Below are 225706 nucleotides of genomic sequence, written 5' to 3'. Positions count from 1 at the left end.
TGCACGGCGGGGTGCCCGCTGCCCGGCAGCCCCTCGTTCGCGCTCGCGGACGCCGTCCATGTGACCTTCGCCGTCATCGGGTTCGCCGCGGGGTGCGCGGCGATGCTGCTGGCGGCGATCCGGGCGACGGGCCGCGCAGCTCGGCGGGTCTCGGCCACCTGCGCAGCGGCCGTGGGGGTGATCGCGCTGGGTGGGGCGTTCGCCGCCCTATTCCGGGTCGGGCTCAGTGTCGGGCCGTCGCTGGAGTTCGTCGCCACGACCGTCGCGCTCGGCTGGTGCGGCTGGTTCGGGCTCCACCTCGCGCGCCGCGAGGCGCTGCCCGCCGCCCGGCCCGTACAGGTGGCCGCCCAGCTGGGCCGCCGCGCCGGCGACCACGCGCGCCAGCCGAGCGCTGTCGACCGTCGCCTCGGCGGGCCAGGTGACGGCGACCGCGGCGGTGGGCCAGCCGGTGTGGTCGCGCACCGCGACCCCCACCGAGCGCAGGCCGAGGGTCACCTCGCCGTCCTCTGAGGCGAACCCGTCCTGGCGCACCGCGCGCAGCAGTTCGCGCAGCTCGGCCGGCGTCCGCGGGCCCCGTCCGGTGCGATCGGCGAAGGCGCTCCGGTCGGGGTAGAGTGCACGCACCTGCGGGCGCGGCAGCGCGGCCAGCATCGCCCGCCCGCTCGCGGTGAGGTGGGCGGGCAGGCGCACGCCCACCTCGGTCACGAGGGCAGGGCGGCGCGGTGCCCGCTCCTCCACGATGTAGACCACGTCGCGCCCGCTCATGACGGCGAGATGGGCGCTTTCGCCGACGCGGTCGGCCAGCGCCGCGATCAACGGTCGCCCCACCCGGGCCAGCGGCGCCTGCCGCAGGTAGCCGCCGCCGAGCTCCGACGCGGCGGTGCCCAGGCCCCAGCGCCGCTCCGCACTCAGGTGCACGACGAAGCCGTGCTCCTGCAGGGTGGCGAGCAGGTGGTAGACGCTCGATCGGGGGATGGCCAGCTGGTCGGCCACCGTGCGCGCGGCGACGGGCCCGCGCTGGCGGGCGAGGAAGGCGAGGATGCGCAACGTCTGATCGGCGGCGGGCACCTGCGGTCGAGTGTCTGGCATGACAGACACAGGATGTCACGGACCCCTGCCGGACGGAAGCGGCGGCGTGTTCAATCGAGCCATGAGCACTGTCACCGTGGGCGCCGCCCCGCTGCGCCCCGAGGAGGTCGTCGCCGTGGCGCGCCACGGCGCCCGCGTGGTCCTCGACGCCGGCGCCCTGGCGAAGGTCGCCTCCGGCCGCCGCCTCGTCGAGGCGCTCGCGGACGACCCGGATCCGCACTACGGGATCTCCACCGGCTTCGGTGCGCTTGCCACCACGTTCATCCCGGCCGAGCGCCGCCGCCAGCTGCAGGCGAGCCTCATCCGCTCCCACGCCGCCGGCACAGGACCCGAGGTCGAGACCGAAGTCGTGCGCGCGCTGCAGCTGCTGCGGCTGCAGACCCTCGCCACCGCCCACACCGGCGTGCGACCGGTGGTGGTCGAGACGTACGCGGCGATGCTCAACGCGGGCATCGCGCCGATCGTGCGCGAGTACGGCTCGCTGGGCTGCTCCGGCGACCTCGCGCCGCTGGCCCACGTCGCCCTGGCCGCGATGGGCGAAGGCGAGGTCAGACTGGCCGGGAAGCGGATCGCGGCCGCCGACGCGCTGCGCGAGGCATCCCTTGATCCGCTCGTGCTGGAGGAGAAGGAGGGCCTGGCCCTCATCAACGGGACCGACGGCATGCTCGGGATGCTGGTGCTGGCCCTGGCGGACCTCGAACTGCTGCTGGACACGGCCGACGTCGCCGCCGCGATGTCGATCGAGAGCCAGCTGGGCACCGACGCCGTCTTCGCGGCCGACCTCATGGCGCTGCGCCCTCAGCTCGGGCAGGCCGTGTCGGCGGCGAACCTGCGCTCGCTGCTGGGCGACTCGCCCATGGTCGCCTCGCACAAGGGACCGGAGGACAAGCGGGTGCAGGACGCGTACTCGCTGCGCTGCTCGCCGCAGGTGCACGGCGCCGCGCGCGACACCCTCGATCACGCCCGCGCCATCGCGGTGCGCGAGCTCGCGGCGGCGATCGACAACCCGGTCATCACCGACGACGGCAGCGTCCGCTCCAACGGCAACTTCCACGGGGCACCGGTCGCGTACGTGCTCGACTTCCTCGCCATCGCGGTCGCCGACGCCGCCTCGATCTCGGAGCGGCGCACCGACCGCGCCCTCGACGTCGCTCGCAGCCACGGGCTGCCTCCGTTCCTCGCCGCCGAGGCGGGGGTCGACTCGGGCCTCATGATCGCGCAGTACGCGGCGGCCGGCATCGTGTCCGAGCTCAAGCGGCTCGCCGTCCCGGCATCCGTCGACTCCATCCCCTCCTCGGCCATGCAGGAGGACCACGTCTCGATGGGCTGGGCGGCCGCGCGCAAGCTGCGCCGCGCGATCGACGGATTCGCACGCGTGCTCGCCGTCGAGCTCGTCACCGGCGCGCGCGCCCTCGACCTGCGCGCTCCGCTGCAGGCGGGCCCGGGCACCGGGGCCGCCCGCGACCTGCTGCGGTCGGCCGGTGTGGCAGGTCCCGGCGCCGACCGCTACCTCAGCCCCGACATCGAGACGGCGGCCGAGCTCGTGCTCTCGGGCGCCGTGCGGGCCGCCGCGCTTGGCCCGGCGAAGGAGCACGGACCGGCGGAGGACCGAAGCGGCTGAACCCGTCCTTCCCCCGCAGATCTCCTCCGCCCGGCGGAGGACCGGCATCGAGCAAGGAGACACCATGACCGACACGACCTCCCGCACGGTCCGCGCGCCGCGCGGGCCCGAGCGCACCGCGAAGAGCTGGGGCGCCGAGGCCGCGAAGCGCATGCTCATGAACAACCTCGACCCCGAGGTCGCCGAGCACCCCGAAGACCTCGTCGTCTACGGCGGCACCGGCCGGGCTGCCCGCAGCTGGGAGGCCTTCGACGCGATCGTGCGCACGCTCGACGAGCTCGAGCCGGACGAGACGCTGCTGGTGCAGTCGGGCAAGCCCGTGGGCGTGTTCCGCACGCACGAGTGGGCGCCCCGCGTGCTCATCGCGAACTCCAACCTCGTCGGGGACTGGGCGACGTGGCCCGAGTTCCGTCGCCTCGAGGAGCTCGGCTTGACCATGTACGGGCAGATGACGGCCGGATCGTGGATCTACATCGGCACCCAGGGGATCCTGCAGGGGACGTACGAGACCTTCGCGGCCGTCGCGCGGTCGCTGGGGCGCGACTCGCTGGCGGGCACCCTCACCCTGACCGCCGGCTGCGGCGGCATGGGCGGGGCGCAGCCACTGGCGGTCACCCTCAACGGGGGAGCGGTGCTCATCGTCGACGTCGACGAATCACGGCTGGCCCGCCGGGTCGAACACGGCTACCTTGACCAGTACACGACCGATCTGGATGCGGCCGTGGCACGCGTCCTCGCCGCCAAAGACGTCGGCGAGGCCCTTTCCGTGGGAGTCGTCGGCAACGCCGCCGAGGTCTTCCCCGACCTCTTGCGCCGGGGCATCGCGATCGACATCGTGACCGATCAGACCAGCGCGCACGATCCGCTGGCGTACCTGCCGATCGGCGTGGGCGTGGACGAGTGGCGGGATGCCGCGGCCGCCGATCCGGACGGCTTCACGGAGCGGGCACGCGCCTCGATGGCGGCGCACGTGGACGCGATGGTGGGATTCCAGGATGCCGGTGCCGCCGTGTTCGACTACGGCAACTCGATCCGCCGCGAAGCCGAGCTGGGCGGCTGCGAGCGGGCCTTCGCGTTCCCCGGCTTCGTGCCGGCGTACATCCGGCCCCTGTTCACCGAGGGGAAGGGACCGTTCCGCTGGGTGGCCCTTTCCGGCGACCCGGCCGACATCGCCGCCACCGACCGCGCCGTCATGGAGCTGTTCCCCGAGGACGCGGCGCTGCACCGCTGGCTGTCGCAGGCCGGCGAGAAGGTGCACTTCGAGGGCCTCCCGGCCCGCATCTGCTGGCTGGGGTACAAGGAGAGGCACCTGGCGGGACTGCGGTTCAACGAGATGGTCGCCTCCGGCGAGCTGAAGGGCCCGATCGTCATCGGCCGCGATCACCTGGACTCGGGATCGGTGGCAAGCCCCTACCGCGAGACCGAGGCGATGGCCGACGGGTCGGACGCCATCGCCGACTGGCCGCTGCTGAACGCCCTCCTGAACACGGCGAGCGGCGCCTCGTGGGTGTCGCTGCACCACGGCGGGGGCGTCGGCATCGGCCGCTCCATCCACGCGGGGCAGGTGACCGTGGCCGACGGCTCCGACCTCGCCGCCCAGAAGCTGGAGCGGGTGCTGACCAACGATCCGGGCACCGGCGTCATGCGGCATGTCGACGCCGGGTACGAGCACGCGCGCGAGGTGGCGCGTGAGCGCGGGCTGACGGTGCCGATGCTGGACCGGCCGTGACCGCGACCGCGCTGCTCGCCCAGATCGCCGACATCGGGCGGGATCCTGTCCGCGGCGGCTATTCGCGGCATCTCTTCGACGACGCCGACCTCGCCCTGCGCGAGTGGTTCGTCGAGCGCGCCGCCGAGCGCGGGCTCCGTGTCGAGCGGGACGGCAACGGCAACCTGTGGGCCTGGTGGGATGCCGGCGACCTCGCCGCGCCCGCGGTGGTCACCGGCAGCCATCTCGATTCGGTGCCCGGCGGCGGCGCCTACGACGGACCGCTCGGCGTGGTGAGCGCGCTCGCCGCCGTGCAGGTGCTGCGGGAGGAGGGGTACCGCCCCCGCCGGCCGATCGCGGTGTGCGTGTTCGCCGAGGAGGAGGGCGCGCGGTTCAATGCACCGTGTCTGGGCTCGCGCCTCCTGGTGGGCGAGCTCGGTCTCACCGACCTCGCCGACCGCGTCGATGCGCGCGGCACCTCGTTCTCGGAGGTGTGGACCGCTGCCGGAGGCGACCTCGAGCGGATCGGCGCCGACCCCGAGCTGCTGGCGCGCGTCGGCGTCTTCGTCGAGCTGCACGTGGAACAGGGTCTCGACCTCGCGCACCGCGGCGCTCCGGTCGCGGTCGCCGAGGGGATCCTCGCGCACGGCCGGTGGCGTGCGACGTTCACAGGAGAGGGCAACCACGCCGGCACGACGCCGATGGACGGCCGCCACGACCCCGTGGTGGCTGTCGCGCAGGCCGTGCTCGCGGTGCGGCGGGTAGCCGCCTCTTCCGGCGCTCTCCTGCGCGGGACCGTCGGACGGGTCGAGGCCGTGCCGGGAGGCTCGAACGTCATCGCCTCGCGCGCCCACGCGTGGGTCGACGTGCGTGCCGCGCACGACCACGAGGTGCGCGCCGCGATCGCTGAGCTCACCGCCGCGCTCGGCCGCATCGCCGCGGATGAGGGATGCGAGGTCGAGCTCGTGGAGGAGTCGTTCTCGCCGCGGGTGGACTTCGATCCGGCGCTGCGCGAGCGCCTGGCGAGCCTGCTGGGCGGCGCGCCGGTGATCCCGACCGGCGCGGGGCACGACGCCGGCATCCTGTCCGCCCACGTGCCCAGCGCCATGCTCTTCGTCCGCAACCCCACGGGCGTGTCGCACGCCCCCGCCGAGAGCGCCGAGGCGGCGGACGTGGAGGCGGGCGTCGAAGCGCTCGCGGCGGTGCTGCGCGAGCTCGCCGAGGAGCCGGGATGACGGCTTCCCGCATCCGCGCCGCATCCGCGCTCGTCGACGACGCCGTCGCCCGCGACGTCGTCTTCACCGTGCGCGCAGGCGTCATCACCGCCATCGAGACCGATGCCGCATCGGCACCGGCCGACACCGTCTGCGACGTGCTGGCCCCCGGCGCGATCGACGCGCACTCGCACGCCTTCCATCGGCTGCTGCGCGGCCGCACGCATGCCGACGGCGGTGACTTCTGGCAGTGGCGCACCCGGATGTACGCCGAGGCCGCCGCGCTCACGCCGGAAGGCTGCGAGCGCGTCGCGACGCAGGTGTACCGCGAGCTGCGGGATGCCGGGTGCACGACGGTCGCGGAGTTCCACTATGTGCACCACCGCCCGGACGGGTCGCCCTATCCCGATCACGACATGGAGCGCGCCCTGGTACGCGCGGCGCGCGCGGTGGGGATCCGGCTGGTGCTGCTGGACGCGTGCTACCTGCGTGGCGGGGTCGACCAGGCGCTGGGCCCGCAGCAGCGCCGGTTCGGGGATGCGTCGGCGCACGCGTGGCTCGAGCGCTGGCACCGTCTGCGGGACGCCCTCGCGGAGGATGCGGACCGGCCTGAGACGCCGGGAGTGAGCGTCGCGGCGGCGGTCCATTCGGTGCGGGCGGTCACCCCCGACGACCTCGCGGTGATCGCCGCCGGACTGCCCGCGGACGTGCCCCTGCACGTGCACGTGTCGGAGCAGCCTGCCGAGAACGACGCGTGCCTGAAGGCCTACGGTCGCACGCCGGTGGGGCTGCTCGCCGAGTCCGGGCTCCTGTCGCCGCGGCTGTGGGCGGTGCACGCCACGCATCTGAGCGATGCCGACATCGCCCTGCTGGGAGAGGCGGGAGCGACGATCGTGATGTGCCCGACGACGGAGGCCGACCTCGGAGACGGGATCGGGCCCGCGCCCGAGCTGCTCGCCGCCGGCGCGCGACTGGCGATCGGATCGGATCAGCACGCGGTCGCCGATCCCTGGGAGGAGACGGCGCGACTCGAGCTCGATCAGCGGCTGCGGCTGCGGCGCCGCGGCGTCTTCAGCCCCATGCAGCTGTGGCAGGCGGCCGCGGGCGGCCGGCCGGGCCCGGCCGGGTTCCGCATCGGCGACGCCTTCGACGCCGTCGAGTTCGACCTGCGGTCGGCGCGCACCGCGGGCGCAGACCCCGCGCAGCTGCCGCTGGTCGCGCGCGGGACCGACGTGCGCACGGTGTTCGTGGGCGGTCGTGCGCACCGCCGCGACGAGAGGAGCGTGTCATGATCCTGCTGACCGGCATCGGCGAGCTCACGACCAACGACCCGTCCCTGGCCGGCGGGGCGGACCGGTACGGCACCCTCGCCGATGCGGCGGTGCTCATCGAGGACGGCCGCATCGTGTGGGCGGGGCCCGCGTCCGACTCCGTCGCGCGGCACGCCCGCGGCGACAGTGCCGCGGTCGTCGACGCCGGAGGCCGCGCCGTGATCCCCGGCTTCGTCGACTCGCACACCCACCTCGTCTTCGGCGGCGACCGTGCCGAGGAGTTCGCGGCGCGTATGGCCGGTCGTCCGTATGTCGCCGGCGGCATACGGACGACCGTCGCCGCCACCCGTGCGGCGAGCGACGATCAGCTGCGCGCCCGCCTGGCGGGCTTCGTCGCCGAGCTGCACCGACAGGGCACCACCACGTTCGAGGTGAAGACCGGCTACGGTCTCACCGTCCGCGACGAGGAGCGCGCGGCGCGCCTGGCCGCCGAGGTCACCCCGGAGGTGACGTTCCTGGGCGCCCATGTCGTGCCCGCCGAGTACGCCGACGCCCGCGACGAGTACATCGACCTCGTGTGCGGCCCGATGCTGGACGCCTGCGCGCCGTTCTGCCGCTGGATCGACGTGTTCTGCGAGACCGGTGCCTTCACGCCGGCGGAGAGCCGCCGCATCCTCGCCGCCGGCGTCGAGAAGGGTCTGCGCCCCCGCGTGCACGGCAATCAACTCGGCCCGGGGGAGGGCGTGCGGATCGCGGTCGAGGTGCAGGCGGCATCGGTCGACCACTGCACGTATCTCGACGACGACGACATCGCGGCGCTCGCGGGCAGCGACACCGTCGCCACGCTCCTGCCCGGCGTGGAGTTCTCCACGCGGCAGCCCTATCCGGATGCACGGCGCCTCCTGGATGCGGGGGTCACGGTGGCCCTGGCCAGCGACTGCAATCCGGGCTCGAGCTTCACCAGCTCCATGCCCCTGATGATCGCGCTGGCGGTGCGCGAGATGGGCATGACACCGGCCGAGGCGGTGTGGGCGGCCACCGCAGGCGGGGCGCGGGCGCTGCGGCGCGACGACGTCGGGCTGATCGCCCCCGGCGCCCGCGCGGACCTTCTGCTGCTCGATGCCCCGTCTCGCGTGCATCTGGCGTACCGGCCGGGTGTGCCGCTCGTGGGGGCGGTCTACCGCGGCGGCGTCCGGCTCTGAGTCACCTCGGGGTCTCGAAGGTCCATCGCTGCGGGGACAGCGCCGTCGCGACATCCCAGTCGCTCTCATCCCAGGTGAAGACGGCGACCGCGCACGTCGGCATGCGGGCGATGGCGCCGTCGGACAGGTCCGCGGCGAGCGTGGAGATCCCGGGGTCGTGCGCGACGACGATCACCGACGCGGCTGCCCGCTCGGCCGCCGCCCGCAGCAGCACCGGGGCCGGGGCGGCGTACAGGCGCTCCTGGCGCTCGACGGCCACGCCGAACGGCTCGCTGAAGAAGTCGGCGGTCGTGGCCGCCCGCACCGCCGTGCTCGAAAGGATCGCTTCCGCACGCAGACCCGACTCGGCGAGCCGGCGCGCCATGCGCGGCGCGTCGCGCAGCCCGCGGGCGTTGAGCGGGCGGTCGTGGTCGCTGCGCTGCGGCGCCCCCCAGTCGGACTTGGCGTGCCGCACCAGCGCGAGCGTGATCATGCCGCCGCCGGGCGCACGTGAGACAGGAGCATGGGTCCGACGCTACCGGGTGCGGCGCCGGAGGCGTGCGCGTGACCGATATATCGGTCTGATGGTGGACGCGGCGCCGCTGTGTACGGTACGAAGGTAGGGACCGGCCGCCGCCTGGGGCGCGCGACCGCGACTGAAGCCCTCGCCCGCGACGGACGCCCCCCTGACGCGGAGAATGCGACGGCGAACTCCCGCACATGGTCGGGAGCGGAATGCGGCCCCGGGGCAGCCCCCGAAACATCCCGGGGCCGCATTCTTCCGAGGATCAGCCGATGATGGCGTGCGCGACGGTGTAGATGACGACGCCGGCGAGGGCGCCGACGATGGTGCCGTTCAGGCGGATGTACTGCAGATCGCGGCCCACCTGCAGCTCGATCTTCTGCGTCGTCTCGGCCGGATCCCACCGCTCCACCGTGTCGGTGATGATGCTCGCGATGTCATGCCGGTAGCGATCGACCAGGAACGACGCGGCATCCGCGATCCAGGTGTCGACCCGCCCGCGCAGCGCGGCATCCGTCTGCAGACGCCGCCCCGTCTCGGCCAGGGCGTCCTGCGCGCGCAGCCGCAGACCGCTGCGCGGATCGGCGAGCGCCGTCAGCAGACCGTTCTTCGCGGCCTCCCAGGCCTGCGCCGCGAGCGCGCGCACGCGAGGGCTGTCGAACACGATGCGCTTGGCGTCCTCGAGCTTCCCGATGGTGGCGGGGTCGTGCTGGAGGTTGTCGGCGAGCCGGGCGAGGTACCCGTCGAGCGCGCGCCGGGCCGGATGCACCGGGTCGGCGCGCACGGCGTCGGCGAACCGCACGGCCTCCTTGTAGACGGTGTCGTCGACCAGGCGGTGGGCGATGCCGGGGACCCACGCCGGCAGGCGGCGCGAGACGAGGCCCTCGAAGGCGGCACGGTTGGCGTGCAGCCAGGCCGCGATGCTGTCGACCGCCAGGTCGACCGCGCCGTGGTGGGCTCCGGCCGAGACCACGCGCTCGAGCCAGGCGCCTGCAGGCGGCCCCCAGTCCGGGACGAGCAGGTGCTCGCGGGCGAGCTCGGCGATGACCTCCTGCACCTCGTCGTCGCTGAGTGCGCGGAGGATCCCCGCGGCCATCGCCGAGCCCTCTTCGACGACGCGCGCCGCGTGGGACTCCACGGTGAGCCATGCGCCCAGGCGCGCGGCGACATCCATCGACTCCAGCTTGGTGCGCACGATCGGGCCGGAGAGGAACTCGGTCTCGACGAAGTCGCCCAGGGTGCGGCCGATCTCGTCCTTGCGGCGGGGGATGATCGCGGTGTGCGGGATCGGGATGCCGAGCGGATGCCGGAAGAGCGCCGTGACGGCGAACCAATCGGCCAGCGCCCCCACCATGCCGCCTTCGGCGGCGGCGCGGACGTAGGACAGCCAGGGCGCGCGATCCTCGAGGGCGAACGCGATGACGAAGACCACCGCCATCAGCACCAGCGCCCCCAGGGCCACGCCCTTCATGAAGCGCAGGCCCCGGAGGCGCTCGCGGTCGGCCGGGCTCAGCAGTGCGACGGGCGTGCGGGCCATGCGGTCATCCTCGCACGCCCGCGGTTCAGCCGGCGGCGCGCTTGACGAGCTCGGTGATGCGCGCGGCTTCGGCGTCCCCGATCCTGTGGAGCGCGAAGCCGACCGGCCACATGTCGCCCTCGTCCAGCTGGGCGGCCTCTTCGAAGCCGAGCGACGAGTAGCGGGTCTTGAACTTCGAGGCGGGGGAGAAGAAGACGACGATCTTGCCGTCGCGGGCATAGGAGGGGAAGCCGTACCAGGTCTTCGGCTGCAGGTGCGGTGCCACCTCGGTGACGATCGCGTGGATGCGCTCGGCCATCGCGCGCTCGTCGTCGGGCAGCTTGGCGATGGCGTCCAGGCAGGCCTCCAGGTCGCGCTGGGCCTTGGCGCTCTTCGAGCCGCCGGCCTGCTGCGCCTTCAGCTCGGCGGCGCGCTCCTTCATGGCGGCGCGCTCTTCGGCGGTGAATCCGGACTTCGTGTTCTTCGTCGTGCTCATGGCCTCGACGTTACGCGCGGCGGCGACGCGCCCGCTTCTCCGATCCTGCTCAGTCCTCGACCGGCCCCAGCCACGCCGTCGCGACGGTCGCATGCGCCGACTCCGGGTCGGAGGGGTGGTACAGGCCCGCCAGCACGTCGCGGTAGAGCCGGGACAGCTCCGACCGCGTGAAGTACGACGAGCCGCCGGCGACGAGCATCGCCTCGTCGACGACGCGCTTGGCCATCGTGACCGCGCGGTGCTTGACGCCGCTCATCTGCGAGAACCAGAAGCCGTCGGGCGGAGTGAGGTCGTCCAGCGCGCCGCACAGGCCCGCCAGCTGCAGCGGCAGGGCGTCGTAGGCGAGCGCCATGTCCGCGATGCGCCAGCGGATGTCCGGATCCTGGCTGTACGCCCTGCCGGTCTTCTTCGAGCGGCGGGCGTTCGCGATCTCCACGGCCAGGTCGATCGCTCGGCGGGCGATGCCCGTGTACACCGAGGCGAGCAGCAGCTCGAACACGCTGAAGATGCCGAAGACGAGAGGGTCGGGGTTCGGCCCGGGATCGACACGGCGCACGATCCGGTCGGGCGGGGCGGTCGCGCCGTGCAGCTCGGTGGTGCGCGACTGGGTGGCGCGCATGCCCAGCGTGTCCCAGTCGTCGCGCGTGACGACGTCGCCGGTGCGGGGCACGAACGCGTACACGATCCTGGGTGCGTCCGGCGAGGTGGTGTCCAGCCCGTGCAGACCGAGCTGCGTCCACACGGGGGCCAGGGTGGTGAAGATCTTCGTGCCGGTGAAGGCGTACGAGCCGTCGGGGCGGGGCGAGGCATCCGTGTCGCTGCCGAAGAGCACGAGGTCGTTTCCGGCCTCGCTGATGCCGAAGGCGAACACCTCGCCGGCGACGGCTCCGTGGAGGACGAATCGCAGATCGCGGCTGCCGCGGTCTTCGAGGACCTTCGCCACGCCGGTCCAGATCAGGTGCATGTTCACCGCCAGGGCGGTGGCCGGGGCGGCGGTCGCCAGACGCTGCTGGAGGAGGGATGCCTCGGCCAGGCCCAGCCCGCCGCCGCCGAGCTCCCGCGGCACGAGGATGGCGAGGTAGCCCCGCTCGGTCAGCTCCGCGAGGTCGTCGACCGGGAAGGAGTTCTCCCGGTCGTGGACCGCGGCGCGGGAGCGGAAGCGCTCCAGCAGGTCGTCGGGGAGGATCTCTGCGGGGTCGAAGTCGCTCACAGGTCCCATTGTGCCCCGCGGGCGTCCGGCCGGGCTCAGCCGGCGATCGTGCCCACCGGCTCGGTGTCGGGGATGGGGCTCGGGTCGCGGTGGCGCAGGTCGGGGAAGCCGCGCACGAAGACGGCGGAGACGATCAGCCCCACCGCCGCGAACGCGACACCCGCCCAGTACGCGCCGGTCGGGCCGACGCCGTCGATGAGGAAGCCGGCGACCGCCGAGCCCGCCGCAGCGCCGATGAGCTGCCCGGTCCCGACCCAGCCGAACGCCTCGGCGGTGTCGCTGAACTTCACGCTCGCGGTGGTCATCGCGAACATCACCGCAAGGGCGGGCGCGATGCCGATGCCGGCGAGGAAGAGCGTGCCGCCGATCCACCACACGTTCAGCGAGATCATCGTGAGGGCCAGGCCCACCGTCACGATCGCGAACCGCCGTGCCATCGCCCAGCGGCCGATCGGGATGCGGCCCGACGCCAGACCGCCCACGAGGCTGCCGATCGAGAACACGGCGAGCACGAGCCCCGCCTCCAGGCCTCCGTGGCTGAAGGTGGCGACGACGCCGGCTTCGACCGCGGCGCACGCTCCGATCAGCAGGAACCCCGTGACGGTGGCCAGCAGCACCGCCGGCCGGGCGAGCACCTTCCCGAACGCGCGGCGGCTCGGCGGGATGCGCACCCGTCCGACCTCGGGGGAGAGGATGAACCACGCGCCGCCGCCCACCAGGATCACCACGATCGTCAGCAGACCCGTGACCGTGCCGATCTGCGTGGAGATGAAGGTGATCAGCACCGGCGCGAGGATCCAGATGATCTCCTGCAGGGAGGCGTCCAGCGAGAACAGCGGAGTGAGCTGCCGGGCGCTCACGAGCTTCGGGTAGATCGTGCGCACCGCCGACTGCACCGGCGGCGTGGCGAGCCCCGCGAGGGCGCCGAGGACCATCAGCAGCCCGAGCAGGGGCGGCGCGAGCGCCAGCCCGATCAGCGACGCCGCGCACACGAGCATCGTGAGTGTGAGCACGGGACGCATGCCCCAGCGGCCCATCCAGCGGCTGGTCACGGGGCCCGACACGGCCTGGCCGACCGATGCGGCCGCCAGCACCAGGCCGGCGGCGCCGTACGACCCGGTCGTCTGCTCGACGTGAAGCAGCACGCCCAGGCTCACCATGCCGTTGGGGAAGCGCGCGGTCAGCTGTGCGGCGATGATCCGTCCCACACCCGTCGTCCGCAGCAGCTCCCGATAACCCGCCGATCCCGCCACGCATCAACGCTATGCCAATGCTGACCGGCAGCGTGTCGGTCAGCGGCGTCCCGGCTGCACGAAGCCGCCCTCGTACGCCATGACGACGGCCTGGATGCGGTCGCGCGCCCCGAGCTTGGCGAGCATCCGCGCGATGTGCGTCTTGACGGTCGCATCGGTGACGAACAGCTCTGCGGCGATCTCGGCGTTCGTGCGGCCCTGTGCGACCAGCCCGAGCACCTCGGCTTCGCGCGGGCTGAGCGAGGCCAGCCGCCGCCGCAGGGCGTCGTCGGGGAGGGGCGCCTGGACGAACCGCTCGATCAGACGGCGGGTGATGGTGGGCGCGAGTAGGGCGTCGCCCGCCTCGACCTGGCGGATCGCCGCGAGAAGCTGCTCCCGTGGCGCGTCCTTCAGCAGGAATCCCGCCGCCCCGGCGCGCAGCGCCTCGAACACGTACTCGTCGAGGTCGAAGGTGGTGAGCACCAGCACGCGGGCGCGACTGCCCGCCTCGGTCAGCCGGCGCGTGGCCTGGATGCCGTCGAGCACCGGCATCCGGATGTCCATCAGCACCACGTCGGGATCGTCGCGGGCGACCGCGTGCACGCACTCCTGCCCGTCGGCGGCCTCGCCGACCACCTCCATGTCGGGCTCCAGATCCAGGATGAGCCGGAATCCGGTGCGCACGAGCTGCTGATCGTCTGCGATGAGCACCCGCGTCATCCGTGCCTCCACGGGGTCAGGGGCAGCAGGGCCGTCACCGCGAACCCGCCGTCTCCCGTCGGCTGCGCCTCCACGCGGCCGCCGAGGGCCTCCGCGCGTTCGCGCATGCCCGCGATGCCGTAGCCCGATCCGCCCGCGGTGGCGGCTGCCGCGGACCGGCCGTTCACGACGCGGACGGTGAGCCGGTCCTGCTGCTGCTCGACGGCCACCGCCGCCGGTGCGCCTGCCGCATGCCGGCGCGCGTTCGTCAGGCTCTCCTGCACGATCCGGTAGGCGGCCAGATCCACGGCGGGCGGCACGGGCGCGTCCGTGAGGCGGACATCGAGGGATGCCGGCGTGCCCGCCGCGGACGCCGCATCCACGAGCCCCGCGATGGCCGCGATTCCCGGCGAGGCGCGACCGGGAAGGTCGTCGTCATCGGTCCGCAGCACGTCCAGCATGCTGCGGATCTCGGTCAGGGCGGCACGGGCCGTCTCGCGGATGGCGTGCACGGGAGCGGCCGCGCGTGCGGGCGAAGAGCCCAGTGCGGCCTCGGCGGCCCCGGCCTGCACCGCGATCACGCTGAGGCTGTGCGCGACGACGTCGTGTAGGTCGCGGGCGATGCGAAGGCGCTCCTCGACGACGGCGAGGTGTGCAGCCTCCCGCTGGCGGCGCTCCGCGGTGCGAACCCGTCCGCGCCACAGGCGGCTGGCACGTCCGAGCAGCCACAGACCACCGAACAGCAGCAGGATGAACACGTAGTCCACGCCGTTGTCGAGACGCTCCTGGACGAGCAGGACCGCCGTCAGCACGGCGCCGGCGATGGCAGCGAGGCCCTCGGGGAGATACGCGGCGAGCGAGTACATCACGATCGCGTGCACCGCGAGCGACCACAGCGATCCGGGAGACTGCGAAAGCACGGTCTGCGCGGTTCCGGCCACCATCACCAGCGCGACGGCCACGAGCGGGCTGCGCCGTCGCCACAGCAGGGCGGCCGTCGAGACGACGGCCGCCGGCAGCGTCACGGCGAGCGGGCCCTCGTCCGGGTTACCGGTCAGCACGCTGGCGATCGCGACTGCGCACAGGGCCGCCGCGAGCGCGACGTCGGGAGCCGGGAAGCCCCAGAGGGACCGGCGCCACGATCGCGCGATGGCCTGGCGCATGTCGCCACTCTATTCACCAGTGCGGACCATCGGCGTCGTCCGCACGGACGACAGGGCGCGCGCCGTCCGGACGACGCGATTCGCTCCGGCAGCCGATGCGGCATGGCCGGAGGAGCCGGGAGTCTGCGAGCGTGCGCATCAGCGCAGGAACGGAGAACATCATGTCCCACATCTTCGGGCGGGTCGTCGCGGTGACGGCCCTGATCGTCGGTCCGCTCAGTCTCATCGCCGGCGACATCGCGCAATGGATGCTGCAGCCGGCCGGCCCCGCACCCACCGCCACCGATGCCGCCGTGCAGTTCCCGGATGCCTGGCTGGCGATCGGGCTGCTCGGGGTGTTCGGGCCGATCGCGTGGCTCGCCGGCATCCCGGCCGTTGCCGCGCTCGCGCCCGCCCGCGGCCGGGTGGTCACCGGCATCGGCGCCCTGCTCACCGGGGCGGGGCTGGCGGCGGGGATCGGGCACGTCGCCCTCTTCTTCGGGCTCTACGGCGCGCTGGCGCAGGCGGGGCTCGATGCCGACGCCACGACGGCGATGGAAGCGGCAGCCGACCGCGAACTGCTCGGGAACATCCTGCTGTACGCGTTCCTGATCGGGTTCTCGCTGGGTCCGATCGTCCTCACCGTCGGGCTGCGCATCGCGGGAGTCGTCGCCGTGTGGGTGCCGATCGCCGCCGTGGTCACCGCCGGGGCGAACCTGTTCGGCGGCCCCATCGCCGGAGTGGTGCAGCTCGTCGCACTGGCCCTCGCCTGGGTGCCGCTGGCGGTGGCGGTCGCGCGCAGCGGCGCCGTGGGCGACGCGACACGCCGCGACACGCCGACGAGGCGGATTCCACAGGAGATCTGATGTCGGAGGCGCCTTCTAGCGTGAGGCTGTGGACAGCTTCGGCGGGGGCCCTCGAAACCGCCGGGATTCAGGGGTTTTCCAGGCTTCTCGGTCGGCGTCGATCTGTGGATGAAACGGTGGACAACCTGTGTTGTACTCAGGGAGAGCGGTGGAAAACTACACGATTGTAACTACTACCCCTTGTGGTGCTTCCCGTTGTCGGTACCCATATGTAGTATTGCTATCCCGGCGGGGGGTCTGCCGGAGAGAACGTGGATGTGAGGGGAGAGTCGGGTCGGAATGACGATCACGGTCTACACGAAACCCGCCTGTGTGCAGTGCAACGCGACGTACCGCGCGCTGGACTCGAAAGGCATCGAATACGAGGTCCTCGACCTCTCCGAGGATCCGGCCGCCCTCGAGCAGGTGAAGGCCCTGGGCTACCTGCAGGCGCCGGTCGTCATCACCGACGAGGACCACTGGTCGGGCTTCCGTCCCGACAAGATCGACGAGCTCGCGTCGCGGCTCGCATAGCGGAGGCGCTCACCGACGGCCGGGAGCGTGCGACCGGGAAGGGGGGAACATGAGCGCACTGGCGACATCCACGCCGCTGCTCGTGTACTTCTCGAGCGTGTCGGGCAACACGGCCCGCTTCATCGAGAAGCTCGACCTCCCGGCGCGCCGCATCCCGCTGCACCGGTCGGAGGAGCCGCTCGTGGTGGACGAGCCCTTCGTCCTCGTCACCCCGACCTACGGCGGCGGCCAGGGACGGGGCGAGGAGAAGGGCGCCGTCCCCAAGCAGGTGATCCGATTCCTCAACGATGAGCGGAATCGCCGCCACATCCGCGGAGTGATCTCCGCGGGCAATACGAATTTCGGTGAGGCGTTCTGCCTCGCCGGCGAGATCGTCAGCCGCAAGTGCCACGTGCCGCACCTGTACCGGCTGGAAGTCTTCGGCACGTCGGAGGATGTCGAGCGCGTGAGCGCCGGACTGGAGCAATGGTGGAAGCAGCAGTGATCACGGAGTCGTTCAAGCACGACTCGCGGTTCGACGGGATGGATTACCACGCCCTCAACGCGATGCTCAATCTCTACGGGCCGGACGGGAAGATCCAGTTCGACGCCGATCGGCGTGCGGCGCGCGAATTCTTCCTGCAGCACGTGAATCAGAACACGGTGTTCTTCCACTCGCTGAAGGAGCGCCTCGACTACCTCGTCGAGAAGGAGTACTACGAGGCCGAGGTCATCGAGAAGTACCCGTTCGAGTTCATCCAGAAGCTCAACGACCTCGCGTACTCGAAGAAGTTCCGCTTCGAGACGTTCCTGGGCGCCTTCAAGTACTACACGAGCTACACGCTGAAGACCTTCGACGGCAAGCGCTACCTCGAGCGCTTCGAGGACCGCGTGGTCATGACCGCGCTCGGTCTCGCCGACGGCGACCAGCAGTTGGCGATCGACCTCGTCGAGGAGATCATCGGCGGACGTTTCCAGCCGGCGACGCCGACCTTCCTGAACACCGGGAAGGCGCAGCGCGGCGAGCTCGTCTCGTGCTTCCTGCTGCGCATCGAGGACAACATGGAGTCGATCTCGCGCGGCATCAACTCCTCGCTGCAGCTGAGCAAGCGCGGCGGCGGCGTCGCGCTGCTGCTGAGCAACATCCGCGAATCCGGCGCGCCGATCAAGCAGATCGAGAATCAGTCCAGCGGCATCATCCCCGTGATGAAGCTCCTCGAGGACTCCTTCTCGTATGCGAACCAGCTCGGCGCGCGCCAGGGCGCGGGCGCCGTGTACCTCAGCGCCCACCACCCCGACATCATGCGGTTCCTCGACACCAAGCGCGAGAACGCCGACGAGAAGATCCGCATCAAGACCCTCTCGCTCGGGGTCGTCATCCCCGACATCACCTTCGAGCTCGCCCGCAACGACGAGGACATGTACCTGTTCTCGCCGTACGACGTGGAGCGCGTCTACGGGGTGCCGTTCGGTGACATCTCCGTCAGCGAGAAGTACCGCGAGATGGTGGACGACGCGCGCATCAAGAAGACGAAGATCAACGCGCGCGAGTTCTTCCAGACGCTCGCCGAGATCCAGTTCGAGTCGGGCTACCCGTACATCATGTTCGAGGACACGGTGAACCGGGCGAACCCGATCAAGGGCCGGATCAACATGTCGAACCTGTGCAGCGAGATCCTGCAGGTGAACACGCCCACCACCTACAACGAGGATCTCTCGTACAAGGACATCGGCAAGGACATCTCCTGCAACCTCGGCTCGATGAACATCGCGCTGGCGATGGACGGCAAGGACCTCGCCCGGACGGTGGAGACGAGCATCCGCGCCCTCACCGCTGTGAGCGACCAGAGCCACATCTCGTCGGTGCGCTCCATCGAGGACGGCAACGACCGCTCGCACGCGATCGGCCTCGGGCAGATGAACCTGCACGGCTTCCTCGCGCGCGAGCACATCCACTACGGCTCCGAGGAGGGCCTGGACTTCACGAACATCTACTTCTACACGGTGCTGTTCCACGCGCTGCGCGCATCGAACCGGATCGCCATCGAGCGCGGGCGCGCCTTCGACGGGTTCGAGGACTCGAAGTACGCCACCGGGGAGTTCTTCGACAAGTACCTCGAGCAGGAGTGGGTGCCGCAGACCGAGAAGGTCAAGGAGCTGTTCGCCGGCATCCCGATCCCCACCCAGGACGACTGGCGGGAGCTGAAGGCGTCGATCCAGGAGCACGGCATCTACAACCAGAACCTGCAGGCGGTGCCGCCGACGGGCTCGATCTCGTACATCAACAACTCGACGAGCTCGATCCACCCGATCGCGTCGAAGATCGAGATCCGCAAGGAGGGCAAGCTCGGTCGCGTCTACTACCCGGCGCCGTTCATGACCAACGACAACCTGGAGTACTACCAGGACGCGTACGAGATCGGCTACGAGAAGATCATCGACACGTACGCCGTGGCCACCCAGCACGTCGACCAGGGGCTGTCGCTGACGCTGTTCTTCAAGGACACCGCCACCACCCGTGACATCAACCGGGCGCAGATCTACGCCTGGCGCAAGGGGATCAAGACGATCTACTACATCCGGCTGCGGCAGCTGGCGCTGGAGGGCACCGACATGAGCGAGTGCGTCTCCTGCATGCTCTGACGCGCTGACCGGGTTCTGAAAGAGAAGGAAATGGCCGAGAAACTGCAGCTCCTGGAGCATGTCCAGGCGATCAACTGGAACCGCATCGAGGACGAGAAGGACCTCGAGGTGTGGAACCGCCTCACGGGCAACTTCTGGCTGCCCGAGAAGGTGCCGCTGTCGAATGACATCCAGTCGTGGAACACGCTCACCGCCCAGGAGCAGACGCTCACGATGCGGGTGTTCACCGGGCTCACGCTGCTGGACACCATCCAGGGCACGGTCGGGGCGGTCTCGCTCATCCCCGATGCGCTGACCCCGCACGAGGAGGCCGTCTACACGAACATCGCCTTCATGGAGTCGGTCCACGCGAAGAGCTACTCGTCGATCTTCTCCACGCTGTGCTCGACGAAGGAGATCGACGAGGCGTTCCGCTGGTCGGTCGAGAACGAGAACCTGCAGCGCAAGGCGCGCATCGTCATGGAGTACTACCGCGGTGACGAGCCGCTCAAGCGCAAGGTCGCCTCGACCCTGCTGGAGTCGTTCCTGTTCTACTCGGGCTTCTACCTGCCGATGCACTGGTCGAGCCGGGCGAAGCTGACCAACACGGCCGACCTCATCCGCCTCATCATCCGCGACGAGGCCGTGCACGGCTACTACATCGGCTACAAGTTCCAGAAGGGGCTCGAGCAGGTCGACGAGGCCAAACGCCAGGAGCTGAAGGACTACACGTTCTCGCTGCTCTACGAGCTCTACGACAACGAGGTGCACTACACGCAGGACCTCTACGACGCGGTGGGCCTCACCGAGGACGTGAAGAAGTTCCTCCACTACAACGCCAACAAGGCGCTGATGAACCTCGGGTACGAGGCGATGTTCCCGTCGACGGTGACCAACGTCAACCCGGCGATCCTGTCCGCCCTGTCGCCGAACGCCGACGAGAACCACGACTTCTTCAGTGGTTCGGGCTCGTCCTATGTCATCGGCAAGGCGGTCTCGACGGAGGACGAGGACTGGGACTTCTGAGCCGGGGACCACTGAGGTCTGCTCACTAGCATGGTGGGCATGACCGACCGTCCGCCGTTCAGCCCCGTCATCGCTCTGCTGACCGTGTCGGCGGTGTGGGACGCGCAGCTCGGCGCCGCGCTGAAGGAAGCCGGTCTCACCACGCGCAAGTACGGGCTCCTGGCCCACATCCAGGCGACCCCGGGCATCTCTTTCAGCGAGCTTGCCCGCAGATCGCAGATCACCGTCCAGACCGCCCACACGGCGGTGCGCACGCTCGTCGACGACGGCCTGGCATCCGACGCCACCGCGCACGCGGGCACCGCCTCCGATCTGAGGGTGACCGAGAAGGGCATCCGGGCGCTCGAGCTCGCCGACGCCCGTCTCGCCGAGCTCGACGCCTCCTTCGCGCGGGGCGCTCCCGTGCTCACGCGAGCACTGGAGGGACTGCACGAAGAGCCGTTCGGCTTGGACCTACGCGTATCCCGCCCGACCGACGAGCACGACCACGAGTGAGCTGATGCTCAGAATCCTTCAGCTAGGCTGAAGGTATGTTCCGACGCCCTCTCACGCTCTTCCGCACGTTCGCCGTCGCGGAGGCGATCTCATGGACGCTTCTGATCGCCGCCCTCATCGTGCGGGCGGTGACCGACGACGGGTCGTTCTTCGTGCCCGTCGCCGGCGGCATCCACGGGTTCGTGTTCCTCTGCTACGGGGCGACGTCGATCCTCGTCGCGAAGAACAACCGCTGGCGCCCATGGCCGACCGCCGTCGCGCTCGTCAGCGCCGTCATCCCGTACGCGACCATACCGGTCGAGGTCTGGCTGCACCGCACAGGGCGTCTCGGGGGCCAGTGGCGCCTGGAGGCCACCGACGATCCCCGCGACGGCGCCTGGCACGACAGACTCTTGCGCTGGTTCCTGGGCCGGCCCTGGGTGCTGGTGATCCTCCTCGCGGCCGCGGTCGTCGTGATCTTCGTGGTGCTGCTGATCATCGGCCCGCCCGGCGGGCGCTGATCCCTCACCACCCGGTGGTGAGCACCCGGTCCAGCGCATCGACGAAGGCATCCGCGCTCTCCCGCGAGAAGCACAGCGGAGGCTTGATCTTCAGCACGTTCTGATGGTCGCCGGTGGGCTGGATCATCACCCCGAGCCGCCGCATCCGCTCGCAGATCGCCGCGGTCTCCTCGGTCGCGGGCTCCGTCGGCGAGCGCATGAACTCGGGGCCGAGATAGAACCCGTACCCGTGGACCGTGCCCAGCAGCCGATGCCGGTCGCCCAGCTCCTGCAGGCGCGCCTTCAGGTATCCGCCTACCTCGCGGGCATTGCCCTGCAGCTGCTCGTCGCGGATGACATCCAGCACCGCAAGTCCCACGGCGGAGGAGACCGGGCTGCCTCCCGCGGACGAGAAGAAGTACCCCTGCGTGCGGTAGGCCTCGGCGATCTCCTTCGTGGTGATCACGGCGCCGAGAGGATGTCCGTTGCCCATGGCCTTCGCGACCGCGACGATGTCCGGCACGACCCCCTGCTGCTCGAACCCCCAGAACCACTCGCCCAGTCGTCCGTAGCCCACCTGCACCTCGTCGGCGACCGCGAGCCCGCCGTGTGCGCGGACCGCGTCGTACACGGCGGCGAGGTAGCCGTCGGGGAGTGCGAGCCCTCCGGCGTTGCCGTACAGCGTCTCGGCGATGAACGCCCCCGGCGGCGTGCCGGCGGCCGCCAGCCGTTCGATCTCGGCGACGGCCTCGCGTGCGTATCGCCCGGGGTCGGCGGCGTGGGGGCCGCGGAAGCTGTTGGGCGCGTCGACGGTGTGCACCCACTCCGGCCGGGTGCTGAGTGCGTTGGGGTTGTCGGCGATCGAGGTGGAGACGGCGTCGGTGAGGTCGGTCCAGCCGTGGTACGCCTCGCGGACGGCGAGGATGTCGCGGCGACCCGTGGCGGCGCGCGCGAGCCGCAGCGCCAGGTCGACCGCCTCGGAGCCGCTGTTGACGAGGAAGACCTGGTCGAGGCCGTCCGGCAGCAGGGCCGCCAGCCGCTCGGAGAACTCGACGATCACCGGGTAATGGAACCGGGAGTTGGTGTTGATGAGTCGCCACTGCTCGGTCACCGCCGCGACCAGCCGCGGGTGGGCGTGGCCGATGGAGGTCACGTTGTTGAGGGCATCCAGGTACACGCGCCCGTCGGCGTCGACGAGGAGCTCGCGCCACCCGCGCACGATCACCGGAGGCTCGGCGAAGTAGTGCTCCTGCACCGCGGCGAGGTGCGCCGTCCGGCGGGCGAGGAGCGCGGCGGCGTCGGGGCGGGCATCGGATGCCTCGCGCCCGAGGATGAGCGGAGTCGGGTCCGCCGCGACCGCCCGCCATGCCGCGGCGAGCGACGGCGTCACCGCGTCGGGCAGCTCGGTGCCGTCGTCGACGGTGACCCGCACGGTGCCGGTGAACGCGCCGAGCACCTGCCCGGCGCCGACCGGCCCCGATTGCCGTCCGGTATTCAGTCCCGGCACGGCCCGGCCCTGCGACTGCGCCGGATCCACCCGGTCGGCGTTGCCTGTGGACTGAGTTGCGAACGCGCGCGGCGCGATGGTGAGGCGCACTCCTGGGGTGGTGAGCAGGAGTCGGCCCGGGGTCGCGGTCAGCTCGCCCGTCCAGGGAGCGCGCAGCTCCACCGGCTCGGATGCGGTCAGGTCGATTCCCAGCACGACGTTCGCCGGCTCGGCCGGTCCGGGTCGGGATCGGGTCAGGCGCGGCTCGGCGAACCGGGTCACGACCACGCCGGCCCCGGCCTCGAGCGCCTCGGCGGCGAGGGTGGCCTCCGCCCCGTCATCGAGCCAGCGCCCCTCGTGCAGCAGCGGGCTCGTCGCCGACAGGTCGAGCTCGTGCACCCCGATGCCGTCCGCCAGCAGCCGTGCGCGGGAGGGGAGGGCCAGGGCGGCGGCCTCGGCGCCTGCCGCGCGACGTACGAGGGCCGTGGCCACCGGCAGCGGCACCGAGGTGGCCGCGTCGAAGATCGCGCGTTCGTGCTCGAGGTTCTCGAGGGCGTATGCGTTCGCCGGGTCGTCTCGGAGCACGCGGTGCGCACTGACCACGAGCACCGCCCCGCGCAGCACGACCAGCGGCCACAGCGCATCGAGCTCGGCGTCGCCGAGCGGTGCTGCGCGGTGATACGCGGAGACGGCGCGCACGGCGTCCGCGAGCCCCACGCCGTCGTGATGCAGCAGCGACGACACGGTCACCGCGAGCTCGCCGACCCGCCACGACCGGTGCAGGTCGCCGAAGTCGATGACGCCGTCGGGAGAGGACACGGGTCGCTCGAGAGCCACGATATTGTCGTCCGTGAGATCGCCGTGGATCACCTGCATCGGCAGGTCCGCAGCCAACGGGCCGACCACCGCCCACGCTGCTGCGGCGGCATCGGCCACCCGCGCACGAAGCGCCGGTTCGGCCACTTCGGGAAGCAGCTCGGCGAGCACGTCCGGCGCCCGCCGGAGATCCCACTGACTCGTGCGTTGGACCCCGTCGCCGGTGAACGAGGCGAGCGCGAGGTCCACGGATGCCGCCAGGGCGCCCATCGCGTCGATCACCGCGGGCGAGAGGTGCCTGCTTCCCGAGAGCGTGCTGCCGGAGAGGAAGTCGAGCAGGCGCGCGCCGCCGGCGGCGACTCGCCGCATCGTGGTGCCGTCGGCGAAGGTGTGGGCGCCGGGGGCTCGCACGCCGGAGCGCTCGCGGATCAGCACGGCGGCGCGGGACTGGGCCTCGAGCTCCGCATCGCCGATCGCCGGATTCGCGATCTTCAGCAGTCTCGGGCCGGCAGCGGTCTCGAGCGCGAAGTTGCGGTCTTGATTGCTGCCCAGCTCGCGCGCGACCGCATCGACGCCGAACACGTCACGCGCGATCGCGGCGGCCTCCCGCGCCGTCAGGCGCGGCGGTGCATCCGGGATGAGATCGGTCACGAGGAGATTCTCGCACCGGCCGCGCTCAGCTCCGGGCGGGAAGCTCCTGCAGGGTCCAGCGGTTGCCGTCGGGGTCGGCGAAGGTGACGAAGCGACCCCACGCCTGCTCGTCGACGCCGTCCGCCTCGACGCCCGCCGCGCGGAGGTGAGCGAGCGCCTCGTCGGCGTCGGGCACGACCACCTGGATCACGTCGAGGCTGCCCGGCGCCACGCCGTGGTTGCCGAGCCCGGTGCCGATCGCGATCGAGCACGCCGAGCCGGGCGGTGTGAGCTGGACGAAGCGGAGGCCCTCGAACGGGGTCTGGTCGTGATCGGCGTTGAAGCCGATCTTCACGTAGAAATCCTTCGCGCGGTCGACGTCGGTCACCGGCACGAAGATGAGCTCGATCTTCCATTCCATGTGCGCCAGCGTACGAGCGGCCACCGACAGCGGGAGGATGTCGTCATGCGACTGCCGAGCACCTCCACCCAGCGCACGTACCGCTACGTCCGCCTCGCGATCATCGGGGCGGTCGTGCTGCTGGCCGTCTCGCTGGTCGTCGTGTTCGTCGCCGACGGGCCGCTCACCTCGATCAGCGCCCTGCTGTACACGCCGGGTCGCGGCGTCTTCGTCGGCGTGCTCTTCGCGGTCGCCCTCGCGCTGCTCGCCCTTTCCGGGCACAGCGTCGAGCAGGCGCTGCTGGATCTGGCCGCCCTGTTCGCACCGGTCATCGCGATCGTGCCGACGACGGTCCTCACCGGCGACGCCCCGGGCCTGGTGGTCGACTGCACGAGGCCGTGCGTGCCCGCGTCCGAGCTGCCCGGCATCGGGAACGGGATGCTGTCGCTGGCCGTGGTGGGCACGCTCGGCGTGCTGACCGCCTGCGCGCTCGCGTTCGCGCAGCGCACCATGGGCAGGGCCGTGGCCACCGCGCTCGCCGCGGCGGCGGCGATCATCGCCGCACTCACGGGATGGTGGCTGGCGGCCCCGGCGTCGTTCGTCGAAGGGGGGCACTTCGTCGCGACCGGAGCGTTCTTCTGCCTCGTCGCGGCGACGTCGATCGTCGCGGCCGTGACGGCGCGATCGCCCTGGCGGACGGTGTACATCGTGTGTGGCGCCGGCATCCTGCTGTCCGTCGTCTTCCTCGCCGTGGTCTTCGTCCTGCGCCTGACCGGCCACGCGCCGGCGGAGGTGCCCCTGGTGCTTCTGGGCGAAGCCGCCCTGGTGATCTTCTTCGCCGGGTTCTGGATCGCCCAGACCGTCCAGAAGTGGGATGAGACGAATCCGGCGATCCTCCCGAAATACCTCGCGTCGGCATCGGAATAGCCTGGCCGCCTCCGCGTTTGACTTGATACAACCATGCTCAAGTTCGTAAACTTGATGCAACTGTACTCAAGTTTGAGGAGACGGGAATGCCCGAAGACTTCACACCTCCCACCGAGGGCGGCTCGAGCTCGTTCGACGAGTTCCTCGCGCGCTACCTCGCCGGGGAGCGTGCCCGCCAGGAGCGCTCGATCGACCTGAGCCGCTTCCTGAGCGCGCGCACGCAGGAGTTCCTGCAGCGCGCCGGTCGCTTCGCCCTGGAGCGCGGCCAGCGCGAACTCGACGCGCTCCACGTGCTGCGGGTCCTCGTCGACGATGCTCCGGCCAAGGACGCCGTGGCGCGCGTGGGCGCCGACCCGCGCGCGATCGCGCGCGCCGCCGAAGACCGGCTTCCCGCCGCGTCGGGCCCTGCCGGCGTCGACGGTGCGGTCGTCACGCCCTCGGTGCACCGCCTGCTGTTCCATGCCTTCCAGGTGGCGCGGTCTTCGGGCTCGACGTACGTCGACCCCGAGCACCTCTTCTTCGCGCTGGTGCTCGCGCAGGACACGCCTGCGGGCCAGGTCCTCGCCCAGGCGGGGGTCACGCCGGAATCCCTCACGCAGGGCGCCCGCGAGACGGTGACGCCATCGGGCGCTCCGGCCACGGACCCGGAGGCCGGTGAGCAGGCGACGATGCTGGAGCGGTACGGCACCGACCTCACCGCGCTTGCGCGTGCGGGTGAGCTCGACCCGGTCATCGGACGCGCCGACGAGATCGAGCAGACGATCGAGATCCTCAGCCGTCGCACCAAGAACAACCCGGTCCTGGTCGGCGAGGCGGGCGTCGGAAAGACCGCGATCGTGGAAGGGCTCGCGCGCGCCATCGTGGCGGGCGAGGTGCCCGAGCAGCTGCGCGACAAGCGCGTCGTCGTGCTCGATCTGCCGGCCATGCTCGCCGGCACCCGTTACCGGGGCGATTTCGAGGAGCGCCTCACCACGACGCTCGACGAGATCGCGGCCGCAGACGGCGAGCTGATCGTCTTCGTCGACGAGGTGCACACCGTGGTCGGCGCAGGCGGCGGCGGTGAAGGCGCCATGGACGCCGGCAACATCCTCAAGCCCCGCCTGGCCCGGGGTGAGCTGCGCCTGGTCGGCGCGACCACCCTCAAGGAGTACCGCGTCATCGAGAAGGACCCGGCGCTGGAGCGCCGCTTCCAGCCGGTCAGGGTCGGCGAGCCCTCCGTCGAGGACGCCGTGCAGATCCTGCGCGGGCTTGCGCCGGCATACGCCGAGCACCACGCCGTGGAGTACACGGATGCCGCCCTGCGGGCGGCCGTGGAGCTCAGCGACCGGTATCTGACCGAGCGCGTCCTGCCCGACAAGGCCATCGACCTGATCGATCAGGCCGGCGCGCGCCTGCGCCTGAAGCTCGGCGTCGCGGTCGACACGAGCGCGCTCATGGAGCGGCTCGCACAGCTGGAGGCCGACAAGAACGCCGCGGTCCGCGCGGAGAAGTACGAGGATGCCTCGCGCATCCGCGACGCGATCGCCGAGGTGCAGGCCAAGCTCGACGAGGCGACGTCGCAGCCCGCGGCGTCCGGCGCCGCGGTCGTGGACGAGCCTGAGATCGCGGCCGTGATCAGCCGGGCCACCGGCATCCCGGTCAACCGCCTGACCGAGTCCGAGCGCGAGCGGCTCGCCTCGCTCGAGGACGAGCTGCACGCCCGGGTCGTCGGGCAGGAGGACGCGGTCGCCGCGGTCGCCAAGGCCGTGCGCCGCAACCGCACCGGCATGGGCGATGCGCGCCGTCCGGTCGGCTCGTTCCTGTTCCTGGGCCCCACCGGCGTCGGCAAGACCGAGCTGGCCAAGGCCCTCGCGCAGAGCCTCTTCGACGACGAGACGGCCGTGCTGCGCTTCGACATGAGCGAGTTCGGCGAGCGGCACACCGTGTCGCGTCTGGTCGGCGCCCCTCCGGGCTATGTCGGCTACGACGAGGCGGGGCAGCTCACCGAGCGCGTGCGGCGCAACCCGTACTCGATCGTGCTGTTCGACGAGATCGAGAAGGCGCACCCGGATGTCTTCAACCTGCTGCTGCAGGTGCTCGACGACGGGCGGCTCACCGACGGCCAGGGCCGCACGGTCGACTTCCGCAACACGGTGGTCGTGATGACCTCGAACCTCGGCTCGGAGTACCTGGCGTCGCGGTCGGGGGCCATCGGCTTCACGCCCCACGGCAGCGAGTTCGCCGACGATGACCTGCGCGACCGCGTCATGGGGCGGCTGCGCGAGGCGATGCGGCCAGAGTTCCTCAACCGCATCGACGAGATCGTGATCTTCCGCAAGCTCGACCCGGCGCAGCTGCGCGAGATCGTGGGGCTCATGCTCGACGCGACGCGGACGCGCCTGGCCGCCCGCGAGGTCTCGTTCCACGCGAGCGATGCCGCGATCGAGTGGCTGGCCGAGCACGGCTACGAGCCCGAGTACGGGGCGCGTCCGCTGCGCCGGCTGATCCAGCGCGAGGTCGACGACCGCATCGCCGACCTGTTCGTGTCCGGCGAGCTCACCGACGGGGGAGGGGTCATCGTCGACGTCGCGAACGGGGCGCTGACGGTCAGCGCCGCGGCGCTGGCGACGGCGGCGTAGCCCGACTGGCGGCGCCGGGGGGCAGCGGGCATGCTCGAAGCATGACCGCACTCGTCTCCATCGGCGTCGCCGGCGCCCTCGGCCCCGACGCCATCGCGCGGATCGCCCCCGAGGTCGAGGCCGCCGGCCTCCACGCCCTCTGGGTCAACGACACGCCGGACGGCGATGCGCTCGCCGCGCTCGCCGCGGCCGCCCGCACCACGGCGACCCTGACGCTGGCCACCGGGGTGGTCCCCGTCGACCGGCGCCGCGTCGCCGAGATCGCCCGGGCCGCGCGCCACCTGCCGCACGACCGGCTCGTGCTCGGCATCGGCTCGGGGCATGCTCGCGCCGGCGCGCTGGCGCGCGTGCGCGACGCCGTGGGGCAGCTGCGGGAGCACACGCGCGCTCGGGTGATCGTCGGCGCGCTCGGCCCGAAGATGCGCACGCTGGCCGCGCGGGATGCCGACGGCCCGCTGCTGAGCTGGCTGACACCTGCCGCCGCCCGCATGCAGGCCGCCGACGCGCATCGGGAGGGCGGCCATGCGCACGTCGCGCTGTACGTGCGCACCGCCCTCGACCCCGCGGCCCGCTCCCGCCTCGAGGAGGAGACCGACCGCTACGCCGGGTTCCCGAACTACGCGGCCAACTTCGCACGGCTGGACATCGCCGCCGCCGACACGGTGCTGACACCAGACGGGTTCGCCACAGGCATCCGCGATTACCGCGACGCCGTCGACGAGGTGGTGCTGAGGGCGATCACGCCGGGCGACGACGTCGCCGACTACGCGGCGTTCATCGAACAGGCGGCCCGCGCATGACCCGGGTGGGGGCCATCTTCAGCCCGTACGCGTATCCGCCCGAGGCGCTGCGCGATGCGGTGGTCGCCGCCGACGAGGCCGGCCTTTCCGAGCTGTGGCTGTGGGAGGACTGCTTCCGCCACTCCGCGTACGCGTCGGCGTCGGCGGCTCTGGCCTGGACGACCCGGCTGAGCGTCGGCATCGGCATCGCGCCCATGCCGCTGCGCAACGTCGCAGTCGCGGCGATGGAGGTCGCGACTCTCGCGCGCCTGTTCCCGGGCCGGCTGATGCCCGGCTTCGGGCACGGCGTCCTGCCGTGGATGTCGCAGGTCGGCGCGCGGGTCGCCTCGCCGCTCACCCTCATGCGGGAGTACCTGCCGGCGTTGCGCGCGCTGCTGTCCGGCGACGAGGTGACCGTGGACGGCCGCTATGTGCGTCTCGACGGAGTGCGGCTGGACTGGCCGCCCGCCGTGGTGCCGCAGGTCTACGCAGCCGCCGAAGGTCCGAAGACGCTGGCCCTGGCCGGGGCGGTCGCCCAGGGTGTCGTGCTGGACAGCCGGCACTCTCCGGCGGAGCTGCAGCGAGCGGTGCACACGGTGCGCGAAGGCGCCGGCGACGGGCCCCGACCTGCGGACATCGTCGCGTACGCGGTGGCCGCGTTCGGACCGGGCTCGGCGGAGCGGGTGCGCGCGGATGCGGGCGAGCGCGGCCCGGAGGACGACCGTGCGCTGTGGGGCACGGCGGCCGACGTCGCCGCGGGGGTGCGTCGGATCGCCGCATCCGGCGTCGACGCGGTGATCCTGCTGCCGGCGGAGGGAGACCCCGACCTCGCCCGGTTCTGCGCGGATGCGGCGGACGTGGGCCGGATGGTCGCGTGACGCTGTCGCACCCTGGTGCGAGGATGAGGGGATGCTGCTGGTCGACCTCGTCACCGCGACCGAGGCGGTGGCGGCCACCCGGTCGCGACGCGAGAAGATCGCCGCGCTGGCCGCGGCCCTGGGCCTTCTGACGCCCGCCGAGGCGCTGCCGGCGATCGGGCTCCTCGTGGGCAAGCCCCGGCAGGGCCGGCTGGGCGTCGGCTGGCGCACGCTGCAGACGGTGCAGGCCCCGCCCGCCGCCGAGCCCGAGCTCACGATCGCTGCTGTCGACGCCGCCTTCGACGCGCTGGCCGCCGCGGCCGGGCCCGGCTCGGCGGCCGAGCGTGTCACCGTCCTCGGCGGGCTGCTGTCGCGGGCGACGGCGCGCGAGCAGGAGTTCCTGGGGCGCGTGATCCTCGGCGATGTGCGCACCGGGGCGCTGGAGGGTGTCGTCACCGACGCGGTGGCGCAGGCATCCGGACTCCCGCTCGATGTCGTCCGCCGCGCGGCGATGCTCACCGGCGACCTCGGCGAGACGGCGCGGCTGGCGCTGTCAGGCTCGGATCTGACGGCGGTGGGGCTGCACGTCGGCCGCCCCGTGCTGCCGATGCTGGCGGGGACCGCCGCCACCGCGGCCGAGGCCGTCGCGGCGACCGGCACCGCGTCGGTCGAGTACAAGCTCGACGGCGCGCGCATCCAGGTGCACCGCCGCGGCGACAAGGTGAGCGTGTTCACGCGCAGCCTCGCCGACATCACCCACCGGCTGCCGGAGGTCGTCGATGCGGTGCGGGGCCTGGACGCGCGCGATGTGATCCTCGACGGCGAGACGCTCGCCCTCGCCGAAGACGACGCTCCGCGACCGTTCCAGGAGACGATGGCCCGGTTCGGTGCCGCCTTCCGGCAGGGCGACGGCGCCGAGGAGGCGGCCCTGCGACCGTGGTTCTTCGACATCCTGCACCTGGACGGGCGCGACCTGCTCGACGAGCCGCTCGCGGTGCGGCGCGCCGAGCTCGAGCGCGTCGCCGGCGCCTACCGGATCCCCGGTGAGGTCACCGCCGACCCGCAGGTCGCCGAGCGGGTCGCGCAGGCGGCGCTGGCCGCAGGACACGAGGGCGTGGTCGTGAAGGCGATCGACGCGCCCTACGCCGCCGGGCGTCGCGGCGCGAGCTGGCTGAAGGTCAAGCCCGTGCACACGTTCGACCTGGTCGTGCTCGCCGCCGAGTGGGGCTACGGGCGCCGCACGGGTCTGCTGTCGAATCTGCACCTGGGTGCGCTCGATCCTGCCGGCGAGTTCGGCGATCCGGGCGGGTTCGTCATGGTCGGCAAGACGTTCAAGGGCCTCACCGATGCGCTGCTGCGCTGGCAGACCGAGCGGTTCCCGCAGCTCGCGGTGCGCGAGACGCCCGGCACCGTGTGGATCGCGCCCGAGATCGTCGTCGAGATCGCCATCGACGGCGTGCAGCGCTCCACCCGCTACCCGGGCGGGGTCGCCCTGCGGTTCGCCCGGGTGAAGCGCTATCGCGACGACAAGCGGCCGCAGGAGGCGGACACCATCCAGACGCTGCGGGCGCTGCTGCGGGCCTGAGTCACCCGTCCGGCTCGCCGAGCCGGCGGCCGTCGGCCTGCTCGCCCCCGTCCGGCTCGTCGGCGATCGGGACGTGCGGCAGCAGGGCGCTCGAGACCACCAGCAGCACGGCCGCGGCGACGGCCCCGATGAACACCGCGGTTCCGCCGGCCTGGACGGCCGCGGCATCCGTCTCGCGCCCCGCGATCGCGGCGTTGGCGATGGCACCGAACACCGCGACCCCGACGGAGCTGCCGATCGATCGCGCCAGGGCGCTCGTGCCCGACACCACCCCGCGCCGGCGCAGGCCCACCGACGACTGTGCGGCGATCAGGCTCGGGTTGGCCACGAGCCCCAGCCCGAGACCCATGACGAAGCACCCGACGGCGGTCAGCAGCGGCGACGGATCGAAGGAGAACGCAGTCAGGAGCACCGCGCCGGCGAGCGTGCCGACCGACCCGATGAGCGCCGTGGCGCGGAACCCGATGCGCAGGTAGAACTGTCCCGCGAGCGACCCGGTGATCGGCCATCCCAGCGTGAGCGCCGCCACCGAAAGCCCGGCGAGCAGCGGCGCGGAACCGGCGCTCACTTCGAGGAAGGTCGGCACGAACGACACGACGCCGATCATGGTCACACCGACGATCATCGACACCAGCGAGCTGGTCACCACGATCCTGCTGCGGAACACCCACGGCGGCAGCACCGGGTCGTCGGCGGCCCGCTCGACCACCGTGAAGACGACCAGGAGCAGGATGCCGCCGCCCAGTGTCGCCGCCGTCTGCCACGAGGCCCACGGCCAGGCGTTCCCGCCCTCCAGCACCCCGAGGATCAGCAGCACGAGGGCACCGGTCAGCAGCGCCGATCCGGCGTAGTCGATGCGGCGCCGGTGCCGCTCGAAGTGCTCGCGGTAGCGGCGCCACAGGATCCACGCGGTCAGCAGGGCCAGTGGCACGTTGATCCAGAAGATCCAGCGCCACGAGAGGAACTGCGCGAACAGGCCGCCCAGCGTCGGGCCGACCACCGCCGAGATCGCCCACACGCTGGCGAGGTACCCCTGGGCGATCGCGCGCTCGCGCACCGTGTAGATGTCGCCCGAGATCGTGAGCACCATCGGCATGATCGCGCCCGCACCCAGGCCCTGCACGGCGCGGAACATGATGAGAGAGGTCATGTCCCAGGCGAGGGCGCACAGGATCGAGCCGACCAGGAACAGGCCGATGCCCACGAACATGATCGGCCTGCGCCCGAGCGTGTCGCCGAGCTTGCCGTAGACCGGCACGGATGCCGCCTGGGCGAGCAGGTACATCGAGAACAGCCAGGGGAACTGCGCGAAGCCGCCCAGCTCGCGCACGATCGTGGGGACCGCCGTGGCGAGGATGGTGCTGTCGATCGCGATGAGGAACATCGCGAGCATGAGGCTCAGCAGGATCGGGCCGCGCTGGGAGCGCAGCCCCACGCCGGTCGCGCGGGCCACGGCTCAGCGTCGGGCGGCGACGAGGCGCACGTGGCGGATGTTGCCCTCCTCGCGCAGTTCGGCGACCTCCGTGTGCGCGCGGATGAAGTCGGTGAACGAGCGGTGCCCGAGGTCCTTCTCGCTGAAGGACGGGTCCATGCGCTTGAGCAGGTTCTTCAGCGCCGAGGCGTTCACCCAGTCGTCGTCGGTGCGCTCGCTCTCCAGGCGCAGCGCGCGCTCCAGCAGTGCCGCGGCCTCCTCCTGCGGGGTCTGCGCGGGCGGGGCGGCGTCCTTCTGCGCCTTTGTCTTCTTCGTCGCCGGCTTCTTCTCGGGCGCGGGCTCCGGATCCGGCTCGGGAGCCACGGCCGGGACGCCGGGCAGCCGGTCGTACGTCGCGAACTCGTCGCAGGCGGCCGCCAGGGACCGCGCGGTCGACCCCGCGACGCCCACTCCGATGACGTAGCGGCCGAGCCGCTTGCAGCGCTGCGCGAGCGGGACGTAGTCCGAATCACCCGCGACGATGACCACGTGGGTGAGGTCCTCGAGGCGGAACATGTCCTCGACGGCATCCACCGCGAGCCGGATGTCGGCGCCGTTCTTGCCGTACGCGGCCGCGGGGAACAGCTGCACCAGATCGACCGCGCGGCCCACCAGCTGGGCGCGGTAGTCGGCGTTGACGGGGGCCGACCAGTCGGCGTAGGCGCGGGTGAGCACGATCGTGCCGAACGAGGCCGCGAAGTCGATGATCGCCCCGATGTCGACGGTCGCGCGCTTCAGGCGCGCAGCGAACTCCGGCGAGGGCCGAGACGTGCCGCGGTCCTTCATGAACGAGCCGCGGCCGTTGACCTGGTCGTAGCGCGAGATGACGATGTTGTCGAAGTCGATGTAGACGGCGACGCGGGAATCGGATGCCTCGGGCATCTGACCAGTGTGTCAGACGGCGTCGGCCTCGGCGGGCGCGAACACGGTGAGGGCGCCCGGCTCGGCGTCGATCGTGATCGGCAGCGCGGCGATCGGATCGCCGTCGGCGTAGGCGGTCACTCCCGGCGCCTCCAGTCGGATCGACCGGCCTCGGTAGGTCTCCACCTCGGCCAGGTCGACATGCGTGCCCTTGTAGACGGTCGGCAGCAGCCGCAGCAGGTGGAGGCGGCCGTGCGGACGCACCACCGTGACCTCCAGTACGCCGTCGTCGGCACGGGCGGCCGGGCAGATCGGGATCCCGCCGCCGTACGTGCGGGTGTTGCCGACGGCGGCCAGCACGAACGGGCCGTCGATCCGCTCGCCGTCGACGTGCATCGTGAACGGCAGCGCCTTCAGGAAGACGAACTCCAGCAGCAGCGCCACGGTGTACCGCAGGTCTCCGCGCGGCCAGCGCATCCGGTTCGCCCGATCGTTGACCGCCGAGTCGAAGCCGCTCGCCAGCACCGTGGTGTACGCGTGGGTCGTGCCGTCGGCGCGGGTGACCCTGGCGAGGTCGGTGGTGCGGGTGATGCCGCGGTCGATCACGTCGGCGGCGAGCTCGGGCTCGAGCTGGGGGATGCCCAGGTGGGCTGCGAAGTCGTTTCCGGTGCCGGTCGGGATCAGGCCGAGCGGCACGCCGGTGCCGGCGAGCTCCTGCGCGGCGAGGCTGACGGTGCCGTCGCCGCCTACGACGGCCACCGCATCGGTGCCGACCTCCAGCGCGGTGCGGATGAGCGCCGACGTCTCGGCCGCGCTTCCGCCGCTGATGACCGTGACGGTGTGCCCGTGTGCGCGGAGGCGCTCCACCGCCCGGATCGCGGCGCCGGCGTTCGCGGTGCCGCGGTGCGCGCCGGCACGCGCGGCGGGATTGACGACGACGGCGATCCTCACGGGATCAGTTTGCCGGGGTTGAGGATGCCGTGCGGGTCGAGCGCATCCTTCACCGCGCGCAGCACCTTCACGCCGAGGTCGCCGATCTCTGCGCGCAGGTAGGGGCGGTGGTCGGAGCCGACGGCGTGATGGTGCGTGATCGTGGCGCCGGCGTCGGCGATCGCGTGCGAGGCGGCATCCTTCGCGCGCGTCCACTGCGCGACGGGATCGGCCTCGAGTGCGGCGACGACCGTGAAGTAGAGCGAGGCTCCGGCGGGGTAGACGTGCGAGATGTGGCACGAGATCAGCGGGCGCCCGCCGAGGGAGGCCGTGAGAGCCGCGGTGACCGCATCCTTCAGCTCCGGCAGCCGCGACCAGGTGGCGGCGGTCTCGAGGGTCTCGGCGAGCACCCCGATGTCCATGAGGGTGTCGCGCAGCGCCGGCGCCTCGAAGCGGCCGCGCTCCCAGGAGCGGGCGGGCGCTTCGCCGCGCGGCTTGGCGCCGTGCGCGCGGAACAGCCCATCGAGGTGCTCGAGCACGGCGGTCCCCTCATCGCCCTCGGCGGTGGCGATCGCCAGAGACCCGCCGAGACGGGAGAGGTGGCCGCCCATGGCGGCGCCGATGCGCGTCTCGGTCTCGTCCGACAGGCGCAGGACGGTGGGACGGATGCCGCGCTGCGTCGCCGCGCGCACGGCCGCCGTGCCGGCGGCGAAGTCGGGGAACGTCCAGCTCGCGTAGGCGGTCTGCGTCGGCTTCGGCCGCACGCGCACCGTGACCTCGGTGATCACGCCGAGCACGCCCTCCGACCCCAGGAACAGCTCGCGCAGGTCGGGACCTGCGGCACTGGCCGGCGCCCGTCCGAGGCGCAGCTCGCCCACCGGGGTGGCCACCACGAGCGCATGGACGAGGTCGTCGAAGCGTCCGTAGCCGCGTGAGGCCTGCCCGCTGGAGCGGGTCGCGGCGAACCCGCCCAGGCTCGCGAACTCGAAGCTCTGCGGGAAGTGGCCGAGCGTGAGCCCGTGGCGGGCCAGCAGCTCTTCCGCCTGCGGCCCGGTCGTGCCGGCACCGAAGGTCGCCAGCAGCGACTGCTCGTCGAGAGCGAGCAGACCCGCCGTGCGCGAGAGGTCGAGGGCGATGACGGCGCGGTGGCCGCCGGCATCCGGCTCCACTCCGCCGACGACGCTGGTTCCGCCGCCGAAGGGGACCACGGCGATGCTCTGCGTGGCGCAGTGCGAGAGCACCGCGAGGGTCTGCGCATGATCGGCGGGGGACAGCACCGCGTCCGGAGCGGTCTGCACCGGGTCCAGACGCCGGGCGAGCAGGTCGGGCGTGCTCTTGCCGCCCAGGTGGCGGATGCGCGCCGCATCGTCGGACGTGGCGGGTGCGAGAGCGGCGAGGGCCCTGAGGTCCCCCTCGCCGAGCCGGCTCGAGGTGAGGGTCACCGTCTCGGCCGCGCGGCGCGGGATGCCGCGAGGCCTTCCCTTGAGGACGAGGCTGAGGATCTGCTTCGCGCCGGGCGGCAGCGTCGCGGTGGCGGAGCCGTCGCCCCAGGCATCCCACTGCAGCCGTGCGGCGGGAGACGGGCGCTCGACCGGGTCGGCGGAGGTCATGCGCGACAGTATGACACATGCTGTAGCTTTGTCACATGGTGCCGCCGGAGACGGAGCTCGTGCCCGTGGAGGGCGCGGTCGCGCAGACGCGCGCGACCATCCTCGCGGCCGCGCGCGCTGCGCTGGAGCAGCACGGCGTGCGTCGCACCACGGTCGCCGACATCGCGCGGCGCAGCGGCGTGAGCAGACAGACCATCTACCGCTACTGGCCCGACGTGACGGCGCTGTACGCAGCCGTGCTCACCGAGGAGATGCGTGGTGCCGTGGCCGGCACCGGTTCCGCCGGCGCTCCGGCGGATGTCATCGGCGCACTCGTGGCTGCGGCGGCGCATGTGCGCGACCTGCCGCTTCTCAATCGGCTGCGCGAGACCGACCCGGAACTGCTCGGCCGGTACATCCTCGAGCGACTGGGCACGAGCCAGCGCGACATCCTCGCGCAGCTGGAGGACCTCATCGCGGCGGGCCAGGCATCCGGAGCCGTGCGTGCCGGCGATCCCCGGCAGCTGTCCGCCATGGTGCTGCTGATCACCCAGTCCGCCGTGCAGTCCGCGCCGATCGTGGCCGACCGACTGCCGCCCGGCGCCTGGGAGCGCGAGTTGGAGCGGGCCCTGCGGGGGTATCTGGAGGACCGCCCGTGATCCCCGGCGACACCCGGCTCAACGCCGCCCGGCGTGCCCGCGAGCTGGAGCAGCTCGGCGACGCCGCCGAGGTGGACGTGGTGGTGATCGGCGGCGGCATCACGGGGGCGGGTCTGGCGCTGGATGCCGCCTCCCGCGGCCTGTCCACGGTGCTCGTGGAACGGCACGACCTCGCATTCGGCACGAGCCGCTGGAGCTCGAAGCTGGTCCATGGCGGGCTGCGCTATCTCGCCTCGGGGCAGTTCGGGATCGCGTACGAGAGCGCGGCGGAGCGCCACATCCTCATGACCCGCACCGCGCCGCACCTCACGCGAGCGGTGGCGCAGGTGATGCCGCTCTTCGCGCCAGGGCATAGGTCGCGCGGTGCATACGTCGGCGCGGGCTACCTCCTCGGCGACGGCCTGCGCCGCGTGGCCCGCACGCCGGGCTCCCTGCTGCGGGCGCCGGCGCCGATCGACGCGGACACGGTGCGCGCGCTGGCGCCGGCCGTGCGCGGCGCAGAGCTGCGCGGGGGCCTGCGGGGGTGGGATGGGCAGCTGATCGACGATGCGCGCCTGGTGATCGCCGTGGCGCGCACCGCGGCGGGGTTCGGCGCCCGCATCCTCACGCGGGTGGCGGCGGTCCGCGCCGCCGGCGACACCGTGGCGCTGCGCGACGAGCGAGGCGGCGGCGCGCTCACCCTCCGGGCGCGAGCGGTGCTCAATGCGACGGGCGTGTGGGCCGGCGACCTCGATCCGGACGTGCTGCTGCGGCCCAGTCGGGGCACCCACCTGGTGCTCGATGCCGCGCGCCTGGGCGGATCGGACGTCTCGCTGACCGTGCCGCTGCCGGGCTCGCGAAACCGGGTCGTCTTCACCGTGCCCGCGCCGCACGGCCGCGTCTACGTGGGGCTGACGGACGTGCCCGCGGACGGCCCCGTGCCCGATGTCCCCGAGCCGTCGGAGGCCGAGATCGCGCTGCTGCTGGACACGCTCAGCGCGGCCCTGGAGCTTCCGCTCGAGCGCAGTGACGTGCTGGGCGCGTTCGCGGGACTGCGCCCGCTGCTCGTCGACCCGGGGGGCGCCGAGGGCGACACCGCCGACCTGTCGCGTCGGCACGCGATCCTGGAATCCGCCGACGGGGTGCTCAGCGTCGTGGGCGGCAAGCTCACCACCTACCGGCGCATGGCCCAGGACGGGATCGATGCGGCAGCCGCCCGACGCGGGCTTGCGGTGCCGGCATCGCCCACCCGAGACCTGCCCCTGGTCGGCGCCTGGCCGCGCGCACGCCTGGACGGCATCGCGGCGGCGCCGCGTCTCGTGCGGCGCTACGGAACCGAGGCGCCACGGGTCGCGGCCCTCCCGGAGGGAAGGGATGCCGTGCGCGGCGTGACGGCGCAGGAGCTCGTCTGGGCAGTCGCCGCCGAGGGGGCGCTGACCGTCGACGACCTGCTCGACCGGCGCACCCGGCTGGGACTGGTGACCGGTGACCGCGAGGCATCCCTGCCCGCCGCGGAGGCGGCTCTCGATGCTGCGCCGTCCGGTCGTTGAGCGCGCGGGTTGCGCGCCTTCCGGTCGTCGAGCGAGCGGGCTGCGCGCCTTCCGGTCGTTGAGCGCGCGGGCTGCGCCCGCGAGACGAAACGCATCGCCCGGCAACGTGGCAGGAACCTGCCGTGCAATGGCCGACGAGACTCGCGCCGCTGTCGGTGGGCGCCCTCAGAATCGTCTGGTGACCACGAAGACCCATGGCTCGCTCGGGCTCGGACAGGGCACCGCGCTGTACATCGCGTCGGTGCTCGGCACGGGTCTGCTCGTGCTCCCGGCGCTCGCGGCGGCGTCGGCGGGGCCGGCCTCGATCCTCGCGGTCGCGGCCGTCGCGATCATGTCGATCCCGCTGGCGGGTGCCTTCGCCGCACTGGCGGCACGGCATCCCGATCCGGCGGGCGTCGCCGGCTACGTGCGCCGCGCACTCGGCCCGATCGCGGCGCGCGCGACCGGCTACTGGTTCTACTTCGGAGTGGCGGCGGGATTCCCGGTGCTCGCCCTGCTCGGCGGCGAGTACCTCACCGCCATCGCCGGAGCAGACCGCGCCGCGGTGCCGCTGGTGGGGCTCGCGATCATCCTCCCGCCGTTCGTCGTGAACCTCCTGGGCGTGCGCGTGGCCGGGTGGGTCCAGTTCGTGCTGACCGGCCTGCTCGTCTGTCTCGTCGTCCTGGTGGTGGGGGCGGCGCTGCCCGCGGTCGACGCCCGCAGCTTCGAACCGTTCCTCCCGCACGGCTGGGGCGGTGTCGGCACGGCGATCAGTCTCTTCGTGTGGGCGTTCGCCGGGTGGGAGGTCGGCACCCACATCTCGGGAGAGTTCCGAGACCCCCGTCGCACCATCCCGATCGCGACGGCGATCGCGCTCGTGGTCACCGGTCTTGCGTACCTCCTGCTGCAGGTGGTGACGGTCGGGGTGCTCGGGACGGATGCCGGCGGCGGCACCGTGCCGCTGCTGTCTCTGGTGGCCGTGGTCGCCCCGGGCGCAGGGCCGGCGATCGTCGGCGTGGTCGCCGGAATCGTCGTCCTCGGGGTCCTCAACGCCTACCTCGCCGCATTCGGCAAGCTCGGCGCGGCACTGGCGACGCGGGGAGACCTGCCGCGGTGGCTCGCGCCCGGCGCCGAGGCAGGCGGCATCCCCCGTCGCGCGCTTCTTGTCACCTTCGGCATCGCGATGACGTACTTCGCGATCGCCGTCGCGACCGGCGGGAATCTCGAGACGTTCATCCTCATCCACACGAGCAGCATGGTCGCGATCTATGCCGTCGGGATGGTCGCCGCCATCGTCATCCTCCCGCGATGGAGCCCCGGCTGGATCATGGCCGTCGTCGCCGTCGTGCTGACCGCGGGGCTGCTGGCGCTCGCCGGCGCGCATCTGCTCCCGGCCGGGGCGCTCGCGGCGGCAGCGCTGATGGTGACCGTGTGGCGCCCCCTGCGCGGCCGGAGACGGAGTCAGCGCCGCGCCCAGCCCGACCATTCCGCGGCGTCGATGACGCAGAACCGGTTGCCCTCCGGGTCCTCCATGATGACGTAGTCGGCGTCGGGCGGGCGCTTGCTCCAATGCACCTCGCGCGCGCCCAGCGCGGCGAGGCGGCGCACTTCGGCGGCCTGATCCTGCGCGTAGAGGTCGAGATGGATGCGCGGGGGAAGTGACCGCTCGGCCGGCACCGCGTCGAGCGACACGTTGGGGCCGATGCCGTCGGGCGGCAGCAGCAGTGCGAAGTCGTCGCCGACCGGCTCGCGGGGGGAGTAGCCCAGAGCCTGCGTCCAGAACGCGAGCTGGGCCGGGAGGTCGCTCACGCGGATGACGATGGAGCCGACGACGAGCATGGGTCGAGGCTACGCCCGTCCGCGCCACCACGGGAGGGGCGAGGTGCCGAAATAGAACAGAAAAGCGGATGTCAGAGGTGCTGGCTATGTTCGAAATATGAAGAAAACCACGCATCTCTATGCGGGTGCACCGCGGGGGTTGGATGCGGACGTCGCCTGGCACGAGCTGATCGAGTCCGCCGAGGTGATCGGCGACGACCCGGCGGAGTGGGCAGTGCCGCCCGGCGATCCGACTGTGGCGGAGGCGCCGCGGGATGCGCTCGCAGCCCTCGAGGATGCGCACGCCCGGGGGCGCGTGCTGGTCGCCGACCAGTACCGGACGATGTCCGACCTGCTGCGTGACGCCGAGCACGAGCCCGACCCGTGGGTGGGGCCCGATCCGACTCTGGATCCGGCGTGGACCGACCCCCGCGGCCGCCGGGCGGCACGCGTCCGCCGCGACCGTCAGGAGCTGGCGGTGCGGGCTGCGGTCGCGGACATCGCCGTCCGGCTGCGGATGTCGGAGGCGACCGTCCGTGCGATGGCGAACACGGCCGACACGCTGCGCCTCCGTTGCCCGAAGTTGTGGGCATTGTTCCTGGGTGGAGCGGTCAGCGAGCGGAGCGCCCGCATCGCCTCATCCGCCGCCGCAGACCTGCCGGCCGACGATCCGGCGGCATGGGCGCGGTTCGATGACCAGGTCGCCCACTCCGCTCAGGTGCTCGCCCCAGGCAGGCTTCGGGTCCGGGTGCGGGTGGTGCGCGATCGGGTCCATCCCACTCCCACCGACGACCGGCACGCACAGGCGGCACAGCACCGAACCATGTGGCTCACCGACGGTGACGATGGGATGTCGACTCTCACGGTGGAAGCGCCGACGGTGCGTCTGCACGCCGCCTGGAATGGAATCGACGAGCACGTCCGACGGCTGCAGCGCATGGAGGACGAGTCGCGCACCCTCGCGCAGCTGCGCGCCGATGTCGCCACGGACCTGCTGACCGGCGGTGACGAGCGGATCGATCCCGTGATCGCCGTCACGGTCCCTGTGCTGTCTCTTCTCGGCGAGCACGACGCCCCGGCGATGCTGGAGGGCTGCGGGCCCGTCGACGCGCCCACCGCCGAGCGTCTCGCGGGGAAGGCGAAGTCGTGGATCCGGGTGCTCACCGACCCGGTCACCGGCACGGTCCTGGATGTGGACCGCGCCGTGCGCCGTCCGCCCGCCGCCCTTCGTCGATGGGTGCAGCAGACCCAGAAGACCTGCACGTTCCCGGGCTGCGCCCGGCCCGCCCGCACCGGCGATGTCGACCACCGCGTCGACTGGCAGCACGGTGGTCCCACCGCCGCTGCGAATCTGAGTCCCAAGTGCCGGCATCACCACCGCGTCAAACACGAGACGCTCTGGCGACACGAGCAAAACCCCGACACCGGCCGAGAGCACTGGACCAGCCCCACCGGACATCGCACCGCACTCGATCCGCCGCCCTTCTAGACCAGCCGCCGGGTCCCGCGAGGTTCGAGGAACACGGCGACCAGCCCGGCCAGCAGTGCCGGAACGTAGAAGAAGCCGATGCTGAGGATGCCGAGCAGCACGAAGCACGCCATCAGCACCGAGCCGGCGATCGCCAGCGGCTGCCGTGCGCGCCCCACCCCGAACAGGGGCAGCACCGCGATCGCGACCGGCACGGCGGCCAGCCCCAGTGCCGCGGGACCCACGGCATCCAGCATCGAGAGCGTTTCCGCCGTCTCGGCGCCGTGGGAATCCGTCGTCGCCGTGCCGTAACCCGGCACTTCGAGCATGAGCCACGCGCCCAGGACCGCCAGGGCCAGGGCGATCACCTGCACCAGGCGCTTCGCGCCCCAGTACCGGTTCTCACCCACGAGCGCGCACTAGCGTCCGAGCGCCTGCGCCATGATCTCCGCGCTCTCGACTGCGTGCACCTTCGGCGACCCGGTCGCCGGCGAAGCCGCAGCCGGTCGAGACACCCGCGTGATCGTCCGCCCGTGCAGGTGCTTGACGACCTCCAGCGCGATGAACGGCCACGCGCCCTGGTTCTCGGGCTCGTCCTGCACCCACACCAGCTCGGCGTTCGGATAGCTGTCGATCGCGGCATTGAGTTGGTCGATCGGCGCCGGGTAGAACTGCTCGAGCCGCACCAGCGCGATCTCGGGGTTCGGGTTCTTCTCGAGCTCGGCCCGCAGATCCCAGTGGATCTTGCCTGAGTGCAGCAGCACTCGCGTGACGGCGCTCTTGTCGATGTCGCGGTCGTCGTCGATGACCGGCTCGAAGCGCCCCGTGAGGAAGTCCTCGACCGAGCTGGTCGCACCCCGCAGACGCAGCATCGCCTTCGGCGTGAACACGATGAGCGGACGGCGCGGGCGCACGTAGGCCTGACGACGCAGGAGGTGGAAATAGGATGCCGGGGTCGACGGCCGCGCCACGGTCATGTTGTCCTGCGCGCACAGCTGGAGGTAGCGCTCGATGCGGGCCGACGAGTGGTCCGGCCCCTGCCCCTCGTAGCCGTGGGGGAGCAGCAGCACGACGCTCGACTTCTGACCCCACTTCTGGTCGGCGGCCGAGATGTACTCGTCGATGACCGACTGGGCGCCGTTGGCGAAGTCGCCGAACTGCGCCTCCCACAGCACGAGCGCGTCCGGCCGCTCGACCGAGTAGCCGTACTCGAACGCCATCGCGGCGTATTCGCTGAGCAGCGAGTTGTACACCCAGAACCGGCCCTGGTTGTCGCTGAGGTTCGTGAGCGGGATCCACTCCTGGCCGTTGTTGCGGTCGTGCAGCACCGAGTGGCGCTGCACGAAGGTGCCGCGCTGCGAGTCCTGACCCGCCAGGCGCACCGGGGTGCCCTCCAGCAGGAGCGAGCCGAAGGCGAGCAGCTCGCCGAACGCCCAGTCGATGCCGCCGTTGCGGCTCATGTCCAGCCGCTTCTCCATCAGCTGCTGGAGCTTGGCGTGGACCGTGAAGCCCTCCGGCCGGTTGACGAAGGCATCCCCGATCTTCTCCACGATCGCGCGCGAGACGCCCGTCGTCTCCAGCTCGCCGGGAGCGCGGTCGTCCTCCACGATCGTGGCCTCGACGACCTCGTTCGCACCCGTCTCGGCTTCGTGGGTCTCGGTGAAGGCGACCTCCAGCCGCCTCTGGAAGTCCTGCTTCGCCTTCTCGTACTCCTCCTCGGTCAGATCGCCGCGACCGACCAGCGCCTCGGTGTACAGGCGGCGCACCGAGCGCTTCGCCTCGATGAGGTTGGTCATGAGCGGCTGCGTCATCGACGGGTCGTCGCCCTCGTTGTGGCCGCGCCGCCGGTAGCACACGAGATCGATGACGATGTCGCGGTGGAACTCCTGGCGATAGCGGAACGCGACCTCGGCGACGTGGACGACCGCCTCGGGGTCGTCGCCGTTGACGTGCAGGATGGGCGCCTGGATGGTCTTGGCGACGTCGGTGGCGTACACCGACGTGTGACCGTCCTGCGGAGTCGTGGTGAACCCCACCTGGTTGTTGACGACGACGTGGATCGTGCCGCCGGTGCGGTAGCCGCGTAGCTGCGACATCTGCAGCGTCTCGACCACCACGCCCTGCCCGGCGAAGGCCGCGTCGCCGTGGACGAGGATCGGCAGATACGAGAACGAGCCGATCGGCTTGCGGTCCTGCTTGGCCCGCACGATGCCCTCGAGCACGCCGTCGACCGTCTCGAGGTGCGACGGGTTCGCGGCCAGGTGCACCGGCAGCTTCTCGCCGCCCTCGGCCACGAACGTGCCGTCGGTGCCGAGGTGGTACTTCACGTCGCCGGAGCCGCTCTTGTTGCCCACGGCCACCGCGCCCTCGAACTCGCGGAACACCTGCCCGTACGTCTTGCCGGCGATGTTGGTGAGCACGTTGAGCCGGCCGCGGTGGGCCATGCCGATGGCGGCGCCGTCCAGGCCCGCTTCCGCGGCGCCCTTGAGCACCTGGTCGAGCAGGGGGATGAGCGACTCGCCGCCCTCGAGCGAGAACCGCTTCTGACCGACGAACTTCGTCTGCAGGAAGGTCTCGAACGCCTCAGCCTGGTTGAGCTTGCTGAGGATGCGGCGCTGCTCCTCCTGGCTCGGCTTCTGGTACTTGACCTCCATGTTGTCCTGGAACCACTTGCGCTGGACCGGGTCCTGGATGTGCATGTACTCGATGCCGATCGTGCGGCAGTACGAGTCCCGCAGCACGCCGAGGATGTCGCGCAGCTTCATCGTGCGCTTGCCGCCGAACCCGCCGGTGACGAACTCGCGGTCGAGGTCCCAGAAGGTGAGCCCGTGGCTCTCGATCTCGAGGTCCGGGTGCGTGCGCTGGCGGTACTCGAGCGGGTCGATGTCGGCCATGAGGTGGCCGCGCACGCGGAAGGAGTTGATGAGCTCCTGCACGCGGGCGGTTTTGTCGACGCGCTCGGCGATGTCGACGTTGATGTCGCTGGCCCAGCGGATCGGGGCGGTGGGGATGCGCGCGGCGGCGAAGATCTCGTCGTAGAAGCCGCGCTGGCCGATGAGCAGCTCGTGCACCTTGCGCAGGAACTCTCCCGAACCGGCGCCCTGGATCACCCGGTGGTCGTAGGTGCTCGTCAGGGTGATCGTCTTGCCGATGGCCAGCTCGTTGAGCGTCTTCTCGCTCGTGCCCTGGAACTCGGCCGGGTACTCGAGCGCACCCGCCCCGATGATGCAGCCCTGGCCCTTCATCAGCCGCGGCACCGAGTGCACGGTTCCGATGCCGCCCGGGTTGGTCAGCGAGATCGTGGTGCCGGCGAAATCGGCGGGCGTCAGCTCGTTGGAGCGTGCGCGCCGCACGAGATCCTCGTAGGCGGCGAGGTACTCGTTGAAGCTCAGCGTGTCGGCCCGCTTGATGCTCGGCACCAGCAGGGCCCGCGTGCCGTCGGCCTTGGGCAGGTCGATCGCGATGCCCAGGTTGATGTGCGCGGGAGCCACCACCGACGGCTTGCCGTCGACCTCGGCGTAGAACACGTTCTGGCTCGGGAACTCCTTGAGGGCCTTGATGATCGCCCAGCCGATGAAGTGCGTGAAGCTCACCTTGCCGCCGCGGGTGCGCGAGAGGTGGTTGTTCACCACGATGCGGTTGTCGATCATGAGCTTCGCCGGGATCGTGCGCACGCTCGTGGCGGTGGGCACACTCAGCGACTGGTCCATGTTCGCCGCGAGCGTCTTGGGAAGACCTCGCAGCGGCGTGACCCGGTCCTCGTCCTCGGAGTCCTCCGCCGACGGGGCCCGCTTGGGCACCTGCGCGGGGATGGGCTGGGGGGCGGCGGGCTTGGCCGTCGTGCGGGCGACCGGCTGGGCGCCCAGCACCGGGATCGGAGCGGTCAGCGGACGGGGTTCGGATGCCCCGGGCGCGGCACCGTCCGCCGGCGCCACATCACCCGTGACCGGGCGGTAGGTCTCCAGGACCGGCCACCATGCCTTGTCGACCGAGTTCCGGTCGGCCTTGAACTTCTCGTAGAGCTCGTCGACGAGCCACTCGTTGGCGCCGAAGTCGCCTTCGCTCGACACCCCTGCGCCCGTGACCTGGCTGGACACGCTCGATCGCCTGCTTTCGTCCTGAGGATCCTGTAGACACGCGGACGAGTCTCCCCCCGCGCGCACGACCCCTTAAGCCTAATCCAGTCTGCCTGAGTGTTGCGGGACAGCGAAGCACTACCCTTGGCGTACATGGAGTTCTACGGCGAGCGGCCGGATGTCGACCTGACCTATTCGGACGTGTTCCTCGTCCCCCGGCGTTCCGCGATCGCCAGCCGGCTCGATGTCGACCTGTCGCCCGGCGACGGCACGGCCGCGACCATCCCCATCGTCTCGGCGAACATGAACTCGGTGACCGGCGCACGCCTGGCGGCGACCCTCGCGCGGCGGGGCGGCCTCGGCGTGCTCCCGCAGGACATGCCGCTGCAGGAGCTGGACGCCGCCATCCGGTGGGTCAAGGGCCAGCCCGTCCGCTGGGACACGCCGCTGGTGCTCCCGCCGGACGCGACCGTCGCCGACGCGGCGCGCCTGCTGCCGGCCACACCGGGCCACGGGATCGTGGTCGCCGCCGGCTCCGCCGACCATCTCCCCATCGACGAGGTCGACGGCATCGTCTCGGCCGCGCGGCTGGGCACCGCCCTGCCCGACGCGCGGCTGGGCGATCTCGCGCGTGGGCGCACCCCGTCGATCGACGCAGAAGACGTCGACAGCGCCCGGCAGGCGTTCGACCTGCTGGTGGGCGCCGACGCCGAGATCGTGTGCGTGCTGCACCACGGCCTGGTCGTGGGCACGCTGTCGCGGCGCACGGCGCTGCGCGCCAGCGTCTACCGCCCCGCCGTCGACGCGGCCGGGCGCCTCATCGTCGCCGCCGCCGTCGGCATCAACGGCGACGTGGCCGAGAAGGCGACGGCCCTGGCCGCCGCCGGCGTCGATGTGCTGGTCGTCGACACCGCGCACGGTCACCAGGAGGGGATGCTGCGCGCCCTGCAGACGGTCGCCGACCTGGGACTGGGTGTGCCGGTGGCCGCGGGCAACGTGGTCACCGCCGAAGGCGTGCACGATCTGGTGGCGGCGGGTGCCGACATCGTCAAAGTCGGCGTCGGACCGGGGGCGATGTGCACGACCCGCATGATGACCGCCGTGGGGCGTCCGCAGTTCTCGGCGGTGCTGGAGGCGGCCGATGCGGCCCGGGTGATGGGAGCGCATGTCTGGGCCGACGGCGGCGTGCGCTACCCGCGCGACGTCGCCCTGGCACTGGCGGCGGGTGCGTCGTCCGTGATGATCGGCTCGTGGTTCGCCGGCACGATCGAAGCGCCGGGACAGCTGCAGGAGGACGCCTCCGGTCGTGTGTACAAGGAGTCGTGGGGGATGGCGTCGACCAAGGCCGTGCACGAGAGATTCGGCCGGCTCGACCCGTACGAGCTGGCCCGCAAGGAGCTGTTCGCCGAGGGCATCTCGTCGTCGAGGATCTATCTCGACCCCCTGCGGCCGAGCCTGGAGGACCTGCTCGACATGATCACGGCCGGCGTGCGCTCGTCGTTCACCTATGCGGGTGCGACGACCGTTGCGCAGTTCCACGAGCGGGCCCGTGTCGGTCTGCAGTCGGCGGCCGGCTACGAGGAGGGCAAGGCGCTCCCGGTGAGCTGGTAGCCCCGCTCCGGCGCGGCGCCGTGCCGTACACTTGGTGCCCTGATGGACGACCCTCCCAGTTGCAGACGATCGCCCCACCCCACTCCGATGCGCGGGCCGGCTGACCCGCGGGGGAGCGCGTGATGTACGAGTGGATCATGCTGGGCGTGGGGCTTCTGCTCATCGTCGGCACCGGCCTGTTCGTGGCGTCCGAGTTCGCACTCGTCAACCTGGATCGCGCCGACCTCGAAGCACGGCGTGAGCGCGGCGAGTCGCGGCTGAACCTGACGATCAGCGCCCTGCGGATCACCTCGACGCACCTCTCCAGCGCACAGCTGGGAATCACCCTCACGACGCTGCTGACCGGCTACACCATGGAGCCGGCGATCTCGACGCTCCTCGACCCGGTGCTCAGGGGGTGGTGGGGCCTGCCCGAGGCGGTGTCGCGGCCGATCGCGGCAGTGATCGGCATGTCGATCGCCACGATCCTGTCGATGATCCTCGGCGAGCTGGTGCCGAAGAACTTCGCCCTGGCGCTGCCGCGGCACACAGCCAAGCTCGTGATGCCGTTCCAGGTCGCGTTCACGACCGTCTTCCGGCCCGCCGTGGCGGTGCTCAACGGCAGCGCCAACGCACTGATCCGCTCGGTCGGCATCGAGCCGAAGGAGGAGCTCTCGGGTGCTCGCACCGCGGAGGAGCTCTCCAGCCTCGTGCGTCGTTCGGCCAGTGCCGGCGTGCTCGAGAAGGACACCGCGTCGCTGCTGGACCGCACCCTGAGGTTCTCCCGGCTCAGCGCCGCCGACGTGATGACCGCCCGGCCGAGCGTGCACGCGGTCGGTGTCGGCGACTCGGTCGACGACATCGTGCAGCTGGCGCGGCGCACCGGGCACAGCCGCTTCCCCGTCTTCGACGAGTCGATGGACGACATCGTCGGTGTGGCGCACCTCAAGCAGGCCGTGTCGGTGCCCCGCGCCAAGCGCGCCGAGGTGCCGGCGGGCGCGATCTCGACCGAGCCGCTGCGGGTGCCCGAGACGCTGCAGCTGGATGGGCTGCTGGCCGAGCTGCGGGCCCGCGGCTACCAGATGGCGATCGTCGTCGACGAGTACGGGGGCACAGCCGGAGTGGTGACCCTTGAGGACCTCGTGGAGGAGATCGTCGGCGAGGTGTTCGACGAGCACGACCGCAGTCGCGCCGGGATCGTGCGCGGGCAGCAGTCGCTGACCTTCCCGGCCGATCTGCGCCCCGACGAGGTGCGCGACCGGGCCGGCGTCGTCGTCCCCGAAGGCGACGTGTACGACACCGTCGGCGGCTACGTCATGAGCGTGCTCGAGCGCATCCCGGCGGTCGGCGACGAGGTGCCCCTCAGCGGCGGCACGCTCACCGTCACGCGGATGGACGGCCGTCGTGTCGACCGGGTGCGATTCACCCCCGGATCGCCCGAGGAGCAGGGCGGGGATGAGGACCGATGAGCGATTGGGCGGGACTGATCTGGCTGGTCGTCCTCCTCGCGGCCAACGCGTTCTTCGTCGGTGCGGAGTTCGCCGTCGTCTCGGCCCGGCGGTCGCAGATCGAGCCGCTCGCCGAGAAGGGATCGCGATCGGCCAAGACCGCCCTCTACGCGATGGAGCACGCCACGCTCATGCTGGCGACCAGCCAGCTGGGGATCACGATCTGCTCGCTGCTGATCCTGAACGTGTCGGAGCCGGCGATCCACCACCTGCTGGCGGTGCCGCTGGGCCTCACGGGCTGGGGCGAAGCCGCCATCGACACGATCGCGTTCGTCATCGCCCTGGTGATCGTCTCCTACCTGCACGTCGTGTTCGGCGAGATGGTGCCCAAGAACCTCGCGTTCTCGCTTCCCGACCGCGCGGTGCTGATGCTCGCGACGCCGCTCGTGTGGGTCTCGCGGGCGTTCCACCCCGTCATCGTCGCGCTGAACTGGATCGCGAACCACGTGATCCGCCTGTTCGGCGTCGAGCCGAAGGACGAGGCCGCCTCCACGTTCACCCTCGACGAGGTGGCCACCATCGTGAGCCGGTCGCGCGAGGAGGGTCTGCTGCACGACGTGTCCGGCACGGTGGCCGCGGCGGTGGAGTTCACGGACAAGAAGGCGAAGGATGTCGCTGTGCCCCTGGCATCCCTGGTCACCCTGCCCGCGTCCACGACGCCGGCCGAGATCGAGCGCGCGGTCGCCAAGCACGGCTTCTCGCGGTACATCATCGTCGACGCGGCCGGCGCGCCGATCGGCTATGTGCACCTCAAGGACATCCTGCAGGTGGCGGAGGGCCCGCAGGCCGAGTCGACCCTCACCTCGCCGATCCCCGCCCGCCGCATCCACCAGATGGTCCAGGTGCACGAGGGGACCGACCTGGAGGACGCGCTGGCGGCCATGCGGCAGGCCGGGCGCCACCTCGCGGCGGTCCGCGACACCGACGGCGCACTGACAGGCGTGCTGTTCCTCGAGGACGTCATCGAGGAGCTCATCGGCGAGGTCCAGGACGCGACGAGGCGGCGATGAGCGGGCTGATCAGCGCGCCGCGCGCCGGCGACGACAAGTACAGCCGCGGCGTGGTGGGCCTGCGCACGGGTTCGGATGCCTACCCGGGGGCCGCGGTCCTCGGCGTCGAGGCGGCCTGGCGCACGGGTGTCGGCATGGTCCGCTACGTCGGGCCCGGCCGTCCGTCCGGCCTCGTGCTCCAGCGCCGGCCCGAGACGGTGCTGGGGGAGGGCCGGGTGCAGGCGTGGGTGATCGGATCGGGAACGGATGCCGCAGACCGCCCGGCCGCCGAGACGGCGGCGCTGCGCGGCATCCTCTCCGGCTCGGTCCCGGTGGTCGTCGACGCCGGGGCGCTCGATCTCGCCCCGGGCGCGACCGCGCCGCTGCTGGTGACCCCGCACGCGCGCGAGCACGACGCGCTGCGGGAGCGGCTGGGTCTCGCGCCGGTCGCGGCGTCCGACGACGACGCCCGCGCGGCAGCGGCGGCGGAGACCGCCCGCGTCCTGTGCGGGACGGTGCTGCTGAAGGGCAGCGTCACGATCCTCGCGTCGCCGGTGGGCGACCCGGTGCGGGTGGGGCCGGCGACACCCTGGCTGGCGACCGCCGGGACCGGCGACGTTCTCGGGGGTGTGCTGGGGGCGCTGGTGGCAGGCGCCGCCGCCGCCGGCCCCGTGGCTGCAGCCGACCTCCGCGACCTCGGCGCCGCCGGCGCACGGCTGCACGGACGGGCCGCGCAGCTCGCCGCCGAGGTCCTCGGCCCGCGCGGCGGCCCGATCACCGCGCTGGATGTGGCGGCCGCGCTGCCGCGCGCGGTCGCCGAGCTGCTGGAATGACCGCGACGTACACTCGTCTCGTGTCGAGGCGGGCGGTGCTGTGGATCGCGTTCGCCGTCGTCCACGCCGTCATCGCGACCCTCGGATATCTGCTGCCGAGCGACCCGATGGGGGACGTCGGCAACGTCTACGACCCGTGGTCGCGGGCGGCATTGGCGGGGCACATCGTGGGCGTGCACGAGCAGTGGGTGTACCCGCAGCTGGCTCTCGTGCCGATGGTCGTCGCGCAGCTGATCTCGTGGGCGGGCGGCTACTTCGTCGCCTGGGCGGTCGTGGCGACCGCGATGAACGCCATCGGATTCGCCGTGCTGATCGGTCGCGCCCGGTCGCGGGGCCGCGTCGTCGCGGCGTGGTACTGGCTCGGCTTCCTGCTGCTGCTCGGCCCGATCGCGCTGTATCGCGTGGACGCGGTCACCGTCCCGCTCGCGATCATGGGTGGCCTCTGGCTCGCCGGCAGACCCTGGCTGGGCGGTGCCCTGCTCGCGGTGGCCACCTGGGTGAAGGTGTGGCCGGCCGCGCTGCTGGCCGCCGCATTCGTCGCCCTGCGTCGACGATGGGCGGTGTTCGGCGCGGCCGCGGGGGTCTCGGCGGTCGTCGCGCTCGCGGTCGTCGCGGCGGGGGGCCTGCCGAATCTGCTCGGGTTCGTCGGCGACCAGGCCGGCCGCGGGCTGCAGATCGAGGCTCCGGTGAGCGGCCTGTACCTGTGGCTGGCCGCCTTCGCGACGGCGGACGCCTGGATCTACTACGACCCCGACATGCTGACCTTCCAGGCCACCGGCCCGCAGGTGGACTCCGTCATCGCCGCGATGACGCCGCTGCTGCTGGTGGCGCTGCTGGCCATCCTCGCCGTCGGCGCGATCAAGGCGCGTCGCGGCGCCTCGTTCGCGGCGCTCCTGCCCGCGCTGTCGCTGTCGCTGGTGTGCGCGCTCATCGTCGTGAACAAGGTCGGATCGCCGCAGTTCTATCTGTGGATCATCGCCCCGCTCGTGATGGGGCTCGCGCTGGACCGCGCGCGCTGGTGGCGCATCGCGGTGCTCGGCCTGGTCGTCGCCGCCCTCACCCAGCTGGTCTACCCGATCGTGTACGCGGGCCTGATGCTGGTGCCGAATCCCGCGGTGGGCTCGGTCCTGGCGCTCACCGTCCGAAACATCGGCGTGATCGCCCTCTTCGTCTGGGCGCTGGTCAAGCTGAGCCGGGTGCGGACGCGGCCCCACGTCATCGCCCGGCGGGGGCTTCCCGCCTCGGCCCTGCCGACCGAATGAGAGGAATGCCATGCTCGTCGCCTTCTCCGTCGCACCCATCGGCACCGGCCGCGCCGACGGCTCCGTGCACGACGCCGTCGCCGCCGCGGTCGCCGTCGTCCGCAGCTCGGGGCTGCCGCATCGCACGACCGCGATGTTCACCGAGCTCGAGGGCGAGTGGAGCGAGGTGATGGATGTCGTCCGGCGCGCCACCGAGGCGGTGATGCCGTTCGGCTCGCGGGTGTCCCTGGTGCTGAAGGCCGACATCCGCCCCGGCTACACGGGTGAGCTGGAGGGCAAGGTGCGCCGGCTGGAAGAGGCGCTGGGTGAGCCGGATGACTGACCCGACGTCGCCGGGAACGGGCGCCCTGCGCGCGGTCACGGACTCGATCCACGACGCCCGGCCGCGACGCCCCGAAGACATCGACGACCCCGATGTGCCCGTCGCGGCCACCGTCGTGCTGCTGCGCGACAGCGCCCGCGGCCCGGAGGTGCTCATGATGCAGCGTCCCGACCGCGGGTCGTTCGCGGGCGCCTGGGTCTTCCCCGGAGGAAGGATCGAGCCGAGCGATGCGGTGGGCGCCGACGACTCCGAACCCGTCATCGCCCGACGGGCCGGAGTGCGCGAGACCTTCGAGGAGGTCGGGATCGCCCTGGACCCGCAGCATCTGGTTCCGATGTCCCGGTGGGACCCTCCGCCCGGGATCGCACTGCGGATCCGCACCTGGTTCTTCGCGGCGCACGCGGTCGAGACCCGGGTCGTCCCCTCCGCGGAGGAGGTCGTGTCGGCGCAGTGGCTCCCTCCGGAGGAGGTGCTGCAGCGGCATGCGCGCGGCGAGGTCATGCTGTATCCGCCCACCTGGGTGACGCTGCACGGTCTGTCGGGCCAGGACGACGCGGAGGCCGCGCTCGCGGTCGTCCGGATGCGCGGCGTGGAGGAGTTCCAGACGATCGCCGCGCAGACTCCCGGCGGCACGGTCCTGCTCTGGCACGGCGACGCCGAGTACGCGGAGTTCGGCGCGGGGGCGGCATCGGCACGTCACCGTCTGGAGACCGGATCGCTGCCCTGGCGCTACGTGCGCACCGACTGAGTCACGGCGCCGGCTCGTCGAGGAGGCGCCGCAGGTGCGCGCCCACGGCCGCGGTCTCGATGAGGAAGCCGTCGTGCCCGAAGTCGCTGACCAGCACCGCGGCCTCGTCGCCGTCCAGCGTCCGGGGGATGCCGCGCGCGATGCGATGCTGCCCTTCGACGGGGAACAGCCGATCGCTGTCGATGCCCAGCACCAGTGACACCGCGGCCACCTGGGCGAGAGCGTCCTCGACGCCGCCGCGGCCGCGCCCGATGTCGTGCGAGTCCATGGCGCCGACCAGGCAGACGTACGAGTTCGCATCGAAGCGGCGGGTGAACTTGTTGCCGTGGAAGTCGAGGTACGACTCCACCGCGAAGCGTCCGCCACCGCCGAGCGGACTCACCTCGGACTGCCAGGATCGCTGGAAGCGCTGGTTGAGCTCGGTGGTGCTGCGGTAGTTCAGCAGCGCCATGCGGCGCGCCAGCGCGAGGCCCCGGTGCGGCCCGTCCCCGTCGCCGGCGTCGTAGTACTCGCCGCCCTGGAAGCGCGGATCGATCCGGATCGCCTCCAGCTGCACCGAGTTGAGTGCGATCTGGTCGGCGGTGTTCACCGGCGGGGCCGAGAGCACCGCGAGGCGGGCGACGCGCTCCGGGTGCGAGACCGCCCACTCCAGTGCGTGCATGCCGCCCATCGACCCGCCGACCACGGCCGCCCACCGATCGATGCCGAGTGCATCGGCCAGTCGCACCTGCGCTGCGACCTGGTCCCGGATCGTGAGGTACGGGAATCGCGACGCCCACTCGTAGCCGTCCGGAGCGATGCTGGCGGGGCCGGTGGAGCCCTGGCATCCACCCAGGATGTTGGGGGCCACGACGAACCACCGGTCGGTGTCGATGGGGCCGCCCGGGGCCACCACATCCCCCCACCACCCTGAGGTGGGGTGGCCGGGTCCGGCGGGCCCGCGCACATGGCTGTCCCCGGTGAGCGCGTGGCAGATCAGGACCGCGTTGTCGTGGGCGGCGTTCAGCTCTCCCCAGGTCTCGAACGCGATCCGGATGCCGGGAAGCGCCTCGCCGCCCTCGGTCTCGAACGCGCCGAAGGATGCGAACCGCCGGTCGCCGGCCGGGTCGCCGTCGCGCCACGCGCCGGTGGCCGGAGGGCGGCCCAGCAGCAGACGGGCGTCCGCCTCGGTCACCGGGGCCGACGGCACCGTGTCCTCCGAGATCTGCCAGTCCATCAGACCATTGTCCCCGGCCCTGCGCCGGTGCGACGCCGTGTTACGCCGTCGGAGGCGGCGCGTAGCCTCCCGCCATGGATGTCATGGAGTGGCTGATGCAGGGTGATCCCGCCATCCGCTGGCAGGTGATGCGCGACCTCGCGGATGCGCCCCCGGACGCTGTGGCGGCGGAGCGCGCTCGCGTGGCGCACGAAGGCTGGGGCGCGCGACTGCTCGGGCTGCAGGATCCCGGCGGCCGCTGGGACGGCGGAACCTACCGTCCGGGCTGGGTCGACGACGACCGCCCGTTCTTCGACGCCTGGACGGCCACGCACTTCTGCCTGCAGGCGCTCATGGAGTTCGGGCTCGATCCGGCCTCGCCCGCGGCCCGACGCGCCGTCGAGCGGGTTCGTCGCGGCGTGCGCTGGGAGCACGAGGGCGAGCCGTACTTCGACGGCGAGGCGGAACCGTGCATCAACGGCACTGCGCTGGCGATCGCCGCATACTTCGGCGAGGGCGGCGATCCCATCGTGGACACGGTGCTGGACTGGCATCTTCCCGACGGCGGCTGGAACTGCTGGGCGGCGTACGGTGCGCGGGTGTCTTCGTTCCACTCCACGATCTGCGCGATCGAGGGACTGCTCGCATGGGAGCGCGCCGGGGGAGAGTCGGCCGCGGCGTCGGCGGCGCGCCGGGCGGGGGAGGACTACCTCCTGGAGCGGGGGCTGCTGAACCGCAGGTCGACGGGGCGGATCGCCGATCCGCGGTTCGCGATGGTGTCGTATCCGGTGCGCTGGTACTACGACGTGCTGCGCGGGCTCGACCACTTCCGCCTCGCAGACCGCCGCGACCCGCGCCTGGCCCCGGCGGTCGAGCTGCTGCGTGCGAAGCGACGCGAGGACGGCCGCTGGGTGCGCGAACTGCACCACGAGGGGCCGCAGCTGATCGAGGTGGACGGCCGCGAGGGGGATCCCAGCCGGTGGATCACCCTGCGCGCCCTGCGGGTGCTGCGCTGGTGGGATGCGGCCCTGCCGGATCAGCCGAAGTCGTAGGGGCCGTTGACGAGCACCTCGGGCGAGCCGACGGTGCCGCCGATCGCGCAGTCGATCGCCGCTCCCGCGCCGGCTCCGGTGGGCTCGTAGCCGACGGTGACGCGGAAGGTGCCGTCGCTCTGCGGCTGGACGGCATCGGTCGAGTAGGGGAGCCGCTGGTAGTCGGAGACGGGGAAGTACTCCGTGGCGATGCCGGCGCAGATCGACCATGCCCCGAGGGCGGTCAGCGGGTCGTCGGGGGAGGCCTCGCCCGCGGGGGCGGACGCCGTCGGGGTGGGGGTGGCGGTGGCGGTCTCAGTCACCGTGACCGTGACCGTCGGCGCAGGCTCCGGCTCGGGCGCGCAGGCGGTCACGGCGAAGGCGGCGAAGACGAGCGCCGTCGCGGCGCACAGGGCACGGAACGGCACACGGCCTCCCTCTCTCGATGTGGATCCAGCGTAGCGAGGGAGGCCGTGTCGTCCGGGTCAGGCGCGCGCGGCCTCCGAGACGCGGCGGGCTGCGGAGAGCGCCTGCTCCAGGTCGGCCTTGAGGTCCTCGACGTTCTCCAGGCCCACCGACAGGCGCACCAGGCCCGGCGTGACGCCGGCCGTCAGCTGCTGCTCCGGCGTGAGCTGGGAGTGCGTGGTGGACGCGGGGTGGATCACCAGCGAGCGCACATCGCCGATGTTGGCGAGGTGGCTGAACAGGCTCAGTGCGTCGACGAACGCCCGGCCCGCCTCGATGCCGCCCTTGAGCTCGAACGACAGGACGGCGCCCACGCCCTTGGGCGCGTACTCGTTCGCGGCGGCGTACCACGGCGAGGTCGGCAGGCCGGCGTAGCTGACCGACGCGATGTCGTCCTGGTCGTCGAGCCACTCCGCGATCTCCTGCGCGTTCTGCACGTGGCGCTCGATGCGCAGCGACAGGGTCTCGATGCCCTGGATGAGCAGCCAGGCGCTGTTGGGCGAGATCGCGGCGCCGATGTCGCGCAGCAGCTGCACGCGGGCCTTGATGATGTAGGCGAGTCCGTCGCCGACCGCCGTCGTGTAGCTGGCGCCGTGGTAGGACGGGTCGGGCTCGGTGAGGCCGGGGAACTTGTCGACGTGCTTGGACCACTCGAACTTCCCGCCGTCGACGATGACGCCCCCGATGGTGGTGCCGTGGCCGCCGAGGAACTTCGTCGCGGAGTGCACGACGATGTCGGCGCCGTGCTCGAACGGGCGGATGAGGTAGGGCGTGGCGATCGTGTTGTCGACGATGAGCGGAACGCCGTTCTCGTGTGCGATGTCGGCGACCGCGCGGATGTCGAGGATGTTGATCTTCGGGTTGCCGATCGTCTCGGCGAAGAACAGCTTCGTGTTCGGGCGCACCGCGGCACGCCACTGCTCGGGGTCGTCCTGGTTCTCGACGAAGGTGACCTCGATGCCGAGCTTGGCGAGGGTGTACTTGAACAGGTTGTACGTGCCGCCGTAGATCGAGCTCGACGAGACGAAGTGGTCGCCGGCCTCGGCGATGTTCAGGATCGCGAAGGTCGACGCGGCCTGACCGCTGGACAGCAGCAGCGCGCCGGTGCCGCCCTCGAGCGCGGCCAGACGCTGCTCGACGACATCCTGCGTCGGGTTCTGGATGCGGGTGTAGATGTTCCCGAACTCCGCCAGGGCGAACAGGTTCGCAGCGTGGCCGGTGTTGTCGAACACGTAGGACGTGGTCTGGTAGATCGGCGTCGCACGCGACTTCGTCACCGGGTCGGGCTGCGCGCCCGCGTGGATCTGGGTGGTCTCGAAGCGCCAGTTCTCGGAAGCGGACATTGGGGACTCCTGCACATCGGGGCCACGGCGGGTTCCGAAGCCATCAGCGACGGTACGGACCCGGCACGCCCTGCGACAACGCGCGGGAAATGTTACGTAACATCGGGAACCATGACCAGACGTGCTGTCGTGACCGGGGCGAGTTCGGGGATCGGGGCGGCGACGGCCCGTGCGCTGCGTGCGACCGGGTGGGATGTCGTCGCCGTCGCGCGCCGCGCCGATCGCCTGGCGGCACTCGAGGCGGAGACCGGCGCCACCGCCTTCGCGGCGGACCTCACCCGCCGCGAGGACGTCGAGGCGCTCGTTCAGTGGCTCGCCGATTCCGGTCCCGTGCATGCGCTGGTGCACGTGGCCGGAGGGGCCCGCGGCACCGAGCGCATTGAGGACGCCGATCCCGACGACTGGACCTGGATGTACGAGGTCAACGTGCTCTCGGCCCAGCTGGTCGCCGCGGGGCTGCTCCCGCAGCTTCGTGCCGCGGCGGCCGACGGCGGCCACGCCGACATGGTGTTCGTCACCTCGACGGCGGCGTTCACGCCGTACCCGGGCGGGGGCGGCTACAACGCCGCCAAGGCGGCCGAGGCGATGGTGCCGCACGTGCTGCGCCTGGAGCTGAACGGCGAGCCCATCCGCGTCGTCGAGATCGCGCCCGGCATGGTCTACACCGAGGAGTTCACCGTGAACCGCCTCGGCGGCGACGAAGCCGCCGCCGCGCGGGTGTACGACGGGGTGGAGAACCCGCTCACCGCCGATGACGTCGCCGACGTCATCGCGTACGCCGTGAACGCGCCGGCGCACGTCAACCTGGACCTTGTGACCATGCGCCCGGTGGCGCAGTCGGCACAGCACCTGCTGGCCCGCGGACCGCTGCGGCCGCGTCCGTACGAGGCGTAGGTGCGGTGATGGCGATGACCCTGCCCGAGCTGGCCGAGGCCGGGCTGCTCGATCCCGGCTGGGCGGGCGCGCTCGCGCCGGTGGCGCCGGACATCGCCGCCCTGGGCGACCGGCTGCGCGCCGAGAACGCGGCGGGCAGGCGTTACCTGCCGGCCGGCGACCGCGTGCTGCGGGCGTTCCAGCGGCCGCTCGACGACGTCAAGGTCCTCATCGTCGGCCAGGACCCGTATCCGACGCCCGGCCACCCCATCGGGCTGTGCTTCGCGGTCGACCGCGCGGTGCGTCCGCTGCCGCGCAGCCTCGTGAACATCTACCAGGAGCTGCACGACGACCTGGGCATCCCGCCGGCGGAGCACGGTGACCTGTCGGCCTGGAGCGACCAGGGTGTGATGCTGCTGAACCGGGTGCTGACCGTGCGGCCGGGGGCGCCGGCATCCCATCGGGGCTGGGGGTGGGAGAAGGTCACCGAGCATGCGATCCGCACGCTGACGGCGCGGGACCGGCCGCTCGTCGCGATCCTGTGGGGGAGGGACGCGGCGAACCTCCGTCCGCTGCTGGGAGCGACGCCGGTCATCGAGTCGCCGCATCCGTCGCCGCTGTCGGCGAGCCGGGGCTTCTTCGGGTCGCGCCCGTTCTCGCGTGCCGACGCGCTGCTGCAGCAGCAGGGGGCGGCCCCGGTCGACTGGCGGCTGCCGGCCTGAGGCGGTCTAGGCTCGACCCGTGGCGGACTCATTCACGTTCCGGATCCGGCCGGCCCAGGAGCGCGACATCCCCGACATCCGCGAGATCTACAACCACTACGTCACCAACTCGGCGGTCACCTTCGACGAGGAGGAGTCGAGTCTCTCCTTCTGGCGCGACAAGCTCGCCCGGCTCGCCAGGGCCGGGCTGCCGTGCCTGGTGGCCGAGTCGCCCTCGGGGCAGATCCTCGGGTACGCGCTCGCCCAGCCGTGGTCGGCCAAGGCGGCTTACCGCTTCACCGTCGAGGACTCCATCTACCTCGGCCAGGCGTCCACCGGCAAGGGCCTCGGGCGCGCGCTCCTGGAGGCGCTGATCGCCGCCTGCGAGGATGCGGGAGTCCGCGAGATCATCGCCGTCATCAGCGACCGGGGCGCGGAGGCGTCCGTCGCGCTCCACCGCCGCCTCGGCTTCGTGGAGATCGGCCGGATGGGTCGGGTCGGGTTCAAGTTCGGACGGTGGCTCGGCGTCATCAACATGCAGAAGAGCCTGCGTCGCAGTCGCGCACCGCATCGATGAGCCGCTGCCACGGACCCTCCACCTCGGGGTCCTGCAGCTGCGCGTCCCGCTGCACCGGCTGACCGTCCACCGGGCATCGCGCCAGGATCCGCCACACGAACATGTCGGCTCCCCGCGGCGCAGACGGCTCGGCGGCCGTCTCCCACGGGCAGTCGCCGATGAGCTCGACCCAGTGCGGCACGTCGTGGTCCGGGGGCTCGGCGCTCCACTGGCGGCGCAGGCCGGCGATGCCGCCGGTGCGGGTCACCGTCACCCGCACCGGCGGCTCAGGCTCGAGGGGTCGGGTCATCCTTCAGCACGCCGACCGCGGTCCACGCGGTGCGGACCGCGGCGGTCTCCTCCGCATGCTCACCGTACTCCGCTGCGGCCGTCGCGAGGGTCGCCTCCGCGAAGGCGGCGAAGTCCGCCTCGTGTGCGAGTGATCCGCCCGTGAGCGTGCGATACCAGATCAGGCCGGCCCGCTCCCACGCCCGGCCGCCGAGGGCGGAGGCGACGAGGTAGAACGCGTGGTTGGGGATGCCGGAGTTGATGTGCACGCCGCCGTCGTCGTCCTCGGTGACGACGAAGTCGCGCATGTGCGCAGGCTGCGGATCCCTCCCGAGCACATCGTCGTCGTACGCGGTGCCCGGGGCCCTCAGCGATCGCAGGGCGTCTCCCTCCACGGCGGCGGTGAACACGCCGGCGCCGATGAGCCACGACGCCTCATCGGCGGTCTGGTCCCGCGCATGCTGCTCGGTGAGCGCCCCGAACACGTCCGAGAGCGACTCGTTGAGCGCGCCCGACTGGCCGCGGTACACGAGTCCGGCGGCGTGCTCGGTGACGCCGTGGGTCAGCTCGTGGGCGACGACGCTGAGCGACCCGGTGAACCCGGCGAAGATCTCGCCGTCGCCGTCGCCGAAGACCATGCGCGAGCCGTTCCAGAACGCGTTGTCGTAGTCGCGGCCGTAATGCACCGTGGCCCGCAGCGGCATGCCCGCGTCGTCGATCGAGTTGCGCCCGTACGCCTGCGAGAACAGGTCGAAGGTGGTGCCCAGGCCGTCGAACGCCTCGTTGACGGCGGTGTCGGCGACCGGCGGGTCGTCTTCGCGGCGCACCGTGACACCCGGAAGCCGCGTGCGGCCCTGCGCGTCGGAGACGGTGCGATCGGGCGCCGGCGTGGCTTCGGCCACGAGCGTGTCGCCGTCGATGCTGAGGGTGAGCCGGGTGCGGGGGCGGTACGAGCGCGGCGCCAGCAGCGTGCGCTGCGCGGCGTCGGCCGCGTGCGTGAACCGGGGGTGGTCGCTCGCGGCGATGCGCGCCAGCAGGTAGGGCGGGACGATCGCGCGGGGAAGCACCATGCGTCCGAGCGTACGCGGGCGGTGCGACGCCGTCAGGGATCGATGACCGGGATCGACGCGAGCAGGTGCCGGGTGTAGTCGTGCTCCGGGTGCTCGAGCACCCGGTCGGTCGCTCCGCTCTCGACGATGCGGCCATCCTTCATGACAGCGACCGCGTCGCAGAGATTGCGGACCACGCCGATGTCGTGCGAGACGAGCACCAGCGTCATCCCCTCGTCCCGCCGCAGCGCGCGCAGCAGGTCGAGGATCTGCGCGCGCACGGTCACGTCGAGCGCCGAGAGGGGCTCGTCGCCGACCAGCACGCGAGGCCGATGGACGATCGCGCGGGCCAGCGCGATGCGCTGGCGCTGCCCGCCGGAGAACTCGTGCGGGTAGCGGTCCGTCATCTCCGCCTCCAGGCCCACCCACTCCAGCACCTCGCGCACCCGGGCCCGGCGGTCGCCGTCGATCCCGAGCGCCCACAGCGGCTCGCCGACGATCCGGCCGATGTTCATGCGGGGGTCCAGCGACGCGTACGGATCCTGGAAGACGATGCCGGTCGCCCGGCGCAGCCAGTGCAGCGACCGCGCCGAGGCGCGCGCGTCGACCGGGCGGCCGTCGAAGGACACGCTGCCGGAGGTCGGTGAGTCCAGCGCCAGCAGCAGGCGCACGAGGGTGGTCTTCCCCGAGCCGGATTCGCCGATGAGCCCCACCGCCTCTCCGTCGCCCACGGTCAGGTCGGCATCCTCCAGCGCAGTCGCGAAGCGCTGCCGCTCGAACAGCGACTCCTTCGGGAGGGGATGCCTCCGCGTCAGTCCCGTGGCCTGGATCAGTGCCGTCACGACGGTCCTCCGGTGCGCCAGAGCGTGGACTTCGCGTCGCGCAGGAGCGCCTGCGTGATCGTCGAGCGCGGCTGGGTGAGCAGGTCGCGCACGGGCGCGGACTCGACGACGCGGCCCTGCGCGAGCACGACGCCGTCGGTCGCGATCTGCGACAGCACGGCGAGGTCGTGCGTGATGAACACCAGCGACATCCCGGACTCCTCCACCAGCCCCCGCAGCAGCTCGAGGATCTCGGCCTGGATCGTGACGTCGAGCGCGGTGGTCGGCTCGTCGGCGATCAGCAGCTGGGGCCCGCAGGCCAGGGCGATGGCGATGCCCACCCGCTGACGCTGACCCCCCGACAGCTCGTGCGGGTAGCGCTTGACGATGCGCTGGGGGTCCGGGAGGAACACCCTGCGCGCCTCCGCCACTGCGCGCGCGGCGGCGGCGCGCCGGCCCAGGCCCTCGTGGATGCGCACCGATTCCGCGATCTGACGGCCGACGGTCCGGATGGGGTTGAGCGCGGTGCGCGGCTCCTGGAAGACGATCCCGATCTCGTCGCCGCGCAGCCGGGCGAGTTCGCGATCGGGACGGCCGATCAGCTCGCGGCCGTTCCAGGTGATGCTTCCCGAGGCCTCGGCGCCCTGAGGGAGAAGGCCCAGCACGGCGAGGGCCGTGAGGGACTTCCCCGACCCGGACTCGCCGATCAGGCCCACCCGGGCGCCGTCCGGCACGGCGAACGAGACGCCGTCGACCACGCGCCGGCCGTCCAGGTCGATGACGAGGTCCTGCACCACGAGGCTCATGCGCGCACCCCCGGGACGTGGCGGATCGCCTCGCGCGGCGGCGCCATCGGATCGCGGCCGCGCGACAGGGTCGGGTCGGTGGCGTCCCGCAGCGAGTCGCCGAGCAGGTTCAGACCGAGCACGGTGAGCGTGATCGCAAGGCCCGGCCAGACCACGGCGATCGGATGAACGGTGATCTGCCGTTGGAGCTCGGCCAGGAGCACTCCCCAGGACGGCTCGGTCACGGGCGCACCGAACCCGAGGTACGACAGGCCGGCCTCGGCGAGGACCGCGATCGCCATGCCCCAGGAGAGCTGGACGATGAACACCGGCGCGACGTTGGGCAGCAGATGCCGCCACAGATTCTGCGCCGGCGTGAGCCCCGAGGCGCGGCCGGCCAGGACGAAGTCGCTGTGCAGCACGCGTCGCAGCTCGGGGCGGGTCACCCTCGCGATGTTCACGCCGAACCCGATGCCGACCGACCAGATCACCACCCAGAGCGAGCCGCCCCACACCGCCGAGATCATCATGGCGATCAGCAGCACCGGGAACGCGATCAGGATGTCGACCAGGACCGCGGTGGATTCGCGGATCCAGCGAGCGGTGAGCGCGCCCAGCGCCGCCAGGGCGAGCCCGATCACGGTGGCGATCGCACCGGCGCCCACCGCGACCAGGACGGCGGTCTTCGATCCCGCCATGATCAGGCTCAGGATGTCGCGCCCGGTGCCGTCCGTGCCCAGCAGATGCGGCCACCCCGGCAGCGCCCACCGGTCGGCGACGTCGGTGCGCCGAGTGCTGAACGGCGTCCAGAACACCGACACCAGCGCGACCGCGGCGACCACCCCCACGACGATGAGGCCGAATCGCCCCGTCGACGACCGCCACAGCCGGCGCAGCCAGCGGCCGCGGCTCATGAGTGGACCTCCGACTGGCGCAGGCGCGGATCGATCGCGCGATGGACGAGGTCGACGACGAATCCGACGATGAGCACGAATCCGGTGAGCACGAGCAGCTCGCTCTGCACCTTCGGCAGGTCGCGATTGGCGACGTCCGTCACCAGCATCCGTCCGATCCCGGGCAGGCCGAACAGCTGCTCGATCACGACCGCGCCCACGATGATGCCGGCCACCTGCAGCCCGAGGACCGTGATGATCGACAGCCCCACGTTCGGCAGGCCGTGGCGCACCAGCGCCTGGTCGCGGGTGAGGCCCTTCGCGGCCGCGGTGCGCACGTAGTCCTGGCCGACCGCCTGCAGAGTCGCACTCCGGACGAATCTCAGCAGCACCGCGCCTTCCACGATGCCGATCGTGAGCGCCGGCAGCAGCAGGGCGCGCAGGGCGAGGGCCGGATCCTGCCAGCCGGCCCGGGGGAAGCCCTGGGCGGGCAGCCAGCCGAGCCACACGGCGAACACGACGACGAGCATCATGCCCGCCCACACGACCGGCACGGCCGCCAGCGTCTGCGCCGTGACATTCAGCGCCGTGCCGTCGGCGTGCCGGCGCCGCATGGCCGAGAGGACGCCGAAGGGGATGCTGAAGGCCAGTGCGATGACGAGGGAGAGGATGCCCAGCGGGACGGTCACCGTGGCCTTCTGGGCGATCTCGCCGGCGACGGACGAACCCGTCAGCAGGGAGGTCCCGAGGTCCGCCCGCACCACCCCGCCGATCCACGCCGCGTACTGCGCCGGAAGGGGCAGGTCCAGCCCCAGCTGATCGCGGATCGCCTGGATCTGTGCGGGCGTCGCGTTCATCCCCGCCACGAGCTGGGCGACGTCGCCGGGGAGGACGCGGAGGGTCAGGAAGATGAGCGCGCTGGCCACGAACAGCCCCACGATGAGCAGGGCGAGCCGGGTCAGGGCGTAGCGGATCACCCCTTGCTCTTGCTGAGCTCGGCGAGGTTGATGCGGGCGTTGACGTTGTCGGCCGGGAATCCGGTGATCGCGGTGCTGACCGCCTGGACGGACTGCCAGTTGTAGAGCCAGTCCGCGGCCATGTCCTCGGAGACGATCCGCGCGGCCTGGCGCAGGTACTCCGAGGCCTCGGCCTCGTCGAGCGCGGACAGCGACTGCTGGAACAGCTGCTGCACCTGGGGGTTGTCGTACGTGAAGTAGTAGTCCGGGTTCGCCCAGTTCTCGAAATCGCGGGCCTCGGCGTGGTCGACGAGGCTCAGCTGGTAGTCGTGGTTGACGTACACGTCGTTGATCCAGGTCGGGAAGTCGACCTGCTCCACCTTGAGGGTGATGCCGACCTGATCGAGGTCGGAGACGAGCAGCTGTGCGAAGATCGTCGGATAGCCGTTGTACACGGTGAGGGTCAGCGTGGTGCCGTCGGCGCCGGCGTCGGCGAGCAGCGTGGCGGCCGCGTCGGGATCGTACGGAGCGACGTCCGAGAGGTCCTCATAGCCGGGGTCCAGCGGCGGGATCGGACCGTACAGCGGCAGCCCGGAGCCGGCGGCCTCGATGAGCGCCTCGTGGTCGATCGCCTGCCGGATCGCCTGACGCACCTCCTTGTTCGCGAGGGGACCGCTCGTGGAGTTCATCGCCAGCACCCACTTGTCGGTGGCCTTGCCGAGCACGAGCGCGAAGTCTCCGGTGGCCTCGATCTGGTCCTTCAGGGTGGCGTCGAACCCGGTGAGCACGTCGAACTCGCCGGCGAGGGCGCCGGTGAGGGCGGCCTGGCTGTCGGGCACGTAGTCGAACACGACCTCCGCGACCTTCGCCTTCTCACCCCAGTACTCCTCGTATCGGGTGAAGGTGATCGAGTCGCCCTGCTTCCAGTTGTCCAGCACGAACGGACCGGTGCCGTTGGCGGCGGTCTTGTAGTCGATCGTGTCGTCCTTCTTGAAGATCAGGCCCGCCCGGCCGGACAGGTTCCACAGCAGGGAGGAGTCCGGTTCGGACAGTGTCACGACGACGTCCTGCCCGTCCGCGGCGACCCCGGCGACCCGTGCCAGCCGCGCCGAGTCCGCCCATGTCGCGTCGGCCTTGTGGGTCTGCAGCGACCACACCACGTCATCGACCGTCATGGCCGACCCGTCGTGGAAGGTGACGCCGTCCCGCACCGTGAACGTGTAGGTGAGACCGTCGGGTGAGACGGTGTAATCGGACGCGAGCGCCGGGACGATCTCCTGCTCCGGGGTGCGCGAGACCAGCCCCTGGTAGATGTTGTCGATGAGGATCTGATCCAGCGCCGCGCCCGCTGTGGTGCGGATGTCCAGGTTCCCGGGCTCGAGCACCAGCCGGATCGCCACCGACGCGTTCGCGTCGGGCGCACCGGTCGTCGTGGGCGCCACCGGAGTCTCACCCGTGCACGCGGTCAGCAGCAGCCCGGCCGAAGCCACGACCGCCGACACGGCAAGAGCGACACGAAGCCGTCCAGAACGACGCATGGAGATCCTCACTCTCTGGGGGAGATATACCAGCCTAGGGTCAACGGGTCCGTGCCAGCGCCGCCAGGCGCCGGCCGAGGTCCGCCGGAAGCTCCTCCTGGACGTTGTGCCCGGAGGGGACGGAGAGGACGGATGCCTGCGGCACCCGGGCGGCGAAGTCCGCGGCGTCGGCGTCGGTGACGTAGCCGCGCTCCCCGCGGATGAGCGTGATGGGGGCGCGCACGGCGGCGAGGTCCTCCCACCCGGTTCCGATCAGGAGGGCGCGCATCGCGTCCTGGGCGGCTCCCATCGCGTCGGCGGCCGCGGGGTCGGCCGCCATGGCGTTCGCGAGATGGGCGAAGTGGTGCTTCCACTCCACCCGGCCGTCCGGGCGGACGCGGGAGTTGAAGTAGACCCCGCGCGCCGCCGCCTCGGGCGATCCGCCCAGTCCGAACGCGAGGGCGCGCGCGACGAGCTCGTCGCGGTCGGCCCAGTCGGTCGGACCGGCGAAGAACTCCCGCAGCTGCGCCGCCCCGCCGTCGGGATCGATCCCCGGCGTGATGTCGATGACCACGAGTTCGCGGACGAGGTCCGGCCGAGCGGCCGCGAGCGCCGCCGCCGTCAGGCCCCCCAGCGAATGCCCGACCAGCAGCTGCGGGCGATCGGTCCAGGCATCTACGCCGGTCGCGACGTCCGGCGCGAGCGTGCGCGCGACGTAGGCCATGTCGTCGCGCCAGGACGAGTCGCCGTGTCCGGGCAGATCGATCGCGAGCGCGGGGAGCCCCAGGGCGAGGATCGTCGTGTCCCAGGTGTGGGCGTTGAGCCCCGCCCCGTGCAGGAAGGTCACGGCGGGGGAGTGCCCGCCGTAGCGCAGGGCGCTGAGCACCCGGCCGTCGGCCAGCTCCAGGCGCAGGCGCTCGCCGGGCGGGATCGGCACATCCAGGCCCGCCTCGGCCGCCTGGGCCGGGAGGAAGGAGAACTCGTCGGCCGGTTCGCTCACGTCGGCCATTGTCGCGCCTGTGGGCGCGACGCGCGAATCCGCCATAGCCTGGAGTCATGTCTGCCGAACGCCGTGTGCACCTGTCGCGCGCCGCCCGTCCCGCCTACGACGCCCTGGCGGCCTTCTCGAAGACGGTGCGGACGATCGCGGACGAGGCGGGGATCGACGCGCGACTGCGGGAGCTGGTGCTCGTGCACGCATCCCAGCTCAATGGCTGCTCGTACTGCGTGCGCATGCACGTCGGCCGCGCCGTCGAGGCCGGACTCGACGCCGATGTCATCGCGCAGCTGGCGGCCTGGCGCGATTCCGGCGTCTTCGACGACCGGGAGCGTGCCGCCCTGGAGTTGACCGAGGCGTTCACCTTCATCCACGAGGACGGGATTCCCGACGACGTGTACGACCACGTCGGCGGGATCCTCAGCGAGCAGGAGTACGTGGCCCTGAGCTGGCTGCTCGTGTCGATCAACGCGTTCAACCGCATCGCGATCGCCGGCCGCTACCCCGTCCCGCCCCGAGAGGCGGCGCGACAGGGGTGAACCAGGACGGCACCGGGCCCCTCGTCGCGGGGGCGGTGAACTTCCGCGATGTCGGCGGCCTTCCCGCCGGCGGCGCCCGCACCCGCAGCGGAGTGCTGTTCCGCTCCGGCAGTCTCGCCCGGCTCGAGCCCGGGGGAGTGGACGCGCTCCGGGCTCTGGGCGTGCGCCGCGTCATCGACCTGCGCGAGGACGACGAGGTCCTGCGCGATCCGAGCCGTGTCGCAGGCCTTCCCCTGCACACCACCCGCATCCCGCTGTTCCTCGGATCGGTCGCCTCGTTCTTCGAGGAGGACCGGAGCCTTCCCGAGATGTATGCGGCGCTCGTCGACGGGTCGGCCGACGCCATCGTGCAGGTCGTGCGGGGCATCGTCGAGGAGCAGCCGGTGCTCGTGCACTGCACGGTCGGAAAGGACCGCACGGGCGTGACCGTCGCGGTCACCCTGGCTGCCGCCGGTGTCGACACCGCGGCCGTCGTCGCCGACTACGCGCGCACGGAGTCGCTGCTCCCGCCGCGACGCAGCCGGGCGGCGCTGGAGTATCTGCGTGCGCGGCATCCCCACGCCGTCCACCTCGAGGACCTCGTCACCCGTTCCCCGGCGTCCGTGATGAACGCCCTGCTCGCCGACCTGCAGGCGCGCTACGGATCGGCCGCCGACTACCTGCGCGCGCACAGTCTCGCCGACGACGAGGTCGCCGAGCTGCGCCGCGTCCTCACCGACCGTATCGCTCAGTGAGAGAAGGTAAGGCAACCCTTCCCTCCGCGGTATACTGTTTCGCGTCATGAACCCCTCGGAGCACAACGCCCACGCCTGCCGGCGCTCGGGCCACGCGCGCGTGCAGCACCTCATCACCGCCGACGAGTCGTCGCTGGTCGAGCTCGAGACGCTGCTGGCCACGCTGCCGCTGTGCTCGACCGGGCGCGTGTTCGTGGAGGTGCCCGAGGCCTCGTGGATCTGCGACATCGAGGTCCCCGCCCGCATGGTCCTCACCTGGCTCGATCGCTCGGCCCGCACCGGTGCCCCGGGCACCGGTCACCCCTGTGCGCCGGGGGCAGCCCTGACCCGTGCGGTGACCGCCTGGGCCGACGAGATGCTGTGCGACGAGGCGGACTGCGCGGACGGCACCCGCATCCACCTGCTGGGCGGCTACCTGGGCACCGCCGACATCGCCGAGCACCTGACCGAGCGGCTGCGCATCCCCGCCGCGCGGATCGCGGCGCCGGAGCGCTTCGGACTGCTCACCTCCCGCTGAGCGGGCGGCGCGGCAGATAGCGCCCGTCCTCCAGGCCCGCCTCGATCTCGAAGCGGTTGCGCAGCGGGTCGCGTCCGGCGAGCAGGTACAGCAGCGGCATGAGGAATCCGTATCGCCGCCACTGCGCCTTGTGCACCGCCTCGTGGGCGAGCAGACGGTCGTCGACGGGGTCGTCGCCGGTGAGGAAGCAGCCGCCCACGCAGACCCCGCCGCGGGGATACAGGCGCTTGGGAAGTCCGCGGAAGATCCACAGCCCGTGCGACCGCTCGACCCGTCCGGTGCTCCACAGCAGTCCCCAGATCCAGCCGACCGTGCACCCGTACCAGTAGCCGACGAGGCTGATCGGCGAGTCCAGCAGGAACGCCGGGATCCATCTGTCCTGCGAGGTCACGCCAGCGCTCCGACGACGCGCAGGATGGCGCCGAGGTCATCGACGGCCGCTGCCGGGTTCGCCGGGGCGAAGCCGGTGATCGCGGCGCCCGCCAGCGGCACCGTGGCGCGCAGTCGCTGCAGGGCCGCCACCAGCTGCGGCACGTCGACGCCGAACGGGACCGGCGCGGTGACACCGCCCAGGGCGGCCGGGTCCAGCACGTCGAGGTCGACGTGGACGAACACCGCGGACGCGCCGGTCGCCGCCACCGCGTCGGCCAGCGCCGTCGGCTCGGCCAGCTGCGCCGCGGTGACCCGGGCGGCGAGGTCGGCCGCGCGGGCCGTCTCGGCGTCGTCGAGGGCCCGGGTGCCGGCCAGCACCACACGCGACGGCGGGATCGTGCCGGGCGGGAGCGAGAGGCCCTCGGGGCCGTCGCCGAGGACCGCGGACAGCGCCATTCCCGCGAAGGCGCCGGAGGGCGAGGTCTCGGGCGTGTTGAGGTCGGGGTGCGCGTCGAGCCAGACGACGGCGAGCCCGGACGTGCGGGCCGCGACCGCGCCGATCGCGGCGACCGAGACCCCGCAGTCCCCGCCCACGACCACGACGGGATCGGCGCGCCCGGCGAGCGCCTCGTCGAGCTGGGAGCGGATGCGCGTCAGCGCGCTGTAGCGGCGCACCCCGGTCTCCAGGGCTTCGCCGGCCTCCAGAGGCAGCTCGAGGGTGACGCACGCCGCACGCGGAAGGTCTCCGGCGATCGCCTGCGCTCCGTCGACGAGCATCATGGCCCGCGCGGACGGCGACCCCTGCCACTGCGGGGCGATCACGAACCGGGCCATGGGTTCATCCTTCCGCACTCGTGCGACGAGCGCCGCATCCTGGTGAGGAAGCGGCGCCCGTCGTGCGCGCTCAGTCCGCCGACGCGTCGATCGCGGCCTGCTCCTTCGTCGCCCCGACGGCGGGCGCGCCCGCCTTCAGCGCGGCCAGCCGGGCCTCGACCTCGGTCAGCTCGCCGAGGTCGTCGAGCGAGTTGAACTGCGCGTCGAGCGTCGAGGCGGCCAGCTCCTGCTTGCCCTGTGCGAGCGCCTCCTGGCGGCGCACCTTGTCCTCGAAGCGGCCGAGGTCGCTCGTGGGGTCCAGGACGTCGATCGACTTGACCGCGTCGTGCACCTTGTTCTGCGCCTCGGCGACCTTGGCCCGCGACAGCAGCTCGGAGCGCTTCGACTTCAGCTGCTCGAGCTTCTGCTTCATTCCGTTGAGGCCGTCCTTGAGCTTGTTGACCACCTCGTTCTGCGCGGCGATGGTCGGCTCGGCGCTCTTGGCCTCGTTCTCGGACGAGATCTGGCGCTGCAGGGCGATCTTGGCGAGATTGTCGAACTTGTCGGCATCCGCCGTGTTCCCGCCCGCGCGCAGCTCGTCGGCCTTGCGACTGGCGGCGAGGGCCTTCTGTCCCCACTCCGCGGCCGCCTGCACATCCTCCTGGTGGTCGCGCTCGAGCAGCCGCAGGTTCCCGATGGTCTCCGCGATGGCCGACTCTGCATCCGCGATGTTGTTGGTGTAGTCGCGGACCAGCTGGTCGAGCATCTTCTGGGGATCCTCCGCCTGGTCGAGCAGAGCGTTGATGTTGGCTCTCACGAGCGTCGAGATGCGCCCGAAGATGGACTGCTTTGCCATCGTGTGTTCCTTCCTTTCCGAAGTTCTCTCGGCGGCCTAGAAGCGGCCGCCTCCCCTGCGGCCGCGGGTTCCGCCGCCGCCGAAGCTGCCTGGGCTGCGGCCTCCGCCGCCGCCGAACATGCCCCCGCCCATCGAGGGTCCGCGGCGCCTGCTGCCGCCGCCGGCCCCGCCGCCGAGCATCGAGTTGATCACGATGCCGCCGAGCACGGCGCCGAGGATGTTTCCCCCGCCGCCTCCGCCGCCGCCGCCGAGCATCCCGCCCATGCCGCCGCCCTGGAAGGCGCCGACGTCGTTCTGGGCGAGCTGGATCGCCTGCCCGGCCAGCAGGTTGGCGCGCTGCGCGGAGGCGAGCGCCTGGGCGGGGTCGGATGCCTGCAGCTGACGGGCGTGCACGAGGGAGGCCCCCGCCTCGGCGAGACGGGTGCGTGCGTCCGCACCCACGGCGCCCCGCCGGGCGGTGATGTAGTCCTCCGCCGCCGAAACCTGCGCCTGGGCCTGCATCATGAGCTGGCCGAGCTGCTGCTGGGCGCGCTGCGCGGCCTGCTGCTGGTCGCGCACGCCCGCGATGAGCGTGTCGATCTGCGTGTTCGCGGCCTCGAGCGACTCGAGCACCTGCAGCGGCGCCAGCTGTGGGCCGGCGGTCGCCGCGGTCGCAGACGAGATCGCCTGCTGGGTCGACGCGATGACCGGTGCGAGCCGGCCGTCGGGGTCGGGCAGGGCGGACGCGGCTGCGACGTCCTGCTGCAGGTTGGCCACCAGCTCCTTGATGGAGCCCTCCGCCTTCGCGAGATCGTCGCCGAGCTTGGCGACGGCGTCGGTCAGCAGGCCCGCCTGGTCCACGGCCTCTTCGGCGGCGCGGATGCCGACGGCGGCCTGGCCGCCGTCGCCCGCGCCGATGGCCTGCTGCGCGGCGGCGAGCTGCTCGTCGGCGAAGGCCAGCCGCTGTCGCGCCTGGACGGGATTGTCGGCGATCGTGGCCAGCGCCGTGGGCGCATAGCGGGCGCCGAGGGCGGCGAGGGTTGCCTCGGCCTGCGCGATGCGCGGCTCGGTCGCCGCGCGCAGCTCCTGCACCTTCGCGAGCGCCTCCGGCGCGTTCTTCTCCAGCTTGCGCAGCTCGTCGAAGGCGGCCGCCTTCTCGTCGAGCATCGTGCTCGCCTCGCGACACAGCTGGACGATCTGCGCGTTCCAGGACCGCACCTCGTCCTCGGTGTCGGGGGTGGAGTCGTCGAGCTTCTGCTTGAGGTGGAACGCCTGGTTCAGGTTCTCCTTGGCGGATTCCAGCGCCGCAGCGAACTCGGTGGTCGCGGCGTCGCCGAACTGTGCGCGGGCGAAGCCCAGCTCCTCTTCGCTCGTCTTGATCGCATCGTCGGTCTCCACCAGCGCCGAGCCGGCCTGGCGCTCCAGGTCCTTCGTCGAGAGCTGCTCGACCGGGGGGTGAGCACCGCCGCCCCCGACGCGGGCCTTGCGGCGGCTGCGCACGACGAGCCAGATCACGAGGCCGATCACGGCCAGCACGACCACGACGATGAGGATGACCGAGATCGTGCCGCCGCCGGCGTCGCCGCTGCTGCCGCCGCCGGTTCCGCCGCCCGCAGCGTCGGCCAGGCCGTTCGCGGCGGCGTCGACGGCGCCGAGCCAGTTCTCCGCCTGCAGCTGCGGCTGGATGAGCTGCTGCTCGATCGTGCCGAGCTGATCGCCGGTGACCGGGCCCGCGCTGTCACCGGAGAGGTAGTACTGCCGGCCCTCGACCGCGACGGCGAGGAGGTACTGCGTCGGGCCGAGGCCGTTCGATTCGGCGACCTGGTTCGCCCACTGCTCGGAGCCGGCGGGGTTGGTGAAATCGTCGACGAAGACGACCCACAGGTCGAGGCCGGTCTGCGCCCGGAACTGCTCGAGGCGCTGCTGGGCGCGCGTCTCGTCCGCCGCGCTGAGTGCGCCGGCCTCGTCGAGCACGTAGCCCGATCCCAGGTCGACGGGGTCGGTCATCGGCGCGGCCAGCGCCGCCGTCGGACCCGCCGCCACGAGCGTCAGCAGCGCGATCGCCGCCGCCCAGCCTCTCCGCATTGCGCCCCCCTCGTCGTGCGTCCGATGTCCACTCTATTGATGGCGCGTCGCGCGGCGATAGGCCCCGCACTCGGTAGCGTGCTGCGTCGGGGGGAACGCCATGGACGACCGTTACGGGCACGATGTGCTCGCCGCAGGATGGCGGGAACGGATGACGCCGCGCATCGCGGAGGTGGAGGCATCCCGCGGTCTCGTCCTGGAGTTGGCCGCAGACGGCTTCGTCGGAGAGGTGATGCGGGCCGGGCCGCGCGAGCTGGAGCTGGAGGACCGCCACGGCCGGCGCCGGCTGTTCCCGCTGGACGCGGGATTCCTGCTCGAGGGCGAGCCGGTCCGGCTCCTGCCGCCGCGACCTGCGCCTGCCGCGCCGCGGCGTCGGCGCACGGCGTCCGGGTCGTTCGCGGTCGAGCAGGCGCGCGCCAGGGTCGCGCGAGCCGGGCGCATCTTCGTGGAGGGCCGCCACGACGCCGAGCTCGTCGAGAAGGTGTGGGGCGACGATCTTCGGGTCGAGGGCGTCGTCGTGGAGTATCTGCAGGGCGTCGACCTGCTGGATGCCGCGCTGCGCGAGGACCCGCCCTCGCCGTCGCGGCGGTGCGGGGTCCTCGTCGACCACCTCGTGCCGGGATCGAAGGAGTCGCGCATCGCCGCAGACGTGGCCGCCGGTCCGTTCGGCGCCCACGTCCTGATCGTGGGCCACCCGTTCGTGGACGTGTGGCAGTGCGTGACGCCGCGCGCCCTCGGCATCCCGCGCTGGCCGGACGTGCCGCGCGGCGTCGACTGGAAGACGGGCGTGTGCCGCGCGCTCGGCTGGCCGGCCCAGTCGCAGGCCGACATCGCGCGCGCCTGGCAGCGGGTGCTCGGGGCGGTGTCGGGCTATCGCGACCTCGAGCCGGCGCTGCTGGGCCGTGTCGAGCAGCTCATCGACTTCGTGACCGCGGAGTGACCGCGCCGCATCGGTAGCCTGGACGGATGTCTCAGCCGCCCGACGCGCCCCGCGCCTTCCGCGACGCGCCGGTGTCGTTCGTGCGTCGCAGCGGCCGGATGTCGGACGCCCAGGAGCGGGCGTTCGCGCAGCTGGCCCCCCGGTACCTGCTCGATGTCCCGCGCGATGCGGCCGCGACCTCGGTGCACCCCGACGCGCGGCTCGATCCCGCGGCCGAGTACGGGCGCACGGCGCCGCTGGTCGTCGAGGTCGGGTCGGGGCAGGGGCAGGCGATCGTGCACGCGGCGTCCACGCGCCCGGACGACGACTTCCTGGCCGTCGAGGTCTACCTCGCAGGGCTCGCGCGCACGATGCTCGAGGCCGATCGCGCCGGAGCGGGCAACCTCCGCCTCGTGGAGGCGAACGCGCCGGAGGTGCTCGGGCATCTGCTGCCGGAGGCATCCGTCCGCGAGCTCTGGGTCTTCTTCCCCGATCCCTGGCACAAGTCACGCCACCGCAAGCGGCGACTGGTCAAGCCGGGCTTCGGCGCGCTCGCCGCGCGCGCACTCGAGGACGGCGGGATGCTGCGGCTCGCCACCGACTGGGAGGACTACGCCCTGCAGATGCGCGACGTGCTCGACGCGGAGCCCGCCTTCGAGCGCGCGTTCCGCGGGGAGTGGGCGCCCCGCTTCGACGGCCGCGTCGTGACCGCCTTCGAGCGCAAGGGCGCCGCGGCGGGACGGGTGATCCGCGACCTCGCCTACCGGAGAAGGGACCGCCCGTGACCGCGCGTGCAGCGGTCCCGGTCGCGCGCCCGCTCGTGTCGATCGAGCTGGTGCCGGCGCTGCTGGTGTGCGCCGCCGCACCGGCGTTCTTCGTGCTGCTGGTTCCCTGGCTCGGCTGGCTGCTGCTCGCGGCCGGCCTCGTGATCGCCGCCGTCCTGCCCGGTCGCGCATCGCTGCTGCGCGATCTGTCGCTCATCGCGATCGGGCTGCTGATCGTGAGCTCGATCCCCCTTGCGGCGCAGCTGGACAACGCGGCGATGCTGCGCTTCACCCTCGCGCTCGGCGGCGCCGTCGTCGTCCCGTACGTCGTGTCCCGCTGGGTCTACCGCGATCGCGCGATCCGGTTCCCCTGGCGCGGCGGAGGGCGCTGGGGCCGGCTGCACTGGAGCTGGCTCGTGGCGGTCCTGGTCCTCGGCTGGCTGATCCTGCCCTTCTACTTCATCAGCTCGGGCGTGTATCAGAACTGGCCGGTCGTCGACACACCCGAACTCATCGCCCGGCTGTTCGTCGGCGTCGGCGCCGTCGGCATCTGGGACGAGCTGTTCTTCATCTGCACGTGCTTCGCGCTGCTGCGCCGCCACTTCCCGGACGCGCTGGCCAACGGCCTGCAGGCGATCGTCTTCGTGTCGTTCCTGTGGGAGCTGGGATACCGCGCATGGGGTCCGGTGCTGACGATCCCGTTCGCGCTGCTGCAGGGGTTCATCTTCATGAGGACGCACTCTCTTGCCTACGTCGTCACCGTGCACCTGCTGTTCGACGCCGTGGTCTTCGCGGTGCTGGTGCACGCGCACAACCCCGGGCTGCTCAGCGGTTTCTTCCTCATCTCGCCCTGAGCCGCCCTGCCATCGCCCAGGATCGGCCGGTAGACTCGCGCCCGGGTCCCCGACAGGATCCCCGGACGAGGGTTCAGTACCCGGTGTGCGACAAGACTGGCCATGGAGGCGAGTGCTGTGTCGTGGGTCGTTCTCATCGTGTCCGGTCTGCTCGAGGCGGTCTGGGCGACCGCGCTGGGCAGGTCCGAAGGCTTCACGAAGCTCTGGCCGAGCGTGGTGTTCGGCGTCTCCCTCGCCGCGAGCATGGCGGGCCTGGCCTGGGCCATGCGCGAGATCCCGACCGGGACCGCCTATGCGGTGTGGGTGGGCATCGGGGCGGCGCTGACGGTGGCCTACGCGATGCTCACCGGCGAGGAGCCGTTCTCCGTTGTGCGGGTGCTGCTCATCCTGGGGCTGGTCGGCTGCATCGTGGGCCTCAAGCTGGTGGGCGACCAGTAGGCCTCACGCGGTCGCACTCGGGGTCGGGGTCGGGGTGACCGCGGGCGCCGGTGCGAAAAGGCCCGGCCACAGCGACGCCGCGATGGGATAGCCGATGAACGCCACGATGTCGATCACCACGTGCGCGATCACCAGCGGCATGACCCGTCCCCAGCGGCGGTAGCACCAGCCGAAGACGATCCCCATCGCGACGTTCCCGACGATCGCCCCGAAACCCTGGTACGCGTGGTAGGCCCCGCGCAGCGCCGCGGTGGCGAGGATGATCGTCCAGGCGCCCCACCCCAGCCGCTTGAGGCGGTCGAAGAGGTAGCCGATGAAGATCACCTCTTCGGTCAGGCCCGCACGCAGCGCTGCCAGCAGCAGCGCGGGGATCGTCCACCAGGAGGGGTCGAGCGGCGCGGCATCGACCTGCACCGTGATCCCCAGCGCGCGTCCGGCCGCGTAGAGGGCGAGCCCGGGCACACCGATCACGAGGACCAGCAGGAGTCCCCGGCCGAGGTCGCCGGCGAACCGGCGGAAGTCGAGGCCGATGCGACGGAACGCCGACACGCCGGGCTCCCAGAGCAGGTAGATCGCCAGGGCGACCGGCGCGAGGGCGAACGCCTGGCCGAGGAACTGATAGAGGACGTCCCAGAATCCCGCGGCATCCGCCGACGGATTGAGGGATGTCTGCTGGTCGCCCAGCGACACCTCGCGCTGCAGCGCCTGGACCAGCGCGAGCACCGAGTACACGGCCGATCGGCCCACCGAGAGGGCCAGGACGATGCCGACTTCCCACCACAGGCGGGCGCGGCTCACAGCGGCGGGAGCGGGCACCTTGTCAGGATGACACACCGGCGCGGATTCGAGTTAAGGATATGTAACGTTTGCCCCAGGTGTTTTGTCACTTCCGCCGCGCGTGCTTAAGGTGTCTCGTATCCGTGTCCAGTGCTTTGCCTGCTGGACGCTCCACCCCTTGCACAGGAGGAAATGTGAAGATCTCACGTCTATTGGCGGGCGTGGGCGCTGTCGCCGTCGGAGGGCTCGTGCTCTCCGGATGTGGCAACCCGTACCAGTCGGAAGTCGTTGAAGGCACCGAGATCAACGTCGCCTACAACGAAGGCTTCATGGCGTTCAACTCGAACAGCAGCGCGGGCAACAACACCGCGAACTCGAACATCAAGTACATCACCGACTCCGCGTCGTCGTGGGCGTACTACGACAACACCCCCGAGCTGGTGCGCAACACCGACTTCGGCACCTTCGACAAGACCAGCGATGACCCACTGACGGTGAACTACAAGATCACCGCCGACGCGGTGTGGTCGGACGGCGTGCCGATCGACGAGGCCGACATGCTCATGCACTGGGCCGCGATGGGCGGTCTGGTGGAGGGCGGCTGGGCCCCGGCGGCGACCACCGGCTGGAACCTGATCAGCCAGACGCCGGAGATCGCCGAGAAGGAGATCACCCTGGTCTACGACCAGCAGTACGTGGACTGGGAGCTCATCCAGCCGCTGGGCGTCTCCGCACACGGCACCTACGCGCTGGCCTACCCGGACGAGTACGCCGACGTGCAGGCCGCGTGGGACACCTACAAGGGCTCGCAGAGCGACGACGACTTCACGAAGTACTCGGACGCGGCCAAGTCGTTCGCCGAGACGGCGAAGCAGAAGGTCATCGACGCGATCACCAACGGCGACACCGAGGTCCTCACCAAGCTCGCCACCGCGTGGAACGACGCCTACGTCTACACCACGATGCCGGAGAGCCCCGCGGCGTTCCTGACGGCCGGTCAGTACAACCTCCTGGAGACCAAGGAGGACGAGTACACCACCGTCGTCGCCAACCCGCTGTTCACGTGGGGCGAGTCGCCGAAGTACGAGAAGATCACGGTCCGCGCGATCGCCGACTCGACGACGGCACTCCAGGCCCTGCAGTCCGGTGAGCTCGACATCTGGTCGGGTCAGCCGACCGCCGACATCCTCGAGTTCGCGCAGAGCATCTCCAACGCCGAGGTGCAGCAGGGCATCCAGGCCTCGCACGAGCACGTCGACCTGACGGTCAACAACGGCGGTCCGTTCGACGCCGCGGCCTACGGCGACGACGAGGCGAAGGCTCTGGCGGTCCGCCAGGCGTTCCTGAAGACGATCCCGCGCCAGGAGATCGTCGACAAGATCATCCGCCCGCTGCAGTCCGACGCCGTCGTGCGCAACGCGAACCTGGTCAGCGCGGCCGACACGGTGCGCTACCCGATCCTCACCGAGGACAACGGCTCGGTCGAGTACACCGACGTCGACATCCAGGGCGCGATCGACCTGCTCGCGCAGGCCGGCGTCTCCACGCCGATCGAGGTCGGCTTCTGGTACCCGGAGGGCAACGTCCGCCGCGGTCAGGAGTTCGAGCTCATCGCGGCATCCGCTGCCAAGGCCGGCTTCCAGCTGGTCGACGAGAGCGAGCCGAACTGGGCGTTCACCGACCCGTCGCAGTTCCCGATCAACCCGCACGACGCGGTGATCTTCGCGTGGTCGCAGACCTCGCTGGCCGTGGGCGGATCCGACCAGATCTACGCCTGCTACGACGAGCCGTCGGCCAAGGGCGGCAACTACATGGGCTACTGCAACGAGGACGTGACCGACCTCCTGCACACGCTCAACGTGACCGCGGATGCCGACGAGCAGACCGACCTGCTGAACCAGGCCGAGCAGCTCATCTGGGCGGACGCCGTGACCATCCCGATCTTCCAGTTCCCCGGCCTCACGGTCGCGAGCGACCAGGTGACGGGTGTCAAGGCCATGCCGCTGAGCCCGGACTACTTCTGGAACTTCTGGGAGTGGGCACCGGCTGAGGCTGCGGCCGAGTGATCCATCGATCGGGCGGGCGGCGCGCCGCCCGCCCGATCGGCTCCAACCGGAAATGACTGTGGGTGCCGAGGCGAACCCTCGGCACCCACAGCCATGCCGGGGGCCGGCACACCCGCCGCTGCGCACAACCTCAGCGCCGCGAGGCCGGCTACGCAGTAGCCTGGGCTCGCGTGCATCGTCGCCCGCGAATGGAACCGCAATGACTTCAGCAGCCATCGACAGCCGGGGGATCCCGTGCTGACGTTCATCCTCAGACGCCTGGGCGCGACCGTGCTCGTGCTCATCGTCGCGTCGTTCATCGTCTACACCCTGAGCTCGATCGGCACCGATCCTCTCGCCGACCTCAAGCAGAGCAACGCCGCCAACCGCGAGGAGCGCATCCAGCAGCGCATCGAGCAGCTCAACCTGGACGTCCCGCCGGTCCTGCGCTACTTCGTGTGGCTCGGCGGCGCGGCCAAGTGCCTGGTCCTCCAGTGCGACCTGGGCATCTCGTTCAGCCGCAGCGATCAGCAGGTCACCGCCGCGGTCGCGTCCGCCGCCAACTCGACCATCCAGCTCGTCACCGCCGCGACCATCATCGCGATCATCGTCGGCCTGACCGTCGGCATCCTGACCGCGCTGCGGCAGTACAGCGGCTTCGACTACACGGTGACCTTCCTCACCTTCATCGTGTACTCCCTCCCCATCTTCTGGATCGCGGTGCTCCTGAAGGAGTTCGGCGCCATCCAGTTCAACGAGTTCCTCGCCGATCCCCAGATATCGCCCTGGGTGATCGTGCTGACCGGGCTGATCAGCGGCGTGGTCTTCATGAGCATGCTGGGCGGCACCTGGCGCAGACGCCTGATCACATTCGGGTCCGCGTTCGTCGCCGGCGCGGGGCTGCTGACCATCCTCGCCGTCACCGACTGGTTCGCCCACCCGACCGTCGGGATCATCGGCATCATCATCACCGGCGTGGCTGCCGCGATCGGCACGACGGCGATCTCGACAGGGCTGTCGAACCGCCGCGCGCTGCTGGCCTCGTTCATCGTCGTGGCGATCTGGGTGGCCGCCTGGTACCCGCTGCAGTACCTGTTCTTCTACGTGCCCGAGGGCTGGATGCTCATCCTCATGTACCTGGTGGCGATCGGCCTGGGGATCGCGGTCGGGTTCATCATGGGCGGCGACGACAAGAAGCAGGTGGCCCGCACGGCGGCGATCGTCAGCTTCATCACGTTCCTGGTGATCGTGGTCGACCGCGTGCTGCTGGTCTACCCGGACTACCTGCAGCGCATTCCGCAGAGCGGCGTGATCGCCACGATCGGATCGCAGACGCCGGGGCTCCGCGGCGACATGTGGTTCCAGATCCTCGACGGCTTCGCGCACCTGATCCTGCCCACGATCGCGCTGTCGCTGGTCTCGATCGCCGCCTACACGCGGTACGCGCGGTCGAGCCTGCTGGAGGTCATGAACCAGGACTACGTGCGCACCGCGCGGGCCAAGGGCCTGACCGAGCGGACGGTGATCGTCCGGCATGCGATGCGCAACGCGCTGATCCCGATCGCCACGATCGTCGCGTTCGACATCGGCGCGCTCATCGGCGGCGCGGTCATCACCGAGACGATCTTCGCCTGGAAGGGCATGGGATCGCTGTTCGTCGACGGACTGCGAAGAGGCGACGTCAACCTCGTCATGGGCTTCTTCGTCGTCACCGGCGTCCTGGCGGTCGTCTTCAACCTCATCGCGGACCTCATGTACTCCGCGCTCGACCCACGGATCCGGGTGAGCTGACATGACAACGACACCTCTCGCTCCCGCCGACGTCGCCGACGACCGCGGCTCAGAGCAGTCCATCGAGCAGCAGGCCGTCGCGGGCCTCAGCCAGGGCCAGCTGGTCCGCCGGCGGTTCTTCCGGCACCGCGGCGCCATGATCGCCCTCGTCGTGCTCGCGCTGGTGATGCTGCTGGCGTTCACCTCGGTGGGCACCGTCGTCGGGGGCACCGGCGCGCTGCAGGCCGACTCCACGGGCACGCTCTCGATCAACGGCTGGCGCATCCCGGGCTGGTGGCCGCTGGACTGGTACACGACGTATCCGATCGTCAACAACGGCCTTCCTACGCTGACGCTGTGGCCGTTCAGCCTCGGCGAGCACCCGTTCGGGCAGGACACTCTGGGCAAGGACGTGTTCGCCCAGGTGATGCGCGGGACCCAGCAGTCCATCACCGTCATGGTCCTCGTCGGCTGCGTCTCGCTCGTCGTCGGGGTGCTGCTGGGCGCCCTGTCGGGCTTCTACCGCGGCTGGATCGACTCGCTGATCATGCGCTTCACCGACGTCGTGATCATCATCCCGATCATCGTCATCGGCGCGATCTTCGGAAAGCTCTTCGGCGGGAACGCGATCGTGTTCGGCCTGTTCCTGGGCATCCTGAGCTGGACCGGACTCGCGCGACTTGTCCGCGGAGATTTCCTGGCGCTGCGAGAACGCGAGTTCGTCGATGCGGCGCGCGTCGCCGGGGCGAGCAACGGCCGGATCATCTTCCGGCACATCCTGCCCAACGCGGTCGGCATCATCATCGTCAACACGACGCTGCTGATGAGCGCGGCCGTGCTGACCGAGGCGGCCCTGAGCTTCCTCGGGTTCGGCATCACCTACCCCGATGTGTCGCTCGGGCAGATCATCTCGACCTATCAGGAGGCGTTCCGCACCCGTCCGTGGCTGTTCTGGTGGCCGGGTCTGTTCATCATCACCCTGGCGCTGTGCATCAACTTCATCGGCGACGGACTGCGCGACGCGTTCGACCCGCGCCAGCAGTCCAAGCTCAGCAAGCGCCGTGCCGCGCGCGCGGTCGGCGCGGTGCCCTCGGTGCAGGGCGTCATGATGGTGACCGGCCCGACCAGCGAGGACGACGAGGTCACGATGGACGAGTTCGGGGCGCTGCCCGAGCCGCCGGCCGATCCGAACGGGCGTCAGCCGTGAGCGGCGGCCAGAGCCAGGCTCACCAGCGCCGCGGCGAGCACGACCACGGTCACCGCGATGGTCCACACGTGCCAGGTCGTGACGGTTCCACCCGGCAGCGCCGGGCCGCCGTCGCGGCGGTAGCGCGCGAGCGCCGCGAGGGCCAGCGCGGTGGCGTCCCCGGACTCGGTGCCCACGGCATCCGACGGGCGTCGCGTGTCGCCGTCGCCCGGGGTGCCCGACACGTCCTCGCGCCTCATGCCGAGGGCGCGGCGCGCGGCCGGCGCCGGTGCCGCCCAGGCGCGCACGTGCCGGCCGTCGGCGGTGTGCACGGTGAGGGCGTAGCGCGAGTCGACGCTGTCGACGTCGCCCCACGGCACGCGGTGGCTGCGGAACACATTGCGGATGTCGATGAAGCCCTCGGTCATCCGCACGCTGGGCTGGATGTACACGGCGTACGACAGCCATGCGAAGGCGAGGATCGGCGCGCCCCATTCCAGGACGCCGGCGACCCCGTTCCAGACGGCGAGCGTGACGATGCCGACGCCGCACAGCACGATGGCCACCACGGCGAGGATGACACCGCCGCGGGGGCGGAAGACGACCGGATGGGGCACCCGCCCATCCTGACACGGGAGATGGATCGATGAGCGCGAACGAACGCCCGCACAGCGGTGCGGAGGCGACGAGCGCCGACACGACCGAGGGCCCGGTGCTCTCGGTCAGGGACCTCAGCGTCGAGTTCTGGGTCGGCGGCAAGTGGGCGGCTGCGGCCAAGCACGTCAGCTACGACCTGATGCCCGGCGAAGTCCTCGCCATCGTGGGGGAGTCCGGCTCCGGCAAGAGCACGAGCTCCATGGCGATCATGGGGCTGCTGCCCAAGAACGCCCGCATCACCGGAAGCGCGAAGCTGGCCGGTCGCGAGCTGATCGGCGCCCCCGAAGACGTGCTGCGCAAGGTGCGCGGCGAGGGGATCTCGGTCATCTTCCAGGAGCCGATGACGGCGCTGAACCCGGTCTACACGATCGGGTTCCAGATCTCCGAGACGCTGCTCACCCACCGGCCGGGCATGACCCGCAAGCAGGCCAAGGAGCGCGCCATCGAGCTGCTGGGCCTGGTCGAGATGCCCGATCCGGTCAAGGCGTACAACTCCTACCCGCACCAGCTGTCGGGCGGCCAGCGCCAGCGCGCGATGGTCGCGCAGTCGATCTGCCTCGACCCGCGGGTGCTCATCGCCGACGAGCCGACCACCGCGCTGGATGTCACGGTGCAGGCCGAGATCCTCGACCTCATGCGCAATCTCCGGCACAAGCTGGACTCTGCGATCATCCTCATCACGCACGACATGGGCGTGGTGGCCGACATGGCCGACGACGTCATGGTCATGAAGGACGGCGACGTCGTCGAGCACGGCCCGATCGAGCAGATCTACGGCGAGGCCAAGCACCCCTACACGCGGGCGCTCATGGCCTCGGTCCCGCACCTCGGCCTCGGCGAGGCCGGGGCCGACGACGAGGACCACCGTGCCGCCGAGACCGCGGCGCTCGTGCTCGAGAACGTGTCGATCGACTATCCCAAGCGCGGCCGCGTCCCGGCGTTCCGGGCCGTGTCGGACGCGTCGCTGACGATCCAGCCGGGCGAGGTCGTCGGACTCGTGGGCGAGTCGGGGTCGGGCAAGACCACCATCGCGCGGGCGATCGTGGGCCTCATCCCGATCGCGGAGGGCAGCCTTCGCGTGGCCGGTCAGGACATGGTCGGCGTGGACGCGAAGGACCTGCGTGCCGTGCGTCGCAAGCTCGGCATCGTGTTCCAGGACCCCGGCTCGTCACTGAACCCGCGCTGGCCGGTCGGCGAGTCCATCGGCGAGCCGCTCGAGCTGGCGGGCTGGAAGCCGAAGGACATCGGCAAGCGCGTCGAGGAGCTGCTGGACATGGTCGAGCTGCCCCGCGACTTCCGCAACCGCTACCCGCACGAGCTCTCCGGCGGCCAGCGTCAGCGCATCGGCATCGCCCGTGCGCTCGCCCTGGATCCGACCGTGCTCGTCGCCGACGAGCCCACGAGTGCGCTCGACGTGTCGGTCCAGGCGCGCGCGCTCGAGCTGCTTCAGCAGATCCAGGCCGAGAAGCAGTTCGCCACGCTGTTCGTCACGCACGACCTGGCCGTGGTCGACCTGCTCGCCGACCGCATCGCGGTGATGCAGCACGGCCGCATCGTGGAGCAGGGCACCAAGGAGCAGATCCTGCGCAACCCGAAGGACGACTACACCAAGCGGCTCATCGCCGCGGTGCCCGTGCCGGATCCGCGCGAGCAGCGGATCCGTCGCGAGGCGCGCGCGGCGCTGCTGGCCGAGCAGGCGGGCTGACGCCCAGGATCCGTGCTCTAGAATGGAACGCCTCCTTCTCAGGACGGCGCTCCCACTCTCAGCAAGGATCCCTTCATGGCGCGTGCCCTCCGTCCTGACCTCCGCAACGTCGCCATCGTCGCCCACGTCGACCACGGCAAGACGACGCTGGTGGACGCCATGCTGCGCCAGACCGGCGCGTTCGGCGAGCACTCCCACGTCGAGGAGCGCGCGATGGACTCCAACGACCTGGAGCGCGAGAAGGGCATCACGATCCTCGCCAAGAACACGGCGATCACCTACGACGGCGAGCACACCGATGTGCCGGTCACGATCAACGTCATCGACACACCGGGGCACGCCGACTTCGGCGGCGAGGTCGAGCGCGGGCTGTCGATGGTCGACGGGGTGGTGCTGCTGGTGGACGCCTCGGAGGGTCCCCTTCCGCAGACCCGCTTCGTGCTGCGCAAGGCGCTCGAGGCGAAGCTGCCGGTCATCCTGCTCGTCAACAAGACCGACCGCCCCGACGCCCGCATCGCCGAGGTGGAGGAGGAGGCGCACGACCTGCTGCTGGGCCTGGCCTCGGATCTGATCGACGACGTGCCCGACCTCGACGTCGACGCGCTGCTGGATGTGCCGGTGGTGTACGCGAGCGGACGGGCCGGAGCGGCATCCCGCACCCGCCCCGCCAACGGGCAGCTGCCCGACAACCCGGATCTGGAGCCGCTGTTCCAGGCGATCCTCGAGCACGTGCCGGCCCCGTCCTACGACGACGAGGCGCCGCTGCAGGCGTGGGTGACCAACCTCGACTCGTCGCCGTTCCTGGGCAGGCTGGCACTGCTGCGCGTCTTCAACGGCACGCTGCGCAAGGGTCAGACGGTCGCCTGGGTGCGCCACGACGGCTTGCCCGCGAACGTGCGCATCACCGAGCTGCTGAAGACCCGGGCCCTCGAGCGCTACCCGGCGGAGTCCGCCGGACCCGGAGACATCGTCGCCATCGCCGGGATCGACGAGATCACCATCGGCGAGACGATCGCCGACCCCGAGGACGTCCGGCCGCTGCCGGCCATCCACGTCGACGACCCGGCGATCTCGATGACGATCGGCACGAACACGTCGCCGCTGGCGGGCAAGGTCAAGGGGCACAAGCTCACCGCGCGCATGGTCAAGGACCGCCTCGATCGCGAGCTCGTCGGGAACGTGTCGCTCAAGGTCGTCGACATCGGCCGTCCCGACGCGTGGGAGGTGCAGGGACGCGGTGAGCTGGCCCTCGCCGTGCTCGTGGAGAACATGCGCCGGGAGGGCTTCGAGCTGACCGTGGGCAAGCCCCAGGTGGTCACCCGGAAGGGCCCGGCCGGTCAGGTGCAGGAGCCGTTCGAGCACCTCACCGTCGACGCGCCGGAGGAGCACCTCGGCTCGATCACCCAGCTGCTGGCGGCACGCAAGGGCCGCATGGAGTCGATGACCAACCACGGCACCGGCTGGGTGCGCATGGAGTTCGTCGTGCCCTCGCGCGGGCTCATCGGCTTCCGCACCGAGTTCCTCTCCGTCACGCGCGGCACCGGCATCGCCAATGCGATCTCGCACGGCTACGGCGACTGGGCCGGTCACATCGTCTCCCGCTCCACAGGATCGATCGTCGCCGACCGGGCCGGGGTGGCCACCCCGTTCGCGATGATGGCCCTGCAGGAGCGGATGAGCTTCTTCGTCCAGCCCACCGAAGAGGTGTACGAGGGCATGGTCGTGGGCGAGAACACCCGCGCCGACGACATGGACGTCAACATCACCAAGGAGAAGAAGCTCACCAACATGCGGTCCTCGACCGCGGACGAGCTGGAGCGCCTCACCCCGCCGCGGCAGCTGTCCCTGGAGGAGAGCCTGGAGTTCGCCCGCGAGGACGAGTGCGTCGAGGTGACCCCCGAGAAGGTGCGCATCCGCAAGGTGGTCCTCGACCAGACCGAGCGCGCCCGCGCCACCGCGCGCCTGAAGCGCCAGGACGCCGGCGCGTAGGCGACGGATCGTCGTTCAGAATAGGACGCATGCGTCCGGCCGATCGAACAGACGATGAGCCGCGGCGCGCCGCGCGCGCAGGCCTCGGCGTCGCCCTCGCCACGAGCGCCTACGGGGTGTCGTTCGGCGCGCTGGCGGTCGCGTCGGGGCTGGACATCTGGCAAACCTGCGTGCTGAGCCTCGTGATGTTCACCGGCGGCTCGCAGTTCGCTTTCGTCGGGGTCGTCGGCGCCGGGGGACTGGCGGCAGCGCCGGCGGCCGTGGCCTCGGCGGCGCTGCTGGGCATCCGCAACGTGGCCTACGGGATGCGGATGTCGCCGGTCATCGGCGCGGGCTTCTGGCGGCGGCTGAGCGCCGCGCAGTTCACGATCGACGAGTCGACAGCCGTCTCGCTCGCCCAGCTCACCGCACGCGGCCGCACCGTGGGCTTCTGGGTGACCGGCATCGCGATCTACGTCGGGTGGAACCTCACGACCCTCGCCGGGGCGCTCCTGGGCGACGTGCTCGGCGACCCCAAGGCGTACGGTCTGGATGCTGCGGCGGCAGCGGCCTTCCTCGCCCTGCTGTGGCCGCGGCTTCGTCGCCGCCAGGCGATCGCCGTGGGCGTGGCCGCAGCCGTGGTCGCCACCGTCCTCACGCCCGTGCTGATGCCCGGGCTGCCGGTCCTCGTGGCCGCGGTGGTGGCGATCGTGGTCGGCTGGTTCAACTGGCTGGGCACCTCCGACCGGCCGCCGCAGGAGCCCGACGACGTCGCCGAGAGGGTGGGGCTGCCGTGACCATGTGGAACGCCGTGCTGCTGGCATCCGTCATCTGCGTCGCCCTGAAGACGCTGGGCTATCTCGTGCCGCCCCGGGTGCTCGAGGCGCCTCGGCCCGCGCGCATCGCCGACCTGCTCACGGTGGCACTGCTGGCTGCGCTGGTCGCGGTGCAGACGCTCGCGGCGGGGCAGGCCGTCATCGTCGACGCGCGGGTGCCGGCGATCCTCGTGGCCGCAGGGCTGCTGCTGCTGCGGGCGCCATTCCTGGTCGTCGTCGCCGCCGCCGCGGTCGTCGCGGGGCTGCTGCGGCTGTGGGGCTGGGCGGCGTGAACACCCTTAGACTGCACGCGTGAGGCTGAGCTGGGCGCGCGTCGCCACCTGGGCGATCGCGTTCGTCGTGGGCGCGGCATACGGGACGGCCGGGACGATCGCGCACGCTTTCACGATCGGCCCGGTGCCGCTGGGGCTCGTGCTGGCCCTCATCGGCAGCGGCGCACTGCTCATCGCCGTGCGCGCCCTCACCGCCGACCGGATCGCGGCCCTCGCCGCCGGCGCCGGGCTGATCGTCGCCGTCCTCGTGTTCAGCGGGCAGGGCCCGGGCGGATCGGTCATCGTCCCCGAGGGCGAGCTCGCGATGCTCGGGCCGGTCAACCTCGGGGTCGTGTGGATGGTCGCGGTGCCGGTGCTCGCGGCCGCCGTGGTCCTCTGGCCCGAACGCCGCGCGGCCGACCACTGATCCAGCCGAACTAAGCTGGAGGCGTGACATATGTGATCGCCCTTCCCTGCGTGGACGTGAAAGACCGCGCCTGCGTCGATGAATGCCCGGTCGACTGCATCTACGAGGGCGACCGCATGCTGTACATCCACCCGGACGAGTGCGTCGACTGCGGTGCCTGCGAGCCGGTGTGCCCGGTCGAGGCGATCTTCTACGAGGACGACCTGCCCGACGAGTGGCAGGACTACTACAAGGCCAACGTCGAGTTCTTCGACGACATCGGCTCCCCGGGCGGCGCCGCCAAGGTCGGCGTGATCCACAAGGACCACGCGATCGTCGCCGCGCTGCCGCCGCAGGGGCAGTGACGTGGGGGTCGGCGAGCTCGACGACTACCCCTGGGACGCGGTCGCCCCGTACGCTGCGCGGGCCCGCCGGCATCCCGACGGCATCGTGGACCTCTCCATCGGCTCGCCGATCGACCCGACGCCGGAGGTCGTGCGGGATGCGCTCGCCGCGGCCACCGACGCGCACGCCTACCCGCAGACGGTCGGCACCCCCGCGCTGCGCGAGGCGATCGCGGCGTGGTACGCGCGGCGGCGCGGCGTGCCGGGGCTGAGCCCCGACCAGGTGCTTCCCACCATCGGCTCCAAGGAGTTCGTGGCGCTGCTTCCCACCCTCCTCGACCTCGGACCCGGCGACGTCGTCGTGCATCCGCGCGCCGCGTACCCCACGTATGAGGTCGGCGCCCGTGTGGCCGGGGCCGCCCCGTTCGCCGGCGACGACCCGGCCGAGTGGCCGGAGGGCACGCGGCTCGTGTGGGTCAACTCGCCGGGGAACCCCGACGGGAGGGTGCTGGATGCCGCGGCGCTCGGCGCTGCCCGCGCGCGCGCCCGCGAGCTCGGCGCGATCCTCGCGAGCGACGAGTGCTATGCGGAGCTCGGCTGGGACGCGCCGTGGGACGCCGAGGCGATCCCCTCGGTGCTCGATCCGCGGGTCACCGGCGGGGATCTGACCGGCATCCTGTCGGTGTACTCCCTCAGCAAGCAGTCGAACCTGGCGGGTTACCGGGCCGCGTTCGCCGCCGGGGATCAGGCCCTCATCGCGCGGCTGCTGACGGCGCGCAAGCACCTCGGGCTGATGCTGCCGGCGCCCGTCCAGCACGCCATGATCGCGGCCCTCGGCGACGATGCGCACGTCGCCGAGCAGCGCGAGCGCTATCGTGCCCGCCGCACCGTGCTGCGCCCGGCCCTGGAGGCCGCCGGCTTCCGCATCGACGGCAGCGAGGCGGGCCTTTACCTGTGGGCCACCGATGGGCAGGACGCGTGGTCCGGCATGGGCCGGCTCGCCGACCTCGGGATCCTCGCCGGACCGGGGGTGTTCTACGGGCCGTTCTTCCCCGAGCACGTGCGTCTCTCGCTCACCGCCGCCGACGAGCGGATCGCCGCCGCCGCCGATCGGCTGCGCGCCGCCGGATGAAGGATTCCTCCATCCGATCGCGCGGACCTTTGACGGTGGCAACAGTAGGCCGATGCGGCCATTAGGCTGTAGACGCGGCTGCCGGGCCGTGCGACACCCCCGATCAACAACGCGAGGAGGCGCCGTGGGCGACGCGGGAACGCAGGAAATGGCCACTCTTCACGTGGGCGGCCGCACCGCCGAGTTCCCCGTGCTGCCGGGCGCGGAAGGCGTTCCCAGCATCGACATCTCCACGCTGACGCGTCAGACCGGCCACACCGCGCTCGACTACGGCTTCGTGAACACGGCGTCCACCAAGTCGGCCATCACCTACATCGACGGCGACGAGGGGATCCTGCGCTACCGCGGCTACCCGATCGAGCAGCTCGCGAAGAACAGCACGTACCTCGAGGTGGCGTGGCTGCTGCTGTACGGAGAGCTGCCCTCGTCCGACGAGCTGGCCGAGTTCGACACCCGCATCCGCCGGCACACCCTGCTGCACGAAGACCTCAAGCGCTTCTTCTCCGCGCTGCCGCACACGGCGCACCCCATGTCGGTGCTGTCGTCGGCCGTGTCGGCGCTGTCGACGTACTACGAGCACGAGTCCGACCCGCACAGTCGCGAAGACGTCGAGCTCAACAACATCCGGATGCTGGCGAAGCTCCCGGTCATCGCGGCCTACGCCCACAAGAAGAGCATCGGGCAGGCGTTCCTGTATCCCGACAACACGCTGAGCTTCGTCGACAACTTCCTCAAGCTCAACTTCGGCGTTCTCAGTGAGGACTACGAGGTCAACCCGGTGATGTCGCGGGCGCTGGAGCGCCTGCTGATCCTGCACGAGGACCACGAGCAGAACGCCTCGACCTCGACGGTGCGCCTGGTCGGCTCCACCGGCGCGAACCAGTTCTCGTCGATCTCGGCGGGCATCAACGCCCTGTACGGCCCGCTGCACGGCGGCGCCAACGAGGCGGTGCTCGACATGCTCGCCCGCATCCGCGAGTCCGGCGAGAGCGTGCAGCGGTTCGTCGAGCGCGTCAAGAACAAGGAGGACGGCGTCAAGCTCATGGGCTTCGGGCACCGGGTCTACAAGAACTACGACCCCCGCGCGAAGCTCGTCAAGGAGTCCGCCGACGAGGTGCTGCGCGAGCTCGGGGTCCACGATCCGCTGCTCGACCTCGCCCAGGAGCTGGAGAGCGTCGCCCTGGAGGACGACTACTTCAAGGAGCGCCGCCTCTACCCGAACGTCGACTTCTACACCGGCGTCATCTACAAGGCGATGGGCTTTCCCACCCGCATGTTCACCGTGCTGTTCGCGATCGGACGGCTGCCCGGCTGGCTCGCGCACTGGCGCGAGATGCAGTACGACCCGCAGACCAAGATCGGCCGGCCGCAGCAGCTGTACGTCGGATCGGGAGAGCGCCCCTACCCCGGAGCGTGACCGGGCTCAGGCGTGCAGCGCCTCGTTGAGGGTGACGCCCACGCCGCTGCGGCGGATCGCCTCGACGGCACCGGTGAGGGAGTTGCGTCGGAACAGCAGCCCGTCCTGTCCGGACAGCTCGGCGGCCTTCACGACGGATCGCGACCCGTCGTGGCGCGCGGGCTCGTCGGCGAGGAGGACCTTCGTCCCCGCGGTGACGTAGAGTCCCGCCTCGACGATGCAGTCGTCGCCCAGCGAGATGCCGACGCCGGCGTTCGCGCCCAGCAGTGAGCGGGCCCCGATCGAGATCCGGTGCGTGCCGCCGCCGGAGAGGGTGCCCATGATCGATGCGCCGCCGCCGATGTCGGTGCCCTCGCCGACCACGACACCCTGCGAGATCCTGCCCTCCACCATCGAGGCGCCGAGGGTGCCGGCATTGAAGTTCACGAAGCCCTCGTGCATGACGGTCGTCCCCGGCGACAGATAGGCGCCCAGCCGCACGCGGTTCGCGTCGCCGATGCGCACACCCGGGGGCGTGACGTAGTCGACCAGGCGCGGGAACCTGTCGATGCTGTGGGCCTGGATGCCGTCGCGCAGCAGCTCGTGCCGCTGGCGGGTGAAGTCGTCCGGATGCATCGGCCCGGCGTTGGTCCAGGCGACCACCGGGAGGAAGCCGAAGATGCCGTCGAGGTTCGCCTCGTTCGGTCGCACGAGCAGATGCGACAGGGCCTGCAGGCGCAGGTAGACGTCCGCCGTCGATGCGGGAGCGGCATCCAGATCGACCTCGACGGTGACGACGTCCACGTCGACCAGGCGTCGCGGGTCGGGCACGGCGAGGCGCTCCAGGTTCTCGGGAGGGATCTCCGGGTCAAGGCCCAGCGGAAGCCGGCCGGCCCGCGGCTCGGGGAACCAGGCGTCCAGCACCGTGCCGTCCTGCGCGGTGGTGGCCAGGCCCACACCCCACACCCATCGCTCGTCTGCCATGAGTCCAGGGTATCGGGCGGTGCGCAATAGACTCGGGGGATGCCGGCGCTCGATCTGTCCCAGACCTCCGTCGACCTCACCCGCACGATCTGCGACATCCCGAGCGTGTCCGGCGACGAGGGGCACCTGGCCGACCTCATCCATGACGCGGTGTCCGCGCTGCCCCACCTCGACGTCCACCGCGACGGTGACACGATCGTCGCGCGCACCCACCTCGGACGCCCGCAGCGGGTCGCCATCGCCGGCCACATCGACACCGTTCCCGTCAACGCGAACCTCCCGGTGCGCGACCTCGTCGAAGACGGCGAGCCGTACCTGTGGGGGCGCGGCACCGTCGACATGAAGGCGGGCGTGGCCGTGCAGCTCAAGCTCGCCGCCGAGCTGACCGATCCCCGGGTCGACCTCACCTGGATGTGGTACGACCACGAGGAGGTGGATGCCGACCTCAACGGCCTCACCCGGCTCGCCCGGACGCGTCCCGACCTGTTCGCGGCGGACTTCGCGATCCTCGGCGAGCCCTCCAACGGCGCCGTCGAGGGCGGCTGCAACGGGAACCTGCGCGCCCTCGTGCGCACCCGCGGCGTCCGCGCGCACTCGGCGCGCGCATGGGTGGGCGAGAACGCCATCCACGCCGCCGCGCCGATCCTCGCGCGCCTGGCCGAATACCGCCCGCGCGAGGTCCCGGTGGAGGGTCTGGTCTACCGCGAGGGGCTGAACGCGGTCCGCATCGACGGCGGGATCGCGGGCAACGTCATCCCGGACCTCTGCGTCGTCGAGGTCAACCACCGCTTCGCTCCGAGCCGCACCGCCGAGCAGGCGACGCAGCACGTCCTGGACGTGTTCGACGGCTTCGACGTCGAGGTGATCGACCTCGCCCCCGGGGCGACGCCCGGCCTGGACGCACCGCTGGCCCGGGAGTTCCTCGCGGCCGTGGGCGCCGAGCCGCGCCCCAAGTACGGATGGACGGACGTCGCTCGCTTCAGCGCTCTGGGCGTGCCCGCCGTGAACTACGGCCCCGGCGACGCCTCGCTCGCCCACCACGACGACGAGCGCGTGCCGCTCGCACAGATCGAGGACGTCGAGCGGGGGCTTCGGACGTGGCTGGCCAGCCCCTGAGCCAGAGCGTCCGGACGCGCTGGAGCGCGCTTCCGGCGGCGGCGCGCATCGGCATCCTGTACCTCGCGGCCCGCGTCGTCACCACCATCTTCCTGGTGGCGGCGGCCGAGCTGTCCGGACCCGCGTCGCGGTTCGGCGCAGACGCCGGGATCGGCGATCTGATCCTGGCGTGGGACGCGCAGTGGTACTGGTACACCGCCGAGAACGGCTACCCGTCCACGCTTCCGCTCACCGACGAGGGTCTGGTCGCCGAGAACCAGTGGGCCTTCATGCCGATCTACGCCTATCTCGCGCGGCTGGTCGGACTGCCGTTCGGCTCGTGGGGGGTCGGCGCTCTGCTCGTGTCGCTCGTGGCGGGGTACTTCGCCTGCCTGGTCTTCTACCGCATGCTGCGCGGGCGTCAGGACGTGGGCACGGCGACCTGGGCGACCCTGTTCCTCGCGGCGGGGCCGCTGGCCGCGCTCTTCCAGGTGGGCTACGCCGAGTCGCTGTTCCTGCTGTGGCTGTTCCTGTCCCTGCGCTGCCTGCTCGAACGCCGATACGGCTGGCTCTATCTGCTCATTCCTCTGATGGGATATACCCGACCCGGCGTGCTCGCCTTCGCCCTGCTGCTGGCGCTGTACGGCATCTGGCGATGGTTCCGTCGCCGGGCCGAGCCGCTGCCCGCGCGCGAGATCGTGCACATCGTCGCCCTGGGCGTGCTGGCGCTGGCGGTCGGATTCTCATGGCAGCTGCTGGCGGGGGCCGTCACCGGCGATCCCGGCGCGTATCTGGCCACGGAGCTCGCCTGGCGGCGCAACTGGATCGCCGACGCGCAGCCGGTGTTCGTGCCGTTCGACGGGTTCGTGCAGGCTGCGCAGTTCTGGTTCACGGCGTGGAACCTCGATCCGGCGCTGGGAGTGGTCGCGATGGTCGTCTGCGTGCTGGCCGCTGCGGCGCTGCTGCTCTTCGAGCCGCACGTGCGGCGCCTGGGCGTCGAGCTGCGGCTGTGGGTGGCGAGCTACCTGGTGTATCTGCTCGCCGTGTTCTTCCCGCAGTCGAGCCTGTTCCGACTGCTCGTGCCCGTCTCGCCGCTGTGGGGGGCGGTGGCTATGCCGCGCTCACGACTGTGGCGGTCGGGCGTGCTGCTGCTGTGCCTGGCGGGCCAGTGGTGGTGGATCTACAACATGTATGCCCTCGCGAACACCTACTGGCAGATCCCGTGATCGGTCTGAAGTCCCGGCTGTCCCCGGGGGGACGATAGACTTGAGGGGCAGACCCCGACGAAAGGAAGCCGCGATGGCAGCCATGAAGCCGAGAACCGGAGACGGGCCGATGGAGGCCGTGAAGGAGGGGCGCCTGATCATCGTGCGCGTGCCGCTGGAGGGCGGCGGGCGACTCGTCGTCTCGGTCAACGATGCCGAGGCCAAGGAGCTCCACGACGCTCTCGGTGCGGTGGTGGACGCCGCGTAGCGACACCCCCCGTTCGGAACGGCCGTGCCCTCGGGCCCGGCCGTTTCCGCATTCCCGGCCGGATCGGGCTCAGCCGGGATCGGCCACGGTGGTCAGCTGCAGCAGGCCCTCACCGACGATCGACAGGGCGCCGAGCACGGCCGGGGAGTTCTGCGTCTCCTGGATGAGCGACCGGTAGGCGGTGGTGACCGGATCCCGCTGGACGGGGTCGGCGACGCGGCCGCCGCCCAGCACCCGGGGGACCAGCACGGTGCCGCCGGGTCGGACCAGGCGCAGGCCGTGCTCGACGTCCTCGAGGACGTTCTCGGGGTCGGCGTCGACGAAGACGATGTCGTAGGAGGCCTCGTTCATCCGGGGGAGCACATCCTGGGCGCGACCGGTGATGAAGCGGGTGCGCGCAGCCGGGATGCGCGCGTCGTGGAAGGACTGCCGTGCGACCCCGAGATGCTCGGGCTCCTTGTCGATGGTCGTCAGCACCGCGCGCGGAGCGCCACGCAGGAGCCAGAGGCCCGAGACGCCCGCGCCCGTGCCGATCTCGACGATGCTCGTCGCGGCGCCGACCGCCGCGATGACGGCCGACTGCGCGCCCACGGCGGGGCTGATCGGGGCGGCGCCGATCTCGAGCGCGTGGGCGCGGGCCCGAGCGATGTGGTCGGGCTCGACGACGGCCTCCTGCGCGAACCTCGCGTTCGCCTCGCGCTCGCTCATGTGCTCCTCCGGCTCTCCAGGCTAGTCGCGTTCCGAGCGGCTTCTCGCAGGGCGCGGCGGGTAATCTGAAAGGCATGTTCATGGGCATCACGTTCGAGAAGCTGCTGCTGATCGGCGTGCTGGCCGCGTTCCTGATCGGACCGGAGCGCCTGCCGCGTGCGGCCGAGGCGCTCACGCGATGGATCAAGCGCGGCAGGGACTACCTGCGCGGCGCGCAGAGCAGGCTCCGCGACGAGATGGGGCCGGAATTCGACGAGGTCGACTGGCGCAAGCTCGACCCGCGCAAGTACGACCCGCGTCGGATCATCCGCGAGGCGCTGCTGGACGACGCCCCGGTCGCCCCCGTCGCGGCGATGGCGGCGACAGCAGGCAGCGCGCCGGGCGCCGCCTCCGGCGGACCGCCGCCGGTCTCGAGGGTCGTGTTCACCGCCGACGACCCTCCGCCGTTCGACTCCGAGGCGACCTGACCGCTGTCAGTGGGGCGTGAACGGCAGTGCGCGCCCGGCGAGCCTGCGGCCGGCGGCGGCGACGGATGCCGCGAGCTCGGTGATCGCCCGCGCCGCCGGATCCTCGGGGTGCGCCGCGACGACCGGGGTGCCCGCATCGCCGTCGGCGCGCAGCGCAGGACTGAGCGGCACCGAGGCCAGCAGCGGCACGGCCTCGGCCTCGGTGGTGAGCGCGGCGGCCACCTCGGCCCCGCCTCCGCTGCCGAACAGGTCGAGGGCGGTGCCGTCGCGGAGCGTGAGCGCGGCCATGTTCTCGACGACCCCGAGGACGCGCTGTCCGGTCTGGCGGGCCACCAGCCCGCTGCGCACGGCGACGTCCGAGGCGGCGGCCTGTGGTGTGGTCACCACGATGACCTCGGCATGGGGGAGGAGCTGTCCCACCGAGATGGCGACGTCGCCGGTGCCCGGCGGCATGTCGATGAGCAGCACGTCCAGGTCGCCGAAGAACACGTCCGTGAGGAACTGCTGCACCGTGCGGTGCAGCATCGGCCCGCGCCAGGCGACCGCACCGCCGTCGCCTTCGCGCAGGAACATCCCGATCGAGATGGCCTTCACGTCGTAGCCCACCGGCGGCAGCATCAGGTCGTCGATCCGCGTCGGCTGCGGCGCGCGCCCGGCCTCGTCGACGAGCCCCAGCAGCCCGGGGATCGAGAAGCCGTGGACGTCGGCGTCGATCAGGCCCACGGCGAGCCCGCGGCGGGCGAGGGCGACGGCGAGATTGGCGGTGACCGTGGACTTGCCGACGCCGCCCTTGCCGCTGGTGACCGCGATCACGCGCGTGAGCGAGTCCGGGCCGAACGGCATGACCCGTGCCGGGCGGCCGGCACGCAGGCGCTCGGTGAGCGCCCGGCGCTCGGCGGGGGTCATCACGCCGACCTCGACCGCCACGTCGGTGATCCCGGGGACGGATGCCGCGGCATCCCGCACGTCCTGCTCGATCCGCCGGGCGGCCGGACAGCCGACGATGGTGAGCACGATGCCCACGCGCGCGGTGGTGCCGTCGACGGCGATGTCGCGCACCATGTCGAGGTCGCCGATCGGGCGGCGCAGCTCGGGATCGGAGACGGCGGAGACGGCCCTGCGGACGTCGTCGGCGGCCGTCACGAGGACGGGCGCGCCTCGGCATCCCGGTCGTCGAGCCGGTCGAGCAGCGCCTTCACCTCCTGACGGAACGACTCCCGGGTGAGCACCTCGTCGGCGAGGTCGGTCATCGCCATGCGCAGCGCGACGACCTCGCGGGCGAGGTATTCGGTGTCGGCGAGGTTGCGCTCGGCGCGCTGACGGTCCTGCTCGATCTGCACCCGGTCGCGGTCGTCCTGCCGGTTCTGCGCGAGCAGGATCAGCGGGGCGGCGTACGACGCCTGCAGCGAGAGCATGAGGGTGAGGAGGGTGAAGTTCGTGGCGGCCGGGTCGAACTGCAGTTCAGGCGGCATCGCGATGTTCCACGTCAGCCAGACGGTGACGAAGACCGTCATCCCGATGAGGAAGCCGGACGTGCCCATCGCCCGCGCGAAGGACTCCGAGAAGCGGCCGAAGCGGTCCCGGGACGGATGCGGCGCGCGCCCCAGGCGTCCGGAGCGTCCGCGGGGGGCGTCCAGGGGTACGCGGCGGTCCACGCGTGCCATCAGCGCCTCCCCGGAGTGCTCACCGGCGGGGCGCCCGCCTCCTCGTCGTCCTGCGAGCGCCAGTCCTCGGGCAGCAGGTAGTCGAGCACGTCATCGACCGACACCGCGCCGACCAGGCGGTGCGCCGGATCGACCACCGGCAGCGACACGAGATCGTAGCTGGCCAGCATCCGGGCGACCTCGGCGGCGGAGGCGGTCACCGGCACGGGGTCGATCGTGTCGTCGATGATCGCGCCGAGCCGTTCGTGCGGCGGGTAGCGCAGCATCCGCTGGAAGTGGACCGTGCCCAGCAGCCGTCCGGTCGGCGTCTCATACGGCGGCAGCGTCACGAACACCGCCGCCGCCAGCGCGGGGTGCAGCTCGTGGCGGCGGATGAGCGCGAGGGCCTCGGCCACCGTGGCGTCGGCGGACAGGACGATCGGCTCGGGGGTCATGAGACCGCCCGCGGTGTCGGGCCGGTACTGCAGCAGCGCCCTGACGTCCTCGGCCTCTTCCGGCTCCATGAGCTCGAGCAGCTCCTCGCGCTGGTCCTCGGGGATGTGGGCGAGCACATCGGCGGCGTCGTCGGGCTCCATGGCGTCCAGGATGTCGGCGGCCCGTTCGTCGTCGAGCGCGTCGAGGATGTGCACCTGCTCGTCCTCGGGCATCTCCTCGAGCGCGTCGGCGAGGCGCTCGTCGGGCAGCTCGGAGACGACCTGCAGCAGTCGCTCGGTCGGCAGGTCCAGGAGCGTGTTGGCGAGGTCGGCCGGACGCAGCTCCGAGTAGCTGGCCACGAGCTGCTCCGCCGACTGCGCCTCGCCGGGGGCGGAGCTCTCGCGCACCTCGTCCCAGTTCGCGAAGGTGGTCGGACCCTTCGCGAACGGCGACGCGCTGGTCTTCGGCTTGCGCAGGAAGAGCTGGCCCACATCCCAGTCGCCGAGCCGGTTGCGCTCGATCGCGACATCCTCGATCTGCGCCTCGCCCGATCCGTCGCGGAAGAACACCCGGCGTCCGACGAGCTCGGCGAGGATGCGCACCTCGCCGCCGCGCTGCTGGAAGCGGCGCACGTTGATCAGTCCCGTCGTGATCACCTGGCCCGCGGCGATCGAGGTGACCCGCCCGATCGAGAGGAACACCTGACGACGACCGGGGATCTCGCACACCAGACCCACCACCCGCGGAGGGTCGGACTTGCGGTAGACGACGACGACGTCCCGGACCTTGCCCAGGCGGTCGCCGGCGGGGTCGAAGACCGAACACCCCGCCAGGCGCGCGACGAATACCCTCTGCGTGCTCACGCATCCAGCGTAGACCCGAGCCTGCGCGGTGGCCCGGCGCCGCGTCCGGCGCCGGGCCCGTGGGAAGATGGGGAGGTGAGCATGCTGGGTGGCGCGCCCAAGGGGCGCGCGGACGCCGTCGGCGAGACCATCGCGCGCTACGGCGAGTACGAGGCCGCGCAGAAGGCGGTCTCGCGGCTCATCGCGGCCGACATCCCCGCGCGCGACATCGCGATCGTCGGCATCGGCCTGCGGTCGATCGAGCGCATCACCGGGAAGCTCGGCTACGCCACCGCGGCGCGCTCCGGCGCTGTGAACGGACTGCTCCTGGGCCTGCTGTTCTCGGTGTTCCTCGTGTTCGGGTCGCAGTCCGTGCCGATCCAGGCGTTCATCGGCGTGATGTTCGTGGGAATCGCCCTCGGGATGCTGCTGAGCATCCTCGCGTACTCGTTCGTGCGCCGCCGCCGCGACTTCGCCAGCTCGATGCAGGTCGTCGCCGACCACTACGACGTGACGGTCGCGGCCGCGACGATCCACAAGGCGCGGCAGGTGCTCGGAGTCGTCGGCGCGCCGCCGCCCGCCGCGCCCGCCACGCAGCCGGCGCAGCGCCCGGCGCCGAGCCCCGGCCCGCCGCCGGAGCCGCCGTCCGAGCCGCCCCGGTACGGCGAGCGGATCGCGCCCGCGACGCAGACGGATGCCGCGCCGGACGCCGTCGAGGATGCTCCGGAGCACGGTGACGAGACGTCCCCGGGCGCCGACCGGCCGCACGGCGACCCCAACGACTCCGCGCGCCCGTGACGGATCGCGAACTGACGGTCTCGGTCGCGCTCCCCAGAGGGGTCGTCGAGGTGGCGGCCGTGCTCGGGATGCCGGCGGATCCGTGGGCCGCCGTGGCGCTGGCGCACGGCGCGGGTGCCGGTCACACCCATCCCTTCCTGGTCGGCTTCGCCGGGGCGCTGCAGGCCGCCGGCGCGGCGGTGCTGCGATTCGACTTCCCCTACGTCGCGGCCGGTCGCCGCATGCCGGGGCCCGCTGCGCACGCGGTCGCGACCTGGGCGGCGGTGGCCGCCCGGCTGCGCGGCGAGGCGCCCGGGGTGCCCCTGTTCGCGGCCGGCAAGTCGTACGGCGGACGGATGGCGTCGATGGCGGCCGCCGAGGGCGCGATCGACCCGGCGGGCCTGGTGTACCTCGGCTATCCGCTGCATCCTCCCGGCCGCCCGGACCGCCCGCGGGTGGAGCACCTGCCCGCGATCACCGGGCCGCAGCTGTTCGTCGAGGGGACGAACGATCCGTTCGTCGATCCGCACGAGCAGCTGGAGGAGGCGGTGGCGTCGTGCCGGGATGCGACGCTCGTGTGGGTCGCCGGCGGCGGGCACTCCTTCGAGGTCGCCGGCAGGAAGCGCCCTCCGGCGCAGATCGGCGCCGAGCTGGTGCCGACGGTGGTGGATTGGATGCGGCAGCAGCCGGCGTGAGCGGGCCAGGGCTCCGCGTCAGCGCCCGGCGGCGTAGCCCTGCATGCCGCGCGGATTGGCCGCGGCCCACAGGACGCCGCGCTCCCGGTCGATCCCGACCGCCGAAAGCCGCCCCAGCAGCCAGTCGCCTGCCCGCATCACGTCGTGCCCGCGTGCGGCCAGCCCCGCGATGACGTCCTCTCCGAGGCGGTCCTCCACATAGGCGCCGGCGGGTGAGAAGGTACGCGGCCAGAACGAGTCCACGAGGGCGATCGAGTGCAGGGTCGGCGCGTCGATCGCCTCCTGCGGGCTCTGTCGGCCGACCAGCATGCGCAGGAGCATCGGCAGCTGCCACTGCTCCTGCTGATCGCCGCCTGGCGTGCCCAGGGCCATCATCGCCCGGCCGTCGCGCAGCACGAGGGTCGGGGTGAGGGTGGTCCGGGGGCGCGCGCCGGGGCGCAGGGCCGCCGGTGCCGACTCGTCGAGCCAGGTCATCTGCAGGCGGGTGCCCAGGCAGAATCCGAGCTCGGGGATCGTGGGGGAGGACTGCAGCCACCCGCCCGACGGCGTCACCGAGACGATGTTGCCCCACCGATCGACGACGTCGATGTGGCAGGTGTCGCCGCGCGTCTCGCCGCCGGCGGCGACCGTCGGCTCACCGGTGCCGACCCCGGGGGAGGCCAGGTCGTCGGCACGCAGCGGCGGGCGGAACGGCTCGCGGCCGGGGAGCCGGCCAGGGCGCCACTCGCGCGAGGCGGTGTCGCCGATCTCCGCGCGACGCTGCGCGGCGTACTCCTCGGTGAGCAGACCGTCGATCGCCGCCCCGTCTCCCAAGTACGCATCACGGTCGGCGAGCGCCAGCTTGATGGTCTCCAGCAGCGTATGCGCGCCGAGCTCGGTGGACGGATCCAGCCGGTCGTCGTCGAACCCGTCCAGGATGCGCAGGGCCTCCAGCAGCGCAGGGCCCTGGCACCACGGACCGGCTTTGGCGATCGTGTGCCCGCGGAAGGGCGCGGTGAGCGCCGGCTCGTACGTCGCCGTGAAGCCGGCGATGTCGGTGGCGGTGATGACGGCGGCGTGGTCGCCGCCGTGGGAGTGGCGGTGCGGTGCGGAGAGGAATCGGGATGCCGCGGGCCCGACCAGCTCGCGCAGGAACTCGGTGCGGGCGGCGTCGATCCGGCCGGCGCGATCCGCCGCCGACGATCCCGCGGCGACGAGCCGCTCCAGCACCGCGGCGTAGCGGGGATTGCGGACCAGCTCCCCGGGCTCGGGCACCCCGCCCTCCGGCAGCCAGAGGTCCGCCGAGGTCGTCCAGTGCTCGCGGAACAGCGGAGCTACCTTGCGCAGGGTGGCCGCGGTGGTCGGCAGCAGCGGCACGCCGTCGTGGGCGTACCCGATCGCGTACGACAGCACGTCGCCGAGTTCCATCGTGCCGTGGTCGCGCAGCAGGAGCAGCCAGGCATCCACCGCTCCCGGGATCGCGGCAGCGAGCCCCCCGGCGCCGGGCACGAGCTCCAGGCCCTCGCTGCGGTAGTGCTCGATGGTCGCCGCGGCCGGGGCCGGCCCCTGACCGGCCAGCACGATCGGCTCGCCCGGCGCATCCGCTGTCGCGAAGATCCCGACCAGGTCGCCGCCGGGACCGTTCAGGTGCGGCTCGGCCAGGTGCAGCACGAAGCCGCCGGCCACCACGGCGTCGAAGGCGTTGCCGCCGCGCTCGAGCACGGCCTGTGCCGATGCCGTGGCCAGCCAGTGCGTCGACGCGGCCATCCCGAATGTGCCGGTCAGCGTCGGACGCGTCGTGAAGCTCACTGGCCGGGCTTCAGGCGTGCGATCCAGGCCTCGACCTCGTCGGCGGTGCGGGGGATCGCGGCCGAGAGGTTCTCGACCCCGTCCTCGGTGACGAGCACATCGTCCTCGATGCGCACGCCGATGCCGCGGTACTCCTCGGGCACGGTGAGGTCGTCGATCTGGAAGTACAGGCCGGGCTCGATCGTGAACACCATGCCGGGCTCGATGACGCCGTCGTAGTACATCTCGCGCCGCGCCTGCGCGCAGTCGTGGACGTCGAGTCCGAGATGATGCGACGTGCCGTGCACCATGTACCGGCGGTGCTGGCCGCCGGTGTCGGCATCCAGCGCCTCCTCCGCCGTGACCGGCAGCAGCCCCCACTCGGCCGTGCGCCGCGCGATGACCGCCATGGCGGCCTCATGCACCTCACGGAAGCGGATGCCGGGGCGCACCACCGCGAAGGCGGCGTCCGCCGCTTCGCGCACCGTCTCGTACACCTTGCGCTGCACCTCGGTGAATCGGCCGCTGACCGGAATGGTGCGCGTGATGTCGGCGGTGTAGAGGCTCTCCAGCTCGACGCCCGCGTCCACCAGCATGAGGTCTCCGGGCACCACGGCGCCGTCGTTGCGCGTCCAGTGCAGGTAGCAGGCGTGCGGACCCGAAGCGGCGATCGTGTCGTAGCCCTCCCAGTTGCCGTCGGTGCGGGCGCGCCGGTGGAACACCGACTCGACGACCCGCTCGCCGCGGGGGTGGGCGATGATGGCCGGGAGCTCGCGCACGATGTCGTCGAAGCCCTGGGCGGTGATCGCGATCGCCTGCCGCAGCTGGTCGAGCTCGTACTCGTCCTTGACCAGGCGCAGCTCGGAGACGAACCGCGTGAGCTCGTCGTCCGCGCCCACCACCAGGTCGTCGTCGGTCGCCGCGAATCCGTCGATGTGCGCGGTGGCGACCCCGAGGTCGGCGGCGACGCCGGCCAGGGCCGGCCGCGGGCCGATCCAGAACTCGCCGATCGAGGCATCCCCGTAGAACTCGGTGGTCGTCCGATCCGCGCGCTCGCGGAAGTAGAGCGTCACGTCGTGCCCGTCCGCGGTGGGCTCGAACACCAGCATCGAGTCGGGCTCGGAGTCGGCGCCCCATCCGGTCAGGTGCGAGAACGCGGAGTGCGCGCGGAACGGGTAGTCGGTGTCGTTGCTGCGCTGTCTGAGGCCGCCCGCGGGCACGACGAGCCGTCTGCCGGGGAACGCCCGCGAGACCGCGTCACGCCGCCGCGCCGCGTACGGCGCCTGAGCCCGCGCCACGGGCAGGGTCTCGGGCCGGTCGGCCCAGCCCTGGGAGATCGTGTCGAGGAACCCCCGCGGGAACGGCTGGCGCCGATTGGTGCTGGAGGACTGCGCGGCCACCGTCGTGTTCTCGGTCTCGCTCATGCATCCAGTCTCGCACGCGGACCTGACCGCGGAATCAGCCCACCGGCTCCAGCTGGACGATGAGCGGGCGGTGGTCGCTGCCGCTGCCGTCCTTCGATTCCAGCACGAGGCTGCCGGTGGCCTCGTAGCCCTTCGCGACCATGACGTGATCGATCGGGGCGCCGAGCAGGCTCGGCAGGTCGGTGGGCCAGGTTCCGACCCCGCCGTTTCCGGTCGCCGCGGCGGCATCCGTGCACTGCCCCAGCGTTCCGCCCTCGGTGCCCAGCCCCGCCATGTTGTCCACGGTGGCGTTGAAGTCGCCGGCGAGGATCACGTGGTCGTCGATGCACTGGTCGGCCAGCCACTGCAGGTCGCCCCGCCAGCGGTCCATGTACTCGGGCCGGGGTGCGACCGCGTGCACGGCGACGACGATCGGGCCCTCACCGTCGATCGGCATGGCCACGGCGCTGGGGACCGTCGAGGTGTTGCTCGTGCCGTCCTTGGACGACTCGATCACGGAGTAGTCGCCGAGCTCGGGCGTGATGAGGATCGTCGTCGACAGCGCGTCCCATCCGGGGTAGAAGGCGTTGTGCACCCACATCGGGCGGCCGAGCTCGCGCATCGCGACGGCCACGGCGGTGCCCGTGTCCTCGGTGGTCTCCGGCAGCGCCACGATGTCGGCCCCGGTGGCCACCGCGGTGCGCGCGATCTCGTCCGGCGCCGTGGCCTCGCCGGCGGTGTTCCAGGTCATCACCCGCAGACTGGTCGCGGTCTGCTCCGGGAGCTGGTCGGCGCCGGTGCCGCGCAGCGCGACCACGGCGACGTTGGCGAGGGCGGCCACGATCGCGACGAGGGCGATGGATGCCGCGAATCCCCGCAGCGGGCGGGCCGTCAGAAGCAGCAGGGCGAGCACCGCCACGAGCGCGAACGCGAGCACCACGAACCCTCGCAGCGACACGATCTGGGCCAGCGGATAGGTGCGCTCGAGCCGGAAGAACTGGGGCCACGTGACGACGGCGGCGGCCACCGCGAACAGCACCGTCACAAGGATCCCGATCAGCCGCCACACGACGGCGAGCCTAGGACAGCAGCCTGGCAGATCGCCGCACGCAGGCGCCTCGGCGCGCCCGCAGGCTACGCTCGAAGTCATGGTGGAGCCGAGGGCCGAACGCGGATTCGAGGGCCCCGCCGACCTCCACCTGCACTCGCTGCGCTCGGACGGCACCGAGGCTCCCGCGCAGGTCATGATCGCGGCCCATCGCCACGGAATCCGGACGGCCGCCCTCACCGACCACGACACGACGTCGGGCTGGGCCGAGGCGGCCGACGCGGCGACGTCGCTGGGCATGACGTTCCTGCCCGGCATGGAGCTGTCGGCGAAGCACAAGTGGCGCAGCGTGCACCTGCTGGCGTACCTGATCGACCCGGACGATCCCGCGCTGCGCGCCGAGACCGACCGCATCCGCGCGTCGCGCCTGACCCGTGCGCGCACCATGGCCGATCGCATCTCGCGCGACTACGACCTCGTCTGGGACGACATCCTCGCGCACGCGACCGACGGTGCCACCGTGGGCCGCCCGCACATCGCCGACGCCCTGATCGCCAAGGGGCTCGTCGCCGATCGCGCCGAGGCGTTCGCACACATCCTGAGCCCGCGCGGCGACTACTACGTCGCCCTGTACGCGCCGGATCCGGTCGCCGCGGTGGATCTGATCGTGGGCGCCGGCGGCGTGCCGATCATCGCCCATCCCGCCGGGCGTGCCGGGCTGCTGCCGATGCCGCTCATCGAGCGCCTGCTCGACCACGGACTCGCGGGATTCGAACTCGGTCACCGCGAGAACCTCGACGCGGGCCGGCGGACCCTGGCGCGCATCGCGCGCGAGCGCGACCTCATCACGACGGGATCCAGCGACTACCACGGTCGCGGCAAGCCCAACATCCCGGGTGAGTTCACCACCTCCGACGAGATGGTCCAGCGCATCATCGACGCCGGCACCGGCTCCGCGCCGGTGTTCCCCTAGCGCCGGCCGCGCGCCGGTGTTCCCCTGGCGCCGGTGGTGCCCAGGACACGCGATGTCACCCGCAGGAGGGCGCTGCCGCGGCATCCGTCATGCTCTCGGGCACTTGCCCTGTTCTGGGCACATCCTCAGAGGTGTCGCCCCTGGGCCACGGCGGTGAGCACGGTCCGCTCCACGGACGGCCAGTCGAACATGACCCGCCGGTAGTCGAAGCGGAGCACGGTGAAGCCCATGAGGGTCAGTCGCGCATCGCCCTCGATGTCGCGGCGCCGCTGCCGCGGTTCGAGATGATGCCGGCCGTCGATCTGGATGACCAGCCGCCGCCCGACCAGCACATCGACGGGGTGCCCGTCGAGCCACACCTGCTGCCGCACCTCCAGGCCGGCGCGGCGAAGCCGGATCACGACATGCGTCTCCAGCCCCGAATCCGAGAGGCCTCCGGTCGCGTCGCTCAGCCGACGGGCGCGTGTGCTGCGCCACGGGACCTCCTGCAGCATCTCCTTCGTCAGTGAGGTGGTGCGCACGGCCGACTCCCACACCGTCAGCGCATCATCTGCCTTCAGGCATCGCGCCACCTGGAACAGCACGTTGACCAACGGCTCGCGGGGAGCATGCCGGGCGACCGGAGCGGGGCCGACGGCGCGGTGGATCCGCATCCCGTCGCGCAGGATGCGTCCCGCGTTCGGCGCCACCCACACGTGCGGCGCGGAGGCCTCCGGCACCCAGAGGCCGAGCCGGTGCGCTTCGCTGACGCAGGTGAGGCGCCCGCCGATCGCCAGCGCCCGGCGCGTCGGCGCCGCGGGCGAGAGCGTCGTCAGCCACGACCGGCGCACACGTGCGACGCCGCAGGACGCGACGGCCTCAGCGACGTCGCGCTTGGTGAATCCGTGCTCGTACGCCGTCGACGTGTGCGAGACATGGCCGATGCTGCGAAGCCAGGCGGCGAAGTGCTCTCCTCGGGGCATGCGCACAGTCTGCGCAGCCGGTGCGTGCCTCGGCCGTTCGCGGGCGCGCATCCGTGGAGAGCTCGCTGGCGCCCCGTCCTGTGCAGGGGACGCCGCTGCGCGGTGCCGGGGCAGGGGTGCCGGGGCAGGGGTGCCGGAAGCAGGGGGAGTGACCGAGAACAGGACGGATGCCTCGGCAACACCCTGTTCTGGGGCAGATCGCCGGTTCTCGGCACCCTCCGCCGGCTCAGGCGCCCTGGCTGGGGCTGCCGGAGGTGCGGCGCCGGCGCCGGCGGCGGCGCGCTGCGGCGGGCTTGCCGTCGTGGTGCTCCTTGCCGCGCCCGTCGTGCGTGCCGGTGCCGTCCGGAACATGGTCGGCCGCCGCGGAGGATGCCTCGCCGCCTGCCGCGGAAGGGGCATCCGCGCCCTCGGCGAAGCTCGCGCCCACGGGGGCGTTCGCACGCCGGCGACGCCGGCGACGGCGCGTCGTGCCCTCGCTCGTCCCCTCCTCGGCTGCATCGGCGGCACGGGCGGGACGCTGCGTGCGCACCGACTGCGTGCGCGGAGCGGTCACGATGCGGCCCTTCGTGCCGGCGGGGATGTCGAGATCCTCGTACAGGTGCGGGCTCGACGAGTAGGTCTCGACGGGCTCGGGCTGCCCGAAGTCCAGCGCGCGGTTGATCAGGGCCCACTTGTGCAGGTCGTCCCAGTCGACGAACGTCACCGCGATCCCCGTCTTGCCGGCACGCCCGGTGCGACCGGCACGGTGCAGGTACGCCTTCTCATCCTCGGGGATCGTGTGGTTGATGACGTGCGTGACATCGTCGACGTCGATGCCGCGCGCGGCCACGTCCGTGGCGATCAGGACGTCCTTCTTGCCCGACTTGAACGCCGCCATCGAGCGCTCCCGCGCCTCCTGGCTCATGTCGCCGTGCACGGCGGCCGCGTTGAAGCCGCGGTCGCCCAGCTCGTCGACGAGCCGCTGCGCGGCGCGCTTGGTGCGGGTGAAGATGACGGCCTTGGTGCCGCCCTCGGCCTGCAGGATCCGGGCGATGATCTCGTCCTTGTCCAGGGCGTGCGCGCGGTAGACGAGGTGGCGGATGTTCGCCTGGGTGAGGCCCTCATCCGGATCGGTGGCCCGGATGTGGATCGGGTTGGACATGAACCGGCGCGCGAGCGCGACGATCGGACCCGGCATGGTCGCCGAGAACAGCTGCGTGTGGCGCACGGCCGGCACCTTGGCGAAGATCTTCTCGATGTCGGGCAGGAATCCCAGGTCGAGCATCTTGTCGGCCTCGTCCAGCACGACCTCGGTCGCGTGGGAGAGGTCGAGCAGGCGCTGGTTGCTCAGGTCGATGAGACGGCCCGGCGTGCCGACCACGATCTGGGCGCCCGCCTTGAGCTGGTCGATCTGCCCCTCGTACGCCTTCCCGCCGTAGATCGCGACCACGCTCGTCGAACGGTTGGAGGTCAGCATGTCCATGTCCTCGTAGACCTGGACCGCCAGCTCGCGGGTGGGGACGACGATGAGGGCCTTGACCCCCGGGGCGGGATCGAGCCCGAGACGCTGGACGACGGGGATGCCGAAGCCGAACGTCTTCCCGGTGCCGGTCTTGGCCTGCCCGATGATGTCCTGCCCTGGCAGGCCCAGGGGAATGGTCTGCTCCTGGATGGGGAATGAGTCGACGATGCCCTTGGCGGCGAGTGCGTCGACGATGTCGGAATCGACGCCCAGATCGGCGAACGATGTCATAGCTGTGTCAGCCCGTCCGGCAGTGAGATGCTGCCCTGTCTCGGACGCCCTGCGCAGATCGCTGCGCGGGGCGGAGGATTGTCCACGCCGAAGGCTCATTCCACGGGCGCGGGGCCCCGATCCGGTGCCGGGGCGACAACCAGCCTACCGGACGACAACCGTGAGCTCGGTGAAACTAGGCTGGGTGCCGTGGTGAGGTGGTTCTGGGAGCGCCGGCGCGAGGGCCGCACCCTCCAGCTGCGCGCCCGCGGGGACTTCGGGGATGCCACCCGCGTCGCCTTCGAGGAGCTGGCCCCCGACGTCGACACGTTCCTCGGGCAGGCCGCCTACCTCCAGCTCGGCTACTTCGAGACCCTCAGCGAGCTCATCGCGTCGACGCCCGAGCTGAGCGAGAAGGAGGCGCTCTCGCGGGCCGCGGGGGCGGCGCTGACCAAGCACGAGGCGATCGTCGCGCTGATCCGCGAGCGCGACGGCGACCCCACCGCGATCATGCTCCCGTTCCGTGAGGAGCTGGACGCCTTCCGCCGCGCGACCCACGGCGTGCGCCCGCAGGAGACGATGCTCTCGGTGCACATCACCGCGGGCATGCTCGACGACTTCTACTACGCGCTGGCGGCCAGCTACGGCGACACCGGTCGCCGGGTGGCCGCGATCCTGCAGGGCGACGACGACCGGCAGGCGATCGTCGACCTGCTCGGCGCGATCATCGAGCGCGATGCGGAATGGCGCTCGCTGCTGGCGATGTGGGGCCGGCGCCTCGTAGGCGACACGCTGCTGATCGCCCGCTCGGCGCTGCGCGGGACGCCCGGCCCCGGCGATCTGGACGCCGAGGAGGAGAAGCAGGTCGAGCCGGTGTTCACCGAGCTCATGGGCGCACACGCCCGGCGCATGGATGCGCTCGGGCTCTCCGCCTGACGCGCGCAGCCGCGGTGGCGCTCAGACGATGCCGAGGCGGGCGCGCTCGCGCTCGTCGTGGTCGACCCGGATGCGGTCGAGCACCACGAGCGTCAGCCAGGTCACGATGATGGGCACGGTGAGCGAAGCGAGCCAGATCCAGCCGGTCTCCTCCAGGCCCATCCACGTGAGCAGCAGCCACACCGCGCCGCCCACGGCCGCTCCGAGCATGGGGCCCAGGGCGGCGCCGCGCAGCTGACGGCGCGGCAGCCCGAAGTGCAGGGCGGCGCCGACCGAGCCTCCCCAGATGAGCGCCAGGACGATCAGCATGTCAGGCGACGAATCCGACGCGACGCGCCTCCTCGGTGCCGATCTCGATGTAGGCGAGGCCGGCGGTGGGCACGATGTACGAGCTGCCGCGGTCGTCGGTGAACGTCAGGTGGGTGGCCGCGGAGTCGAGGGCCGAGGCGACGGACTTCTTGACATCGTCCGCGCTCTCGTTCGTCTCGAAGCTCAGTTCACGGCCGGTGTTGGCGATGCCGATGCGGATCTCCACGGGTCTGCCTTTCTCGGGTGAGGACGCTTCCCAAACTCTACGGCACCCGCCGCGGGCGGGCTTGCGTGAACGCCGAGGGCGAACGCGGTGTCGGCGACGTCGGCTAGCGTGACTCGGACGAGGGGGAGCGGATGGAGTGGGATGCCGGGCAGCGCGCCGTGCTCGCGCTGCCGTTCGATGCGTCCGGCGTGGTCGTCGGGGCGCCCGGAACGGGCAAGACCGAGGTGCTCGTGGAGCGGGTCCGACGCCTGGTGGCCGGCGGCATCGAGCCCGACGGCATCCTCGTGGTCACGCCCAGCCGGCAGACCGCGACCGCGCTGCGGGACCGGCTGGCCTTCGCCGTCCGCGCGGCGACGTCCGGGCCGCTCGCCCGTTCCGTGGCATCGTTCGCGTTCCAGCTGGTGCGCGCCGCCGCCGTCGCCGCGGGCGACGAGCCGCCGCAGCTGCTGACCGGAGGCGACGAAGACCAGATCCTGCAGGATCTGCTCGACGGAGACGCCGCCGACGAGGCCCTCGGGCGGCGGCGCTGGCCGGACTGGCTGAGCGCCGACGTCCGTGCGACCAGAGGGTTCCGCGGCGAGCTGCGGGCGTTCCTCGCGGAGTGCACGACGCTCGGCATCGAGCCGGCGAGGCTGGCCGCGCTGGGCGCGGCGCACCGGATGCCGGTCTGGGAGGCGCTGGCGTCCTTCTTCGGTGAGTACCTGCACGTGCGGGCCGACCTGCGTGGGGCGCACCGGGATGCCGCGGGGCTCGTGCGCGAGGCGCTGGGGATCGTCCGCACACGGGCGGACGCGGCCGCGCTCGGCCCGTTCGCCGACCTGCGCGCCGTGCTCGTCGACGATGCGCAGGAGCTCACCCTCGGCGCGGTGGAGCTGCTCGAGGCCTGCGCGGCGCGCGGCGTCGCGGTGCTCGCGTTCGGCGACCCCGACGTCGGCTCCGGGGCGTTCCGCGGCGCGACGCCCGAGAACTTCGCCCGGCTGGCGCACACGCTGGGTGCCGCGCCGCACGTGCTCGACACGCAGCACCGCGGCACGACCGCGCAGACCGATCTGGTGCGCGAGGTGACGCAGCGCATCGGCGCCGTGGGGCTCGTCGCGCATCGCCGTCCGCCGGCGGGCGCCGCCCCCGACGGGAGCGTGCGCGCCTTCGCGCTGCGGTCGGCGTCCGAGGAGTTCGACGCCGTGGCGCGGATGCTGCGGGAGCGGCACGTGCACGACGGCATCCCGTGGTCGCAGTGCGCCGTCATCGCCCACGACACCCGGCAGGTCGCAGCCTTCGAGGCGGAGCTCGCCGCGCGGGAGGTGCCCACCAGCGCCGTCGGGCCCGGCCGGCCGCTGGGCGCGCTGGCGCCCGTGCGTGACCTGCTGCTGCTCATCGAGCTGGCGGCGGCCGATCCCCCGTCGTGGGCGCCCGAGCAGATCGACGGGGCTCTGCAGGGCAGCGCCGGCGGAATGGACCCCATCGCGCTGCGGCGGCTGCGCACCGGACTGCGGCACGCCGCGCTGTCCGCAGCCGTCGAGGGCGGGACGGTGCCTTCGGGGCGCGACCTGCTCGCCTCGGCCCTGGCGCACCGGGCGGAGTTCGCGGTGCTCGACTCGCGCGAAGCACGCCGCGCGGCCCGGGTGGCCGGGACGATCGAGCTGCTGCGCGCGCAGCTCGAGCGCGGCGCCACCGTGCACGAGCTGCTGTGGACGGTGTGGGAGCGCAGCGGACTGGAGCGCGCCTGGGGAGCGGCGGCGGCGGGGACCGGTCCGCTCGCAGAGCAGGCGAACCGCGACCTCGATGCGGTCGTGGCGCTGTTCCAGGCGGCGAAGCGGTTCGTCGAGCGACGGGGCGAGGAGCTGGATGCCGGCGACGCGCTCGTGTTCGTGCGCGGCATCGCCGAGGCCGCCGTCGCGGAGGACCGGCTCGGCGCGCCCGAGCGCGGCGACGCGGTGCGCGTGCTGACGCCCGCCGCCGCGGTCGGCACCGAGTTCGACACGGTGATCGTCGCGGGCGTGCAGGAGTCGGTGTGGCCCAACACGCGTCTGCGCGGGAGCCTTCTGGAGACGTGGCGCCTCGCCGACGCGGCGGCGCGGGCCCCGGGGGATGCCGGTGCCCCCGGCATCCTGGACCGTCGCCGCGCGGCCATGCACGACGAGCTGCGCCTGTTCGCCCGGGCGCTGTCCCGCGCGCGGAGCCGGCTGGTCGTCACGGCGGTGGACGACGACGACACCGGACCGAGTGTGTTCTTCGAGTTCCTCCCCGAGCCCGAGCGGGCCCCCCGATCGATGGAGCATCCGCTCTCGCTGCGCGGACTGGTGGCGCAGCATCGCCGGGCACTCACCGATCCGCGTGCGTCGGCGCGCGAGCGCGCCGACGCGCCCGGTCAGCTCGCGCTCCTCGCGGCAGCCGGCGTTCCCGGGGCCGCACCCGCCGAGTGGTACGGCCTGCGGCGACCCACCACCGATGCCCCGCTGCGCGACCTCGACCGCGAGGCCGTGCGCGTGTCTCCGTCACGTCTGCACGCGGTCGAGGAGTGCGCCCTGAACTGGGTGATCGGGGATCTCGGCGGCGATGCCGGCAACGCCGTGGCCGGGCTCGGGACGATCATCCACGCCGCGCTCGAGCACAGCGAGGGTGCCGACGAGCAGGCGCTGTGGCAGGCGGTGGAGGCGCGCTGGGGCGAGCTGGAATTCGAGTCGGCGTGGCGCGATCGCGCCGAGCGCGCCCGCGCCCGCGACCTCGTGCGCCGCCTGCACCTCTACCTCGACCGGTTCGAGAAGCAGGGCGGGCGGCTGATCGGGGCCGAGCCGCACTTCGAGGTCCCGATCGAATACGACGGGGCCCACGAGCACGGCGTCGTGCTGAGCGGCTACATCGACCGGGTCGAGCTCACGCCCGAGGGCTCGGTGGTCATCGTCGACCTGAAGACCGGGAAGCACGAGCCCCAGAGCGACGCGGCGGTGGCCGACAATCCACAGCTGGCCGCCTACCAGCTCGCGTTCGAGTCGGGGGCGATCGCGCAGGTCGCCGGGCTCCCGCCCGGCGGGGCGAAGCTGCTCGTGCTGCGCCCCAGCAGCACCCGCAAGGACTACGTCACCCCCACCCAGGCCCCGTTCGACGAGGACCGTCGCGCCGCGTTCCTGGGGCGGGTGCGCGAGGCGGTCGACATCATGCGCGGCACGACGTTCACCGCGCCCTTCGAGCAGCACTGCCGCGACGATCACACGTACGGGCTGTGCCGCATCCACACCGTCAAGGCGGTGAGCGCGTCGTGACGGCCGCGCTGTCCGCCGCGGTCATCGCGGCGGCCCTCGGCCAGTTCCCGCCCACCGACGAGCAGACAGCCGTCATCGAGGCGCCGCTGGAGCCCGCCCTCGTGGTCGCCGGCGCCGGCAGCGGCAAGACCGAGACGATGGCGGCCCGCGTGGTGTGGCTGGTCGCGAACGGCATCGTGCGCCGCGACGAGGTGCTCGGGCTCACCTTCACGCGCAAGGCCGCCGGCGAACTCGCCGAGCGCATCCAGCAGCGCCTCCAGCGCCTCGCCGAGTTCGAGCGGCGAGGCCTTCTGCCGGCGCTGCCCGAGCTGCACGCGCAGGGACGACTGGCGGTCTTCTTCGAGCTGGAGCGGGAGAAGGATGCCGGCGGGCCCGCCGCCGCGATCGAGCAGCGGCGCCGGAGCGCGCTCGCCGGGCTCGGCGGAACCGCGGACAGCGCGGGTGCGGCGGGCGATCCGGACGCGCTGCTGCACCGCCCGACGGTGTCGACGTACAACAGCTTCGCCGACGGCGTGGTGCGCGAGCACGCCGTCCGGATCGGTCGCGACGCGGAGGCGGCCGTGCTCTCCGAGTCGAGCGCCTGGCTGCTCATGCGCCGCATCGTGCTCGCGTCCGACGACGAGCGTCTGGAGCAGCGCGCCGAGGCGCTCAGCAGCATCATCTCCGCAGCGCTGCGCATCGCCCGCGACGGCGTCGACAACCTCGTCGACCTCGACCGGCTCGCCGCGTTCGCCGGCCGGTTCGCCGACGTCTGCGCGCGCCCCTCCCAGCGCCGGGGCACCGAGGTGTACGCCGAGGTGCGCACCGCGGCGGAGAACGTCGCCGCCCTCGAGCTGCTCACGGACCTGGCCCGCGCGTACAGCGCCGAGAAGCGCCGTCTGGGCGTGATCGACTACGCCGACCAGGTCGCCGGAGCCCTCGAGGTCGCGCGCAGCCACCCGTCGGTGGTCGCCGAGCTGCGCGACCGGTACCGGGTCGTCCTTCTGGACGAGTATCAGGACACCTCCGTCGTGCAGACCGACCTGCTCGCCACCCTCTTCCGGGGCACTCCGGTGATGGCGGTCGGCGACCCGCATCAGGCGATCTACGGCTGGCGCGGTGCCAGCGCCGGCAACCTGGGCGGCTTCGCCGCCGCGTTCGGGGGCGATACGGGATGCCGCGAGTACTCGCTGCTGACCAGCTGGCGCAACAGCAGGCGGGTGCTCGATGCCGCGAACGCCGTGCTGGCGCCGCTGGCGGCGGGCGCGGCGGTGCCCGTGCAGCCGCTCCGCGCGCGGCCGAACGCACCCGCCGGCCAGGTCGAGGTGGGCTTCGACGCCGACATCGACGCGGAGGCCGATCGGGTCGCCGAGTGGTTCGCACGGGTGCGGGGCGAGAGACTCGCGGACGGTCGCAGCACGACGGGAGCGATCCTGTTCCGCAGCAAGAAGCACATGGTGCGCTTCGGAGAGGCGCTCGGGCGCCGCGGCGTCCCGCACCGCATCCTCGGGCTCGGCGGTCTGCTCACCACGCCCGAGGTGGTCGACGTCGTGGCGATGCTGCGCGTCATCAGCGATCCGGGAGCCGGCTCTGCTCTGATCAGGCTGCTCGCGGGGCCGCGGTGGGCGATCGGCCTGGCGGATCTGCGGGAGCTGTCGCGCCTGGCGCGGCGGATCGCCACCCACGATGCGGCGCTGCAGCCGCTGCCCGCCGAGGTCGTCGACCTCGTCCGCCAGTCCGGCGCCGACGACCAGGGCTCGCTGCTGGATGCGCTCGACTTCGTGCTCCGTCACGGACCCGAGCACGGCTGGCTGAGCGGGTTCACCGCCGCCGCGCGGGAGCGGCTGCGCGAGGCGGCCGCCGTGATCGACGGGCTGCGCCGCGCCTCCTCCCTGCCCGTTCCCGAGCTGGTGCGCCTCATCGAACGCGAGCTGCGTCTGGACATCGAGCTGGCGGCGAACGAGTCACGCGGACCCGCACGCACCGCCTCGGCCCAGCTTCGCGCCTTCGTCGACGAGCTGCACGCGTTCCTGGCGACGGACGAGTCCGGTTCGCTGCCGAGCCTTCTCGCCTGGCTCGACCACGCCGAGCGGCTCGACGAGTTCGCCCCGCGCACGGAGCCCCCCGAAGACGACGTCGTCCAGCTGCTCACGATCCACGGCGCGAAGGGGCTGGAGTGGGACGCCGTCGCCGTCGTGCGCCTGGTCTCCGACGAGCTGCCCACCCGTCAGCGCGACACCCGGGCGTGGCTCGGGTTCGGCGTGCTCCCCTACGAGTTCCGCGGTGACGCGCCCTGGCTGCCGCGGCTGCGCTGGGAGCGGACCGAGGCGCCGACCCAGCAGGATCTCAAGAAGTCGTTCGAGCAGTTCGTCGCCGCGAACAGGGCCCGCCACCTGGAGGAGGAGACCCGGCTCGCCTACGTCGCCGTCACCCGTGCCCGCGATCGGCTGCTGCTGACGGGGTCGAGCTGGTCGGGCACGAAGAAGCCGCGCGAGCGGTCACCGTTCCTCGACGCTGTCGCACACGCGCTCGAGATCCCCCTGGCGCACGACGAGCCCGGTGACGATCCCTACACGGGACGGCGGCGACTGCTCACCTGGCCGATGGATGCGCTCGGTGCCCGCCGCGACGTGGTCACCGACGCCGGATCCCGCGTGGACGCCGCGATGGAGGGCCCAGGGCCGGAGCCGGCGCCCGATCTCGCACTGCTGCTGCACGAGCGGGCCGCACAGCGCAGCCCGGCGCCCGCGGAAGCGCCGAAGCGGATCCCGGCGTCGCGCTACAAGGACTTCGTCGCCGACTATGCGGGAGCCGTCGCGCGCCTGAGCCGTCCGATGCCCGAGCGCCCGTACCCGCAGACGCGGCTGGGCACGCTCTTCCATGCCTGGGTTGAGGAGCGATCAGGGCTCAGCGGCCGCGGGGGCTCGATCGACGACGGTCTCTTCGAAGGCGACGACGAAACCTCGAGCGAGGCATCCGCCCGCGATTCCGAGCGTCTTGCCGCGTTGAAGGCGGCCTTCGAGAGGTCCGAGTGGGCGCGCCTGAAGCCGATCGCGGTCGAGACCGAGATCGACTTCACCGACACCGGACTGGACGGGCGCGAGCACATCGTGGTGTGCAAGCTCGACGCGGTGTACCGACGGGGGGACCGCATCGAGATCGTCGACTGGAAGACCGGGAGGCCGCCGCAGACGCCCGCAGAGCGTCGGGAGCGGATGCTCCAGCTGGAACTGTACCGGCGGGCCTACCACGCCAAGCACGGCGTGCCGCTGGAGCAGATCGACGTCGCGCTCTACTACGTCGGCGACGACCTCGTGCTGCGCGCGTGACCGGCTATTCGGAGGCGGCCCAGCGCCGCAGGGCCTCGCGGGAGGCGCGCTCGGCCTCCGCCGCGTCGGCCTCGGGGTCGGCCTCACTCGCGTCGTCGGGCTCGGCGGTGTGGGCGTCTGCCCAGGCCACGAGATCGATCGGGGCGGTGTCGGTGCCCGGTGCCGCGCCCGCCGACCCGCCGGCATCCTGTTCGACGTCGGGCTCGACGGGGTCGAACAGCCCCGCCAGCTCCGCGGGATCGTAGGCGTCCGTCTGCATCGAGGTGTCGACGCCGGGACTGGTCTCGGGCACCCGATCCAGCAGCGCCATGGCGTCGTCGAGGGGCTCGCGGGCGTCCTGAGGGACGAGGTTGTCATCGCCCACGCTGCGGGCCAGGTCCTCCAGGAGCGCGGCCGCGTCGTCGACGATCCCGTCCTCGTGCAGCGTGCTGCCGTGCACGAGCCACTGCACGAACTCCAGTTCGGCATAGAGCCGCGCACGCACCCGCAGCGCGGCGTCCGGTGCGCGGTGGGCGCTGTCGCCGTAGGCGGCGTACACGTCGTCGGCCGCCTCGGGGGCCGAGGCGAGCCAGCGCAGGTCGGTCGCCGGGTCGCCCACGCTCAGTCCGTGCCAGTCGAGCAGACCCGTCACCGCCGGTGCGGACCGGTCCCCGGAGTACGGCAGGTCCTGGAACAGGAACGAGGTGGCCGAGGCACCCCCGAGGATGACGGTGGACTCGAACCGCCACAGGTCGTCCGTCGCCAGAGCGCCTCGCCAGCGCGCCAGGAGCGCGGCCGGTACGCGCCCGGTCGCCTCCGCGCGATCCAGCAGCGCCGCCGTCTCGGTGCGGGTCTCCTCCGCGGTGCGCGCCGGAAGTCCCTCGTCGCGCACGACCGACACGGGAAGCGCGTGCACCGAGGCGACTGCGCGGCCGACCGATTCGGCCGCGCCCGGGCCCGCAGGCAGGTGCGCGGCTTCGATCTGGTAGCCGGGGAGGAGGTCTGTCACCAGCGCCGCCCGGTCGCCGAGGCGCGCCTCGCCGAGCAGCTCCGGTGCCCGGGCACCGAGCAGACCCCGGACGCCGGCGGTGAGCGCCCGCAGAGCCTTGGCCTCGGCAGCCAGCTCGCGCGCGGCCGCGTCATCGACCGGCGCGCGGACGACCACCGAGCGCCCGTCGTCCAGCCGGAGCACGGCAGCGTCGCAGCGCCCGGAGCCGCCGGCGGTGAGCGGCCCTGCGGCGACCACGCGCACCCGGGGCAGGGCCGACGTCGCGGCCGCGGCTAGAGTGAGGGGTGAGCGTGCCATGCCCCTCAGGGTAGGTCGGTCCCGTGCGGGCATCCCCGCGCCACGCCCGTCGAGAGAGGTTTCGATGACCGCGCACCCGCACCCTCCACGACCGGCCCAGCCGCCGCTGGCTCGGGGCGGGATCGACCGGGCGGCGCAGGAGCGCAGCGACGAGTCGCTGGCCGCAGCGCGCGCGGACGCGGACACCCGCGTGCTGATCGTGTGCGGCGATCGGGCGCCGCTGGGCGCCGGCGGCGATGCCCTGCACTTCGTCTCGCCGGCCGATGTGCCCGAGCCGGCGCACTGGGGCTTCCTGGGCAGGATCGACGCCGCTGCCGTGCTCTGCGCGGCGTTCCCCGCCGACGCGGACGCCCCGATCGAGGCCCCGGGGGGATGGGCGGGCCTTCGTGCGGTGGGGGGCGACCTCGACCCCGCGCATGCCGGCGTCCTGGTGCAGGCCGTCGCCCTCGGCCGGTGGCTCGTCGATGCGCCGCACTGCCCGGCCTGCGGCGCGCCGGCCGATGTGCGTGACGCGGGGTGGTCGCGCCGGTGCCCGGCGTGCGGACGTGAGCACTTCCCGCGCACCGACCCGGCCGTGATCGTCGCGGTGGGCAGTGAAGACGGCTCCCGCCTGCTGCTCGGCTCGAACGCCCTGTGGGGGCAGAACCGGTACTCCTGCTTCGCCGGGTTCGTCGAGGCGGGCGAGTCGCTGGAGGGCGCCGTGCAGCGCGAGATCGCGGAGGAGTCTGGTATCAGGGTGACGCACCTCCAGTACCGCGTCTCGCAGGCCTGGCCGTATCCGCGCTCCCTCATGGTGGGGTTCTGGGCGGTCGCCTCACGCGACGACGACGCCCGCCCCGACGGTGAGGAGATCGTGTCGGTGCGCTGGTTCTCGCGCGATGAACTCCAGGCGGCCTTCGACGGCCGCAGCGAGGTCGTGCTGCCGGGGGCGGCCTCGATCGCCCACACGCTGATCCGCGACTGGCTGGACGGGAACGACCGGTGACGGGTGTCGACCCGCTGGCGGGCCTGGACGAGCGGCAGCTGGAGGCCGTGACGACCCTGCGCGGACCTGTGTGCGTGCTGGCAGGCGCCGGCACCGGGAAGACCCGCGTCATCACGCACCGCATCGCGCACGGCGTCGACACCGGCGCGTACTCGCCCCGCCGCGTGATGGCGGTCGCCTTCACCACCAAGGCGGCGGGTGAGCTGCGCGGCCGCCTGCGCGCGCTGGGCGTGCAGGGTGTCGCCGCCCGCACGTTCCACGCTGCCGCGCTCGCGCAGCTGAACCACTTCTGGCCCGCGCTGACCGGCGATTCGGCGCCGTCCCTCATCGACGGCAAGGTACGGCTGCTCGCCCACGCCGCCGACGGGATCGGGCTGCGCCCCGACACCGCCACCCTCAGAGACGTCGCCGCCGGCATCGAGTGGCGCAAGGTCACGATGCGATCGATCGAGCAGTACGTCCGTGCGCGACCGGACGGGGTCGGTGGCCTGCCCGTCGAGCAGGTGGCCGATCTGCATCGCGCGTACGAACGGCTCAAGGACCAGCGTCGCGGACTGGACTTCGAGGATGTGCTGCTCGCCTGTGCGGGGATGCTCGAGGCCGAGCCGCATGTGGCGAAGGCGGTGCGGGAGCAGTACCGGCACTTCACGGTCGACGAATACCAGGATGTCTCGCCGCTGCAGCAGCGCCTCCTCGAGCTGTGGGTCGGCGATCGCGGCGAGCTGTGCGTGGTGGGCGACGCGAGCCAGACGATCTACTCGTTCGCCGGCGCCGACTCCCGGTTCCTCCTCGAGTTCGCCCACCGCCACCCGGACGGCACCGTGATCCGGCTCGAGCGCAACCACCGGTCGGACGCGGCGATCCTGGATGTCGCGAACGCGCTGATGCGCGGCCGGCCCGGCGCCCTCCAGCTCGTCTCGGCCCGGGGCGAGGCGACCTCGCCCCGCCCGGTGGTCACCGGCTACGAGGACGACGAGGCCGAGGCGGCGGGCATTGCGGCGCGCATCGCCGCGCAGCTGGCCGAGGGCGCGGCCGCCCGCGAAATCGCGGTGCTCTACCGGGCCCACGCGCAGTCGGGCGCCCTGCTGCAGGCGCTCGCCGACCACGGGGTGGCCGCCACGGTGCTCGGCGGAGCGCGCTTCTTCGACCTGCCGGAGGTGCGGCAGGCTGTCATGGCCCTGCGCGCGGCATCGGTGGCCCCGCTGGAGACGAGCTTCCTCGACACCGTCCGCGACGTGCTGCGTTCGCTCGGATACACCGACGATCCACCTCCCGCCGGGGGTGCGCTGCGCGACGCGTGGGAGGCGCGGACGGCGCTGCTGCGGCTGGCCGAGTCCGCGCCGCCGGGGACGAGCCTGCGCGGGTTCACCGATGCCCTGCTCGCGCGCGCACAGGACCAGCACGAGCCGGAGCTGGGCACCGTCACGCTCTCGACGCTGCACGCCGCAAAGGGGCTCGAGTGGCCACATGTGCACATCGCCGGTCTCGCCGAGGGCCTGCTGCCGATCTCGTACGCGACCACGTTCGAGCAGATCGACGAGGAGCGACGTCTCGCCTACGTCGGGATCACGCGGGCAGGGCGAACACTGTCGCTCTCCTGGTCACGCGGACGGGGGCGCGTCGCACGGAGTCCGTCGCGATTCCTCGCGGAGATCGGCAGCCGCACTCTGGATGCGGCGCATGGCTCCGCCACTGCCGCCGCGCCGCGCCGGACGTCAGGGTCGCCGAGTGCTCGCGCCGCAGGCCGTCCGTCGCCCGCGGGGCGCGGGGCCCCTCGCCGCGGATGAGGTGCGCGGCGAGCTGACCCGCCTCCGCCGCGAGCGCCGCCGGCACAGGGACCGGGTCGCGGCCCAGCAGCTGCGCGAGCAGCATCGGCCACGCCGCATCCGCATCCCGCCGGTGCGCCTCCAGGCACTGCAGGCATGCGGTCTCCCCGGCGACCACGAGCGGCCCGACGACCGCGCTGCGGCCCGAGAACACGATCGGAACGTGCGGCGCGTCGTCGCGCAGCGCTGCGCGAGCCCGCGGAGGAGGGAGGGCATGGTGCGCCACGAGCACGCGCGGCAGCGTCCGGTCCGCCGTCGCGGGCACCCGATCCGTGCCGTCGACGGTGGCGACGATCAGCCCGGCGGTGTCCAGGGCCTCGCAGACCCGCTCTGCGGCGGGGTCGCCGGCTGCCGCTTCGAGCACGACGCGCAGACGCGGCGACTCAGGCGGCTGCAGCACGGGGGCGAGCGTCTCCAGCAGGTCGTCGACGGCCTGGACCGAGCCCCCGCCGCGCTCCGCGAGCACCGCCAGGGCACGCCGGGGCAGCCCCTTCTGCAGGTCGTGGATCAGCCGCAGCTGCCACGGCGGCGGCCGGTCGATGCGGGCGCGATCGTCCGCGCCGAACTGCAGGGTGCGCTCGTCGCGCCACAGCGGTGGATGGGCGGGATCGATTCGGAGCACCGGCATGCGCCGATTCTCACGGACTCAGTCGGCTCGGGCGGGGGTTGTCCACAGCTGTGCGCGACCGGCGACCGCGGTCCGATCTGTGCAGGAGCGGGCCGCTACACCGGCCGCGGGTCCTGCGGACCCTCCGGCTCCTGGGGTCCGCCCTGCTCCGGCGCGTCGTCATCGGCGTCGTCGGCGCCCGCCTCGGACAGCAGCGCTTCGAGCGCCTCGTCGAGCGCGTCGCGCATCGGCTCGTCGCCGCGCGCCCTGGCCTCCAGGCGCGCGACCAGGCCCGACGGGTCGTCGATGTCGGAGGACTCGGGCATCAGGTCGGGGTAGTCCCACAGGCCGTCGCGTCCCTCGATGCCGACGGCGTCGGTCACGGCGCGCCACATCGCGGCCGCCTCCCGCTGACGACGAGGGCGCAGCTCCAGTCCGACGAGCGAGCCCAGCGCCTGCTCGGCCGGCCCGCCGACCGCCCGTCGGCGCCGTGCCGCTTCGGCGAGGCGGTCTGCGTGCGGCAGTCGGGCGGTGGCATCGGTCGTCACGACGTCGACCCAGCCCTCGATCGTGGCGAGGATGTTCTCCAGGCGCACGAGGGCGGCCTGCCCCGACTCGGAGCGCTGCAGCAGCTCACCGCTCATGAGCGCCTGCCGCAGCTCCTCGGGCTCGCTGGGGTCGAACCGCGAGGCGAGATCCTCCAGGCCGGCGTTGTCGACGAGGGTGCCGCGGGCGATCTCGGCCACCTGGGCGATGACGTGGACGCGCAGCCATTTGGCGTGCCGGAACAGCCGGGCGCGGGCAAGTTCGCGGGCCGCGATGTACAGGGCCGCCTCGTCGGCGTCCACCTCGAGTCCCTCGCCGAACGCGGCGAAGTTCTGCGGGAGGATCCCGGCGACTCCGGGCGGCATCACCGGGATGCCGACTTCGCCGGCGCCGACCACCTCGGTGGACAGCCGGCCGACGACCTGGCCGAGCTGTGCGGCGAACAGCGATCCGCCGATCCCGCGCATGAGGCGCCCGGCGCCCTGCACGACTCCCTGCAGCTCCTCCGGTGCCTGCTCGCTGAGCGTGCGGGTCAGCGCGTCGGCGATGCTCGTGGCCACCGGCTCGGCGAGCTCCTGCCAGACCGGAAGGGTCTGCTCGACCCATTGGCCGCGCGTCAGGGAGCGGGCAGGTTCGGCCAGCTCGGCGATCGCGGTGGCCTCGCTGACCCACAGCGCCGCGAGGCGGAACGCCTGATCCAGATCGGTCTGCTGGCCCGCAGTCACGCTGCGGCCGTCCTGATTGGCGATGTGCAGGGCTTGGCGCTGGGCGAGATCCCAGGAGATCCCGCCCTCCCCGGCGCCGGCGAACGCGCTCTGCAGGTGCTGCATGACGGTGGACATCATGGCCGGGTCGAAGGGCACGCCGGACAGCCGCGAGAGCTGGTCGGGATCGAGATTGGCACCCGATGCGCCGAACAGCTGCCTCATCAGCTCCTGGAACTCGTCTTCGGGGCTGCGGTCGTCGTCTGTCACGTCTAGCCGCCTTTCAGCCGGGTGCGTTCTACGCTAGTCGCACGATCCCGCGCTCTTCCCGGCCCAGCGCCCTCGTGCTTACGCCGGTCGCGAACGAATCCCGAAAGGCGGACCTGTGGCGCTGTTCGAAGAGTCCGTCCAGGTCGTGCCGGCACCGCGCAGACGCATGCCGCGGGGAACGGTTCTGGGCATCTGGGCGCTCGTGGTCGCACTGGCGGCGCTGCTGGCGATGACCTTCCTGCCCACGTCCTTCGTCATCCAGCGTCCGGGCCCGGTCTACAACACGCTCGGCGAAGCACGCGCGGCGGACGGCACGATGGTGCCGCTCATCTCGGTCGAGGGCGCGCAGACGTATCCCACCGACGGGGCGCTGGACCTGCTCACGGTCGAGACGGTCGGCAACCGCGAGCGGACCCCGTCCTGGCTCGAGCTCGCCACCGCATGGTTCGACCCCTCCCGCGCCGTGCTGCCGATCGACGCCGTCTTCCCGGACGGCCAGACCAGTGAGCAGCGCAGCGAGCAGAGCGCGTTCATGATGATCGACTCGCAGAAGGAGGCGACCGCCGCGGCGCTGATCGAACTCGGATACGAGGTCGACGCGCAGCTGCGCGTGTACGGCGTCATCGAGGACTCGGCGTCGGTCGGCATCCTCGAGGAGGGCGACGTGATCCTCGCGGCGGACGGTCAGGCGATCACCGACGTGGACCGCCTTCGCGAGATCATCCAGAGCCTCGAGGGCGGGCCGGTGCCGTTGACCATCGAGCGCGACGGCGTCGAGGAGTCTGTCCGCATCACGCCGCAGGAGGTGGCGGGCGACGACGGGGAGACGAGCTGGCTGATCGGGGTGACCCTCATCACCGACTACGACTTCCCGATCGACGTCGCCATCCAGCTCAACAACGTCGGCGGTCCGAGCGCGGGGATGATGTTCGCGCTGGGCATCATCGACGTGCTGACCCCGGGGGAGCTCAACGGGGGCGAGAGCGTGGCCGGCACCGGCACGATCACCGCCGACGGCGAGGTCGGCCCGATCGGCGGCATCCGGCAGAAGCTCTACGGCGCGCGCAGCGCAGGTGCCGAATGGTTCCTCGCGCCGCAGTCGAACTGCGACGAGGTGGTCGGGCACGTCCCCGACGGACTGCGGGTGTTCTCCGTGGGCGACCTCGACGACGCGCTCGCGGCACTGGACGCGATCGCGGGCGACGGCGACCTGGACGCGCTGCCCGCGTGCGAGTCCGTCGTGGCGGCGCGCTGAGGCTCGGCGTTCGTCCAGCGGCGCCTGCCTAGGATGGATGGGTGACCACGACCTCAGCGCCGACGCCGGCCACGCCCCGAAAGTCCCGCCGCGCCATCGCCATCACCCTGGTGGTGCTCGCCGCCCTGGTGATCGGGTTCTTCGTCTTCGCCAACCTCTACGCCGACTGGCTGTGGTTCACACAGCTCGGATACCAGACGGTGCTCACCACCCAGTGGCTGGCACGTGTGGTCATGTTCGCCGTGGGCTTCCTCGGCATGGCGGTCCCGGTGTGGATCGCGATCCAGCTCGCCTATCGCCTGCGTCCCGTGTACGCACGGCTGAGCTCTCAGCTGGACCGCTACCAGGAGGTCGTCGAGCCGCTGCGACGTCTGGCCATGTGGGGGATCCCGGTCTTCTTCGGATTCTTCGCCGGCTTCGCCGCGTCGGCGCAGTGGGAGACCACGTGGCTCTGGCTGAACGGCGTGAAGACCTCCGCGACCGACCCGCAGTTCGGACTGGACACCGGGTTCTACCTGTTCGGCATGCCGTTCTACAGCGCGCTGCTCGGGTTCGTCTCCGCGACGCTGCTGATCTGCCTGCTGATGACCGCGCTGGTCGCCTATCTGTACGGCTCGGTGCGGATCGGCCAGCGCGAGCTGCGCATCTCGAAGGCGGCGCGCATCCAGTTGGCCGTGATCGCGGGCCTCTACCTGCTGGTGCAGGCGGTCAGCATCTGGCTCGACCGCTACAAGACGATGGTCGAGCCCGGCGACATGATCACCGGCCCGGGGTTCACGGGCGTCAACGCCGTCATCCCGGGGCAGACCATCCTCGCGATCGCGGCCGCCATCGTGGCGGTGCTGTTCTTCGTGACGGCGTTCATCGGCCGCTGGCGCTACCCGCTGATCGCGACCGGGCTGCTCGTGGTCTCCGCGATCGTCCTGGGCGCCGTGTACCCGTGGATCATCAACACCGTCGAGGTCAAGCCCAATGAGCTCAGCCTCGAGCGCCCGTACTACCAGCGCAACATCGACGCGACCAAGATCGCGTACGGCATCGACGGGCTCGACAAGACGGAGTTCACGGCGGAGACGGACGCCGAGGCCGGGCAGCTGCAGCAGGACGCCCAGACCACGGCATCCATCCGCATCATGGACCCCGCGATCATCTCGCCGACCATCAAGCAGCTCGAGCAGTATCGCTCGTACTATCAGTTCCAGGACCCGCTCGACGTCGACCGCTACGAGATCGACGGCGAGTCGCAGGACACCGTCGTCTCGGTCCGCGAGCTGAACCTCGCCGAGCTCGGGGCCTCGGCGACCTGGCAGAACACGAGCGTGGTCTACACGCACGGCTACGGCATCGTCGCCGCCAAGGGCAACGCGCGGACCGCCGACGGCGAGCCGGTGTTCATCGAGCGCGGCATCCCCGCCCACGGCGTCCTGTCGGACGAGGGCTTCGAGCCGCGGGTCTACTTCGGCGAGCATTCGCCGGCGTATTCGATCGTGGGCGCTCCCGAGGGTGCGCCGCCTGTCGAGCTGGACTACCCGCGCGGCACCGACGGGGCGAGCGAGACCAAGTACACCTTCGACGGCGACGGCGGCCCGCGCATCGGCGACTTCTTCACGAAGCTCATCTACGCACTGAAGTTCCAGTCCGAGCAGATCCTGTTCTCCGACTACGTCAACTCCGAGTCGCAGATCCTGTACGACCGCCACCCGCTCACCCGCGTCAAGAAGGCGGCGCCGTACCTCGAACTGGACAGCGATCCGTACCCGAGCGTCGTGGACGGCCGGATCGTGTGGATCGTCGACGGCTACACCCTCGCCTCGACGTACCCGTACTCGACGACGGTGAGCCTGGACCAGGCGATCACCGACTCGAACAACACGCAGCCGCGCTTCGCGATCGACAACATCAACTACATCCGCAACTCCGTGAAGGCGACCGTGGACGCCTACTCGGGCGAGGTGACCCTCTACGCGTGGGACACCGAGGATCCGGTGCTGCAGACGTGGCAGAAGATCTACCCGGGCACCGTCGAGCCGATCAGCGAGATGTCCAGCGACCTGATGAGTCACGTGCGCTACCCGACCGACCTGTTCAAGGTGCAGCGGGCGATGCTGGGCGTGTACCACGTGGACGACGCCGCGTCGTTCTACCAGAGCGACAACCGCTGGGCCACGCCCAACGACCCGCAGGACACGACGCGATTCCAGCCGCCCTACTACCTGACGATGAAGATGCCCGGTCAGGTGGCGCCGACCTTCTCGATGTTCACGACGTTCATCCCGCAGGCCACCGGCGCCGGTGCCCGGAACGTGCTGATGGGCTACCTCGCCGTCGACGCCGACGCCGGCGCCGAGGCGGGGGTCAAGAAGGACGACTACGGAAAGCTCCGGATGCTGGTGATCGACGCGGACACGACGATTCCCGGCCCCGGCCAGGTGCAGAACACCTTCGACGCGAACCCCGAGGTCTCGTCGTTCAGCAACCTGCTGAACCAGAACCAGTCGCGGGTGCTCAACGGCAACCTGCTGACGCTGCCGGTCGGCGGGGGCCTGCTCTACGTGCAGCCGGTGTTCGTGCAGTCCTCCGGCGGCACGCAGCTGCCGATCCTGCAGAAGATCCTCGTCTCGTTCGGCAACAAGGTCGCCTTCGAGGACACGCTCAACGAGGGCCTGGACGCCCTGTTCGGCGGCGACTCGGGGGCCGAGGGCGGCGATGCCGGCGTTGAGCCCACCGAGCCCACCGAGCCCACCGAGCCGACCGATCCCACGCAGCCGACGGAGCCGACCGGGTCGGAGTACCAGCAGGCTCTGCAGGCCGCCCAGCAGGCGATGATCGACCGTCAGACGGCCCTGGAGGCCGGCGATTGGGCGGCGTACGGAGAGGCGGACAAGCGTCTGACGGACGCCGTGACGAAGCTGCTGGAGCTGGAGGCCGCACAGGAGGGCTGAGCGGTCAGGATGTCATGATCCACCACCAGATCAGCAGCAGCGTGACGCCGAACCCGGCGAGCTGATTGAGCCAGAGGAAGCGGCTCCACCCGCGGCTCGCCGTGTGCGCGGACTCGTCCGCGATGTCGCGGAACGGCCACACCGAGACCAGGTACGGCACGACCAGGAGAGCGGCCAGCGGTCCCGGCCACGCCGTCGCGAGCATCAGGACGCCCGCCGCCGCGTAGCCGACCAGGGCGAATCGCACGGTCCACCGCGCCCCGCGCGCGGTGGCGATCGACGCGATGCCCGCCTCCCTGTCGGCCGCGACGTCCTGCACGGCGCCGAAGGCGTGCGATGCGACGCCCCAGAGTGCGAACGCGAGCATGATCAGCCCCAGCTGCCAGGTCCAGACCGCGCCCGCCAGCACCAGGCCGTACACGGCGGGGGAGACGAAGTGGACGGCACTGGTGGCCGAGTCGGCGAACGGGACCTCTTTGAGTCGCAGCGGGGGCGCGCTGTAGAACACGACGAAGAACAGGCTCAGAGCCAGCACGAGCAGCGACAGCGGATCGCCGATGATCGCGAGGTACACGACGAAGGGAAGGCACGACAGCCCTGCAGCCCACAGCGTGGCGCGATGGAGGCGGCGATCCAGCACCGCGCCGTGCGCGCCGCCCTTGCGCGGGTTGCGCAGGTCGGACTCGTAGTCGAACACGTCGTTGATCCCGTACATGGCCAGGTTGTACGGCACGAGGAAGAACAGCGTGCCGATCACGAGCGGCAGATCGATCCCGCGCGCGGTCAGCAGATAGGCGGCCGCGAACGGATACGCCGTGTTGATCCAGCTCACCGGCCGGGACGCCACCAGCAGCTGCCGCAGCGCGCTGCGCGAGGCGTTCATGCTCGGCTCCCGCGGGTGAGCGCGAACACGGCGGGGACGAGGAAGCCGGCGCACAGCGGGTACATGAAGTCCTCGATGGGGGCCAGCCCGATGCGCACACCGATGAGGTGCTCCTCCGGGTAGGTGAACAGACCCGCGGCGATCATGACGTTGTCGAAGACGGCGGTGAGAGCGATGAGCACGAGTGCCGCCCCTGCGCTGGCCGCCATGCGCCGCCCGAAGTGCGGCCTCGTCGCGCTCAGCAGCGTCACCGTCAGGGTGACGGCCAGGAACGGGATGCCCAGCAGCAGATAGGTCACGGCTCCCTCCGGCGCCGGGCGCGCAGCCGCGCGAGGCCCTGAGCGGTCAGGAGCGCGAGATAGCACAGGAACACGAGGAAGACCGGCTCTTCGACCGGCAGGTGCGGGGCCAGATCCCAGCCGAGGTAGAAGGGGCTGTCGCCCTTGACGAACACCCCGGCGGCGATGCCGACGGCGTCCCATGCCAGCAAGAGCGCCGCCCCGGCTCCGACCGCGACGGCGCTGCGCACCGGCGACCGCCAGAACCCGAGGCGGAAGCGGGCGTCGATCAGCGCCAGGCATCCTGCGCCGGCCAGGATGGCGAGCAGGTACGCGCCCGGCACCTCACGCCTCCCGGCCGGGCGCAGCCGCCCGGTGCGGCTCGGGCAGCGGGCCGGCGGACAGGTCGCCGCGGACGCGCTTGGCGACCAGCTCGGCAGAGATCAGGCACATCGGCAGTCCGATGCCCGGCAGCACCGACGCCCCGGCGTAGAAGAGCCCTTCCACCCGAGCTGAGGCGTTGCGGGGGCGGAACACGGCGCTCTGGCGCAGCGTGTGGGCGAGCCCCAGGGCATTGCCGCGCCAGGCGTTCAGCTCGGCCGCGAAGTCGCCCGGCGCGATCGTGCGGCGCACCGTGACGCGAGCGGCCAGATCGGGGATGCCGCACCAGTGCGCCAGCTGGGCGATGACGGCGTCCGCCGCGCGTTCCACGAGGCGATCGCCTGTCCCGTCCACCCCGCCGCGCCCCAGCCCCGGCTCGGCGCTGACCGGCACGAGCACGAACAGATTCTCGCAGCCGTCCGGGGCGGCGGTCGGATCGGTCGCACTGGGCCGGCAGACGTACAGCGAGGCGGGGGCGGGGATGCCGCCGCCGCCGAAGATGCGCTCGAAGCCGCCCCGCCAGTCCTCGGTGAACAGGAGCGTGTGATGGGCCAGCTGCGGCAGCCGCCCCTGCACGCCCAGCAGCAGCAGCAGGGCTCCGGGGCTCGGGGTGCGCCGCTGCCACCACCGCTCGGGGAGGCTGCGCAGCTCCTCGGGAAGCAGTTCCGTCTCGGTGTGGTGCAGGTCCGCCGTCGACACGACGATGTCGGCCGCGACCTCCCGCCCGTCCGCCACGCGCACGCCGATCGCCCGACCGTCTGCGGTGAGGATCCTGTCGACCGGTGCGCTCGTCACGACACGCACCCCCTGCCGACGCGCCAGGCCGTGGATCGCGGCGATCAGCGTGCCGAAGCCGCCCTGCGGGTACAGCACGCCGGCGGTCAGGTCGAGATGGCTCATCAGGTGGTACAGGGCGGGGACCTCGTACGGCGAGCCGCCCAGGAACACCGCCGGGTACTGCAGCAGGCGGCGCAGCCGGGAATCCGTGAACCGCCGGTCGACGTGCCCGGCGAGCGACGTGGTCAGCAGGGCGGCAAGCCGAGGCATCCGTTTGAGGAGATCGGGATGCCGCAGGCCCGCGTAGCTGCCGTACGGGTCGTAGAGGAAGCGCGCGATCGACAGCTCGTATGCATCGGCCGCGGAGGCGAGGTAGCGCTCCAGGCGCGCGCCCGATCCCGGCTCGACCGACTCGAACAGGGCGACGGCGTCCTCACCCGGGCGCACGTCCATCGGCTCGGGATCGCCCTCGGTGTACACGCGGTACGCGGGATCGAGACGGACGAGGTCGAGCTGCTCGCCGGCGGTCGTCCCCAGCAGCCGGAAGAAGTGCTCGAACACCTCGGGCATGAGGTACCAGCTCGGGCCCGTGTCCCACCGGAAGCCGTCCCGCTCCCAGGTGCCCGCCCGGCCGCCGATCTCGTCGCGTCCTTCGACCACGGTCACGGCATGTCCGTCGGCTGCCAGCAGGGCGGCCGTGGCGAGGCCGGAGACGCCTGCGCCGATGACCACCGCGGCGCTCATGCGACGGCCCCGGCGTGCCGGCGCCGGGGCGGTCTGCCGAGAGCCGCGCGTGCGACGATCAGCGCCTTCCGCGCGTCGGGCACCCGCACGCGACCGGAGCCGGGGGGTGCGAGCCGGAGGCGCATGGCGAGCTCGGCGAACAGATCGTGCGCCGCGGTGACGGCGCGGCGGCAGTCGGCGGGAAGACGCGGGATCGCCGTCGCCGCGGCGTCGAGGTCGCGCTCGATGCGATCGAGCACGGCGTCGCGCTGGTCACCGCCGAGATAGTCGCGTCCCAGCGCCTGCAGATCGTGGTCGGCGTCGCGCAGGAAGTTGACGTCCTGGAAGGCCGCCCCGAGTCGGCGGGCGCCGTCGACGAGTCCGGCCGGGGGCGCCGTCGGCGCATCGCGCCCGGCATTGACGAAGATCTGCAGGCACATCAGCCCGACCACCTCGGCGGACCCGTAGACGTAGGCGTCGTGGGATGCCTGATCGTGACGGCGCACGGTGAGATCGTCGCGCATGGACCCGAAGAAGGGATCCAGATGCTGCGCGGCGATGCCGCATTCGCGCGCCGTGGCCGCGAACGCGTGCACCACGAGGTTCGCGCTGAACCCTCGCGCCACCGCGACGCGGGTCTCCGTCTCCAGGGCATCGAGCAGGTCGCGGATCGCCTCCGGCGAGAGCCCGGCCGCCGCCGCGGGCCCGTCGACGATCTCGTCCGCCACCCTGACCAGGGCGTAGAGGTTCCGCACGTGCGGGCGCACCCGCGCGCCGAGCAGCCGGCAGGCGAGACCGAACGACGTCGAGTAGCGCGAGACGACGACCGCGGCCGCATCGCGGGCTGTGCCGTCGTACAGGGCGATGCCCGTGGCACAGCCGCTCACGGCATCCGCTCCTCGATCATCGCGGCGACCTCGTGGATCAGAGCGGCGAGATCGTCGTTCACGCCGTGGGCGGCGGCGCGACATTCGGCGAGGAGCCGATGCGCCAGCTGCTCGACGTCGCGCCGGACCCCGCTGTCGGTGAGCGCCTCCTGCGCCTCGCGCAGCGCCACCGCGCCGGTCGGCGCCAGCGCCAGCGCACCCCCGATCGCCGGCCACTCGCAGATCTCCCTGGCTCGTGCGACCAGGGGCGTGTGCTTTCCGGCGGTGAGGTCGGCGCCGGACTCGCGTCCTGCCTGGTCGATGCTCCCGAACGCGCCGAGGAGGTCGTCGACCAGCTGGAACGCCAGACCCAGCCGCGCGCCGCAGCGATTCAGGGCGGCATCGACGTCGGCGTCCGCGCCGGCCAGGAGCGCACCGGCGCGCAGCGGGGCGCTGAAGGAGTACACCGCGGTCTTGTCGTGGCTGGTTGCCAGCGCCTCCTCCAGCGAGGGCGCCTGGGTGCGCAGGTCCTGTTCCACGTCGGCGAGCTCGCCGGCGGCCGACACCAGGACGGCCTGGTCGATCAGGTCGCGCAGCCGCTCCGCGAGGGGATCGGCCAGCGGCGCGCGGGCCAGCACCATATGCGTCTCGTGCAGCAGCACATCGCCGGCGAGCACGGCTGCGGCGCGACCCACGGCGGCCGCCTCGGCCGCATCCGCGCCGTCCGCCATGGCCCGCGCGCAGAACTCGCCGGCGACGTTGAGCATGCCACGGCGCACCGTGTCGTCGTCGATGAGGTCGTCGTGGATGACGAAGGCCGTGTGCAGCAGTTCGAACGCGGTCGCCGTCGGCAGCAGCGCGGGCGAGCTCGTTCCGCCGGCGGCGTGGAACGCGCGCAGCACCAGCCGCGGCCGCAGGCGCTTTCCGCCGCGCCCCGCGCGCGCGATCGCCTGCCCGAGGTCCGCGAGCGAGCCGCCGTGGCGAGCCATCCTCTCCGCCAGGCGGTCCAGCGCCGCGTCGATCGCCGCGTCCAGCGCCGCTTCGCGGTCGGCGGCGGTCACGACACCCGCCGGCGCTCGAGCGAGGGCGTGCGGAACAGGTCGAGCTGCTCGGCCTGGAGGACGAGCCAGGGGCTGAACGCCCACGGGGTCGAGGCCAGTGACGCGGCGAGGTCGCGCGGCCAGACCCACTCGGCGTCCGTGACCTCCAGCGGGTTGAGCACCGGATCGTCGTCGGTGCGCGCGATGTAGACCGGGCAGAGCTCGTGCTCGACGACTCCGCTCGCGTCGGTGGCGCGATACCGGAACACGGGAAGGGCGAGCTCTATGCGGTCGAGCGCGAGACCGAGCTCATAGTCGGCACGTCGCCGCACGGCGTGCAGCAGCGGCTCGGCCGGGCGCGGGTGCCCGCAGAAGGAGTTCGTCCACACGCCCGGCCAGGCCTGCTTGTCGAGGGCGCGCCGCGTCACGAGCACCCGGCCGTCCGCGCGCAGGACGTGACAGGAGAAAGCCAGATGCAGTGCCGTGTCCGGGCCGTGCACACTCGACTTGGGCGCGGTGCCGATCTCGTTGCCGTCCTCGTCCAGCAGGACGACCAGATCGCCGTCCGTCGTGGTTTCCGCCATGCGACCCCCTCATTTTGCTAGACAGGCTAGCAATCGTGTGGCCCCCGACGATACCCGGAGGAGGCGAAGGTGTCGATCGGCTTGAGCGGAACGGGAGCTTCCTGCTATGCGGGGCGCGGCGCGTCCGGGCCCGGAGACGACTCTGGCCGGCAATCCGAGGATTGCCGGCCAGACCTGGTTGCGGGGGCAGGATTTGAACCTACGACCTCTGGGTTATGAGCCCAGCGAGCTACCGAGCTGCTCCACCCCGCGGCACGTGTCCAGTCTAACATGCCGGTGCAGCCGCCCGGCACGGCGGGCGCCCGGCTTGCCCGGCGTGCGTCGTACGGCGAGGATGAACGCATGGCCGGCGCGATGGACACCCCGAAGCAGGGGGACCGCGATCGCGACGAGACTCCGGCCGAGCGGTACGACCGCAATTGGAACGAGGTGCTGCAGGAGCTGCGTGTCCTGCAGACCGGCACCCAGATCCTCACGGGCTTCCTGCTCGCCCTCGCGTTCCAGCCCGCCTTCGCGCAGCTCGACGAAGGGCAGAAGCTGTTCTACCTCGTGCTGGTGGTCCTGTCCGCGCTGAGCTCGATCATCGCGCTCTCGCCGGTCGCCGTGCATCGCACGCTGTTCCGTCAGGGCGCCAAGCGCACGGTCGTGGGCTTCGGTCACATCGCCCTCATCACGGCGCTGGTGACCGTGTCGCTGCTGGTGGTGGGCGTCGTCGCGTTCGTGTTCCTCGTGGTCGTGGACACGACGGCATCCATCGTGTCGGGCGCCGTCCTCGGGCTGCTGATCCTGGTGGTCTGGCTCGTGATCCCGGCGATCATCCGCGCCTCCCGGCAGGAGAGCCGCGAGGGCGGACAGGGCCGGAAGAAGGAGGGGTCATGACCGCGACCGCCGTCGCCATCGCCCAGTTCGCGCCCACGGCGCGAGCCGAGGCGAACCTGCAGCACATCGAGGAGCTGGTCTCGCGGGCAGCCGCCCGGGGTGCAGACCTCGTGCTCTTCCCCGAGTACTCCAGCTACTTCGTCGACCCGTTCGACGAGTCGCTCGCCCGCAATGCGCAGGACATCGACGGACCGTTCGTGTCGGGCCTCGTGGAGCTGGCGTCGACACACGATGTGCACCTGGTCGCCGGGCTGCTCGAGCGGGGTCTGGACGGACGCCGGGTGCGCAACACGGTCGTCGCCGTCGACGCCACGGGGGTGCTGGCGAGCTACCGCAAGCTGCATCTGTACGACGCGTTCGGCCAGCGCGAGTCGGACTGGGTCGAGCCGGGCGAGCCGGGGGCCCCGCAGACGTTCGAGCTGGGCGGTCTCGTGTTCGGACTGATGACCTGCTACGACCTGCGCTTCCCGGAGGTGGCGCGGCTGCTGGCGGACGCCGGCGTCGATGTGGCCCTCGTCGCGGCGGAGTGGGTCCGCGGACCGCTCAAGGAGCACCACTGGCGCACGCTCCTGCACGCGCGCGCCATCGAGAACACGATGTACGTCGCCGCAGCCGACCACCCGCCGCCGCTCGGCATCGGCAACTCGATGGTCGTGGATCCGGCCGGGGTCGAGATCGCCGCGATCGGAACGGCGACCGACGTCGCGGTCGCGTGGCTCGAGAAGGAGGCCGTCGACCGCGTGCGCCGCGTCAACCCGGCTCTGGCCCTGCGGCGCTTCCACGTCGCGCCGAACTGAGCCGGGCCGCCGCCTCTTCGAGCACCTCGACCCGCTTGCACGCGGCGAAGCGGACGAGCGTCGCATACTCGGCGCGACGCTCGGGCGTGGCGAACGCGGTCAGGGGGATCGCGACCACGCCCGCGGTCGCCGGCAGCGCACGGCAGAACTCTGCGGCGTCGCGGGCTCCCAGGGGCGCGGCGTCGGCGACCGTGAAGTACGAGCCGGACGGCGTCGACACGTCGAAGCCCGCCCCGCGGAGGCCGGCTCCGAGCAGGTCGGCCTTGGTCTTCATGGTTGCCGCGACGCCCGCGAAGAACGCATCCGGAAGGCCCAGCCCGAGCGCGATGGCGGGCTGGAACGGCGAGCCGTTGACATAGGTGAGGAACTGCTTGACGGTCAGCACGGCGGTGATCAGCTCGGCCGGGCCCGAGATCCACCCGATCTTCCACCCGGTGGTCGAGAACGTCTTCCCGGCCGACGACACCGTGAGCGTGCGCTCCCGCGCGCCGGGCAGCGTCGCGACCGGCACGTGCGGCACGAACGACAGGTGCTCGTACACCTCGTCGGTGAGGATCAGGGCGTCGTGCCGGTGCGCCAGGTCGACGATCGTCTGCAGCACCTGTTGGCCGAGCACCGCTCCGGTCGGATTGTGCGGATTGTTCACCAGGATCAGCCGGGTGCGGTCGGTGACCGCCTCGGCCAGCTCGTCGAGGTCGGGCTGGAAGTAGGGTCGCCGCAGCGGGACCGTCACGAGCGTCGCACCGGAGAGGGCGACGCAGGCCGCGTACGAGTCGTAGTGCGGTTCGAACATGACGACCTCGTCGGCGGGGCCGTCCACGAGCGCCAGCAGCGCGGCGGCGAGCGCCTCCGTCGCGCCCGCCGTCACCAGGATCTCGCGCTCCGGGTCGAGCGCCAGGGCATAGAAGCGCCGCTGATGCGCTGAGATCGCCTCGAGCAGAGCCGGGATGCCGCGGCCCGGCGGATACTGGTTCGCCCCGTTCGCGATCGCCGCGCGCGCAGCCTCCAGCACCTCGGCCGGGCCGTCCTCGTCGGGGAAGCCCTGCCCGAGGTTGATGGCGCCCGTGCGCGCCGCGAGGGCGCTCATCTCTGCGAAAATGGTCGGAGCCACCGCCCCTTCCGCGGAGAGGAGCCCGGCGCCCCGGGCCGTGCGGCGCCACGCACCCGTCACATCCTGCATCAGGTCAGAGTATCCGCATAGGCCGGTCCCATCCGCGGCATAAGAAATCCACAGGATCACCGCGCAGTCTGAAGGGGCTTGGCAGAAGGAGCACACCACCATGAGCGAGATCAACGGCGACCGCGCCGAAGGCACCACCCCGGCGCAGCCCGTGAACGAGCCGGCGACGCCGCCTCGGCCGGCACCTCCCGTCCCGCCCGCGGCCGCGGCGACTCCGCCCGTGCCGCCCGCGCCCCGGCCGCCGTACGGTCCCCCCGCCGGCTACACGGCGCACCCCGTCCAGCCGCCGCGTCCTTCCTACGGGCAGTACGCGGGGCAGGCGCCCGCCGGCAGCGCCTTCGGCGCCGCCGCGGCGCCCGCGACGCACCCCACCCAGCCGACGCTGCCGCTGGACGGCGCGGGCGCACCCCCCGCGCCCCCGGCGTCGAAGCGCAGGGGCGGGGCCGGCATCATCGCGGGCGCCGTGGTCGTCGCCCTCCTGGTCGGCGGCGCCGCCGGCCTCGGCGGCGCCTACGTCGGCAATCAGCTGTGGCCCGCGCCGGCGGCGACCGGACAGGCCGCGCCGCAGACGGTGACGGTCAACAACCCCGACAAGGTCAACGCGACGACGGCGATCGCGGCGAAGGTGGTCCCCAGCGTCGTCACGATCTCCGCCTCGTCGGGCAGCTCCGGCGGAACCGGGTCGGGCGTGATCCTCAGCGCCGACGGCTACGTCGTCACCAACACGCACGTGGTGACCCTCGACGGCGCGACCGGCGACGCCGACCTGCGCGTGACCACCTCGGACGGCCATGTCCACGACGCCGCACTCGTGGGCACCGACCCGATCTACGACCTCGCGGTCATCAAGATCGAGGGCGCGTCCGGGCTCACCCCGATCGAGTTCGCCGACTCCTCGGCGCTCAACGTCGGCGATCAGACCGTCGCCGTCGGTTCGCCCCTGGGCCTGTCCAACAGCGTGACGACGGGGATCGTGAGCGCGCTGAACCGCTCGATCGAGATCGCCTCGTCGGCGGCGCCCGACTCGGGCGAGGGCGACGAGGGCGACGAGGGCCAGGACGGCCCGGGCGGCCCGTTCTTCTTCGACTTCGGCCAGGGCCCGCGTCAGGGCTCCGGCGGCGAGTCGATCAAGATCGCCGTGATCCAGACCGACGCGGCCATCAACCCCGGCAACTCCGGCGGCGCGCTCGTCGACTCCGAGGGCAGGCTCATCGGCGTCAACGTCGCCATCGCCACCGCGGGCGGCGGCGGTGGCGAGGCCGGCAACATCGGCGTCGGCTTCGCGATCCCGTCGAGCATCGCCGAGCGCGTGGCGAACGAGATCATCGAGACCGGTTCGGCCACCCATGGGCTGCTCGGGGCCAGTGTGATGTCCGCCGCGTACGTGGAGGGCTCCACGATCACCGGCGCCTACATCGACTCCGTCGTCGCCGGCGGCGCCGCCGAGCAGGGCGGCCTGAAGGAGGGCGACATCGTCACCGCCTTCAACGGCGTGCCGGTCACCGACTCGGTCGATCTCACCGCACAGGTGCGGGCGGCCGCCGCCGGCAGCAAGGCGACCGTCACCTACGTGCGCGACGGCGACACCTACTCGACCGACGTGACCCTCGGCGAGCTGCAGTAGGACCCGAACACCACCCCGCGAGCCGCGCCTTCGGGCGATAGGCTCGCGGGGTGGCGTCCTTCTCGTTCGCGGCGGGCAACGCGCGCAAGCTCGCCCGCATCCCGCTGTACGCCCTGGGACGCATCGCGACCGCGATCATCCCCCGCCGGCGCGGGGCGTGGGTCTTCGGGTGCGGCATCGGCGTCGCCGACGGTGCGCTCGCACTCTGGCAGGTCGCCGAGCGCGACGACGCGGTGTGGCTGACCGGGTCGCGCGAGGAGAATCAGGACGCCGCAGAAGCCGGCATCCCCACCCTGCGCCGGCACTCTCTGCGCGGCTTCTGGGCCACCGCACGCGCGCAGGTGATCGTCGTGACCCACGGCTTCGGCGACGTGAACCGCTATGCGGTCAGCGGCGCGTTCGTGGTGCAGCTGTGGCACGGCATCCCGCTCAAGCGGATCGGGCTCGACTCGCCGGAGACGGTGCGGCCGCCGGCGACGCTGGCGCGCGTGCCCGGCGTGCGCCGTCTCATCGCCCGACTGTATCGGGGCGCGGCGCGACGCATCGGGCTGCTGCCGGCGGCATCCCATCTCGTGCGAGGGCGCCTGGAGTCCGCGTTCGGGCTGCCCGACGAGCGCGTGCCGGTCACCGGGGAGCCGCGCGTCGACGTGCTCTCGCAGGGTGACCCGGACCGGCGCCGTTCCGCCGCGCGCGCGCTGGTCGAGAGCCGCGTCGGAGCGATCGGGGCTGCGCGGCTGTGGCTGTACGCACCGACCTGGCGCGACGGCGCGACCGATCCCGCTGTTCCCACCGTCCGGCAGTGGCGGACTCTGATCGGCGTCCTCGAGGACGCCGATGCCATTCTGCTCGTGCGCTCCCATCCGCTCGGTGCGGGGGAGTACCGCCCGCCCGGCCGCACCGACCGCGTGCGCGCTCTGGGCAGCGACATCCTGCGGGACGTCACCCCGGCCCTGCCGGGACTGGACGTCCTCATCACCGACTACTCGTCCCTCGTCTACGACGCCGGTCTCGTGCCGCTGCCGGTCGTCTTCCTCGCGCCCGACGTCGACGACTACGCGCGCACCCGCGGCTTCTACGGGACGTATGCGGAGGTGGCGGGCGACGATGTCGCCGCAACGTGGGACGAGGCGGCGGCGCAGCTGGCGAGCATGGCCGACCCGCAGGTGCGCGCGGCGCGCGTGGCGCGCTCGGAGGCGCTCAGCGCGCGCGTGCACGCCTACCGCGACGGCGGCAGCAGCGCGCGGGTGCACCGGGCGGTCATCGCAGCGATCGGGGGAGCGGCATGACGACGGCGACGGTGATCCCCGGCCCTGAGCCCGCGCTCGAGCTGCGCGGCACAGGCCCGCGGCCGGCGGCGATCGAGCTGCGCGGCGCCCGCGCGAGCGTGCGGGCGGCGTCTCTGACCGGACGCGGCCGGACGTGGCGCGCGGTGCTGCCGCTGCAGGTGTCGCGCTGGGGCGGGCCGGTGCTGCCGCTTCCGGCGGGCGAGTACGAACTGGTCGGGGCCGCGGCATCCCTTCCCCTCACCCAGCTGGGGACGCTGCGGGTGTCGCTGGAGGGCGCGACGGTGCGCATCGGCCCGCCGGTGGATCCGGCTTACGATTCGGGCGAGGCGCAGGCCGCGCTGGAGCGTCGCTATGCGACCCGCCCCGGCGGACTCGAAGAGGCGGCGTTCTTCGAGAGCTTCTACGGCCGCAATGCCAGCTGCAACCCGCTCGCCATCGACCGGCGGCTGGCCGAGCTGCGCCCCGATCTGGTGCGCTACTGGAGCGTCGTCGACCTCTCGGTGCAGGTGCCCGACGGGGCGATCCCGGTGGTGGAGGGGAGTCCGGAGTGGTGGCGTGCCCGCGGGGCCGCGCGGCTGATCGTGGTCAACGACTGGCTGCGTCGCCGTTTCGAGCGTCGCCCCGGTCAGCGGGTGCTGCAGACCTGGCACGGCACCCCGCTGAAGCGTCTCGCGCTGCACCGCCCCGGGTTCGATGCGCGGCGCTCGCTGGCGGTGCTGCGCGAGGCGCGGCGCTGGAACGTCCTGCTGGCGCAGAACCCGTACGCGGCGCGCATCCTGCGCGGGGCCTACCGCTTCCGGTCGCGTCCGATCTGGGTGGAGGGCCATCCGCGCAACGACGTGCTGGTCAGCGGCGACGGATCCGCGACGCGCCAGGCCCTCGGCATCGGCGCGCGTGAGCGCGTGCTGCTGTACGCGCCCACGTGGCGCGACGATCGCGCGCAGATGGTGGATTTCCTCGATCCCGCGGCCCTGGCCGCGCAGACCGACGCCGTGGTGCTGGTGCGCGGTCACTCGCGCACCCTGCTTCCGGGTCGGGATGCCGCAGGCCCCCGCGTCATCGACGTCACCGCCTACCCGGACATGGCGCAGCTGCTGCTGGTGGCCGATGCGCTGATCACGGACTACTCGTCGGTGATGTTCGACTACAGCGTCACCGGCAAGCCCATGTACTTCCTCGTGCCCGACCTCGAGCACTATCGCGGCCGGCTGCGCGGCTTCTACTTCGACCTCGGCCGCAGCGCCCCGGGACCGCTGGTGCGCACCCAGCAGGAGCTCGTCGACGCGATCCAGGACGACTCCGCCGCGTACGCGGACCGGTATGAGAGCTGGCGGGCGGTGTTCAACGCGCGCGACGACGGCCGTGCGGCCGAGCGCGTCGTGGCGCGCCTGCTGGACCAGCGGATGGTCTAGTCACGGCAGCGGCGTGTTGCGGCCGCCCAGGCGGGACGTGTCGACCGCGTGGCGCGCCCCGCGCAGCACACCGCTGAGGAACCCGAGGCCCCACGAGATGTGCATCGTGGGCAGCACCGCGAGGGTCCACAGCCGGTCGCCCCAGTCGCCGCCGCGCACCGCCTGGACCACGACCACGGCGGCGTACGCGACGATCGGAAGGTAGATCACGGATGCCGCCGCGGCCCACCATCCGGTGAGCACCCCGGTCGCCTGCAGCACGGCGGTGATCGCCGCCAGCGCGATGAGCACGACCAGTGCGGGCGGCGCGAAGAAGCGCAGCGCGTTGCGGCGCCCGTATCGGCGTACGAGCTCGCCCCGCCAGGTGCCCGTGGCGAAGAACTGGCGGGCCAGCCGCGTCCAGCTCTCGCGCGGCCAGTACGTCACCGCGAGCGCGGGATCGAACCACACCCGGTACCCCGCGCGCCGGATGCGCAGGTTCAGCTCCCAGTCCTCGCCGCGCCGGATGGTCTCGTCGAACCCGCCGACCTCCTCGACCACCGCGCGGCGCATGACGCCGAGGTAAGCGGACTCGGCGGGGCCCTCCTCGCCGCCGGCGTGGTACGAGGCGCCGCCCAGGCCGATGGGGGAGTTGTAGGCCCGCGCCACCGCACGCTGGAAGGCCGAGCGGCCGTCGGCGCGCATGACCCCGCCGACGTTCGCCGCCCGCGCCCGGTCGAGGGTCTCCAGCGCCCGGCGCGTGTAGCCCGGGGTGAGCTCGGAATGCGCATCCACGCGCACCACGGTCGGGAAGCGGGACGCGCCGATCGCGAGGTTGAGCCCGACCGGGATGTCGGCACGGGGATTGGCGACCAGGACGATGCGCGGGTCGGCTGCGGCCAGGCGTGCGGCGACCTCGTCGGTGCCATCGGTGGAGGGGCCCAGTGCCAGCACGAGCTCGGTCGGTCCGTCGAGTTCCTGGGCGAGCACGGTCTCCACGGCACGCTCCAGATAGGCGCGCTCGTTGAGCACCGGCATCACGAACGAGACGCCGGCATCCCGTGGAGGCACCGGGGCGTCCCTGGCTCCGGTTCCCTCGACGTGCATCCGTCGATCATCCCACGCGTCGCTCGCCGGTCAGGACCGTCGCCGCATCCGGGTCGGGCGGCGTGAACCGGCCGGCGGTGGATCTCCCGAGGCTAGTGGTCGCCGGATGGCTGTGCCCTCGCCTCCGGATCCTCCGCCGGCGCGACCTGCTCGACCGGAATCGCGATCGACGCGATCCCGTCGCCGAGCAGGCCGAGCTCGCCGATCCCCGGCGACGCGTCCGCGAGCCGGTCGGCCGGCGACGTCGGCCGCAGCGGCTCACCCGGGAGTGCGGCCCACGCCGAGGGCTCCTGCGGACGCTGCGTGAAAAGTCCCATGGCCCCATTGTCTCCCGGAGCGGGCCGGCCCGGGGCTCAGTCGACGGTCGTCGCCGCGGTCAGCACCGCGTAGGCCACCTGGCGACCGGCGATGTCGCTGTGACCGGAGATGAACCGGTCGCCGTCGAGCGACGAGACCCGCCCCGGCTGGAACACGTACTCGCCGCCGACGTCGAGCAGAGTGCCGAACGGGAGCGATGCCGGTGTCTTCAGGGCGCCGTTGCGGCCGATGCCGCCGTACTTGTCGTTCGCGTCGCCCAGGCCCACACCCACCTGCCGTGCGATGCGGGACGCCACCGGGTAGGCGAGGCCCACCGCCTTGTCGTTGCGGGTGAAGGTCACCACGATCGGCCCGGCCACCCTGCCCGGCACGCGGGCGAACACCCCGTCGGCCTGCGCGCCATCCCAGCCCTGCGCCATGCCGTAGTGGCTGTACGCAGCCTGCAGCAGGCACATCGACGAGACCGGCGCGTTCGTGGCGTCGGCCGCGGCGGTCACCGCCCGTCCGCCGAACGAGTGACCCACCAGGTGAAGTCGCACACCCGGCGTCGTCGCGTGCAGCTGCTCCAGCAGCTTCGCGATGCCCTTCGCGCCCACCACGCCGGCGCGCTCCTTCATCGTGTAGTAGGTCGTGATGTTGACGATGCTGCGCGCGGCGCCCAGCAGCCCGGAGAGACTGAAGCCCGCCGCGCCGCCCTCCTCCTCGCCGAATTCGAACGCACCCAGACCGGCGGCGCCGCCCGCCTCCTCGGGCGCGCCGGAGAGCGCGGGTCCGCCGCCCGCGGCGGCGAAGAGGGTCTCGGCATCCGCGGTCTTCAGCGCCTCCGGTGCCGAGTCGGGGTCGGCGTCGTCCACTGCGCCGGCGGGAAGGTCCGTGCGCAGGAGGTCGACGAATTCGGCACGCACGCTCGCCGAGGTCTCCAGGCTCGGGATGAGCGCGATCAGCGCGTCGCGGCGGGACGGCTGCTCCACCTGCTGCTCGATGAGCTCGCGCAGCTCGTCCGCCTCGTCGCCGATCCCCGCACCCGCACCCTGACCCTCATGGTCGGGCGGCGCCCACAGGATCGACGGCCAGATCAGGCCCACGACGACGAAGCGACGGCCCTTCGCGCGCGCCACCTTGCCGCGCACGCCCTCCAGGGACGACATGATGTCCCGGTACAGGGCACGGGCCGTCGCGGTGTCGTTGTTCCACCCGTGGGTGAGGACGATGACATCGGTCGCCTTCTCACCGTCGAAGAGCTCGCGCGCGTCATCGACCTGCTGCGGATTCGTGAGCCTGCCCTTCTTGTCGAACTCGACCTCTGTGTACGGCAGGACCATTTCAGCCACCTCGTCAGACCGCCTGGATCGCGCGCATCGCGTCGACCAGTCCGGCACCCTGGAAGACGCGCTCGCGACCGAGGTCGCTCGCGGAGTCCATGAGGATGCGCTTGACGTCGTCCGGGCGCCCGATGAACTCCCTGTGGACGGAGAGGAAGGACGCCACCACTCCTGATACATGAGGCGCCGACATCGACGTCCCGGAGTCCTCCACGTAGGTGATGACCGGCTTCGCGCCGCGGCGAGGGGGAAGGGCGCCGCGGGCCTTCTCGAGCAGCTCCCCGGCGCCGGCGCTGACCACCCGTTCGCCGGGTGCGACGAGATCGGGCTTGAGCCGGCCGTCGCCGGTCGGCCCCTTGGAGGAGAAGTACGAGACGCCCGTCGTGTGGGGCTTGACCGAGGTGGAGCCGACGGTGATGGCCCGTGCGGCGTTGCCGGGATCGTTGATGGTCATGCCGAACCCCAGTCGCATCTCGCGACGCGACGGGTCCAGAGCGGCGCCGTAGCCGGTGTTTCCGGCCGACGCCACCACGCACACGCCGTTGGCCACCAGCCGGTCCACCTCGCGGCACACCGGCGACAGGCCGGTCGCGAACCACGACGGGTCGAACGGGTAGCCCAGCGACAGATTGACGCCGTGGACCATGAGCTCGCGCCCGTCGCGGTTGAGCTCCTGGATGTACTCGAGCGCGGCCAGCAGCGAGGCGACGTCGCCGGTGCGGTCGTCGCGCAGCACCTTCAGGGGCAGGATCTTCGCCTTCGGCGCCATCCCGCGGATCCGCGGCAGCTCCACCCGCTCGACGCCGGTGTCGCCCTGGGCCGTGCGGTACCAGGTCGCCGCCCAGATCTTCCGGCGCGAGGTCGCGGTCTGGCCGCCCGCGATGATGCCCGCGACATGGGTGCCGTGGCCGTTCGGGTCGCGCAGGGCGTCCGAGTCGGCCGTGCCGGGCACGAAGCTGCGCGGATGGAGACCGCGCGGCAGGTCGAGGGTCTCGTACGTCGCGAAGTGCGGATGCGCGGCATCCAGTCCGGTGTCCAGGACCGCCCACACGATGCCGTCGCCGGTCGCGTCGAACGAGCGCACCGCTGCATCCGCCTTCACGGTGATGACGCTGCGGTGGATGGTGGCGCGGACCTCGAAGTTCGGCCAGATCCGGTTGATGAAGCTTCGCGGCGCGGTCTTGGCCTCGTCGCGCCCGGCCCGCACGCGGCCGCCCAGCCCGCTGTCGCGGTCGACGATCGTGAGGATCTCGTCGCGGGTCAGCGACGCCATGAGATACCCGCCGGTGCGCCACATGGTGGATCCGGGTGCCGCGATCAGCACCATCCCGGCGAGCTCGGCGAACAGGCCCTCCAGGTCGACGCCGCTGTCGGTGCGCACCTCGATGACCACGCCGATGCGCTCGTCCTCACGGGCGACCGCCATGCGCTCGGCGAGGGGCCTGGTGATCACCGAGTCGGTGACCAGCGACACCGTGCTGGGCATCCCGGGAAGCGGGAACGCCGGCGCCTCCGCAACAGGCGGCTCGAGGGGCGGCGCGGCCGACTCCGGCGCCTCGAACTCGCGCGGCAGCTCGGCAGGATCGACCTCGGCCATGCCTCCTCGATTTCTCTCCCCGAGGCCGAGGGTACCGGAAGCGAAGGCCCGTCACGCGGGGTCTTCGCGGCGCCTGATGATGACGCCGACGGCGCGGCGGCCGGCGACGGCGATCGCGCCGCCTGCGCGCCGGATCCCGCCGGCTGCGAGCGACTCGAGCGGCAGGGATCCCGGCCGGGGCTCGAGGTCGGCCGGAAGCGCGAGCGGAGGGATGCCGAAGGCACGCCGCGAGGTGACGATCACCCGTCGCGCGAGGATGTGATTGCCGGCGCCGCCGACGGCGGCGCCGATGCCGAAGGGCAGCGCCTTCCCGAGCCACGAGGCGCCCGCCTTGGCCGCGAAGTGCTTGATGAACACGGACTTGAGCCGGTCGACGAGCGGCCCGACCGCAGCGCGCGGCAGCGTCTTGGTGATCAGCTCGCCCCAGAACGCGGGCCGGCCTGCCGCTCGGCCGGCGGCTTCGCCCGCGAGCTGGGCGATGAGCTCTGTGCCCTCGCGGCCGAGCATCAGCGTGAGCACGAGTGCCCGGGCGCGATCGGGGTCGTCCACGGGGATGCCGTGCACCTCGGCCAGCGACTGGGCGAACAGCGCCGTGGACTCCAGGAATCCGGCCGTCTCCACGCCGGAAAGGGCCAGGGTCACCCCGGTGGTGATACCCGGGACCACCGCTGTCGCCCCGACAGCGGCCCCGCCGGTGGTCACCGCCGTGAGGTAGCGTCGCTCCAGCATCCGCACGATCGCATCCGTCGACACCTGCGGATGCCGGCGGCGGATGCTGCGCAGGTGCGCGACGACGATCGGCCGCTGGATCGCCATCACGCGGTCGAGGGCCCGGATCGTGCGCGGATGCTCCGGCGACCCGGCAGGCGGCAGCCCGCCCTCCCACGGCGAGTCGTCGGAGAGCGAGTGGATCCTGTGCACCTTCGCTGCCATCGGGACCAGCCTAAGCGGGCGCTCGGCGTGCTCAGACGTACTGATTCGCGCGCTCGAGGTCTTCGGCGAAGTCGACCTCGACGGCGTAGAGATCCGAGATGTCCAGAGGCTGCAGCCGGATGCCGTCCTCGATGATCGCGAGCTCGAGTCCGCGCTCGAAGTAGTCCTGGTCGTCGACCCGCTGGAGCTGGCGCATGAAGGCGCGCTTCTCGGCGCTGGAGATGTAGTTGATCCCCACGGCCTCGCCGATGCCGTCTCGCACGGTCTTGGACAGCTCCTTGATCCACCCGTCCTCGGTGACGGTGTACTTGACCTCTTCGTCACTCACCTTCGCGGTGTTGACGGTGACGAAGGAACGGTCGGCATCGATGAGGGGGATCGCCCGGCCGAGCACACGCGGGTCGAAGACCACGTCGCCGTTCATCCACAGCACGCCGCCGCGGCCGGTCGTGCCCAGCGCCCGCAGCAGGCTCTTGGAGGTGTTCGTCTGGTCGTAGCGATCGTTGTAGACGTAGTGGACACGGGGGAACGCTTCGACGATCGTCTCTGCGCGGTAGCCGACGACGGTGGTGATGCGGGCGCCGGTTCCGAACGCCGCGCGGATGTTGTCGTGCTGCTGACGCATGATGCTGCGGCCGTCGCCGAGCTCGGTGAGGGGCTTGGGCAGGCTGCGCCCCAGCCGCGAGCCCATGCCGGCGGCGAGAATGACGGTCTGAAGGGTCATTGCGCTCCTGGAGTGTGGGGACGTCACGGTGATTCCACCGCGATGACACTCCTTCGTGCCCGCCTCATCGTAGCGAAGACGGCTGGGAGCGGGCAGGGGATGTGCAACCGCCTTGTCGCGCCGTGACCTGGGAATATCCTGAGTGCGTGACGACGTCGGACTCCGTCCAGGGGCCGATGGGTCGGGATTGGTACGTTGGACCGATGACCGCTTCGATGCCTGCCGCGCAGGATCCGGATGAGGGTGCCGTCGCCGCCGGTGACGCGGCGGTCGAGGCCGCCCCGCGACCGGTCGCGCCCCTGCCGGCGAGCAAGACCGGCGGGAAGAAGCGCCCCGGAAAGAAGGGCGGCACGAAGAAGCGCCCGGCGGCCACGCAGCCGGAGCCGGCGGAGATCTCCGAACCAGGACCTCCGCCGCCCCTGCCGGTGGAGGTCCTCGAGGCCGACGGCGAGACGATCCTGGTGCCGCCCAAGCCGCCCCTGCCTGCGCGCCACGAGCCGGAGCCCGCCGCGTCTGCGACCGCGCCCGAGGTCGCATCGCCGGCGCCCGACCTTTCCGAGCCTGAGCCTGAGCCTGCGCCTGAACCCGAGCCTGAGCCGGAGCCCGAGCCGGCCGATCACCGGCCCGAGCCCGAGCGGGTCGTCGCGGTGGTCGACGCGGTGGGGGAGATCCCGCAGGCATCCACTCCCGCTGTCGAGCTCCGCGGAATCGTGAAGGCCTTCGGCGACACACGCGCCGTAGACGGCATCGACCTCACCGTCCCGGCAGGCTCGTTCTACGGCGTCGTGGGGCCCAACGGCGCCGGCAAGACGACCACGCTCTCGATGGTCGCCGGCCTGCTGCGCCCGACGCGCGGCACGATCCGCGTCGCGGGGATCGACGCCGCGGCCGACCCGGTGGCGGCGAAGCGGGTCATGGGCGTGCTGCCCGATCGTCTGCGCACCTTCGACCGGCTCACCGGGCGTCAGCTGCTGTACTACTACGGGATCCTGCGCGGACTGCGCCCCGACGTGGTCGAGTCCCGCACCGCGGACCTGGCGCGCGCGTTCGACCTCACCGATTCGCTGGGGCGCGTCGTGTCGGACTACTCGGCCGGGATGACCAAGAAGATCATGCTGGCGGGAGCGCTCATCCACTCCCCGCGCCTGCTCGTCCTGGACGAGCCCTTCGAGGCGGTCGACCCGGTCTCCAGCGCGGTCATCCTCGACATCCTCGGTGCCTACGTGGCGCACGGCGGGACGGTCATGCTCTCGAGCCACGGCATGGAGCTCGTCGAGCGGGTCTGCACCCGCGTGGCGGTGCTGGTCGCCGGGCAGGTCCTCGCCGAAGGCACCGTCGACGAGGTGCGCGGCGAGCTCACCCTCGAGCAGAGGTTCATCGAGCTCTCCGGCGGCCTGGGGGACGTGGAGGGGCTGGAATGGCTGCACACGTTCTCCGACTGAGGCTCGCCCTCTTCGTCGGCGCCCTGCGCGCAGACCGGCGGACGGTGGTCCGCACGGTGATCGGATTCGTCGCGCTCACGGCCGCGACGACCGCCGCGTGCATCGGGGTGGTGTCGATGGGCGGGACCGAGCCGGGCACGGCGCGGGCCGTCGTGGTGCTCGGAGGCGCCGCCGTGACCCTCGCGTTCGCTCTGGCGCCCCTGATCGGGGGTGCGGAGGACCAGCTCGATCCTCGTCGATTCGCCGTGTTCGGCCTGCCCGAGCGGCCGCTCGCGTGGACCCTCGTGGTCGCCGGTGTGCTCAGCGCGCCGACGCTCGCTCTCATCGCGGTCGGCGTGTGCACGACGATCCTGTGGGCGCAGCACGGCGTGACACCGGTCGTGGGCGCCGTCTCGGCCCTGCTCGCCGCCCTCACCTGCGTCCTTCTCGTGCGCACCGGCATGGCGGTGGCTGCGCTGTTCCTCCGCGAGCGGCGCACGCGCGAGCTGTCCGGCCTGTTCGTGCTGACGATCGTCGTGGTGGTCGTGCCGGCCGTCGTGTTCTTCGCGTCGCTGGAATGGCGCGGCACCGTGCCGGGTCAGCTCGAGCAGGCGGTCACCGTCCTCGCGTACACGCCGTTCGGGGCGGCCTGGGCACTTCCGGCGGCGATCGCCGGCGGCGCAGGTCAGGTGTGGCTGATCGCCCTCGTGGCCGTCGCCACCGTCGTGCTCCTCGCGGTCGCCTGGCTCGTCCTCGTCCATCGCCTGCTGCGGACCACCGAGCGGCCGCTGCCCGAGCGCGCAGGGCTGGGGTGGTTCGCGGTCGCGCCCGGCACCCCCGGCGGCGCGATCGCCGCGCGCAGTCTGGTGTACTGGCGGCGCGATCGCCGCTACCTCGTCAATGCGGCGGTGATCCCGGTCGCGGCGCTCATCTCGGTGGTCCCACCCCTGGTCGCCGGCGTCTCGCCCGCGACGGTGGCGCTGCTGCCGGTCCCGATCGTGGCGCTGTTCTTCGGCTGGCTGCCGCACAACGACGTCGCCTACGACTCGACCGCGATCTGGATGCACATCGCCAGCGGCACCCGCGGCATCGCCGACCGGGTCGGTCGGCTCGTGCCCGTCGTGCTCATCGCCGTGCCGCTGCTGGCCGTCCTCATCCCCGTCACTGTGGCGCTGCACGGCCGCTGGGCGATCCTGCCCGCGCTGACCGGGGTCGCCGCCGTGCTGTTCCTGTGCGGCCTGGGGCTGTCCAGCATCTCCTCGGTGGTCGCGCCCTATGCCGTCTCCCGACCCGGCGACAGCCCGTTCCAGCAGCCCCAGCACGCGTCGGCGGGCATCGCGGCCCAGGCGACGGTGCTCATCGGGGCCGTGGTCCTGAGCACCCCGACGCTCCTGCTGGCACTCCAGGCGGTCATGACCGGCGACGTGCGTCTGGGCTACGCCGCACTGTGGTCCGGCGTCGCCGTCGGCGTGGTCGTGCTCGCGGTGGGTCTGGGCATCGGGTCGTCGCTGTTCCGGCGCCGCGGATCGCGTCTCATGGAGTTCGCCGAAGCCGCCTGAGGGCCCCCGAGGCGCGGCTAGACTGGGCCGCTATGAGCACTCCTGCAGGCACCCCCGACGATGGCGGACTCGCCCTGCTCGATCAGGAGCTCGAAGAGCTCATCCGCGAGGAGAACATCGAGCCGGGCGATCACGAGCGCTTCTCGCACTACGTGAAGAAGGACAAGATCCTCGAGTCCGCCCTGACGGGAAAGCCCGTGCGTGCCCTCTGCGGCAAGAAGTGGACCCCGGGTCGCGACCCGGAGAAGTTCCCGGTCTGCCCCACCTGCAAGGAGATCTACGAGGGTCTGCGGACCTGATCACCGGTACACGGTGGGGATCGCCGGGTCGGAACGGCTGAGCGCGAGCGCGCGCACCGGCAGCTCCTCGCGGACATCGGCGTGGTGCCGCCGGGCCGCCGCCACTCCGGCGGTGCCCTCGTACGCCGCGTCGATCGCGCCGTCCGCCACGAACACGGCCTGCAGCGCCCGCCCCTCCGGGTGATCCGCGGCGGTCTGCACCGCCTCGAAGCCGTCCGACACGACGATGAGCTCGCTGGTGGCGGTTCCGCGCTGCAGGGTGCGGAAGGCCGCCTTGCGTCCGCCCTTGGAGGTCTTGTCGGCGGATGCCTTCGCCACGCTCACCCACGATCCGTCGGCGTCCTGCCGGGCCACCAGCTTGTAGACCATTCCGGAGGTCGGCGTCCCTGAGCCGGTGACCACGGAGGTGCCGACGCCGTAGGAGTCGACGGGCGAGGCGGCAAGGGCCGCGATCGCGTACTCGTCCAGGTCGCTGGTCACGGTGATCTTCGTGTCCGCGGCGCCGAGCTCGTCCAGCTGCTCGCGGACCGCGGCGGCCACGACCGGCAGGTCACCCGAGTCGATCCGCACCCCGCCCAGGCTCGTTCCGGCGACCTCGATCGCGGTGCGCACTCCCTGCCGGATGTCGTAGGTGTCCACGAGCAGGGTGGTTCCGAGACCCAGCGCCTCGATCTGCGCGCGGAACGCGTCCTCCTCCGAGTCGTGGAGGAGGGTCCACGAGTGCGCGGCCGTGCCCATGGTGGGGATGCCCCATGCGCGGCCCGCCTCCAGATTGCTCGTCGCATCGAATCCGGCGATGTAGGCGGCGCGCGCCGCCGCGACGGCGGACTGCTCGCCGGCCCGGCGCGACCCCATCTCGGCGAGCGGCCGGTCTCCGGCGGCGATGCTCATGCGCGCGGCCGCCGTGGCGACGGCGGAGTCGTGGTTGAGCACGCTCAGCGCGATCGTCTCGAGGACCACCGCCTCCGCGAAGGTGCCCTCCACCGTGAGCACCGGGGAGCCCGGGAAGTACAGCTCGCCCTCGCGGTAGCCGATGATCGACCCGCCGAACCGGTAGTCCTCCAGGTAGGCGACGGTCGCGGCATCCACCACCTTCTCGTCCCGCAGGAACCGCAGCTCGTCCTCGCCGAAGCGGAACTCGCGCAGCAGGCTCAGCAGCCGCCCGGTCCCGGCGACGACGCCGAACCGGCGCCCGCCGGACAGGCGCCGCGCGAACAGCTCGAAAACGCAGCGGCGCTGCGCCGTGCCGTCCCTGAGGGCGGCGTCGAGCATCGTCAGCTCGTAGCGGTCGGTGAGGAGGGCAGTGGACGCACTCATGCGGGTCAGCATAGGGGAGCGGGCGCCTGGCGTAGGCTGGTGCATCGTGACCCTTCGGCAGGCTCAGGGCGGCGCCCATCGGCAGGCTCAGGGCGGCGCCCATCGGCATGCTCAGGGCGGCGGCCAGGACCGCGACATCGCCGACGCGCCGATCGGCATCTTCGACTCGGGGGTCGGCGGCCTCACGGTGGCCAGGGCGATCACCGACCAGCTCCCGCGGGAGTCCCTGCTGTACATCGGCGACACCGCCCATTCGCCGTACGGACCCAAGCCCATCGCCGACGTGCGCCGCTATGCCCTCGAGGTGCTCGACACCCTCGTCGATCAGGGCGTGAAGATGCTCGTGATCGCCTGCAACACGGCCTCGGCGGCGATGCTGCGCGATGCCCGCGAGCGCTACGACGTGCCGGTGGTCGAGGTCATCGGTCCCGCTGTGCGCACCGCGATGTCGACCACGCGCAACGGCCGCATCGGCGTGATCGGCACCGCCGGCACCATCGGCTCGGGCGCCTACCAGGACATGCTCGGGGTGAACGAGCGGCTCACGGTCCTCACCGCGGCGTGCCCGTCGTTCGTCGGGTTCGTCGAGGCCGGCGTCACCGACTCGCCGGAGCTGCTCGCCGCCGCCGAGGAGTACCTCGCGCCGCTGCGCCACGCGGGTGTCGACACGCTGGTGCTCGGCTGCACGCACTACCCGTTCCTCAAGGGGGCCATCAGCTACGTCATGGGACCGGAGGTGTCGCTGGTCTCCAGCGACACCGAGACCGCCAACGACGTCTACCGGCAGCTCGTCTCGCGCGATCTGCTGGCGGGGCCGGATGCCGCCCCCTCCCACGTCTACGAGGCCACCGGCGATTCGGCGGACGAGTTCCTGCGCCTCGCGCACCGCCTGATGGGCCGAGAGGTGTCTGCCGTGCGGCTCGTGCAGACCGGCGCCATAGACATCCCCGGACACGCTCGCTGAACCGAAGGAGACTCATGAGCGAACCACTGCGCGCCGACGGTCGCACCGCCGACCAGCTGCGGCCCATCACGATCGAGCGGGGCTGGAGCGCCCACGCGGAGGGTTCTGCGCTGATCTCGTTCGGGGCGACCAGGGTGCTGTGCACGGCGTCGTTCACCAACGGCGTGCCCCGCTGGCTCACCGGCAAGGGCAGGGGCTGGGTGACCGCCGAGTACGCGATGCTCCCGCGGGCGACGAACGACCGCAGCGACCGAGAGTCCGTGAAGGGGCGCATCGGCGGCCGCACGCATGAGATCTCGCGGCTCATCGGACGCGCGCTGCGAGCGGTCGTCGACACGAAGGGCCTGGGCGAGAACACGATCGTCATCGACTGCGATGTGCTGCAGGCCGATGGGGGAACCCGCACCGCCGCGATCACCGGCGCCTACGTCGCCCTGGCGGACGCGATCGAATGGGGCCGCGAGAAGCGCTTCATCGGCCAGAAGGCGCGCGTCCTGCTGGACTCGGTCGCCGCTGTATCCGTGGGGATCGTCGACGGCGAACCCATGCTCGACCTGGCATATGTCGAGGACGTGCGCGCCGAGACCGACATGAACGTCGTCGTGACCGGCCGCGGGCTGTTCGTCGAGGTGCAGGGCACCGCCGAGGGGGCCCCGTTCGACAAGCGCGAGCTGGATGCGATGCTCGACCTCGGCGTGAACGGGTGCGCGCAGCTGCGCGACCTGCAGGCGTCGGCGCTGGCGGAGAGCGCTCCGTGAGCGACCGGCGGATCGTGCTGGCCACCCACAATCCGCACAAGGTGGCGGAGTATCGCAGCATCGTCGGGGTCACGCGGCCCGACCTCGAGGTGGTCGGGTACGACGGGCCCGAGCCGATCGAGGACGGCGTGACCTTCGCCGAGAACGCGCTGATCAAGGCGCGCGCCGCGGCCGCCCACACGGGCCTCGCGGCCATCGCCGACGACTCGGGCATCTGCGTGGACGTGCTCGGCGGCGCGCCGGGGGTCTTCTCGGCGTACTGGGCCGGTCACGCCAAGGACGCCACGGCCAACCTCGAACTCCTGCTCGACCAGCTCGCCGACATCCCGGATCCGCATCGCACGGCGCACTTCGTGACGACGATCGCCCTCGTGGCCGGTGACGAGGAGCACGTCGTGGAGGGGCGCTGGCCGGGAAGGCTCGCCCACGCGCCATCCGGGACCGGCGGGTTCGGCTACGACCCGATCTTCATCCCGGACGGCCAGGAGCCCGGCTCCGAGCGCCCGGTGGGCGAGTGGACGGCCGAGGAGAAGAACGCCGACTCGCACCGCGCCCGTGCCTTCGCCGCGCTCGCGCCGCTGCTGAGCAGGCTCTAGCGCGGCACCACCGGCAGCAGCAGCCCGGCCTTGCGCTGCGGGTCCCACTCGAGCAGCCAGCGCGCGCGGGGGGTGGTGCGGTACAGACCGGGCGCCGCGCCGGACAGCGGATTGCGCGGCGAGAGCTGGCGTCCGCTGATGTGCAGCCGCAGCTCCTCGCCGGCGCGGAACAGCGTCGCCGACGGTCCGAACTCCACGCCCACCTGCGTCGGCCCGGCCGGGTTCAGGGCCGCCCGGCGCCAGCCGGTGGTCACCAGGTCGCGGCCGAAGCCGTACGATCCCTCGAACGGCACGAAGCGCCCGTCGGCCCACTTCGAGATGCCTGCGAACACGTGCGCGTCGCCGCCTGGCCGGGCGCGCATCCACAGCCGCAGCATGGCGTCCCCGGTGATCTCGGTGTCCTCGTCGAACACCCACCGGAAGGTCGCGGCACGGCGGCGGGGGTTCAGCTCGAGCCCGCCGGGCGTCTGCGGCGACTGCGCCGAGAGCAGGCCGTCCGGGGCGAGCCAGAGCACGCGCTCCTCGGCCTGCGGCAGCGGCCAGTCCGGCTCCTCCCGCACCTCGGCGATCAGGTCCCCGCGCTCGCGCACCTCGAGCCGCACGCGGGGGATCTCTCGCTGCGCCCCCTTGAGGTGCCGCTCCAGGAATGCGAGCTGCGCGGCCTTCGCCTCGTCGCCGTAGAAGACCGCCCACTTGCCGCCCCGGTGCGTGTACAGGTGCCGGTCGGCCGAGGCGACGCCGCGGAACGCGCGCATCGAGCCGCGGGAGTGCAGGTTGTTGTCCGAGAAGCTCCCGCACACGAGCATCGGCACGCGGATGCCGCCGAGCTCGGGATGCAGCGCCCGCCAGAACGGCCCGTCGTCGGGATGCCGGCGCACTTCGACGCCCAGGTCGGGCTCCATCCGCGTCGCACGGCGCACGAGCGTGGTCCACAGCCGGGAGAAGCCGATCTCGGGCACGCCGCCCGGGTAGAAGAAGTCGTGATACGGGTCGGTGAAGCCCTCCCACGGGACGATGGCCCGCAGGTGCGGCGGGGCCGCGACGGCCGCGCGGTACTGCGAGATGGCCAGGTACGAGACCCCGAGCATCCCGACGTTCCCGTCGCACCAGGGCTGGGCCGCGACCCACTCGATCACGTCGTGGATGTCGTCGCCCTCCTGTTCCGACAGCAGCGATCCGACGCCGTCCGAGCGGCCCGCTCCGCGCAGGTCGAGGTTGACGACGGCGAATCCGTGCGGCACCCAGAAGGCGGGGTCCGGCGCCTCCCAGCCGGTCTCGGCCGAGATCCGGACGGGGCCGGGCTGCCGCATGATCCGGTACTGCGGGTTGAGCCGGGCGCGCCCCCGGCCGCTCCGGTGCGGCAGGTCGTCCTTGCCGTACGGATGGGCGCACACGATCGCCGGCACCGGCGTGCCGTCGGCCGGCCGGTAGGCGTTCGCGCGCAGGATCGTGCCGTCGCGCACGGCGATCTCGGCATCCTCGTCCTTGCGCACGTCGGCCGGGACAGGCACCACCTCCACCCGCGGCCGGAGGATCCCGCGCAGGCGCCCGCGGGCGTAGCGGGCGGCGCCACCGCGACGCCATGGCCGGTCGAGGGATGCCATGTTCCGACGGTACCGGGAATCAGGATCATTCCCGACAGCCCGGCCATCGGCCCGGTCCGCCAGGGCCCGGCCTAGCCTGGGGGCATGCACGATCATGCACCGGACGCCGCGGGCATCCGCGGCGCGAGCAATCGCCGACTGCTGGCGATCTCGCTGGGCATCACGGCGATCGTCATGGTCGTGCAGATCGTGGGCGCCGTCCTCAGCGGATCGCTCGCGCTGCTGGCGGACGCGGTGCACATGTTCACCGACGGGGCGGCGCTGGTGATCGCCCTGGTGGCGAGCATCGTCGCCGCCCGCCCCGCCAACGACCGCCGCACGTTCGGCTACCAGCGCGCCGAGGTGTTCGGTGCGCTGGTCAACGGGGTGATCCTGCTGGTGCTCGCGGTGGGCATCGCGGTGGAGGGGGTGCGGCGACTGGCCGATCCCGGTCCGGAGGAGGTCGCCGGCACCCTCATGCTGGTGGTCGCCGTCATCGGGTTCGTGGCCAACGCCGCCGCGCTGTGGCTGCTCAGCGCGGCGCAGAAGCGCAGCATCAACGTGCGCGGCGCCTACGTCGAGGTGCTCGGCGATCTGCTGGGGTCGGCGGCCGTGATCGTCGCGGCGATCGTGATCGTGACGACCGGCTGGACGGCGGCGGATGCCGTGGCATCCCTGTTCATCGCGGCCATGATCGTGCCGCGCGCGATCGCCCTGCTGCGGGAGGTGGTCTCGGTGCTGGCCGAGTCGGCGCCGCGGGGGATGCACGTGCAGGAGATCCGCGAGCACCTGCTGCGCGCGACCGGCGTCGTCGACGTCCACGACGTGCACGTGTGGCAGCTGACCCGCGGCGCGCCTGTGTTCACGGCCCACGTCGTGGTCGAGGACGAGGTGCTGCGCGACGGCGGATCGGGTGCGCTGCTCAGCGAGCTGCAGGGATGCCTGGCCGATCACTTCGACGTCGAGCACTCGACGTTCCAGCTCGAGCCCGCGGGGCACGCCGAGCACGAGCCGCACGCCTGATCAGGTCACACCTCCCGCACGACCTCCGCCGGAGACTTGTCGGGTCGCAGGCCGCGCCAGCGCGCCTGACGGAGGATGCCGCCGGGCGTCCACTCCGCGAACGCCACCTCGCCGACCAGCTCGGGGCGCACCCACAGCGCGTCCGACGCATCGGCGCGCGGCACCTCGACGAACGGCTGCTCGTCGGTGCGCAGCGGAGTCAGCAGCTGCTCGAGCCGGGCGAGGGCCGACTCGCTGAACCCCGACCCCACCCGCCCGACGTACTCGAGCCCGTCGTCACCGGGAACGCCCAGCAGCAGCGAGCCGATCGAGCCTGTGCGGCCGCCCCGGCCCGGGCGGATGCCGCCGATCACGACCTCCTGGGTGCGGGCGTGCTTGACCTTCAGCCATGACTCCGACCGGGCACCCGGGCGGTAGGTCGAGGAGGGGTCCTTGACGACCACGCCTTCCAGGCCGAACCGGTGGCTGGCCTGGAGCGCGGCATCCACGTCGTCGAAGACCGGGGGCACCACGAACGCCGGATTCGCGTTCGCGGCGAGCCGCTCGAGCGCCCCGCGGCGCTCGGCGAGCGGGGCGTCCGGCTCGTCCGGGAGGATCGCGTCGAAGAGGTGATAGCGCACCGGCGTGCGGGTGACCTCGCGCTCGATCTCCCCGCGCTTGGTGAGGTGCATGCGGTTCTGCAGGCGAGTGAAGCTCGGCCGCCCCTGTCGATCGAGCGCCACGATCTCGCCGTCGAGCACGACGGGCCGGTCGCCGAGTCCCGGATCGGTGGTCAGCTCGGGGTACCGGGCGGTGATGTCGGTGCCGCTGCGGGCGAACAGCCGCAGCCGGGCGCCGTCCCAGACGCCGAGGGCGCGCACGCCGTCCCACTTGATCTCGGCCCACGCGCCGCCGTGGTGCCCCGCCCATCGGCGCGCCGCCGCCCGGGCCATGCCCGGGGTCGACGCGGTCGCGAGCATCGGCCGGGGCCGGGCCGTGGCCGCCGGGGGGTCCTGCGGTCTCGGCGCGGTCGGAGCGGGGCCGTCGGACGGCGTGGGCGCGGCGGCGACGCCGTCGGGCTGTGGGTGGCCCTCGGCATCCGTCTTCATGCGATGCAGCAGCCACTGGGACTTCTCGCCCGACCCGCCCCCCGGAGCCTCACCGGTGCGGATGAGCGCGAGCCGCACCCGACCGAGCGGCCCGCCCGGCCGGCCCTCGGCGGTGAAGATGACCTCGTCGTCGCGCCACTTCTCGAGGTCGTAGCGGCCGTCGTCCCAGATCGTCACCGTGCCGGCGCCGTACTCGCCGCGCGGGATCGTGCCCTCGAACGTGCCGTACTCGAGCGGGTGGTCCTCGGTCTTGATGGCGAGGCTGTTCTTCGTGGTCGTCGCGGGAACCCCGCGCGGCACCGCCCAGCTCACGAACACGCCGTCGTGCTCGAGGCGGAGGTCCCAGTGCAGCGCGGTGGCGTGGTGCTCCTGGATCACGAACCGCGGCCGGTCGCCGGCGGCCACCGCGCCCAGCGCGTTCGACGGCACCGGCTCGGGGGTGCGCCCGGCGGTGCGCTTGGCGATGTACGCGGCCAGCGGCCCCTCGTCGGCCTCGCGGCCGCCGGCGTGGAAGCCGAGCGCGGCCATCGGGTCGCTGCCGCGCTCCAGCACCTCCTCGAAGCGCAGCTGCCGCAGCTGCGGGTCGTCGAGCTCGTCCCACGTGCGCGGTGCGGCCACGGTGGGCTGCATCCGCCCCCGCAGCGAGAACGGGGCGATCGTGGTCTTTGCGGGACTGTTCTGACTCCAGTCGATGAGGACCCTGCCCTCCCGCTCCGACTTCTTCATGCTGCTGACGACGAGGTCGGGGTGGTCGGACTCGATCGACCGGGCCAGCTCACGCGCCAGCGCGGACGCGGCCTCGCTGGTCTGACCGGGGGGAAGGGCGGCGTACAGGTGGATGCCTTTGGACCCGCTGGTCACGGGCATCGGGTCAAGGCCCATCCCGCGCAGGATGTCGCGGGCCCACCGCGCCACCTGGGCGCACTCGGCCAGCCCCGTCCCCGGGCCCGGGTCGAGGTCGAGCACGAGGCGGTCTGCGGGGCCGCGGGTGTCGTCGGGGGCGAAGCGCCACTGCGGCACGTGCAGCTCGAGGCTCGCCACCTGCGCCAGGTAGACGAGGGTGGGCACATCGCCCACGAGGGGGTAGTGCTTCGTGCCGGTGGAATGCTCGATCGGCACGCGCTGCACCCACGAGGGCGCGCCGCGCTCGAGATCCTTCGCGAAGAACACCATGCCGGGCTCCTCCTCGGTGCCCACGCCGTCGGGCCATCGCTTGCGGGTCACCGGCCGGCCGATCACGTGCGGGATCAGCAGCGGGGCGATGCGCGTGTAATAGTCGATCACCTCGCCTTTGGTGGTGCCGGTGGCCGGGTAGAGCACCTTGTCGAGATTCGTCAGGCGCAGGCGCCGCCCGCCGATCCGCACGAGCTGCTCGGCGGAGGACTCGGAGCGCGCAGAGGCATCCGGCATCCTCCCATCCTGCCGGGTATCACGCGTCCTCGTCGTGTCCTCCTTCCCACAGCGGCGGAGTGCGTCCGCCGGGAGAGCAGGGTCGCCATGTCCGGTCGGATCGGCAGGGAGCGCATCGCCGGGGCGGCACGCGCCGGCATCACGGACGCCGCCGAGAACGCGGCCATCGTCGACGCGGTGATCGCCCGGCAGCGTGCGGACGACGGTCTGCGCGAGGCGGTGACCGAGAAGATCGGCAAGGCGATGGAGCGGGATGCCCTGCGCGTCCCCGCCTTCGTGCTGCCGCATCGCAGCGCCTGGGCCGCCGCGCACGGACTCAGCGCCGACGACTATCAGCGCCGGTTCGACGAGCTCGCTCGGAAGGGGTACCGGCTCGTCGACGTCAGCGGCTGGTGGGACGGCGGGCAGCAGCGGTTCGCGGCGATCTGGGAGACTGCCGGCGGGCCGCCCTGGCAGGCCCGCCACGGCATCCCCCTCGGCGACTACCAGGGCATCTTCGACGCTCTGGCCGCCGACGGGTTCCGCCCCGTGCGGCTCTCGTTCTACACGACGCCGTCCGGTCCGCACGTCGCCGGGATCTGGCACGGCGGGCCCGCGCCGACCTGGACGGCACGGCACGGGCTGTCGGGCTCGGACTTCCAGCGCGAGTTCGACGCGCGCAAGGCCGAGGGCTACCGTCTCGTGGACATCTCCGGCTACGAGCACGACGGGAAGGCCCGCTACGCCGGCGTCTGGGAGAAGTCCGGACAGGGCCGGTGGGCGGTGCGGCACGGCGCCTCGCCCGGCGACTACCAGAACGCGTTCACCCGGTACGCGAACGAGGGGCTGACGCTGCGCAAGGTCACCGGCTTCGCCGTGGGCGCAGACATCCGCTACTGCGCCATCTGGGAGCAGCGACCGGTGCCGGCCTGGACCGGGCGGCATGGCGTGGCCGTCGCCGACTGGCAGCGGGTCTTCGACGAGCACTACTACCAGGGCTACCGGCCGCGTCAGGTCGCGGGCTTCGCCGTGCCCGGCGGCGTGCAGCTGGCGGGTGTGTTCGAGAACGCCGACTACTCGTGGCAGACGCTGCAGCGGGTCGATCAGCTCATCGACGCCTTCATGACCGCGCACAGCGTGCCGGGGCTCTCGTTCGCGATCTCCGACGGCGGCCGGCTCGTGTACGCCAGGGCGCGCGGGTGGGCCGACCGGGACGCGAAGACGCCGCTGGAGGTGAAGCACCGGATGCGCGTGGCCAGCGTGAGCAAGCCGTTCACGTCGGCCGCGGTGATGAAGCTCGTGCAGGACGGGACGATCGCGCTGACCGACACGGTGTTCGGTACCGCCGGGCGCCTGGGAACGCTGTACGGCACGAAGAGCTACGGGGCGGACGAGCTGGCGATCACCGTCGACCACCTGCTCACCCACACGTCCGGCTTCCAGAACACGCCGACCGATCCGATGTTCGACGAGACCTCGCGCGACCACGCGAGCCTCATCGGCTGGGTGCTCGACAACCGCAATCCGGTCACGACGCCCGGTTCTGCCTACATGTACCTGAACTTCGGCTACTGCCTGCTGGGCCGCATCATCGAGCAGGTGACCGGCACCGGGTACGCGGACCACGTGCTCCGGACGATCGCGGCGCCGGCCGGCATCCGCTCCTTCGCGATCGCCGGCGACACCGCCGCCGACCGCGCGAGCGATGAGGTCGTGTACTACGGGCAGAGCGGGGAGAACCCGTACACCATGAAGGTGGGGCGCATGGACGCGCACGGCGGCTGGATCGCCGCTGCTCCGGACGTGCTGCGCTTCCTGCGGCTCGTGGACGGCCGCGACGGCTCCGACATCCTCACCGCGTCGACGGTGACGACGATGACGACCGGCACTGCGGCCAACAGCGGGTACGCGCGCGGATGGACGGTCGACGGAGCGGGCAATTGGGATCACAACGGGTCGCTCCCCGGCACCTTCGCCGTGCTGCGGCGTCGCGCCGACGGCACCGGCGACGCCGTGCTCATGAACACGCGGTCGGCCGCGTCGAGCTTCGTCGGGGACGTCTACCGGCTCCTCGGCGACATCCGCACTGCGCTCGGCACCGCCCTGCCGGACATCGACCTGTTCTGAGCACGACCGCCCGGCCGGGCGCAAGGGCTGGCCCGGCGTCGCGGCTGTGGTGTTCACTGGGACCATGAGGGCTATCTGGAAGGGCGCGCTCACCTTCGGGCTGGTCAATGTCCCGGTGAAGGTGTACTCGGCCACAGAAGACCATGACGTGCCGCTGCATCAGGTGCACGCCAAGGACGGCGGCCGCATCCGCTACCAGCGCATCTGCGAGATCGACGGCGAGGTCGTGCCGTATCAGGACATCGACAAGGCGTACGACGACGGCGAGCGCACGGTCGTGCTCACCAAGGAGGATCTCGCCTCGCTGCCCGCCGAGCGCAGCCGAGAGATCGAGGTGGTGGAGTTCGTCCCCACCGACCAGGTCGACCTGCTGACGCTCGACCGGGCCTACTACCTCGAGCCGGATTCCGCGTCACCCAAGGCGTATGTGCTGCTGCGCAAGACGCTCGAGCAGAGCGACCGCACCGCGATCGTGCGCTTCTCGCTGCGGCAGAAGACGCGGCTGGCGGCGCTGCGGGTGCGCGGCGATGTGCTCGTGCTGCAGACGCTGCTGTGGTCGGACGAGGTGCGCGAGGCCGCGTTCCCGGCGCTCGACGAGCCGGTGCGGATCTCGGCGAAAGAGCTCGAGCTGTCTTCGGCCCTCGTCGACAGCTTCTCGAAGGACTTCGACCCCGACGAGTTCGCCGACGAGTACCAGCAGGAGCTGCGCACGCTCATCGAGGCGAAGCTCGAGAAGGGCGACGCCCTCGACACGGCCGACACGTTCGGCGAGCGCGAGGAGGAGGCCGAGGGCGGCGAGGTCATCGACCTCATGGAGGCGCTGCGGGCCAGTGTCGAGCGCACCCGCGCGTCGCGCGATGGTTCGGGCGGTGCGAAGAAGACGAAGAAGGATGCCGGGGGCAAGCCCGCCGCCAGGAAGAAGAAGTCCGCTTAGCCCCGGGCGCCGTCGGCGCCGTCGTCACGGCGCTCGAAGACGTCCTGGTCGAGGACCAGCGCCTGGGCCTCGGCGGCATCCGTGTCGATGTCCTCGCCGGCGGCCGCGGCCCTCTTCGCCTTGCGACGCTCGCTCAGGTAGTGCCACAGCGTGACCAGGGCCGTGCCGCCGACGGCGATGAGGAGGATGACGTCGATGTATTCGGCCACCAGGTCTCCGACCACCGGGATGAAGCCGATGACGTACCCGGCCATGGTGAGGCCGAAGCCCCAGATGACCGCGCCGATGAAGTTGTACAGCGAGTAGCGCTTCCACGGCATGTGCCCGACCCCGGCGGCCACCGGCGCGAAGGTGCGCACGATGGGGACGAACCGGGCGAGGATGACGGTCAGCCCGCCGTACTTCTCGAAGAACGCGTTCGTGCGCTCGACGTTCTTGCGGCTGAACAGTCCCGATTCCTTGCGCTCGAAGACCGCCGGGCCGCCCTTGTGGCCGATGTAGTAGCCGACCTCTCCGCCGATGAACGCGGCGACGCCGATCAGCAGCGCCACCCACCACACGCTGAGACCGAACACGCCGTTCGGTGCGGCGGGGGTCGAATGCGAGAGCAGCCCTGAGATGATGAGCAGGGTGTCGCCGGGGAGCAGGAAGCCGATCAGCAGCCCGGTCTCGGCGAAGACGATGAAGCAGACCACCAGCAGCGCCCAGGGGCCCGCGGCCGCGATGATCGTCTCGGGATCGAGCCAGGGGATGAGGGCTGCGTGGTGCACAGGGGTCCCGTCGGTCGTGGTCAGCGGCGTTCAGCGGCGAGAGTCGCCGCCCGTGCGGAAGGTGGGACTTGAACCCACACGCCCGTAGGCACAGGAACCTAAATCCTGCGTGTCTGCCAGTTTCACCACTCCCGCGAGTGCGCCCCAGTCTATCCGCGGGCCTGGGCGCAGGCTGTGGGGAAGGCCCGTGTCTTTTGCCCCGGGCAGCCCCACTGTGGATAACTCTCCGGCCGTGTACAGCGGGCTTGCGATCATGCTGGGGTGCCCCCCGTCAGCGCCGCGCCCTCCGTCCTGGTCGCCGAGCGCGTGCGCGAGCGGCTCCGCGCCGAGCAGGCCGACCCGGCGCGCCACCCTGAGCTTGCCGCGCAGATCGCGCACGCCGAGGTGCGCCGCCACAACGACTTCGCGCTGGCGCGCGGGCTCGCGCCGGTGGAGGACGAGCACCGCTGCGTGCGCGAGGTGCTCGCCGCCGTCTCCGGCTACGGCCCCCTGCAGCCGTACCTCGACGATCCGACGGTCGAGGAGCTGTGGATCAACGCCCCGGACCGCATCTTCGTGGCTCGCGAGGGAGTCTCCGAGCGCACGCCGCTCCAGCTGACCGACGGCGTCGTGCGCGACCTCGTCGAGCGGATGCTGCACTCGACCGGTCGCCGGGTGGACCTGAGCCAGCCCTTCGTCGACGCGTCGCTTCCCGACGGATCACGCCTGCACGTCATCATCCCCGACATCACCCGCCGGCACTGGTCGGTGAACATCCGCAAGCACCTGCCGCAGTACCGCGATCTGGATGCCCTCGTCGGTGCCGGATCGCTGAGCGCCCGCGCCGCCGACCTCCTCCGCGACGCCATGCGCACCCGCCGCAGCGTGCTCGTCTCAGGCGCCACCCAGGCGGGCAAGACGACCCTCCTCGGGGCGCTCATCGCGGCCTGCCCGCCGGAGCACCGGATCATCACGGTGGAGGAGACCTTCGAGCTGTCCGTGGACGCTCCGGACATCGTCGGGCTGCAGGGTCGTCAGCCTTCCCTGGAGGGGACGGGCGAGGTGAGCCTCCGGCGCCTCGTGAAGGAGGCGCTGCGCATGCGACCCGATCGGCTCGTGGTCGGCGAGGTCCGCGACGCGGAGGCGCTGGATCTGCTGCTCGCGCTCAACACCGGCGTGCCCGGCGCCGCCACCATCCACGCCAACTCCGCCGCCGAGGCGCTCGGAAAGCTCGCGGCGCTGCCGCTGCTGGCGGGTCGCAACATCGGCGCCGACTTCGTGCTGCCGGCCGTGGCCGGCTGCGTCGACCTTGTGGCGCACTGCGAGATGGATGCCGCGGGCCGGCGCCGCGTCGTCGAGATCGTCGCCCCGACCGGCCGTGTCATCGATGGCGCCATCGAGGTGGAGCCGCTGCTGCCGGACGGCGGCCGCACGTGACCACCGTGTGGGGCGTGGCCCTGGCCGCCGGGGTGCTGCTCATGCTGTCGCCCTGGCTGTGGCCGCTTCGACCGGCCGCGGCGACGGCACCGCCGACGGGTGGTCTCGCCCGCCTGCTCGAAGAGGCCGGGTTCGCACATGTCCGCCCTCGGGCGCTCCTGGCGGTGTCGGCGCTGCTCGCGGTGGTCGCGGCATCCATCGCCCTCCTCGTCGTCGCACTTCCTGCCCTCGCCGTCGTCGCCGGGCTCGCGGGCGGCGCGGCGCCCTTCGCCTGGCTGCGGACGCGACGTCGCGTGCTGCGCCGATCGCGACGGGGACTGTGGCCCGACGTCTGCGACCTGCTCATCGCCTCGGTGCGGGCGGGCATGCCGCTGCCCGATGCCGTCGCGAGCCTCGCCACCAGCGCGCCGCCCGCGCTGCGTCCGGCCTTCGAGGCGTTCGCCCGCGACCTGGCGGCATCCGGTCACTTCGAGTCCAGCGCGCTGCGCCTGAAGGCGGCCCTCTCCGACCCCGTCGCCGACCGCATCATCGAGACGCTGCGGATGGCTCGGCAGGTCGGCGGCACCGAGCTCACCCCCGTGCTCCGCGCGCTGGCCTCGTCGGTGCGCGCGGACGCGGCCCTGCGTGCGGAGGTCGAGGCGCGACAGTCGTGGATCCGGGGTGCCGCCGTGCTCGGCGCTGTGGCCCCGTGGGTCATCCTCGCGCTGCTGGCGCTGCGCCCCGAGGGCGCCCGGGCCTATGCGAGCCCGGAGGGCATCGTGCTCGTCCTCGGCGGAGCGCTGCTGTCGTTCGTCGCGTTCCGGCTGATGCTGCGGATCGGTCGCCTTCCCGAGCCCCGGCGGTGGTTCGCGTGAGCGGCGCTCTCACCGATGCCGCTGCGGCAGTCCTTCTCGGCGCGGCGTTCGGCATCGGCGTGTGCCTGCTGCTCGCGGTCACGCCCCGGTGGGGTGCGGTGTCGCTGTCGCGCCGCATCGCGCCGTATGTGCGTGAGGTCGCCGACCCCCGCGGCGTCACCCCGTGGGCCGGCGCGTCGTTCGGCCTCGACGTCGCATGGTCCACCGTGCGCGTGCGCCTGGGCCGGCTGCTGGGCGGAGCCGAGGGGGTCGCCCGCCGGCTCGCACAGGCCGGGTGGACGATGGATGCCGCGGCGTTCCGCGGCCGGCAGCTCGCCTGGACGCTCACGGGGATCGCCGCCGGGGGAGTCGTCGTCGTGGCGCTCGCGCTGGTGGGCCGACTGACTCCCGCCGCCGCGGTCCTGCCCGCGGTGCTCGGGGCTGCCGGAATCGTGCTGTGCGATCTGCGGCTGACCGCCGCCGCGCGCGCCCGGGCGCGGCGCGTCGAGGAGGAGCTGCCGACCGTCCTGGAGTTCCTCGCGCTGTGCCTGGCCGCCGGCGAAGGGCTGCTCGACAGCCTGCGCCGGGTCGGCGACGCCGGCTCAGCCGACGTCGCCGGGGAGCTGCGCGGCGTCACCGTCGACGTCGGCACCGGCACGCCGCTCGCCGAAGCGCTCGTCGCGATGGCGCGGCGACTGCAGGTTGCTTCGCTGTCGCGGTCAGTCGACCACATCGTGGCCGCGATCGAGCGCGGCGCGCCGCTCGCGCACGTGCTGCAGGCGCAGGCCGGCGACGCGCGCGAGGACGCGAAGCGCGCGCTGATCGAGCAGGCCGGGCGCAAGGAGATCGTGATGCTCCTGCCTCTGGTGTTCCTCATCCTCCCGCTCTCGGTGATCTTCGCGATCTTCCCGGGCGTGTTCATGCTCCGGCTCGGCATCGGCTGAGTCGCAGGAATCGATGGAAGGAGTCGCTGTGACCCCGATGAAGAGAAGGTGGATGCCGCGCGCTCTGCGCGACGCGATCGCCGCCCTGCACGACGACGAGCGCGGCGACGTGCCCGGCTGGGTGCTGGTGACCTTGATGACCGCCGGGCTCGTGGTCGTGATCTGGGCTCTGGCTGGGCCCGCGCTGGCGTCGCTGTTCGAGCAGGCGATCGCGCGCGTCTCGGGTTTCTGAGCCGATGCGGTCCGGCCGGTGGGCCCGCGGCATCCCTCGGCTGCTCGGCGGTCCGCAGGACGACTCGGGAAGCAGCCCCGTGGAGTTCGTACTCGTGGGCGCGCTGCTGACGCTCCTGACCCTCGGAGTGCTGCAGCTGGGCCTGGCCGTCTATGTGCGCAACGTCGTGCACGACGCCGCGGTGGAGGGCGCCTTCCACGCAGCGCTCGCCGACACGTCCGCGGAGCAGGGCGCGCAGCGGACGGCGCAGATCATCGCCCGCACGGTGGGCGCGGACTTCGCGCAGGACGTGCGGGCGCGCGAGACGACGAGTCTCGGGCACCCCGCCGTGGAGGTCACCGTCACCACGACGCTGCCGCTGGTCGGTCTGTTGGGCGCCCCGGCTGCGCTGGAGGTGACCGCGCATGCTCCGCTGGAGTCGCTGGGCTGAACTGCGGCGGCGCCTGCGGGCAGCCACGGCCGGCCAGGAGGGCTCGGCGGCGCTCGAGTTCATCGCGGTGGGGATCGTGCTGCTGGTGCCGCTCGTGTACCTCGTCGTCGCGCTGGGTGCGATCCAGGGGCAGGCGATGGGCGCGGAAGCCGGCGCCCGGCATCTCGCGCGAGCGGTCGCGACCGCGGCGGATGCCGGCACCGCGACCGATCGCGCCGACGCGGTCCTGAGCGCCGTCGTGACGGAGTACGGAATGGATGCGGACGCGGTCGAACTCAGCCTGCGCTGTCGCCCTGCGAGGGCGCAGTGCCCGTCCGCGGGCGCGATGCTGGTGGTCACCATCCGTACCCGGGTCACGCTGCCGCTGGTCCCTGCGGTCCTCGGCCTGGAGCGGATCGCCAGTGTGCCGGTGGAGGCGTCCTCCGCGCAGAAGGTCTCGCGATTCTGGGGGAGCGGATGAGGGCGCCGCGGCGCCGCCTCGCCGGGATGCCGCGCGACGAGGACGGCAGCATCCTGCTGCTCACGATCGGCTACGCGCTGCTGGCGCTCGCGGCGATTCTCGTCTGCGTGAGCGCGACGTCGCTGTACCTCGAGCAGAAGCGTCTCGACGGTCTCGCCGATGCGGCGTCATTGGCCGGCGCGGACGGGTTCACGCTGACGCTCGACGCCGGCGCGGTGCGGGCCGAGTTGCGCGACGGCGCCGTGCACGAACAGGCCCAGGCCCTCGTGGACGAGGTCGGAGCCGATGCCGCACTGGTCTGGGCGGGCACGCCCGACGGCGTGTCGGCTCGGGTCACGCTGCGGACGCAGTGGCATCCGCCCCTGTTCTCCCTTTTCGTGCCCGACGGGGTCACCCTGGAATCGACCGCCACCAGCCGCACCGCTCTGCGCTGAGGCAGGCCGGGCATCGACCGCGCGGGGGAAACGTTAGTCTGAAGTGTCATGCTCGAGCTCGATCTGTCTGCCGATATCGCCGCCCTGAAGTCCACGTTCAACGAGATCCAGGCGGTGGTCGACGTCCCCGCGCTGGAGGAAGAGATCGCGCGGCTGAGCGAGCAGGCGGGCGCCCCCGACCTGTGGGACGACCCGGAGCAGGCGCAGAAGGTCACGAGCGCCCTGAGCCACCGGCAGTCCGAACTCGCTCGTGTCACGGCGGTCGCGCAGCGCCTCGACGACCTCGAGGTGCTGGTGGAGCTCGCCAACGAGATGGACGATGAGGAGTCGGCCGCCGAGGCGCGCACCGAGCTGGCGGCGCTGGGCGACGTCATCTCGCAGCTCGAGGTGCAGACCCTGCTCGACGGCGAGTACGACGACCGGGCGGCGGTCGTCACGATCCGCTCGGGCGCGGGAGGCGACGACGCCACCGACTTCGCCGAGATGCTGCTGCGCATGTACCTGCGCTGGGCCGAGCGTCACAAGTACCCCGTCAAGGTGATGGACACCTCCTACGCCGAGGGTGCGGGCATCAAGTCCGCCACCTTCGAGGTCGACGCGCCCTACGCCTACGGAACGCTGTCTGTGGAGGCGGGCACCCACCGTCTGGCCCGCATCAGCCCCTTCGGATCGGCCGACAAGCGCCAGACGAGCTTCGCTGCCGTCGAGGTCATCCCCGTCATGGAGGAGGCGCAGGAGGTCGAGATCCCCGAGACCGACATCCGCGTCGACGTCTTCCGCTCGTCCGGCCCCGGCGGGCAGTCGGTCAACACGACCGACTCGGCCGTGCGGATCACGCACATCCCCACCGGCATCGTCGTCTCGATGCAGAACGAGAAGAGCCAGATCCAGAACCGCGCCGCCGCCATGCGGGTGCTGCAGACGCGACTGCTGCTGCTCAAGCGCGAAGAGGAGGCGGCGAAGAAGAAGGAGCTGGCCGGCACCATCACCGCGAGCTGGGGCGACCAGATGCGGTCGTACTTCCTGTACGGGCAGCAGCTGGTCAAGGACCTGCGCACCGGCTACGAGGTCGGCAACCCCGCCCCGGTGTTCGACGGCGAGATCGACGGGTTCATCGCCGCCGGCATCCGCTGGCGCAAGCGCAAGGACGAGGACTGACCGCTCGCGTTCCACGGCGATGCGAGTCAGCCCGCTCGCTGCACGCGTGCGCGTGAACGAGCGGGCTGATCCGACGTCGGCCGGATGCGGTCAGCCGACGCTGAACGTCTTGGTCGCAAGGATCGTGTCGTCGAAGCTGATCAGCTCGGTCACCTCGACCGTGACATCCGATGTGCCGTCGAGCACGTAGGCCCACTGCACGTCGAGCGAGACCCCGGGCTTCACGTCCTTGAGTGCGTTGTCCAGGTCGAAGTCGTCGCTCAGGAGAATCGCGTTCTCGAGCTCGACGCCGTCCTGGAATGCCTTCGGAGAGACGGCGAACATGAAGTTGGCGTCGTCGGCGCTGTTGTTCGTGAACGTGAAGGTCACCACGAGCGCCGCCTTGCCCTCGTAATCCTCCGTCTGTGCCGACTCGCCGATGACGACGGCGAAGTCGCTCGCGGCCGCAGGCTCTTCAGGCCCGCCCTCCGGCTCCGAGATCGAGGAGTCGGTGTCGGTGTCGGGGATCAGCCCGGCCTCGCTGAACGCCGCGTTGGCGGCGTTCGCCATCAGGGTGAAGAACACGACGAAGCCGACGACCGTTCCCACGATCGCGAGCACGAGTCCCGTGATCGCGGGCCACTTCGCGCCCTTCAGGAAGACGGCGACCAGGGAGAGGATGAACCCGATCGGCAGCAGGATCCAGCCCACGATGAGAGCACCCGGGATGCAGGCGAAGATGAACCCGATGGCGCTCACCACGAGCGCGATGATGCCGACGGCCGAAGGCTTCGTCTTCGGGGCGGCGACAGCGGTTGCGGCAGCGGGCGCTGCGAACGCGGCGGCCGGCGGAGCAGCCGTGAGGGTGGCACCCGGCGAACCGGCGGCGGACTGGGCGACCTCACCGCCGCCGGCCTGCGCTGCGTCCGCGAAGTGGTCTGTCCACTGCGTGCCATCCCACCAGCGCTGACGGCCAGATCCGTCGTCGTACCAACCTGCAGGCGTGCTCATATGCATGCTCCCCCGATGTCGTTGCTGAATGTGAGAACGTCGAATCCGTCCCACCTTGGTCATGCTATCGATCAGATCGGACGTCGCCGGCGCGGTCGGCGGCCGATGCGCCGGGCGCCCGTGTGTTGAGCGCATTCAGGCCGGCATCCGCCTAGGCTGGCACAGCCATGATCCGGTTCGAAAACGTCACCAAGCGGTATCGCGGCACCGCCCGACCCGCTCTCAGCGACGTCGACTTCGAGGTGCAGCGCGGAGAGTTCGTCTTCCTCGTCGGGGCCTCCGGCTCCGGCAAGTCGACCTGCCTGCGCCTCATCCTCCGCGAAGACGTCCCCACCGCCGGTCGGGTGGTGGTGCTCGGGCGCGATCTGCGTACGCTGTCGCACGGCAAGGTGCCCTACTTCCGGCGCCACATCGGCGCGGTGTTCCAGGACTTCCGGCTGCTGCCGACCAAGACCGTCTTCCAGAACGTCGCCTTCACGCTGCAGGTGATCGGATCCTCGCGCGGCTTCGTACAGCAGGCCGTCCCCGAGGTGCTCGCCCTGGTGGGGCTGGAGGGCAAGGAGAAGCGGATGCCGCACGAGCTGTCCGGCGGCGAGCAGCAGCGCGTCGCGATCGCCCGCGCGCTGGTCAACCGGCCGCAGGTGCTGCTGGCCGACGAGCCCACGGGCAACCTCGACCCGGCGACCTCCGTCGACATCATGCAGCTGCTGGCGCGCATCAACGCCGGCGGCACGACGATCCTCATGGCCACGCACGAGGCGGGCTTCGTCAACCAGATGCAGCGCCGCGTGATCGAGCTGCGCGACGGGGAGCTCGTGCGCGACGAGCGCCACGGCGGATACGGCGACACCTCCAGCATCCCCACCCTCGCCCCCGAGCCCGAGCGCGGCGCGGCAGCGGTCGCCGCGCTCACCGCGGTCCTCGAGGCCCGGCGCGAGGCGGCGGCGCCGCCGGCGGAGGAGCCGGCAGAACCGGCCGCGGAGCCGGCCGCCGAGCCCGCCCCGGCGACGCGACCGGTGGCGCTTCCCACCCGGGAGATCGACCTGGAGGAGCTGGGCGTCGCCGATCGGCTGGGACTTGCCGACCCCGAGGACGAAGACGAAGTGGGGCCGACGGCATGAGGTTCGGACTGATCTGGTCCGAGGCGTTCTCGGGCCTGCGGCGCAACGCCTCGATGGTGATCTCGGTCGTCCTGGTCACGTTCGTCTCACTCACCTTCGTGGGCGCCGCCATGCTCATGCAGATGCAGATCGGCACGATGCGCGCGTTCTGGCAGGACCGCGCGCAGGTGCAGATCTACCTGTGCGCCTCGGGCTCGACGGCGGCCACGTGCACCGCCGGCGCCGCCACCGACGAGCAGATCCAGGCGGTCGAGGCCAAGCTCGAGAGCCCGGCGCTGTCGCCGCTCATCAAGGAGATCCGCTTCCAGACCTCGGAGGAGGCCTATCAGGATCTCGTCGACCTCCTCGGCGAGGACGAGGCGAGCTTCCTGACCCCCGAGCAGGTCAGCGCCACCTTCTGGGTGCGTCTGGTCGACCCCACCGAGGCGGACGCGATCGTGGAGGCGTTCGCCGGCGCGGAGGGCATCGAGGAGGTGAGAGACCAGCTCGAGCTGCTCGACCCGCTCTTCTCGGCCCTCACGGTCGCGACCTACATCGCGGTGGGAATCGCCGCGCTCATGCTCATCGCGGCCGTGCTCCTGATCGCCACCACGATCCGCCTCTCGGCCTTCGCGCGCCGCAGGGAGATCGGCATCATGCGGCTGGTGGGGGCATCCAATCGCTTCATCCAGACCCCCTTCATCCTGGAGGGCGTCTTCGCCGCGCTCATCGGCGCGATCCTGGCCAGCCTCGCCGTGCTCGCCGGGGTGCGGTTCGGGGTCGAGGGCTATCTGCAGTCGCGGGTCGCCTTCGTCACGACGTGGGTGGGCATGTCGGAGGCCGCCGTCGTCGTGCCGGTGCTGCTGGCCATCGGGGGAGTGCTGGCCGCCCTGTCGGCCGGGTTCGCGATCCGTCGCTGGCTGCGGGCCTGAGCCCGCGGACCGGTAGACTGACACGCCGCCCCTCGACCGGAGCGGGCCGGTCGAGCAGTCATCAGGAGTCGCAATGCCCAGGGAGCGCGGGGAGAAGGTCGTCGCGACCAATCGTCGCGCGCGCCACGACTACACGATCGAGAAGACGTACGAGGCGGGGCTGGTGCTCACCGGCACCGAGGTGAAGTCGCTGCGGCAGGGTCGCGCGAACCTCTCCGATGGCTACGCCTACATCGACGGCGGCGAGGCCTTCCTCGACGCCGTCCACATCCCGGAGTACTCGCAGGGCCACTGGACCAACCACTCCGCCAAGCGGACCCGCAAGCTGCTGCTGCACAAGGACGAGATCATCAAGCTCTCGCACGCCGTCTCCGCCGGCGGCTACACCCTCGTCCCCCTCCGGCTGTACTTCTCGGACGGACGGGCGAAGGTCGAGATCGCGGTCGCCAAGGGTCGCCGCGAGTACGAGAAGCGACAGGCCATCCGCGAACGTGAGGACAAGCGCGAGGCCGAGCGGGCGATGCGCACGCGCAACCGCCTCGGCGAGTAGTCAGCGGGCCTGCGTCTGCGCGACGTGCGCGGCATCCGTGAAGGCGGTCTTCGGCACGAACAGCAGCAGGATCGCGGCCGCGAGCGCGGTGACCCCGCACACCACCCAGACGGTGACGTAGCCCGAGAACGATCCCGCGGTGCCTCCGGTCTGCGCGGCGCCGGTCGCCCCGTGCAGGAGCGCGATGCCGAACACGCACGACGCGATCGCGCCGCCCACCGTCTTCACCGAGTTGGTCAGCCCGGTCGCCACGCCGGTCTGCGAGGCCGGCGCCGCGGACGCGGCCGCTGCCGGCAGCGCAGCCACCAGCGCCCCCGACCCGATGCCCACGATCACCATGTTGACGATGACCTGCAGGTAGGTGGCATGCAGCGGCAGGAACAGCAGGAACCCGACACCGACGAGCACCGCGGCCCCGACCAGCGCGATGCGCGGCGAGACCCTCCGGGCGATCGGCGAGAACGACAGGGCGCCGGCGATCATCGCGATGAGGTAGACGCCGATGATCAGCGAGGTCGCGAAGCCCGCCGTCCCCAGCCCGTACCCGTACACCTCCGGGTCGGTGCGGGCGAAGGTGGAAAGCGGCGCCTGGGCGCCCAGCACGCTCACGCCGAACAGGCCCGCCGTGAGGAACACCGGCCCCAGCGCCGGGGAGCGGAACATCCGGACGTCGATGACGGGGTCGTCGACGCGCAGCTCCCAGAGCACGAAGGGGACGACCAGCAGGATGCCGAGCAGCACCACCGCCCACGCCCACACATCGACCGGTCCGTTGATGCGCAGCAGACTCAGTCCGCCGGTGAAGGCGATCAGCGCGATCGAGATGAGCACCAGCCCGACCGTGTCCAGGCGGCCGCCGGTGGGCTCGGGAGACTCCTTGACTCCGAACAGGATGACGAAGAAGCACACGACCACCAGCAGCGCCGGGATCAGCAGCACGATCCACAGCGGCAGGCTGTCGATGAGCGCTCCGCCGGCGAGGGCGCCCGCGATCGCCCCGGTCTCCAGGGCCGCGACGAGGAATCCCGCCGCCCGCGCCGTGATCGTCGAGCGCCCCTCCATCCGACGCGAGCGCGACCAGATCAGCGCGATCTCCAGCGGCAGCCACACGACGTAGAAGCCCATGAGTGCCCAGGCGACCAGGAACACCAGGAACGAGTCGGTGAACGGCAGCGCGAGAGCCGCAGCGCCGGTGAGGGCCGTGGACACCAGCAGCATGCGCTTGTGCCCGATCATGTCGCCGAGCTTCGCGAACGCCGGCACGACCAGGGCCGACAGCATCAGCTGGGTGCCCTCCAGCCAGTTCACATCGGCATCGGGGACGTCCAGATGGCGCGCGATGTCGGTGAACATCGGCGTGTAGTAGCCCTGGAGCACACCGCTGGTGAACTCGACGAAAGCCAGGAATCCGACGACGCCGGCCAGCGTGCCCAGCGTGACGCGTGCGCTCATGCGGCCTCCTTGCCGCTCAGGCCCTCGATCAGGGCGCGGTGGAAGCGCTCGCCGCGCTCCAGACTCCCGATCTCCACGCGCTCGTCGACCCCGTGGATCGAGGCGCGCTGCGCGCGCGACATCTCCAGCGGCGCGAAGCGGTACACCCGCGGCCAGAGTCGGTGGAAGTGCCGCGAGTCGGTGGCCTGCATCATGACGTACGGCACGGCGGCCGCACCGGGATACGCGACGGCGACGGCGTCGGCGATCGCCGTGAACGCCGGGTCGTCGACCGGAGACTCCGGCGATGGGTCGTCGCCCTCGACCACGGTGACCTCCACCTGCCGGTCGGCGATGCGCCGGCGGATGCGGCGGACCGTGCCGGCCACGGTCTCCCCGACCGCGATGCGCAGGTTGACGGTGGCGCTCGCCTGCGACGGCAGGACGTTCGCGGCCGTGCCGCCCGACTGCATCGTGGCGGCGACGGTGGTGCGCACGAACGCCGCGGGCTCGCCGCCGGCGGCGGCGAGGATGCGGGCGGTGAGCGGGGGAGAGGCGGCCAGGAGCCGATACCCGGTGCGTGCGAGCCCGCTCGCCCGCTCGGCGAAGCGGGCGAGCATCGCGGAGACCGTCGGCGGCGTCCGCGGCCGGAACGAGCCCGGCCCGAGGCGGTCGAGGGCGCGCGCGATGCGCCGCACGGCGGTGTAGGACGGAGGTGCCGAGGCATGGCCCCCCGTGCCGCGGGCGGAGAGCCGCACCGTCAGGATGCCCTTCTCGGCGACGCCGACCATGGCCACGGGGCCGCGGACGAACGGCAGCGGATCCTCGACGATCGCACCGCCCTCGTCCAGCACGAGCCATGGTGAGATCCCGCGGTTGTGGAGGGCGGCCGCCATCGTGCGCGCCGCGTCTCCGAAGGTCTCCTCGTTGCCGCCCAGTGCCACATACACGTCGCGCTGCGGGGCGAAGCCCGCCGAGAGGAGATTCTCCACCGCATCGAGGATCACCACGAGGGGGCCTTTGTCGTCGAGCGCTCCCCGTCCGTGGACCCAGCCGTCCTCGATCCGGCCGGAGAAAGGCGGATGGGTCCACGGGTCGGACTCGTCCACGGGAACCACGTCGTAGTGCGCCATCAGCACGAGCGGATCGGCTCCGGTGCGCCCGCGCCACCGGAACAGGAGGCCGAGATCCGTGTGACGCTCGAGGTCGAGCCGCTCGTGCACGAGGGGGTACAGCTCGGCGAGCAGGGCGACGAACTCGTCGAACGGCGCCATCCCGCGCTCGTCGAGCTCGGCCGAGACGGTCGGCAGCGCGATCATGCGGGACAGCCGGACGGCGATGTCGGGGCGGGCGACGGCAGCGGTCATCGCGCCGCGAACCGTGCCTCGACCGCCGAGGCGACGACGATCTCCTCCGGCTGGAGCTGAACCGCGGGGCTCGCGCCGCCGCTGTCGGCGGCGAACGCGCGCGCGGACTTCACCATCATCGCCTCCGGTCGCGAGCCGCCGCCGGAGTCGTGCGTGAGCAGCCCGACGTCGGCGACCTCCAGTGCGCTCACGGTCTGCAGGCTGAGAGCGGCGGCGTACGCACCCGCCCGCTGCACGGCGACCTGCACCGCGTCGGTCGCGACCTCGCGTTCCACGCGAGCCCGGGTCTCGGGCGTGAGCTGCCAGTCGACCCAGCCCAGCTGCACGCCCTCGCGCTCGGCGACGTCGCCTGCCCACGAGGACAGCACCGCGAAGTCGGTGAACGTGGCCGTGACCTCGACCGACGCGTGGTGCACCGGGGCGAGGCGCCGTCCATCAGGACCCCAGGGGCGCTCGCTCCACACGGAGACGCTCCGGCTGCTCCAGTCGCTCAGCGCGCCGGACTGCTTGCGGGCGACGAGGTCGTCGCGCACGGGTTCGGTCAGCGCCGCGATGCGCTCGACGACCGCGTCGCGCTCGGGCCCCTCGGCGACCACGCTGAGGTGCGCGACGGCGCGCTCGGGCAGGATCCGGACCTTGTGCTCGCCGCGCACGGTGATGACCACTTCGCTCATGTGCGAGAGCCTAATGGGGCGGGGAATGCTCCAGTGACGGCGGAGCGTTGTACACTGTGATGCTCGGATGTCTGCGAAGACCCGGGCTGGAAAACTCCACAGTGTGACAGCGGTCCCTCCCTGAGAGGACCACGGGGCTGATCGGTTTCGACAGCGCCTGTGAATCCACGAGAAGCGGGCCGAGGATGCAGGGTTATCTCGTGAACGCCCCCTGCAAACCAATAGTTGCCGATGCAAAGCGCAACGACTTCGCCCTCGCTGCATAAGCGAGCCCGATAGTCCGTCAGGCCGTGGCTGATTCCGACACGGATCCTGGCGTCATCTAGGAATCTCGCTGTGTGACGGCGTCTGGACGTCACACGGGACTCTTCCCAGACTGGGCCTGTCGACTTAGGTGTCTGTGACAAAGGTCGGGGCCGAGCAGAACGCTCGCACAGACTGCGCCCGGAGAAGGCGTGGAGACTCAGCGCTGGACGGGGGTTCGATTCCCCCCAGCTCCACCAACCGCTGTCGCGACGAAGCCCGGCTCGCGCGGAAACGCGTCGAGCCGGGCTTCGTGCATTCCGGCGCGAATGCCCTAGGTTGTCACCCATGGCAACTGGGGAGTCATCCAAGCAGACCGTCAGCAGATCGCAAGGCAGGCGCATCGCCCTGACCGCGCTCGTGATCGTCGTCTGGCTCGTCGTGCTCGCGGTCGGCGGCCGGATGTTCAGCCAGCTGAACGAACTGGGCACCAATGATCGGGTGCAGTTCCTCCCGGCGAGCGCCGAGTCCACCGAGGTCGATCACGTCCAGGCCGCCTTCCGTGCGGAGGGCTATTCGTCCGCCGTCGCGGTCTTCACCTTCGACCAGCCGCTCTCCGAGCGGGACGGCGCGCTCATGAAGCGCGCCGTCGAGCTGCTGCCGCCCATCGACGGGGTCTCCCTGTTCCGCTCCACCCCGTTCGTCATCTCCGAGGACGGCCTCGCCGCGGTCACCGTGATCCCGGTCGAGTCCGCCGGTGCCGTGGACGAATCGGTCGACCAGCTGCGGGCGGCTCTGGCGACCGCCATCCCGGCCGCGACGGGCGTCTACATCACCGGCGGCGCGGGATTCGCCTCCGACATCATCTCCGCGTTCGCCGGCATCGACGGACTGCTCCTGCTCGTCGCACTGTGTGCTGTGCTGCTGATCCTCGTGATCGTCTACCGGTCGCCGCTGCTGCCCCTCATCGTGCTGGTCACCAGCCTGTCGGCGTTGTGCGGCGCCGTGCTCGTCGTGGCGCAGCTGGCCCGATCCGGAGCGGTGCTGCTGGCCGGCCAGACCCAGGGCATCCTGCTCATCCTCGTCGTCGGGGCGACGACCAACTACGCGCTGCTGTACGTCTCTCGCTATCGCGAGGCCCTTGTCGTGCACGATTCCCGATGGGATGCGACCTGGGACGCGCTGCGCCGCTCGTGGCAGCCCATCCTCGCGTCGGGCCTGACCGTCATCGCCGCACTGATGGTGCTGCTGGCCAGCCGGCTCGACTCGAACCGCACCCTCGGCCCCATCGCGTCGATCGGCATCGTGTTCGCCCTGCTGGCCTCGTTCACGCTGTTGCCGGCACTGCTGCTGTGGGCCGGCCGGGTCGCCTTCTGGCCCCGCAGGATCCCCGTGGCGGCCGCGCGCGCGGAAGACCCCCTCGAAGGCCCCGGACTATGGCCGAAGCTGGCGCGCACGGTCGCCGCCCGGCACCGCGCCGTGTGGGTGATCGCGACCGTGGCGCTGGCGGTCATGTCGGTCGGGCTCACCCAGCTGAAGGCCGACGGATCGCCCTCCAGCGAATACGTGATGGGCCAGTCCCAGGCCCGCGACGGGCTCATCGTCCTCAGCGAGCACTTCCCGGCCGGCGCGGGGACCCCGGCGGTCATCGTCACGGACACGGAGCGGATGCTGGAGGCCACCGGCGTGATCCTCGGGGTGGAGGGCGTGGACAGCGTCCGGGTGGTCACCCTCGGCGGCCCCACCCCGATCACGCCGGAAGGGGTGCAGCCGTTCGCGCCGGGTGCCGGCATCCCGTATGCGCCGCTCGTGGTCGACGACCAGGTGCTGCTCGAGGTGACCCTCACCTCGGCTGCCGACTCCCTGGAGGCGGAGCGGACCGTGGTCGAGCTGCGCCGGGTGCTGGACGACCTGGGCACGGACATCCTCGTGGGCGGCCCGACGGCCGTCGATCTGGACGCGAACGCCGCAGCCGTGGTCGACCGTGCGACGATCATCCCGCTGGTGCTGGTCGCGGTGACCCTCATCCTCATGCTGCTGCTGCGCGCCATCGTCGCGCCGATCGTGGTGATCGCGAGTGTCGCCCTCTCGTTCGCGGCAGCGCTCGGGGTGTCGGCCCTGGTCTTCAACCTCGTGTTCGGCTTCTCGGGCGCCGATCCCACGGTCCCGCTGTTCGCCTTCGTGTTCCTGATAGCCCTCGGCGTGGACTACAACATCTTCCTCATGACGCGGGCGCGCGAGGAGTCGCTGCAGCACGGCCCGCGTGCCGGCATCCTGCGCGCCCTCGTGCTCACCGGCGGCGTCATCACCTCAGCGGGGATCGTGCTGGCGGCCACGTTCGCGGCTCTGGGCGTGCTGCCGCTGCTGTTCATGGCGCAGATCGCGTTCATCGTGGCGTTCGGCGTGCTCCTGGACACCTTCGTCGTGCGGACCCTCCTGGTGCCGGCGCTGGCCTACGATCTGGGCGGCCGCGTCTGGTGGCCCAGCAGGCTCTCCGCCCGGCCTGCGGCGCAGGATGCCCGCAAGGAGCGCGCGCTTTCAGCCCACCGCGCCTGAACGAATCCTGATTTTCTCCTTGCGTGTCGCTGACAGTTCCTGTAGACATTCCCCCACAGAGCATTTCGCTTGATGCTCGCCCGCGGTGGGTATGGGGCCCTCCGGCGGTTCACAACTGGGGATGGTGGCGTCTCGTCCACCGAGAAGGCGGTTGCAGTGTCTGCGACGTATGTATCCGAAAAGGGTTCCTGGGGACGACGTCTGACGGTGGCGATCATCGCTGTCGCATCTCTGGTCGTCACGCTTCTGCTGGCCCCGCCTCCGCCTCCGGCGGCGGCGGACGTGACCGACGAGACTCCGTCGTTCACACTCAACCAGAACGACCTGGAGTTCATCCTCCGTCAGATCCAGATCTCCGAGGCGCATGCCGCCGACGTGCTGAATCCGTCGAACTATGAGCTGCTGTGCACCGATCAGGGCGACGCCGCGCAGAACTGCGTGTCCGACGAGGCGCGTCCGAAGGGCGTGCGCACCGTCGACGGCTCGTTCAACAACCTGCGCGTCCAGCAGGTCGACTACGGCGCATCCGACGTCCCCTTCCCGCGTCTGCTCGACGCCGAGTGGCGCCAGGCCGAGCCTGAGGATCTGGCGCTCGGGTTCGACGAGAACACCCCCGCACAGACCGAGATGTGCGACCCCGGGACCACGTGCTACGAGCAGGTGCAGGGCAACGTCTACGACTCGCAGCCGCGCTTGATCAGCAACCTCATCGTCGACCAGACGATGGACAACCCGGCGATCGTCAACCAGTGGGAGGCCGGCACCGCCATCACCGTCCCCGGCACCAACCGCGTGACGATCCCGAACACGGCGCCCGACGAGGAGCTCTCCGCCCCCTTCAACACCTTCTTCGGCTTCTTCGGCCAGTTCTTCGACCACGGCCTCGACCTCGTCAGGAAGGGCGGCAACGGCACGATGATCGTTCCGCTCGCCGAGGACGACCCGCTGTTCTGCCCGCCCGGCGGCCAGAAGGAGAACGACGCCGGCGTGCTCGTGCCCTGCGACCCGGCCGGCAACTACATCACGCTCTCGCGGGCGACGCGCCTGGACGGCGACGAGCCCGAGCACGAGAACCTCACGACGCCGTTCATCGACCAGAACCAGACCTACAGCTCGCACCCGTCGATGCAGGTCTTCCTGCGCGAGTACGAGCTCGTGGGCGGCGTGCCGCGGACGACGGGCCGCCTCATCGAGGGAGAGAACGGCGGCATGGCCAAGTGGCGCGACGTGAAGCGTCAGGCGCGCGAGGTGCTCGGCATCGAGCTGACGGATGCCGACCTGCTCGACGTTCCGCTGCTGCTGACCGACCTCTACGGCAACTTCGTGCCGGCCGAGAACGGCTTCCCGCAGATCCTCGCGGGAGACCCCGCCGACCCGCGGCGCGTCCCCGGGTCGCTGGCGGGCAACGGCACCGATGTCCCGGATGACGCGCTGGGCACCGGTCACGCGTTCCTCGATGACATCGCGCACGGGTCCACCCCCGTGCTGCTGAACGGCGAGCTGCTGCCGCGCTTCAACGAGGACGGCACGCCCGTGCTCGACGAGAACAACCAGCCTGTGCTCACCGGCTACGACAACGCGCTGCTCGACGAGCACTTCATCGCCGGCGACGGTCGCGTGAACGAGAACGTCGGCCTGACCGCCGTGCACGCGGTCTTCCACGCCGAGCACAACCGGATGGTGGGCGTGATCGAGCAGCTGCTCAACGGCACGCATCCCGACCAGGAGCTGCTGGAAGCGCAGGACTCCGACGCGCGCGGCGGCATGGCCGAGTTCGCGAAGGCGTTCCGCGGCGAGCCGCACAACTACATCTCGCACAAGCCCGAGGAGACCCTGCCGCAGCCGCAGGCCGACGACTGGCACTACGAGGAGCGCCTCTTCCAGGCGGCCAAGTTCGCCACCGAGATGCAGTACCAGCACCTCGTGTTCGAGGAGTTCGCCCGCAAGATCGCCCCCACCATCGACGGAGTGGTCTTCAACGAGAACAGCTACGACGCGAACCGCAACCCCAGCATCACCGCCGAGTTCGCCCACGTCGTCTACCGCTTCGGGCACTCGATGATGACCGAGACGATCGGCCGTGAGCCGGTCGTCGGCGGCGACCAGACGCTGCGGGACGTGCCGCTGCTGGACGGCTTCCTCAACCCCCGCCTGTTCGACGAGGGCGGAACCCTCTCGGTCCAGGAGGCCGCGGGTGCCTGGGTCAACGGCATGACCGCCCGGGTGGGCAGCCAGATCGACGAGCACGTCGTCGACGTCCTGCGCAACAACCTGCTCGGCCTGCCGCTCGACCTGCCGACGCTGAACCTGCTGCGCGGCCGTGACGTCGGTGTGCCCCCGCTGCAGGAGGCACGGCGCCAGTTCTGGCTCGAAAGCGGTGAGGCATCGCTGAGGCCGTACGACAACTGGGAGGAGTTCGGTCGCTCGCTGAAGAACGGCAACAACTTCGGCCGAGGCGGCGAGAGCGCATCGCTGGTGAACTTCGTCGCCGCGTACGGCAAGCACCAGACGATCCTCGAGGCGGACACGCTGGAGGCGAAGCGCAATGCCGCGGCACTGCTGGTGAACGGGGCGCCCCTGGGCGAGGAGTTCGTGTTGCGCCTGTGGGGACCCGACCGGTACACCACGGCGAAGGCGATCGCCGAGCGCCACTTCAACGCACCGGTGCCGGTCGTCTACATCTCGGCGGGCCTGGCGTTCGCCGACGCGCTGGCCGGCGGTGTGCTCGCCTCGCAGACCGGCGGGCCGATCCTGCTGACCGGCCCGCAGGACACCGGTGAGCTGCCCCTGGCCACCTACCAGGCGCTCACCACGCTTCAGCCGGAGCGCATCGTCGTCCTGGGCGGACCGGCCTCGGTCGGACCGAAGACCGTGGCGACGCTGAACCAGATGTTCCCGACCGATCCTCCCGTCACGCGCATCGGCGGTGCCGACCGCTTCGAGGTCGCCGCGAACATCGCGGCGCAGCTCGAGCCCGGCGGTCGTGTGTTCATCTCCAACGGCCTGGTCTTCCCGGACGCGCTGTCCGGCGGCGCCGTGGCCGCGCGCGACGGCTCGGCGAGCCTGCTCGTCCGGCCGAACGGGATTCCGACGGCCACGGCCGCGGCGCTCGAGGATCTCAACCCCACGGAGATCGTCATCCTCGGTGGCACCGGCTCGGTCTCCGCCGCGGTCGCGGCGCAGCTGAGCCAGTACACAAGCGGCCCGGTGACCCGGGTCAGCGGCACCGACCGGTACGACGTGTCGATCAAGGTGTCGCAGCGGTTCTTCGACGGACCCCTCGACCGGATCTACCTGGCGACCGGGCAGACCTTCCCGGACGCCCTGGCCGGCACCCCCGGTGCGGGCATCGCGGGCGCTCCGGTGCTGCTGGTCGGTCCGGCCGGGATCACGCCGCAGCTGCGTGCGGAGATCGAACGCCTGTCGCCCGGACGGATCTTCATCATGGGCGGCCCGGGTTCGGTCAGCAACGCGGTGGAGGAGGGCCTCGCGGAGTTCGCTCCCGAACCGCTGAGCGCGCCGGAGGACCGGCTCGACTTCATGCGCAGCACGGGTGCGTACGCGAACGTGGGCGGCAAGACCGTCACCGGCCTCGAGGACGTCGACTTCTGGGTCGGCGGACTCGCGGAGCGGATCAACACCTTCGGCGGCATGCTCGGATCCACGTTCACCTACGTGTTCGAGAAGCAGCTCGAAGACCTGCAGTTCGGCGACCGGTTCTACTACCTGTTCCGCAACGAGGGCGAGCAGCTGTTCGCGGCGCTCGAGGGCAACACGTTCTCCGACATGATCCAGCGCAACACGATGGCCTCGCACCTGCCGGCCGACATCTTCGCGCTGCAGGACCCGGTCCTGGACATCGCGGAGCAGGCGGCGCTGCCCGAGGGCGAGCGTGAGCCGGGGCTCACGCGGCTCGCCGACGGCACCTGGTCGTGGAACGGCGACGAGCATGTCGAGATGCACGGCACGCCGGGCGACGACAGTCTGCGCGGCGACGAGGGCGACGACGCCATCTGGGGCTACGCGGGCAACGACCGCATCGAGGGCGGCGCGGGCGTCGACTCCCTCGTGGGCGGCCCCGGTGACGACATCATCACCGACTCCCACGGCGACGACAACATCAAGGGGATGCAGGGCAACGACTTCATCCACTCCGGTCCTGGGCTCGACCTGGTGATCGGCGGCCTCGGCGACGACTTCCTGGTCAACGGCGCGGATGAGGGCAACGTCTTCTTCGCCGGGATGGGCGACGACATCGTGCTCGGCACGACCGGTCGCTTCCTGGCGGTCATCGGCGGCGAGCACGACGACTGGATCGAGGGCGGCCCGCACGCCGACCTCCTGCAGGGCGACAACGCCGACCAGTTCCAGAACGACGTGCTCGGCGGACACGATGTGGTCGCCGGCCGGCTCGGCAACGACGACGTCGAGGGCGAGGGCGGCGATGACATCCTCATCGGCCACCTGGGCGGCACCGACCGCAACCACGGCGGCCTCGGCTGGGACTGGCTGACCTACTACGGGCAGACGCAGGGCGTCACCTCGGACTGGGCGTTCAACCGATTCTTCGAGCCGAACAACCCGCTGCCGTCGCGGTTCGACCTGCTGGAGGCACTCTCCGGCGGAGCGGGCGACGACGTCCTGCGGGGCCCGCTGACCGAGGCCGATGACCTGTCGCCGAGCGACATCGAGGTGAGCAAGGCGACCGAGGCGTCGCTGGAGCGCATCGACGGACTCGTCGACATGCTGCGGCCGGTGGTCGAGGTGGGCGGCGTGGAGTACGCCCTGGGCGACTTCTCGCTCCCGTTCCTGCGCGGAGCGCCGGAGTCCGACTCCGACGGTGTGCACATGATCATCATCGGCGGGCCGGGAAGCGACGTGGTCGAGGGACGGCTCGGCAACGACTACCTCGACGGCGACGCGATGCTCCGGGTCCAGCTCGAGGCGGCCGGTGTGCGGTACGACTCCGCGCTCCAGCTGATGCCGCTGGTGCGCTCGGGGGAGATCAACCCCGGCGACATCGACATCGTGCGCGAGATCGTCTACGACGACGACCCGAACGCGATCGACACGGCGGAGTACAACAACCCGTTCGCGGCGTACACGATCACGCCGCTGGGTCCGCTCGGCTCCGGCTACTGGCGCGTCGAGCACACGCAGGTGCAGGAGGCCGAGGAGAGCGACGGCATCGACATCATCCGCGGCTTCGAGCGGCTGCAGTTCACGGACGGCTGCGCGCAGCTGGCCGAGGACGGCATGAGCTGGGAGTCCTGCCTGCCGACGGCTGAGGTCACGATGACGCCGACCACTCCGACGGAGGGCGAGGCGGTCACGGCCCAGCTGTGGGCACCGGGCGAGGTCGGCTCGACTCCGTTCGACACCTCCGCGGTCACCAACCTGCGCTACACCTGGTGGTCGGGTGAGGGCGACAGCCCGGACAACATCGGGGAGTGGGAGGAGCTGCTCAACCCGCTCGGCTCGGCCTCGGCCACCTACGTGCCCACGCAGGAGGCGGTCGGCCAGTACCTGATGGTGACGGCCAGCTACACCGACAGCGACGGATTCTTCCGGGCGGCATCGTCCGCGGTGTCCGAGCAGCCGGTGGCGGATGTCCCGCATCCGGGTTCGCTGGCACCGTTGGCGCACGCCATTCCGCTGGTGCCGGGTAGCTCGATCGCCGCCGGCGTGCCGACGGACCCGGACGGCGGGATCCAGGAGGACAGCACCCTCGCCTACCAGTGGTCGTGGAGTGATGCCGCCGTGGCGCCGGACGTGAACGACGACGCCGCATGGACCGACTATCCGGAGGGGGCGGTGGTGGAGCCGGGCTCCAGCTACGCACCGACGACGGATGACCTCGGTCGCTGGATCCGCGTCACGATCACCTACACCGATGGAGGAGGAACGACGGAGTCCGTCTCCGCGAGGACCACGTTGATGGTCACTGCGAACTAGGAAGGCGCTCCGCAGCCGTCGCCGACCCCCCAGCGGCCACGGCTTGAAGGGACCGGGCTCCCGCACATCGTGCGGGAGCCCGGTTCTGTCTGCACCGGCGGCTCAGCCGAAGGGAACCGCTGACACGATGGTGATCTCCTGCGCGCCGGAGGGTGCGGTGTACGAGACGGTGTCGCCGACGTTGCGCCCCGTGATCGCGGCCCCGAGCGGCGAGGTCGGCGAATACAGGTCCATCTCGAGGTCGGGGTCGAGCGCGGCCAGGTCGCGGCTGCCGAGCAGGAACGTCGTCTCGGAGCCGTCGGCCGCGAAGCGCACCGTCACGACCATCCCCGGCTCGACGAGCCCGTCGTCGGGCATGCGGCCGACCTGGGCGTTGCGCAGCAGTGTGCGCAGCTGCAGGGCGCGGGCGGCATCCGACTGGTCTCCCGCCGCGGCCCGTCGCTCAAGCTCGGCGACCTCATCCTCGAGCCGCGCGCGAGCGGCTTCTGTCATCCACACCGCATCCGTCGCCATGACCGCAACCTTCCTTCGACCCGCGCCATCCTGCGAATGCGGGAACAACCACCTTAGCCCGCAGGCGGCCACTCCACGAGGACGAGCCCCTGCTTGGTGTCGGCGAAGGTGACCCAGCCGTCGCCGAACAGGTAGGTCCAGCCGTAGCCCTCGTCGTCTGGTGCGACGGCGGTGTCCGGGTCCTCGGTGATGTAGACGCCGTTCGATCCCTCTTCGCTGAGCCAGCCTTCCTGCAGCAGGGCGCTGCGCAGCTGCGTCGACTGATCTCCGCTGAGAGGCGCCCACCCGAACATCTGCACGTGGTCGCTGGCCACAGACATGTCGCCCCAGGTACAGGTGATGCCGCCGGGGATCTCGGTGGCCCCGACGCGGAACACCTCTTCGCGGAACGACCAGTTCGCCTCCTCGAAGGCTGCGACGACGTCGTCGGGGATGATCGTGTCGCACGTCGGGTCGGCCTGCGGCTCGGGTGCCTCCTCCGCCGTCGGCGCCGGTTCGGGAGCGGACGGCTCCGTGCTGGGCGCCTGCGAGGTCGGTTCGGGCTCAGGCTCCGCTCCGGCGCAGCCGGCGAGCGCGGTCGCTGCGGCGACCGCGATGGCGAGGCCGGCGAGCGTGCGGGGGAGGCGGGGGAGGGTCATCGCATCTCTTCCAGGGTGTCGGGGGGAGCGGTGCGCACAAGCTCGAGGAACGTGTCGTGCAGGATGCCGTTGGTCGCCAGCGCCGAACGGGCGGTGATCGTCGGCTCTCCAGCGAAGGAGGTGAGGCGGCCGCCCGCCTCGGCGATGATCGGCACGTGCGCGGCGATGTCGTACTCGCGGACGCCGAACTCGGCGACGAACTCGAGGCGGCCTTCGGCCAGCAGCATGTACGGCCAGGCGTCGCCGTAGCCGCGGTCGCGCCAGACGCGGCGGGTCAGGCGCAGGAGCGCGTCGAGGCGGCCCGCCTCGTCCCACTGGGCGACGCTCTGGAAGCTGACGCTCGCGCGCTCGAGGGCGTCGACGGCGGAGACCCGGATCGCGCGGGGCTTCCCCGACGCGTCGTTCGTCCACGCGCCGAGGCCGGTCGCGCCCCACCATCGCCGGCCGATCGCGGGCTGACTGACGACGCCGACCTGCGGGACGCCGTCGACGGCGAGCGCGATGAGGGTCGCCCACATGGGGATGCCCTTGAGGTAATTGTGCGTGCCGTCGATGGGGTCGATGATCCACTGACGGCGGGTGTCGCCCGAGGTGCCGTACTCCTCGCCGAGGATCCCGTCCTGCGCTCGCTCGGCGATCAGGATGTCGCGGATCGCCCGTTCGGTGGCGAGGTCCGCCTCGGTGACGAAGGTCGCATCGGGCTTGGCGCTCACATCGAGGTCGTCGGCCTCGAACCGAGCCATGGAGACGGCATCCGCCGCATCGGCGAGCCGCAGCGCGAGGGTGAGATCGCTCCTCGGATCGCGGAATGCGGGCGCGCCGGAGTCGCCGGTGGACGAGGGGGAGGTCACCCGTTCAGGATAGCCGTCGACGCCCGCGTTCGATTGGCGAGGGGGAGGACCGTGATGCTATCGTTGACCCTCGGCCCGCCACCGTGCTGCGAGCCATGCGCCTCTAGCTCAATCGGCAGAGCAACTGACTCTTAATCAGTGGGTTCTGGGTTCGAGTCCCAGGGGGCGCACCCCAGAGAAGCCCCGGTGTGCCGGGGCTTCTCTCGTTCCTCGGAACGGAAGTCACTCACACGTCCTTGCGCGCACCAAGTTCTGCGCCCGCCAGATGATTTCCTGCAGGGTGAACGGTGCGACGTCGTACGTGTCGCACCTGCGCCCGATCCGGGCTGTCCACGCCGAATCCGACGGCACCGGATACACATGCCCGACGTTCGCGTAGTGATGCGCCCCCAGCGCCGTGCCGCCGAAGGCTCGAACCGCCCCGGCGACTTGACGAGCGGCAGCCGCTTTCCTACTCTTGGCAAGACCTGAATCAGATTTCAGGTTTATGCACCCAACAGTCCTTCGAAGGTGAAAGGCACGCACATGCGCGTTACGAAGAAGTTGCTCATGGGATCCGTGGTCGCCACGGCCGCCCTCGTTCTGGCGGCGTGCGCGCCGTCGACGGAGGCCGGCGGGGACGCCACACCGGCCGGGCCCGCGGAGGTGACGGTCGGCGTGATCACCAGCGAGTCGGGCGCGCTCGCCGGCTACGGCAAGCAGTACCTGGAAGGCTTCAAGGCGGGTCTGGACTACGCCACCGACGGCACGAACGAGGTCGACGGCATCGCCATCGACGTCGTGTACAAGGACGACGGCGGCGACCCGGACAAGGCCGTGACCGCCGCCAAGGAGCTCATCGGCGACGGCGTGAACATCCTCGCCGGCACCGCCTCCTCCGGCGTGGCGCTGGCCCTGGCCGAGCAGGCCGCGCAGAACAAGGTCCTCTACATCTCCGGACCGGCTGCGGCCGACGCCCTCACCGGCATCAACGGGTACACCTTCCGCTCCGGCCGCCAGAGCGCGCAGGACGTGGCCACCGCGGGCACGTTCCTGGACGACCTCGACGGCAAGAAGGTCACGGTCTTCGCCCAGAACACCGCTTTCGGTCAGGGCAACGAGGCTGCCGTCAAGGCGATCCTGGGGGCCAAGGGTGCGACCGTCGACTCGATCCTCGTCGCTGAGAATGTGACCGAGTTCACTCCGTTCGCCACGCAGCTGCTCGACGGCGACCCCGACCTGGTGTTCGTCGCGTGGGCCGGTGCCACCTCCGGTGCGATGTGGCAGGCGCTGCTCCAGCAGCAGGTGCTCGACACGATCCCCGTGGTCACCGGTCTCGGCGACGCTGCCACCTTCGGCGCGTACGGCGAGGCATCCGAGAAGATCCAGTTCCTCAACCACTACTTCCCGGGCGCCAACGACCACGATGTGAACGCGACGATGATCGACCTCGTCACCGCCGCCGGCGGCACGCCCGACCTGTTCACCCCGGATGGCTTCAACGCGGCGCTCATGATCGTCCACGCGATCCAGGAGGGCAAGGGCGACGTGGACGCGATGATCGCGGCACTCGAGGGCTACTCGTTCGAGGGCCCGAAGGGCACCACGACGGTCCGCGCGAGCGACCACGCCCTCATCCAGGAGATGTACCAGGCCAAGCTCGTCGCGGACGGCGACACGTACGTGCCCGAGCTGATCGCCGCGGTCCCGGCCGATGAGGTCGCCCCGGCCGAGGCGGAGTAGGACCCCGCACCGATGAGCACCTCTGTCCCGCCCGCGCTGGCCGTGCACGATCTCGGCCTGCAGATCGGCGGAGCCACCATCCTCGAAGGCGTCGACCTCGCGGTCGCACCCGGCTCCATGGTCGGTGTGATCGGGCCCAACGGCGCCGGGAAGACGACGCTGTTCAACGTGATCTCCGGTGTGCTGCGGCCCACCGCCGGCCGCGTCGAGCTGGGTGGCGCCGACATCACGGGCCTTTCCATCCCGCGTCGGACGCGGGCGGGACTGGGGCGCACCTTCCAGACATCCCACCTCTTCCCGAAGCTGACCGTGCTCGAGAACGTCCGCCTGGCCGCTCAGGCCGCCCGCGGCGGCAGCTACTCGCTGATCCGGTTCCCGCGCCGCAGCGATGCGGACACCCAGCTGGCGGTCGAGAAGCTCACCGAGGTCGGGCTCGGCCACCGTCTCGACGCGCCGGCGGGCGACATCTCGCACGGCGACAAGCGCAAGCTCGAGATCGCGGTGCTGCTGGCCACCGACGCGGAGGTCCTGCTCCTGGACGAGCCGATGGCCGGCGTCGCCTCGGGCGATGTGCCGGGGCTCGTCGAGATCATCCGGCGCATGCACCGCGAGAAGGGTCGCACGGTGCTGATGGTCGAGCACCACATGGAGGTGCTCCTGGGCCTGGTGGAGAAGGTCGCGGTCATGCACTTCGGAAAGATCATCGCGTTCGACACGCCGGCCGTCGTCATGGCGGACCCGGTCGTGCAGAGCGCCTACCTGGGGACCGCCGCATGACCGACAGTCCGATCCTGACCGTCGAGGGTCTGCGCTGCGTGATCGCGGGCCAGCAGGTCGTCGAAGACGTGACGTTCTCGGTGCCCGCGACCGGCATCACGGCCGTGCTCGGCCGCAACGGCGTCGGCAAGACCTCGACGCTGCGCGGCATCCTCGGCCTCATCAGCCGCAGGGGCGCCGTGACGCTGGCCGGAGAGCGCATCGACTCCCTGCCCACCCACAAGGTCGTCCAGCGCGGCGTCGGATACGTGCCGGAAGACCGCGAGGTCTTCGCCCGGCTCACCGTCGCCGAGAACCTCGCCCTCGCCGAACGGCAGCGGCATCCCCGCCGCGAGCTGGTCGCCGAGCTGTTCCCCGACCTCGTCGCCCGTCGCGACCAGATGGCCGGCACGCTGTCGGGCGGCCAGCAGCAGATGGTCTCGGTGGCCCGCGCGCTGCTCAACGACAACAAGGTGCTGCTGGTCGACGAGCCCACCAAGGGCCTCGCGCCCAAGATCGTCGCCGAGGTCGCCGACGCGCTCGCCGAGGCGGCCAAGACCGTGCCGATCCTGCTCGTCGAGCAGAACCTCGACGTGGTGCGCCGGCTTGCCGGCGACGCGGTCGTCATCGCCGGCGGGCGGGTCGTCCACACCGGCCGTGCTCTCGACATCCTCGGCGACGAGGAGCTGACCCAGCGCCTTCTCGGCGTGCACGTCGACGACGCGGATGCCGCTCCCGCGGCCGACATCGAAGGGACCCGCGCATGAGCGGCATCGTCCTGGTCCTGGTGACCGGCGTGGGCCTGGGCGCCCTCTACTTCCTGGTGGCCTCCGGCCTGAGCCTGATCTACGGCCTCATGCACGTGCTGAATTTCGCGCACGGTGTGTTCCTGACCCTGTCCGCCTTCGTCGGCTGGGAGCTGGCGCAGCGCCTGGACGTCGCATCCTGGGGCGGCTTCGCTCTCTCGGTCCTCGTGGGAGGCGCCGTGGGCGCCCTGTTCGCCACGGTCACCGAACTCGTGCTCATCCGGCCGCTGTACGAGCGGCACATCGAGCAGGTGCTGGTCACCGTCGGGCTCGCGCTGGCCGCCGTCGCCCTGTTCGAGGGGATCTGGGGCACCGACGCCATCACGGTCGCCGGTCCTCCGTGGCTGAAGGGCACGACGCAGGTGCTGGGCGCCAACATCCCGAACATCTACTGGCTGCTGATGCTGTGCGCGGCCGTGGTGCTGGCGGCGATCGTGCTGTTCCTGCGCCGGACGCGATACGGGATGATCATCCGCGCCGGAGTGGAGAACCGCGCGATGGTGACCGCGCTCGGCATCGACGTGCGCCGGTCCTTCACGCTCGTGTTCGCGATCGGCGGCGCGGCGGCCGGCATCGGCGGTGTGCTGGCCATGCACTGGTACACCTTCGTCTCGGCGCACATGGGCAGCACCCTGCTCATCTTCGCCTTCATCGTCACGATCATCGGCGGCCTGGGGTCGCTGACCGGCGCCGCCATCGCCTCGGTGCTGGTGGCGGTGCTGCAGCAGTTCGCCAACACCTATCTGGGCGGCACGGGCGACCTCATCGTCGTCGTGCTGCTGGCGGTCGTGCTGCTGGTGCGCCCGCGTGGCCTCATGGGGAGGACGCTATGACCCGCGCCGCCGCGCGCCCCACCTGGCGCGCCTTCGTGCCCGCCGCGATCGGGGTCGCCCTCGTCGTCATCATGGCGATCCTGCCGCTGCTGAACATCACGCTGCCCGGGATCCTCCCCGGTCCGACCTACACGCCGGGCAGCCTCGCCCTGCTGAGCCTGTGCATGGTGTTCGCCGCGCTCGCGCTCTCGTACAACATGCTCCTGGGCTCGGGCGGGATGCTCTCGTTCGGGCACGCGCTCTACTTCGGGGCCGGCGCCTACGGACTCGGCATCATCCTCGAGTACTCGGGCGTGCCGCTGTGGCCGGGCGTGTTCATCGCCCTCATCGGGGGCCTGGTGATCGCGATGGTGACCGGGGCCGTGTCGATGCGGGTCTCCGGCATCCCGTTCGCCATGGTGACCCTCGCGTTCGCGCAGGCCGGCTCGCTCCTGGTGACCCGCAACGCGCAGATCACCGGCGGCGAAGAGGGCCTGAGCCTGAACACCGAGAACGTGCCCGACTTCCTCGTCGGCGTGGTCAACACCCGCAACCTGTACTGGCTGTGCCTGGCGGTGCTGGTCGTCGTCTACCTCGTCGCCCTGTGGGTGGATCGCTCGTCGCTCGGCCATGTCGCGCACGCCGCGGCGGAGAACGACCTGCGCGTGCGCGTGCTCGGGCTGCGCCCGTACGTGGCCAAGCTCATCCTCTTCGTCATCGCGGGCGCGATGGCGTGCCTGGCGGGCATCTCGTACTTCCTGCTGCAGTCGGGCACGGTGCCGCGGGCGGTCTCGGCCGACCTCACGATCACGGTGCTGGTCATGGTCGTGCTCGGTGGCGTCGGATTCCGCTGGGGTGCCATCGTGGGAGGCATGCTCTACACGCTGCTGGACCAGCGGCTCACGGTGCTCGCGGGCTCCGAGGCGATCGCGTCGCTGCCCGACGTGCTGCGGGTGCCGCTGTCCGAGCCGCTGTTCCTGCTGGGCGCCCTGTTCATCCTGGTCGTCATGTTCCTTCCCGGCGGGATCGCCGGCACCGTCGACGGCTGGCTGCGCCGTCGCCGGGGCCGCAGCGCCCGCGCCGCGCTGAGCGAGCTGGGAGACGCCGACGACGCGATGACGGCGGAGGCCGCGCGCGAGGAGGTGGGGGCCTGATGGTGGATGCCGGCGGCGAGCCGCTCTGGGAGCTGCCCGGCGAGCCGGTGGCGGACGGCCCGCACACGGTCGGCCGCTGGCTCGCCGACCGCGCCGCGACCTCCCCGGGGCGCATCGCGATCGACGACCGGGGCGTGGTGATCACCTACCGCGACCTCGAGGCGCGGGCGCTCGAGCTGTCGCTGGGGCTGCGTCGCGCGGGCTACGGCCCGGGCGACCGCATCGCCACCGTCTCGGGCAACTCCATCGACCACGTCGTCGCCTTCTTCGCCTGCGCCAAGGCGGGGGTCGCGTTCGCACCGCTGTCGTGGCGTCTCACCGCCCGCGAGCTGTCCGAGGCGCTCGTGCGTGCCGATGCCGCGCTGCTGCTCGTGGAAGACGAGTACGCGGGCCTGGCCGGAGACGCCCGGCGACGCACGCCCGGTGCTCCGCCCGTCGCCGAGCTGGGCACGACCGGGATCGAGGCGGCCGTGCCTGCGCGCGCGGGCCGCCCCGCGCCGCGGCGCGGCGTCCGCGACGACGATCCGCTGCTGGTGATCTTCACCTCGGGCAGCGAGGCCGCCCCCAAGGGCGTGGTCCTGACCCATGCCAACTGCTTCTGGAACAACCTCGCCCTCGCCGGGGCCCTGCAGCTGACCCCCGACGACGTGGTTCTCGCGATGCTCCCGCAGTTCCACGTCGCGGCGTGGAACGTGCAGCCGCTGCTGGCCTGGTGGGTCGGGGCGACGGTCGTCCTGGAGCGATCGTTCCAGCCCACGCGTGTGCTGCAGCTGCTGCAGGAGCGTCGGGTCACGGCCATGATGGGCGTGCCCACGCAGTACCGCCTGCTCGCCGACGACCCGCGCTTCGCCACCGCGGACCTGTCCCGGCTGCGCATCGCACTCGTCGGCGGCGCCACCATGCCGCCCGCCCTGTTCGAGGAGTGGTCGGCGCGCGGCGTGCCGCTGACTCAGGGCTACGGCCTCACCGAGGCGGCGCCGAACGTGCTCGTGCTCCCGCCGGACGAGGCGGCCGATCACCCCGGGGCGGTCGGGCGACCGTATCCGCACGTCGACGTCTGCCTCGTCGACCCCGAGAGCGGCCTGGCGCTCGAGGGGGCGGCCACCGGCGAGCTGTGGATCCGCGGACCGAGCGTGTTCGCGGGGTACCTCGGCGACCCCGACGCGACCGCGCGCGCCACGTCGGGGGAGTGGCTGCGCTCGGGCGACCTCGCCGCCCGCGACGACGGCGGCGTGTACCGGATCGTCGACCGGCTCAAGGACATCTACATCTCGGGGGGCGAGAACGTCGCACCCGCCGAGGTCGAGGCCGCGCTGTGCCTGCACCCGCTCGTGCGCGAGGCGGCCGTCGTGGCGGTGCCCGACCGGGTGTGGGGTGAACGCGGCGTGGCCTTCGCTGCTCCGGTCGAAGGCGCGGTGCTCTCCGAGGACGAGGTGCTCGCACACGCCCGCACGGTGCTCGCCGCGTTCAAGGTGCCGGTGCGCGTGGAGATCGTCGATGCGCTTCCCCGTTCCACCATCGAGAAGCTCGCGCGCCCACGGCTGCGCGAACGGGCGCTGGCGCTCGTGAAGGGAGAGTCGGCATGACCACGGAGGATTCGCTCGCACTCGAGGAGGGGCCCTCGATCTCGCCGCAGACGGGCCGTCCGCTCACCAAGCGCGGCGAGGCGACCCGCCGCAAGCTCCTCGAGGCGGCAGAGCTCGTCTTCGCCGATCAGGGCTACCACGAGGCATCCATCGTCAAGATCACCGAGCGCGCCGGCATTGGCCTGGGCACCTTCTATCTGTACTTCGACAGCAAGCAGGCGATCTTCGAAGCGCTCGTGGTCGACCTGAACCGCCGGGTGCGGCACGCCATGGCCGAGGAGATGGCCGGGGCCGGCAACCGGCTCGAGGCCGAGCGCCGAGGCTTCGAGGGCTTCTTCCGCTTCACCGCGGAGCACCCGGCCCTCTACCGCGTCGTGCGCGAAGCGGAGTTCGTCTCGCCCGAGATGCTGCGCCTGCACTACACCCGCATCGTGGAGGGCTACGAGGCGGGGCTGCGGGCGGCCCAGACCGCCGGCGACGTCGACCCGGCGCTGGATCCCGCCGTCAGCGCCTGGGCGCTCATGGGCATGGGTGAGCTCATCGGCATGCGGTTCCTGCTGTGGGAGCGGGATGCCGCGGGCGCGCCGCCGACGCGGCTGCCCGCGGAGATCTTCGAAGCGATGATGCGCTTCATCGACAACGCGCTGGCCGTGCGGCCGGAGAGGGATGCATGATGGCCGATCAGGATCTGAGCGGGAAGCGTGCGCTGGTCACCGGCGGGGGCAGCGGGATCGGGCTCGCGTGCGTGCGCGAGTTCGCCGGCCGGGGCGCCCACGTGATCGTCGCCGACATCTCGCGCGAGGCCGCCGAGACCGTCGCCGCGGAGGTGGGCGGACGGGCGTGGGTCGTCGACCTGTCCGACACCGCCGCGCAGGAGGAGCTGACCCTCGACGTCGACATCCTCGTGAACAACGCGGGCATCCAGCGGGTGTCGCCGATCCCGGAGTTCGACCCGGAGGTGTTCCGGTTCATGCAGCGGCTGATGGTGGAGTCGCCCTTCCTGCTCACCCGTGCCGCGCTTCCGGCGATGTACGAGAAGGGCTGGGGACGGGTCATCAACATCTCGAGCGCCCACGGGCTGCGCGCCAGCGCGTACAAGGTCGCGTATGTGACGGCCAAGCACGCCATGGAGGGACTGTCGAAGGTCACCGCTCTGGAGGGCGGCCCCCACGGGGTCACGAGCAACTGCATCAACCCGGCCTACGTGCGCACGCCGCTGGTGGAGAAGCAGATCGCCGACCAGGCCGCGGTGCACGGCATCCCGGAGAGCGAGGTGGTCGAGAAGGTCATGCTCACCGAGAGCGCGATCAAGCGCCTCGTCGAGGCAGACGAGGTCGCCTCGCTCGCCGGCTGGCTCGCCTCGGACGCGGCCGGGATGGTCACCGGCGCGTCGTACACGATCGACGGCGGGTGGACGGCGCGGTGACACTGACATCCCGGCGGCACACCGTCGCCGTCCCCGTCGCCGGCGGCGATCTCGAGGTCGGCGTATGGGAGCCCGCGGTCCGCCCGGAGGCGACGCCCACGGTGCTGCTGGTGCACGGGGTCACCTCGTCGCACCTGGCGTGGCAGCAGGTGGCCGCAGCGCTTCCCGAGGTGCGGCTCATCGCCCCCGATCTGCGCGGCCGCGGGCGCAGCCGCGACCTGGCGGGCCCGGCAGGCCTCTCCGCGCATGCGGCGGATCTCGCCGCCGTGCTCGACCGGTTCGGCGTGGATCGCGTGCTCGTGGCGGGTCACTCCATGGGCGCGTTCGTGGCCGTGGCGTTCGCACGCCTGCACCCAGAGCGCGCGGGCCGACTCGTGCTCGTCGACGGCGGACTGCCGCTGGACGTGCCCGCCGGGCTCGACCCCGACACGATGGTGGCGCACATTCTCGGACCCACCGCCGCACGGCTGTCGATGCGCTTCGCCGACGCCGCCGAGTACCTCGACTTCTGGCGGTCGCATCCCGCGTTCGCGCACGACTGGAGCAGCGAGCTCGAGGCGTATCTGACCTACGACCTGGTCCCGGGTGCGGACGGCTCGCTCCAGCCGGCGACCACCTATCAGTCGGTCATCGACGACACGATCGACATGAACACGACGACGGCGGTGACCGACGCGCTGGACGCGCTGGCCGTGCCCACTCGGCTCCTCACGGTGCCGCGCGGCCTGCAGGACGAGGAGCCCGGCCTGTACAGCGCTGAGCGCCTTCGCGCGCTGCTGGCGCGGCATCCCGGCATCGTTCACGAGCGGGTGGACGGGTTCAACCACTACACGATCGTGATGTCGGATGCCGGGGCGCGCCGCGTCGCCGACGTGATCGAGCAGGAGCTGGCCGCATCCGCCTAGCGGGCCGCGGCGATGCGCGTGGTCAGCTGGTGCGCGTGGGCGAGAAGGATGCGGCCGAGCTCAGCCTGGCGCTCGGGCCCGAAGCGGAATTCCACACCCGTGAGGCTGAGGGCCCACTGCGGCTGGCCCTCGCGGTCGAACACCGCGGCGCCCATCCCGTAGCTGCCGGACACGATCAGCCCCGGGTTGACCGAGTATCCGCGCGCCTTCGTCTCCGCCAGGCGCAGCCGCAGCCGGCGCTCGCCGTGCGCGGCGCCCCAGCGCTCGGGGAGCTCGGGATGCCGCTCCAGATATGCGTCCATATCGTGGGGCTGCAGGAACGCCAGGATCGCGAGACCCGCCGACGCGACGCCGAGCGGGAAGCGCACGCCTTCGGCGAGCACGAACGAGCGGATCGGGAACGATCCCTCCTCACGCAGCAGGCAGACGGTCTCATCGCCGCGGCGCACCGAGAAGAAGGCGCTCTCCTCGGTGCGCACGGCCAGCGAGCGCACGATGTCCCGTGCCTGCGCCGTGACGTCGTACCGGGCCGCGGCCACACTGCCCATGAGGAAGAGTTCGGGCCCCGGCATCCATCGCCCGGTGCCCTCGTCCTGATCGACCAGGCCCTCGCTGCGCAGGGCGCTGAGCAGCCGGTGCGCGGTCGGACGCGTGAGCCCGGCGCGGCGCGAGAGCTCGGCCACCGTCGCCCCGGCCTCGCCGGCGGCCGTCACCAGCCGCAGCAGCCGCGCCGCGCGGGCGACCGCCTGCGTGCCCGGCACCGTGCCTGTTGCACGAGTGTCCACGATATGGACGCTACGCGCTCGTCGCTCCACATCGCAAGCGCCGGCGTGCGCAGGCCGGCGCGAAGGAGCACCATGGAACTGCGCACAACGTCCCACACGAAGGAGTGGAAGTGATCGACAAGACGTACGGTTCTGCGGCGGAGGCGGTGGCCGACATCCCCGACGGAGCGAGTCTCGCCGTCGGCGGGTTCGGACTGTCGGGCAACCCGATGAAGCTCATCGAGGCGCTGCACGCGCAGGGGACGGGCGATCTGTCGATCGTGTCGAACAACTGCGGGGTCGACGACTGGGGGCTCGGGATCCTCCTCAACGACCGGCGCATCCGGAAGATGACGTCGTCGTACGTGGGCGAGAACAAGGAGTTCGAACGGCAGTTCCTCTCCGGCGAGCTCGAGCTCGAGCTGACGCCGCAGGGGACCCTCGCCGAGAAGCTGCGCGCGGGCGGTTCGGGCATCGCCGCGTTCTTCACGCAGACCGGCGTGGGCACACAGGTCGCCGAGGGCGGGCTGCCGCGCCGGTACGACGGCAGCGGCGGCGTCGCCGTCGCGTCGCCCCCGAAGGACGTGCGCACGTTCGCGCCGGGCGGGACCGAGCGCGAGTACGTGCTGGAGGAGGCGATCGTCACCGACTACGCCCTCGTGCACGCGAAGCGCGCCGACCGGCACGGCAACCTCGTCTTCAACAAGGCGGCCCGCAACTTCAACCCGCTCGCGGCGATGGCAGGCCGCATCTGCATCGTGCAGGTCGAGGAGCTCGTCCAGCCGGGGGAGATCGACCCGGACGCCGTGCACCTGCCGGGCGTCTACGTGCACCGCATCGTGCATGTCGGCCCCGACATCGAGAAGCGCATCGAGCGCCGCACGGTCCAGGCCGCGGACGTGTCGACGAGCTCAGGAACCGGAGAGAAGTGATGGGACTGACCCGCAACGAGATGGCCGCGCGCGCGGCGAAGGAACTGGCCGACGGAGCCTACGTCAACCTCGGGATCGGGCTGCCGACCCTGGTGCCCAACTTCGTCCCCGAGGGCGTGACCGTCGTCCTGCAGTCGGAGAACGGCATCCTCGGCGTCGGGCCCTATCCGACCGAGGAGAACGTCGACCCGGATCTGATCAACGCCGGGAAGGAGACGGTCACGACACTGCCGGGCACCGCGTTCTTCGACTCCGCGACGAGCTTCGGGATGATCCGCGGCGGCAAGATCGACGCCGCGATCCTCGGTGCCATGCAGGTCTCCAAGGACGGCGACCTGGCGAACTGGATGATCCCCGGGAAGATGGTCAAGGGTCCCGGCGGGGCGATGGACCTCGTGCACGGCGCCGGCCGGCTCATCGTGCTCATGGAGCACGTCGCCAAGGACGGATCGGCCAAGATCGTGAACGAATGCTCGCTGCCGCTGACCGGCAGGGGCGTCGTCGACCGCATCATCACCGACCTCGCCGTCATCGACGTCACCGATCAGGGCCTCGTGCTGGTCGAACTCGCTCCGGGGGTGACCGTGGCCGAGGTCGTCGCCGCCACCGAGCCCGAACTGATCATCTCGGACGACCTGAAGGAGGTCGCATGAACACCGACGACATCGTCATCGTCGCCGCCGCCCGCACCCCGCAGGGACGGCTGAAGGGGCAGCTGGCCGCGCTGACCTCGGTCCAGCTGGGCAGCGCCGCGATCGCGGGCGCCCTCGAGAAGGGCGGCATCCCGGCCGACGCCGTCGACGCCGTGCTCGTCGGCCAGGTGCTGGCGGCCGGGGCGGGGCAGAACGCCGCCCGCCAGGCCGCGGTCGGCGCCGGCGTGCCCTGGAACGTCCACTCCGCCTCCGTGAACAAGGTGTGCCTGTCGGGGCTGACCGCCGTGATCGACGCCGCGCGCATGATCCGGGTCGGCGACGCCTCGGTCGTCGTGGCGGCGGGCATGGAATCGATGACGCGCGCGCCGCACCTGCTCATGGGCTCGCGCGACGGATGGGCGTACGGCTCGGTCGAAGTGCTCGACCACATGGCCTACGACGGCCTCACCGACGCCTACGACGCCGAGAGCATGGGGCTTTCCACCGAGCGCCTCAACGGCCGCTTCGAGGTGACCCGCGAGGACCAGGATGCCGTGGCGGCGCGGTCGCACCAGCGCGCCGCGGCAGCATGGGATGCGGGCGTCTTCGACGCCGAGATCGTGCCCGTCTCCATCCCGCAGCGGCGGGGGGAGCCGGTCGTCGTCAACCGCGACGAGGGCATCCGTCCCGAGACCACGGTCGACACGCTCGCCGCGCTGCGCCCGGCGTTCGCCGAGGGCGGGTCGATCACCGCAGGCAACTCCTCGCAGATCTCGGACGGGGCCTCGGCGGTGGTCGTGACCACGCGCGCGCACGCCGACGAGCAGGGCTGGCCGGTCCTGGCCGTCGTGGGCGCCTCGGGTCAGGTGGCGGGCCCGGACAACTCGCTGCACGCGCAGCCGGCTCAGGCGATCGCGAAGGCTCTCGACAAGCAGGGGCTGCAGGCATCCGATCTCGACGTGGTCGAGATCAACGAGGCGTTCGGCGCCGTCGTCGCCCGCTCGCAGCGCGAGCTCGGCCTCTCGGACGACGTCGTCAACCCGCACGGCGGCGGCATCGCGATCGGGCACCCGATCGGCGCGTCGGGGAACCGGCTCGTCGTGCACGCCGTGCACGAGCTGGTCCGTCGCGGCACCGGGACGGCGGCGGTCGCCCTCTGCGGCGGCGGCGGTCAGGGCGAGGCGCTGATCCTCACGCGCTGACCCGGGGGACCGGTACGGTCGGAGGGTGACGATCCATCCTGTGACCGAGGCGGACCGCGACCAGTGGCTGCCGCTGTGGCACGCCTACCTCGAGTTCTACGAGTCCGAGCTGGAAGACGGCGTCACCGACGCCGTCTTCCAGCGGCTCGTCGCGGGGGACGGCGTGCACGGTGCGCTGGCGCGCGACGACGAGGGCCGGGTCATCGGCCTCGTGCACTGGCTGTTCCACCCGTCGACCTGGAGCCTGGAGCCGTACTGCTACCTGGAGGACCTCTTCGTCGTGCCGGGCGTCCGCGGCGGCGGCACCGGTCGCGCGCTGATCGCCCACGTGGCCGAGGCTGCGACGGCCGCCGGGGCGAGCAAGCTGTACTGGCTGACGCAGTCGACCAACGACACCGCGCGCCGGCTGTACGACAAGGTCGCCGCCGACACGGGCTTCGTGCACTACGAGGTCACGCTGGCCTGAGCGGTGTCAGTGCCGGAGTCGCTTCTTGAGCAGCTTCGTCTCCCTGCCTGCAACGGGGGAGTCCTGCGGCACGAGGTGCCCGGTCGAGGCGCGTCGGGTGTCGACGATCGCGCCGACGGCGAGCAGGAGCGTGATCGCCCAGCTCACCCAGGCCAGTGCTGTGCGCCAGGTGAAGCGCTCGCCTTCCCGCAGAGCGCGAAGCAGCGTCAGGCCGCTCAAGACGGCGCTGATGATGCCTGTGCCGAAGAGGTACTTGCGCATCCTCACACGCTACCCGGTGCGCCGCCCGCAGGGGACCCCGCCCGGCCGGGGCGGCGGAGCGCGATAGCCTGAGAACGCGAAGACGATACCCCGCGAGGAGTGCAGCGTGTCTCGAGCCGACCTGGTCGTGGTGGCGAACCGACTTCCCGTGGACCGTGACGACGACGGGGGGTGGCGCACCTCCCCCGGAGGCCTTGTCACCGCCCTCGAGCCGGTCGTCCGGCGCACCCGCGGAGCATGGGTGGGCTGGCCCGGTCGCGCCGATCTGCAGATCGATCCGTTCACCGTGGACGGCATCGATCTCGTGCCGATCGCGCTCTCCGCCGACGAGGTCGCCAGCTACTACGAAGGCTTCTCGAACGACACGATCTGGCCCCTGTACCACGACGTCATCTCGGCGCCGCGGTACCGGCGGGTGTGGTGGGACGCCTACGTCCGCGTGAACCGGCGCTTCGCGGAGGCGGCCGCATCCTCGGCGGCGCCGGGCGCGACGGTGTGGGTGCACGATTACCAGCTGCAGCTGGTGCCGTCGCTGCTGCGCGAGGCGCGCCCCGACCTGACGATCGGCTACTTCCACCACATTCCGTTCCCGGCATACGGTCTGTACTCGCAGCTCCCGTGGCGACGCCAGGTCCTGGAGGGACTGCTCGGCGCCGACGTCATCGGCTTCCAGCGGGTCGCTGATGCCGGCAACTTCGCCGCGTGCGTGCGACGGCTGCTGCACTATGAGACGAAGGCGTCCGGCATCCGCGTGCCGACCGCGGACGGCGGGTCGCGCACGACACTGGCGCGCGCCTTCCCGATCTCGATCGACGCGGCCGCCTACATCGAGCTCGCCCAGCGCCCCGAGGTGCAGGCGCGGGCGCGCGAGATCCGCGAGAGCATGGGCAGTCCTCGCACGGTGCTGCTCGGCGTCGACCGGCTCGACTACACCAAGGGCATCCGGCACCGGCTGAAGGCCTACGGCGAGCTGCTGAGCGAAGGTCGGCTGCAGGTCGAGGACGTGACTCTCGTGCAGGTTGCAAGCCCCAGCCGGGAGCGGGTGGATGCCTACGTCCAGCTGCGCGACGAGATCGAGCAGACGGTCTCGCGCATCAACGGCGACTTCGACACGCTCGGGCACACCGCCATCCGCTACCTGCATCAGACGCACCCGCGCGAGGAGATGGTCGCGCTGTACCTCGCCGCCGACGTCATGCTCGTGACGGCCCTGCGCGACGGGATGAATCTCGTCGCGAAGGAGTACGTGGCCAGCCGCATCGACAACCGGGGCGTGCTGATCCTCAGCGAGTTCGCCGGAGCCGCCGACGAGCTCGGCATGGCGCTGCGGGTCAACCCGCACGACATCGACGCCCTCAAGCAGGCGCTCATGCGCGCGATCGAGATGCCCGGCGCCGAGCAGGGCAGACGCATGCGGGCGCTGCGCCGCCGGGTCGTCGACAACGACATCGATCTGTGGTCGCGGTCGTTCCTGGACGCGCTGGAGGCGGCGCGGCGGCACAAGGAGGACGCATGACGCTGTCCACCGCGGAGCAGATCGCCACCGAGCTGGACCGCATCGCCGGGGCCGACCGGCTGCTGGTCGCGTGCGACTTCGACGGGACCCTGGCGCCGCTGGCGGACGACCCGATGGCGGTCCGGATGCATCCCGCCGCCCGCGCGGCGGTCGACGAGCTGACGCGGCTGCCCGATGTGCAGGTGGCGCTCGTCTCCGGCCGCAGCCTCGTCGATCTCGAGATCATCGCCGAGCACCGCGAGGACTCTCCGCTGATGCTGGCCGGCTCGCACGGCGCCGAGTACTGGTACCCCGGCGAGGGCGCCATCGAGCCGCTCGACGCCGACGACGACACGGCGCTGCGCGACCGCCTGCGCGCGACGGCGACGGAGGCGACCGCGCAGCTGGACGGAGTGTGGATCGAGCCGAAGACCTTCGGGTTCGGCGTCCACACGCGACGGGCCACGCCCGCCGACGGCGCCGCGGCGAACGAGCTCGTCGACGCCATCGTCCGCGAGCACGCGGCGCACTGGCGACGTCGGACAGGGCATAACATCGTGGAGTACTCCTTCCGCCACGAGGGGAAGGACACCGCCGTCGCGAGCCTGCGCGAGACCGTGGGCGCCACCTGCGTCCTGTTCGCCGGCGACGACATCACCGACGAGGATGCGCTGCGCAGCCTCGGACCCGACGACCTCGGCGTCCGCGTCGGCGACCGGCGCACGGCCGCACAGCTGACGGTGCCCGACATCCCCGCCTTCGCCGCACTGCTGCGCGACCTCGCCCGAAGGCACGCCGCGCTGCGCGGCGCCCCCGCCGCCGAATCCCGCACCACCGCCCAGGAATAGACTTCGAGAATGCCCGAGACGCCTCGCCAGCCCGACACCGCCATCGACATCAAGCCCCGCAGCCGTGTCGTCACCGACGGCATCGAGGCCACGACCTCGCGGGGCATGCTCCGCGGCGTCGGGATGGGCGACGCCGACTGGGACAAGCCCCAGATCGGCATCGCGTCGAGCTGGAACGAGATCACGCCCTGCAACCTGAGCCTGGACCGCCTCGCCCAGGGAGCCAAGGAGGGCGTGCACGCCGGCGGCGGCTACCCGCTGCAGTTCGGCACGATCTCGGTCTCGGACGGCATCTCGATGGGCCACGAGGGCATGCACTTCTCGCTGGTGTCGCGGGAGGTCATCGCCGACTCGGTCGAGACGGTCGTCATGGCCGAACGCCTCGACGGCACCGTGCTGCTGGCCGGCTGCGACAAGTCGATCCCCGGGATGCTCATGGCTTCGGCGCGGCTCGACCTCGCCGGCGTCTTCCTCTACGCCGGGTCCATCGCCCCCGGCTGGGTCAAGCTCAGCGACGGCACCGAGAAGGAGATCACCATCATCGACTCCTTCGAGGGCGTCGGCGCGTGCCTGGCGGGTCGCATGAGCGAGGCCGACCTCAAGCGCATCGAGTGCTCCTTCGCGCCGGGCGAGGGCGCGTGCGGAGGCATGTACACGGCCAACACGATGGCCTCCGTCGCCGAGGCGCTGGGCCTGAGCCTTCCCGGCTCCGCCGCGCCGCCGTCGGCGGACCGCCGGCGCGACTACTTCGCCCGCCGTTCCGGCGAGGCCGTCGTGAACCTGCTGCGCCAGGGCATCACGACCCGCGACATCCTCACCCGGGAGGCGTTCGAGAATGCGATCGCGCTCGCCATGGCGCTCGGCGGCTCGACCAACGTCGTGCTGCATCTGCTCGCCATCGCGAACGAGGCCGAGGTCGAACTGGGCCTGGACGACTTCAACCGGATCGGCGACCGCGTGCCGCACATCGGCGACATGAAGCCGTTCGGAAAGTACGTCATGAACGACGTCGACCGCCACGGCGGGATCCCCGTGATCATGAAGGGGATGCTGGAGGCGGGACTGCTCCACGGCGACGCGCTGACGGTCACGGGCAAGACGCTCGCCGAGAACCTGGAAGAGCTGAACCCGGATCCGATCGACGGCGAGGTCATCCGCCGCATCGACGACCCGATCCACAAGACCGGCGGCATCACCGTGCTCATCGGGTCGATGGCGCCCGAGGGCGCCGTGGTCAAGTCGGCCGGCTTCGACGCCGACGTCTTCGAGGGCCCGGCCCGGGTCTTCGAGCGCGAGCGCGCCGCGATGGACGCGCTCGAGGCCGGCCAGATCGCCCCCGGCGACGTCGTCGTCATCCGCTACGAGGGCCCGAAGGGCGGCCCGGGGATGCGTGAGATGCTCGCCATCACCGCCGCCATCAAGGGCGCTGGGCTCGGGAAAGATGTACTACTGTTGACGGACGGTCGATTCTCCGGCGGCACAACCGGCCTGTGCATCGGCCACATTGCACCCGAGGCGGTGGACGCAGGTCCCATCGCGTTCGTGCGCGATGGTGATCTGATACGGGTCGATATCGCAGCTCGCACTCTCGATCTACTCGTCGATGAGGCAGAGCTGAGCTCCCGCCGCTCCGGCTGGCAGCCGCTTCCCCCGCGCTATACCCGTGGCGTCCTTGCCAAGTACTCCAAGCTCGTGCGCTCCGCCGCGGAGGGCGCGGTCACGGGGTAGTCCGGCATCCGCTTCATCCGTCATCGACACGAGGAACCCAACATGTCCGCCGAAACCGCTCAGGCCGTGCCCCGGCCACCTGGTCGCACTGCGTCCGCGCCCGTGCTCTCCGGAGCGCAGGCGGTCGTCCGCTCGCTCGAGCTGCTGGGCGTCACCGATGTCTTCGGGCTGCCCGGGGGAGCCATCCTCCCGGTGTACGACCCGCTGATGGACACCTCGGACATCCGCCACGTCCTGGTGCGGCACGAGCAGGGCGCCGGTCACGCCGCTGAAGGCTATGCCGCGGCATCCGGCCGCATCGGCGTCGCGATCGCGACCTCCGGGCCTGGCGCCACGAACCTCGTCACCGCCATCGCCGACGCCTACATGGACTCGGTGCCGATCGTGTGCATCACCGGGCAGGTGTTCTCGAACCTCATGGGAACGGACGCCTTCCAGGAGGCCGACATCGTCGGCATCACGATGCCGATCACGAAGCACTCGTTCCTCGTCAAGCGGGCCGAGGACATCCCCGTCGCGATCGCGTCCGCGTTCGAGATCGCCGGGACCGGCCGACCCGGCCCGGTGCTGGTGGACATCACCAAGGACGCGCAGCAGGCCGAGGTGCCGTTCGTCTGGCCGCCCAAGCTCGACCTGCCCGGCTACCGCCCGGTGACCAAGGCCCACGGCAAGCAGATCCAGGCGGCGGCGCAGCTTCTCGCGCACGCGAGCAAGCCGGTGCTGTACGTGGGCGGGGGCGTCATCCGCGCCCAGGCGTCGGCCGAGCTGCGCACCCTCGCCGAGACCACCGGCGCGCCGGTGGTGACCACTCTGATGGCGCGCGGCGCGTTCCCCGACTCGCACCAGCAGCACCTGGGCATGCCCGGCATGCACGGCACGGTCCCGGCGGTGCTGGCGCTGCAGGAGGCCGACGTCATCGTCTCCCTCGGCGCCCGCTTCGACGACCGCGTGACGGGCAAGGCGGCGCTGTTCGCCCCGCACGCGAAGATCGTGCACGTCGACATCGACCCCGCCGAGATCTCGAAGATCCGTGTCGCCGACGTGCCCATCGTGGGGGACCTGCGCGATGTGCTGGTCGACCTGGAGTCGGCGTTCCGCGCAGCGACCCAGGACGGCAGGCCCGACATCGCGGAGTGGTGGTCGTTCCTCGACGGCCTGCGCGACGAGTTCCCGCTCGGCTACACGCCGACCACCGACGGACTGCTGTCGCCGCAGTACGTGATCCAGCGGATCGGCGAGCTGACCGGGCCCGAGGCGATCTACGCCGCCGGTGTCGGCCAGCACCAGATGTGGGCGGCGCAGTTCATCGCCTACGAGCGGCCCAACTCGTGGCTCAACTCCGGGGGCGCGGGCACCATGGGCTATGCCGTGCCGGCGGCGATGGGTGCGAAGGTCGCCGAGCCGGACCGCGTGGTCTGGGCGATCGACGGCGACGGCTGCTTCCAGATGACCAACCAGGAGCTGGCGACCTGCGCCATCAACGGCATCCCCATCAAGGTCGCGATCATCAACAACTCCTCGCTGGGCATGGTGCGCCAGTGGCAGAACCTCTTCTACGACGGGCGCTACTCGCACACCGACCTCAACACGGGAGCGGGCACCGTCCGCATCCCCGACTTCGTCAAGCTCGCCGAGGCGTACGGCTGCCTGGCGATCCGCGTCGAGAAGGAGGAGGACGTGGATGCCGCGATCACGACCGCGCTGGAGACCGACGACCGTCCCGTCGTCATCGACTTCGTCGTGAGCGCCGACGCCATGGTGTGGCCGATGGTTCCGCAGGGCGTGAGCAACAGCTACATCCAGTACGCGCGCGACCACGCGCCGGCCTTCGAGCAGGAGGACTGACATGCCCAGTCACGTGCTGAGCCTCCTGGTGGAGAACAAGCCGGGCCTGCTGACCCGCGTCGCGGGGCTGTTCGCCCGGCGCGGCTTCAACATCGAATCGCTCGCCGTCGGCGTCACGGAGGTGCCGGGCCTGTCCCGCATCACCGTCGTCGTCGACGTCGAGGCGCTGCCGCTGGAGCAGGTCACCAAGCAGCTGAACAAGCTCGTCAACGTCATCAAGATCGTCGAGCTCGACCCTGCCGCCTCGGTGCAGCGCGACCACGTGCTGGTGAAGGTGCGGGCCGACAACAGCTCCCGCTCCAACATCATCGAGGTCGTCAACCTCTTCCGCGCCTCGATCGTCGACTACGCGCCGGATGCGCTCGTGATCGAGGTGACCGGCGACCGTGGGAAGGTGGATGCGTTCCTGCGCGCGGTCGAGCCGTTCGGCATCAAGGAGCTCGCGCAATCGGGCATGCTCGCCATCGGCCGCGGCGGCAAGAGCATCACCGAGCGCGTGCTGCGCAACTGACCCTCGACAACCTCGGGGACCGGACCCGGTCGCCCGCCATCTTCCAGACAAGGAGAATCACCCATGGCCGAGATCTTCTACGACGACGATGCCGACCTGAGCCTCATCCAGGGCAAGAAGGTCGCGATCGTCGGCTACGGCTCGCAGGGCCACGCCCACGCGCAGAACCTGCGTGACTCCGGCGTCGAGGTCGTCGTCGCGCTGCGCGACGGCTCGAAGTCGATCGCGAAGGCGACCGAAGAGGGCTTCGAGGTGAAGTCCGTGGCCGACGCCGCGCAGTGGGCCGACCTGATCATGATCCTCGCGCCCGACCAGCACCAGCGGAAGATCTACGCGGAGGACATCGCGCCGCACCTCACGCCCGGGAAGACCCTCGCGTTCGCGCACGGCTTCAACATCCGCTTCGGCTACATCCAGGCGCCGGAGGGCGTCGACGTCATCCTCGTCGCGCCCAAGGCTCCGGGGCACACGGTGCGCCGCGAGTTCGTGGCCGGCCGCGGCATCCCGGACATCATCGCGGTGGAGCAGGATGCCTCGGGTCAGGCGTGGGACGTCGCGAAGTCGTACGCCAAGGCCATCGGCGGCACGCGGGCAGGCGTCATCAAGACGACCTTCACCGAGGAGACCGAGACCGACCTGTTCGGCGAGCAGTCGGTGCTGTGCGGCGGTGTCTCGCAGCTGATCCAGTACGGCTTCGAGACGCTCGTCGAGGCGGGCTACCAGCCGCAGATCGCCTACTTCGAGGTCCTGCACGAGCTCAAGCTCATCGTCGACCTCATGTGGGAGGGCGGCATCGCCAAGCAGCGCTGGAGCGTGTCCGACACGGCCGAGTACGGCGACTACGTCTCGGGCCCGCGGGTGATCGACCCGCACGTCAAGGAGAATATGAAGGGCGTGCTGGCCGACATCCAGTCCGGCGCGTTCGCCCAGCGCTTCATCGACGACCAGGAAGGCGGCGGCAAGGAGTTCTACGCCCTGCGCGAGAAGGCGGCCCAGCACCAGATCGAGGAGGTCGGCAAGGAGCTGCGCGCCCTGTTCGCCTGGAAGCAGCAGGACGAGGACTACGTGGAGGGTTCCGCCGCGCGCTGACCCACGGCGCGCAAGCGGCCGGTTCCCAGAGCAGGCCAAGTGACCCAGAACAGGTGGGATGCCGAGCATCCACCCTGTTCTGGGTCACTTCACCTGCTTCCGGCACCTTCCGTCCCGTAGCCTTGTCGCGCGGCGCCATCCGCACCAGAGGACCTTCCCATGAACCCAGAGCAGGTCGACGGGAACGAACTCGTCGACAGCATCCAGTCGCTGCTCGACGACAATGACTTCCCCGGGATCGTCGACGCGGTCGCTCCCGCATCCGCTCCCGCATCCGCTGAGCAGCTGTCCTCCCTGCTGAAGCGGCTGCCGCTGAAGGCGCGGGCCATCGTCTATCGCCTGCTCCCCAAAGGCCCGGCCGTCGAGGTCTTCGAGCTGCTCTCCCCGCGCATGCAGAGCGATCTCATCCGTGGGCTGCAGGATGCCGAAGTCGCCGCGATCTTCGCCGATCTCGACCCGGACGACCGCGTCTGGCTGCTCGATGAGCTCCCCGCATCCCTCGCGCCGCGCCTGCTGTCCGGACTGTCGCAGAAGGAGCGGCAGCTCACCGCAGAGGTCCTCGGCTATCCGAAGGGATCCGTGGGCCGGCGCATGACCCCGGAGTATGTGTCGACGCGTTCCGACTCGACCGCGGGAGACGCCCTGGCCCGGGTCCGTGCACGCCTCGATGACGCGGAATCGGTGTACACCCTGCCTGTGCTCGACGATTCGCGTCGTGTGGTGGGCATTGCGACCCTGCGTGATCTGCTGCGAGCGGAGCTCGGCGATCGCGTCTCCGACATCATGCGGCACCCGGATGTCGCGACCGCCTACCAGACCGCCGAGGCGGCCGCGCGTAAGTGCGCGGGGCTCGGCCACCTCGCGCTTCCGATCGTCGACAGCGAATCCCGATTGGTCGGGGTGCTCACGATCGATGACGCTGCCAGGATCCTCGAGTTCGAGGACACGGAGGATGCTGCCCGCCAGGGCGGCGTCGAGCCGCTGCGTCGCCCGTACCTCGCCACGTCGATACGCGCGCTGGCGAGCTCCCGGATCGTCTGGCTCCTGGTCCTGGCCATAGGGGCGACGCTGACCGTCCAGGTCCTCTCGGTCTTCGAAGCGACGCTCGAGCAGCTGGCGGTGCTTGCGCTGTTCGTCCCGCTGCTGATCGGCATCGGCGGCAACACCGGCAACCAGGCGGCGACCACCATCACCCGAGCGCTCGCGCTCGGTGACCTGCGGCCCCGTGACACGTGGAAGGTCCTCGTGCGCGAGCTGGGTGTCGGTGTCACCCTCGGATCGCTGCTGGGAGCTCTCGGCGGCGCGATCACCGCATTGATCTACGGTCAGGCGATCGGTCTGGTCATCGGCCTGACGCTCGTCGCCGTCTGCTCGATGGCCGCAGCCATCGGCGGAATCATGCCGATGACCGCGCGCGCCCTCCGCGTCGATCCGGCGGTGTTCTCCAACCCCTTCATCAGCACCTTCGTCGACGCGGCCGGGCTGATCGTGTACTTCCTGATCGCCGGAACGGTTCTGGGTCTGTCCTTGTGACACAGCGAGGGGTGCGACGCTCCCGGCGGCTACGCTGAGTGCGTGGAACAGGAACGGGACGAAGCCCTCAGCTGGGCGGGCGACGACGACCCCACGCTCGCCGAGACCGCTGACGTGGATGCCGACACCTCAGCGGCCGGCGCAGAGCCCGTCGTGCTCCCGGAGGGGTTCACGGCGGTCGGTCCCGGCGCCGAGCGCGTCGGTCGCGCCGACCGCGAGGCGGCCGCCGTCGCACCGGGCGAGCCGCAGCCGATGGGCGGCGCCGCACTCATCGGCCTGGGAGTGCTTGGCGGGGTCTATCTGCTCTTCACCATCGGGTGGATCGTGGGCGGGCTGCGACTGGCAGGCGTCGCGCAGTTCCTCGTCAGCCCGGTGATCTACCAGTTCGCCCTGTGGCTCGCGGTGCTCGCGGCGCCGCTGTGGTTCGGCACCACGTACCTCCTCACCCGCGACGCGAAGACGTGGGTGCGCATCGTGTGGCTGGTCGCCGGCGCGGCGCTGCTGGTGCCGTGGCCGTTCGTCATGGTCGGGGCGGTGGGACAGTGAGCCAGGTGACACCGGATGCCGCGGCATCCCCGTCCGCTCCGCGTCGGATGCCGACCTGGGTCGTCGTCGCGATCGCGGCCCTGTTCGGCCTGTTCTACGCCTACGCGGTGTGGAATGCCGTGGCATTCCTGGTCACCCAGGCTGGGGGCCCGCTCGGGTTGAACGGGTACGGCTGGTTCGTGCTGATCCTGCCGGTGCTCTTCCCCCTCGTCGCCTTCGCCGTCGCCTTCCGGCTCGGCTGGCGCCGCCGGGCGTGGGAGTTCGCGCTCGTGATGCTCGCGGGGCTGGGCCTGGTCGCCGTGTTCTGGCTCGATGTCGTCGCCTACGCGGCAGCATACGGAGCGTCGCTGCTCGGCTGACGTCACGCGTTCGGCGTCCGGTGCCGCCCGCCGCTAGGCTGGACGGCGGCGCCCCGACGACGTGCGGCGCAGCATCCCGTTTCCGCAGTCGCGTCCGCGACGTACCGAAGGTCTGCATCCGTGTCCAAGCCCGTCGTCCTGATCGCAGAACAGCTCTCACCCGCCACGATCGACGCGCTCGGTCCGGACTTCGACATCCGCACCGTCGACGGCACCGACCGCCCGGCCCTGCTCGAGGCCCTCGGCGAAGCCAACGCGGTGCTGATCCGCTCGGCGACGAAGATCGACGCCGAGGCGCTCGCCGCAGCCCCCCACCTGAAGGTGGTCGCCCGCGCCGGCGTGGGTCTCGACAACGTCGACATCAAGGCCGCCACGGCCGCGGGCGTCATGGTGGTCAATGCGCCCACCTCGAACATCATCTCGGCGGCCGAGCTGACCATCGGCCACATCCTGAGCCTGGCCCGGCACATCCCGGCGGCGGACGCCTCCCTGGCGAAGGGGGAGTGGAAGCGCAGCGCGTACACCGGCATGGAGCTGTTCGAGAAGACGGTCGGGATCTTCGGCGTCGGCCGCATCGGCGGGCTCATCGCCGAGCGGCTCAAGGCGTTCGGAGTGCGGGTGGTCGGCTACGACCCCTACGTGACGCCGGCGCGGGCGCAGCAGCTGGGCGTCGAGCTGCTGGGCTTCGACGAGGTGCTCGCGCAGTCGGATTTCGTCTCGGTGCACATGCCGAAGACGCCTGAGACCACCGGCATGATCGGCGCCGCGCAGCTGCGGGCCATGAAGCCCACCGCCTACGTCGTCAACGTCGCCCGCGGCGGCCTCATCGACGAGGACGCACTGTACGAGGCGCTGACCACCGGCGAGATCGCCGGCGCCGCACTGGACGTGTTCACCACCGAGCCGCCCGCCGAGGGCGGGTCGGCGCAGCGCCTCCTGGGGCTGCCGAACGTCGTCGTCACCCCGCACCTGGGCGCCTCCACCGACGAGGCGCAGGAGAAGGCGGGCATCTCGGTCGCCCGCTCGGTCAAGCTGGCACTCGAAGGCGACCTCGTGCCCGATGCGGTCAACGTCGCCGGCGGCGTCATCGACCCGTTCGTGCGCCCCGGCATCGCCCTGGTCGAAAAGCTCGGTCAGTTCTTCACCGGGCTGGCGCAGGGGGCGCTCACGAGCCTGGACGTCGAGGTGCGCGGCGAGCTGGCCGCGTACGACGTGAGCGTCTACCGGCTGGCGGCGCTCAAGGGCATCTTCACCAACATCGTCAGCGAGAACGTCTCGTACGTGAACGCGCCCCTGTTCGCCGACCAGCGCGGCATCGAGACGCGGCTGATCGTCGAAGCCGAGAGCCCGCTGTACCGAAACCTCACGGTGCTGCGCGGCACGCTCTCGGACGGGACGGTGCTCACCGTCGCCGGCACTCTGGCAGGCACGCGCATGGTGCCCAAGGTCGTCGGCATCAACGGCTACGAGATCGAGGTGCCGTTCGAGCGCTACCACGTCGTCATGCGCTACGCCGACCGGCCCGGCATCGTGGGGATCTACGGGAAGTTCCTCGGCGACGCGGGGATCAACATCGTGGGGCTGCAGGTCGCGCATCCCGATGCGGGCGGCCGGGCGCTGTCGGTGCTCACCGTCGACTCGGCGGTGCCGGACGACATCCTCACTGCGATGCGGGATGCCGTCGGCGGCGATCTGTTCCGTCAGATCGAGATCACCGAGCCGTAGCGTCAGCGCACCGCCCGCTCCACCAGCGCGACCAGCGCGCTGAGGTCGTCGCCGGTGGGGACGGGTCCTGGCACGCCGGCCTCGAGCGCGTTGTTGAAGTAGAGCCCGTCGCTGACCAGCAGCACGAGATCGAGGGCGGCCCGGTCGCGCACATGGGGGCGGATCGCCTCCTCCCACAGCTCGCGGGTGCGCCGCAGCGCGGCGCCCGCCGGCGCCGACCCGCCCTGCGCCATGCGAGACGCCGCGATGATCGCGCGATCGAGCGGGTCGCCGTGCATGACGCTCGTGCGCAGCATGTAGGCGACGGCGCCCTCCGGGGCGGACCGCATCCGCTCGACGTCCTCCTCGACGAGCACGCGGAGCCGCTCGAGGAGTCCGGCCTCGAGCGCTTCCTTCGAGGCGAAGTGGTAGAGCAGCCCGCCCTTGGAGACGCCTGCTGCGCGGGCGATCGCGTCCATCGTCGCGGCGCGCTCGCCCTCGTCGATGAGGAGCTGCTCGAACGCGTCGAGCACGCGCTCACGGGCCAGGGGAGGACGGCTCACGCTTCGATCGTAGGGGGTGCGGGATGTCGGGGCATCCTGTTACTATACCGGCTGGACGGTACAGCACATGAGCACGCAGACGAGGATCCCAGAGCAGGTCGACGCCCCCGCACGGGCGGGATGGCGCGGCTGGGCGGGCCTTGCCGTGCTCATGCTGCCCGCGCTGCTGGTCTCGGTGGACAACACCGTGCTGAGCTTCGCCCTGCCGCAGATCGCGCTCGACCTGGGGCCGACCAGTGCCGAGCAGCTGTGGATCATCGACGCGTACCCGCTCGTGCTGGCGGCTCTGCTGGTGACGATGGGGATGCTGGGCGACCGGTTCGGCCGGCGGCGGATGCTGCTGGTCGGCGCGACCGGATTCGCCCTCGTGTCGGTGCTCGCCGCCTTCGCGCCCACCGCCGGAGTGCTCATCGGCGCCCGCGCGCTGCTCGGGGTCTTCGGGGCCATGCTCATGCCGTCGACCCTGTCGCTGCTGCGCACCGTGTTCCCCGACCGCGACCAGCGTCGGCTCGCCGTCGCAGTGTGGGCGACGGCATTCTCGGCGGGTGCCGCCCTCGGCCCGATCGTCGGCGGCTTCCTGCTCGAGCACTTCGCGTGGGGATCGGTGTTCCTCATGGCGGTGCCCGTGCTCATCCCGCTGCTCGTGCTGGCGCCGATCCTGCTGCCCGAGAGCCGCGACCCGAACCCGGGTCGCATCGACCCCATCAGCATCCTGCTGTCGCTGGCGACCATGGTGCCCATCGTCTACGGCATCAAGGAGCTGGCCGTCGCCGGGTTCACGCCTCTCGTGGGCGCGCTGTTCGCCGCCGGGCTCCTGCTGGGCCTGATCTTCGTGCGGCGCCAGCTGAGACTTCCCGTCCCCATGCTCGACATGCGGCTGTTCCGCCGCGGGACGTTCACCGGCGCGCTGCTGGTGAACCTGCTGAGCGTGGTCGCACTCGTGGGCTACATCTTCTTCGTCGCCCAGCACCTTCAGCTGGTCGTCGGCCTGACCCCGATGGAAGCGGGCTGGGCGCTGGTGCCGGGCCTTTCCGCCATGATCGTCGCCGGGCTGGTCGTCGTCCCGATCGCGCGCCGGGTCCCCGCTCGCATCCTCATCCCGGCGGCGCTCGTCTTCTCGGTCGCCGGGTACGTCGCCATCGCGTTCGGCGGCGAGAGCGTGGCCGCGGTGGTGGCCTCGTTCGTCGTGCTGGGCGTGGGCATCGGCATGGCCGAGACCGTGTCGAACGAGCTCATCCTGACGACCGCGCCGCCGGAGAAGGCGGGGGCTGCCAGCGCCGTCTCCGAGACGGCGTACGAGCTGGGCGCCGTGCTGGGCACGGCCATCCTCGGCGGCATCATCACCGCGCTGTATCGCGCGAACCTCGTGCTGCCCGACGGGCTGCCTCCCGCAGCCGCCGGCGCCGCCCGTGAGACGCTCGCGGGTGCGGTCAACGCCGCAGACGAGATCGGCGGCGACCTCGGTGCGCAGCTGGTGGCGGCGGCATCCCACGCGTTCGACTCCGGAGTCGTCGTGACGGCGCTCATCGGGGCGGGTCTGGTCGTGCTCGCGGGGGTCATCGCGGCCGCTAGCCTGGGAGAGTCCCGCCCGAAGTCCTAGGAGTGCATCGATGGAGCGAGCATCGTCGCGTGTCGTGAAGCTGGCCGTCATCCCCGGCGACGGCATCGGCCCCGAGGTCGTCGCCGAGGCCGAGAAGGTGCTCGACGCGGTCACCGACGGCTCCGGCATCCGGTTCGAGAAGACGCGATTCTCGCTCGGCGCCGCACGCTACCTCGCAACCGGCGACACCCTCACCGACGACGACCTCGATGCGATCCGGGCGCACGACGCGATCCTGCTCGGCGCGGTCGGGGGAGTGCCGGGCGACCCGAGGTTGAAGGACGCCAACATCGAGCGCGGCCTGCTGCTGAGACTGCGGTTCGAGCTCGACCACTACGTGAATCTCCGGCCCGCGAAGCTGTACCCGGGCGCACCCGGCCCTCTCGCCGACCCGGGCGAGGTCGACTTCGTCGTCGTGCGCGAGGGCACCGAGGGCCCCTATGTCGGCAACGGCGGGGCCATCCGCCGGGGCACGCCGCACGAGATCGCCAATGAGACGAGCGTCAACACGGCCTACGGCGTCGAGCGGGTCGTGCGGTACGCCTTCGGGCTGGCCGAACGCCGCGGCCGCAGGCTGACTCTCGTGCACAAGACCAACGTGCTCGTGCACGCGGGCGGGATGTGGCGGCGGATCGTCGACGAAGTGGCTCGGGAGCACCCCGACGTGGCCGTAGACTATCTGCACGTCGACGCGGCCACCATCTTCCTGGTCACCAACCCCGGCCGCTTCGATGTGATCGTCACCGACAACCTGTTCGGCGACATCCTCACAGACCTGGCCGGCGCCGTCACCGGTGGCATCGGACTCGCAGCCTCCGGCAACATCAACCCGGACGGCGCCTTCCCCTCGATGTTCGAGCCCGTGCACGGTTCGGCGCCCGACATCGCGGGACAGCAGAAGGCCGATCCCACGGCCGCGATCCTGTCCGTCGCGCTCCTGCTCGATCATCTCGGGCGGCGCGACGAGTCCGTCCGCGTCACCCGCGCGGTGGAGGCGGATGTCGCGGCCCGCGGCTCCGCCGCCCGCACCACCGCCGAGGTGGGCGACGCGATCGTCGCGCGCTTGCAGGCGTAACCTAGGGATACGAGGATGTCCTCGTATCCTCCGACGTTCAAGGACGCGACATGAGTCTCACCTACGACCCCGACACCGGACTCGCCCCGCTCGAGTTCGCCGTCACGAAGAACCTCGCCGCCAAGTCGCCCGCCGAGCGTGCGGAGCTGCTGGCCAAGCCCGCGTTCGGCACGACCTTCACCGATCACATGGTGCACATCTGCTGGTCGCTGGAGCACGGCTGGCACCGCCCGAGCGTCCTGCCCTACGGCAAGCTGTCGCTCGATCCCGCCGCCGCGGTGCTGCACTACGGCCAGGAGATCTTCGAGGGCATCAAGGCGTACCGGCACGCGGACGGCTCCATCCACACGTTCCGTCCCGACCAGAACGGCCGGCGCCTGCAGCGGTCCGCGCGGCGCCTCGCCCTCCCGGAGCTGCCGGTCGAGCACTTCATCCAGTCGCTGCGCGAGATCATCGCCGTCGACGGCGAGTGGGTCCCCTCCGGCGACGACCAGAGCCTCTACCTGCGGCCGTTCATGTTCGCCCGGGAGGCCTTCCTCGGTGTGCGGCCCGCGCACAAGGTCGCGTACTACGTCATCGCATCGCCGGTCGGCGCCTACTTCAAGGGGGGCGCCAAGCCGGTGTCGATCTGGCTCAGCGAGGAGTACTCGCGCGCCGGGAAGGGCGGCACCGGTGCCGCCAAAACCGGCGGGAACTACGCGGCGAGCCTCCTGCCGCAGGCCGAGGCGTACGAGGAGGGCTGCGACCAGGTTGTCTTCCTCGACCAGGACCGCAACGTGGAAGAGCTCGGCGGCATGAACGTCGTGTTCGTCTACAAGGACGGCACCATCGTCACGCCGCAGTCCGACTCGATCCTCGAGGGCATCACGCGCGACTCGCTGCTGCAGCTGGCCATCGATCGCGGCCACAAGGTCGTCGGTCGCGCCATCTCCATCGACGAGTGGCGTCAGGGTGTCGCCTCCGGCGACATCGTCGAGGTGTTCGCCTGCGGCACCGCCGCGGTCGTCGCCCCGATCGGCGAGCTCAAGGGCCGCGACTTCATCGACGAGCAGCCGCTGGGGTCGCTGGCGCTGTCGCTGCGCGAGGAGCTCACCGACATCCAGTACGGCCGGCGCGAGGACAGGCACGGCTGGATGCTGCGGCTCGACGCGTAGCGTGACGCCAGCGCCTAGGCTGAGCGGGTGAGAATCGCGCGCTTCAGCCACCAGGACGCCATCCGCTACGGCATCGTCGACGGCACCGAGCTCGTCGTGCTCGCCGGCGACCCGATGTTCGCCGGCTTCGAGACCACGGGCGAGCGCGTGCCGCTGGGCGACGCGGCGCTGCTGGCGCCGGTGATCCCGCGGTCGAAGGTCGTGTGCGTGGGCAAGAACTATCACGACCACGCCGCCGAGATGGGCGGCGCAGCCCCTGCCGAGCCCCTGCTGTTCCTCAAGCCCAACACGTCGGTGATCGGTCCGGGGGACACGATCGTGCGTCCGCCCCAGTCGCAGGAGACGCACTTCGAGGGCGAGCTGGCGGCCGTGATCGGCCGCATCGCCAAGAACGTCTCCGCCGACGACGCGCTCGACTACGTCTTCGGCTACACCATCGCCAACGATGTCACAGCCCGCGACCTGCAGCGCAGCGACGGGCAGTGGTCGCGCGCGAAGGGGTTCGACACGTTCTGCCCGCTCGGTCCCGCGATCGAGACCGAGTTCGACCTCGTTGCGGCGCGCCTGCAGACGCGCCGCAACGGCGAGGTCGCGCAGGACGCCCCGCTCACCGACATGATCCACTCGGTCGCCGACATCATCGCGTACGCGTCGGCGGTGTTCACGCTGCTTCCCGGCGACGTCATCCTCACCGGCACGCCCGCGGGCGTGGGGCCGTTCACGGCGGGCGACACACTGGAAGTCGAGATCACCGGCCTGGGGACGCTGCGCAACCCCACCCGCGACGCGTAGGTGCGCGGCACCGCCCGCGCGCGTAGATTCGTGCGATGACCACGATCCCGCAAGCGTCGCAGCTCGCTCCCGCCGCCGTCGCGCGCGTGCAGCGCCGCACCGTCTGGGTGCTCTCGCTCGGGCAGATCCTCGGCGGTCTCGCCTTCGGCGCGACGGTCTCGCTCGGCGCGATCCTGGCGGCGGAGCTCTCGGGCGACGACGCCTTCTCCGGGCTCGCCGCCGCCGGGGTCACGCTGGGCACGGCGGTGCTCGCCGTTCCGCTCGCAGCGCTCGCGCAGCGATGGGGTCGGCGCCTGGCCCTCACGATCGGCATGGCGATCGCCCTGGTCGGCGTGGCGTTCGTGGTCGTCGCCGTCGCGATCGGCTCGTTCCCGCTGCTGCTGGTGGCGTTCGGTCTCATCGGGTCCGGCCAGGCGGCCAATCTGCAGACGCGCTTCGCGGCGGCCGATCTGTCCACCGACGCCACCCGCGGGCGCGATCTGTCGGTCGTCGTCTGGGCCACCACGATCGGCGCGGTGCTCGGGCCCAACCTGGTCGGCCCGGGGGAGGTGCTCGGTCAGCTCTTCGGCATGCCCGACCTCACCGGCCCGTACCTGTTCACGATCGTGGCGCAGATCCTCGCGATCGCGCTGTATCTGGCCGCACTGCGGCCCGATCCGCTCCTGCTCGCGCAGCGCGTCGTCTCGGCGGCGGGCGGAAGCGGCACCGCGATCGCGCGCGCCGACCGCCCCATGGCCGCGCGGTTCGCGATCTTCGCGATCGCGGCAGCCCACGGTGTGATGGTGTCGGTCATGGCGATGACGCCGGTGCACCTGCTGCATCATGGCGAGACACTGTCGATCATCGGGCTCACGATCAGCCTGCACATCGCCGGCATGTTCGCCCTCTCGCCGGTGTTCGGCATCCTCGCCGACCGCGTCGGGCGGGTGGCGACCGTGCTGCTCGGACAGGTGCTGCTGGCGGCGGCTCTGATCACGGCGTCGTTCGGTCAGGAGTCCACCGTCGCGGTGACCGTGGGCCTCGTGCTGCTGGGTCTCGGCTGGAGCGCCGCCACCGTCGCGGGCTCGACCCTGCTGACCGAGGCGTCGTCCGAGCAGCGGCGCACCCGCCGGCAGGGCCTGAGCGACCTGTTGATGAGCCTCGTGGGCGCGATCGGGGCGATCCTCGCCGGCGTCGTGCTCGGCTGGATCGGGTATGGCGGCCTCGCGCTCCTGGCCGGGATCGCCGTGGTCGCGGTCGTCGCGCTCGCGCCGCTGGGGCGTCGGCCGGCGACCCGGGACTGATCACCGCATCAGAGCAGCGCGGCGCGCGGGCGCAGTGCGCGCACCGCATCGTCGACGTCGTCGGCGTCGTTGAAGAGGTGGAATGCCACCCGCGCACGCCCCGCCCGGCCCGATGCGACGATCCCGGCAGCCGACAGGCGCGCGAGATCGTCTCCGTCGGGATCGTCCCAGGTGACGATGGCGCTCTCGCGCACCGGGGTCGGAAGCTCGAGCCCCTGACGGAACTCACGTGCCAGCGCCGTCGCGTGCTCATGGAGCGCGGATGCCTCCAGCCCGGCGAAGATCTCGAGCGCCGGCGCCGCGCCGACGAACGCCTGCCACGCCGGCGACACGTCGAACCGCGACGCATCCGGGGCGAGGGCGATGTCATGGCCGTAGCAGGACGACCACGGGTCGGCGCCGGCGTACCAGCCCGCGTGGACGGGGCGCAGCGCCTGCTGGAAGTCCTGGCTGACGGCGAGGAACGCCACGCCGCGCGGGGCGCACAGCCACTTGTACGCGTGGCAGACCAGCGCGTCGAACCGCGTCGCATCGACCGGAAGCCACCCCACCGCCTGGGTCGCATCGCAGAGCAGGCGTGCGCCGTGTGCGCGCGCCGCCGCGACGAGAGCGTCGACATCCGCCACGTCGCCGGTCGCCGACTGCACGAGCGAGAAGGCGACGAGTGCGGTCTGCGTCGTCACCGCCTCAGCCAGCGCGGCGAGGGGAGCGGTGCGCACGTCGTGCCCGGCGTGCAGGAACGGCAGCATCACCGAGGAGAAGTCGCCCTCGGGGCATAGGACCACCGCGCCCGGCGGGAGGGCCGCGGCGATCAGCGACACGAGCACCGAGGTCTGCGAGCCGATCGCGACGCGGCCGGTGTCGACGCCGACGAGGCGGGCGAACGCCGCGCGGGAACGCTCGACGGCGTCGCAGTAGCCGGCGATGTCGGGCCGGCCGGCCGCGGATTCCTCCGCGTCGCGGACCATCGCATCGCGCGCGGCGCGGGGCGGCAGTCCGGTCGTGCAGGCGGCGAGGTAGCCCCGGCCGCCCGCGAACGCGTCACGTCCGAGCGCGGTCGTGACGGTGTGCGGTCTCGTCATGGTGGGCATGCCGTCCAGGCTGGCCGAGGCTGTTCCATTGGTCCAGAGCAGGTTGTCTATCGAACCCATGCGTGCGCGTTATGATTACGTCCATGACGCAGCCGGCGCTGGACGATCCCGACCTCGATGTGCAGGCGCTCCGGGTGGTCAAGGCCGTCGGCGACGAGGGATCGATCACCGGCGCCGCCGCGGCCCTCGGGTACAGTCAGCCCGCGATCAGTCAGCTGCTCAAGCGCCTCGAGCTGCGGCTCGGCGTGCCGCTGGTCGAGCGGGTGGGTCGCTCGGTGCGGCTCACCGACGCCGGGCGCGTGCTGGCCCGCCACGCGCCCGCGGTCACGACGGCGCTCGACGCGGCCGCCGGAGAGCTCGCCGAGCTGCGCGGGCTGCGCAGCGGCGTCGTCCGCCTGGCCGGATTCCCGTCGGCGTCGCCCACCGTGATCCCGCACCTGCTCGCCGATCTCGCCGACCGGCATCCCGGAGTCTCGGTGACCTATGTCGAGGCCGAGCCGCCGGAAGCGGTGCAGGCGGTCCGCGAGGATCGCGTCGACATCGCCCTCACCTTCAGCTATCCGGGGGACCGGAACGACCCCCACGGCGCGAGCGCGCGCGGGCTCGCCGTCCACGCGATCGGCCGCGACGATCTGCTCGCCGTGCTTCCCGAGGGGCATCGGGCCGCGGCATCCGAGTCGGTCGATGTCGGCGCGCTGGCAGGCGAGAGCTGGATCGCCGGCTGTCCGCGCTGCCGCGGGCACCTGATGGAGCTGTGCGGGCGCGCCGGGTTCGAGCCGATGATCGCCTTCGAGACCGACAACGTGCTGGCCGTGCACGGGCTCGTGGCCCAGGGGATCGGCGTGGCCACCCTGCCGCGGCTGGCCGTGGCATCCCTCTCACCGCTGCACGGCGTGGTCGCCCGGCCGCTTCCCGACACGGAGCGGCGCACGCTGCACGTCGTCATGGCCCACGGCGCTGAGCGGGTTCCCGCGGTGCGCACGACTCTCGCTGCGCTCGAGCGGGCGCTGGCCGCGGTGTCCGCTGCCGCGGCGGACTAAAATCGAACGGATGCCTGCCTCACCCGATCCCCGCACCACGACCGCGACCGGCGCCGACGTGCGCGTGCGGTTCTGCCCGTCGCCCACCGGCCTCCCGCACGTCGGCATGGTCCGCACCGCCCTGTACAACTGGGCGTACGCGCGCCACACCGGCGGGAAGCTCGTCTTCCGGGTCGAAGACACCGACGCCGCGCGCGACAGCGAGGAGAGCTACCGGCAGCTGGTCGACGCGCTCACCTGGCTGAAGATCGACTGGGACGAGGGCGTGGAGGTCGGCGGACCGCACGCGCCGTACCGGCAGTCGGAGCGGATGGATGTCTACGCCGACGTGCTCGACAGGCTCAAGGCCACCGGTGCCGTCTACGAGTCGTACTCGACCGCCGAGGAGATCGACGCGCGCAACGAGGCGGCGGGCCGGCCCAAGCAGCTCGGCTACGACAACCACGACCGTCACCTCACCGATGAGCAGAAGGCCGCGTTCCGTGCCGAGGGGCGCGAGCCCGCCTGGCGCCTGCGGGTGCCGGACGAGGACATCACGTACGTCGACCTCATCCGCGGCGAGGTCACCTTTCCAGCCGGATCCTTCCCGGACTTCGTCGTCGTGCGCGCCGGCGGGCGGCCGCTGTACACGTTCACGAACCCGGTCGACGACGCGCTCATGGGCATCACGCACGTCATCCGCGGCGAGGACATCATGCCCTCGACCGCGCGCCAGCTCGTGCTGTACGCCGCGCTCATCGACGCCGGGGTCACCACCTTCGTGCCGCGTTTCGCGCACATGCCGCTGGTGCTGGGGGAGACCGGCACCAAGAAGCTCTCCAAGCGCGACCCGAAGGCCGACCTGTTCCTGCAGCGCGAGAAGGGGTTCATCCACGAGGGACTCCTGAACTACCTGGCGCTGCTCGGCTGGTCGATCGCGCCCGATCGCGATGTCTTCACGCTCGACGAGTTCGTCGCCGCGTTCGACATCGCCGACGTGAACCCCAACCCGGCGCGGTTCGACCAGAAGAAGGCCGAGTCGATAAACGGCGACCACATCCGGATGCTCGAGCCCGCCGACTTCGCCGAGCGCATCGTGCCGTATCTCGCGGCAGCCGGTGTCATCGGCGAACAGCCGACGGCCGTCGAGTCAGCGCTGATCGCGAAGGCGGCGCCGCTCGTGCAGGAGCGGGTGCAGCTGCTGGGCGAGGTGCCCGGGATGCTGGGCTTCCTGTTCGCCGACGAGGTCGAGTACGCCGAGGATGCGCTCAGATCACTGCCCGACGACGCCGGTCAGGTGCTCGTCGCGTCGGTCGGCGCCCTGGAGCTCGTGCCCGAGGCGGAGTTCACGGCCGCCGCCGTGCAGGAGGCGCTGTCGACCGCGCTGATCGAGGGTCTCGGCCTCAAGCCCCGGGTCGCTTATGGTCCGGCGCGGGTCGCGGTGAGCGGGCGCCGCGTGTCGCCGCCGCTGTTCGAGTCGATGGAGCTGCTGGGCAAGGCCGAGTCGATCCGCCGGCTCGGCGCCCTGGTCCAGCACCTCGGCCTCTCGTAGCCCCGGCCGCCGAGCCAGCGGCGCAGCCGCCCGTCCCGGTCGTCGAGCGCGCGGCGCAGCCGCCCGTCCCGGTCGTCGAGCGCGCGGCGCAGCCGCCTCTCCCGGTCGTTGAGCGAGCGGCCCGGCCGTCCTTCCCGGTCGTTGAGCGAGCGGCGCCGCCGCCGGTCCCGGGGGTCGAGTGCGCGGCCCGGCCGCCTCTCCCGGTCGTTGAGCGAGCGGCGCCGCCGCGAGACGAAACGCACGCCCACCGATTCGCGGGCCCTCGCCGCGTGGTCTAGACTGGACCTTCGGTACGGCTTCGGCCGACACCCCGTGGGGTATGGTGTAATTGGCAACACGGCTGATTCTGGTTCAGTTGTTCTTGGTTCGAGTCCAGGTACCCCAGCCACAGACCCGGCCGCCTCGAAGGCTGGAACGAGCGCTACAGTTCGTCCATGAGGTGTCCTGGGGTCCTCGTCCTCGCGGTGCTGCTGCTGGCCGGCTGTACGGCCGACCCTGCGCCGCCCACGCCGACGATGTCGACCCCTGTTCCAGCGGCGGAAGGATGCCCCGCGGGAACGACTCTGCGCAACGAGCTCTGCCTCGCCGACGGCGCTGTCGCGGAGGCGCTCAGCGACATCGTCCACGCGCAGTTCGCCGACGCACAGCTGAACGCGGTCGTCGCCGGCGTCTGGCACGACGGTGAGCCGGTGCTCGTCGGGGCGCTCGGCGAGTCGATGACCGGCGTGCCGGCAACCGCCGACATGCACCACCTCCTCGGGAACCTGTCGACGCCGATGTTCACGACTGTGGTCCTGCAGCAGGTCGAGGCCGGCGCGCTGTCGCTCGACGATCCCCTCTCCACCTGGTTCCCGGACCTGCCCGCGGCCGACCAGGTCACGATCGACATGCTGCTGCACCACACCAGCGGCTACCGGCACTACACCGAGATCCCGGCGTTCCTCGATCGGCTGTGGGCGGACCCGTTCCAGCACTGGGAGATCCAGGACCTCGTCGACATCGGCGTCGCCGGGGGACCCGTCTTCACCCCGGGCACCGACTGGCTGTTCTCGGACACCAACACGCTCATCCTCCAAGAGGTGATCGAGGAGGTGACCGGGCGCCCGGCCGGCGAGCTGCTGAAGGAAGACATCTTCGACGTCCTCGGCATGGCTGACTCGACCGCCGCCTTCGACGCGAACTGGCCGTCTCCCGTGCTCCACGGGTACAGCGACGAACGCGGCGTCTGGGAGGACGTCACCCACTGGAGTCCCACCTGGACGTACACGGCGGGCGGCGTGGGTGCCGACCAGGAGGACGTGCGCGTGTTCCTGGATGCTCTCGGCGAGGGCTCGCTGCTGAGCCCCGAGCTGCATGCGCTGCAATTCGCACCCAGCACCGCGGGCCTCGGTCCGTGGACCGATGAGCAGTACTGGGCCATGGGCTTCCTCCAGCTGGATGGCTGGGTGTTCCTCAACCCGGGCCTGTCCGGCTACTACGGCGCCGGCGGCACCATCCCGGAGGAGGGCTGGACGATGGTCGTCTACACGACCGCGAGCGAGACCGGCGATCAGTCGCAGCCGACGGCGACCGACATCTTCCGGCAGTTCACGGCCGTCGTCACGCCGGAGCACTCGCTCGCCCGATAGCCACCGCGGTCGCTGCCGGGCTACGCGAGCATCATGAACAGCTTCTCGAGCTCGTCGGTGGTCAGTCCTTCTTCCGCGGCGGCCGACTCGGGATCGGCGAGACAGTCCTTCATCGCGGTGGAGACGATCGCGAAGCCGGCACGGTCGAGCGCGGAAGAGACGGCGGAGAGCTGCGTGACGACGTCGCGGCAGGGTCTGCCATCCTCGACGGCGGCGATCACCGCATCGAGCTGGCCGCGGGCCCGACGGAGCCGGTTGAGGATCCGGCGCTGAGCCTCGGCGTCAGTGGTGATCATGTTCCCTCCTTCGCGCGCAGGGATGCGGCATCCCGGTTCTCATCCGCGCGCCCTCTGCTCGGCGACCTTGGCATGCACCTCGTCCATGTCCAGGCCCTTCACGGCGGTGATGACCTGCTCCAGCGCGGGCGCGGGCAGAGCGCCCGGCTGCGCGAAGACGAGGACGCCCTCGCGGAACGCCATGAGGGTCGGGATCGACGTGATCTGGAACCCCGCGGCGAGCTCCCGCTCGGCTTCGGTGTCGACCTTCGCGAACGTGACATCGGCGTGGGTCTCGGACGCCTTCTCGTAGACGGGGGCGAAGCTGCGGCAGGGACCGCACCACGCGGCCCAGAAGTCGATCAGGACGATGTCGTTGTCTTCGATCGTCGACGAGAAGGTGTCTTTGGTGATGTCAAGGGTGGCCATGGGTCCATTCTATACCCCTGGGGGTTTATCGGGACGCTCAGGCGGCGACCGCGCCCGCCGGCGCGGTCGCCGGCGTCGAGCCCGGTGCCTGCAGCCAGCCCAGGTACGAGCCCTCGAGTTCGATGACCTCGAACCCGGCGCGGCGCAGCGCGCTCGCGGCGACCGAGTTCCGTGCGCCGCTGCGGCAGTAGGCGACGATCGTGCCGCCGTCGGGCAGCTGATCGGTGTGCCACAGGACACGGCCGGCGCTGAGCTGGACGGCCCCCGGGATGTGTCCTTCGGCGTACTCCGTCCTGTTGCGCACATCCAGGAGCAGGTCGTGCTCGAACCGGTCGAGCTCGGTCGGTGCGAGCGTCGGCGGAATGGTCAGCTCGAGGCCCTCCAGCGACCGGATGAAGCCGTCGACGGTGTCGATGCCCACGCGGACGAGATGGTCGCGCAGCTCGGCGGCGACCTCACGGTCGTCTGCCAGGAGCACGAGGGGGCGGGCCTCGGTGTCGGGGTCGCACGCCCATGAGGCATACGTCGCGGCCTTCCGGATGCCGGGCACGTTCAGTGAGCGCGGCACGGTGCCGCTGTGCACCTCGGTGTGGTGGCGGGTGTCGACGAAGATGACGTCGTCGGCGGCGAGGCGCGGGCGCAGGCCTGCAGCGGTGTACTCGATCAGCTCGCGCTGGGGCAGAAGCGCCGGGCCGAGCTTGTTCTGCTCCTTCATGCGGCCGAAGTACGCGTGGGCGTCGGGCTGCCCGCTGAGCAGCTCGTCGACGAAGCCCCGCTCGTCGTCCTCGCGCAGGTACGGGGCCCACCAGGAGAACGTGCGCTCGTACCCGACGGTCGTGGCCGCGACCGCGCCGAGAGCCTTGCCGCACGCGCTTCCCGAACCGTGCGCCGGCAGGAGCTGCACGTAGTCGGGCAGGGTCAGGAGCTTCTCGCGCAGGCTCCGGAACAGGTCGCGTGCGCCGTCGAACCGGGTATCGACGCCGCCGGCGGCCTCGTCGAGCAGGTCGGGGCGGCCCAGATCCCCGACGAACACGAAGTCTCCGGTGAGCATGAACCCGGGTTCGGATGCCTGGGCGCCGTCGGTCACCAGGAACGACAGATGCTCGGGGGTGTGACCGGGCGTGTGCACGGCCCTCAGCACGACGTTGCCGAGCACGATCTCATGGCCGTCCTTCATCCGCACCGCTGCGTCGAAGGCGGCACCGTATGTCCAGTCGGGCCCGCCTTCGTCGGAGACATGCATCCGGGCGCCTGTGGCGGCGGCAAGCTCCCGCGTGCCCGAGAGGTAGTCGGCGTGGATGTGCGTCTCGGTGACGACGGCGATCGTCATCCCGTTCCTGCGGGCGAGTTCGAGATACACAGCGATGTCGCGGCGCGGGTCGACCACGATCGCCTCGCCGGTCGCCTGGCAGCCGATGAAGTAGCTGGCCTGGGCGAGATCCTCGTCATAGATGCGTTCCAGCAGCACGTCAGCTCCCCGCCGTGGTCGATCGTCCGAACAGACGCGAGAAGAAGCCGCCGCGGGCCTGGCGGGCTGCCTCGATCTCGCTCGTGGGGTGGCTTCCGTCGCACCACTGCGCCGCGGGAACGGTCAGCCTGACGGCGGTGACGTGCTGACCGCATCCGGTCCACGTCGTCTTCCGGCACACGCGACACCGGATCGGCTGGCACATGCTCTCTCCTTCCATGATACCCCTAGGGGTATAGCGACAAGAAACACTATACCCCAGGGGGTTTCATGTCGGGTGCGTGCCGGGCTACACGATGCCCGGGACACGGTAGCGCCGTCGATACACACCGGGGCTCACCCCGGTGGTGCGCTTGAACAGCCGACTGAAGAATGCTGCGTCCTCGTAGCCGACGTGCCTGCCGACGGCTTCCACAGAGTCTTCGGTCCGCTCCAGACGGCGCTTCGCTTCGTCGATGCGGATTCGCTGCACGTAGGCGAGCGGACTGAGGCCCGTGGCGTGCGCGAAGCGCCGTTTGAAGGTCCGCACGGCCAGGCCCGAACGCGCCGCCAGCTGCTCGACGGGCCGTGCCACCGAGTAGTTGCTGCGCAGCCAGTCCTGCGCGTCTGCGATGACGGCGTCGCCGTGGTCGCGCCGCCCCTCGAACAGCGTGTACGGGGCGAGGCCGTCCTGATGCCACTGCAGTGCGAACATCCGAGCCGCCTCCTGCGCCACACTCGCGCCGACGAGCCGGCTGATCAGGTAGATCACGAGGTCATGCCAGGTCGTCGATGCGCCTGATGTGATGAGCTCGTCGTGGTCACCGGCGACCACGAGCGCGCGTTCGGGGTGGATGCGCACCCGGGGAAAGGACGCACGCAGGCGTGACGCGTAGTCGTAGTGGACCGTCACGTCGCGGTCGTCGAACAGACCGGTCTCGGCCAGTGCGAAGATCCCCGAACACGCCGAGCACAGCAGAGCGCCCCGATCGTGCATGCGGGAAGCCCACTCGACCAGCTGGGGATGGCGGCCGGTCTGCCAGCCCTCCGGGTCGAGCAGTATGGACGGCACCACGACGATGTCGGTCGTCTGGATGTCGGCGACGCTGCGCGCGACGGGCACGGGCACGCCGCTCACACCGAGCAGAGATCCCGCGGCCTCGCCGACGATCTCGGTGCGAAACGGCGGCGCTGCCGCGGAGCCCGCAATGCCCATCAGCCCGAGTGAATTCAGCACGTCGTACACGCCGAACATGGTTGCGACGCCGGTCTCCGGGAGAGCCACGATGCTGACGCGGAGCGAAGGATCGGCCACGGTGCACCTCCTGCAGTGATCATCGTGGCACGAATGGACAGAACGAGGGTCGAGTTGCCACTGCCTTTCGCAGCGTGCTCTGTCGAGCATGGAGTCATCCGAATAATTCGACAGAAAGTGATCACATGACGAAGACCATCGACCAGACAGAGCTCCAGGCGTTCACGCTGCGAGCGATCGACGACCTGGGTGCCGGGTACCTGGGCGTGATGGTGAGCCTGGGCTCTCGCCTCGGCCTCTACCGCGCGCTGGCAGGTGCCGGTCCGGTGACGTCGCACGAGCTCGCCGAACGCACGGGCACGGCGGAGCGATACGTGCGGGACTGGCTGCACTCGCAGGCAGCCGCCGGGTACCTCACCTACCACCCGACGAGCGGATCCTTCGAGTTGAGCGACGAGCACGCGATGGTGCTCGCCGACGAGACGAGCCCGGTCTATCTCCCGCCGGCGTGGAATGTGCCCGCTGCGATGTGGGCAGGGGAGTCGAAGGCGCTGCGCGCCTTCACAACCGGCGAGGGCATCGCGTGGGGCGACCACGACCCCCGCCTCGCCCACGGGTCGGCCGCGTTCTACCGCAACGGCTATCGTGCGAGTCTGGTGTCGCAATGGCTGCCTGCTCTCGACGGGGTGGTCGGCGCCCTCGAGCGCGGCATCGCCGTCGCCGATGTCGGAGCGGGCCATGGACACACGACGGTCCTCATGGCCGAGGCGTTCCCGAACTCGCGCTTCTACGGCTTCGACAGCCACGCGCCCTCGATCGCCGAGGCGACCCGGAACGCGCGGGAGGCGGGGGTCTCGGAGCGGGTGGAGTTCGAGGAGGCGGATGCCGCCTCCTACAGCCCGCGGGGGTTCGGCCTGATCTGCTTCTTCGACGCGCTGCACGACATGGGGGACCCGGTCGGCGTCCTGCGGCATGCCGTGGATGCGCTCGCCCCGGACGGAACCGTGCTGCTGGTCGAGCCGTATGCGGCCGACCGGCTGGAGGACAACCTGACCGGCGTGACGCAGATGTACTACGCGGCATCCAGCATGATCTGCACCGCGCACTCCCTCGCTGACGGCGGCGAGCTCGTCCTGGGCGCCCAGGCGGGCGAGGCGCGTCTGCGCGCGGTGCTGCACCGGGCCGGGCTGGACCAGGTCCGGGTCGTCGCCGAGACGCCGTTCAATCTCATCATCGAAGCCAGGCGGTGAGGCTCGCCGCCTCATGCGCATGGCAGGTGCCTCGGCTGACATCAGCCGGGGCACCCCCCGCGCTTCAGTTGCCGGGTTCGATCCCGTTCTGCCGCGCGTGGAGCGCGCGGATCTCCTCGCTGAGCTCGGGTGCGGGCCCCGCGACCGCAACGGCGGGAGCGACCGTGGTGATGGGAAGAGCGGCGACCGGGCCTTCGCCGAGTCCCCACTCGCGGCGCCACTCGGTCAGCTGTCGGCTGCTGGCACCGTAGACGATCCGGCCCAGACCCACCCACGCGTGGGCGGCGGCGCACATCGGGCAGTGCTCGCCCGACGTGTAGACCGTGGCCTGTGCGCGCTGCTGCGGCGTGAGGTGGACCGCCGCCCAGCGCGCGATCTCGAACTCCGGATGCCGGGTCTGGTCGCCGCCGGCGGTGCGGTTGCGATCGGCGTACAGCTCTCGCCCGTCGGCGTCGACGAGCACCGATCCGAAGGGTTCGTCGCCTGCCTCGAGGGCTTCGCGGGCGAGGTCGATGCAGCGGCGCAGGTGGCTGAGGTCGTCGGCGGTGAGCGTGGCGGAGGTCATGTCGACACTCAACCATGAAGCGGATGTGCGTGTGCGCGTACCGCATGGCATGATCGCCACGGGTGAGGTCGGACGGGAGATTCATGCTTCGGATAGGTCGTGCGGTCGTGCGTGTCGATGATCTCGGCGGCGCGCTCGCCTTCTACGAGCGGGCTTTCGGCTTCGGCGTGCTGTTCGATCGGGAGCTGTTCCCAGGCTTTCGTTCGGTCCACGTCGGTCCCGGTAGCGCCGGTGAGCCCGGGCTCTGGCTGTTCCCGGTCGAGAGCGCTCGGCCCGATCAGGAGCCGGCGCTCGTCCTGTTCACCGACTCGTTCGACACCGATACGGAGCGCGCCCGCAACGCGGGTGCCCGGGTGCACGCCGAGACAGCCGGCGAGCCGGGGTCTCGGAGTGTGAATCTTCTCGACCCCTGGGGCAATGTCATCGTGCTCGCGGAGGTCTGAAGCTCCGGCGGCCGTGACTCACGTGGTCAGCTCCGCCAGGCACTCCAGGCCGAGCGCCCGGTATTCGGGGTTGTCGTCGCTGCCGTCGAGCAGAAGGAGCGTCACCGCGGC

At 71.6% G+C, this 225706-nt stretch carries 207 protein-coding genes, 4 tRNA genes, 1 other RNA gene, 2 pseudogenes and 1 riboswitch (1 of these 215 cut by a window edge); of the genes and pseudogenes, 128 read left to right on the top strand and 86 right to left on the bottom strand.

The window, feature by feature from the left end; all coding sequences use genetic code 11:
• Window positions 1-228, top strand: a pseudogene (locus tag ACIWQI_RS01070) (DUF998 domain-containing protein) (its annotated part extends 303 nt beyond the left edge of the window); the annotation flags it as partial.
• On the opposite strand, the gene ACIWQI_RS01065 reads toward ACIWQI_RS01070, so the two are convergent.
• The gene (locus ACIWQI_RS01065) at window positions 208-1089 is read right to left on the bottom strand and encodes an IclR family transcriptional regulator (protein WP_396655202.1); all 882 of its coding nucleotides are present in this window, start codon (window positions 1087-1089) and stop codon (window positions 208-210) included. The pseudogene ACIWQI_RS01070 and the gene ACIWQI_RS01065 sit on opposite strands and share 21 nt — an antisense overlap.
• 61 nt (window positions 1090-1150) lie before the next feature.
• On the opposite strand from ACIWQI_RS01065, the gene hutH reads away from it, so the two are divergent.
• The 5 genes from hutH to hutI all read left to right on the top strand — a co-directional run bounded on the left by hutH (window position 1151) and on the right by hutI (window position 8105).
• Window positions 1151-2710 carry a histidine ammonia-lyase gene (hutH, locus tag ACIWQI_RS01060; RefSeq protein ID WP_396655201.1) on the top strand — a complete coding sequence of 520 codons (1560 nt, stop codon included), beginning with the start codon at window positions 1151-1153 and terminating at the stop codon, window positions 2708-2710.
• A 64-nt stretch (window positions 2711-2774) separates the two neighbouring features.
• On the top strand, window positions 2775-4439 hold the full coding sequence (gene hutU / locus ACIWQI_RS01055; RefSeq protein ID WP_396655200.1) for a urocanate hydratase: 1665 nt from the start codon (window positions 2775-2777) through the stop codon (window positions 4437-4439).
• Window positions 4436-5653, top strand: a complete 1218-nt coding sequence (locus ACIWQI_RS01050) for an allantoate amidohydrolase (protein WP_396655199.1) — start codon at window positions 4436-4438, stop codon at window positions 5651-5653. Before hutU ends, ACIWQI_RS01050 begins: the two co-directional genes overlap by 4 nt.
• The gene (locus ACIWQI_RS01045; RefSeq protein ID WP_396655198.1) at window positions 5650-6924 is read left to right on the top strand and encodes a formimidoylglutamate deiminase; all 1275 of its coding nucleotides are present in this window, start codon (window positions 5650-5652) and stop codon (window positions 6922-6924) included. Before ACIWQI_RS01050 ends, ACIWQI_RS01045 begins: the two co-directional genes overlap by 4 nt.
• Window positions 6921-8105, top strand: a complete 1185-nt coding sequence (gene hutI, locus ACIWQI_RS01040; RefSeq protein WP_396655197.1) for an imidazolonepropionase — start codon at window positions 6921-6923, stop codon at window positions 8103-8105. Before ACIWQI_RS01045 ends, hutI begins: the two co-directional genes overlap by 4 nt.
• Before the next feature lies 1 nt (window position 8106).
• Here hutI and ACIWQI_RS01035 read toward each other — a convergent pair whose 3' ends face one another.
• The 7 genes from ACIWQI_RS01035 to ACIWQI_RS01005 form a co-directional block, all read right to left on the bottom strand.
• Window positions 8107-8577: a SixA phosphatase family protein gene (locus tag ACIWQI_RS01035; protein WP_396655196.1), complete on the bottom strand. Its 471-nt coding sequence runs from the start codon at window positions 8575-8577 to the stop codon at window positions 8107-8109.
• Between the two features lie 295 nt (window positions 8578-8872).
• The gene (locus tag ACIWQI_RS01030; RefSeq protein WP_396655195.1) at window positions 8873-10144 is read right to left on the bottom strand and encodes a DUF445 domain-containing protein; all 1272 of its coding nucleotides are present in this window, start codon (window positions 10142-10144) and stop codon (window positions 8873-8875) included.
• 25 nt (window positions 10145-10169) lie between these two features.
• On the bottom strand, window positions 10170-10619 hold the full coding sequence (locus ACIWQI_RS01025; protein ID WP_396655194.1) for an iron chaperone: 450 nt from the start codon (window positions 10617-10619) through the stop codon (window positions 10170-10172).
• Window positions 10620-10668: 49 nt separating this feature from the next.
• Window positions 10669-11838: an acyl-CoA dehydrogenase family protein gene (locus ACIWQI_RS01020; protein ID WP_396655193.1), complete on the bottom strand. Its 1170-nt coding sequence runs from the start codon at window positions 11836-11838 to the stop codon at window positions 10669-10671.
• A gap of 26 nt (window positions 11839-11864) precedes the next feature.
• Window positions 11865-13082: an MFS transporter gene (locus ACIWQI_RS01015; RefSeq protein ID WP_396655192.1), complete on the bottom strand. Its 1218-nt coding sequence runs from the start codon at window positions 13080-13082 to the stop codon at window positions 11865-11867.
• A 39-nt stretch (window positions 13083-13121) separates the two neighbouring features.
• Complete coding sequence (locus ACIWQI_RS01010) at window positions 13122-13781, bottom strand: response regulator (protein WP_396655191.1); 660 nt, start codon at window positions 13779-13781, stop codon at window positions 13122-13124.
• Window positions 13778-14923, bottom strand: a complete 1146-nt coding sequence (locus ACIWQI_RS01005) for a sensor histidine kinase (protein WP_396655190.1) — start codon at window positions 14921-14923, stop codon at window positions 13778-13780. The genes ACIWQI_RS01010 and ACIWQI_RS01005 overlap by 4 nt, the downstream gene beginning before the upstream one ends.
• A 161-nt stretch (window positions 14924-15084) precedes the next feature.
• On the opposite strand from ACIWQI_RS01005, the gene ACIWQI_RS01000 reads away from it, so the two are divergent.
• From ACIWQI_RS01000 to ACIWQI_RS00970, 7 genes are all read left to right on the top strand, one after another.
• Window positions 15085-15768 (top strand): hypothetical protein, encoded by a 684-nt coding sequence (locus ACIWQI_RS01000; protein ID WP_396655189.1) that lies wholly within the window; start codon window positions 15085-15087, stop codon window positions 15766-15768.
• A 279-nt stretch (window positions 15769-16047) separates the two neighbouring features.
• Window positions 16048-16281, top strand: a complete 234-nt coding sequence (gene nrdH / locus ACIWQI_RS00995) for a glutaredoxin-like protein NrdH (RefSeq protein WP_396655188.1) — start codon at window positions 16048-16050, stop codon at window positions 16279-16281.
• Between the two features lie 49 nt (window positions 16282-16330).
• On the top strand, window positions 16331-16765 hold the full coding sequence (gene nrdI, locus ACIWQI_RS00990; RefSeq protein ID WP_396655187.1) for a class Ib ribonucleoside-diphosphate reductase assembly flavoprotein NrdI: 435 nt from the start codon (window positions 16331-16333) through the stop codon (window positions 16763-16765).
• Window positions 16747-18903: a class 1b ribonucleoside-diphosphate reductase subunit alpha gene (gene nrdE, locus ACIWQI_RS00985; protein ID WP_396655186.1), complete on the top strand. Its 2157-nt coding sequence runs from the start codon at window positions 16747-16749 to the stop codon at window positions 18901-18903. The genes nrdI and nrdE overlap by 19 nt, the downstream gene beginning before the upstream one ends.
• 30 nt (window positions 18904-18933) lie before the next feature.
• Complete coding sequence (gene nrdF, locus ACIWQI_RS00980) at window positions 18934-19908, top strand: class 1b ribonucleoside-diphosphate reductase subunit beta (protein ID WP_396655185.1); 975 nt, start codon at window positions 18934-18936, stop codon at window positions 19906-19908.
• 39 nt (window positions 19909-19947) lie between these two features.
• Window positions 19948-20403: a MarR family winged helix-turn-helix transcriptional regulator gene (locus tag ACIWQI_RS00975; protein WP_396655184.1), complete on the top strand. Its 456-nt coding sequence runs from the start codon at window positions 19948-19950 to the stop codon at window positions 20401-20403.
• Window positions 20404-20438: 35 nt separating this feature from the next.
• Window positions 20439-20903, top strand: a complete 465-nt coding sequence (locus ACIWQI_RS00970) for a DUF3817 domain-containing protein (protein ID WP_396655183.1) — start codon at window positions 20439-20441, stop codon at window positions 20901-20903.
• 4 nt (window positions 20904-20907) lie between these two features.
• On the opposite strand, the gene ACIWQI_RS00965 is transcribed toward ACIWQI_RS00970, so the two are convergent.
• Together ACIWQI_RS00965 and ACIWQI_RS00960 are read right to left on the bottom strand one after the other, a co-directional pair.
• Window positions 20908-23835: an aminotransferase gene (locus tag ACIWQI_RS00965; RefSeq protein WP_396655181.1), complete on the bottom strand. Its 2928-nt coding sequence runs from the start codon at window positions 23833-23835 to the stop codon at window positions 20908-20910.
• A 25-nt stretch (window positions 23836-23860) separates the two neighbouring features.
• Entirely contained in the window at window positions 23861-24235 is a 375-nt protein-coding gene (locus tag ACIWQI_RS00960; protein WP_396655180.1) for a VOC family protein, read from the bottom strand.
• Between the two features lie 45 nt (window positions 24236-24280).
• Here ACIWQI_RS00960 and ACIWQI_RS00955 point away from each other — a divergent pair, with 45 nt between their 5' ends.
• From ACIWQI_RS00955 to ACIWQI_RS00935, 5 genes are all read left to right on the top strand, one after another.
• The gene (locus ACIWQI_RS00955) at window positions 24281-25141 is read left to right on the top strand and encodes a hypothetical protein (protein ID WP_396655179.1); all 861 of its coding nucleotides are present in this window, start codon (window positions 24281-24283) and stop codon (window positions 25139-25141) included.
• A gap of 86 nt (window positions 25142-25227) precedes the next feature.
• Window positions 25228-27759 (top strand): ATP-dependent Clp protease ATP-binding subunit, encoded by a 2532-nt coding sequence (locus tag ACIWQI_RS00950; RefSeq protein ID WP_396655178.1) that lies wholly within the window; start codon window positions 25228-25230, stop codon window positions 27757-27759.
• Window positions 27760-27800: 41 nt separating this feature from the next.
• Window positions 27801-28559: an LLM class flavin-dependent oxidoreductase gene (locus ACIWQI_RS00945; protein ID WP_396655177.1), complete on the top strand. Its 759-nt coding sequence runs from the start codon at window positions 27801-27803 to the stop codon at window positions 28557-28559.
• On the top strand, window positions 28556-29416 hold the full coding sequence (locus ACIWQI_RS00940) for an LLM class flavin-dependent oxidoreductase (RefSeq protein ID WP_396655176.1): 861 nt from the start codon (window positions 28556-28558) through the stop codon (window positions 29414-29416). The genes ACIWQI_RS00945 and ACIWQI_RS00940 overlap by 4 nt, the downstream gene beginning before the upstream one ends.
• Before the next feature lie 31 nt (window positions 29417-29447).
• Window positions 29448-30980 carry an ATP-dependent DNA ligase gene (locus ACIWQI_RS00935; protein WP_396655175.1) on the top strand — a complete coding sequence of 511 codons (1533 nt, stop codon included), beginning with the start codon at window positions 29448-29450 and terminating at the stop codon, window positions 30978-30980.
• A 1-nt stretch (window position 30981) separates the two neighbouring features.
• On the opposite strand, the gene ACIWQI_RS00930 is transcribed toward ACIWQI_RS00935, so the two are convergent.
• The 4 genes from ACIWQI_RS00930 to ACIWQI_RS00915 form a co-directional block, all read right to left on the bottom strand.
• Complete coding sequence (locus ACIWQI_RS00930; RefSeq protein ID WP_396655295.1) at window positions 30982-32373, bottom strand: MDR family MFS transporter; 1392 nt, start codon at window positions 32371-32373, stop codon at window positions 30982-30984.
• Between the two features lie 63 nt (window positions 32374-32436).
• Entirely contained in the window at window positions 32437-33333 is an 897-nt protein-coding gene (locus ACIWQI_RS00925) for an NYN domain-containing protein (protein ID WP_396655174.1), read from the bottom strand.
• 12 nt (window positions 33334-33345) lie between these two features.
• On the bottom strand, window positions 33346-34263 hold the full coding sequence (locus tag ACIWQI_RS00920; protein ID WP_396655173.1) for a diacylglycerol kinase: 918 nt from the start codon (window positions 34261-34263) through the stop codon (window positions 33346-33348).
• Window positions 34260-35852, bottom strand: a complete 1593-nt coding sequence (locus ACIWQI_RS00915; RefSeq protein ID WP_396655172.1) for an FAD-binding oxidoreductase — start codon at window positions 35850-35852, stop codon at window positions 34260-34262. Before ACIWQI_RS00915 ends, ACIWQI_RS00920 begins: the two co-directional genes overlap by 4 nt.
• 35 nt (window positions 35853-35887) lie before the next feature.
• Here ACIWQI_RS00915 and ACIWQI_RS00910 point away from each other — a divergent pair, with 35 nt between their 5' ends.
• The 3 genes from ACIWQI_RS00910 (at window position 35888) to ACIWQI_RS00900 (ending at window position 39541) form a co-directional block, all read left to right on the top strand.
• Window positions 35888-36490 carry a TetR/AcrR family transcriptional regulator gene (locus tag ACIWQI_RS00910; protein WP_396655171.1) on the top strand — a complete coding sequence of 201 codons (603 nt, stop codon included), beginning with the start codon at window positions 35888-35890 and terminating at the stop codon, window positions 36488-36490.
• The gene (locus ACIWQI_RS00905; RefSeq protein WP_396655170.1) at window positions 36487-38019 is read left to right on the top strand and encodes an FAD-dependent oxidoreductase; all 1533 of its coding nucleotides are present in this window, start codon (window positions 36487-36489) and stop codon (window positions 38017-38019) included. The genes ACIWQI_RS00910 and ACIWQI_RS00905 overlap by 4 nt, the downstream gene beginning before the upstream one ends.
• 178 nt (window positions 38020-38197) lie before the next feature.
• The gene (locus ACIWQI_RS00900; RefSeq protein WP_396655169.1) at window positions 38198-39541 is read left to right on the top strand and encodes an APC family permease; all 1344 of its coding nucleotides are present in this window, start codon (window positions 38198-38200) and stop codon (window positions 39539-39541) included.
• On the opposite strand, the gene ACIWQI_RS00895 is transcribed toward ACIWQI_RS00900, so the two are convergent.
• Window positions 39460-39837: a VOC family protein gene (locus tag ACIWQI_RS00895; RefSeq protein ID WP_396655168.1), complete on the bottom strand. Its 378-nt coding sequence runs from the start codon at window positions 39835-39837 to the stop codon at window positions 39460-39462. The genes ACIWQI_RS00900 and ACIWQI_RS00895 overlap by 82 nt on opposite strands.
• A gap of 97 nt (window positions 39838-39934) precedes the next feature.
• Here ACIWQI_RS00895 and ACIWQI_RS00890 point away from each other — a divergent pair, with 97 nt between their 5' ends.
• A complete protein-coding gene (locus ACIWQI_RS00890) occupies window positions 39935-41305 on the top strand; it encodes a DUF222 domain-containing protein (RefSeq protein ID WP_396655167.1) in 1371 nt (456 codons plus the stop codon).
• On the opposite strand, the gene ACIWQI_RS00885 is transcribed toward ACIWQI_RS00890, so the two are convergent.
• The gene (locus ACIWQI_RS00885) at window positions 41302-41694 is read right to left on the bottom strand and encodes a hypothetical protein (RefSeq protein WP_396655166.1); all 393 of its coding nucleotides are present in this window, start codon (window positions 41692-41694) and stop codon (window positions 41302-41304) included. The genes ACIWQI_RS00890 and ACIWQI_RS00885 overlap by 4 nt on opposite strands.
• Window positions 41695-41703: 9 nt before the next feature.
• A complete protein-coding gene (locus ACIWQI_RS00880; protein WP_396655165.1) occupies window positions 41704-45381 on the bottom strand; it encodes a multifunctional oxoglutarate decarboxylase/oxoglutarate dehydrogenase thiamine pyrophosphate-binding subunit/dihydrolipoyllysine-residue succinyltransferase subunit in 3678 nt (1225 codons plus the stop codon).
• 132 nt (window positions 45382-45513) lie between these two features.
• Between ACIWQI_RS00880 and ACIWQI_RS00875 the strand changes: the two genes are divergently transcribed.
• From ACIWQI_RS00875 to ACIWQI_RS00845, 7 genes are all read left to right on the top strand, one after another.
• A complete protein-coding gene (locus tag ACIWQI_RS00875; RefSeq protein WP_396655164.1) occupies window positions 45514-46971 on the top strand; it encodes a GuaB1 family IMP dehydrogenase-related protein in 1458 nt (485 codons plus the stop codon).
• A gap of 122 nt (window positions 46972-47093) precedes the next feature.
• A complete protein-coding gene (locus tag ACIWQI_RS00870; RefSeq protein ID WP_396655163.1) occupies window positions 47094-48419 on the top strand; it encodes a hemolysin family protein in 1326 nt (441 codons plus the stop codon).
• Entirely contained in the window at window positions 48416-49468 is a 1053-nt protein-coding gene (locus tag ACIWQI_RS00865) for a hemolysin family protein (RefSeq protein WP_396655162.1), read from the top strand. Before ACIWQI_RS00870 ends, ACIWQI_RS00865 begins: the two co-directional genes overlap by 4 nt.
• On the top strand, window positions 49465-50280 hold the full coding sequence (locus ACIWQI_RS00860) for an NAD(P)H-hydrate dehydratase (RefSeq protein WP_396655161.1): 816 nt from the start codon (window positions 49465-49467) through the stop codon (window positions 50278-50280). Before ACIWQI_RS00865 ends, ACIWQI_RS00860 begins: the two co-directional genes overlap by 4 nt.
• A gap of 20 nt (window positions 50281-50300) precedes the next feature.
• On the top strand, window positions 50301-51542 hold the full coding sequence (locus ACIWQI_RS00855; RefSeq protein WP_396655160.1) for a glycosyltransferase 87 family protein: 1242 nt from the start codon (window positions 50301-50303) through the stop codon (window positions 51540-51542).
• A 10-nt stretch (window positions 51543-51552) separates the two neighbouring features.
• Window positions 51553-51864 (top strand): MTH1187 family thiamine-binding protein, encoded by a 312-nt coding sequence (locus ACIWQI_RS00850; protein WP_396655159.1) that lies wholly within the window; start codon window positions 51553-51555, stop codon window positions 51862-51864.
• A complete protein-coding gene (locus tag ACIWQI_RS00845; protein ID WP_396655158.1) occupies window positions 51857-52612 on the top strand; it encodes an NUDIX hydrolase in 756 nt (251 codons plus the stop codon). Before ACIWQI_RS00850 ends, ACIWQI_RS00845 begins: the two co-directional genes overlap by 8 nt.
• 1 nt (window position 52613) lies before the next feature.
• Here ACIWQI_RS00845 and ACIWQI_RS00840 read toward each other — a convergent pair whose 3' ends face one another.
• A complete protein-coding gene (locus tag ACIWQI_RS00840; protein WP_396655157.1) occupies window positions 52614-53828 on the bottom strand; it encodes a homoserine O-acetyltransferase in 1215 nt (404 codons plus the stop codon).
• 74 nt (window positions 53829-53902) lie between these two features.
• On the opposite strand from ACIWQI_RS00840, the gene ACIWQI_RS00835 reads away from it, so the two are divergent.
• Window positions 53903-54859, top strand: coding sequence for a hypothetical protein (locus ACIWQI_RS00835; protein ID WP_396655156.1), 957 nt, complete (start codon window positions 53903-53905; stop codon window positions 54857-54859).
• Here the strand turns inward: ACIWQI_RS00835 and ACIWQI_RS00830 are convergent.
• Complete coding sequence (locus ACIWQI_RS00830; RefSeq protein WP_396655155.1) at window positions 54844-55266, bottom strand: hypothetical protein; 423 nt, start codon at window positions 55264-55266, stop codon at window positions 54844-54846. The genes ACIWQI_RS00835 and ACIWQI_RS00830 overlap by 16 nt on opposite strands.
• Window positions 55267-55323: 57 nt before the next feature.
• Window positions 55324-56646 carry a bifunctional o-acetylhomoserine/o-acetylserine sulfhydrylase gene (locus tag ACIWQI_RS00825; protein ID WP_396655154.1) on the bottom strand — a complete coding sequence of 441 codons (1323 nt, stop codon included), beginning with the start codon at window positions 56644-56646 and terminating at the stop codon, window positions 55324-55326.
• A 111-nt stretch (window positions 56647-56757) separates the two neighbouring features.
• On the opposite strand from ACIWQI_RS00825, the gene ACIWQI_RS00820 reads away from it, so the two are divergent.
• From ACIWQI_RS00820 to ACIWQI_RS00810, 3 genes are read left to right on the top strand one after another with little or no spacing between them, the layout of a single operon-like run.
• The gene (locus ACIWQI_RS00820) at window positions 56758-57540 is read left to right on the top strand and encodes an SDR family oxidoreductase (protein WP_396655153.1); all 783 of its coding nucleotides are present in this window, start codon (window positions 56758-56760) and stop codon (window positions 57538-57540) included.
• 8 nt (window positions 57541-57548) lie between these two features.
• Complete coding sequence (locus ACIWQI_RS00815) at window positions 57549-58241, top strand: uracil-DNA glycosylase (RefSeq protein ID WP_396655152.1); 693 nt, start codon at window positions 57549-57551, stop codon at window positions 58239-58241.
• Window positions 58242-58260: 19 nt separating this feature from the next.
• Window positions 58261-58797 carry a GNAT family N-acetyltransferase gene (locus ACIWQI_RS00810; protein ID WP_396655151.1) on the top strand — a complete coding sequence of 179 codons (537 nt, stop codon included), beginning with the start codon at window positions 58261-58263 and terminating at the stop codon, window positions 58795-58797.
• On the opposite strand, the gene ACIWQI_RS00805 is transcribed toward ACIWQI_RS00810, so the two are convergent.
• Genes ACIWQI_RS00805 through ACIWQI_RS00770 form a run of 8 tightly spaced genes read right to left on the bottom strand, consistent with a single transcriptional unit; the run spans window position 58751 to window position 66094 of the window.
• On the bottom strand, window positions 58751-59086 hold the full coding sequence (locus tag ACIWQI_RS00805; protein ID WP_396655150.1) for a hypothetical protein: 336 nt from the start codon (window positions 59084-59086) through the stop codon (window positions 58751-58753). The two genes, ACIWQI_RS00810 and ACIWQI_RS00805, sit on opposite strands and share 47 nt — an antisense overlap.
• Window positions 59064-60134: a M4 family metallopeptidase gene (locus ACIWQI_RS00800; protein WP_396655149.1), complete on the bottom strand. Its 1071-nt coding sequence runs from the start codon at window positions 60132-60134 to the stop codon at window positions 59064-59066. The genes ACIWQI_RS00805 and ACIWQI_RS00800 overlap by 23 nt, the downstream gene beginning before the upstream one ends.
• Window positions 60135-60166: 32 nt before the next feature.
• Window positions 60167-60946 (bottom strand): ABC transporter ATP-binding protein, encoded by a 780-nt coding sequence (locus ACIWQI_RS00795; protein ID WP_396655294.1) that lies wholly within the window; start codon window positions 60944-60946, stop codon window positions 60167-60169.
• Window positions 60947-60951: 5 nt separating this feature from the next.
• Entirely contained in the window at window positions 60952-61740 is a 789-nt protein-coding gene (locus ACIWQI_RS00790; RefSeq protein ID WP_396655148.1) for an ABC transporter ATP-binding protein, read from the bottom strand.
• The gene (locus tag ACIWQI_RS00785; protein WP_396655147.1) at window positions 61737-62633 is read right to left on the bottom strand and encodes an ABC transporter permease; all 897 of its coding nucleotides are present in this window, start codon (window positions 62631-62633) and stop codon (window positions 61737-61739) included. Before ACIWQI_RS00785 ends, ACIWQI_RS00790 begins: the two co-directional genes overlap by 4 nt.
• On the bottom strand, window positions 62630-63589 hold the full coding sequence (locus ACIWQI_RS00780; RefSeq protein ID WP_396655146.1) for an ABC transporter permease: 960 nt from the start codon (window positions 63587-63589) through the stop codon (window positions 62630-62632). The genes ACIWQI_RS00785 and ACIWQI_RS00780 overlap by 4 nt, the downstream gene beginning before the upstream one ends.
• The gene (locus ACIWQI_RS00775) at window positions 63586-65106 is read right to left on the bottom strand and encodes an ABC transporter substrate-binding protein (RefSeq protein ID WP_396655145.1); all 1521 of its coding nucleotides are present in this window, start codon (window positions 65104-65106) and stop codon (window positions 63586-63588) included. Before ACIWQI_RS00775 ends, ACIWQI_RS00780 begins: the two co-directional genes overlap by 4 nt.
• Window positions 65107-65146: 40 nt before the next feature.
• Window positions 65147-66094, bottom strand: coding sequence for an alpha/beta fold hydrolase (locus tag ACIWQI_RS00770; protein WP_396655144.1), 948 nt, complete (start codon window positions 66092-66094; stop codon window positions 65147-65149).
• A 47-nt stretch (window positions 66095-66141) separates the two neighbouring features.
• Between ACIWQI_RS00770 and ACIWQI_RS00765 the strand changes: the two genes are divergently transcribed.
• The 3 genes from ACIWQI_RS00765 to ACIWQI_RS00755 are packed head-to-tail and all read left to right on the top strand — an operon-like array spanning window position 66142 to window position 67872.
• Window positions 66142-66621 (top strand): carboxymuconolactone decarboxylase family protein, encoded by a 480-nt coding sequence (locus ACIWQI_RS00765; RefSeq protein ID WP_396655143.1) that lies wholly within the window; start codon window positions 66142-66144, stop codon window positions 66619-66621.
• On the top strand, window positions 66618-67355 hold the full coding sequence (locus tag ACIWQI_RS00760) for a tyrosine-protein phosphatase (RefSeq protein WP_396655141.1): 738 nt from the start codon (window positions 66618-66620) through the stop codon (window positions 67353-67355). The genes ACIWQI_RS00765 and ACIWQI_RS00760 overlap by 4 nt, the downstream gene beginning before the upstream one ends.
• A gap of 46 nt (window positions 67356-67401) precedes the next feature.
• Window positions 67402-67872, top strand: a complete 471-nt coding sequence (locus tag ACIWQI_RS00755; protein ID WP_396655140.1) for an SIP domain-containing protein — start codon at window positions 67402-67404, stop codon at window positions 67870-67872.
• On the opposite strand, the gene ACIWQI_RS00750 is transcribed toward ACIWQI_RS00755, so the two are convergent.
• The 4 genes from ACIWQI_RS00750 to ACIWQI_RS00735 all read right to left on the bottom strand — a co-directional run bounded on the left by ACIWQI_RS00750 (window position 67859) and on the right by ACIWQI_RS00735 (window position 71977).
• Window positions 67859-68263 carry a Fe-S oxidoreductase gene (locus ACIWQI_RS00750; RefSeq protein WP_396655139.1) on the bottom strand — a complete coding sequence of 135 codons (405 nt, stop codon included), beginning with the start codon at window positions 68261-68263 and terminating at the stop codon, window positions 67859-67861. The genes ACIWQI_RS00755 and ACIWQI_RS00750 overlap by 14 nt on opposite strands.
• Window positions 68260-69078 (bottom strand): arginase family protein, encoded by an 819-nt coding sequence (locus tag ACIWQI_RS00745; RefSeq protein WP_396655138.1) that lies wholly within the window; start codon window positions 69076-69078, stop codon window positions 68260-68262. The genes ACIWQI_RS00750 and ACIWQI_RS00745 overlap by 4 nt, the downstream gene beginning before the upstream one ends.
• Before the next feature lie 70 nt (window positions 69079-69148).
• Entirely contained in the window at window positions 69149-69913 is a 765-nt protein-coding gene (locus ACIWQI_RS00740; RefSeq protein ID WP_396655137.1) for a PspA/IM30 family protein, read from the bottom strand.
• A 36-nt stretch (window positions 69914-69949) separates the two neighbouring features.
• Window positions 69950-71977 carry a TPM domain-containing protein gene (locus ACIWQI_RS00735; protein WP_396655136.1) on the bottom strand — a complete coding sequence of 676 codons (2028 nt, stop codon included), beginning with the start codon at window positions 71975-71977 and terminating at the stop codon, window positions 69950-69952.
• Between the two features lie 100 nt (window positions 71978-72077).
• Here ACIWQI_RS00735 and ACIWQI_RS00730 point away from each other — a divergent pair, with 100 nt between their 5' ends.
• The 4 genes from ACIWQI_RS00730 (at window position 72078) to ACIWQI_RS00715 (ending at window position 74952) form a co-directional block, all read left to right on the top strand.
• On the top strand, window positions 72078-72917 hold the full coding sequence (locus tag ACIWQI_RS00730; protein WP_396655135.1) for a DUF3097 family protein: 840 nt from the start codon (window positions 72078-72080) through the stop codon (window positions 72915-72917).
• A gap of 26 nt (window positions 72918-72943) precedes the next feature.
• On the top strand, window positions 72944-73681 hold the full coding sequence (gene trmB / locus ACIWQI_RS00725; protein ID WP_396655134.1) for a tRNA (guanosine(46)-N7)-methyltransferase TrmB: 738 nt from the start codon (window positions 72944-72946) through the stop codon (window positions 73679-73681).
• Window positions 73678-74514 (top strand): CPBP family intramembrane glutamic endopeptidase, encoded by an 837-nt coding sequence (locus ACIWQI_RS00720; protein WP_396655133.1) that lies wholly within the window; start codon window positions 73678-73680, stop codon window positions 74512-74514. The genes trmB and ACIWQI_RS00720 overlap by 4 nt, the downstream gene beginning before the upstream one ends.
• A gap of 40 nt (window positions 74515-74554) precedes the next feature.
• Window positions 74555-74619, top strand: a riboswitch (guanidine-III (ykkC-III) riboswitch).
• A 12-nt stretch (window positions 74620-74631) separates the two neighbouring features.
• Window positions 74632-74952: a DMT family transporter gene (locus ACIWQI_RS00715; protein ID WP_396655132.1), complete on the top strand. Its 321-nt coding sequence runs from the start codon at window positions 74632-74634 to the stop codon at window positions 74950-74952.
• Window positions 74953-74955: 3 nt separating this feature from the next.
• Here the strand turns inward: ACIWQI_RS00715 and ACIWQI_RS00710 are convergent, their stop codons facing one another.
• Entirely contained in the window at window positions 74956-75768 is an 813-nt protein-coding gene (locus tag ACIWQI_RS00710; RefSeq protein ID WP_396655131.1) for a CPBP family intramembrane glutamic endopeptidase, read from the bottom strand.
• 155 nt (window positions 75769-75923) lie between these two features.
• Between ACIWQI_RS00710 and ACIWQI_RS00705 the strand changes: the two genes are divergently transcribed.
• The 3 genes from ACIWQI_RS00705 to ACIWQI_RS00695 all read left to right on the top strand — a co-directional run bounded on the left by ACIWQI_RS00705 (window position 75924) and on the right by ACIWQI_RS00695 (window position 80751).
• Complete coding sequence (locus ACIWQI_RS00705) at window positions 75924-77795, top strand: ABC transporter substrate-binding protein (protein ID WP_396655130.1); 1872 nt, start codon at window positions 75924-75926, stop codon at window positions 77793-77795.
• 234 nt (window positions 77796-78029) lie between these two features.
• A complete protein-coding gene (locus ACIWQI_RS00700) occupies window positions 78030-79565 on the top strand; it encodes an ABC transporter permease (RefSeq protein WP_396655129.1) in 1536 nt (511 codons plus the stop codon).
• A 1-nt stretch (window position 79566) separates the two neighbouring features.
• Complete coding sequence (locus ACIWQI_RS00695; protein WP_396655128.1) at window positions 79567-80751, top strand: ABC transporter permease; 1185 nt, start codon at window positions 79567-79569, stop codon at window positions 80749-80751.
• Here ACIWQI_RS00695 and ACIWQI_RS00690 read toward each other — a convergent pair.
• A complete protein-coding gene (locus tag ACIWQI_RS00690) occupies window positions 80742-81347 on the bottom strand; it encodes a PH domain-containing protein (protein ID WP_396655127.1) in 606 nt (201 codons plus the stop codon). The two genes, ACIWQI_RS00695 and ACIWQI_RS00690, sit on opposite strands and share 10 nt — an antisense overlap.
• 29 nt (window positions 81348-81376) lie before the next feature.
• Here ACIWQI_RS00690 and ACIWQI_RS00685 point away from each other — a divergent pair, with 29 nt between their 5' ends.
• The 8 genes from ACIWQI_RS00685 (at window position 81377) to ACIWQI_RS00650 (ending at window position 89446) form a co-directional block, all read left to right on the top strand.
• On the top strand, window positions 81377-83092 hold the full coding sequence (locus ACIWQI_RS00685) for an ABC transporter ATP-binding protein (RefSeq protein ID WP_396655126.1): 1716 nt from the start codon (window positions 81377-81379) through the stop codon (window positions 83090-83092).
• Between the two features lie 75 nt (window positions 83093-83167).
• Window positions 83168-85081 carry a translational GTPase TypA gene (typA, locus tag ACIWQI_RS00680; RefSeq protein WP_396655125.1) on the top strand — a complete coding sequence of 638 codons (1914 nt, stop codon included), beginning with the start codon at window positions 83168-83170 and terminating at the stop codon, window positions 85079-85081.
• Between the two features lie 29 nt (window positions 85082-85110).
• On the top strand, window positions 85111-85857 hold the full coding sequence (locus ACIWQI_RS00675; protein WP_396655124.1) for an AzlC family ABC transporter permease: 747 nt from the start codon (window positions 85111-85113) through the stop codon (window positions 85855-85857).
• Complete coding sequence (locus tag ACIWQI_RS00670; RefSeq protein ID WP_396655123.1) at window positions 85854-86168, top strand: AzlD domain-containing protein; 315 nt, start codon at window positions 85854-85856, stop codon at window positions 86166-86168. Before ACIWQI_RS00675 ends, ACIWQI_RS00670 begins: the two co-directional genes overlap by 4 nt.
• A 19-nt stretch (window positions 86169-86187) precedes the next feature.
• Window positions 86188-86574 (top strand): histidinol dehydrogenase, encoded by a 387-nt coding sequence (locus ACIWQI_RS00665; protein WP_396655122.1) that lies wholly within the window; start codon window positions 86188-86190, stop codon window positions 86572-86574.
• Window positions 86575-86597: 23 nt separating this feature from the next.
• A complete protein-coding gene (gene fdxA / locus ACIWQI_RS00660; protein WP_396655121.1) occupies window positions 86598-86918 on the top strand; it encodes a ferredoxin in 321 nt (106 codons plus the stop codon).
• A 1-nt stretch (window position 86919) separates the two neighbouring features.
• Window positions 86920-88029, top strand: a complete 1110-nt coding sequence (gene dapC / locus ACIWQI_RS00655; protein ID WP_396655120.1) for a succinyldiaminopimelate transaminase — start codon at window positions 86920-86922, stop codon at window positions 88027-88029.
• Between the two features lie 148 nt (window positions 88030-88177).
• Window positions 88178-89446 (top strand): citrate synthase, encoded by a 1269-nt coding sequence (locus ACIWQI_RS00650; protein WP_396655119.1) that lies wholly within the window; start codon window positions 88178-88180, stop codon window positions 89444-89446.
• A 6-nt stretch (window positions 89447-89452) separates the two neighbouring features.
• Here the strand turns inward: ACIWQI_RS00650 and dapD are convergent, their stop codons facing one another.
• On the bottom strand, window positions 89453-90409 hold the full coding sequence (dapD, locus tag ACIWQI_RS00645) for a 2,3,4,5-tetrahydropyridine-2,6-dicarboxylate N-succinyltransferase (protein ID WP_396655118.1): 957 nt from the start codon (window positions 90407-90409) through the stop codon (window positions 89453-89455).
• Window positions 90410-90448: 39 nt separating this feature from the next.
• On the opposite strand from dapD, the gene dapE reads away from it, so the two are divergent.
• The 3 genes from dapE to ACIWQI_RS00630 all read left to right on the top strand — a co-directional run bounded on the left by dapE (window position 90449) and on the right by ACIWQI_RS00630 (window position 92977).
• Complete coding sequence (gene dapE, locus ACIWQI_RS00640) at window positions 90449-91525, top strand: succinyl-diaminopimelate desuccinylase (protein WP_396655117.1); 1077 nt, start codon at window positions 90449-90451, stop codon at window positions 91523-91525.
• The gene (locus ACIWQI_RS00635) at window positions 91507-92730 is read left to right on the top strand and encodes a hypothetical protein (RefSeq protein WP_396655115.1); all 1224 of its coding nucleotides are present in this window, start codon (window positions 91507-91509) and stop codon (window positions 92728-92730) included. Before dapE ends, ACIWQI_RS00635 begins: the two co-directional genes overlap by 19 nt.
• 73 nt (window positions 92731-92803) lie before the next feature.
• Window positions 92804-92977, top strand: coding sequence for a DUF3117 domain-containing protein (locus ACIWQI_RS00630; protein WP_396655114.1), 174 nt, complete (start codon window positions 92804-92806; stop codon window positions 92975-92977).
• 69 nt (window positions 92978-93046) lie between these two features.
• On the opposite strand, the gene ACIWQI_RS00625 is transcribed toward ACIWQI_RS00630, so the two are convergent.
• Window positions 93047-93685 (bottom strand): O-methyltransferase, encoded by a 639-nt coding sequence (locus tag ACIWQI_RS00625; protein ID WP_396655113.1) that lies wholly within the window; start codon window positions 93683-93685, stop codon window positions 93047-93049.
• Between the two features lie 74 nt (window positions 93686-93759).
• Between ACIWQI_RS00625 and ACIWQI_RS00620 the strand changes: the two genes are divergently transcribed.
• Window positions 93760-94152 (top strand): Sec-independent protein translocase TatB, encoded by a 393-nt coding sequence (locus ACIWQI_RS00620; RefSeq protein WP_396655112.1) that lies wholly within the window; start codon window positions 93760-93762, stop codon window positions 94150-94152.
• A gap of 6 nt (window positions 94153-94158) precedes the next feature.
• On the opposite strand, the gene ACIWQI_RS00615 is transcribed toward ACIWQI_RS00620, so the two are convergent.
• From ACIWQI_RS00615 to ACIWQI_RS00605, 3 genes are read right to left on the bottom strand one after another with little or no spacing between them, the layout of a single operon-like run.
• Complete coding sequence (locus ACIWQI_RS00615) at window positions 94159-95295, bottom strand: Mrp/NBP35 family ATP-binding protein (protein ID WP_396655111.1); 1137 nt, start codon at window positions 95293-95295, stop codon at window positions 94159-94161.
• Window positions 95292-95816: a DUF1003 domain-containing protein gene (locus tag ACIWQI_RS00610; RefSeq protein WP_396655110.1), complete on the bottom strand. Its 525-nt coding sequence runs from the start codon at window positions 95814-95816 to the stop codon at window positions 95292-95294. The genes ACIWQI_RS00615 and ACIWQI_RS00610 overlap by 4 nt, the downstream gene beginning before the upstream one ends.
• Window positions 95816-97093, bottom strand: coding sequence for a magnesium transporter MgtE N-terminal domain-containing protein (locus tag ACIWQI_RS00605; protein ID WP_396655109.1), 1278 nt, complete (start codon window positions 97091-97093; stop codon window positions 95816-95818). The genes ACIWQI_RS00610 and ACIWQI_RS00605 overlap by 1 nt, the downstream gene beginning before the upstream one ends.
• Before the next feature lie 81 nt (window positions 97094-97174).
• Between ACIWQI_RS00605 and ACIWQI_RS00600 the strand changes: the two genes are divergently transcribed.
• Together ACIWQI_RS00600 and ACIWQI_RS00595 are read left to right on the top strand one after the other, a co-directional pair.
• On the top strand, window positions 97175-97870 hold the full coding sequence (locus tag ACIWQI_RS00600; RefSeq protein ID WP_396655293.1) for a general stress protein: 696 nt from the start codon (window positions 97175-97177) through the stop codon (window positions 97868-97870).
• Complete coding sequence (locus ACIWQI_RS00595) at window positions 97867-98544, top strand: alpha/beta family hydrolase (protein WP_396655108.1); 678 nt, start codon at window positions 97867-97869, stop codon at window positions 98542-98544. The genes ACIWQI_RS00600 and ACIWQI_RS00595 overlap by 4 nt, the downstream gene beginning before the upstream one ends.
• 18 nt (window positions 98545-98562) lie before the next feature.
• On the opposite strand, the gene ACIWQI_RS00590 is transcribed toward ACIWQI_RS00595, so the two are convergent.
• The 3 genes from ACIWQI_RS00590 to ACIWQI_RS00580 are packed head-to-tail and all read right to left on the bottom strand — an operon-like array spanning window position 98563 to window position 102783.
• Window positions 98563-100290, bottom strand: a complete 1728-nt coding sequence (locus ACIWQI_RS00590) for a gamma-glutamyltransferase family protein (RefSeq protein WP_396655292.1) — start codon at window positions 100288-100290, stop codon at window positions 98563-98565.
• Between the two features lie 38 nt (window positions 100291-100328).
• Entirely contained in the window at window positions 100329-101735 is a 1407-nt protein-coding gene (locus tag ACIWQI_RS00585; RefSeq protein ID WP_396655107.1) for an aminopeptidase P family protein, read from the bottom strand.
• 34 nt (window positions 101736-101769) lie between these two features.
• A complete protein-coding gene (locus ACIWQI_RS00580; protein WP_396655106.1) occupies window positions 101770-102783 on the bottom strand; it encodes an endonuclease/exonuclease/phosphatase family protein in 1014 nt (337 codons plus the stop codon).
• Between the two features lie 79 nt (window positions 102784-102862).
• On the opposite strand from ACIWQI_RS00580, the gene ACIWQI_RS00575 reads away from it, so the two are divergent.
• The gene (locus ACIWQI_RS00575) at window positions 102863-103735 is read left to right on the top strand and encodes a PHP domain-containing protein (RefSeq protein ID WP_396655105.1); all 873 of its coding nucleotides are present in this window, start codon (window positions 102863-102865) and stop codon (window positions 103733-103735) included.
• Between the two features lie 125 nt (window positions 103736-103860).
• Here the strand turns inward: ACIWQI_RS00575 and ACIWQI_RS00570 are convergent, their stop codons facing one another.
• Both ACIWQI_RS00570 and ACIWQI_RS00565 read right to left on the bottom strand, forming a co-directional pair.
• Window positions 103861-104697, bottom strand: coding sequence for an endonuclease domain-containing protein (locus tag ACIWQI_RS00570; RefSeq protein ID WP_396655104.1), 837 nt, complete (start codon window positions 104695-104697; stop codon window positions 103861-103863).
• A 226-nt stretch (window positions 104698-104923) separates the two neighbouring features.
• Window positions 104924-106429: a DEAD/DEAH box helicase gene (locus ACIWQI_RS00565; protein ID WP_396655103.1), complete on the bottom strand. Its 1506-nt coding sequence runs from the start codon at window positions 106427-106429 to the stop codon at window positions 104924-104926.
• Between the two features lie 189 nt (window positions 106430-106618).
• Between ACIWQI_RS00565 and ACIWQI_RS00560 the strand changes: the two genes are divergently transcribed.
• Window positions 106619-107344, top strand: a complete 726-nt coding sequence (locus ACIWQI_RS00560; RefSeq protein ID WP_396655102.1) for a ferritin-like fold-containing protein — start codon at window positions 106619-106621, stop codon at window positions 107342-107344.
• Window positions 107345-107365: 21 nt separating this feature from the next.
• Here the strand turns inward: ACIWQI_RS00560 and ACIWQI_RS00555 are convergent, their stop codons facing one another.
• Together ACIWQI_RS00555 and ACIWQI_RS00550 are read right to left on the bottom strand one after the other, a co-directional pair.
• Complete coding sequence (locus ACIWQI_RS00555; protein WP_396655101.1) at window positions 107366-107653, bottom strand: hypothetical protein; 288 nt, start codon at window positions 107651-107653, stop codon at window positions 107366-107368.
• A gap of 1 nt (window position 107654) precedes the next feature.
• The gene (locus ACIWQI_RS00550) at window positions 107655-107879 is read right to left on the bottom strand and encodes a DUF3107 domain-containing protein (protein WP_396655100.1); all 225 of its coding nucleotides are present in this window, start codon (window positions 107877-107879) and stop codon (window positions 107655-107657) included.
• Window positions 107880-108010: 131 nt separating this feature from the next.
• Here ACIWQI_RS00550 and ACIWQI_RS00545 point away from each other — a divergent pair, with 131 nt between their 5' ends.
• Window positions 108011-111139 carry an ATP-dependent helicase gene (locus ACIWQI_RS00545; protein ID WP_396655099.1) on the top strand — a complete coding sequence of 1043 codons (3129 nt, stop codon included), beginning with the start codon at window positions 108011-108013 and terminating at the stop codon, window positions 111137-111139.
• On the top strand, window positions 111136-114447 hold the full coding sequence (locus ACIWQI_RS00540) for a UvrD-helicase domain-containing protein (RefSeq protein WP_396655098.1): 3312 nt from the start codon (window positions 111136-111138) through the stop codon (window positions 114445-114447). Before ACIWQI_RS00545 ends, ACIWQI_RS00540 begins: the two co-directional genes overlap by 4 nt.
• A 4-nt stretch (window positions 114448-114451) precedes the next feature.
• Here the strand turns inward: ACIWQI_RS00540 and ACIWQI_RS00535 are convergent, their stop codons facing one another.
• Complete coding sequence (locus tag ACIWQI_RS00535) at window positions 114452-115732, bottom strand: phosphotransferase (RefSeq protein ID WP_396655097.1); 1281 nt, start codon at window positions 115730-115732, stop codon at window positions 114452-114454.
• Between the two features lie 64 nt (window positions 115733-115796).
• Between ACIWQI_RS00535 and nudC the strand changes: the two genes are divergently transcribed.
• Entirely contained in the window at window positions 115797-116717 is a 921-nt protein-coding gene (nudC, locus tag ACIWQI_RS00530; RefSeq protein WP_396655096.1) for an NAD(+) diphosphatase, read from the top strand.
• The gene (locus ACIWQI_RS00525) at window positions 116714-118504 is read left to right on the top strand and encodes an ATP-dependent helicase (protein WP_396655095.1); all 1791 of its coding nucleotides are present in this window, start codon (window positions 116714-116716) and stop codon (window positions 118502-118504) included. The genes nudC and ACIWQI_RS00525 overlap by 4 nt, the downstream gene beginning before the upstream one ends.
• Here the strand turns inward: ACIWQI_RS00525 and ACIWQI_RS00520 are convergent.
• Window positions 118386-119171, bottom strand: a pseudogene (locus tag ACIWQI_RS00520) (hypothetical protein); the annotation flags it as partial. The gene ACIWQI_RS00525 and the pseudogene ACIWQI_RS00520 sit on opposite strands and share 119 nt — an antisense overlap.
• A gap of 95 nt (window positions 119172-119266) precedes the next feature.
• Complete coding sequence (locus ACIWQI_RS00515; protein WP_396655291.1) at window positions 119267-120625, bottom strand: zinc-dependent metalloprotease; 1359 nt, start codon at window positions 120623-120625, stop codon at window positions 119267-119269.
• Between the two features lie 160 nt (window positions 120626-120785).
• On the opposite strand from ACIWQI_RS00515, the gene ACIWQI_RS00510 reads away from it, so the two are divergent.
• Window positions 120786-121925: a PDZ domain-containing protein gene (locus tag ACIWQI_RS00510; RefSeq protein ID WP_396655094.1), complete on the top strand. Its 1140-nt coding sequence runs from the start codon at window positions 120786-120788 to the stop codon at window positions 121923-121925.
• A gap of 41 nt (window positions 121926-121966) precedes the next feature.
• The gene (locus tag ACIWQI_RS00505; RefSeq protein ID WP_396655093.1) at window positions 121967-124867 is read left to right on the top strand and encodes a UPF0182 family protein; all 2901 of its coding nucleotides are present in this window, start codon (window positions 121967-121969) and stop codon (window positions 124865-124867) included.
• A 4-nt stretch (window positions 124868-124871) separates the two neighbouring features.
• On the opposite strand, the gene ACIWQI_RS00500 is transcribed toward ACIWQI_RS00505, so the two are convergent.
• The 8 genes from ACIWQI_RS00500 to ACIWQI_RS00465 form a co-directional block, all read right to left on the bottom strand.
• Window positions 124872-125750: a prenyltransferase gene (locus tag ACIWQI_RS00500; RefSeq protein ID WP_396655092.1), complete on the bottom strand. Its 879-nt coding sequence runs from the start codon at window positions 125748-125750 to the stop codon at window positions 124872-124874.
• Window positions 125747-126049: a lycopene cyclase domain-containing protein gene (locus tag ACIWQI_RS00495; protein WP_396655091.1), complete on the bottom strand. Its 303-nt coding sequence runs from the start codon at window positions 126047-126049 to the stop codon at window positions 125747-125749. Before ACIWQI_RS00495 ends, ACIWQI_RS00500 begins: the two co-directional genes overlap by 4 nt.
• The gene (locus ACIWQI_RS00490; protein ID WP_396655090.1) at window positions 126046-126372 is read right to left on the bottom strand and encodes a lycopene cyclase domain-containing protein; all 327 of its coding nucleotides are present in this window, start codon (window positions 126370-126372) and stop codon (window positions 126046-126048) included. Before ACIWQI_RS00490 ends, ACIWQI_RS00495 begins: the two co-directional genes overlap by 4 nt.
• Before the next feature lies 1 nt (window position 126373).
• Window positions 126374-127930 carry a phytoene desaturase family protein gene (gene crtI, locus ACIWQI_RS00485; protein ID WP_396655089.1) on the bottom strand — a complete coding sequence of 519 codons (1557 nt, stop codon included), beginning with the start codon at window positions 127928-127930 and terminating at the stop codon, window positions 126374-126376.
• Window positions 127927-128796, bottom strand: a complete 870-nt coding sequence (locus ACIWQI_RS00480; RefSeq protein ID WP_396655088.1) for a phytoene/squalene synthase family protein — start codon at window positions 128794-128796, stop codon at window positions 127927-127929. The genes crtI and ACIWQI_RS00480 overlap by 4 nt, the downstream gene beginning before the upstream one ends.
• On the bottom strand, window positions 128793-129836 hold the full coding sequence (locus ACIWQI_RS00475) for a polyprenyl synthetase family protein (RefSeq protein WP_396655087.1): 1044 nt from the start codon (window positions 129834-129836) through the stop codon (window positions 128793-128795). Before ACIWQI_RS00475 ends, ACIWQI_RS00480 begins: the two co-directional genes overlap by 4 nt.
• Window positions 129833-130399, bottom strand: coding sequence for an isopentenyl-diphosphate Delta-isomerase (gene idi / locus ACIWQI_RS00470; RefSeq protein ID WP_396655086.1), 567 nt, complete (start codon window positions 130397-130399; stop codon window positions 129833-129835). Before idi ends, ACIWQI_RS00475 begins: the two co-directional genes overlap by 4 nt.
• Before the next feature lie 175 nt (window positions 130400-130574).
• Window positions 130575-130651, bottom strand: a tRNA-Met gene (locus ACIWQI_RS00465).
• 90 nt (window positions 130652-130741) lie between these two features.
• On the opposite strand from ACIWQI_RS00465, the gene ACIWQI_RS00460 reads away from it, so the two are divergent.
• A complete protein-coding gene (locus tag ACIWQI_RS00460) occupies window positions 130742-131278 on the top strand; it encodes a DUF6328 family protein (protein ID WP_396655085.1) in 537 nt (178 codons plus the stop codon).
• Complete coding sequence (locus ACIWQI_RS00455) at window positions 131275-132075, top strand: carbon-nitrogen hydrolase family protein (protein ID WP_396655084.1); 801 nt, start codon at window positions 131275-131277, stop codon at window positions 132073-132075. Before ACIWQI_RS00460 ends, ACIWQI_RS00455 begins: the two co-directional genes overlap by 4 nt.
• Here ACIWQI_RS00455 and ACIWQI_RS00450 read toward each other — a convergent pair.
• Window positions 132029-133255, bottom strand: a complete 1227-nt coding sequence (locus ACIWQI_RS00450; RefSeq protein ID WP_396655083.1) for an aminotransferase class I/II-fold pyridoxal phosphate-dependent enzyme — start codon at window positions 133253-133255, stop codon at window positions 132029-132031. The two genes, ACIWQI_RS00455 and ACIWQI_RS00450, sit on opposite strands and share 47 nt — an antisense overlap.
• A gap of 100 nt (window positions 133256-133355) precedes the next feature.
• Here ACIWQI_RS00450 and ACIWQI_RS00445 point away from each other — a divergent pair, with 100 nt between their 5' ends.
• The 3 genes from ACIWQI_RS00445 to ACIWQI_RS00435 are packed head-to-tail and all read left to right on the top strand — an operon-like array spanning window position 133356 to window position 137577.
• Complete coding sequence (locus ACIWQI_RS00445) at window positions 133356-134879, top strand: S1C family serine protease (RefSeq protein WP_396655082.1); 1524 nt, start codon at window positions 133356-133358, stop codon at window positions 134877-134879.
• Window positions 134880-134929: 50 nt separating this feature from the next.
• The gene (locus ACIWQI_RS00440) at window positions 134930-136165 is read left to right on the top strand and encodes a CDP-glycerol glycerophosphotransferase family protein (RefSeq protein ID WP_396655081.1); all 1236 of its coding nucleotides are present in this window, start codon (window positions 134930-134932) and stop codon (window positions 136163-136165) included.
• Complete coding sequence (locus ACIWQI_RS00435) at window positions 136162-137577, top strand: CDP-glycerol glycerophosphotransferase family protein (protein WP_396655080.1); 1416 nt, start codon at window positions 136162-136164, stop codon at window positions 137575-137577. The genes ACIWQI_RS00440 and ACIWQI_RS00435 overlap by 4 nt, the downstream gene beginning before the upstream one ends.
• Here ACIWQI_RS00435 and ACIWQI_RS00430 read toward each other — a convergent pair whose 3' ends face one another.
• From ACIWQI_RS00430 to ACIWQI_RS00405, 6 genes are all read right to left on the bottom strand, one after another.
• Complete coding sequence (locus ACIWQI_RS00430) at window positions 137578-138663, bottom strand: glycosyltransferase family 2 protein (RefSeq protein WP_396655079.1); 1086 nt, start codon at window positions 138661-138663, stop codon at window positions 137578-137580. It abuts the gene before it with no gap.
• A gap of 92 nt (window positions 138664-138755) precedes the next feature.
• A complete protein-coding gene (locus ACIWQI_RS00425) occupies window positions 138756-138980 on the bottom strand; it encodes a hypothetical protein (RefSeq protein WP_396655078.1) in 225 nt (74 codons plus the stop codon).
• A gap of 36 nt (window positions 138981-139016) precedes the next feature.
• Window positions 139017-140303, bottom strand: coding sequence for a hypothetical protein (locus ACIWQI_RS00420; RefSeq protein ID WP_396655077.1), 1287 nt, complete (start codon window positions 140301-140303; stop codon window positions 139017-139019).
• Window positions 140304-140316: 13 nt separating this feature from the next.
• Window positions 140317-141900: a S8 family peptidase gene (locus ACIWQI_RS00415; RefSeq protein WP_396655076.1), complete on the bottom strand. Its 1584-nt coding sequence runs from the start codon at window positions 141898-141900 to the stop codon at window positions 140317-140319.
• Between the two features lie 51 nt (window positions 141901-141951).
• On the bottom strand, window positions 141952-142833 hold the full coding sequence (locus ACIWQI_RS00410; RefSeq protein ID WP_396655075.1) for a hypothetical protein: 882 nt from the start codon (window positions 142831-142833) through the stop codon (window positions 141952-141954).
• A gap of 31 nt (window positions 142834-142864) precedes the next feature.
• On the bottom strand, window positions 142865-143557 hold the full coding sequence (locus ACIWQI_RS00405; RefSeq protein WP_396655074.1) for an NTP transferase domain-containing protein: 693 nt from the start codon (window positions 143555-143557) through the stop codon (window positions 142865-142867).
• 203 nt (window positions 143558-143760) lie between these two features.
• Here ACIWQI_RS00405 and ACIWQI_RS00400 point away from each other — a divergent pair, with 203 nt between their 5' ends.
• Genes ACIWQI_RS00400 through ACIWQI_RS00390 form a run of 3 tightly spaced genes read left to right on the top strand, consistent with a single transcriptional unit; the run spans window position 143761 to window position 146836 of the window.
• A complete protein-coding gene (locus ACIWQI_RS00400; RefSeq protein ID WP_396655073.1) occupies window positions 143761-144999 on the top strand; it encodes an ABC transporter ATP-binding protein in 1239 nt (412 codons plus the stop codon).
• Window positions 144975-146537, top strand: a complete 1563-nt coding sequence (locus ACIWQI_RS00395) for a hypothetical protein (protein ID WP_396655072.1) — start codon at window positions 144975-144977, stop codon at window positions 146535-146537. The genes ACIWQI_RS00400 and ACIWQI_RS00395 overlap by 25 nt, the downstream gene beginning before the upstream one ends.
• A 32-nt stretch (window positions 146538-146569) precedes the next feature.
• Complete coding sequence (locus ACIWQI_RS00390; protein WP_396655071.1) at window positions 146570-146836, top strand: DUF3039 domain-containing protein; 267 nt, start codon at window positions 146570-146572, stop codon at window positions 146834-146836.
• Here ACIWQI_RS00390 and ACIWQI_RS00385 read toward each other — a convergent pair whose 3' ends face one another.
• The gene (locus ACIWQI_RS00385; RefSeq protein ID WP_396655070.1) at window positions 146837-148153 is read right to left on the bottom strand and encodes a nicotinate phosphoribosyltransferase; all 1317 of its coding nucleotides are present in this window, start codon (window positions 148151-148153) and stop codon (window positions 146837-146839) included.
• A gap of 136 nt (window positions 148154-148289) precedes the next feature.
• Here ACIWQI_RS00385 and murI point away from each other — a divergent pair, with 136 nt between their 5' ends.
• Genes murI through rdgB form a run of 3 tightly spaced genes read left to right on the top strand, consistent with a single transcriptional unit; the run spans window position 148290 to window position 150471 of the window.
• Window positions 148290-149117 (top strand): glutamate racemase, encoded by an 828-nt coding sequence (gene murI, locus ACIWQI_RS00380; protein WP_396655290.1) that lies wholly within the window; start codon window positions 148290-148292, stop codon window positions 149115-149117.
• A 14-nt stretch (window positions 149118-149131) separates the two neighbouring features.
• Window positions 149132-149875 carry a ribonuclease PH gene (gene rph, locus ACIWQI_RS00375; RefSeq protein WP_396655069.1) on the top strand — a complete coding sequence of 248 codons (744 nt, stop codon included), beginning with the start codon at window positions 149132-149134 and terminating at the stop codon, window positions 149873-149875.
• Window positions 149872-150471, top strand: a complete 600-nt coding sequence (rdgB, locus tag ACIWQI_RS00370; RefSeq protein WP_396655068.1) for an RdgB/HAM1 family non-canonical purine NTP pyrophosphatase — start codon at window positions 149872-149874, stop codon at window positions 150469-150471. The genes rph and rdgB overlap by 4 nt, the downstream gene beginning before the upstream one ends.
• Here the strand turns inward: rdgB and ACIWQI_RS00365 are convergent.
• Window positions 150468-152075 (bottom strand): CocE/NonD family hydrolase, encoded by a 1608-nt coding sequence (locus ACIWQI_RS00365; protein ID WP_396655067.1) that lies wholly within the window; start codon window positions 152073-152075, stop codon window positions 150468-150470. The genes rdgB and ACIWQI_RS00365 overlap by 4 nt on opposite strands.
• A gap of 84 nt (window positions 152076-152159) precedes the next feature.
• Here ACIWQI_RS00365 and ACIWQI_RS00360 point away from each other — a divergent pair, with 84 nt between their 5' ends.
• Window positions 152160-153077, top strand: coding sequence for a cation diffusion facilitator family transporter (locus ACIWQI_RS00360; protein ID WP_396655066.1), 918 nt, complete (start codon window positions 152160-152162; stop codon window positions 153075-153077).
• Between the two features lie 5 nt (window positions 153078-153082).
• Here ACIWQI_RS00360 and ACIWQI_RS00355 read toward each other — a convergent pair whose 3' ends face one another.
• Window positions 153083-155575 (bottom strand): ATP-dependent DNA ligase, encoded by a 2493-nt coding sequence (locus tag ACIWQI_RS00355; RefSeq protein ID WP_396655065.1) that lies wholly within the window; start codon window positions 155573-155575, stop codon window positions 153083-153085.
• Between the two features lie 87 nt (window positions 155576-155662).
• Between ACIWQI_RS00355 and ACIWQI_RS00350 the strand changes: the two genes are divergently transcribed.
• Together ACIWQI_RS00350 and ACIWQI_RS00345 are read left to right on the top strand one after the other, a co-directional pair.
• Window positions 155663-157681: a serine hydrolase gene (locus tag ACIWQI_RS00350; protein ID WP_396655064.1), complete on the top strand. Its 2019-nt coding sequence runs from the start codon at window positions 155663-155665 to the stop codon at window positions 157679-157681.
• Between the two features lie 64 nt (window positions 157682-157745).
• A complete protein-coding gene (locus ACIWQI_RS00345; RefSeq protein WP_396655063.1) occupies window positions 157746-158615 on the top strand; it encodes a Ku protein in 870 nt (289 codons plus the stop codon).
• On the opposite strand, the gene ACIWQI_RS00340 is transcribed toward ACIWQI_RS00345, so the two are convergent.
• Both ACIWQI_RS00340 and ACIWQI_RS00335 read right to left on the bottom strand, forming a co-directional pair.
• Window positions 158612-159385: a DedA family protein gene (locus ACIWQI_RS00340; RefSeq protein WP_396655062.1), complete on the bottom strand. Its 774-nt coding sequence runs from the start codon at window positions 159383-159385 to the stop codon at window positions 158612-158614. The genes ACIWQI_RS00345 and ACIWQI_RS00340 overlap by 4 nt on opposite strands.
• Before the next feature lie 53 nt (window positions 159386-159438).
• Window positions 159439-159520, bottom strand: a tRNA-Leu gene (locus ACIWQI_RS00335).
• A 126-nt stretch (window positions 159521-159646) separates the two neighbouring features.
• On the opposite strand from ACIWQI_RS00335, the gene ACIWQI_RS00330 reads away from it, so the two are divergent.
• Genes ACIWQI_RS00330 through prfB form a run of 8 tightly spaced genes read left to right on the top strand, consistent with a single transcriptional unit; the run spans window position 159647 to window position 165292 of the window.
• Window positions 159647-160801: a CpaF family protein gene (locus ACIWQI_RS00330; protein ID WP_396655061.1), complete on the top strand. Its 1155-nt coding sequence runs from the start codon at window positions 159647-159649 to the stop codon at window positions 160799-160801.
• Window positions 160798-161655: a type II secretion system F family protein gene (locus ACIWQI_RS00325; protein ID WP_396655060.1), complete on the top strand. Its 858-nt coding sequence runs from the start codon at window positions 160798-160800 to the stop codon at window positions 161653-161655. Before ACIWQI_RS00330 ends, ACIWQI_RS00325 begins: the two co-directional genes overlap by 4 nt.
• Window positions 161652-162578, top strand: a complete 927-nt coding sequence (locus ACIWQI_RS00320; protein ID WP_396655059.1) for a type II secretion system F family protein — start codon at window positions 161652-161654, stop codon at window positions 162576-162578. Before ACIWQI_RS00325 ends, ACIWQI_RS00320 begins: the two co-directional genes overlap by 4 nt.
• 52 nt (window positions 162579-162630) lie before the next feature.
• Window positions 162631-162810 (top strand): hypothetical protein, encoded by a 180-nt coding sequence (locus ACIWQI_RS00315; RefSeq protein WP_396655058.1) that lies wholly within the window; start codon window positions 162631-162633, stop codon window positions 162808-162810.
• 4 nt (window positions 162811-162814) lie between these two features.
• The gene (locus tag ACIWQI_RS00310; RefSeq protein WP_396655057.1) at window positions 162815-163240 is read left to right on the top strand and encodes a TadE/TadG family type IV pilus assembly protein; all 426 of its coding nucleotides are present in this window, start codon (window positions 162815-162817) and stop codon (window positions 163238-163240) included.
• Window positions 163215-163700, top strand: coding sequence for a TadE family protein (locus tag ACIWQI_RS00305; protein ID WP_396655056.1), 486 nt, complete (start codon window positions 163215-163217; stop codon window positions 163698-163700). The genes ACIWQI_RS00310 and ACIWQI_RS00305 overlap by 26 nt, the downstream gene beginning before the upstream one ends.
• The gene (locus ACIWQI_RS00300) at window positions 163697-164134 is read left to right on the top strand and encodes a pilus assembly protein TadG-related protein (RefSeq protein ID WP_396655055.1); all 438 of its coding nucleotides are present in this window, start codon (window positions 163697-163699) and stop codon (window positions 164132-164134) included. The genes ACIWQI_RS00305 and ACIWQI_RS00300 overlap by 4 nt, the downstream gene beginning before the upstream one ends.
• Window positions 164135-164182: 48 nt before the next feature.
• Entirely contained in the window at window positions 164183-165292 is a 1110-nt protein-coding gene (gene prfB / locus ACIWQI_RS00295) for a peptide chain release factor 2 (protein ID WP_396655054.1), read from the top strand.
• A gap of 90 nt (window positions 165293-165382) precedes the next feature.
• Here the strand turns inward: prfB and ACIWQI_RS00290 are convergent, their stop codons facing one another.
• A complete protein-coding gene (locus tag ACIWQI_RS00290; protein WP_396655053.1) occupies window positions 165383-166282 on the bottom strand; it encodes a DUF5067 domain-containing protein in 900 nt (299 codons plus the stop codon).
• A gap of 167 nt (window positions 166283-166449) precedes the next feature.
• Between ACIWQI_RS00290 and ftsE the strand changes: the two genes are divergently transcribed.
• The 3 genes from ftsE to smpB all read left to right on the top strand — a co-directional run bounded on the left by ftsE (window position 166450) and on the right by smpB (window position 168864).
• Complete coding sequence (gene ftsE, locus ACIWQI_RS00285; protein WP_396655052.1) at window positions 166450-167403, top strand: cell division ATP-binding protein FtsE; 954 nt, start codon at window positions 166450-166452, stop codon at window positions 167401-167403.
• A complete protein-coding gene (gene ftsX / locus ACIWQI_RS00280; RefSeq protein ID WP_396655051.1) occupies window positions 167400-168314 on the top strand; it encodes a permease-like cell division protein FtsX in 915 nt (304 codons plus the stop codon). Before ftsE ends, ftsX begins: the two co-directional genes overlap by 4 nt.
• A gap of 73 nt (window positions 168315-168387) precedes the next feature.
• Window positions 168388-168864 carry an SsrA-binding protein SmpB gene (smpB, locus tag ACIWQI_RS00275; RefSeq protein ID WP_396655050.1) on the top strand — a complete coding sequence of 159 codons (477 nt, stop codon included), beginning with the start codon at window positions 168388-168390 and terminating at the stop codon, window positions 168862-168864.
• On the opposite strand, the gene ACIWQI_RS00270 is transcribed toward smpB, so the two are convergent.
• The 3 genes from ACIWQI_RS00270 to ACIWQI_RS00260 are packed head-to-tail and all read right to left on the bottom strand — an operon-like array spanning window position 168865 to window position 172336.
• Window positions 168865-170316: an MFS transporter gene (locus tag ACIWQI_RS00270; protein WP_396655049.1), complete on the bottom strand. Its 1452-nt coding sequence runs from the start codon at window positions 170314-170316 to the stop codon at window positions 168865-168867. It lies immediately after the preceding gene.
• Window positions 170313-171662, bottom strand: a complete 1350-nt coding sequence (locus ACIWQI_RS00265) for a M20/M25/M40 family metallo-hydrolase (protein WP_396655048.1) — start codon at window positions 171660-171662, stop codon at window positions 170313-170315. The genes ACIWQI_RS00270 and ACIWQI_RS00265 overlap by 4 nt, the downstream gene beginning before the upstream one ends.
• Window positions 171659-172336, bottom strand: coding sequence for an SIMPL domain-containing protein (locus ACIWQI_RS00260; RefSeq protein ID WP_396655047.1), 678 nt, complete (start codon window positions 172334-172336; stop codon window positions 171659-171661). Before ACIWQI_RS00260 ends, ACIWQI_RS00265 begins: the two co-directional genes overlap by 4 nt.
• Before the next feature lie 133 nt (window positions 172337-172469).
• Between ACIWQI_RS00260 and ssrA the strand changes: the two genes are divergently transcribed.
• From ssrA to ACIWQI_RS00245, 3 genes are all read left to right on the top strand, one after another.
• Window positions 172470-172839: a transfer-messenger RNA gene (ssrA, locus tag ACIWQI_RS00255) on the top strand.
• A gap of 88 nt (window positions 172840-172927) precedes the next feature.
• Window positions 172928-175135, top strand: a complete 2208-nt coding sequence (locus tag ACIWQI_RS00250; RefSeq protein WP_396655046.1) for an MMPL family transporter — start codon at window positions 172928-172930, stop codon at window positions 175133-175135.
• 207 nt (window positions 175136-175342) lie between these two features.
• On the top strand, window positions 175343-181090 hold the full coding sequence (locus tag ACIWQI_RS00245) for a cell wall-binding repeat-containing protein (RefSeq protein ID WP_396655045.1): 5748 nt from the start codon (window positions 175343-175345) through the stop codon (window positions 181088-181090).
• A 102-nt stretch (window positions 181091-181192) separates the two neighbouring features.
• Here the strand turns inward: ACIWQI_RS00245 and ACIWQI_RS00240 are convergent, their stop codons facing one another.
• From ACIWQI_RS00240 to ACIWQI_RS00230, 3 genes are read right to left on the bottom strand one after another with little or no spacing between them, the layout of a single operon-like run.
• Window positions 181193-181603, bottom strand: a complete 411-nt coding sequence (locus ACIWQI_RS00240; protein WP_396655044.1) for a GreA/GreB family elongation factor — start codon at window positions 181601-181603, stop codon at window positions 181193-181195.
• A gap of 53 nt (window positions 181604-181656) precedes the next feature.
• Window positions 181657-182241 carry a hypothetical protein gene (locus ACIWQI_RS00235; RefSeq protein WP_396655043.1) on the bottom strand — a complete coding sequence of 195 codons (585 nt, stop codon included), beginning with the start codon at window positions 182239-182241 and terminating at the stop codon, window positions 181657-181659.
• Complete coding sequence (locus ACIWQI_RS00230; protein ID WP_396655042.1) at window positions 182238-183092, bottom strand: inositol monophosphatase family protein; 855 nt, start codon at window positions 183090-183092, stop codon at window positions 182238-182240. Before ACIWQI_RS00230 ends, ACIWQI_RS00235 begins: the two co-directional genes overlap by 4 nt.
• A 97-nt stretch (window positions 183093-183189) precedes the next feature.
• Here ACIWQI_RS00230 and ACIWQI_RS00225 point away from each other — a divergent pair.
• The 10 genes from ACIWQI_RS00225 to ACIWQI_RS00180 all read left to right on the top strand — a co-directional run bounded on the left by ACIWQI_RS00225 (window position 183190) and on the right by ACIWQI_RS00180 (window position 192259).
• Window positions 183190-183262: transfer RNA gene (locus tag ACIWQI_RS00225), tRNA-Lys, on the top strand.
• 355 nt (window positions 183263-183617) lie between these two features.
• Entirely contained in the window at window positions 183618-184814 is a 1197-nt protein-coding gene (locus ACIWQI_RS00220; protein WP_396655041.1) for a substrate-binding domain-containing protein, read from the top strand.
• A 12-nt stretch (window positions 184815-184826) separates the two neighbouring features.
• Window positions 184827-185591, top strand: a complete 765-nt coding sequence (locus ACIWQI_RS00215) for an ABC transporter ATP-binding protein (RefSeq protein ID WP_396655040.1) — start codon at window positions 184827-184829, stop codon at window positions 185589-185591.
• Window positions 185588-186337: an ABC transporter ATP-binding protein gene (locus tag ACIWQI_RS00210; protein WP_396655039.1), complete on the top strand. Its 750-nt coding sequence runs from the start codon at window positions 185588-185590 to the stop codon at window positions 186335-186337. The genes ACIWQI_RS00215 and ACIWQI_RS00210 overlap by 4 nt, the downstream gene beginning before the upstream one ends.
• A complete protein-coding gene (locus tag ACIWQI_RS00205; protein ID WP_396655038.1) occupies window positions 186334-187209 on the top strand; it encodes a branched-chain amino acid ABC transporter permease in 876 nt (291 codons plus the stop codon). The genes ACIWQI_RS00210 and ACIWQI_RS00205 overlap by 4 nt, the downstream gene beginning before the upstream one ends.
• Window positions 187206-188342 carry a branched-chain amino acid ABC transporter permease gene (locus tag ACIWQI_RS00200; protein ID WP_396655037.1) on the top strand — a complete coding sequence of 379 codons (1137 nt, stop codon included), beginning with the start codon at window positions 187206-187208 and terminating at the stop codon, window positions 188340-188342. The genes ACIWQI_RS00205 and ACIWQI_RS00200 overlap by 4 nt, the downstream gene beginning before the upstream one ends.
• Entirely contained in the window at window positions 188342-189928 is a 1587-nt protein-coding gene (locus ACIWQI_RS00195; RefSeq protein WP_396655036.1) for a class I adenylate-forming enzyme family protein, read from the top strand. The genes ACIWQI_RS00200 and ACIWQI_RS00195 overlap by 1 nt, the downstream gene beginning before the upstream one ends.
• The gene (locus tag ACIWQI_RS00190) at window positions 189925-190602 is read left to right on the top strand and encodes a TetR/AcrR family transcriptional regulator (RefSeq protein ID WP_396655035.1); all 678 of its coding nucleotides are present in this window, start codon (window positions 189925-189927) and stop codon (window positions 190600-190602) included. Before ACIWQI_RS00195 ends, ACIWQI_RS00190 begins: the two co-directional genes overlap by 4 nt.
• The gene (locus tag ACIWQI_RS00185; protein WP_396655034.1) at window positions 190602-191354 is read left to right on the top strand and encodes a 3-hydroxybutyrate dehydrogenase; all 753 of its coding nucleotides are present in this window, start codon (window positions 190602-190604) and stop codon (window positions 191352-191354) included. The genes ACIWQI_RS00190 and ACIWQI_RS00185 overlap by 1 nt, the downstream gene beginning before the upstream one ends.
• Window positions 191351-192259 (top strand): alpha/beta fold hydrolase, encoded by a 909-nt coding sequence (locus ACIWQI_RS00180; RefSeq protein WP_396655033.1) that lies wholly within the window; start codon window positions 191351-191353, stop codon window positions 192257-192259. Before ACIWQI_RS00185 ends, ACIWQI_RS00180 begins: the two co-directional genes overlap by 4 nt.
• Here the strand turns inward: ACIWQI_RS00180 and ACIWQI_RS00175 are convergent.
• A complete protein-coding gene (locus tag ACIWQI_RS00175; protein ID WP_396655032.1) occupies window positions 192256-193044 on the bottom strand; it encodes an IclR family transcriptional regulator in 789 nt (262 codons plus the stop codon). The two genes, ACIWQI_RS00180 and ACIWQI_RS00175, sit on opposite strands and share 4 nt — an antisense overlap.
• A gap of 110 nt (window positions 193045-193154) precedes the next feature.
• Here ACIWQI_RS00175 and ACIWQI_RS00170 point away from each other — a divergent pair, with 110 nt between their 5' ends.
• From ACIWQI_RS00170 to ACIWQI_RS00155, 4 genes are read left to right on the top strand one after another with little or no spacing between them, the layout of a single operon-like run.
• Window positions 193155-193955, top strand: a complete 801-nt coding sequence (locus tag ACIWQI_RS00170; RefSeq protein WP_396655031.1) for a CoA transferase subunit A — start codon at window positions 193155-193157, stop codon at window positions 193953-193955.
• A complete protein-coding gene (locus tag ACIWQI_RS00165; protein WP_396655030.1) occupies window positions 193955-194608 on the top strand; it encodes a CoA transferase subunit B in 654 nt (217 codons plus the stop codon). The genes ACIWQI_RS00170 and ACIWQI_RS00165 overlap by 1 nt, the downstream gene beginning before the upstream one ends.
• Entirely contained in the window at window positions 194605-195789 is a 1185-nt protein-coding gene (locus ACIWQI_RS00160; RefSeq protein WP_396655029.1) for an acetyl-CoA C-acetyltransferase, read from the top strand. Before ACIWQI_RS00165 ends, ACIWQI_RS00160 begins: the two co-directional genes overlap by 4 nt.
• 25 nt (window positions 195790-195814) lie before the next feature.
• Window positions 195815-196255 (top strand): GNAT family N-acetyltransferase, encoded by a 441-nt coding sequence (locus ACIWQI_RS00155; RefSeq protein WP_396655028.1) that lies wholly within the window; start codon window positions 195815-195817, stop codon window positions 196253-196255.
• Window positions 196256-196261: 6 nt separating this feature from the next.
• On the opposite strand, the gene ACIWQI_RS00150 is transcribed toward ACIWQI_RS00155, so the two are convergent.
• On the bottom strand, window positions 196262-196516 hold the full coding sequence (locus tag ACIWQI_RS00150) for a hypothetical protein (protein ID WP_396655027.1): 255 nt from the start codon (window positions 196514-196516) through the stop codon (window positions 196262-196264).
• 106 nt (window positions 196517-196622) lie between these two features.
• On the opposite strand from ACIWQI_RS00150, the gene ACIWQI_RS00145 reads away from it, so the two are divergent.
• The 10 genes from ACIWQI_RS00145 (at window position 196623) to serA (ending at window position 208195) form a co-directional block, all read left to right on the top strand.
• Entirely contained in the window at window positions 196623-198032 is a 1410-nt protein-coding gene (locus ACIWQI_RS00145; protein ID WP_396655026.1) for a trehalose-6-phosphate synthase, read from the top strand.
• Window positions 198029-198859, top strand: coding sequence for a trehalose-phosphatase (gene otsB / locus ACIWQI_RS00140; RefSeq protein WP_396655025.1), 831 nt, complete (start codon window positions 198029-198031; stop codon window positions 198857-198859). The genes ACIWQI_RS00145 and otsB overlap by 4 nt, the downstream gene beginning before the upstream one ends.
• Window positions 198860-198868: 9 nt before the next feature.
• Window positions 198869-200587, top strand: a complete 1719-nt coding sequence (ilvD, locus tag ACIWQI_RS00135) for a dihydroxy-acid dehydratase (RefSeq protein ID WP_396655024.1) — start codon at window positions 198869-198871, stop codon at window positions 200585-200587.
• A gap of 42 nt (window positions 200588-200629) precedes the next feature.
• The gene (locus tag ACIWQI_RS00130; protein WP_396655023.1) at window positions 200630-202432 is read left to right on the top strand and encodes an acetolactate synthase large subunit; all 1803 of its coding nucleotides are present in this window, start codon (window positions 200630-200632) and stop codon (window positions 202430-202432) included.
• A 1-nt stretch (window position 202433) separates the two neighbouring features.
• Window positions 202434-202943 carry an acetolactate synthase small subunit gene (gene ilvN, locus ACIWQI_RS00125; protein WP_396655022.1) on the top strand — a complete coding sequence of 170 codons (510 nt, stop codon included), beginning with the start codon at window positions 202434-202436 and terminating at the stop codon, window positions 202941-202943.
• Window positions 202944-203006: 63 nt separating this feature from the next.
• Complete coding sequence (gene ilvC, locus ACIWQI_RS00120; protein WP_396655021.1) at window positions 203007-204032, top strand: ketol-acid reductoisomerase; 1026 nt, start codon at window positions 203007-203009, stop codon at window positions 204030-204032.
• A gap of 159 nt (window positions 204033-204191) precedes the next feature.
• Window positions 204192-205565 (top strand): magnesium transporter, encoded by a 1374-nt coding sequence (gene mgtE / locus ACIWQI_RS00115; protein WP_396655020.1) that lies wholly within the window; start codon window positions 204192-204194, stop codon window positions 205563-205565.
• Between the two features lie 42 nt (window positions 205566-205607).
• On the top strand, window positions 205608-206111 hold the full coding sequence (locus ACIWQI_RS00110; RefSeq protein ID WP_396655019.1) for a DNA polymerase III subunit gamma/tau: 504 nt from the start codon (window positions 205608-205610) through the stop codon (window positions 206109-206111).
• Window positions 206108-206470, top strand: a complete 363-nt coding sequence (locus ACIWQI_RS00105) for a bacitracin resistance protein (RefSeq protein WP_396655018.1) — start codon at window positions 206108-206110, stop codon at window positions 206468-206470. Before ACIWQI_RS00110 ends, ACIWQI_RS00105 begins: the two co-directional genes overlap by 4 nt.
• 120 nt (window positions 206471-206590) lie before the next feature.
• Window positions 206591-208195, top strand: a complete 1605-nt coding sequence (gene serA, locus ACIWQI_RS00100; RefSeq protein ID WP_396655017.1) for a phosphoglycerate dehydrogenase — start codon at window positions 206591-206593, stop codon at window positions 208193-208195.
• A gap of 2 nt (window positions 208196-208197) precedes the next feature.
• On the opposite strand, the gene ACIWQI_RS00095 is transcribed toward serA, so the two are convergent.
• Window positions 208198-208737, bottom strand: a complete 540-nt coding sequence (locus tag ACIWQI_RS00095) for a TetR/AcrR family transcriptional regulator (RefSeq protein WP_396655016.1) — start codon at window positions 208735-208737, stop codon at window positions 208198-208200.
• 67 nt (window positions 208738-208804) lie between these two features.
• Here ACIWQI_RS00095 and ACIWQI_RS00090 point away from each other — a divergent pair, with 67 nt between their 5' ends.
• Genes ACIWQI_RS00090 through ACIWQI_RS00070 form a run of 5 tightly spaced genes read left to right on the top strand, consistent with a single transcriptional unit; the run spans window position 208805 to window position 214641 of the window.
• Window positions 208805-210337, top strand: a complete 1533-nt coding sequence (locus tag ACIWQI_RS00090) for an MFS transporter (RefSeq protein WP_396655015.1) — start codon at window positions 208805-208807, stop codon at window positions 210335-210337.
• Window positions 210338-210347: 10 nt separating this feature from the next.
• Window positions 210348-211412 (top strand): 3-isopropylmalate dehydrogenase, encoded by a 1065-nt coding sequence (locus ACIWQI_RS00085; RefSeq protein ID WP_396655014.1) that lies wholly within the window; start codon window positions 210348-210350, stop codon window positions 211410-211412.
• 50 nt (window positions 211413-211462) lie between these two features.
• Window positions 211463-212566 carry a branched-chain amino acid aminotransferase gene (locus tag ACIWQI_RS00080; RefSeq protein ID WP_396655013.1) on the top strand — a complete coding sequence of 368 codons (1104 nt, stop codon included), beginning with the start codon at window positions 211463-211465 and terminating at the stop codon, window positions 212564-212566.
• Window positions 212567-212593: 27 nt separating this feature from the next.
• Complete coding sequence (locus ACIWQI_RS00075) at window positions 212594-213358, top strand: fumarylacetoacetate hydrolase family protein (protein ID WP_396655012.1); 765 nt, start codon at window positions 212594-212596, stop codon at window positions 213356-213358.
• Between the two features lie 35 nt (window positions 213359-213393).
• Window positions 213394-214641 carry an MFS transporter gene (locus ACIWQI_RS00070; RefSeq protein ID WP_396655011.1) on the top strand — a complete coding sequence of 416 codons (1248 nt, stop codon included), beginning with the start codon at window positions 213394-213396 and terminating at the stop codon, window positions 214639-214641.
• A gap of 8 nt (window positions 214642-214649) precedes the next feature.
• On the opposite strand, the gene ACIWQI_RS00065 is transcribed toward ACIWQI_RS00070, so the two are convergent.
• Complete coding sequence (locus tag ACIWQI_RS00065) at window positions 214650-215723, bottom strand: aminotransferase class V-fold PLP-dependent enzyme (protein ID WP_396655289.1); 1074 nt, start codon at window positions 215721-215723, stop codon at window positions 214650-214652.
• Between the two features lie 92 nt (window positions 215724-215815).
• On the opposite strand from ACIWQI_RS00065, the gene ACIWQI_RS00060 reads away from it, so the two are divergent.
• From ACIWQI_RS00060 to ACIWQI_RS00045, 4 genes are all read left to right on the top strand, one after another.
• Window positions 215816-216772: a LysR family transcriptional regulator gene (locus ACIWQI_RS00060; RefSeq protein ID WP_396655010.1), complete on the top strand. Its 957-nt coding sequence runs from the start codon at window positions 215816-215818 to the stop codon at window positions 216770-216772.
• A 10-nt stretch (window positions 216773-216782) separates the two neighbouring features.
• Entirely contained in the window at window positions 216783-218303 is a 1521-nt protein-coding gene (gltX, locus tag ACIWQI_RS00055; protein ID WP_396655009.1) for a glutamate--tRNA ligase, read from the top strand.
• Between the two features lie 313 nt (window positions 218304-218616).
• A tRNA-Gln gene (locus tag ACIWQI_RS00050) sits at window positions 218617-218691 on the top strand.
• A 46-nt stretch (window positions 218692-218737) separates the two neighbouring features.
• Entirely contained in the window at window positions 218738-219931 is a 1194-nt protein-coding gene (locus tag ACIWQI_RS00045; RefSeq protein WP_396655008.1) for a serine hydrolase domain-containing protein, read from the top strand.
• A gap of 20 nt (window positions 219932-219951) precedes the next feature.
• Here ACIWQI_RS00045 and ACIWQI_RS00040 read toward each other — a convergent pair whose 3' ends face one another.
• From ACIWQI_RS00040 to ACIWQI_RS00020, 5 genes are all read right to left on the bottom strand, one after another.
• Window positions 219952-220227: a metal-sensitive transcriptional regulator gene (locus ACIWQI_RS00040; protein WP_396655007.1), complete on the bottom strand. Its 276-nt coding sequence runs from the start codon at window positions 220225-220227 to the stop codon at window positions 219952-219954.
• A gap of 39 nt (window positions 220228-220266) precedes the next feature.
• The gene (trxA, locus tag ACIWQI_RS00035; protein ID WP_396655006.1) at window positions 220267-220635 is read right to left on the bottom strand and encodes a thioredoxin; all 369 of its coding nucleotides are present in this window, start codon (window positions 220633-220635) and stop codon (window positions 220267-220269) included.
• 37 nt (window positions 220636-220672) lie between these two features.
• Window positions 220673-222103 carry a rhodanese-like domain-containing protein gene (locus tag ACIWQI_RS00030; protein WP_396655005.1) on the bottom strand — a complete coding sequence of 477 codons (1431 nt, stop codon included), beginning with the start codon at window positions 222101-222103 and terminating at the stop codon, window positions 220673-220675.
• A 1-nt stretch (window position 222104) separates the two neighbouring features.
• On the bottom strand, window positions 222105-222308 hold the full coding sequence (locus ACIWQI_RS00025) for a hypothetical protein (RefSeq protein WP_396655004.1): 204 nt from the start codon (window positions 222306-222308) through the stop codon (window positions 222105-222107).
• A gap of 84 nt (window positions 222309-222392) precedes the next feature.
• Entirely contained in the window at window positions 222393-223397 is a 1005-nt protein-coding gene (locus ACIWQI_RS00020; RefSeq protein ID WP_396655003.1) for a GlxA family transcriptional regulator, read from the bottom strand.
• 125 nt (window positions 223398-223522) lie between these two features.
• Between ACIWQI_RS00020 and ACIWQI_RS00015 the strand changes: the two genes are divergently transcribed.
• Window positions 223523-224587 (top strand): class I SAM-dependent methyltransferase, encoded by a 1065-nt coding sequence (locus tag ACIWQI_RS00015; RefSeq protein ID WP_396655002.1) that lies wholly within the window; start codon window positions 223523-223525, stop codon window positions 224585-224587.
• 64 nt (window positions 224588-224651) lie between these two features.
• On the opposite strand, the gene ACIWQI_RS00010 is transcribed toward ACIWQI_RS00015, so the two are convergent.
• Window positions 224652-225152 (bottom strand): nucleoside deaminase, encoded by a 501-nt coding sequence (locus ACIWQI_RS00010; RefSeq protein ID WP_396655001.1) that lies wholly within the window; start codon window positions 225150-225152, stop codon window positions 224652-224654.
• 83 nt (window positions 225153-225235) lie between these two features.
• Here ACIWQI_RS00010 and ACIWQI_RS00005 point away from each other — a divergent pair, with 83 nt between their 5' ends.
• Window positions 225236-225595: a VOC family protein gene (locus tag ACIWQI_RS00005; protein WP_396655000.1), complete on the top strand. Its 360-nt coding sequence runs from the start codon at window positions 225236-225238 to the stop codon at window positions 225593-225595.
• Window positions 225596-225706 lie beyond the last annotated feature (111 nt).

Origin of the sequence: Microbacterium sp. (genome assembly GCF_044508325.1) — a bacterium.
Taxonomy (GTDB): Bacteria; Actinomycetota; Actinomycetes; order Actinomycetales; family Microbacteriaceae; genus Microbacterium.
This window is presented reverse-complemented; position numbering and strand designations above follow the sequence as displayed.

Excerpts from the sequence above, each read along its gene's own strand:
- ACIWQI_RS01065 (WP_396655202.1), bottom strand. The coding sequence starts at position 1,089 with ATGCCAGACACTCGACCGCAGGTGCCCGCCGCCGATCAGACGTTGCGC.
- hutH (WP_396655201.1), top strand. The coding sequence starts at position 1,151 with ATGAGCACTGTCACCGTGGGCGCCGCCCCGCTGCGCCCCGAGGAGGTC.
- hutU (WP_396655200.1), top strand. The coding sequence starts at position 2,775 with ATGACCGACACGACCTCCCGCACGGTCCGCGCGCCGCGCGGGCCCGAG.
- ACIWQI_RS01045 (WP_396655198.1), top strand. The coding sequence starts at position 5,650 with ATGACGGCTTCCCGCATCCGCGCCGCATCCGCGCTCGTCGACGACGCC.
- hutI (WP_396655197.1), top strand. The coding sequence starts at position 6,921 with ATGATCCTGCTGACCGGCATCGGCGAGCTCACGACCAACGACCCGTCC.
- ACIWQI_RS01035 (WP_396655196.1), bottom strand. The coding sequence starts at position 8,577 with ATGATCACGCTCGCGCTGGTGCGGCACGCCAAGTCCGACTGGGGGGCG.
- ACIWQI_RS01030 (WP_396655195.1), bottom strand. The coding sequence starts at position 10,144 with ATGGCCCGCACGCCCGTCGCACTGCTGAGCCCGGCCGACCGCGAGCGC.
- ACIWQI_RS01025 (WP_396655194.1), bottom strand. The coding sequence starts at position 10,619 with ATGAGCACGACGAAGAACACGAAGTCCGGATTCACCGCCGAAGAGCGC.
- ACIWQI_RS01020 (WP_396655193.1), bottom strand. The coding sequence starts at position 11,838 with ATGGGACCTGTGAGCGACTTCGACCCCGCAGAGATCCTCCCCGACGAC.
- ACIWQI_RS01010 (WP_396655191.1), bottom strand. The coding sequence starts at position 13,781 with ATGACGCGGGTGCTCATCGCAGACGATCAGCAGCTCGTGCGCACCGGA.
- ACIWQI_RS01005 (WP_396655190.1), bottom strand. The coding sequence starts at position 14,923 with ATGCGCCAGGCCATCGCGCGATCGTGGCGCCGGTCCCTCTGGGGCTTC.
- ACIWQI_RS01000 (WP_396655189.1), top strand. The coding sequence starts at position 15,085 with ATGTCCCACATCTTCGGGCGGGTCGTCGCGGTGACGGCCCTGATCGTC.
- nrdH (WP_396655188.1), top strand. The coding sequence starts at position 16,048 with ATGACGATCACGGTCTACACGAAACCCGCCTGTGTGCAGTGCAACGCG.
- nrdI (WP_396655187.1), top strand. The coding sequence starts at position 16,331 with ATGAGCGCACTGGCGACATCCACGCCGCTGCTCGTGTACTTCTCGAGC.
- nrdE (WP_396655186.1), top strand. The coding sequence starts at position 16,747 with ATGGTGGAAGCAGCAGTGATCACGGAGTCGTTCAAGCACGACTCGCGG.
- nrdF (WP_396655185.1), top strand. The coding sequence starts at position 18,934 with ATGGCCGAGAAACTGCAGCTCCTGGAGCATGTCCAGGCGATCAACTGG.
- ACIWQI_RS00975 (WP_396655184.1), top strand. The coding sequence starts at position 19,948 with ATGACCGACCGTCCGCCGTTCAGCCCCGTCATCGCTCTGCTGACCGTG.
- ACIWQI_RS00970 (WP_396655183.1), top strand. The coding sequence starts at position 20,439 with ATGTTCCGACGCCCTCTCACGCTCTTCCGCACGTTCGCCGTCGCGGAG.
- ACIWQI_RS00960 (WP_396655180.1), bottom strand. The coding sequence starts at position 24,235 with ATGGAATGGAAGATCGAGCTCATCTTCGTGCCGGTGACCGACGTCGAC.
- ACIWQI_RS00955 (WP_396655179.1), top strand. The coding sequence starts at position 24,281 with ATGCGACTGCCGAGCACCTCCACCCAGCGCACGTACCGCTACGTCCGC.
- ACIWQI_RS00950 (WP_396655178.1), top strand. The coding sequence starts at position 25,228 with ATGCCCGAAGACTTCACACCTCCCACCGAGGGCGGCTCGAGCTCGTTC.
- ACIWQI_RS00945 (WP_396655177.1), top strand. The coding sequence starts at position 27,801 with ATGACCGCACTCGTCTCCATCGGCGTCGCCGGCGCCCTCGGCCCCGAC.
- ACIWQI_RS00940 (WP_396655176.1), top strand. The coding sequence starts at position 28,556 with ATGACCCGGGTGGGGGCCATCTTCAGCCCGTACGCGTATCCGCCCGAG.
- ACIWQI_RS00935 (WP_396655175.1), top strand. The coding sequence starts at position 29,448 with ATGCTGCTGGTCGACCTCGTCACCGCGACCGAGGCGGTGGCGGCCACC.
- ACIWQI_RS00930 (WP_396655295.1), bottom strand. The coding sequence starts at position 32,373 with ATGCTCGCGATGTTCCTCATCGCGATCGACAGCACCATCCTCGCCACG.
- ACIWQI_RS00925 (WP_396655174.1), bottom strand. The coding sequence starts at position 33,333 with ATGCCCGAGGCATCCGATTCCCGCGTCGCCGTCTACATCGACTTCGAC.
- ACIWQI_RS00915 (WP_396655172.1), bottom strand. The coding sequence starts at position 35,852 with ATGACCTCCGCCGACCCGGTCGAGCGCCCGTCTCCCGCCGCACGGCTG.
- ACIWQI_RS00910 (WP_396655171.1), top strand. The coding sequence starts at position 35,888 with ATGGTGCCGCCGGAGACGGAGCTCGTGCCCGTGGAGGGCGCGGTCGCG.
- ACIWQI_RS00895 (WP_396655168.1), bottom strand. The coding sequence starts at position 39,837 with ATGCTCGTCGTCGGCTCCATCGTCATCCGCGTGAGCGACCTCCCGGCC.
- ACIWQI_RS00890 (WP_396655167.1), top strand. The coding sequence starts at position 39,935 with ATGAAGAAAACCACGCATCTCTATGCGGGTGCACCGCGGGGGTTGGAT.
- ACIWQI_RS00875 (WP_396655164.1), top strand. The coding sequence starts at position 45,514 with ATGGAGTTCTACGGCGAGCGGCCGGATGTCGACCTGACCTATTCGGAC.
- ACIWQI_RS00870 (WP_396655163.1), top strand. The coding sequence starts at position 47,094 with ATGTACGAGTGGATCATGCTGGGCGTGGGGCTTCTGCTCATCGTCGGC.
- ACIWQI_RS00865 (WP_396655162.1), top strand. The coding sequence starts at position 48,416 with ATGAGCGATTGGGCGGGACTGATCTGGCTGGTCGTCCTCCTCGCGGCC.
- ACIWQI_RS00860 (WP_396655161.1), top strand. The coding sequence starts at position 49,465 with ATGAGCGGGCTGATCAGCGCGCCGCGCGCCGGCGACGACAAGTACAGC.
- ACIWQI_RS00850 (WP_396655159.1), top strand. The coding sequence starts at position 51,553 with ATGCTCGTCGCCTTCTCCGTCGCACCCATCGGCACCGGCCGCGCCGAC.
- ACIWQI_RS00845 (WP_396655158.1), top strand. The coding sequence starts at position 51,857 with ATGACTGACCCGACGTCGCCGGGAACGGGCGCCCTGCGCGCGGTCACG.
- ACIWQI_RS00840 (WP_396655157.1), bottom strand. The coding sequence starts at position 53,828 with ATGGACTGGCAGATCTCGGAGGACACGGTGCCGTCGGCCCCGGTGACC.
- ACIWQI_RS00835 (WP_396655156.1), top strand. The coding sequence starts at position 53,903 with ATGGATGTCATGGAGTGGCTGATGCAGGGTGATCCCGCCATCCGCTGG.
- ACIWQI_RS00825 (WP_396655154.1), bottom strand. The coding sequence starts at position 56,646 with ATGTCCGCTTCCGAGAACTGGCGCTTCGAGACCACCCAGATCCACGCG.
- ACIWQI_RS00820 (WP_396655153.1), top strand. The coding sequence starts at position 56,758 with ATGACCAGACGTGCTGTCGTGACCGGGGCGAGTTCGGGGATCGGGGCG.
- ACIWQI_RS00815 (WP_396655152.1), top strand. The coding sequence starts at position 57,549 with ATGGCGATGACCCTGCCCGAGCTGGCCGAGGCCGGGCTGCTCGATCCC.
- ACIWQI_RS00805 (WP_396655150.1), bottom strand. The coding sequence starts at position 59,086 with ATGACCCGACCCCTCGAGCCTGAGCCGCCGGTGCGGGTGACGGTGACC.
- ACIWQI_RS00800 (WP_396655149.1), bottom strand. The coding sequence starts at position 60,134 with ATGGTGCTTCCCCGCGCGATCGTCCCGCCCTACCTGCTGGCGCGCATC.
- ACIWQI_RS00790 (WP_396655148.1), bottom strand. The coding sequence starts at position 61,740 with ATGAGCCTCGTGGTGCAGGACCTCGTCATCGACCTGGACGGCCGGCGC.
- ACIWQI_RS00785 (WP_396655147.1), bottom strand. The coding sequence starts at position 62,633 with ATGAGCCGCGGCCGCTGGCTGCGCCGGCTGTGGCGGTCGTCGACGGGG.
- ACIWQI_RS00775 (WP_396655145.1), bottom strand. The coding sequence starts at position 65,106 with ATGCGTCGTTCTGGACGGCTTCGTGTCGCTCTTGCCGTGTCGGCGGTC.
- ACIWQI_RS00770 (WP_396655144.1), bottom strand. The coding sequence starts at position 66,094 with ATGGCCGACGTGAGCGAACCGGCCGACGAGTTCTCCTTCCTCCCGGCC.
- ACIWQI_RS00765 (WP_396655143.1), top strand. The coding sequence starts at position 66,142 with ATGTCTGCCGAACGCCGTGTGCACCTGTCGCGCGCCGCCCGTCCCGCC.
- ACIWQI_RS00755 (WP_396655140.1), top strand. The coding sequence starts at position 67,402 with ATGAACCCCTCGGAGCACAACGCCCACGCCTGCCGGCGCTCGGGCCAC.
- ACIWQI_RS00745 (WP_396655138.1), bottom strand. The coding sequence starts at position 69,078 with ATGGCCCGGTTCGTGATCGCCCCGCAGTGGCAGGGGTCGCCGTCCGCG.
- ACIWQI_RS00740 (WP_396655137.1), bottom strand. The coding sequence starts at position 69,913 with ATGGCAAAGCAGTCCATCTTCGGGCGCATCTCGACGCTCGTGAGAGCC.
- ACIWQI_RS00735 (WP_396655136.1), bottom strand. The coding sequence starts at position 71,977 with ATGCGGAGAGGCTGGGCGGCGGCGATCGCGCTGCTGACGCTCGTGGCG.
- ACIWQI_RS00730 (WP_396655135.1), top strand. The coding sequence starts at position 72,078 with ATGGACGACCGTTACGGGCACGATGTGCTCGCCGCAGGATGGCGGGAA.
- trmB (WP_396655134.1), top strand. The coding sequence starts at position 72,944 with ATGTCTCAGCCGCCCGACGCGCCCCGCGCCTTCCGCGACGCGCCGGTG.
- ACIWQI_RS00695 (WP_396655128.1), top strand. The coding sequence starts at position 79,567 with ATGACAACGACACCTCTCGCTCCCGCCGACGTCGCCGACGACCGCGGC.
- ACIWQI_RS00685 (WP_396655126.1), top strand. The coding sequence starts at position 81,377 with ATGAGCGCGAACGAACGCCCGCACAGCGGTGCGGAGGCGACGAGCGCC.
- typA (WP_396655125.1), top strand. The coding sequence starts at position 83,168 with ATGGCGCGTGCCCTCCGTCCTGACCTCCGCAACGTCGCCATCGTCGCC.
- ACIWQI_RS00675 (WP_396655124.1), top strand. The coding sequence starts at position 85,111 with ATGCGTCCGGCCGATCGAACAGACGATGAGCCGCGGCGCGCCGCGCGC.
- ACIWQI_RS00650 (WP_396655119.1), top strand. The coding sequence starts at position 88,178 with ATGGCCACTCTTCACGTGGGCGGCCGCACCGCCGAGTTCCCCGTGCTG.
- dapD (WP_396655118.1), bottom strand. The coding sequence starts at position 90,409 with ATGGCAGACGAGCGATGGGTGTGGGGTGTGGGCCTGGCCACCACCGCG.
- dapE (WP_396655117.1), top strand. The coding sequence starts at position 90,449 with ATGCCGGCGCTCGATCTGTCCCAGACCTCCGTCGACCTCACCCGCACG.
- ACIWQI_RS00630 (WP_396655114.1), top strand. The coding sequence starts at position 92,804 with ATGGCAGCCATGAAGCCGAGAACCGGAGACGGGCCGATGGAGGCCGTG.
- ACIWQI_RS00625 (WP_396655113.1), bottom strand. The coding sequence starts at position 93,685 with ATGAGCGAGCGCGAGGCGAACGCGAGGTTCGCGCAGGAGGCCGTCGTC.
- ACIWQI_RS00620 (WP_396655112.1), top strand. The coding sequence starts at position 93,760 with ATGTTCATGGGCATCACGTTCGAGAAGCTGCTGCTGATCGGCGTGCTG.
- ACIWQI_RS00610 (WP_396655110.1), bottom strand. The coding sequence starts at position 95,816 with ATGGCACGCGTGGACCGCCGCGTACCCCTGGACGCCCCCCGCGGACGC.
- ACIWQI_RS00600 (WP_396655293.1), top strand. The coding sequence starts at position 97,175 with ATGCTGGGTGGCGCGCCCAAGGGGCGCGCGGACGCCGTCGGCGAGACC.
- ACIWQI_RS00590 (WP_396655292.1), bottom strand. The coding sequence starts at position 100,290 with ATGGCCGCGTCGACGCACTGGCTGGCCACGGCATCGGCACAGGCCGTG.
- ACIWQI_RS00585 (WP_396655107.1), bottom strand. The coding sequence starts at position 101,735 with ATGAGCGAGACCGAGAACACGACGGTGGCCGCGCAGTCCTCCAGCACC.
- ACIWQI_RS00575 (WP_396655105.1), top strand. The coding sequence starts at position 102,863 with ATGGTGGAGCCGAGGGCCGAACGCGGATTCGAGGGCCCCGCCGACCTC.
- ACIWQI_RS00570 (WP_396655104.1), bottom strand. The coding sequence starts at position 104,697 with ATGCCCCGAGGAGAGCACTTCGCCGCCTGGCTTCGCAGCATCGGCCAT.
- ACIWQI_RS00565 (WP_396655103.1), bottom strand. The coding sequence starts at position 106,429 with ATGACATCGTTCGCCGATCTGGGCGTCGATTCCGACATCGTCGACGCA.
- ACIWQI_RS00555 (WP_396655101.1), bottom strand. The coding sequence starts at position 107,653 with ATGCTGATCGTCCTGGCGCTCATCTGGGGAGGCTCGGTCGGCGCCGCC.
- ACIWQI_RS00545 (WP_396655099.1), top strand. The coding sequence starts at position 108,011 with ATGGAGTGGGATGCCGGGCAGCGCGCCGTGCTCGCGCTGCCGTTCGAT.
- ACIWQI_RS00535 (WP_396655097.1), bottom strand. The coding sequence starts at position 115,732 with ATGGCACGCTCACCCCTCACTCTAGCCGCGGCCGCGACGTCGGCCCTG.
- nudC (WP_396655096.1), top strand. The coding sequence starts at position 115,797 with ATGACCGCGCACCCGCACCCTCCACGACCGGCCCAGCCGCCGCTGGCT.
- ACIWQI_RS00515 (WP_396655291.1), bottom strand. The coding sequence starts at position 120,625 with ATGAGGCAGCTGTTCGGCGCATCGGGTGCCAATCTCGATCCCGACCAG.
- ACIWQI_RS00500 (WP_396655092.1), bottom strand. The coding sequence starts at position 125,750 with ATGAACGCCTCGCGCAGCGCGCTGCGGCAGCTGCTGGTGGCGTCCCGG.
- crtI (WP_396655089.1), bottom strand. The coding sequence starts at position 127,930 with ATGAGCGCCGCGGTGGTCATCGGCGCAGGCGTCTCCGGCCTCGCCACG.
- idi (WP_396655086.1), bottom strand. The coding sequence starts at position 130,399 with ATGGCGGAAACCACGACGGACGGCGATCTGGTCGTCCTGCTGGACGAG.
- ACIWQI_RS00460 (WP_396655085.1), top strand. The coding sequence starts at position 130,742 with ATGGCCGGCGCGATGGACACCCCGAAGCAGGGGGACCGCGATCGCGAC.
- ACIWQI_RS00455 (WP_396655084.1), top strand. The coding sequence starts at position 131,275 with ATGACCGCGACCGCCGTCGCCATCGCCCAGTTCGCGCCCACGGCGCGA.
- ACIWQI_RS00450 (WP_396655083.1), bottom strand. The coding sequence starts at position 133,255 with ATGCAGGATGTGACGGGTGCGTGGCGCCGCACGGCCCGGGGCGCCGGG.
- ACIWQI_RS00445 (WP_396655082.1), top strand. The coding sequence starts at position 133,356 with ATGAGCGAGATCAACGGCGACCGCGCCGAAGGCACCACCCCGGCGCAG.
- ACIWQI_RS00435 (WP_396655080.1), top strand. The coding sequence starts at position 136,162 with ATGACGACGGCGACGGTGATCCCCGGCCCTGAGCCCGCGCTCGAGCTG.
- ACIWQI_RS00430 (WP_396655079.1), bottom strand. The coding sequence starts at position 138,663 with ATGCACGTCGAGGGAACCGGAGCCAGGGACGCCCCGGTGCCTCCACGG.
- ACIWQI_RS00425 (WP_396655078.1), bottom strand. The coding sequence starts at position 138,980 with ATGGGACTTTTCACGCAGCGTCCGCAGGAGCCCTCGGCGTGGGCCGCA.
- ACIWQI_RS00420 (WP_396655077.1), bottom strand. The coding sequence starts at position 140,303 with ATGGTCCTGCCGTACACAGAGGTCGAGTTCGACAAGAAGGGCAGGCTC.
- ACIWQI_RS00415 (WP_396655076.1), bottom strand. The coding sequence starts at position 141,900 with ATGGCCGAGGTCGATCCTGCCGAGCTGCCGCGCGAGTTCGAGGCGCCG.
- ACIWQI_RS00410 (WP_396655075.1), bottom strand. The coding sequence starts at position 142,833 with ATGGCAGCGAAGGTGCACAGGATCCACTCGCTCTCCGACGACTCGCCG.
- ACIWQI_RS00405 (WP_396655074.1), bottom strand. The coding sequence starts at position 143,557 with ATGACCCTTCAGACCGTCATTCTCGCCGCCGGCATGGGCTCGCGGCTG.
- ACIWQI_RS00400 (WP_396655073.1), top strand. The coding sequence starts at position 143,761 with ATGACCGCTTCGATGCCTGCCGCGCAGGATCCGGATGAGGGTGCCGTC.
- ACIWQI_RS00395 (WP_396655072.1), top strand. The coding sequence starts at position 144,975 with ATGGCTGCACACGTTCTCCGACTGAGGCTCGCCCTCTTCGTCGGCGCC.
- ACIWQI_RS00390 (WP_396655071.1), top strand. The coding sequence starts at position 146,570 with ATGAGCACTCCTGCAGGCACCCCCGACGATGGCGGACTCGCCCTGCTC.
- ACIWQI_RS00385 (WP_396655070.1), bottom strand. The coding sequence starts at position 148,153 with ATGAGTGCGTCCACTGCCCTCCTCACCGACCGCTACGAGCTGACGATG.
- rph (WP_396655069.1), top strand. The coding sequence starts at position 149,132 with ATGAGCGAACCACTGCGCGCCGACGGTCGCACCGCCGACCAGCTGCGG.
- ACIWQI_RS00365 (WP_396655067.1), bottom strand. The coding sequence starts at position 152,075 with ATGGCATCCCTCGACCGGCCATGGCGTCGCGGTGGCGCCGCCCGCTAC.
- ACIWQI_RS00360 (WP_396655066.1), top strand. The coding sequence starts at position 152,160 with ATGCACGATCATGCACCGGACGCCGCGGGCATCCGCGGCGCGAGCAAT.
- ACIWQI_RS00355 (WP_396655065.1), bottom strand. The coding sequence starts at position 155,575 with ATGCCGGATGCCTCTGCGCGCTCCGAGTCCTCCGCCGAGCAGCTCGTG.
- ACIWQI_RS00350 (WP_396655064.1), top strand. The coding sequence starts at position 155,663 with ATGTCCGGTCGGATCGGCAGGGAGCGCATCGCCGGGGCGGCACGCGCC.
- ACIWQI_RS00345 (WP_396655063.1), top strand. The coding sequence starts at position 157,746 with ATGAGGGCTATCTGGAAGGGCGCGCTCACCTTCGGGCTGGTCAATGTC.
- ACIWQI_RS00315 (WP_396655058.1), top strand. The coding sequence starts at position 162,631 with ATGCCGCGCGCTCTGCGCGACGCGATCGCCGCCCTGCACGACGACGAG.
- ACIWQI_RS00310 (WP_396655057.1), top strand. The coding sequence starts at position 162,815 with ATGCGGTCCGGCCGGTGGGCCCGCGGCATCCCTCGGCTGCTCGGCGGT.
- ACIWQI_RS00305 (WP_396655056.1), top strand. The coding sequence starts at position 163,215 with ATGCTCCGCTGGAGTCGCTGGGCTGAACTGCGGCGGCGCCTGCGGGCA.
- ACIWQI_RS00300 (WP_396655055.1), top strand. The coding sequence starts at position 163,697 with ATGAGGGCGCCGCGGCGCCGCCTCGCCGGGATGCCGCGCGACGAGGAC.
- prfB (WP_396655054.1), top strand. The coding sequence starts at position 164,183 with ATGCTCGAGCTCGATCTGTCTGCCGATATCGCCGCCCTGAAGTCCACG.
- ACIWQI_RS00290 (WP_396655053.1), bottom strand. The coding sequence starts at position 166,282 with ATGAGCACGCCTGCAGGTTGGTACGACGACGGATCTGGCCGTCAGCGC.
- ftsE (WP_396655052.1), top strand. The coding sequence starts at position 166,450 with ATGATCCGGTTCGAAAACGTCACCAAGCGGTATCGCGGCACCGCCCGA.
- ftsX (WP_396655051.1), top strand. The coding sequence starts at position 167,400 with ATGAGGTTCGGACTGATCTGGTCCGAGGCGTTCTCGGGCCTGCGGCGC.
- smpB (WP_396655050.1), top strand. The coding sequence starts at position 168,388 with ATGCCCAGGGAGCGCGGGGAGAAGGTCGTCGCGACCAATCGTCGCGCG.
- ACIWQI_RS00270 (WP_396655049.1), bottom strand. The coding sequence starts at position 170,316 with ATGAGCGCACGCGTCACGCTGGGCACGCTGGCCGGCGTCGTCGGATTC.
- ACIWQI_RS00265 (WP_396655048.1), bottom strand. The coding sequence starts at position 171,662 with ATGACCGCTGCCGTCGCCCGCCCCGACATCGCCGTCCGGCTGTCCCGC.
- ACIWQI_RS00260 (WP_396655047.1), bottom strand. The coding sequence starts at position 172,336 with ATGAGCGAAGTGGTCATCACCGTGCGCGGCGAGCACAAGGTCCGGATC.
- ACIWQI_RS00250 (WP_396655046.1), top strand. The coding sequence starts at position 172,928 with ATGGCAACTGGGGAGTCATCCAAGCAGACCGTCAGCAGATCGCAAGGC.
- ACIWQI_RS00240 (WP_396655044.1), bottom strand. The coding sequence starts at position 181,603 with ATGGCGACGGATGCGGTGTGGATGACAGAAGCCGCTCGCGCGCGGCTC.
- ACIWQI_RS00235 (WP_396655043.1), bottom strand. The coding sequence starts at position 182,241 with ATGACCCTCCCCCGCCTCCCCCGCACGCTCGCCGGCCTCGCCATCGCG.
- ACIWQI_RS00220 (WP_396655041.1), top strand. The coding sequence starts at position 183,618 with ATGCGCGTTACGAAGAAGTTGCTCATGGGATCCGTGGTCGCCACGGCC.
- ACIWQI_RS00215 (WP_396655040.1), top strand. The coding sequence starts at position 184,827 with ATGAGCACCTCTGTCCCGCCCGCGCTGGCCGTGCACGATCTCGGCCTG.
- ACIWQI_RS00210 (WP_396655039.1), top strand. The coding sequence starts at position 185,588 with ATGACCGACAGTCCGATCCTGACCGTCGAGGGTCTGCGCTGCGTGATC.
- ACIWQI_RS00205 (WP_396655038.1), top strand. The coding sequence starts at position 186,334 with ATGAGCGGCATCGTCCTGGTCCTGGTGACCGGCGTGGGCCTGGGCGCC.
- ACIWQI_RS00200 (WP_396655037.1), top strand. The coding sequence starts at position 187,206 with ATGACCCGCGCCGCCGCGCGCCCCACCTGGCGCGCCTTCGTGCCCGCC.
- ACIWQI_RS00195 (WP_396655036.1), top strand. The coding sequence starts at position 188,342 with ATGGTGGATGCCGGCGGCGAGCCGCTCTGGGAGCTGCCCGGCGAGCCG.
- ACIWQI_RS00190 (WP_396655035.1), top strand. The coding sequence starts at position 189,925 with ATGACCACGGAGGATTCGCTCGCACTCGAGGAGGGGCCCTCGATCTCG.
- ACIWQI_RS00185 (WP_396655034.1), top strand. The coding sequence starts at position 190,602 with ATGGCCGATCAGGATCTGAGCGGGAAGCGTGCGCTGGTCACCGGCGGG.
- ACIWQI_RS00165 (WP_396655030.1), top strand. The coding sequence starts at position 193,955 with ATGGGACTGACCCGCAACGAGATGGCCGCGCGCGCGGCGAAGGAACTG.
- ACIWQI_RS00160 (WP_396655029.1), top strand. The coding sequence starts at position 194,605 with ATGAACACCGACGACATCGTCATCGTCGCCGCCGCCCGCACCCCGCAG.
- ACIWQI_RS00150 (WP_396655027.1), bottom strand. The coding sequence starts at position 196,516 with ATGCGCAAGTACCTCTTCGGCACAGGCATCATCAGCGCCGTCTTGAGC.
- otsB (WP_396655025.1), top strand. The coding sequence starts at position 198,029 with ATGACGCTGTCCACCGCGGAGCAGATCGCCACCGAGCTGGACCGCATC.
- ilvD (WP_396655024.1), top strand. The coding sequence starts at position 198,869 with ATGCCCGAGACGCCTCGCCAGCCCGACACCGCCATCGACATCAAGCCC.
- ACIWQI_RS00130 (WP_396655023.1), top strand. The coding sequence starts at position 200,630 with ATGTCCGCCGAAACCGCTCAGGCCGTGCCCCGGCCACCTGGTCGCACT.
- ilvN (WP_396655022.1), top strand. The coding sequence starts at position 202,434 with ATGCCCAGTCACGTGCTGAGCCTCCTGGTGGAGAACAAGCCGGGCCTG.
- ilvC (WP_396655021.1), top strand. The coding sequence starts at position 203,007 with ATGGCCGAGATCTTCTACGACGACGATGCCGACCTGAGCCTCATCCAG.
- mgtE (WP_396655020.1), top strand. The coding sequence starts at position 204,192 with ATGAACCCAGAGCAGGTCGACGGGAACGAACTCGTCGACAGCATCCAG.
- ACIWQI_RS00090 (WP_396655015.1), top strand. The coding sequence starts at position 208,805 with ATGAGCACGCAGACGAGGATCCCAGAGCAGGTCGACGCCCCCGCACGG.
- ACIWQI_RS00085 (WP_396655014.1), top strand. The coding sequence starts at position 210,348 with ATGGAGCGAGCATCGTCGCGTGTCGTGAAGCTGGCCGTCATCCCCGGC.
- ACIWQI_RS00080 (WP_396655013.1), top strand. The coding sequence starts at position 211,463 with ATGAGTCTCACCTACGACCCCGACACCGGACTCGCCCCGCTCGAGTTC.
- ACIWQI_RS00070 (WP_396655011.1), top strand. The coding sequence starts at position 213,394 with ATGACCACGATCCCGCAAGCGTCGCAGCTCGCTCCCGCCGCCGTCGCG.
- ACIWQI_RS00065 (WP_396655289.1), bottom strand. The coding sequence starts at position 215,723 with ATGACGAGACCGCACACCGTCACGACCGCGCTCGGACGTGACGCGTTC.
- ACIWQI_RS00060 (WP_396655010.1), top strand. The coding sequence starts at position 215,816 with ATGACGCAGCCGGCGCTGGACGATCCCGACCTCGATGTGCAGGCGCTC.
- gltX (WP_396655009.1), top strand. The coding sequence starts at position 216,783 with ATGCCTGCCTCACCCGATCCCCGCACCACGACCGCGACCGGCGCCGAC.
- ACIWQI_RS00045 (WP_396655008.1), top strand. The coding sequence starts at position 218,738 with ATGAGGTGTCCTGGGGTCCTCGTCCTCGCGGTGCTGCTGCTGGCCGGC.
- ACIWQI_RS00040 (WP_396655007.1), bottom strand. The coding sequence starts at position 220,227 with ATGATCACCACTGACGCCGAGGCTCAGCGCCGGATCCTCAACCGGCTC.
- trxA (WP_396655006.1), bottom strand. The coding sequence starts at position 220,635 with ATGGCCACCCTTGACATCACCAAAGACACCTTCTCGTCGACGATCGAA.
- ACIWQI_RS00025 (WP_396655004.1), bottom strand. The coding sequence starts at position 222,308 with ATGTGCCAGCCGATCCGGTGTCGCGTGTGCCGGAAGACGACGTGGACC.
- ACIWQI_RS00015 (WP_396655002.1), top strand. The coding sequence starts at position 223,523 with ATGACGAAGACCATCGACCAGACAGAGCTCCAGGCGTTCACGCTGCGA.
- ACIWQI_RS00010 (WP_396655001.1), bottom strand. The coding sequence starts at position 225,152 with ATGACCTCCGCCACGCTCACCGCCGACGACCTCAGCCACCTGCGCCGC.
- ACIWQI_RS00005 (WP_396655000.1), top strand. The coding sequence starts at position 225,236 with ATGCTTCGGATAGGTCGTGCGGTCGTGCGTGTCGATGATCTCGGCGGC.